Annotated in this window: 212 protein-coding genes, 1 tRNA gene and 3 pseudogenes; 101 read left to right on the top strand and 115 right to left on the bottom strand. The window is 45.1% G+C overall.

Annotated features, from left to right (window positions below; all coding sequences use genetic code 11):
- The first annotated feature begins 80 nt into the window (after positions 1–80).
- Positions 81–1,103: a helix-turn-helix domain-containing protein gene (locus R7Z50_RS01080; protein ID WP_206970377.1), complete on the top strand. Its 1,023-nt coding sequence runs from the start codon at positions 81–83 to the stop codon at positions 1,101–1,103.
- A gap of 20 nt (positions 1,104–1,123) precedes the next feature.
- On the opposite strand, the gene R7Z50_RS01075 is transcribed toward R7Z50_RS01080, so the two are convergent.
- Positions 1,124–2,557, bottom strand: coding sequence for a PLP-dependent aminotransferase family protein (locus R7Z50_RS01075; protein WP_149192147.1), 1,434 nt, complete (start codon positions 2,555–2,557; stop codon positions 1,124–1,126).
- Positions 2,558–2,828: 271 nt separating this feature from the next.
- Here R7Z50_RS01075 and doeA point away from each other — a divergent pair, with 271 nt between their 5' ends.
- The 6 genes from doeA (at position 2,829) to R7Z50_RS01045 (ending at position 9,496) form a co-directional block, all read left to right on the top strand.
- Positions 2,829–4,016, top strand: coding sequence for an ectoine hydrolase DoeA (gene doeA / locus R7Z50_RS01070; RefSeq protein WP_005373780.1), 1,188 nt, complete (start codon positions 2,829–2,831; stop codon positions 4,014–4,016).
- 54 nt (positions 4,017–4,070) lie between these two features.
- Positions 4,071–5,078: a N(2)-acetyl-L-2,4-diaminobutanoate deacetylase DoeB gene (gene doeB / locus R7Z50_RS01065; RefSeq protein ID WP_005387043.1), complete on the top strand. Its 1,008-nt coding sequence runs from the start codon at positions 4,071–4,073 to the stop codon at positions 5,076–5,078.
- Positions 5,079–5,201: 123 nt separating this feature from the next.
- Positions 5,202–5,681 (top strand): Lrp/AsnC family transcriptional regulator, encoded by a 480-nt coding sequence (locus R7Z50_RS01060; protein WP_005387046.1) that lies wholly within the window; start codon positions 5,202–5,204, stop codon positions 5,679–5,681.
- 155 nt (positions 5,682–5,836) lie between these two features.
- A complete protein-coding gene (locus tag R7Z50_RS01055) occupies positions 5,837–7,357 on the top strand; it encodes an NAD-dependent succinate-semialdehyde dehydrogenase (RefSeq protein WP_213907754.1) in 1,521 nt (506 codons plus the stop codon).
- A gap of 41 nt (positions 7,358–7,398) precedes the next feature.
- Positions 7,399–8,802: an aspartate aminotransferase family protein gene (locus R7Z50_RS01050; RefSeq protein ID WP_053304591.1), complete on the top strand. Its 1,404-nt coding sequence runs from the start codon at positions 7,399–7,401 to the stop codon at positions 8,800–8,802.
- Between the two features lie 172 nt (positions 8,803–8,974).
- On the top strand, positions 8,975–9,496 hold the full coding sequence (locus R7Z50_RS01045) for a DUF2058 domain-containing protein (protein ID WP_017633576.1): 522 nt from the start codon (positions 8,975–8,977) through the stop codon (positions 9,494–9,496).
- Between the two features lie 92 nt (positions 9,497–9,588).
- Here the strand turns inward: R7Z50_RS01045 and R7Z50_RS01040 are convergent.
- From R7Z50_RS01040 to R7Z50_RS01030, 3 genes and pseudogenes are all read right to left on the bottom strand, one after another.
- Positions 9,589–10,203: pseudogene (locus R7Z50_RS01040) on the bottom strand (LysE family translocator).
- 77 nt (positions 10,204–10,280) lie between these two features.
- Positions 10,281–10,673 carry a ribosome recycling factor family protein gene (locus R7Z50_RS01035; protein ID WP_017819813.1) on the bottom strand — a complete coding sequence of 131 codons (393 nt, stop codon included), beginning with the start codon at positions 10,671–10,673 and terminating at the stop codon, positions 10,281–10,283.
- 19 nt (positions 10,674–10,692) lie between these two features.
- A complete protein-coding gene (locus R7Z50_RS01030) occupies positions 10,693–11,562 on the bottom strand; it encodes a LysR family transcriptional regulator (protein ID WP_005373812.1) in 870 nt (289 codons plus the stop codon).
- 105 nt (positions 11,563–11,667) lie between these two features.
- On the opposite strand from R7Z50_RS01030, the gene R7Z50_RS01025 reads away from it, so the two are divergent.
- A complete protein-coding gene (locus R7Z50_RS01025) occupies positions 11,668–12,924 on the top strand; it encodes an adenylosuccinate synthase (RefSeq protein WP_005373814.1) in 1,257 nt (418 codons plus the stop codon).
- Between the two features lie 370 nt (positions 12,925–13,294).
- Positions 13,295–14,359 carry an L-asparaginase 2 gene (gene ansB, locus R7Z50_RS01020; RefSeq protein ID WP_213870063.1) on the top strand — a complete coding sequence of 355 codons (1,065 nt, stop codon included), beginning with the start codon at positions 13,295–13,297 and terminating at the stop codon, positions 14,357–14,359.
- A 76-nt stretch (positions 14,360–14,435) separates the two neighbouring features.
- Here ansB and R7Z50_RS01015 read toward each other — a convergent pair whose 3' ends face one another.
- Entirely contained in the window at positions 14,436–15,272 is an 837-nt protein-coding gene (locus tag R7Z50_RS01015) for a pyruvate, water dikinase regulatory protein (protein ID WP_005373820.1), read from the bottom strand.
- 251 nt (positions 15,273–15,523) lie between these two features.
- On the opposite strand from R7Z50_RS01015, the gene ppsA reads away from it, so the two are divergent.
- From ppsA to tyrS, 4 genes are all read left to right on the top strand, one after another.
- Positions 15,524–17,896 carry a phosphoenolpyruvate synthase gene (ppsA, locus tag R7Z50_RS01010; RefSeq protein WP_005373822.1) on the top strand — a complete coding sequence of 791 codons (2,373 nt, stop codon included), beginning with the start codon at positions 15,524–15,526 and terminating at the stop codon, positions 17,894–17,896.
- Between the two features lie 170 nt (positions 17,897–18,066).
- Complete coding sequence (locus R7Z50_RS01005) at positions 18,067–18,846, top strand: hypothetical protein (protein WP_005373824.1); 780 nt, start codon at positions 18,067–18,069, stop codon at positions 18,844–18,846.
- Positions 18,847–19,039: 193 nt separating this feature from the next.
- Positions 19,040–19,846, top strand: coding sequence for a response regulator transcription factor (locus R7Z50_RS01000; RefSeq protein WP_021707696.1), 807 nt, complete (start codon positions 19,040–19,042; stop codon positions 19,844–19,846).
- Positions 19,847–19,928: 82 nt separating this feature from the next.
- Positions 19,929–21,188: a tyrosine--tRNA ligase gene (gene tyrS / locus R7Z50_RS00995; protein WP_025767979.1), complete on the top strand. Its 1,260-nt coding sequence runs from the start codon at positions 19,929–19,931 to the stop codon at positions 21,186–21,188.
- 107 nt (positions 21,189–21,295) lie between these two features.
- Here tyrS and R7Z50_RS00990 read toward each other — a convergent pair whose 3' ends face one another.
- Together R7Z50_RS00990 and R7Z50_RS00985 are read right to left on the bottom strand one after the other, a co-directional pair.
- Entirely contained in the window at positions 21,296–22,330 is a 1,035-nt protein-coding gene (locus tag R7Z50_RS00990; RefSeq protein ID WP_318148809.1) for a PotD/PotF family extracellular solute-binding protein, read from the bottom strand.
- Between the two features lie 137 nt (positions 22,331–22,467).
- Positions 22,468–22,827 (bottom strand): DUF6559 family protein, encoded by a 360-nt coding sequence (locus R7Z50_RS00985; RefSeq protein WP_054577718.1) that lies wholly within the window; start codon positions 22,825–22,827, stop codon positions 22,468–22,470.
- A 162-nt stretch (positions 22,828–22,989) separates the two neighbouring features.
- On the opposite strand from R7Z50_RS00985, the gene R7Z50_RS00980 reads away from it, so the two are divergent.
- Entirely contained in the window at positions 22,990–23,244 is a 255-nt protein-coding gene (locus R7Z50_RS00980; RefSeq protein ID WP_318148808.1) for a hypothetical protein, read from the top strand.
- Positions 23,245–23,345: 101 nt separating this feature from the next.
- Here R7Z50_RS00980 and R7Z50_RS00975 read toward each other — a convergent pair whose 3' ends face one another.
- A complete protein-coding gene (locus R7Z50_RS00975; protein ID WP_318148807.1) occupies positions 23,346–25,754 on the bottom strand; it encodes a beta-mannosidase in 2,409 nt (802 codons plus the stop codon).
- A gap of 303 nt (positions 25,755–26,057) precedes the next feature.
- Here R7Z50_RS00975 and R7Z50_RS00970 point away from each other — a divergent pair, with 303 nt between their 5' ends.
- Positions 26,058–27,644, top strand: coding sequence for a BCCT family transporter (locus R7Z50_RS00970; RefSeq protein WP_005373846.1), 1,587 nt, complete (start codon positions 26,058–26,060; stop codon positions 27,642–27,644).
- Positions 27,645–27,706: 62 nt separating this feature from the next.
- Here R7Z50_RS00970 and R7Z50_RS00965 read toward each other — a convergent pair whose 3' ends face one another.
- Positions 27,707–28,435 (bottom strand): UTRA domain-containing protein, encoded by a 729-nt coding sequence (locus R7Z50_RS00965; RefSeq protein ID WP_104976266.1) that lies wholly within the window; start codon positions 28,433–28,435, stop codon positions 27,707–27,709.
- 210 nt (positions 28,436–28,645) lie between these two features.
- Between R7Z50_RS00965 and R7Z50_RS00960 the strand changes: the two genes are divergently transcribed.
- From R7Z50_RS00960 to R7Z50_RS00920, 9 genes are all read left to right on the top strand, one after another.
- Positions 28,646–29,713: an ABC transporter substrate-binding protein gene (locus R7Z50_RS00960; protein WP_318148806.1), complete on the top strand. Its 1,068-nt coding sequence runs from the start codon at positions 28,646–28,648 to the stop codon at positions 29,711–29,713.
- Positions 29,714–29,725: 12 nt separating this feature from the next.
- Positions 29,726–30,550 carry an alkaline phosphatase family protein gene (locus R7Z50_RS00955; RefSeq protein WP_318148805.1) on the top strand — a complete coding sequence of 275 codons (825 nt, stop codon included), beginning with the start codon at positions 29,726–29,728 and terminating at the stop codon, positions 30,548–30,550.
- Positions 30,547–31,437: an ABC transporter permease gene (locus R7Z50_RS00950; RefSeq protein ID WP_017633568.1), complete on the top strand. Its 891-nt coding sequence runs from the start codon at positions 30,547–30,549 to the stop codon at positions 31,435–31,437. The genes R7Z50_RS00955 and R7Z50_RS00950 overlap by 4 nt, the downstream gene beginning before the upstream one ends.
- A gap of 2 nt (positions 31,438–31,439) precedes the next feature.
- The gene (locus tag R7Z50_RS00945) at positions 31,440–32,228 is read left to right on the top strand and encodes an ABC transporter permease (RefSeq protein WP_005373859.1); all 789 of its coding nucleotides are present in this window, start codon (positions 31,440–31,442) and stop codon (positions 32,226–32,228) included.
- On the top strand, positions 32,225–33,244 hold the full coding sequence (locus R7Z50_RS00940; protein ID WP_005373862.1) for an ABC transporter ATP-binding protein: 1,020 nt from the start codon (positions 32,225–32,227) through the stop codon (positions 33,242–33,244). Before R7Z50_RS00945 ends, R7Z50_RS00940 begins: the two co-directional genes overlap by 4 nt.
- A gap of 2 nt (positions 33,245–33,246) precedes the next feature.
- Positions 33,247–33,906 (top strand): HAD family hydrolase, encoded by a 660-nt coding sequence (locus R7Z50_RS00935; protein ID WP_005373864.1) that lies wholly within the window; start codon positions 33,247–33,249, stop codon positions 33,904–33,906.
- A gap of 192 nt (positions 33,907–34,098) precedes the next feature.
- Positions 34,099–34,755, top strand: coding sequence for a TetR/AcrR family transcriptional regulator (locus tag R7Z50_RS00930; protein WP_005387092.1), 657 nt, complete (start codon positions 34,099–34,101; stop codon positions 34,753–34,755).
- Positions 34,742–36,070: an efflux RND transporter periplasmic adaptor subunit gene (locus R7Z50_RS00925; protein ID WP_167415730.1), complete on the top strand. Its 1,329-nt coding sequence runs from the start codon at positions 34,742–34,744 to the stop codon at positions 36,068–36,070. The genes R7Z50_RS00930 and R7Z50_RS00925 overlap by 14 nt, the downstream gene beginning before the upstream one ends.
- Positions 36,067–39,168 (top strand): efflux RND transporter permease subunit, encoded by a 3,102-nt coding sequence (locus tag R7Z50_RS00920; protein WP_054574540.1) that lies wholly within the window; start codon positions 36,067–36,069, stop codon positions 39,166–39,168. The genes R7Z50_RS00925 and R7Z50_RS00920 overlap by 4 nt, the downstream gene beginning before the upstream one ends.
- Positions 39,169–39,675: 507 nt before the next feature.
- Here R7Z50_RS00920 and R7Z50_RS00915 read toward each other — a convergent pair.
- The 5 genes from R7Z50_RS00915 to R7Z50_RS00895 form a co-directional block, all read right to left on the bottom strand.
- Entirely contained in the window at positions 39,676–40,515 is an 840-nt protein-coding gene (locus R7Z50_RS00915) for a hypothetical protein (protein ID WP_025767990.1), read from the bottom strand.
- A gap of 4 nt (positions 40,516–40,519) precedes the next feature.
- The gene (locus R7Z50_RS00910; protein WP_025767991.1) at positions 40,520–41,740 is read right to left on the bottom strand and encodes a hypothetical protein; all 1,221 of its coding nucleotides are present in this window, start codon (positions 41,738–41,740) and stop codon (positions 40,520–40,522) included.
- A gap of 339 nt (positions 41,741–42,079) precedes the next feature.
- Entirely contained in the window at positions 42,080–42,346 is a 267-nt protein-coding gene (locus tag R7Z50_RS00905) for a hypothetical protein (protein WP_005373876.1), read from the bottom strand.
- A gap of 324 nt (positions 42,347–42,670) precedes the next feature.
- On the bottom strand, positions 42,671–45,829 hold the full coding sequence (locus R7Z50_RS00900) for an efflux RND transporter permease subunit (RefSeq protein ID WP_149192154.1): 3,159 nt from the start codon (positions 45,827–45,829) through the stop codon (positions 42,671–42,673).
- A 13-nt stretch (positions 45,830–45,842) separates the two neighbouring features.
- Positions 45,843–47,000, bottom strand: a complete 1,158-nt coding sequence (locus tag R7Z50_RS00895; RefSeq protein WP_005387110.1) for an efflux RND transporter periplasmic adaptor subunit — start codon at positions 46,998–47,000, stop codon at positions 45,843–45,845.
- A gap of 518 nt (positions 47,001–47,518) precedes the next feature.
- On the opposite strand from R7Z50_RS00895, the gene R7Z50_RS00890 reads away from it, so the two are divergent.
- Positions 47,519–49,036 carry a phospholipase D family protein gene (locus R7Z50_RS00890; protein WP_047102775.1) on the top strand — a complete coding sequence of 506 codons (1,518 nt, stop codon included), beginning with the start codon at positions 47,519–47,521 and terminating at the stop codon, positions 49,034–49,036.
- Positions 49,037–49,126: 90 nt separating this feature from the next.
- Entirely contained in the window at positions 49,127–49,714 is a 588-nt protein-coding gene (locus tag R7Z50_RS00885) for a class I SAM-dependent methyltransferase (RefSeq protein WP_132936993.1), read from the top strand.
- A gap of 54 nt (positions 49,715–49,768) precedes the next feature.
- Here the strand turns inward: R7Z50_RS00885 and R7Z50_RS00880 are convergent, their stop codons facing one another.
- Positions 49,769–50,239, bottom strand: coding sequence for an ASCH domain-containing protein (locus tag R7Z50_RS00880; protein ID WP_017635141.1), 471 nt, complete (start codon positions 50,237–50,239; stop codon positions 49,769–49,771).
- Positions 50,240–50,439: 200 nt separating this feature from the next.
- Here R7Z50_RS00880 and R7Z50_RS00875 point away from each other — a divergent pair, with 200 nt between their 5' ends.
- Both R7Z50_RS00875 and R7Z50_RS00870 read left to right on the top strand, forming a co-directional pair.
- Positions 50,440–51,285: a tetratricopeptide repeat protein gene (locus R7Z50_RS00875; RefSeq protein WP_005373890.1), complete on the top strand. Its 846-nt coding sequence runs from the start codon at positions 50,440–50,442 to the stop codon at positions 51,283–51,285.
- 13 nt (positions 51,286–51,298) lie between these two features.
- Positions 51,299–51,694, top strand: coding sequence for a DUF2391 family protein (locus R7Z50_RS00870; protein WP_005373896.1), 396 nt, complete (start codon positions 51,299–51,301; stop codon positions 51,692–51,694).
- 9 nt (positions 51,695–51,703) lie between these two features.
- Here the strand turns inward: R7Z50_RS00870 and soxR are convergent, their stop codons facing one another.
- Positions 51,704–52,138: a redox-sensitive transcriptional activator SoxR gene (gene soxR / locus R7Z50_RS00865; RefSeq protein WP_005373898.1), complete on the bottom strand. Its 435-nt coding sequence runs from the start codon at positions 52,136–52,138 to the stop codon at positions 51,704–51,706.
- 201 nt (positions 52,139–52,339) lie between these two features.
- Between soxR and R7Z50_RS00860 the strand changes: the two genes are divergently transcribed.
- The 5 genes from R7Z50_RS00860 (at position 52,340) to fusA (ending at position 59,083) form a co-directional block, all read left to right on the top strand.
- Positions 52,340–53,548, top strand: coding sequence for an MFS transporter (locus R7Z50_RS00860; protein ID WP_318148804.1), 1,209 nt, complete (start codon positions 52,340–52,342; stop codon positions 53,546–53,548).
- Between the two features lie 186 nt (positions 53,549–53,734).
- On the top strand, positions 53,735–54,616 hold the full coding sequence (locus R7Z50_RS00855; RefSeq protein ID WP_025767997.1) for a LysR family transcriptional regulator: 882 nt from the start codon (positions 53,735–53,737) through the stop codon (positions 54,614–54,616).
- Between the two features lie 101 nt (positions 54,617–54,717).
- Complete coding sequence (gene dgcN, locus R7Z50_RS00850; protein ID WP_025767998.1) at positions 54,718–55,722, top strand: N-acetyltransferase DgcN; 1,005 nt, start codon at positions 54,718–54,720, stop codon at positions 55,720–55,722.
- 50 nt (positions 55,723–55,772) lie between these two features.
- On the top strand, positions 55,773–56,765 hold the full coding sequence (gene dgcA, locus R7Z50_RS00845; protein WP_033906306.1) for an N-acetyl-D-Glu racemase DgcA: 993 nt from the start codon (positions 55,773–55,775) through the stop codon (positions 56,763–56,765).
- A 293-nt stretch (positions 56,766–57,058) separates the two neighbouring features.
- Positions 57,059–59,083 carry an elongation factor G gene (gene fusA / locus R7Z50_RS00840; protein ID WP_206970392.1) on the top strand — a complete coding sequence of 675 codons (2,025 nt, stop codon included), beginning with the start codon at positions 57,059–57,061 and terminating at the stop codon, positions 59,081–59,083.
- A 75-nt stretch (positions 59,084–59,158) separates the two neighbouring features.
- Here the strand turns inward: fusA and R7Z50_RS00835 are convergent, their stop codons facing one another.
- The gene (locus R7Z50_RS00835) at positions 59,159–59,353 is read right to left on the bottom strand and encodes a hypothetical protein (RefSeq protein WP_005373920.1); all 195 of its coding nucleotides are present in this window, start codon (positions 59,351–59,353) and stop codon (positions 59,159–59,161) included.
- Between the two features lie 187 nt (positions 59,354–59,540).
- On the opposite strand from R7Z50_RS00835, the pseudogene R7Z50_RS00830 reads away from it, so the two are divergent.
- Positions 59,541–60,343: pseudogene (locus R7Z50_RS00830) on the top strand (phosphotransferase).
- On the opposite strand, the gene nqrM reads toward R7Z50_RS00830, so the two are convergent.
- Genes nqrM through R7Z50_RS00815 form a run of 3 tightly spaced genes read right to left on the bottom strand, consistent with a single transcriptional unit; the run spans position 60,321 to position 61,325 of the window.
- Positions 60,321–60,530 (bottom strand): (Na+)-NQR maturation NqrM, encoded by a 210-nt coding sequence (nqrM, locus tag R7Z50_RS00825; protein ID WP_017635136.1) that lies wholly within the window; start codon positions 60,528–60,530, stop codon positions 60,321–60,323. The pseudogene R7Z50_RS00830 and the gene nqrM sit on opposite strands and share 23 nt — an antisense overlap.
- A gap of 1 nt (position 60,531) precedes the next feature.
- Positions 60,532–61,038 carry a NifB/NifX family molybdenum-iron cluster-binding protein gene (locus R7Z50_RS00820; protein WP_064376183.1) on the bottom strand — a complete coding sequence of 169 codons (507 nt, stop codon included), beginning with the start codon at positions 61,036–61,038 and terminating at the stop codon, positions 60,532–60,534.
- Complete coding sequence (locus R7Z50_RS00815; protein WP_005373924.1) at positions 61,035–61,325, bottom strand: DUF134 domain-containing protein; 291 nt, start codon at positions 61,323–61,325, stop codon at positions 61,035–61,037. Before R7Z50_RS00815 ends, R7Z50_RS00820 begins: the two co-directional genes overlap by 4 nt.
- Before the next feature lie 500 nt (positions 61,326–61,825).
- Here R7Z50_RS00815 and R7Z50_RS00810 point away from each other — a divergent pair, with 500 nt between their 5' ends.
- The 4 genes from R7Z50_RS00810 (at position 61,826) to ompV (ending at position 65,740) form a co-directional block, all read left to right on the top strand.
- A complete protein-coding gene (locus R7Z50_RS00810; RefSeq protein WP_064376182.1) occupies positions 61,826–62,725 on the top strand; it encodes an ABC transporter permease in 900 nt (299 codons plus the stop codon).
- A complete protein-coding gene (locus R7Z50_RS00805; protein WP_213889584.1) occupies positions 62,718–63,947 on the top strand; it encodes a glycine betaine/L-proline ABC transporter ATP-binding protein in 1,230 nt (409 codons plus the stop codon). The genes R7Z50_RS00810 and R7Z50_RS00805 overlap by 8 nt, the downstream gene beginning before the upstream one ends.
- Positions 63,948–64,207: 260 nt before the next feature.
- Complete coding sequence (locus R7Z50_RS00800; RefSeq protein WP_005373930.1) at positions 64,208–64,741, top strand: copper resistance protein NlpE; 534 nt, start codon at positions 64,208–64,210, stop codon at positions 64,739–64,741.
- 222 nt (positions 64,742–64,963) lie between these two features.
- Positions 64,964–65,740 carry an outer membrane protein OmpV gene (gene ompV / locus R7Z50_RS00795; RefSeq protein ID WP_158155734.1) on the top strand — a complete coding sequence of 259 codons (777 nt, stop codon included), beginning with the start codon at positions 64,964–64,966 and terminating at the stop codon, positions 65,738–65,740.
- Positions 65,741–65,815: 75 nt separating this feature from the next.
- On the opposite strand, the gene R7Z50_RS00790 is transcribed toward ompV, so the two are convergent.
- From R7Z50_RS00790 to R7Z50_RS00780, 3 genes are all read right to left on the bottom strand, one after another.
- Positions 65,816–67,483: an ABC transporter substrate-binding protein gene (locus R7Z50_RS00790; RefSeq protein WP_206970399.1), complete on the bottom strand. Its 1,668-nt coding sequence runs from the start codon at positions 67,481–67,483 to the stop codon at positions 65,816–65,818.
- Positions 67,484–67,643: 160 nt separating this feature from the next.
- Complete coding sequence (locus R7Z50_RS00785) at positions 67,644–68,258, bottom strand: outer membrane beta-barrel protein (RefSeq protein WP_206970401.1); 615 nt, start codon at positions 68,256–68,258, stop codon at positions 67,644–67,646.
- Positions 68,259–68,438: 180 nt separating this feature from the next.
- Positions 68,439–69,323: a LysR family transcriptional regulator gene (locus R7Z50_RS00780; protein ID WP_206970403.1), complete on the bottom strand. Its 885-nt coding sequence runs from the start codon at positions 69,321–69,323 to the stop codon at positions 68,439–68,441.
- A 93-nt stretch (positions 69,324–69,416) separates the two neighbouring features.
- Between R7Z50_RS00780 and R7Z50_RS00775 the strand changes: the two genes are divergently transcribed.
- On the top strand, positions 69,417–70,298 hold the full coding sequence (locus R7Z50_RS00775; protein ID WP_318148803.1) for a DMT family transporter: 882 nt from the start codon (positions 69,417–69,419) through the stop codon (positions 70,296–70,298).
- 63 nt (positions 70,299–70,361) lie between these two features.
- On the opposite strand, the gene R7Z50_RS00770 is transcribed toward R7Z50_RS00775, so the two are convergent.
- The 4 genes from R7Z50_RS00770 to pncB all read right to left on the bottom strand — a co-directional run bounded on the left by R7Z50_RS00770 (position 70,362) and on the right by pncB (position 74,035).
- A complete protein-coding gene (locus tag R7Z50_RS00770) occupies positions 70,362–71,141 on the bottom strand; it encodes a methyltransferase domain-containing protein (RefSeq protein WP_054730619.1) in 780 nt (259 codons plus the stop codon).
- Between the two features lie 170 nt (positions 71,142–71,311).
- Positions 71,312–71,830, bottom strand: a complete 519-nt coding sequence (locus R7Z50_RS00765; protein WP_064369415.1) for a glycine zipper 2TM domain-containing protein — start codon at positions 71,828–71,830, stop codon at positions 71,312–71,314.
- A 214-nt stretch (positions 71,831–72,044) separates the two neighbouring features.
- Positions 72,045–72,404: a hypothetical protein gene (locus R7Z50_RS00760; protein ID WP_005373947.1), complete on the bottom strand. Its 360-nt coding sequence runs from the start codon at positions 72,402–72,404 to the stop codon at positions 72,045–72,047.
- Between the two features lie 320 nt (positions 72,405–72,724).
- A complete protein-coding gene (gene pncB, locus R7Z50_RS00755) occupies positions 72,725–74,035 on the bottom strand; it encodes a nicotinate phosphoribosyltransferase (RefSeq protein ID WP_021035923.1) in 1,311 nt (436 codons plus the stop codon).
- Positions 74,036–74,333: 298 nt separating this feature from the next.
- On the opposite strand from pncB, the gene R7Z50_RS00750 reads away from it, so the two are divergent.
- From R7Z50_RS00750 to R7Z50_RS00735, 4 genes are all read left to right on the top strand, one after another.
- Positions 74,334–75,059 carry an NUDIX domain-containing protein gene (locus tag R7Z50_RS00750; RefSeq protein WP_005373953.1) on the top strand — a complete coding sequence of 242 codons (726 nt, stop codon included), beginning with the start codon at positions 74,334–74,336 and terminating at the stop codon, positions 75,057–75,059.
- Positions 75,060–75,091: 32 nt separating this feature from the next.
- Complete coding sequence (locus R7Z50_RS00745) at positions 75,092–75,745, top strand: isochorismatase family protein (protein ID WP_033906301.1); 654 nt, start codon at positions 75,092–75,094, stop codon at positions 75,743–75,745.
- A gap of 29 nt (positions 75,746–75,774) precedes the next feature.
- Positions 75,775–76,131 carry a VOC family protein gene (locus R7Z50_RS00740; RefSeq protein WP_042523322.1) on the top strand — a complete coding sequence of 119 codons (357 nt, stop codon included), beginning with the start codon at positions 75,775–75,777 and terminating at the stop codon, positions 76,129–76,131.
- 154 nt (positions 76,132–76,285) lie between these two features.
- Positions 76,286–77,179 carry a DMT family transporter gene (locus R7Z50_RS00735; protein ID WP_025768008.1) on the top strand — a complete coding sequence of 298 codons (894 nt, stop codon included), beginning with the start codon at positions 76,286–76,288 and terminating at the stop codon, positions 77,177–77,179.
- Here the strand turns inward: R7Z50_RS00735 and R7Z50_RS00730 are convergent, their stop codons facing one another.
- Positions 77,180–77,920 carry a DNA-binding transcriptional regulator YciT gene (locus R7Z50_RS00730; protein ID WP_017635127.1) on the bottom strand — a complete coding sequence of 247 codons (741 nt, stop codon included), beginning with the start codon at positions 77,918–77,920 and terminating at the stop codon, positions 77,180–77,182.
- 217 nt (positions 77,921–78,137) lie between these two features.
- On the opposite strand from R7Z50_RS00730, the gene R7Z50_RS00725 reads away from it, so the two are divergent.
- Positions 78,138–78,617: a peptide-methionine (S)-S-oxide reductase gene (locus R7Z50_RS00725; protein ID WP_017635126.1), complete on the top strand. Its 480-nt coding sequence runs from the start codon at positions 78,138–78,140 to the stop codon at positions 78,615–78,617.
- A gap of 38 nt (positions 78,618–78,655) precedes the next feature.
- Here R7Z50_RS00725 and R7Z50_RS00720 read toward each other — a convergent pair whose 3' ends face one another.
- From R7Z50_RS00720 to R7Z50_RS00705, 4 genes are all read right to left on the bottom strand, one after another.
- Positions 78,656–79,711: a nitronate monooxygenase gene (locus R7Z50_RS00720; protein ID WP_318148802.1), complete on the bottom strand. Its 1,056-nt coding sequence runs from the start codon at positions 79,709–79,711 to the stop codon at positions 78,656–78,658.
- A 187-nt stretch (positions 79,712–79,898) separates the two neighbouring features.
- Positions 79,899–81,302 (bottom strand): ethanolamine permease, encoded by a 1,404-nt coding sequence (gene eat, locus R7Z50_RS00715; protein WP_171342651.1) that lies wholly within the window; start codon positions 81,300–81,302, stop codon positions 79,899–79,901.
- A gap of 11 nt (positions 81,303–81,313) precedes the next feature.
- Entirely contained in the window at positions 81,314–82,198 is an 885-nt protein-coding gene (gene eutC / locus R7Z50_RS00710) for an ethanolamine ammonia-lyase subunit EutC (RefSeq protein WP_017635123.1), read from the bottom strand.
- Positions 82,191–83,603, bottom strand: a complete 1,413-nt coding sequence (locus R7Z50_RS00705) for an ethanolamine ammonia-lyase subunit EutB (protein ID WP_005388715.1) — start codon at positions 83,601–83,603, stop codon at positions 82,191–82,193. Before R7Z50_RS00705 ends, eutC begins: the two co-directional genes overlap by 8 nt.
- Positions 83,604–83,787: 184 nt before the next feature.
- Between R7Z50_RS00705 and R7Z50_RS00700 the strand changes: the two genes are divergently transcribed.
- A complete protein-coding gene (locus R7Z50_RS00700; protein ID WP_031781237.1) occupies positions 83,788–84,738 on the top strand; it encodes a helix-turn-helix domain-containing protein in 951 nt (316 codons plus the stop codon).
- Positions 84,739–84,782: 44 nt separating this feature from the next.
- Here R7Z50_RS00700 and R7Z50_RS00695 read toward each other — a convergent pair whose 3' ends face one another.
- Entirely contained in the window at positions 84,783–85,310 is a 528-nt protein-coding gene (locus R7Z50_RS00695) for a TetR/AcrR family transcriptional regulator (protein ID WP_005373975.1), read from the bottom strand.
- Between the two features lie 122 nt (positions 85,311–85,432).
- Here R7Z50_RS00695 and R7Z50_RS00690 point away from each other — a divergent pair, with 122 nt between their 5' ends.
- Entirely contained in the window at positions 85,433–85,654 is a 222-nt protein-coding gene (locus tag R7Z50_RS00690) for a hypothetical protein (protein ID WP_017635120.1), read from the top strand.
- Positions 85,655–85,752: 98 nt separating this feature from the next.
- Here R7Z50_RS00690 and R7Z50_RS00685 read toward each other — a convergent pair whose 3' ends face one another.
- Complete coding sequence (locus R7Z50_RS00685) at positions 85,753–86,124, bottom strand: VOC family protein (protein ID WP_206970420.1); 372 nt, start codon at positions 86,122–86,124, stop codon at positions 85,753–85,755.
- A gap of 59 nt (positions 86,125–86,183) precedes the next feature.
- Complete coding sequence (locus R7Z50_RS00680; protein WP_206970465.1) at positions 86,184–87,074, bottom strand: LysR family transcriptional regulator; 891 nt, start codon at positions 87,072–87,074, stop codon at positions 86,184–86,186.
- A gap of 109 nt (positions 87,075–87,183) precedes the next feature.
- On the opposite strand from R7Z50_RS00680, the gene R7Z50_RS00675 reads away from it, so the two are divergent.
- A complete protein-coding gene (locus R7Z50_RS00675) occupies positions 87,184–87,795 on the top strand; it encodes a LysE family translocator (protein ID WP_064376175.1) in 612 nt (203 codons plus the stop codon).
- A gap of 130 nt (positions 87,796–87,925) precedes the next feature.
- Here the strand turns inward: R7Z50_RS00675 and R7Z50_RS00670 are convergent, their stop codons facing one another.
- From R7Z50_RS00670 to R7Z50_RS00660, 3 genes are all read right to left on the bottom strand, one after another.
- Entirely contained in the window at positions 87,926–88,135 is a 210-nt protein-coding gene (locus R7Z50_RS00670; protein ID WP_005373984.1) for a hypothetical protein, read from the bottom strand.
- A 105-nt stretch (positions 88,136–88,240) separates the two neighbouring features.
- Positions 88,241–89,839, bottom strand: a complete 1,599-nt coding sequence (gene groL / locus R7Z50_RS00665) for a chaperonin GroEL (RefSeq protein ID WP_053304624.1) — start codon at positions 89,837–89,839, stop codon at positions 88,241–88,243.
- A gap of 33 nt (positions 89,840–89,872) precedes the next feature.
- Entirely contained in the window at positions 89,873–90,163 is a 291-nt protein-coding gene (locus R7Z50_RS00660; protein WP_005373989.1) for a co-chaperone GroES, read from the bottom strand.
- Between the two features lie 267 nt (positions 90,164–90,430).
- On the opposite strand from R7Z50_RS00660, the gene R7Z50_RS00655 reads away from it, so the two are divergent.
- Positions 90,431–90,781, top strand: coding sequence for a rhodanese-like domain-containing protein (locus tag R7Z50_RS00655; RefSeq protein ID WP_025768015.1), 351 nt, complete (start codon positions 90,431–90,433; stop codon positions 90,779–90,781).
- A gap of 96 nt (positions 90,782–90,877) precedes the next feature.
- On the opposite strand, the gene R7Z50_RS00650 is transcribed toward R7Z50_RS00655, so the two are convergent.
- From R7Z50_RS00650 to R7Z50_RS00635, 4 genes are all read right to left on the bottom strand, one after another.
- Positions 90,878–91,276, bottom strand: coding sequence for a GFA family protein (locus R7Z50_RS00650; protein WP_005373991.1), 399 nt, complete (start codon positions 91,274–91,276; stop codon positions 90,878–90,880).
- A 251-nt stretch (positions 91,277–91,527) separates the two neighbouring features.
- The gene (locus tag R7Z50_RS00645) at positions 91,528–91,791 is read right to left on the bottom strand and encodes a DUF3012 domain-containing protein (protein ID WP_005373992.1); all 264 of its coding nucleotides are present in this window, start codon (positions 91,789–91,791) and stop codon (positions 91,528–91,530) included.
- A gap of 194 nt (positions 91,792–91,985) precedes the next feature.
- Positions 91,986–93,005 (bottom strand): type 2 isopentenyl-diphosphate Delta-isomerase, encoded by a 1,020-nt coding sequence (gene fni, locus R7Z50_RS00640; protein ID WP_054576170.1) that lies wholly within the window; start codon positions 93,003–93,005, stop codon positions 91,986–91,988.
- A 238-nt stretch (positions 93,006–93,243) separates the two neighbouring features.
- On the bottom strand, positions 93,244–95,043 hold the full coding sequence (locus tag R7Z50_RS00635; protein ID WP_318070575.1) for a sodium:proton antiporter: 1,800 nt from the start codon (positions 95,041–95,043) through the stop codon (positions 93,244–93,246).
- 440 nt (positions 95,044–95,483) lie between these two features.
- Between R7Z50_RS00635 and R7Z50_RS00630 the strand changes: the two genes are divergently transcribed.
- On the top strand, positions 95,484–98,147 hold the full coding sequence (locus R7Z50_RS00630; RefSeq protein ID WP_411979498.1) for a DUF2339 domain-containing protein: 2,664 nt from the start codon (positions 95,484–95,486) through the stop codon (positions 98,145–98,147).
- 88 nt (positions 98,148–98,235) lie between these two features.
- On the opposite strand, the gene R7Z50_RS00625 is transcribed toward R7Z50_RS00630, so the two are convergent.
- The 12 genes from R7Z50_RS00625 to flgB are packed head-to-tail and all read right to left on the bottom strand — an operon-like array spanning position 98,236 to position 108,226.
- Positions 98,236–99,276 carry a flagellin gene (locus R7Z50_RS00625; RefSeq protein WP_136976308.1) on the bottom strand — a complete coding sequence of 347 codons (1,041 nt, stop codon included), beginning with the start codon at positions 99,274–99,276 and terminating at the stop codon, positions 98,236–98,238.
- Between the two features lie 18 nt (positions 99,277–99,294).
- Complete coding sequence (gene flgL / locus R7Z50_RS00620; protein WP_005373998.1) at positions 99,295–100,194, bottom strand: flagellar hook-associated protein FlgL; 900 nt, start codon at positions 100,192–100,194, stop codon at positions 99,295–99,297.
- A gap of 13 nt (positions 100,195–100,207) precedes the next feature.
- Positions 100,208–101,581, bottom strand: coding sequence for a flagellar hook-associated protein FlgK (gene flgK, locus R7Z50_RS00615; RefSeq protein WP_005374000.1), 1,374 nt, complete (start codon positions 101,579–101,581; stop codon positions 100,208–100,210).
- Positions 101,582–102,130 (bottom strand): rod-binding protein, encoded by a 549-nt coding sequence (locus R7Z50_RS00610; RefSeq protein WP_005374002.1) that lies wholly within the window; start codon positions 102,128–102,130, stop codon positions 101,582–101,584. It abuts the gene before it with no gap.
- Between the two features lie 10 nt (positions 102,131–102,140).
- Positions 102,141–103,277 (bottom strand): flagellar basal body P-ring protein FlgI, encoded by a 1,137-nt coding sequence (locus R7Z50_RS00605; RefSeq protein WP_139831986.1) that lies wholly within the window; start codon positions 103,275–103,277, stop codon positions 102,141–102,143.
- Positions 103,262–103,933: a flagellar basal body L-ring protein FlgH gene (gene flgH / locus R7Z50_RS00600; protein ID WP_017635111.1), complete on the bottom strand. Its 672-nt coding sequence runs from the start codon at positions 103,931–103,933 to the stop codon at positions 103,262–103,264. Before flgH ends, R7Z50_RS00605 begins: the two co-directional genes overlap by 16 nt.
- 32 nt (positions 103,934–103,965) lie before the next feature.
- Positions 103,966–104,751 carry a flagellar basal-body rod protein FlgG gene (gene flgG, locus R7Z50_RS00595; RefSeq protein WP_005374008.1) on the bottom strand — a complete coding sequence of 262 codons (786 nt, stop codon included), beginning with the start codon at positions 104,749–104,751 and terminating at the stop codon, positions 103,966–103,968.
- A gap of 24 nt (positions 104,752–104,775) precedes the next feature.
- Positions 104,776–105,507, bottom strand: coding sequence for a flagellar basal-body rod protein FlgF (flgF, locus tag R7Z50_RS00590; protein ID WP_222716452.1), 732 nt, complete (start codon positions 105,505–105,507; stop codon positions 104,776–104,778).
- Between the two features lie 12 nt (positions 105,508–105,519).
- On the bottom strand, positions 105,520–106,716 hold the full coding sequence (flgE, locus tag R7Z50_RS00585) for a flagellar hook protein FlgE (protein ID WP_005374010.1): 1,197 nt from the start codon (positions 106,714–106,716) through the stop codon (positions 105,520–105,522).
- A 27-nt stretch (positions 106,717–106,743) separates the two neighbouring features.
- On the bottom strand, positions 106,744–107,427 hold the full coding sequence (flgD, locus tag R7Z50_RS00580; protein ID WP_318148800.1) for a flagellar hook assembly protein FlgD: 684 nt from the start codon (positions 107,425–107,427) through the stop codon (positions 106,744–106,746).
- Entirely contained in the window at positions 107,427–107,861 is a 435-nt protein-coding gene (flgC, locus tag R7Z50_RS00575; protein WP_005374012.1) for a flagellar basal body rod protein FlgC, read from the bottom strand. The genes flgD and flgC overlap by 1 nt, the downstream gene beginning before the upstream one ends.
- Before the next feature lie 2 nt (positions 107,862–107,863).
- Complete coding sequence (gene flgB / locus R7Z50_RS00570) at positions 107,864–108,226, bottom strand: flagellar basal body rod protein FlgB (protein ID WP_005374013.1); 363 nt, start codon at positions 108,224–108,226, stop codon at positions 107,864–107,866.
- Between the two features lie 77 nt (positions 108,227–108,303).
- Here flgB and flgA point away from each other — a divergent pair, with 77 nt between their 5' ends.
- From flgA to R7Z50_RS00550, 4 genes are all read left to right on the top strand, one after another.
- Entirely contained in the window at positions 108,304–109,101 is a 798-nt protein-coding gene (gene flgA / locus R7Z50_RS00565) for a flagellar basal body P-ring formation chaperone FlgA (protein WP_206970427.1), read from the top strand.
- A gap of 136 nt (positions 109,102–109,237) precedes the next feature.
- A complete protein-coding gene (flgM, locus tag R7Z50_RS00560; RefSeq protein ID WP_318148799.1) occupies positions 109,238–109,519 on the top strand; it encodes a flagellar biosynthesis anti-sigma factor FlgM in 282 nt (93 codons plus the stop codon).
- A 20-nt stretch (positions 109,520–109,539) separates the two neighbouring features.
- Positions 109,540–109,977, top strand: a complete 438-nt coding sequence (gene flgN, locus R7Z50_RS00555; protein ID WP_005374018.1) for a flagellar export chaperone FlgN — start codon at positions 109,540–109,542, stop codon at positions 109,975–109,977.
- The gene (locus R7Z50_RS00550) at positions 109,958–110,704 is read left to right on the top strand and encodes a lytic transglycosylase domain-containing protein (RefSeq protein WP_054576173.1); all 747 of its coding nucleotides are present in this window, start codon (positions 109,958–109,960) and stop codon (positions 110,702–110,704) included. Before flgN ends, R7Z50_RS00550 begins: the two co-directional genes overlap by 20 nt.
- A gap of 435 nt (positions 110,705–111,139) precedes the next feature.
- Here the strand turns inward: R7Z50_RS00550 and R7Z50_RS00545 are convergent, their stop codons facing one another.
- Positions 111,140–111,658 carry an NUDIX hydrolase gene (locus R7Z50_RS00545; protein ID WP_005374021.1) on the bottom strand — a complete coding sequence of 173 codons (519 nt, stop codon included), beginning with the start codon at positions 111,656–111,658 and terminating at the stop codon, positions 111,140–111,142.
- A 277-nt stretch (positions 111,659–111,935) separates the two neighbouring features.
- Between R7Z50_RS00545 and R7Z50_RS00540 the strand changes: the two genes are divergently transcribed.
- Both R7Z50_RS00540 and R7Z50_RS00535 read left to right on the top strand, forming a co-directional pair.
- Entirely contained in the window at positions 111,936–112,202 is a 267-nt protein-coding gene (locus R7Z50_RS00540) for a DUF333 domain-containing protein (protein WP_005374023.1), read from the top strand.
- Positions 112,203–112,451: 249 nt separating this feature from the next.
- Positions 112,452–113,108 (top strand): hypothetical protein, encoded by a 657-nt coding sequence (locus R7Z50_RS00535; protein ID WP_005374025.1) that lies wholly within the window; start codon positions 112,452–112,454, stop codon positions 113,106–113,108.
- Here R7Z50_RS00535 and R7Z50_RS00530 read toward each other — a convergent pair.
- Complete coding sequence (locus R7Z50_RS00530) at positions 113,098–113,940, bottom strand: YdcF family protein (RefSeq protein ID WP_206970430.1); 843 nt, start codon at positions 113,938–113,940, stop codon at positions 113,098–113,100. The two genes, R7Z50_RS00535 and R7Z50_RS00530, sit on opposite strands and share 11 nt — an antisense overlap.
- Before the next feature lie 131 nt (positions 113,941–114,071).
- Here R7Z50_RS00530 and R7Z50_RS00525 point away from each other — a divergent pair, with 131 nt between their 5' ends.
- Entirely contained in the window at positions 114,072–115,442 is a 1,371-nt protein-coding gene (locus tag R7Z50_RS00525) for an L-serine ammonia-lyase (RefSeq protein WP_005374028.1), read from the top strand.
- A gap of 121 nt (positions 115,443–115,563) precedes the next feature.
- Here the strand turns inward: R7Z50_RS00525 and R7Z50_RS00520 are convergent, their stop codons facing one another.
- A complete protein-coding gene (locus R7Z50_RS00520; protein ID WP_005374030.1) occupies positions 115,564–115,800 on the bottom strand; it encodes a hypothetical protein in 237 nt (78 codons plus the stop codon).
- A gap of 248 nt (positions 115,801–116,048) precedes the next feature.
- Here R7Z50_RS00520 and R7Z50_RS00515 point away from each other — a divergent pair, with 248 nt between their 5' ends.
- The gene (locus R7Z50_RS00515) at positions 116,049–116,924 is read left to right on the top strand and encodes a LysR family transcriptional regulator (RefSeq protein WP_047102796.1); all 876 of its coding nucleotides are present in this window, start codon (positions 116,049–116,051) and stop codon (positions 116,922–116,924) included.
- A 68-nt stretch (positions 116,925–116,992) separates the two neighbouring features.
- On the opposite strand, the gene R7Z50_RS00510 is transcribed toward R7Z50_RS00515, so the two are convergent.
- The 5 genes from R7Z50_RS00510 to R7Z50_RS00490 form a co-directional block, all read right to left on the bottom strand.
- Complete coding sequence (locus R7Z50_RS00510; RefSeq protein ID WP_065275127.1) at positions 116,993–117,862, bottom strand: LysR substrate-binding domain-containing protein; 870 nt, start codon at positions 117,860–117,862, stop codon at positions 116,993–116,995.
- A 200-nt stretch (positions 117,863–118,062) separates the two neighbouring features.
- The gene (locus tag R7Z50_RS00505; RefSeq protein WP_318148798.1) at positions 118,063–119,043 is read right to left on the bottom strand and encodes an outer membrane beta-barrel protein; all 981 of its coding nucleotides are present in this window, start codon (positions 119,041–119,043) and stop codon (positions 118,063–118,065) included.
- Between the two features lie 454 nt (positions 119,044–119,497).
- Positions 119,498–120,622 (bottom strand): M14-type cytosolic carboxypeptidase, encoded by a 1,125-nt coding sequence (locus R7Z50_RS00500; RefSeq protein ID WP_017819760.1) that lies wholly within the window; start codon positions 120,620–120,622, stop codon positions 119,498–119,500.
- A 113-nt stretch (positions 120,623–120,735) separates the two neighbouring features.
- Positions 120,736–122,136, bottom strand: coding sequence for an FAD-dependent oxidoreductase (locus tag R7Z50_RS00495; protein ID WP_318148797.1), 1,401 nt, complete (start codon positions 122,134–122,136; stop codon positions 120,736–120,738).
- A gap of 218 nt (positions 122,137–122,354) precedes the next feature.
- Entirely contained in the window at positions 122,355–122,714 is a 360-nt protein-coding gene (locus R7Z50_RS00490) for a DUF3316 domain-containing protein (protein ID WP_064369428.1), read from the bottom strand.
- 412 nt (positions 122,715–123,126) lie between these two features.
- Between R7Z50_RS00490 and R7Z50_RS00485 the strand changes: the two genes are divergently transcribed.
- Both R7Z50_RS00485 and R7Z50_RS00480 read left to right on the top strand, forming a co-directional pair.
- On the top strand, positions 123,127–124,053 hold the full coding sequence (locus R7Z50_RS00485; protein WP_005384371.1) for a VirK/YbjX family protein: 927 nt from the start codon (positions 123,127–123,129) through the stop codon (positions 124,051–124,053).
- 12 nt (positions 124,054–124,065) lie between these two features.
- Positions 124,066–124,617, top strand: coding sequence for an outer membrane beta-barrel protein (locus tag R7Z50_RS00480; protein WP_005374044.1), 552 nt, complete (start codon positions 124,066–124,068; stop codon positions 124,615–124,617).
- Between the two features lie 68 nt (positions 124,618–124,685).
- Here the strand turns inward: R7Z50_RS00480 and R7Z50_RS00475 are convergent, their stop codons facing one another.
- The 5 genes from R7Z50_RS00475 to R7Z50_RS00455 all read right to left on the bottom strand — a co-directional run bounded on the left by R7Z50_RS00475 (position 124,686) and on the right by R7Z50_RS00455 (position 130,728).
- On the bottom strand, positions 124,686–125,591 hold the full coding sequence (locus R7Z50_RS00475) for an EamA family transporter (RefSeq protein ID WP_005384368.1): 906 nt from the start codon (positions 125,589–125,591) through the stop codon (positions 124,686–124,688).
- A gap of 66 nt (positions 125,592–125,657) precedes the next feature.
- Positions 125,658–126,362 carry a phosphonate utilization transcriptional regulator PhnR gene (gene phnR, locus R7Z50_RS00470; protein WP_017635094.1) on the bottom strand — a complete coding sequence of 235 codons (705 nt, stop codon included), beginning with the start codon at positions 126,360–126,362 and terminating at the stop codon, positions 125,658–125,660.
- A gap of 9 nt (positions 126,363–126,371) precedes the next feature.
- Positions 126,372–128,096 (bottom strand): putative 2-aminoethylphosphonate ABC transporter permease subunit, encoded by a 1,725-nt coding sequence (locus tag R7Z50_RS00465; RefSeq protein WP_318148796.1) that lies wholly within the window; start codon positions 128,094–128,096, stop codon positions 126,372–126,374.
- Positions 128,097–128,104: 8 nt separating this feature from the next.
- Positions 128,105–129,211, bottom strand: a complete 1,107-nt coding sequence (locus R7Z50_RS00460; protein ID WP_045375959.1) for a putative 2-aminoethylphosphonate ABC transporter ATP-binding protein — start codon at positions 129,209–129,211, stop codon at positions 128,105–128,107.
- Between the two features lie 506 nt (positions 129,212–129,717).
- Positions 129,718–130,728: a putative 2-aminoethylphosphonate ABC transporter substrate-binding protein gene (locus R7Z50_RS00455; protein ID WP_005384363.1), complete on the bottom strand. Its 1,011-nt coding sequence runs from the start codon at positions 130,726–130,728 to the stop codon at positions 129,718–129,720.
- A 266-nt stretch (positions 130,729–130,994) separates the two neighbouring features.
- Here R7Z50_RS00455 and phnW point away from each other — a divergent pair, with 266 nt between their 5' ends.
- The 3 genes from phnW to phnX all read left to right on the top strand — a co-directional run bounded on the left by phnW (position 130,995) and on the right by phnX (position 134,409).
- Positions 130,995–132,098 (top strand): 2-aminoethylphosphonate--pyruvate transaminase, encoded by a 1,104-nt coding sequence (gene phnW / locus R7Z50_RS00450; protein WP_318148795.1) that lies wholly within the window; start codon positions 130,995–130,997, stop codon positions 132,096–132,098.
- A gap of 26 nt (positions 132,099–132,124) precedes the next feature.
- Positions 132,125–133,504, top strand: coding sequence for an aspartate aminotransferase family protein (locus R7Z50_RS00445; protein WP_206970435.1), 1,380 nt, complete (start codon positions 132,125–132,127; stop codon positions 133,502–133,504).
- Between the two features lie 89 nt (positions 133,505–133,593).
- The gene (gene phnX, locus R7Z50_RS00440) at positions 133,594–134,409 is read left to right on the top strand and encodes a phosphonoacetaldehyde hydrolase (protein WP_053304644.1); all 816 of its coding nucleotides are present in this window, start codon (positions 133,594–133,596) and stop codon (positions 134,407–134,409) included.
- A gap of 85 nt (positions 134,410–134,494) precedes the next feature.
- On the opposite strand, the gene R7Z50_RS00435 is transcribed toward phnX, so the two are convergent.
- The gene (locus R7Z50_RS00435; RefSeq protein ID WP_017635087.1) at positions 134,495–134,857 is read right to left on the bottom strand and encodes a hypothetical protein; all 363 of its coding nucleotides are present in this window, start codon (positions 134,855–134,857) and stop codon (positions 134,495–134,497) included.
- A gap of 9 nt (positions 134,858–134,866) precedes the next feature.
- Entirely contained in the window at positions 134,867–136,897 is a 2,031-nt protein-coding gene (locus R7Z50_RS00430; protein ID WP_318148794.1) for a S8 family serine peptidase, read from the bottom strand.
- Between the two features lie 466 nt (positions 136,898–137,363).
- Between R7Z50_RS00430 and R7Z50_RS00425 the strand changes: the two genes are divergently transcribed.
- Complete coding sequence (locus R7Z50_RS00425; RefSeq protein ID WP_017635085.1) at positions 137,364–138,620, top strand: SGNH/GDSL hydrolase family protein; 1,257 nt, start codon at positions 137,364–137,366, stop codon at positions 138,618–138,620.
- A 151-nt stretch (positions 138,621–138,771) separates the two neighbouring features.
- Here the strand turns inward: R7Z50_RS00425 and R7Z50_RS00420 are convergent, their stop codons facing one another.
- Positions 138,772–139,374 (bottom strand): TetR/AcrR family transcriptional regulator, encoded by a 603-nt coding sequence (locus tag R7Z50_RS00420; protein WP_005384344.1) that lies wholly within the window; start codon positions 139,372–139,374, stop codon positions 138,772–138,774.
- A 111-nt stretch (positions 139,375–139,485) separates the two neighbouring features.
- Between R7Z50_RS00420 and R7Z50_RS00415 the strand changes: the two genes are divergently transcribed.
- Complete coding sequence (locus tag R7Z50_RS00415; protein ID WP_005374097.1) at positions 139,486–140,028, top strand: carboxymuconolactone decarboxylase family protein; 543 nt, start codon at positions 139,486–139,488, stop codon at positions 140,026–140,028.
- A 96-nt stretch (positions 140,029–140,124) separates the two neighbouring features.
- Here the strand turns inward: R7Z50_RS00415 and R7Z50_RS00410 are convergent, their stop codons facing one another.
- Genes R7Z50_RS00410 through R7Z50_RS00400 form a run of 3 tightly spaced genes read right to left on the bottom strand, consistent with a single transcriptional unit; the run spans position 140,125 to position 144,657 of the window.
- The gene (locus R7Z50_RS00410) at positions 140,125–141,501 is read right to left on the bottom strand and encodes an efflux transporter outer membrane subunit (RefSeq protein ID WP_318144553.1); all 1,377 of its coding nucleotides are present in this window, start codon (positions 141,499–141,501) and stop codon (positions 140,125–140,127) included.
- A gap of 14 nt (positions 141,502–141,515) precedes the next feature.
- Complete coding sequence (locus R7Z50_RS00405; protein WP_318095274.1) at positions 141,516–143,480, bottom strand: MacB family efflux pump subunit; 1,965 nt, start codon at positions 143,478–143,480, stop codon at positions 141,516–141,518.
- 1 nt (position 143,481) lies between these two features.
- On the bottom strand, positions 143,482–144,657 hold the full coding sequence (locus R7Z50_RS00400; protein WP_318148793.1) for an efflux RND transporter periplasmic adaptor subunit: 1,176 nt from the start codon (positions 144,655–144,657) through the stop codon (positions 143,482–143,484).
- Between the two features lie 741 nt (positions 144,658–145,398).
- On the opposite strand from R7Z50_RS00400, the gene R7Z50_RS00395 reads away from it, so the two are divergent.
- From R7Z50_RS00395 to R7Z50_RS00380, 4 genes and pseudogenes are all read left to right on the top strand, one after another.
- The gene (locus R7Z50_RS00395) at positions 145,399–146,742 is read left to right on the top strand and encodes an OmpP1/FadL family transporter (RefSeq protein ID WP_318148792.1); all 1,344 of its coding nucleotides are present in this window, start codon (positions 145,399–145,401) and stop codon (positions 146,740–146,742) included.
- A gap of 78 nt (positions 146,743–146,820) precedes the next feature.
- Positions 146,821–147,540 (top strand): carbonic anhydrase family protein, encoded by a 720-nt coding sequence (locus tag R7Z50_RS00390; RefSeq protein ID WP_318148791.1) that lies wholly within the window; start codon positions 146,821–146,823, stop codon positions 147,538–147,540.
- A gap of 79 nt (positions 147,541–147,619) precedes the next feature.
- Positions 147,620–148,110, top strand: a pseudogene (locus R7Z50_RS00385) (YtfJ family protein).
- Between the two features lie 80 nt (positions 148,111–148,190).
- Positions 148,191–148,625, top strand: coding sequence for a hypothetical protein (locus R7Z50_RS00380; RefSeq protein WP_005374106.1), 435 nt, complete (start codon positions 148,191–148,193; stop codon positions 148,623–148,625).
- Positions 148,626–148,704: 79 nt separating this feature from the next.
- On the opposite strand, the gene R7Z50_RS00375 is transcribed toward R7Z50_RS00380, so the two are convergent.
- Positions 148,705–149,244, bottom strand: a complete 540-nt coding sequence (locus R7Z50_RS00375) for an NUDIX domain-containing protein (protein ID WP_203345276.1) — start codon at positions 149,242–149,244, stop codon at positions 148,705–148,707.
- Positions 149,245–149,295: 51 nt separating this feature from the next.
- Positions 149,296–149,970, bottom strand: coding sequence for a pyrimidine 5'-nucleotidase (gene yjjG / locus R7Z50_RS00370; RefSeq protein WP_005374109.1), 675 nt, complete (start codon positions 149,968–149,970; stop codon positions 149,296–149,298).
- A 138-nt stretch (positions 149,971–150,108) separates the two neighbouring features.
- Between yjjG and R7Z50_RS00365 the strand changes: the two genes are divergently transcribed.
- The 5 genes from R7Z50_RS00365 (at position 150,109) to R7Z50_RS00345 (ending at position 154,115) form a co-directional block, all read left to right on the top strand.
- Positions 150,109–151,032 (top strand): LysR family transcriptional regulator, encoded by a 924-nt coding sequence (locus R7Z50_RS00365; RefSeq protein ID WP_005384329.1) that lies wholly within the window; start codon positions 150,109–150,111, stop codon positions 151,030–151,032.
- 115 nt (positions 151,033–151,147) lie between these two features.
- Positions 151,148–151,462: a hypothetical protein gene (locus R7Z50_RS00360; protein WP_318144549.1), complete on the top strand. Its 315-nt coding sequence runs from the start codon at positions 151,148–151,150 to the stop codon at positions 151,460–151,462.
- Between the two features lie 47 nt (positions 151,463–151,509).
- Entirely contained in the window at positions 151,510–152,196 is a 687-nt protein-coding gene (locus R7Z50_RS00355; RefSeq protein WP_138939780.1) for a helix-turn-helix transcriptional regulator, read from the top strand.
- Positions 152,197–152,359: 163 nt separating this feature from the next.
- Positions 152,360–152,542 (top strand): hypothetical protein, encoded by a 183-nt coding sequence (locus R7Z50_RS00350; protein WP_021035913.1) that lies wholly within the window; start codon positions 152,360–152,362, stop codon positions 152,540–152,542.
- Between the two features lie 514 nt (positions 152,543–153,056).
- The gene (locus R7Z50_RS00345) at positions 153,057–154,115 is read left to right on the top strand and encodes a glycine zipper family protein (protein WP_225478022.1); all 1,059 of its coding nucleotides are present in this window, start codon (positions 153,057–153,059) and stop codon (positions 154,113–154,115) included.
- A gap of 520 nt (positions 154,116–154,635) precedes the next feature.
- Here R7Z50_RS00345 and R7Z50_RS00340 read toward each other — a convergent pair.
- Together R7Z50_RS00340 and R7Z50_RS00335 are read right to left on the bottom strand one after the other, a co-directional pair.
- On the bottom strand, positions 154,636–155,196 hold the full coding sequence (locus R7Z50_RS00340; RefSeq protein WP_318148790.1) for a sugar O-acetyltransferase: 561 nt from the start codon (positions 155,194–155,196) through the stop codon (positions 154,636–154,638).
- Positions 155,197–155,325: 129 nt separating this feature from the next.
- On the bottom strand, positions 155,326–155,724 hold the full coding sequence (locus tag R7Z50_RS00335; RefSeq protein WP_005374132.1) for an OsmC family protein: 399 nt from the start codon (positions 155,722–155,724) through the stop codon (positions 155,326–155,328).
- A gap of 202 nt (positions 155,725–155,926) precedes the next feature.
- On the opposite strand from R7Z50_RS00335, the gene msrB reads away from it, so the two are divergent.
- Together msrB and R7Z50_RS00325 are read left to right on the top strand one after the other, a co-directional pair.
- Positions 155,927–157,069, top strand: coding sequence for a peptide-methionine (R)-S-oxide reductase MsrB (gene msrB / locus R7Z50_RS00330; protein ID WP_005374134.1), 1,143 nt, complete (start codon positions 155,927–155,929; stop codon positions 157,067–157,069).
- A gap of 33 nt (positions 157,070–157,102) precedes the next feature.
- Positions 157,103–157,249 carry a DUF2256 domain-containing protein gene (locus R7Z50_RS00325; RefSeq protein WP_005374142.1) on the top strand — a complete coding sequence of 49 codons (147 nt, stop codon included), beginning with the start codon at positions 157,103–157,105 and terminating at the stop codon, positions 157,247–157,249.
- Between the two features lie 61 nt (positions 157,250–157,310).
- Here the strand turns inward: R7Z50_RS00325 and R7Z50_RS00320 are convergent, their stop codons facing one another.
- Genes R7Z50_RS00320 through R7Z50_RS00310 form a run of 3 tightly spaced genes read right to left on the bottom strand, consistent with a single transcriptional unit; the run spans position 157,311 to position 160,914 of the window.
- Complete coding sequence (locus tag R7Z50_RS00320) at positions 157,311–158,018, bottom strand: SDR family oxidoreductase (RefSeq protein ID WP_017819732.1); 708 nt, start codon at positions 158,016–158,018, stop codon at positions 157,311–157,313.
- Positions 158,018–159,562, bottom strand: coding sequence for a cryptochrome/photolyase family protein (locus R7Z50_RS00315; RefSeq protein WP_238855209.1), 1,545 nt, complete (start codon positions 159,560–159,562; stop codon positions 158,018–158,020). Before R7Z50_RS00315 ends, R7Z50_RS00320 begins: the two co-directional genes overlap by 1 nt.
- Positions 159,562–160,914, bottom strand: a complete 1,353-nt coding sequence (locus R7Z50_RS00310) for a DASH family cryptochrome (protein ID WP_318148789.1) — start codon at positions 160,912–160,914, stop codon at positions 159,562–159,564. The genes R7Z50_RS00315 and R7Z50_RS00310 overlap by 1 nt, the downstream gene beginning before the upstream one ends.
- 349 nt (positions 160,915–161,263) lie before the next feature.
- On the opposite strand from R7Z50_RS00310, the gene R7Z50_RS00305 reads away from it, so the two are divergent.
- A complete protein-coding gene (locus R7Z50_RS00305) occupies positions 161,264–162,277 on the top strand; it encodes a GGDEF domain-containing protein (protein ID WP_047102820.1) in 1,014 nt (337 codons plus the stop codon).
- Between the two features lie 90 nt (positions 162,278–162,367).
- On the opposite strand, the gene R7Z50_RS00300 is transcribed toward R7Z50_RS00305, so the two are convergent.
- Positions 162,368–162,946: a malate synthase gene (locus R7Z50_RS00300; RefSeq protein ID WP_064354490.1), complete on the bottom strand. Its 579-nt coding sequence runs from the start codon at positions 162,944–162,946 to the stop codon at positions 162,368–162,370.
- 174 nt (positions 162,947–163,120) lie between these two features.
- Between R7Z50_RS00300 and R7Z50_RS00295 the strand changes: the two genes are divergently transcribed.
- Positions 163,121–164,677: a DUF3612 domain-containing protein gene (locus R7Z50_RS00295; RefSeq protein WP_080773721.1), complete on the top strand. Its 1,557-nt coding sequence runs from the start codon at positions 163,121–163,123 to the stop codon at positions 164,675–164,677.
- 387 nt (positions 164,678–165,064) lie between these two features.
- Here R7Z50_RS00295 and R7Z50_RS00290 read toward each other — a convergent pair whose 3' ends face one another.
- The gene (locus tag R7Z50_RS00290; RefSeq protein WP_258477699.1) at positions 165,065–166,420 is read right to left on the bottom strand and encodes a sensor domain-containing diguanylate cyclase; all 1,356 of its coding nucleotides are present in this window, start codon (positions 166,418–166,420) and stop codon (positions 165,065–165,067) included.
- A gap of 132 nt (positions 166,421–166,552) precedes the next feature.
- On the opposite strand from R7Z50_RS00290, the gene R7Z50_RS00285 reads away from it, so the two are divergent.
- A complete protein-coding gene (locus tag R7Z50_RS00285) occupies positions 166,553–167,158 on the top strand; it encodes an alpha-ketoglutarate-dependent dioxygenase AlkB family protein (protein WP_065275108.1) in 606 nt (201 codons plus the stop codon).
- Positions 167,159–167,227: 69 nt separating this feature from the next.
- Positions 167,228–168,316 (top strand): DUF3541 domain-containing protein, encoded by a 1,089-nt coding sequence (locus tag R7Z50_RS00280; protein WP_005384167.1) that lies wholly within the window; start codon positions 167,228–167,230, stop codon positions 168,314–168,316.
- 54 nt (positions 168,317–168,370) lie between these two features.
- On the opposite strand, the gene R7Z50_RS00275 is transcribed toward R7Z50_RS00280, so the two are convergent.
- Positions 168,371–169,579 (bottom strand): NupC/NupG family nucleoside CNT transporter, encoded by a 1,209-nt coding sequence (locus R7Z50_RS00275; protein WP_017635515.1) that lies wholly within the window; start codon positions 169,577–169,579, stop codon positions 168,371–168,373.
- A 561-nt stretch (positions 169,580–170,140) separates the two neighbouring features.
- Here R7Z50_RS00275 and R7Z50_RS00270 point away from each other — a divergent pair.
- Together R7Z50_RS00270 and R7Z50_RS00265 are read left to right on the top strand one after the other, a co-directional pair.
- A tRNA-Leu gene (locus R7Z50_RS00270) sits at positions 170,141–170,224 on the top strand.
- Between the two features lie 32 nt (positions 170,225–170,256).
- The gene (locus R7Z50_RS00265) at positions 170,257–170,868 is read left to right on the top strand and encodes a DUF2913 family protein (RefSeq protein ID WP_005374167.1); all 612 of its coding nucleotides are present in this window, start codon (positions 170,257–170,259) and stop codon (positions 170,866–170,868) included.
- Between the two features lie 78 nt (positions 170,869–170,946).
- On the opposite strand, the gene R7Z50_RS00260 is transcribed toward R7Z50_RS00265, so the two are convergent.
- Together R7Z50_RS00260 and R7Z50_RS00255 are read right to left on the bottom strand one after the other, a co-directional pair.
- Positions 170,947–172,347, bottom strand: a complete 1,401-nt coding sequence (locus R7Z50_RS00260) for a tryptophanase (RefSeq protein ID WP_053307136.1) — start codon at positions 172,345–172,347, stop codon at positions 170,947–170,949.
- A gap of 298 nt (positions 172,348–172,645) precedes the next feature.
- The gene (locus tag R7Z50_RS00255; protein ID WP_047102825.1) at positions 172,646–173,890 is read right to left on the bottom strand and encodes an NADH:ubiquinone reductase (Na(+)-transporting) subunit B; all 1,245 of its coding nucleotides are present in this window, start codon (positions 173,888–173,890) and stop codon (positions 172,646–172,648) included.
- A 159-nt stretch (positions 173,891–174,049) separates the two neighbouring features.
- On the opposite strand from R7Z50_RS00255, the gene R7Z50_RS00250 reads away from it, so the two are divergent.
- From R7Z50_RS00250 to R7Z50_RS00240, 3 genes are all read left to right on the top strand, one after another.
- On the top strand, positions 174,050–175,438 hold the full coding sequence (locus R7Z50_RS00250) for a cytochrome ubiquinol oxidase subunit I (RefSeq protein ID WP_017635517.1): 1,389 nt from the start codon (positions 174,050–174,052) through the stop codon (positions 175,436–175,438).
- Positions 175,439–175,448: 10 nt separating this feature from the next.
- The gene (cydB, locus tag R7Z50_RS00245) at positions 175,449–176,447 is read left to right on the top strand and encodes a cytochrome d ubiquinol oxidase subunit II (protein WP_005374173.1); all 999 of its coding nucleotides are present in this window, start codon (positions 175,449–175,451) and stop codon (positions 176,445–176,447) included.
- Positions 176,448–176,621: 174 nt separating this feature from the next.
- Entirely contained in the window at positions 176,622–177,026 is a 405-nt protein-coding gene (locus R7Z50_RS00240) for a hypothetical protein (RefSeq protein ID WP_017635518.1), read from the top strand.
- A gap of 47 nt (positions 177,027–177,073) precedes the next feature.
- On the opposite strand, the gene lhgO is transcribed toward R7Z50_RS00240, so the two are convergent.
- From lhgO to R7Z50_RS00225, 3 genes are all read right to left on the bottom strand, one after another.
- The gene (gene lhgO / locus R7Z50_RS00235; protein ID WP_318148788.1) at positions 177,074–178,300 is read right to left on the bottom strand and encodes an L-2-hydroxyglutarate oxidase; all 1,227 of its coding nucleotides are present in this window, start codon (positions 178,298–178,300) and stop codon (positions 177,074–177,076) included.
- Positions 178,301–178,308: 8 nt separating this feature from the next.
- A complete protein-coding gene (locus tag R7Z50_RS00230; protein ID WP_318148787.1) occupies positions 178,309–180,432 on the bottom strand; it encodes a TRAP transporter permease in 2,124 nt (707 codons plus the stop codon).
- Positions 180,433–180,520: 88 nt separating this feature from the next.
- Positions 180,521–181,531 carry a TAXI family TRAP transporter solute-binding subunit gene (locus R7Z50_RS00225; protein WP_318148786.1) on the bottom strand — a complete coding sequence of 337 codons (1,011 nt, stop codon included), beginning with the start codon at positions 181,529–181,531 and terminating at the stop codon, positions 180,521–180,523.
- Positions 181,532–182,367: 836 nt separating this feature from the next.
- Between R7Z50_RS00225 and brnQ the strand changes: the two genes are divergently transcribed.
- On the top strand, positions 182,368–183,678 hold the full coding sequence (gene brnQ / locus R7Z50_RS00220; RefSeq protein WP_005374201.1) for a branched-chain amino acid transport system II carrier protein: 1,311 nt from the start codon (positions 182,368–182,370) through the stop codon (positions 183,676–183,678).
- A 103-nt stretch (positions 183,679–183,781) separates the two neighbouring features.
- Entirely contained in the window at positions 183,782–184,990 is a 1,209-nt protein-coding gene (locus R7Z50_RS00215) for a GGDEF domain-containing protein (RefSeq protein ID WP_054576191.1), read from the top strand.
- Positions 184,991–185,033: 43 nt separating this feature from the next.
- Here R7Z50_RS00215 and R7Z50_RS00210 read toward each other — a convergent pair whose 3' ends face one another.
- On the bottom strand, positions 185,034–186,383 hold the full coding sequence (locus R7Z50_RS00210) for a sigma-54 dependent transcriptional regulator (protein WP_318148785.1): 1,350 nt from the start codon (positions 186,381–186,383) through the stop codon (positions 185,034–185,036).
- Between the two features lie 178 nt (positions 186,384–186,561).
- Here R7Z50_RS00210 and R7Z50_RS00205 point away from each other — a divergent pair, with 178 nt between their 5' ends.
- A complete protein-coding gene (locus R7Z50_RS00205) occupies positions 186,562–188,622 on the top strand; it encodes a sensor histidine kinase (RefSeq protein ID WP_318148784.1) in 2,061 nt (686 codons plus the stop codon).
- Between the two features lie 147 nt (positions 188,623–188,769).
- Positions 188,770–190,161 (top strand): glycoside hydrolase family 1 protein, encoded by a 1,392-nt coding sequence (locus R7Z50_RS00200; RefSeq protein WP_318148783.1) that lies wholly within the window; start codon positions 188,770–188,772, stop codon positions 190,159–190,161.
- Between the two features lie 99 nt (positions 190,162–190,260).
- Here R7Z50_RS00200 and R7Z50_RS00195 read toward each other — a convergent pair whose 3' ends face one another.
- A complete protein-coding gene (locus tag R7Z50_RS00195) occupies positions 190,261–192,297 on the bottom strand; it encodes a PhoX family phosphatase (protein WP_318148782.1) in 2,037 nt (678 codons plus the stop codon).
- Positions 192,298–192,564: 267 nt separating this feature from the next.
- Between R7Z50_RS00195 and R7Z50_RS00190 the strand changes: the two genes are divergently transcribed.
- Together R7Z50_RS00190 and R7Z50_RS00185 are read left to right on the top strand one after the other, a co-directional pair.
- Positions 192,565–192,903 carry a YggL family protein gene (locus R7Z50_RS00190; protein WP_005374208.1) on the top strand — a complete coding sequence of 113 codons (339 nt, stop codon included), beginning with the start codon at positions 192,565–192,567 and terminating at the stop codon, positions 192,901–192,903.
- 1,330 nt (positions 192,904–194,233) lie between these two features.
- Positions 194,234–195,133: a LysR family transcriptional regulator gene (locus tag R7Z50_RS00185; RefSeq protein WP_206970451.1), complete on the top strand. Its 900-nt coding sequence runs from the start codon at positions 194,234–194,236 to the stop codon at positions 195,131–195,133.
- On the opposite strand, the gene R7Z50_RS00180 is transcribed toward R7Z50_RS00185, so the two are convergent.
- Positions 195,101–195,445, bottom strand: a complete 345-nt coding sequence (locus R7Z50_RS00180) for a DUF5329 family protein (protein WP_025768060.1) — start codon at positions 195,443–195,445, stop codon at positions 195,101–195,103. The genes R7Z50_RS00185 and R7Z50_RS00180 overlap by 33 nt on opposite strands.
- 95 nt (positions 195,446–195,540) lie before the next feature.
- Complete coding sequence (locus R7Z50_RS00175; RefSeq protein ID WP_206970467.1) at positions 195,541–196,554, bottom strand: MBL fold metallo-hydrolase; 1,014 nt, start codon at positions 196,552–196,554, stop codon at positions 195,541–195,543.
- A 155-nt stretch (positions 196,555–196,709) separates the two neighbouring features.
- Between R7Z50_RS00175 and R7Z50_RS00170 the strand changes: the two genes are divergently transcribed.
- The 3 genes from R7Z50_RS00170 to R7Z50_RS00160 all read left to right on the top strand — a co-directional run bounded on the left by R7Z50_RS00170 (position 196,710) and on the right by R7Z50_RS00160 (position 199,053).
- Entirely contained in the window at positions 196,710–197,324 is a 615-nt protein-coding gene (locus tag R7Z50_RS00170; protein ID WP_025768062.1) for a TetR/AcrR family transcriptional regulator, read from the top strand.
- 329 nt (positions 197,325–197,653) lie between these two features.
- Positions 197,654–198,559, top strand: a complete 906-nt coding sequence (gene rimK / locus R7Z50_RS00165) for a 30S ribosomal protein S6--L-glutamate ligase (protein WP_005374224.1) — start codon at positions 197,654–197,656, stop codon at positions 198,557–198,559.
- A 65-nt stretch (positions 198,560–198,624) separates the two neighbouring features.
- The gene (locus tag R7Z50_RS00160; RefSeq protein WP_005384193.1) at positions 198,625–199,053 is read left to right on the top strand and encodes an ATP-dependent zinc protease; all 429 of its coding nucleotides are present in this window, start codon (positions 198,625–198,627) and stop codon (positions 199,051–199,053) included.
- Positions 199,054–199,119: 66 nt separating this feature from the next.
- On the opposite strand, the gene R7Z50_RS00155 is transcribed toward R7Z50_RS00160, so the two are convergent.
- Positions 199,120–199,845 carry an MBL fold metallo-hydrolase gene (locus tag R7Z50_RS00155; protein ID WP_005384195.1) on the bottom strand — a complete coding sequence of 242 codons (726 nt, stop codon included), beginning with the start codon at positions 199,843–199,845 and terminating at the stop codon, positions 199,120–199,122.
- A 323-nt stretch (positions 199,846–200,168) separates the two neighbouring features.
- Between R7Z50_RS00155 and speA the strand changes: the two genes are divergently transcribed.
- From speA to R7Z50_RS00135, 4 genes are all read left to right on the top strand, one after another.
- Complete coding sequence (gene speA, locus R7Z50_RS00150) at positions 200,169–202,079, top strand: arginine decarboxylase (RefSeq protein WP_031778854.1); 1,911 nt, start codon at positions 200,169–200,171, stop codon at positions 202,077–202,079.
- Position 202,080: 1 nt separating this feature from the next.
- Positions 202,081–203,001 (top strand): agmatinase, encoded by a 921-nt coding sequence (gene speB / locus R7Z50_RS00145; protein ID WP_053307121.1) that lies wholly within the window; start codon positions 202,081–202,083, stop codon positions 202,999–203,001.
- A 409-nt stretch (positions 203,002–203,410) separates the two neighbouring features.
- On the top strand, positions 203,411–204,616 hold the full coding sequence (gene emrD / locus R7Z50_RS00140) for a multidrug efflux MFS transporter EmrD (RefSeq protein WP_213867529.1): 1,206 nt from the start codon (positions 203,411–203,413) through the stop codon (positions 204,614–204,616).
- A gap of 311 nt (positions 204,617–204,927) precedes the next feature.
- A complete protein-coding gene (locus R7Z50_RS00135) occupies positions 204,928–207,093 on the top strand; it encodes a S9 family peptidase (RefSeq protein WP_318148781.1) in 2,166 nt (721 codons plus the stop codon).
- Positions 207,094–207,311: 218 nt separating this feature from the next.
- Here R7Z50_RS00135 and R7Z50_RS00130 read toward each other — a convergent pair whose 3' ends face one another.
- The 10 genes from R7Z50_RS00130 to R7Z50_RS00085 form a co-directional block, all read right to left on the bottom strand.
- Positions 207,312–208,307 (bottom strand): porin, encoded by a 996-nt coding sequence (locus tag R7Z50_RS00130; protein WP_017635534.1) that lies wholly within the window; start codon positions 208,305–208,307, stop codon positions 207,312–207,314.
- Between the two features lie 215 nt (positions 208,308–208,522).
- Positions 208,523–209,392, bottom strand: coding sequence for a metal ABC transporter solute-binding protein, Zn/Mn family (locus tag R7Z50_RS00125; protein ID WP_025768065.1), 870 nt, complete (start codon positions 209,390–209,392; stop codon positions 208,523–208,525).
- Positions 209,393–209,414: 22 nt separating this feature from the next.
- Entirely contained in the window at positions 209,415–210,290 is an 876-nt protein-coding gene (locus R7Z50_RS00120) for a metal ABC transporter permease (protein WP_025768066.1), read from the bottom strand.
- Positions 210,290–211,018, bottom strand: coding sequence for a metal ABC transporter ATP-binding protein (locus tag R7Z50_RS00115; RefSeq protein WP_025768067.1), 729 nt, complete (start codon positions 211,016–211,018; stop codon positions 210,290–210,292). The genes R7Z50_RS00120 and R7Z50_RS00115 overlap by 1 nt, the downstream gene beginning before the upstream one ends.
- Positions 211,018–211,944 (bottom strand): metal ABC transporter solute-binding protein, Zn/Mn family, encoded by a 927-nt coding sequence (locus R7Z50_RS00110; RefSeq protein ID WP_042523415.1) that lies wholly within the window; start codon positions 211,942–211,944, stop codon positions 211,018–211,020. Before R7Z50_RS00110 ends, R7Z50_RS00115 begins: the two co-directional genes overlap by 1 nt.
- Before the next feature lie 22 nt (positions 211,945–211,966).
- Positions 211,967–212,518: a DUF6162 family protein gene (locus R7Z50_RS00105; protein ID WP_042523417.1), complete on the bottom strand. Its 552-nt coding sequence runs from the start codon at positions 212,516–212,518 to the stop codon at positions 211,967–211,969.
- Positions 212,515–212,835, bottom strand: a complete 321-nt coding sequence (locus R7Z50_RS00100; protein ID WP_005374251.1) for a hypothetical protein — start codon at positions 212,833–212,835, stop codon at positions 212,515–212,517. Before R7Z50_RS00100 ends, R7Z50_RS00105 begins: the two co-directional genes overlap by 4 nt.
- Positions 212,836–212,877: 42 nt before the next feature.
- Entirely contained in the window at positions 212,878–213,708 is an 831-nt protein-coding gene (locus R7Z50_RS00095) for a DUF4198 domain-containing protein (RefSeq protein ID WP_318148780.1), read from the bottom strand.
- Positions 213,709–213,723: 15 nt separating this feature from the next.
- Positions 213,724–214,263 (bottom strand): DUF2271 domain-containing protein, encoded by a 540-nt coding sequence (locus R7Z50_RS00090; protein WP_017635538.1) that lies wholly within the window; start codon positions 214,261–214,263, stop codon positions 213,724–213,726.
- A 21-nt stretch (positions 214,264–214,284) separates the two neighbouring features.
- Positions 214,285–214,914 (bottom strand): PepSY-associated TM helix domain-containing protein, encoded by a 630-nt coding sequence (locus R7Z50_RS00085; protein WP_005374254.1) that lies wholly within the window; start codon positions 214,912–214,914, stop codon positions 214,285–214,287.
- 379 nt (positions 214,915–215,293) lie between these two features.
- Between R7Z50_RS00085 and R7Z50_RS00080 the strand changes: the two genes are divergently transcribed.
- Positions 215,294–215,782 (top strand): hypothetical protein, encoded by a 489-nt coding sequence (locus R7Z50_RS00080; RefSeq protein ID WP_042523421.1) that lies wholly within the window; start codon positions 215,294–215,296, stop codon positions 215,780–215,782.
- 67 nt (positions 215,783–215,849) lie between these two features.
- Here R7Z50_RS00080 and R7Z50_RS00075 read toward each other — a convergent pair whose 3' ends face one another.
- From R7Z50_RS00075 to R7Z50_RS00035, 9 genes are all read right to left on the bottom strand, one after another.
- A complete protein-coding gene (locus R7Z50_RS00075) occupies positions 215,850–217,022 on the bottom strand; it encodes a tetratricopeptide repeat protein (RefSeq protein ID WP_151515843.1) in 1,173 nt (390 codons plus the stop codon).
- Entirely contained in the window at positions 217,019–217,639 is a 621-nt protein-coding gene (locus R7Z50_RS00070; protein WP_005374256.1) for an energy transducer TonB, read from the bottom strand. The genes R7Z50_RS00075 and R7Z50_RS00070 overlap by 4 nt, the downstream gene beginning before the upstream one ends.
- Positions 217,639–218,043: an ExbD/TolR family protein gene (locus R7Z50_RS00065; RefSeq protein ID WP_005374257.1), complete on the bottom strand. Its 405-nt coding sequence runs from the start codon at positions 218,041–218,043 to the stop codon at positions 217,639–217,641. The genes R7Z50_RS00070 and R7Z50_RS00065 overlap by 1 nt, the downstream gene beginning before the upstream one ends.
- On the bottom strand, positions 218,040–218,594 hold the full coding sequence (locus R7Z50_RS00060; protein WP_017819708.1) for a MotA/TolQ/ExbB proton channel family protein: 555 nt from the start codon (positions 218,592–218,594) through the stop codon (positions 218,040–218,042). The genes R7Z50_RS00065 and R7Z50_RS00060 overlap by 4 nt, the downstream gene beginning before the upstream one ends.
- Entirely contained in the window at positions 218,594–219,961 is a 1,368-nt protein-coding gene (locus R7Z50_RS00055) for a MotA/TolQ/ExbB proton channel family protein (RefSeq protein ID WP_206970458.1), read from the bottom strand. The genes R7Z50_RS00060 and R7Z50_RS00055 overlap by 1 nt, the downstream gene beginning before the upstream one ends.
- Positions 219,962–220,729 (bottom strand): DUF3450 domain-containing protein, encoded by a 768-nt coding sequence (locus R7Z50_RS00050; RefSeq protein WP_005374260.1) that lies wholly within the window; start codon positions 220,727–220,729, stop codon positions 219,962–219,964.
- Between the two features lie 74 nt (positions 220,730–220,803).
- Positions 220,804–222,897, bottom strand: coding sequence for a TonB-dependent siderophore receptor (locus R7Z50_RS00045; protein WP_042523425.1), 2,094 nt, complete (start codon positions 222,895–222,897; stop codon positions 220,804–220,806).
- Between the two features lie 207 nt (positions 222,898–223,104).
- A complete protein-coding gene (locus R7Z50_RS00040) occupies positions 223,105–224,478 on the bottom strand; it encodes a sensor histidine kinase (RefSeq protein WP_017819704.1) in 1,374 nt (457 codons plus the stop codon).
- Positions 224,478–225,143 (bottom strand): response regulator transcription factor, encoded by a 666-nt coding sequence (locus R7Z50_RS00035; protein ID WP_005386018.1) that lies wholly within the window; start codon positions 225,141–225,143, stop codon positions 224,478–224,480. Before R7Z50_RS00035 ends, R7Z50_RS00040 begins: the two co-directional genes overlap by 1 nt.
- Positions 225,144–225,373: 230 nt before the next feature.
- On the opposite strand from R7Z50_RS00035, the gene R7Z50_RS00030 reads away from it, so the two are divergent.
- Positions 225,374–226,084, top strand: a complete 711-nt coding sequence (locus R7Z50_RS00030) for a glycerophosphodiester phosphodiesterase family protein (protein ID WP_017819703.1) — start codon at positions 225,374–225,376, stop codon at positions 226,082–226,084.
- A gap of 35 nt (positions 226,085–226,119) precedes the next feature.
- On the opposite strand, the gene R7Z50_RS00025 is transcribed toward R7Z50_RS00030, so the two are convergent.
- A complete protein-coding gene (locus R7Z50_RS00025) occupies positions 226,120–226,602 on the bottom strand; it encodes a L,D-transpeptidase family protein (protein WP_017819702.1) in 483 nt (160 codons plus the stop codon).
- Between the two features lie 241 nt (positions 226,603–226,843).
- Between R7Z50_RS00025 and R7Z50_RS00020 the strand changes: the two genes are divergently transcribed.
- Entirely contained in the window at positions 226,844–227,839 is a 996-nt protein-coding gene (locus R7Z50_RS00020) for a 2-hydroxyacid dehydrogenase (RefSeq protein ID WP_206970460.1), read from the top strand.
- An 85-nt stretch (positions 227,840–227,924) separates the two neighbouring features.
- Positions 227,925–228,281, top strand: a complete 357-nt coding sequence (locus R7Z50_RS00015; protein ID WP_005374274.1) for a YibL family ribosome-associated protein — start codon at positions 227,925–227,927, stop codon at positions 228,279–228,281.
- Between the two features lie 157 nt (positions 228,282–228,438).
- On the opposite strand, the gene R7Z50_RS00010 is transcribed toward R7Z50_RS00015, so the two are convergent.
- Both R7Z50_RS00010 and R7Z50_RS00005 read right to left on the bottom strand, forming a co-directional pair.
- On the bottom strand, positions 228,439–229,470 hold the full coding sequence (locus R7Z50_RS00010) for a hypothetical protein (protein ID WP_025768076.1): 1,032 nt from the start codon (positions 229,468–229,470) through the stop codon (positions 228,439–228,441).
- A gap of 103 nt (positions 229,471–229,573) precedes the next feature.
- Positions 229,574–230,335, bottom strand: coding sequence for a hypothetical protein (locus tag R7Z50_RS00005; protein ID WP_005374276.1), 762 nt, complete (start codon positions 230,333–230,335; stop codon positions 229,574–229,576).
- Positions 230,336–230,686 lie beyond the last annotated feature (351 nt).

Raw genomic sequence — 230,686 nt, 5'->3', positions numbered from 1 at the left:
CACTGACACTCACTTGACCTTTTGCGAAGTAAATTTGATACATTGCGATTTACAACCTGTTAACATTTAAAAATCGAGACATGTATATCGTACGAAGTGGCGCTGCCGATAAATTTGATAGCTTGGTTTCCGAACTGGGGCTGAATCCGGTTGAAATTATGGCTGCCGTCGGGCTGTCTGCGGCGCAATTTCGCGATCCCGATACCTATCTCGCTTATCCAAGGCTGGCGGAATTGCTGGAGGAAGCGGCTGCTCGTTGTCAGCAACCGTTGTTTGGTGCGTTACTCGCCGAGCGCCAAAACCTACAGAGCTTGGGAGACTTGCCAATGCTGGTTTCCCGGGCGCAAACGGTCGGTGAAGCCTTGGCGCGGGTGAATGATTTTCTCTATCTGCATTCGTCAGGGGTCACTCTCAACATGACGCCACAAGATGATTGGGTACGGTTGTCGCTCAATATTGATGTGCACAGCGAACGAGGTATCGCGCAGTTGATGCAGCTCAGTGTGTCGCATCTGGCGATGTTTATTGCCAGTCTGCTTGATATTGAAGCAAGTCACTTCTCTTTACACCTCACCCAACACGCGAGCTTTGAGACAGAACAGAGCGAATTTGCCCAGCAGAGCAAACTGCGTTTCGGCGATAAGTTTGACGGTATCCTACTTAAAGCGACTCTGCTTAACGCTAAGAACCACCAAGATGAAGACGCACTAGAGCGCCATTTTCAACAGCACCTCAAAGAGCTGCAAACCCGTTACCCCAACAATCTCAGTGACCAAGCAGCAAACATGATTGGCCGTCTGCTCTCAACCGGAGAATGCAGCGTTGAGCGCGTTGCAAGAGCATTGGATCTGCATCCGAGAATGCTGCAAAACAAGCTGAAACAACAGGGCACAAATTATCGGCAGCTTTTACAACAAGTGCGTCAGGATTTCGCCGAACAGCGATTGCATGAGAATATTCAGAGTATTACCGATATCGCGTTGCAACTGGGCTATGCAGAAACTGCGGTCTTCAGCCGCCACTTTCGTCGCTGGACGGGAAAATCGCCAAGGCAATGGCGACAAGAAAAAACTCAGTTACAAACGTTTAAGCCCATCAGTTAAAAGCATAAATAACCTATCATTCAAACCAAAAAGTGTGAGGTGGGAGGGTTGGTATCGAGAATTTCAGCAATCACAGATAACCCGTGTTTGATGTAGCCTCGGTTTGTTTCTGCTCCCAAGCTGATTCGCACGTAAGGCATTGGCTGATTAGTATCGAGAACAAACGGTTTATATCCCGTGATCTGCACCCCTGAACGCTTTGCCGAAGCAACCAGGTCATCGCTATTCCACTGCTCGGGTAGTCTCAACCAAATGTGCTGTCCATTCGGGTGCGAGCTATAAACATGCCCTTCTAAAGCGGCTTTTGCTATTCGCTGTCGCTTAGCAAACTCATTGACTTGAAAGCGAATAAGTCGATTTAACGTACCGTTCTCGATCCACAAATGAGCGACTTCAAATGGTAAGGGAGTCGCAGACCAACTCGTTGCCGCTAAACGACCAATCGCGTGCTGCAAAAAATGACGTGGGACCGTCAGATAGCCAGTGCGCATGCCTGGCGCTACAACTTTGGTTAAACTGGTGACATAGAAAGCTTGTTCGGGTAACAATGTGGCAAGGGGTGGGACACGGTTAGGTTCTAGTGCTCCATACACGTCATCTTCAATGACATAGATGTCGTATTGCTGCGCAATATTCGCTATCGCCTCTCGGCGTTCAACATCCATATGCGCACTAGTCGGGTTAGCCATGCTCGGTGTGCAACACAATACCTTGATTGGTTTGTGTTTACATGCCCATTCAAATGCATCCGGCGTTATACCAAACTCATCCATTTCAAGTGGTTGCAACTTAAATCCAAGCATTCTCGAGCGAGAGATCAAGCCATGATCAACCAAGTGACCACAAGCAACTAAATCACCGTGTTCAACAACTGTGCTTAAAGCCAACGTTAAACCATGGCATGCACCATTTGTGAGTAATATTTGATCGGCACCCACATCCAGCCCTTGGCTACTTAGAAATCGTACTCCTGACTCAATATGATGAGGCTGACCTGTTACCGGCTTTGCTTTACTGATCAAACCACGATTGTTTGTTTGCCCAGCAATCTCCATTAACGCCTGATTAAAAAGCGTAATGTGGCGATCGGTCACCACTGGATGTGCAATCGACATATCAATTTCATCCGGCGTTTCTTTCATCTCTTGTGTCAGCATGAACTCCGTGTCCGTACTTTCATCCACAAAACCTGATTTGACAAAAGTACCATTCCCAACCCAAGACTCGATCGCCCCTTTTTTCTCTGCATAACCATATGCATGGCTCACCGTTTGTACGCTGACGCCAATTTGCTCTGCAAACTCACGATGTGTGGGTAATCGAGTTCCCGGTTTTAGATAACCACTGCGGACACATTCGACAAGATAGTTACCAATGGAGATGTATTTAGCGGTGCCTGGCCGAATGATCGGGTTCAAAGAAATTGTCATGACACAATATTTTAATTGATTCATTTTTAACGCTCATTGTAACTTCCATTTAACAAATGGCGAACTTTAACTCACAAAACGAGGTGAAATGCACAAAAATAAACCACAATTGTAATGATTGACATGAAATGTATGGGTTAAACAAACATGTTAAACAGCATCGTTCAATCCAAATACAACCCCAGAGGTAAATTGCAATCATTTTTAACGCAGATCTGGCTAGCTGGTAGAAGGTAGAAATACCTCAGCGTCTCCGAAGGCCCATAAGGCGTCGGATTTCTAACAAGGAGAAAATATGAGAGGCGTTGCTTTGCATTTTACACTGGATGAGTTCCAGGATCGGTTAACGAAAGTTCGGCAATCGATGGAAGAAAGAGAATTGGATGTCCTTATCATTCATGACCCTTCTAACATGGCGTGGCTGACAGGCTATGATGGGTGGTCTTTTTACGTGCCACAATGTGTCGTTGTTGGTCCATCTGATGAACCCGTTTGGTTTGGACGCTGCCAAGATGCCAACGGAGCATACAGGACTGCGTATATGTCGGCAGAAAACATCACCTACTATCCAGACCATTATGTAATGAATCCGCCGCTACACCCGATGGATTTCCTGGTCGAAGCCGTACTGGCTCCGCGCCTTTGGGATCGTGGTCGTATCGGTGTAGAAAAAGATAACTATTACTTTAGCGCCACCGCTTACGAATCACTCACTACGCACCTACCGAATGCTCAACTTCTCGATGCAACTGGACTAGTCAACTGGTGCCGCGCCGTTAAATCCGATCAAGAACTGGCATACATGTACCGTGCCGCTCGCATTGTTGAAAACATGCACCGTGTCGCGTTCGACATGATTGAACCAGGATTACCGAAACACCACCTTGTTGCCGAGATTAACCGCCAAGCCGTGCTCGGGCACGAAGACCACTTTGGCGATTACACCGCGATTGTGCCGCTTTTGCCATCAGGTTCTGATGCTTCCGCACCTCACCTGACTTGGGATGACAGACCCTTCAAGAAAGGCGAAGGGACGTTTTTTGAAATCGCAGGGGCGCACCGCCGTTACCATTGCCCACTCTCACGCACTATTTTTCTTGGCGAGCCTGACGACAAGTTTAAACGAGCCGACGAAGCCCTAACTCTAGGACTTGAAGCGGGCTTGAAAGTGGCAAAGCCCGGAAATACCTGCGCCGACATCGCCAATGCACTAAACCAGGTTCTCGATAAAGCGGGATTCTCACGCGAAGGTGCCCGTTGTGGCTACCCAATAGGTTTGAGCTACCCACCAGATTGGGGGGAACGAACCATGAGTTTGCGAGACACCGATAAAACCATCTTGAGAGAAGGCATGACATTCCATTTTATGCCGGGGCTGTGGTTCAAAGATTGGGGGTTAGAAACAACGGAAAGTATCGTCATTACCCATGATGGAGCAAAAACATTGTGTGATTTTCCACGCCACTTATTTGTTAAACACTAATTTTTCAAACCTTAAGCTCTGTTGAGCCAGGTCTGAGAACTAAAAGGACTTGATATGCAAAAAAGCTCGATCACAGCCACCATAGACTTTGACCGAGAAGGTGTACAGCACGGCTTTTTAACGCTGCCCTATTCACATGACGACTCCGCTTGGGGCAGTATTATGATACCTATCACCGTGATCAAAAATGGTCACGGACCAACCGCACTGCTTACTGGCGGTAATCACGGAGACGAATACGAAGGCATCACCAGCCTGCTAAAATTGGCAAACTCGCTGCAAGCAGAGCAAATACAAGGTCGCGTCATTATTGTGCCAATGATGAACTTACCTGCGGTACAAAATGCCTCACGTACGTCGTTTATCGATAAAGGGAATTTAAATCGCAGCTTTCCCGGCAATCCCATAGGCACAGTGACTGAGAAAATTGCGGATTATTTTACTCGTTACCTAGTTCCTAAGTGCGATTTTGCGTTAGACATTCACTCAGGTGGTAAAACGTTAGATATCGTGCCGTTCGCCGCTGCCCATCGTCTCGACAATCTCGATCAAGAAGAAGCCTGCATATTAGGTGCAAAACTGTTTGGCGCACCTTACACCATGATCTTGCTCGAAATGGACGCCACCAGCCTGTATGACACTGCCGTGGAGTCTCAGGGAAAAATCTTTGTTACCACCGAACTAAGAGGAGGCGGAACCAGCACTCCAGAAACCATCGCTTATTCCGACCGTGGCATTCGCAACTTCTTACGCTTCTCAGGCAACTTGCCCGGTGACTACGAACAACCAACCCAACCAACTAAGTTATTAGATATGCCTGATGCAAGTTGTTATGTGCAAAGCCAACACCACGGCATCACAGAATACTTATTTGATCTTGGCGATACCGTCAAAAAGGGCGATGTATTAGTGAGAATCTTCTCGACCGAGCGCACAGGTACCGCCCCCGTTGAGTACAAGTCACAGCTCAATGGTATTTTCGCGGCGCGTCGTTTTCCTGCTATGGTGAATATCGGTGACACTATCGCAGTTATAGCCGAAGACTGCGGCGAGATAGGCTGATTGAAAAACCAACTAAAGAAATCAAAACAAATGGCATACCAGAAGCAAACTGGAAAGCACCTTATAACAGCGACCAGTCATCAGCCTTTATGAAATGATTAGTATTCAACAGGGAGACTCATAATGCGCCTCGATCGCTACGACGTAAAAATTCTACAAATACTTCATGATAATGGTCGTATCACCAAATCTCACCTTGCCGAGGCCATCAACCTATCCGTGAGCCCTTGCTGGGAGCGCGTCAAAAAACTGGAAGAAGCAGGCATCATTGAAGGTTACGGAGCAAAAGTAAATACCGATATTTTGTTCAAACGAACGTCGGTTATGGTTGAAGTTACGCTCAAAGAACACAACGCCCAAGCGTTCAAACGCTTCGAGCAACTGGTTCAACATTCACCAGAAGTCACTGATTGCTATGCCACGGGCGGTGGTATCGATTACATCCTTAAAATTCAGTCAGAAGATATCGACCAATATCAGCGGCTTATCGACAACTGGTTAGACTCAGATGTGGGCATTGAGCGCTACTTTACTTACATTGTGACAAAAACAATCAAACGTGATGCGGGCACATTCGAAGTAAACCAAAACGCTTTGTTATAAAAGGGAAAATGCGTATCAGGCGTGAACAGAAAAAACACCATATTTAACGGCACTAAAAAGAAAGTTCTGACGTTTTAAACCTCGGTATCAGAAATTATTTCGGTCACTTCTCCATTACAGTTTCATTATGGACAACGATGCTGGGAGAAGGACTCATGACAGCACTGCACAGCTTACACGCTGAAGAATTAAAAGCCTCGCACGACATGATGGCGATAATGAAAGACGTACGTTTGGTGAGAGGTTTAGCGTACGTGAATGGCAAATGGGTAAGTGGTGATCAATTTCATCCGGTGGATAATCCAGCAGATGGCACGGTCATCGGTTACATCACTAAGCTATCTCAGCAACAACTCTATCAAGCGATTGATGAAGCCGACCAAGCCTTTCGTCAATGGCGAAAAATGCAAGCAGAAGAGCGCGCTGAAATTCTCATGCGTTGGCACGACCTGATTCTAGAATCAAAGCAAGACCTTGCTCATTTGATGGTGATGGAGCAAGGAAAAACACTAGGTGATGCTGTAGGTGAGATTGACTACGGCGCATCCTTTGTTCGTTGGTTTGCCGAAGAAGCACGCCGCTGTTATGGCGAAACCATCCCAAGTCATATTCCGAATGCGCAGCTATCAACGGTACGCGAGCCAATTGGTGTCGCAGCACTGATTACGCCATGGAACTTTCCTAATGCCATGATCACACGCAAAGCCGCAGCCGCACTAGCAATAGGCTGTCCGGTGCTCATTAAGCCAGCCAGTGAAACGCCTTTTTCTGCGTTAGCGTTGGCAGAGTTAGCAGATCGAGCTGGCTTTCCACCTGGTGTGTTTAACGTGATCACTGGCGATGCGGTGATGGTGTCACAAACCTTGTGTCACTCCGATAAAGTCAAAGCGCTCTCGTTCACAGGCTCAACTCGAGTAGGCAAACTATTGCTACGCGACGCGGCACAAACCGTGAAGAAGTGCAGTATGGAACTCGGTGGTAACGCCCCTTTCATCGTGCTGCCAGATATGGATGTCGAGCAAGCAGCCAAAGCCGCCGTGGATGCGAAGTTTCAAACCGCAGGACAAGACTGCTTGGCCGCAAACCGTATTTTCGTCCCTAACGATAAGTACGAAGCGTTTTTGGAAGCATTTGCCAAAGAAATGAGCCACATCGTTTTGGGCAATGGCTTAGACGAAAAAACCACCATGGGACCACTTATTAATCGCACTGCGGTGGATAAAGCGCATGATTTGGTGCGTGACGCGCTCGACAAAGGCGCGCGATTGGTAGCGGGATACCACCAGCCCGTACCAGGCGAAAACTTCTTCGCGCCGACATTGCTAGCCGATGTAACCCCTGAAATGGCGGTGTATCGCGAAGAGAATTTTTGTCCTGTGGCAGGCGTATTGCCTTACCAAGACTTAGATACCGTGATTGAAATGAGCAACGACACTGAATACGGCTTAGCTGCCTATGTTTATGGTCACGATATCCACCAAATTTGGCACTGCATGCGCGGTTTGGAGTTTGGCATGGTGAGCGTGAACTCCGTCAAAATGACAGGGCACCCTATCCCATTCGGCGGCGTGAAACAGTCTGGTCTTGGACGAGAAGGAAGCCGTCACGGATTTGAAGAATACAGCGAAATCAAATACTGCTGCTTAGGCGCTTTACCAACCGTCAGTGGCAGTTGAGACACGAAATATGGATATCCAATTATTCGAGGAGAAGGATCATGAGTAACAAAACCCAACAACTTTTAGAGATCGATCGTCAGAGAGTATTTCATGCCTCAACCCACCTAAAGCAGTATGCGGCCGGGGAGCTTCCGGGAAGAATTATCTCGAGCGGAAGCGGAATACGCATCACCGATTCAGAAGGCATCGAGCTGATAGACGGCTTTGCCGGGTTGTATTGTGTAAACATTGGCTATGGCAGGACCGAAATGGCCGATGCGATTTATGAGCAAGCCAAAGAACTGGCGTACTACCACACGTACGTCGGTCATACGAACGAAGCGCTCGTGACACTGTCAGATCGCATCATCAAAATGGCGCCTGAAGGCATGAGCAAAGTTTACTACGGCATGTCAGGCAGCGACGCGAACGAAACTCAACTTAAGTTGGTATGGTATTACAACAATGCTCGTGGTCTACCAGAGAAGAAAAAAATCATTTCGCGTGACCGCGGCTACCATGGTTCAAGTATCGCGTCCGGTTCAATGACAGGTTTGCCGCTGTTCCACGCCCATTTTGATTTACCACTTGAGCGTATCAAACACACCATCGCGCCATATTATTATCGCCGTGAAGACGAGAGTATGTCTGAGCTCGAATTCTCTCAATATTGCGCAGATCAACTCGAAGCGATGATCTTGGAAGAAGGCCCAGAAACGGTAGCAGCAATGATTGCAGAACCAGTGCTCGGTACTGGCGGTATTGTGCCACCACCAGCAGGGTACTGGCAGGCGATTCGCAAAGTGCTCGACAAATACGATGTGCTCTTGATTGCGGATGAAGTGGTGTGTGGCTTTGGTCGCCTCGGCTCCGATTTTGGCTCACTCCATTACGACATGAAACCGGATCTCATCACGGTAGCGAAAGGGTTAACCTCAGCGTATCAACCGCTGTCTGGCGTGATCGTCGGTGAACGAGTTTGGAGTGTGCTAGAAAACGGCACGGACCAATGGGGCGCTATCGGACACGGTTATACCTACTCTGGTCACCCAATGGGAGCGGCAGCCGCGAACTGCAACCTCGATATCATTGAACGTGAAGGCTTAGTGCAAAACGCGGCCGAAGTCGGCGCTTACTTGCAGCAACGTATGGCAGAGACGTTTAACGATCATCCATTAGTCGGTGATACTCGTGGCGTTGGCTTGTTGCATGCGTTGGAGTTTTCTTCAGACAAGCTCCGCCGTGCACACTTTGATCCAAACTTGAAAGTAGGCCCGCAAATCGCGGCTGCCTGTTTAGAGCAAGGCTTAATCGCTCGCGCCATGCCACATGGTGACATCCTCGGATTTGCTCCACCGCTTATCGCGAACCGTAACGATATAGACACCATTGTCGACAAAGCGCATCAAGCGGTAAACAAAGTGATGGATAACCTTGTCACATCTAAACAGTGGCAGCCATAACCCACCTAGATTTCAGTAACGCTCGCGGGCTTTGGAGAAGGCCCGCTTTGCACTTTCCATTAAAGAGATAACAAGCCAACCAAACATTTTAGACCCATAGAAAGCACTATTATTTACTACAAGTGGCAATAGTGGGTAAAATGCCCAAAATTGCGCACTAACTGGATAAAACATGGCAAAACTTACCCTTCAAGAACAAATGCTGAAAGCTGGCTTAGTTAATGAAAAGAAACTAAAGAAAGCGAAGAAAGGCTCTAAAAAATCACGCGTTCAAGCACGCGAAGTAAAAGCGGCGGTTGAAGAGAATAAACGCCAACAGTTAGAGCGTGATAAACAATTGAGCGAGCAGCAAAATGCTGAGCGACTAAACAAAGAGATCAAAGCGCAGATCAATCAATTGATTGAGATGAACAAGATCGACTTAAAAGATGGCGACATCAAATACAACTTCACTCACGGTACGCTAGTGAAATCACTTTATGTAGATTCACTTATCCGCGAGCAGTTGATCAAAGGTATTTTGGCAATCGCAATTGTTGGTGAAAGCTATGTTGTCATTCCACGTGGAGTAGCGAATAAAATTGCTCAACGTGATGAGTCCGTCATCATCGAACAAAAAGAACCTGAATCGGACATTCCAGCAGAAGACGATCCATACGCAGATTTCGTCGTGCCTGACGATTTGATGTGGTAACAATAAATTAATCGATGCATCAACGAAAAGAGCCGCTAATGTAACATCAGCGGCTTTTTTACAGAAAAATAATCTACAGAGATGATGTTTTGTTATTGCTTACTTAGTAGCAAATTCGCCCCTGATGCAGCTAAAAACAACGAACATCCGCGATTGAAACGTTTCGCCATTTTGGGGTTTGAAAACCAGTGTCTCAAGTACAAACCAAAGATGGCATAGATTGAAATGGCGACCATTTCTAATATCAAAAACGTGGAGCCAAGGGCAAAAAACTGCTCTTGAACGTTGGCATTGGCATCAACAAATTGCGGCAAGAATGCAGTAAAAATAAGAATCGCTTTCGGGTTGCCAGCAGCAAGAGTAAATTCTTGCTTCGCAAGTCCTGCGTAATTGCGCGAATTGTCCAAGTCAGAGATCGGGCTGGACTCTTAACGCCAAAGGTTAAACGCAATCCACAGTAGATACAGCGCTCCTACCAACTTTATTGCCAAAAATAGCATTTCTGACGTATACAAAATCACAGCCAGACCTGATGCAGACAACGCAATCATCGCTGAAAAAGCAGCAATTCTGCCTAAACTGGCCGTAAACGCGGCCCTAAAGCCGTAACAACGCGCATTATTCATTGCCAATAAATTGTTTGGGCCTGGAGCCATATTTAGAGCGAAGCAAGCAGGAATAAAAAGGAGAAGCTGCCAAATATCCATAATAAAATGGTCTTAGTGAGTGATTTTGATCGGTACCCTAACATCTGTTAATAAAGTGAGTAAACCACAAACCGATCTTAAAGCAACTCAGCATCAAATCGTGCCGTGCGAGCTTGAACTAACGTGCAGTTCGTTTCAGCCATCAGCTCAGCTAAGGTGATGTTTGGGTTTTGTCTCACCAAACGTATCAACTTCACGTCCAAAGGTTCCAATTTGTCTTGGTGAGCAAGTAGAGCTTGTTCGATCTTGTTGATCGCAAATCGCATCGTCTCTGCTTCTTCGTTTTTGAGATGCTCTAAAAACGCTTTTACATCCAAAGCCTCGCCCGAGATTTGCCAGTGACGAGATCGTCTAATTCGCTTAAGATCGCACTGTTTTTCTGCTGCGAGTGTTTTCGCTCGCTTGGCATGGTCGCCCCCAATACGGTGAATCAAGGATGGGAGCGAAATCGTAATCTTCGTTTCTTTCATGGCTTTTTCTTTCATCGCCTTAGCCCTCAACCACCGACACATTCTCGCCAACCCAAGCCAACAACTGTTTTGCCGCTTTGGACAACACCTGATTTTGACGCACGATGTAGCCGAAATCAGTGTTTGGAAAACTTGGCAAAGGCGTAACTTCACGAGAAAGCTTTAATCTCGGATCGAGCGAGAAATCCGGCACAATAGCAGTCCCAAATCCCGCTTCCGCCCAGTCGATTTGTGCTTCCACACTGCCCACTTCCATCACGCGATGCTTAGGCAGATTTAGCTCAGGTAAAGACGCATCAATCAGCTCTCGGGTTCGAGTATCGTGCCCTAGTAGAATCAGCGTCTGGCTCTCTTTTCGATTGTCTTGCCACTCAAAAATGTTATCGCCAAACGCACACCAGTGAATTTGCGTGAGAGGCGTAAAATGCAGCGGTTGACTCTCTTTTTGTGCGATAACAAAGCCGATATCGGCACGCGCACTTTTCACCAAATCCACCGCTTGAGAAGATGTGGTGTTGAACAATGCCAAGTCGATCCCCGGATATTCACTTTTGAATTGCTGAAATGGTTTGATAAGCAGTAAACGTGAAACAATATCGCTCGCCGCAATAGAAAGCGTCCCCTGCGTAAGATCGTTGATGGCATTGAGATCTGACTGACAAATTTGCAGCTCATTGAGCATCCGCTGCGCAGTAGCTAACAAACGCTTCCCCGCTTGCGTCAACTGCACGGGATTTCGCTCAATCAATTTCGTGCGCGTGGCTTGCTCCAACTGCTTGATATGCAAACTTACGTTCGGCTGCGTCATGTGCAGTTCCGTCGCTGTTTTACCAAAGTGTTTTACCTCTGCAAGAGTTACGAAGGTTCGCAGCCAGTTCAAATCTAACATTGCCAATTCCGATATGAGATTCTTATCAAGTTGATGAGTATAATTAATTTCTCTTATTATGGCGAACACCTTAAGATTTTTGCATCTGTTTTTGGAGATTAAATTATGTCGTCTATCGTTGTTGTGGGTGCAAACTGGGGTGATGAAGGCAAAGGCCGCATCGTTGACTTTTTGGCAGAGCAAGCTTCTGCGAGCATTCGTTTCCAAGGTGGTAACAACGCGGGTCACACCGTGGTTAACGATCTAGGTACGTTCAAGCTGCACCAGCTACCAAGTGGCGTATTCAACCCAGACTGTTTGGCAGTGTTAGGTCCGGGTATGGTTATCAGCCCTGCGTTGCTGTCTCAGGAGATTGCGGAAGTTGAAGAAGCAGGCGTAAAAGTGAATATGTGCATCTCTGATCGCGCAACACTGTGTCTACCTCTACACGCACTAGAAGATACGCTAGAAGAACAGCGTTTAGGCGACAAAGCATACGGTTCAACTCGTCAAGGTATTGCACCTGCGTACGGTGACCGCGTAATGAAGAAAGGCATCCTAGTTGGTTGGTTGAAGCAACCAGAAGTATTAGTTGAACGCCTTCAATTCATGATGGATTGGAAACTGCCGCAACTGCGTGCACTTTACCCGACGTTCGAGTTTGAACAAACCGCTGAAGAACTGGCGAACTGGCTGCTAGAAGTCTCTGCACCTTGGCGCGATTCAATTTGCAACGTAACGCTTCCTCTAAAAGAACTACAAGCGAAAGACAAAACTCTATTGTTCGAAGCGCAGCTTGGCGCGGGTCGTGACCTTGTTTACGGTGAGTACCCTTGGACAACATCTTCTAACGTTGTATCAATGTACGCGGGTATCGGTAGTGGCCTTCCGGCACTTCGTCCTGAACGCGTTATTGCTGTTGCAAAAGCCTTCAGCTCATCAGTGGGTACTGGTACGTTGATCACTGCAATGGAAGAGCAAGACGCTTTCCGCGAACTTGCTGGCGAGTTCGGTGCAACTACGGGTCGTCCACGCGACATGGGCTACTTCGACGCAGTCGCTACGAAGAATGGCGTTGAACTGCAAGCCGCAACTGAAATTGCACTAACGAAAGTAGACTGTTTGACTGGCCTTAACGATCTGAAAATCTGTGTTGGCTACGAAGGCGACCACAGCGAAAACCCAATCTGGCCTCAAACTGCCTCTCTTGCGCCAATCTACGAGAAGATGGAAAGCTGGAGCGAGGACATCACAGGTTGTCGTAAGTTTGAAGAGCTTCCAGTAGCAGCACAGAAATACGTTCTACGCATTGAGGAACTCATGGGCGTACCAGTAAAAATGGTGTCTGTGGGTCCTGGCCGTGAACAAATGATTATGCGATAAGATGTGAATTAACACATCATTGGCAAGCGGCTTTTATCTGTTCCGGGGTAAAGCCGCTTTTTTTTACACTGTAAACTTTGGAAAATTGCACGGCTAAATTCATGTTTAATAACCTCATCACGAGACTCCTACCTCCTTTATTTATAAATCAATAAATTATAAGACTTAACACGTTGTGCACGTTACTAGCACATCTCACTTGTTAAAGAAGCACGTCAATTAGGTTAACTGGTTGATTTGATATTCTTTAAGTGATTAGTTGATCACGATCTTCATCTGCAATTTGTTGAACTAGTACTCAAAAAATCTAACCCGCTGTTTTTAGGATAGATGAGTTCCCCAACATCCAACCTAACAGCAGGTGATTCCCATGACGAAAAATCTTTTCCGCCTCAGTACGATAACTCTCGGTTTATGCATCAGTTCGTTCTCTTTTGCGCAATCCGATCTTCCGAACATTAAAATCCTTGCCACTGGTGGCACCATAGCAGGCGCAGGTCAATCTGCAACAGAATCAAACTACACAGCAGGTAAAGTCGGCGTTGAATCATTGATTTCTGCGGTGCCGAGTATGACCAAGATTGCCGATATTTCTGGAGAGCAAGTGGTCAGTATCGGTTCACAAGATATGAATGATGAAGTGTGGCTAAAATTATCGAAAAGAGTTAATGAGCTACTCGATCAAGATGATGTTGACGGCATCGTCATTACTCATGGTACGGATACGTTAGAGGAAACCGCTTACTTCCTTGATCTGACCGTCAAGAGCAAAAAGCCTGTCGTGATCGTCGGTGCAATGCGCCCTTCCACCGCAATGAGTGCTGATGGACCAGTCAACTTATACAATGCAGTCGTAACAGCCACCGATGAAGATTCAGAAGGACGTGGCGTGCTAGTCGCAATGAATGACACGATTTTCGATGCGCGAGATGTGACAAAAACCAATACAACCTCCGTCAGCACTTTCCAGTCACCCAACTTTGGTGCTATCGGCTACATTCATAATAGCGATGCCAAATATCAACGAAGCCCAGAACGTAAACATACGACAGAAACCCCATTCGATGTATCAAAGCTTACTAAGTTGCCTAAGGTCGGTATTGTTTATAACTATGCAAATGCCTCCAGTTTGCCGGTGAAAGCCTTTGTGGATGCGAAGTTTGACGGCATCGTAAGTGCTGGTGTCGGTAATGGTAACTTGTACCACACTGTGTTTGATGAGCTAGAGAAAGCGAGTAAAGATGGCGTTGTTGTTGTAAGAAGCTCCCGAACGCCTAGCGGCTCAACCACTTTGGATGCTGAAATTGATGACGAAAAATACGGCTTTGTCGCAGCAGGTACATTGAACCCACAAAAAGCACGTATCTTACTGATGCTGTCACTGACTCAGACCCAAAACTATCAAGACATCCAAAAGATGTTCCAATACTATTAATGCTGTCTAAGGTTCATTCGATAGAGGAGGTATACATCTTACCTCCTCTTACACATAGCGACATGAGCGTCTCTTGTTAGCCAAACAAGCGACGCTTCATTCCTGCTTTTTCCAGAATACGCGTAGTAATTTCCTCAACAGACAGAGAGGACGTATTGATATATGGGATCGCCTCTCTTCTAAACAACGCCTCAACAGTGTCTAGCTCGAGCTTGCACTGCTCTGTGCTAGCGTAATCACTTCCAGACAAACGATTTTCACGGATTTCAGTCAAGCGCTCGGGATCGATAGTCAGCCCAAACAACTTATGACGATGGATCTCAAATTCAGGCAACAAACGCATCATCTTCACATCTTCCGCAATGAACGGATAGTTCACAACACGTAAACCAAATTGCATCGCCATATACAAGCTAGTCGGCGTTTTTCCACTACGCGACACGCCAAGTAAGATGATATCAGCTTGCTCCAACCCTTTTAGTGTGATGCCATCATCATGCGCCAATGTGTATTCAATAGCCGCAATACGGTCAAAATAGGTGTCGGAATCTTTCCCCACGCTGCGAGAACGCTGCAACTTAGGCTTTGGTGCCATCTGAATGTCGTCTTGCACTTTCTGCACAATACTCTCCAACACATCGTAACTGTATGCTGGCGCTTCAAGCAGCATTTCACGTACTTCTGGAACGACAATTGAGAAAAAGACCAGAGGTTTGACGCCATTGCGCTGGTAGGAAGTTTCAATTTCTTTGACTACGTCAGTAGCTTTGTCCTGGCTTTCAACAAACGGAAAGGTTTTTTCGTTAGGAATGAACGGAAATTGACCGAGAACAACATGCCCTAATGTCTCACATGTTATCGCCGTACCGTCAGAAACATAGAACACATCACGACTTTGGTTATTTATTTGCATTTCTGTTTAATTTTTCAAAATCTTTTGAGTAGGATGGTACACATAATATTAATAAACCAGTTTGGCTTTCAGTTAGGTTCACCACAGCTTTAAAAATTCGTTTGAATTTTTTTCAGCCAGAACGTAATCGTTTGCCTTTGATATCAATCTGAATGAAGCAATGTATGGTCAACGTGTAATAACAGCCAACATGCGATTGTTTAGATCGATTTAAGTCCCCCTACTAAGCTGCAATGTTTCTGGAGAAAGACATGCAAAAGAACACCCTCTGGTTCAATGGCCTATCCATGGATGATGTCGACAAAGTCGGCGGTAAGAATGCTTCACTTGGCGAAATGGTTTCTAACCTAGCAAACGCAGGCGTTTCTGTACCAAATGGTTTTGCGACAACCTCATACGCGTTTAACCAATTCCTTGACCACGAAGGTTTGGATGAGCGTATTCACCAATTACTCGATGAACTAGACGTTGAAGATGTAGAAGCTCTGCGTAAGACAGGTGCAAACATTCGTCAATGGGTATTAGAGGCCCCTTTCCCTGCGGACCTTGAACAAGAAATTCGTGAAAATTACCAAGAACTGATCGAAGGCAATCCTGAGCTTTCAGTCGCAGTTCGTTCATCTGCTACGGCAGAAGACCTACCTGATGCTTCTTTTGCTGGTCAGCAAGAAACGTTTTTGAACGTGAAAGGCATCGACGCAGTACTAGAAGCAACTAAGCACGTTTACGCTTCTCTATTTAACGACCGTGCGATTTCTTACCGCGTTCACCAAGGGTTCGACCACCGTGGCATCTCGCTATCTGCGGGTATCCAACGTATGGTGCGTTCAGATAAAGCCTCGTCGGGTGTTATGTTTACACTAGACACTGAATCGGGTTTCGACCAAGTTGTCTTCATCACCTCTTCATGGGGTCTAGGCGAGATGGTCGTTCAAGGTGCAGTAAACCCTGACGAGTTCTACGTTCACAAGCCAATGCTTGAAGCAGGCGAACACCCAATCGTTAAGAAAACATTTGGTTCTAAGTTGATCAAAATGATCTACTCAGATAACCAAGAAATCGGCAAACAAGTTGATATCGTTGATACTTCTGATGAAGAGCGCAACACGTTCTCATTGAACGACGACGAGATCAAAGAGCTCGCAAAACAAGCAATGATCATCGAAAAGCACTATCAGCGTCCAATGGACATTGAATGGGCAAAAGATGGCATTGATGGCAAGCTGTACATTGTTCAAGCGCGTCCTGAAACCGTATGTTCACAAACGGAACAAAACGTGATTGAGCGCTACGAGCTACAAAACAAAGCGGATGTTTTGGTTGAAGGTCGTGCAATCGGTCAGCGCATCGGTAAAGGCGTGGTTCGCTTGGTTGACTCTCTGGACCAAATGTCTTTAGTCCAAGAAGGTGACGTGCTAGTTACAGACATGACTGACCCAGATTGGGAACCAGTGATGAAAAAAGCATCTGCAATCGTAACCAACCGTGGTGGCCGTACTTGCCACGCTGCCATCATCGCTCGTGAGCTTGGTATTCCTGCAATCGTTGGCTGTGGCGATGCGACAAGCAAGTTAACCGATGGCGCAACCGTGACCGTATCTTGTTCAGAAGGTGAAACGGGCTACGTTTACCAAGGTGAACTTGAGTTTGATGTAAAACGCTCTTCTGTTGATGAACTGCCACTGCTACCAACAAAAGTGATGATGAACGTGGGTAACCCTGATCGTGCGTTTGACTTCGCACAAATTCCAAATGAAGGTGTTGGTCTTGCTCGTCTTGAATTCATCATCAATAAGATGATTGGTATCCACCCGAAAGCATTACTTAACTTTGATGCACAAAGCGATGAGCTAAAAGCAGAAATCACTCAGCGTATTCGTGGTTACAAAGATCCTATCGATTTCTACGTAAGCAAGCTGACAGAAGGTATCGCAACCATTGCTGCGGCATTTTGGCCGAAACGTGTTATTGTTCGTATGTCTGACTTTAAGTCTAACGAATACAGCAACTTGGTTGGCGGTAAAGCATACGAACCGCATGAAGAAAACCCAATGCTTGGCTTCCGTGGCGCGTCTCGTTACATTTCTCCAGTGTTTGAAGACTGCTTCGAGCTAGAAACTCAAGCAATCAAACGCGTTCGTAACGAAATGGGTCTGAAAAACGTTGAAATCATGATCCCATTTGTGCGTACACCAAGCGAAGCAGCATCAGTGATTGATTTGCTAGCGAAGTTTGATCTGCGCCGTGGCGATCAGGGTCTTAAAGTCATCATGATGTGCGAACTGCCATCCAACGCGGTCCTTGCCGATGAGTTCTTGAAGTACTTTGATGGCTTCTCGATTGGCTCAAACGACATGACTCAGCTAACGCTTGGACTTGATCGTGACTCTGGCGATGTTGCACATCTATTTGATGAGCGCAACCCAGCGGTTAAGGTGATGCTTCAGATGGCGATTGATGCGGCAACAAAAGCAGGCAAATACGTTGGTATTTGTGGTCAAGGCCCATCAGACCACGACGACTTAGCGGAATGGCTAATGGATCAAGGTATTAGCTCTGTATCACTAAACCCAGATACGGTTATCGATACTTGGTTAAAACTCGGTAAAGTTAGCAGCAAGTAACACACGATAAACTCTAGCCCTCACACTCCACTTGTGAGGGCTTTGTTATTCACACGTCATTTCACAATCAGTTCGTGATTCCTCTCTCAAGTTCGTCATTTAGTCAATTTCATTATCAAAGTCTGATGACCTAAAATGAATGGTATATCGATAACTCCAGAGAGAATTTGATGAAAAAGCCTATCGCACTCCTTACTACATTGATGCTCCTGGCATCCCCTGCTTATGCCGATTGGGATGAAATTTCCAATAAAATGTCTGAGCTTGGCGACGCAGTTTCTGATACTGCACAAGATGCTTGGGACGACACCAAAGCGTTTTCAAAACAAGCGTGGCAAGATTTCACGAACTGGTCCGAGGAAGCGATCAATACCGCAGGCGAATGGACAGAAGCCAGCATCGAGAAAAGCAAAGAATGGATAGATGCTGCCGACAAAAAAATTGATGAGCTGATGGAAGGCGATACGCCAGAAGAAGCTCGCCAAGCCGTGGACTTAATGGCAGATAGCGCTTTGCTCAAGTTATTTAATGAAAAGCCGGAGGCAAAAGCTATTTACGACAACGCGTACGGCTACGCGGTCTTTGATTCTCGTAAATTATCTTTGCTGTTTCACACCAACTCAGGGTCAGGAGTCGCAGTGAATAAGGAAACAGAAGAGCGCACTTATATGAATATGTTTGGTTTGGGCGTTGCACTTGGGGCTGGCGGCAAATTTTACCAACAAGTGGTTCTGTTTGAGAGCAAAGAAGACTTTGATACGTTCGTCAACGAAGGATGGGAGGCCACAAGTGAAGCCTCTGCTGTTGCGGGCGAAGATTCAGAGCAACTTTCAAAACAATTTAACAGCGGCGTCGCCGTCTATCAGTTGAACGCTAAAGGTTTGCTCATCGATGCTAACGTGTCTGGTTCTAAATATTGGGTTAACGAAGAGCTCACTAACTCGCAGTAATGCATAGCAACTAATCGCTTAAATAAAACCGTTGTTATGCACCCTTATCAATAAGTTAACGGGGATATGATTCCTCAAAACTGAGCACTTACGCAACTTTCTCTATGGAAGTCACCAGAAGATGGCGACTTCCCTTTCTCGTTGGATTGCTTTTGGTTATGCTTGCGCAAAACCACCTGCAATTCGGTATCCCATGCCTGACAATAACTTTAATAATCTGCTAGCAGAAGCAATTTCTGCTCTTAACACGCCTAACTTTACTCCTAAACTTATGCGTGTCATTCGCACTCTTTTTCATTTTGATTGCGCAGTTATTTTAGGTTACCGAGAAGGTAAACATCCTATTTATCTCTACGACTCAATTGAGAACGAGCGAGAGTTACTTTTTCAACGCTACCTTACTGACTCATTTCAAAATGACCCTTTTTTTCTCAAACTAAACGAGACAAAGCAACAAGGCGTATTTACGCTCAAAGACGTGGCGCGTAAAGGCGTTGACTTCACCTCATACTGCGAGCAGTTCTATCATCAAACAGGGTGGAAAGACGAACTTAGCATGCTAGTCGAAGTTGAATCTGGCCGTTGGGTCATGCTGTACTTCGGATATATGACTGATGGAAAATACTTTTCTCAGCAACAAATCAATAAGCTAAAGCCCTATTTCCCGATAATTCAGTCGCTTTGTCAGCAGCATTGGAAACAAACGGAATTTACCTTTTCTGAGCCTGTTTTTGCACAGAGTGCTTATTCTGGCAGTATGCGATTAGCCATTGAGCAAGCTTTAGCAACGTTTGGCGTAGAATCACTCACCCGTCGCGAACAAGAGGTGGCTTCGCTTCTCGCTCAAGGGTTTGACACCAAAGAAATTGCCGCGCGGTTACACTTAGTTCAAGGCACGGTCAAAAATCATCGAAAGCGAATTTACTCGCAATTAAATGTGTCTTCATTGAGTGAGTTATTCCAGCTTTTCCTCAATCACCTCATTCTCCATTCAAGATAAAAAACTGTCCCTTAAGGGATATATCGAGAAAAGGTGTCGCGTTTTAGTCTGAATGTAACAACCACTAAAACAGACAAAAAGAATGACGACACCATTACTGCAAGATTTACAAGATCGCGGCTTGATTGCACAAGCCAGCGATTTGGAAGAAATTCAGACACTTCTCTCACAGCCACAAACCGTTTACTGCGGCTTCGATCCTACAGCTGGCAGCTTACATATCGGCCACCTCGTGCCTTTGATTATGCTTAAGCGCTTTCAAGATGCCGGACACCAAGCTGTTGCCTTGATTGGCGGTGCAACGGGCATGATTGGCGACCCAAGCTTTAAAGCGACTGAGCGCAGTCTGAACTCAGAGGAAATCGTCTCAGGCTGGGTTAACGATCTTTCTAATCAAATTCAGCAGTTGATGAATCACCAACTGGCCAAGCCGATGATCATGGTAAACAACGCTGACTGGATGAAAGCGATCAATGTGATCGACTTCTTCCGCGATGTGGGTAAGCACTTCTCAATCAATACTATGGTCAACCGAGAATCGGTAAAACAACGCCTGCAACGACCTGACCAAGGTATCTCCTTCACCGAATTTAGCTACGCCCTACTGCAATCGTACGATTTTGCCGAGCTAAACCGTCGATACGGTTGCCGTTTGCAAATCGGTGGCAATGACCAATGGGGAAACATCGTCAGCGGGATCGATTTAACTCGCCGTCAAAATGGTGAGCAAGTATTTGGCTTAACTCTGCCGCTGATCACCAAATCCGATGGCACCAAATTTGGCAAAACCGAAGGCGGTGCAGTATGGCTAGATCCTAGCAAAACCTCTCCTTACGCGTTCTACCAGTTCTGGCTTGGCGCAGAAGACGCCGACGTTTACCACTTCTTGCGTTACTACACATTCTTGAGCTGCGAAGAAATTGCCAGCATTGAAGCGCAAGACCAAGCAAGCCAAGGTAAGCCACAAGCACAACGTATTCTCGCTGAAGAAATGACGCGATTTGTTCATGGCGAAGAAGGCCTAGCCAGTGCCGAGCGTATCACTCAAGCTTTATTCAGCGGTAATGTGCAACAACTGAGTTTGGGTGAATTAAAACAGTTGGAGTTGGATGGTTTACCAAGCATTGAGAGCACACAACAAGATTTGGTTGAGCTGTTGATTGAGTCGGGCTTAGCAAGTTCGAAGCGTGTTGCACGCGAACACATCAGCAACAACGCCATCAGTGTAAACGGTGAAAAAGTGGCGGCTGATAACCCGAGTTTAAGCTTCCCACTGTTTGATCAATATTGGTTACTGCAACGCGGTAAAAAGCACTTCTGCCTCGTAAAGCGTGCCGCGTAGCAACACTCGCAGTACAAAACCTATAAAAAAATTCCCCTCACCACTTTCGTGATGAGGGGAATCCAAATTTGAACGATTTTAAGCCTAACAATAGGCAAAGACGTTGCTTATTGCGTTCTTAAACGTTGCCAGTACTTTTCGTAAATCGCTAACGTTTCTGCGCCAACATCATTAATAAACTCGCCTTTTTTCAAGTCTTCTGATGAAGGGAAAATAGTACGGTTATTTTTCAACTCTTCTGGCAATTTGTCACGCCCAGCGTTCGTTGCCGACGCATAACCCAAACTGGTCACGATTTCCGCTTGGTTCTCTGATTGGTACATGAAATTAATAAATTTATGCGCCAATGCTTTGTTTTTACTGCCAGACGGAATAGTGAAGTTGTCCATCCACAATACCGCGCCCTCTTCCGGCATCACGAACTTCAGCTCAGGCATTTCAACCTGTCCTTGGAATGCGTTGCCGTTCCATTGCATGCCGACCGATGTTTCACCGGACACGTAAGGGACTTGCGGCGCATCTGAGTTGTACAGTAATACGTTGTTTTTCAGCGCTACTAGAGAATCAAAAGCCTGCTCGATTTCAGCTTCGTCTTTTGTATTCACGCTATGGCCATTTTTCTTCAGCGCCATACCGAACACGTCGCGGACGTCATCAATCAACATGACTTGTTGTTCGTATTGAGACTCCCATAAGTCTGCCCATTTGGTCACTGGTTGCTCAACTATGGATTCGTTGTAGCTGATCCCGGTAATGCCCCAAATATAAGGCAGAGAGTAATCATTTTTCGGATCGTGCGCTTGGCCAAGTAAGCCGTCCATTGTGTCTTGCATGTTTGGCACTTGAGCGTGATCTATTTTCGAAAGCAGTCCTTCTCGACCCATTTTTTCAATGAAGTACGCAGAAGCAAAAACCACATCGTAACCAGAACCTTTTAGCAATTTTAGCTTGGTATACATTGATTCATTATTCTCAAAGGTCGAATAATTAATCGTAACGCCTTCTTGTTTTTCAAACGCTTTTAACGATGCTTCCGGCAAATAGCCACCCCATGCATAAACGTTCAACGTTTTGCTATCTGCATGAGCAAACATGCTGAGCACAAGAGCACTCAGCCCCAATCCTTTGATGATTAATTTCATGGTATGCGATCCAACCAGTCCAGCGACGCGCTGGGATTCGGGTGCATAATTAGGTAATTATTACCCAATTGAAAGAAAATTTAATTAATCTTTAACAGCAAAAATATTTATCGAATTTATAAAATTAACGCATGTTTTTAATATCGACTGTGCATACCAAAATGATGAGACATTCCATCTTCCATTCGGCCACCTTTCCAGCCACCAGAGCCGAGTAAATTAAGCACATCTTGAGCGGTATAATCGGCACCAGAAAAGAAATCATGCGCCACGTCTGAGCGTATTGCTTGCAACTCTGGTTGGTTTTCCAAATCAAGATGTTGCGGATCCGCATATAATGCCAACGCAATTTTTTGTTGGCACGCGCTTAACTCGCTGGTGCTCGTCTTTACCTGACCAACCGAAAAGTACTCACGACTGCCGTATCCCACCACCAATCTGGTACTCATTAGTTTAATCACTTTCTTAATGCGGCGACGTTGTATAAATCTCAACATGTTTTGTTATTCCTGTATTAAGTTGGCTATGGTCGTATTCTTTTGTTCGAATTAAAACACTCTGTTTTATCCGCGAAATTTCTCTAGCGCTTTTCGCGATGATCGGTTGTATAATACGATCCTGAAATATTTTGTTACCTCGGTAACCCCTGAGACTGCAACATGAACAACAGCAGATGGGTCGGCTTTATAGGCGGCACGATTGTCTTACTTAGTACCTTTATCCTCTTCGGATCTTCCGTCCACGCTGCTTGGTACCGAATCCCTGCGGAAGCCATTCATGGTATCGCCTTCACTTTGGCTTTTGGTTTAGGGTTAAGCAGCCTGCTGGCGTACGCGACGGCAGTGATTACTCTTGCTGCACTATTCTACATTGGCTTTGTCGTTAGCTATCGGGTCCATCAGAAACTTAAATAGTCTTCTGTCTCAACCTGAGCTTAATAACGGATACTTGGTAACTAAAAAGGGAGCAAACGCTCCCTTTTTAGTTACCAGCATATAGATGTTCTATGCCCGCTTTAATCATTAAGGTGGCATACCCTCAACGACTGCTGCATACCTGAAACATCATCACCTAAATACTCAACCGTCATTGGAACGTTGACCAACAGAGTAAAACTAGAGTCACTGAACCTTCCATCAGCATCACTCTCCAAATGAACAAAAAACGCAGGCTTATCCGCAATCAATGTAATTCGCCTCCCTTCAATAGAGACATCTATATTGGCTTTCGCTATCGGCAAGGTTTTTAGCTCGTGAGTACTAAACCATGTGTTGCTTATTCTGTCTTCACCGATTTGCGCTTCAACATAGAAGAAGCCTGACGTAAGTTCATCCTTCTCGATCAATTCATCCAACTGCCACAAAATCGTATTGCTGTCTGCTATGACTGTTTGTTCTAAGCTCCAACATTGCTTTTCTTTCCCTTGCCAATCTACCCACTTGAGCAGTGCGTTGACGCTTGCGGGCGCCTTGGCATCATTGAGCAAATGTAGGCTCAACTTGCCTGTATGCTCGGAAAATACCAAATACTGCGGCGCAAAAAAGCGTTTTGCATGGTAGTGCAACTGCTTCCATCGACCACTGTATTCCAAACTAGACCAAGAACTGACAGGCCAATTGTCGTTGAGTTGCCAGTACAGCATGCCGCGACAAACTGGAGAAATGGCACGCCAATGATCGCATGCAGTTTTGATCGCGATTGCCTGCTGAACTTGACTTAAATACAGCATGCTCTCAAATCCAGAGGGAAAACGAAAATAGCGCGTGAACATCTCTGTGATAATACTATTACCACGAGGGTTCTTCTGATGTTGTTCGAAAGTTGGGGATGTAATATTCCAGTCTTGCTCAGGGACAAACCGCTTAACTTCAGCAAAAGATGGCCAAGATTGAAAACCAAACTCAGAGCAAAAACGAGGATTCACGTCAAGGTAGGCACTGAATGATTTTCCTGAATGCCAAACGTCCCAAAAGTGCATATCGCCTTTACTATCATCATGCCACGCATCACCGAAATCCAGTTCACCATTACATGGGGAACTTGGCCAGAAACGGCGAGTGCTATCTTGCTCGGTAATCTCCTTCTCAATCATGCGGTTGAGGCGATCGTAGTTAACCGTGTATTTGACTTTGCTGCGCTTAGATTCGTCATACCAACCAATAGCTCCAATCACTTCATTGTCACCACACCAAAGTGCGATTGATGGGTGCTTCTTAAGCCTCGGGATTTGGAATCTAAGTTCTTCTTCTACGTCTTTTAAAAACTCGTCGTTTGATGGGTACAACGAGCAGGCGAACATCATGTCTTGCCACACCAACAAGCCAAGTTCATCACAAAGGTTATAAAAGATTTCACTCTCGTACTGACCACCGCCCCATACGCGAATCATGTTCATGTTGGCGTCAACCGCACTTTGCAAAAGGTTGCGATAACGTGTTTCGTACTCTCGCCCCGGCATTGCGTCAATAGGGATCCAGTTGGCACCTTTAGCATTAATCGGTACGCCATTGACGATAAATTCCATTGCAGAGCCGTGCTCATCAACTTGGTTATTTAGGGTTAACTGACGCAAACCAATGTTGTGCGTTAACTTTTGCTCTCTGCAAGAAATGGTAATGGGATAGAGATACGCTTCGCCATAACCCGATGGCCACCAGCGTTGAGGCTCCAAAATGTGGAACTGGCAATGATAGTGACCACTTCCTTTTGTTTGAATACATTGACGCTCACCATTAAATTCAACCATCATTTCATGGCGTTGACTGTCCGTTTCCACTTCAACTACTACATCAAGAAACACACTCCCATCGGCTTGCCATTGCTGCTCTGTCGAGAAACCTTTGAGCCAAAGCTCATTCACAATGTCGATTTGAATGGGGTCGTAAATACCCGATACCATCAAGCAAATGCCCCAGTCCCATCCGGAATGGCATTGTGTTTTGCGGATCAAGTTCATGTGTGGAATTTGGTTGTTGCCCATTGCCGATGGAATAGGAAATGGCAGTTTTTTTGCTCTTGCGATACCTTCTAAATCCACCCGAGCAAACTCAACCCGAATCGTGTTAGTACCTTGCTTTAAATGCGGTTTAATATCCACACGTTGCTGGGTAAACATGTTGCTGCAAGTTAGTGCTAACTCACCATTAACATAGAAGGTTGCCAATGTATCGACACGAGTTAGCGTCATCCAAATTTGCTTGGCAGACAACGTAAACGCGTCGACGTCAAACTCACGTGAGATATGCCACTCACACTCTTCAATCCATCGAACTTTGTTTTCATTATCGGCAAAATAAGGATCTGGAATCTGCTCTGCTTGTAAAAGCGCCGACACATTATCGCCCGGAATAAACATTGGAATTTCAAGATTGGGACGCTGTGGCGAGGTAAGCATCCACTGCCCGTTAAGTTCGAAGTGAGCCATCGAGTTAAACCTTAGCTTCGGAAAAACATGTTTTCTCAATGTAATCCTGATAATCCCATGCAAAAACAAGGGAAATGTTAATTACATACGAAATGCGGTGCATTTCACGTAAAAACTCTTTCTTTTGATCTCTACCCAAAAATCAGCAACTTGGCTAACCTGTTAAAAATTAATCGAAATCTAAGGTTATATTTGCAACTTCGACATGTTAACATCATCGGCTTTTTGAACATCCTCACACTTTTCGTTGAAACGATGTGAGGGGAAATGCACGGCTTCATAGCCCTAAAAAGCGAAGTAATTATGTCAAATATGACGAATGCCGCCTCCCACACAGCGCCTATTCAGGATGCTGACTATTCTGCTATTCATCCCCCATCTTTACTCAAGCGCCTCGAACTCACCAATCCTGTCTTTTGGTTAAGTGGTAGCTTCCTCACTCTATTCGTTTTACTTGCTCTAACGAATACCGACTCTCTAACCGCAATGGTTAACACCGGCTTCGGCTTTGCTACTAAATATTTCGGAGCTTACTGGCAAGTACTGCTTCTTCTGAATTTCCTAATTGGTTTGGCTCTTGCGTTTGGTCGCACTGGTTATGTGCGCCTAGGTGGTCTAGCGAAACCTGATATTGATAACTTTAAGTGGTTGTCAATCGTACTCTGTACTCTACTTGCAGGTGGTGGTGTGTTCTGGGCCGCAGCTGAGCCTATCGCGCACTTTGTGACTGCTCCGCCTCTATACGGGGAAGCCTCACCGAAAACTGCCGCAATCAATGCCCTATCTCAGTCTTTTATGCACTGGGGCTTCTTAGCTTGGGCGATCCTTGGTGGTCTATCTTCCATTGTCTTAATGCACTTGCATTACGATAAAGGCCTGCCTCTTAAGCCGCGTACTCTGCTTTACCCTGTGTTTGGTGATAAAGCCATTAAAGGCTGGATTGGTGATGTTGCTGACGCATGTAGCATCATTGCAGTAGCAGCAGGAACCATCGGTCCTATCGGCTTCTTAGGTTTACAAATTAGCTACGCGCTAAACTCATTGTTTGGCCTGCCAGATACGTTCGTAACGCAAAGTATGGTTATTATGGCGGCGATCCTGATGTATACCCTTTCCGCACTGAGCGGTTTGAGCAAGGGTATTCAAATCGTCAGTCGTTACAACATCATTTTGTCTGTACTATTAATTGGTTACATCCTGTTCTTCGGGCCGACAAGCTTTATCGTTGATGGCTACGTGCAAGGCGTTGGTCGTATGGTGGATAACTTCTTCCCTATGGCACTTTACCGTGGTGATACAGGCTGGCTAAGTTGGTGGACAGTATTCTTCTGGGGTTGGTTTATCGGTTATGGCCCAATGATGGCGATCTTTATTGCTCGTATCTCTCGTGGTCGTACAATTCGCCAATTAATCATGTCTATTAGCATTGCGGCACCGCTGATTACTTGCTTCTGGTTTAGTATCGTTGGTGGCAGTGGCCTTGCGTTTGAACTTGATAACCCTGGTTTGATTTCATCTGCGTTTGAAGGCTTTAACTTGCCCGCAGCACTGCTAGCGATTACTGGTGAATTACCTTACCCAATGATCATTTCGGTTCTGTTCCTGATCTTAACGACAACATTTATCGTGACGACGGGTGACTCGATGACTTACACAATCAGTGTAGTGATGACGGGCTCAACAGAACCAAACGCAGTGATTCGCTCGTTCTGGGGTCTGATTATGGGTATTGTCGCTATTGCGCTTATCTCAATGGGCTCTGGTGGTATTTCTGCATTGCAGTCTTTCATTGTAATTACTGCCGTGCCTGTGTCTTTCATTTTGCTGCCAAGCATTTGGAAAGCACCCGGCATTGCAAGCAGAATGGCGAAAGAGCAAGGCCTCGTTTAAACCGCCTCTCTAACCAATATGCGAAAAAGAGCCCTTCATTGGGCTCTTTTTAATTCTGCGCTTTATCCTACGCTATCAATGCGAATCATCACTGCGTCTGGACGCCAATACTCGAATTCGCAGTCCATTAAATGCCCATCTTGTTTGTAGTTTACCCGCCGAATTTTCAGAACGGGTTGTCCTTCAGCTAGGTTCAACGCCTTAGCGACATGAGCAGGAGCTGACGTGGGAATCACATCAAAACGAGAGCGCTTTGTCTCGTAACCATACTTCTCACGATAAATGCCCGTCAGGGACATGGTGAGGTTCTCAGACAATATCCCCTCAAACAGTGCCGCTTTGAGCACGTTCTCAACAAACAATACCGCTCGCCCATCAATAAAACGTAACCGTTCAATCACATAAATTGGGGTAATTCGCTCAACCTCTAACGATTTGGCATACTCACCTGCGGCCATTTCACTTCGTACGTTGAATAACTTGGTTTCTGCAATACGATGCTGCTCTCGAATCATCTGATGGAAGTGAGAACGAGACAACGGGTTGTAACAGATACGCTCAGGAGATACATACCAACCCCGGCGCTCTTCTCGATAAATAAGACCTTCCGTTTCTAAAGACACCAACGCATCTTTGATAGTGATTCGAGTCGTAGAAAACAGCTCACTGAGCTCTCTCTCTGACGGCAGTTTTTGTCCTTCCGACATGATGCCGGAAAGAATCTGCTGTTTTAAGCTGCTTCTAATTTTTCCTAATTGGGTACCAAATTGTCCGGTGCCTGTCGCTCTCATTCTGATCTAGTCCAACGATAATTTGACGAATAACATAAGGCGTTTACGTAACAAAAATATGACATTAATCAACAGAACACATACTGAACGTATGAAATATAAGTGCCATATAAAATCAGCAAAACTGTCAAATTACTTGCGCTAAATCGTCACATTCCATCCATAGCATACAAAGCGAACTTACTGACCTAGTCCAGAAGGATGGAGACAATGAAAACTTTGCTAAGTCGTTCAATTACCGCACCAGCGGCAATCATTGCGGTAACGCTCGCTACGCCAACAGTAGCGAAAGAAGCCGATATTGAATCTTTGGTAGCAACAGCACAAAAAGAAGGGGCGGTTTACAGTGTGGGTATGCCTGACAGTTGGGCAAACTGGAAAGACACTTGGGCTGATTTAAAGTCAAATTACAACCTTAAGCACCAAGACACGGATATGAGCTCGGCTCAAGAAATCGCAAAATTCGAAGCTGAGAAGAAAAACGCGACCGCAGACATTGGTGACGTAGGCTTTGCCTTCGCACGTGTAGCGGTAAAAAAAGGCGTCACTCAGCCATATAAACCAACAACTTGGAATGACATCCCAGATTGGGCAAAAGACGAAGATGGTCATTGGGCACTTGCTTACACTGGCACTATTTCTTTTATCTCCAACAATAACCTCGTAAAAGACGCGCCAAAAACGTGGGATGACCTATTAAAAGGCGACTACAAAGTGACCGTAGGTGACGTAGGCGTAGCAGCACAGGCAAACAACGCGGTTCTCGCCGCAGCGTTCGCCAACGGTGGGGACGAATCCAACCTCAAGCCTGCGCTCAAATTCTTTTCTGAACTCGCGAAGCAAGGTCGTCTTTCATTTACCGATCCGAACATCGCCAACCTAGAAAAAGGCGAAGTGGAAGTGGCGATCATGTGGGACTTCAATGCATTGAACTACCGCGACAAAATTGACCGCGACCGCTTTACAGTGAGCATTCCTCAAGATGGCTCTGTGATTTCTGGTTATACAACCATAATCAATAAATACGCGAAGAACCCTAATGCAGCAAAGCTTGCTCGTGAATACATCTTCAGCGATCAAGGGCAAATCAACTTAGCAGAAGGTTATGCGCGTCCAATCCGCACCAACATCACACTGCCTCAAGCAGTGCAAGACAAGCTAATTGCTAATGACCAATACAGCAATGTTCACCCAGTGACTGACTTCTCAGCTTGGGAAAAGTCCGCACGTAAGCTGCCACGTCAATGGCAAGAAAGTGTCTTAATCCACCAGCAATAAGAGTAAGTCGTTATGAGCAATAAGGTCATCCTTGTTGTTCTAGATGGACTGAACTATCAGGTAGCCCGTGATTGCATGGGCTACCTCAATGGTCTTCTAGAACAAAGTCGTTCCCAACAAGAAACTCGCGCAACGCTTTATCCTGTGCAGTGTGAGCTGCCCTCTATGTCTCGCCCACTTTATGAGTGCATTTTAACGGGCGTTCGCCCTGTAGAAAGCGGCATCGTAAACAACAATATCGTTCGTCTATCCAAACACGATTCCATTTTCAGTTTGGCAAAAGCCCAAGGAAAAGTGACCGCTGCGGCTGCCTACCACTGGGTAAGTGAGCTTTATAATCGCGCGCCATTTGAACCTGTTCGCGATCGTTTCACGCATGATGAAACCCTGAATATCCAGCACGGCTGCTTTTACCATTGGGATCATTATCCTGATGAAGCCTTGTTCCTGGACGCAGAGTGTTTACGCCGCAACTATCAACCTGATTTCTTACTGATCCATCCGATGAATATCGACGATACAGGACATAAGTTTGGCCTAGACTCTCGCCAATACCGCAATTGTGCGCGAGGTGCAGACATTATTCTTTCCAACTACATCGATCAATGGCTTGCTGATGGGTATCAAATCATTGTGACCAGCGATCATGGCATGAACAACGATCTTTCTCACGGTGGGATTTTACCTGAAGAGCGAGAAGTTCCCCTGTTTGTCATTGGTGATAAGTTTACCCATCAAGATTGTCATATTAAGCAAACTGATATTTGTGGCACCGTTTGTCAATTGCTAAACCTTGACCACACGAAGCCATACACTCAGGAATTGTTAGCACTATGAGCAGTTCAGTCCTCTCCCCAAGCTCTAGCGAATCACGTTCAAATTTGGCAAGTACTTGGTTAAAGCGCTTTAAGCCAGCCATTTGGTTGGCGCCTTTCGCACTGTTTTTCTATCTATTTCAACTCGCACCGATGATTTGGGTACTGTTAAACAGCTTTATCTACGATGGCGAGTTTGCCTTCGATAACTACATTGAAGTGCTCGACTCCGCCTTTATGATGCAGGCGTTTGGCAACAGTTTGTGGTTAGCTGTATGGTCGAGCATTTTTGGCTTAGCCATTGCGACTCTGTTGGTCTCTTCTCTGCGCAGAGTCGATTCTAAAGTCCGCGACGGTGTGATTGCGTTTACGAACATGAGCAGCAACTTTGCAGGCGTACCTCTGTCATTCGCTTTTATTATTATTTTGGGCACCAATGGGGCGATTACCCTTTTGCTCAAGCAGTATGGCTTACTCGGTGATTTCGACCTTTATGGTAAATGGGGCCTGCTGGCCATTTACATCTACTTCCAAATCCCGCTGGCGGTGTTGCTGCTCTACCCTGCGTTCGACGCGTTGAGTGATGATTGGCAAGCTGCTGCTGCGCTACTGGGAGCCAAAACATCACAGTATTGGGCGAAAATCGCGCTGCCAGTGCTCTCACCAGCCTTATTCGGTACCTTTATTATCTTAATAGCCAACGCAATTGGCGCATATGCGAGTGTTTATGCGCTGACCTCCGGTAACTATAACGTCATCACAATTCGAATTGCGAGTCTGGTATCGGGAGACCTGTTCCTTGAACCTAATCTCGCCGCTGCAATTTCGGTGATTCTAATGGCGTTACTTGCCTTTATCACAGTGATTAACCAATGGCTCATTTCGAAAAGCTATGCAGGTAGGAAGTAGTCATGAACAACGTTAATACTCGATTCCATAAAACGGTGGTTTATTCCATTGTTGGGATCATGCTCATCCCGATTTTAGCGACCTTTGTCTATTCGCTTTCATCACGCTGGGGCGCCACGGTGCTTCCAGATGGTTTCACTTTTGATTGGTACGTTAAATTGCTGACCGACCCACGCTTTTTGCAAGCGTTTGGGCGTTCGCTGTTTATTTGTATTGCTTCGCTAACCCTCAGTGTGATTCTGGTTCTGCCAGCGATATTCGTGGTGTTTTACTACTTTCCAAGGCTCGATAAGCTCATGAACGTATTGATTTTGCTACCATTCGCTGTACCACCAGTGGTGTCCTCCGTCGGCTTGCTTCAACTTTATGCTGACAGTGAAATCTCCCTTATCGGTACTCCTTGGATTCTAGTAGGTACTTACTTCACCATCGCGTTACCGTTCATGTATCGTGCGATTTCTAATAGCTTCGAAGCAATTAACCTTAACGATTTAATGGACGCTGCACACTTGCTAGGAGCAAGCACAACCAAAGCGTTTTTGATGGTCATTTTACCTAACCTCAAAAAAGGACTGATGGCATCGCTTTTCCTTTCATTTTCATTTCTATTGGGAGAGTTTGTGTTCGCCAATATTTTAGTCGGCACACGTTATGAAACCCTGCAAATCTACTTGTATAACATGCGTCAGACGAGCGGCCACTTTACGTCTGCCTTAGTGATGACCTACTTCCTATTTATTTTTTTACTGACTTGGTTGGCAAGTCGTTTCAGCCGAGGAGTCAAACAATGAGCTACGTAACAGCGAAAAATCTGACTAAACGTTTTGGTGATAACACCGTATTTGAGGACATTCACTTTAACATCGAGCAAGGTGAATTCATTACGCTTTTGGGCCCTAGCGGTTGTGGTAAATCGACACTACTTCGCAGCCTTGCTGGGCTTAACCCTGTCGATGGAGGCGAGATTTGGGTAAACGGAGAAGATATCACGCATCAAGTCCCGCAAGAGCGTGGTATTGGGATGGTCTTTCAATCGTATGCGCTGTTTCCCAATATGACCGTCGAAGGCAACATTGCATTTGGCTTAAAAATGAAAAAGCTTGCGAATGATGATATTCGACGTGAAGTGGCTAAAGTCATCAAACTGGTGGATCTGGCAGGTAAAGAAAAACACTATCCGCATCAACTTTCTGGCGGTCAGCGCCAGCGTGTCGCACTCGCTCGAGCGTTGGTGGTGAAACCTCGCATATTATTGCTTGATGAGCCACTTTCTGCGCTTGATGCCAAAATCCGCAAACACCTTCGTCAGCAAATCCGAGACATTCAGAAAGAGATGAATCTCACCACTATCTTCGTAACTCATGACCAAGAAGAGGCGATGATTATGTCTGATCGTATCTTCCTAATGAGTAAAGGGGAAATTGTTCAAGCAGGAACACCTGAAGAAATTTATACTCATCCTGCTAACGAGTTTGTGGCCGGTTTCATGGGGCACTACAACCTTGTAGAGGCCAATAAAGCCAAGCAACTCTTCAACATTGATACCGAATGGAAAGTAGCGATTCGCCCAGAGTCTATATATGTAAAAGAGCAAGGTCGTCAATATGATAGCCACATCTCAGCGCCACAAGTAGGTACGATCACCAACCACCAGCTTCTAGGTAATGTTATTCGCTATCAAGTGAACGTTGAAGAGTGTGAGCTCACTGTTGACTTGCTTAACCGCTCTTCAGAACGCTTACTAGCGAATGGCAGCCAACTAGAGCTACTCTTTAACCTAAACGAAATTCAACCAGTGAGAGCCTAAACATGTCCAAACCTTTGTATGTTTTTGATATGGATGAAACCCTAATAAACGCTGACTGCGCAATGATTTGGAACGAGTTTATGGTTGATAGAGGCATCGCGACTGATCCTTTATTTATTATGGAAGATCAGCGTCTAATGGCCTTGTACTCTGAAGGCAAAATGGACATGGAAGACTATCTAGCGTTCTCCATGAAGCCACTAGAAAACATGCCGATTGAAGAAGTAAACGCCTTGGTTGAAGAATGTGTTGAAAGCCATATTCTGGCTAAACAGTTTCCTCAAGCCAAAACCCTGATTGAGCAACTGTCTCGTGATGGTATAGATATGGTTATCATCTCTGCCAGCGTCACTTTTTTGGTGGAAGCCGTTGGTCGCCGTCTTAATATTCCAACCGCACTCGGAATTGATTTAATCGAGAAAAACAACCGTTATACTGCTGAAATCGACGGTATTCCGAGTTATCGTGAAGGCAAAGTCACGCGATTAAAACAGTGGCTAGAAAATCAGCCTGAGCCTTATTCCGAAATCCATTTCTATACCGATTCAATCAACGATTTACCGCTTTGTGAATACGCGAACTACGCTTATCTGGTAAATCCATGCCCACAACTAAAAGAACACGCCAACAGACCGAATTGGAGTGTGTTAAGTTGGGGGTGATATAGCCTCACAAGACCGTTCTTCCTAAGTAAATACTTTTCTATTTGTTCAAAGAGCAGTTCTTTCTGCTCTTTTTTACTTCTCTTCATCACAAATTAATCACTTGATTAAATACTGATTAATTTTTCACATGTCGCATGAGAAATCAGCGTCTTATAATTAATCAAATGTTTAATATTTTGAGAGAAGATTGTGACGGAAGCGCATCGAAGGGCGGGAAGACCCACAGATAATATCGACGCAAGGGAAAAACTGATTTTCCACGCGCGCGAACTCTTCACCATTATGGCTTATGACAAGGTCTCTACTCGCCTAGTCGCGCAGAAAGCAGGCGTGAACGTGGCGATGATTCGTTACTACTTTGGCAACAAAGAAGGCTTGTTCGAGACCATGTTGCGCGAAACACTGTCACCGATGCAAAAGCAGATGCAGACGTTGGTATCCAACAGTAACGAGCAAAACTTTCTCGATCTAATGCGCACCTACTACCGCGAAATGATCAAGGTACCACAGTTCCCACGCTTAGTTGCCCAAGTTATGAATATGCCCCCATCGGAAACCCAACGCAAACTGCTCGAAAAAGTCTTCGCAGATATCAGTAAGCCAATGCAAGGCGTGATCTTTGATAAGTTGATCGACAGTGGCGTTTTACGAAAAGACGCCGACCCTCAACTTTGTCGCGTCTCTTACATCAGCTTGATGGTGTTTCCTTTTATGGCACCACCAGCACTGCTCGCCATTCATGGCATTGAACTTTCAGAAGCCTTCTTGAACCGATTATTCGAACACAACATACAACTGATGAAACATGGATTTTTAGACTCGGGCGACCAATATGAAAATAAATAAAAAGCTGCTGTTCTTTCCTGCTCTTGCGGTGGGGGTCGTCATTCTGTTTTTGGCGATTAGCCTCAAACCAGATTTGCCCGTAAAACCCGCAGGAGATCGTGCACGGTTGGTCGAGACAATTCCTCTTGAGCTCAAAGCCATTGCTCCAGTAGCCGTAGGGTTTGGCAAGATCGCCCCAAAAGTGGAATGGAAAGCGATAGCCGAAGTGACGGGTAAAGTGGTCTACCGCCATCCGCAACTGGAAAAAGGACAAGTGTTGCAAGCAGGGACAGAAATCTTGCGAATCGACCCACTCGATTACGAGTTGAAACTGGTTCAAGCTCAAGCCGATCTCAAATCTGCCCAAACCTCTCTGGCTAAGCTGAACCAAGAAGAAGCGAATCTCAAAAGCACCCTCAAGATAGAAGCCAACCGTCTGGTCATCGCCAACAAAGAGTTAGACCGTAAGCAAAACCTACGTAAAAAAGGCCTAACGTCTCAATCGGATGTAGATCAGCAAGAGCAAAGCGCGCTCTCTCAACGTAAGTTAGTACTGGATATTGAAAATCAAATTGGTTTGATGCCGGATGAGAAACGAGTCGCGGAAGCCCTAGTTAAAGTTAATGCATCAAAAGTGGATGAGGCCGAACGCTCGCTTGATAAAACCATCATCACGCTTCCTTACGATTTGCGTATTGCTGACGTAGAAATTGAGAAAAAGCAAGTGGTTAACCTCCAACAAACCATGGTGACAGGACATGGTATTGATGTCATGGAAGTGGAAGCTCAACTATCCATTCATGACATGCAAACTTTGGCGGCGAGCATCGGTGAGTTTGTCCGCGATGAATCTGGTATTCCACAACCTGATATGAATGCAATTCATGCCAACATTGAACTCAGCAGCGGTAACCTCTCTGCAAGCTGGCCTGCGAAAGTTGCACGCATCAGTGAAACGGTTGATCCAAGCCAAGCGACTGCCGGTGTGATTCTGGAAATTGAACAAGACTACCGTGCATTAAACCCAACGTCTGCGCCTCCATTGGTGAACGGCATGTTTGTGCGTGCCTTGATTGAGGGACAAGAGAACCCGAGTTGGGTCATCCCAGAGCGTGCGCTTCATGGCGATAAGATTTACCTGATGGGAGATGACAACCGTCTGCAAGTCGTCACGGTTGAAGTGTTATATCGCCGCAATAACCAAGTGGTGATCGATGGTGAACTAGAGCAAGGTCAGAAGCTGATCATCAACGATTTGCTCCCTGCGATTAACGGCATGCTATTGAAAGAGTCACCTGACCAGTCAGAAACGGCTATTGAGGAGTCTGATTCATGATCCGATTCTTCGCCAAGCATCCAACAGCAGCCAACTTGCTGATGCTAACGCTGCTGATATTGGGGATTTCTTCACTTTCCACGATTAAGCGTGAAACTTTTCCTGAGTTTGATCCGCCCTACATCCTAGCTGGTGTGGTTTACCCCGGCGCTTCCCCTCAAGAGGTAGAAGAGAGCATCTGTATCCGAATGGAAGATGCTGTCGATGGCCTTGCCAACATTAAAGAAACTCAGTGTGAAGCGATTGAAGGCTCTGCGCGTCTTATCTTAAAACTGAATGAAGAAGCCGACATCGGCCGCATGCTGGTTGATGTTCAAACCCAGATCAACTCGATAAACGACTTCCCACAAGAGATTGAATCTCCTGTGGTCCAAGAGCTCGATTGGAACGAGCCAGTTGTGGATGTCGCCATCACCGCAGATACCACATGGCCAGAGCTAAAAGCGTATGCCGAACAGCTTAAACGCACGTTAAAAATCGATTACGATGTCTCTTTGGTTGAAGTTGCTGGTTTCTCTGACCACCAATACCGAGTAGAGTTAGACACTCAAGCTATCCGACAACTTGGTTTGAGTGTTGGTGATATTGCGGAGCAGATTGGTCGTCAAAACGTCAAGTTGCCAAGTGGTAATGTCGAAACGCCAGATAAAAACTTTCTGATCCGCTTTGACGAACGACGCGTGACGCCGGAAGAGCTTGAGACTATCGTCGTGGGCTCTGGTACAAATGGCTCAATCATCCGTCTAAGAGATATTGCGACGATTACCGACCGGTTTGAATTGGACGAACAGAAAGTCCTCTTCGACGGTCATCCGTCTGCCTTATTAAAAGTCAGCAAAAACAAAGAAGACGATGCACTGCGTATCAAGGAACGTGTTGCTCAATTTGTCGAAGAACAACAAGCTATCGCGCCAGACGGTGTGATGCTACAAATGACCAATGACCTTTCATCCGTGCTTTGGGATCGCCTGACCATGATGGTCAAAAACGGTTGGCAGGGTATCATTCTGGTCTTCGCCACCATGTGGTTGTTCTTTAGTTTTCGCTACTCTTTTTGGGTTGCGGCTGGTTTGCCCGTTGCCTTCTTAGGTGGGTTATTTTTGATGGCGCAACTTGGCCTGTCCATCAACATCATGTCTTTGGTCGGGTTACTCATGGCCATCGGTATCATGATGGATGATGCCATCGTTATTGCCGAATCGATTGCCGCTCACCTCGACCGAGGAGAAGAGATCGATGATGCCGTTATCAAAGGAGTGAAAAAGGTACTGCCAGGGGTAATTTCTTCCTTCCTAACTACGGTGTGTATTTTTGGTAGCTTGTTATTCCTGCAAGGTGAAATGGGTGCGGTACTTAAAGCAGTTCCTCAAGTTCTGATCCTCGTTTTGAGTTTGAGTTTGGTGGAAGCCTTCTTGATCCTACCTAACCACCTTTCTCATTCGCTACATAAACAAAAGCAAGAGCGAAAAACACCGAAGTTCAAACAAAAGCTGCTCGCTTCTTTTGAAAACTTCCGCAACACCACCTTGGTCAACGCAGTAGATAAAGTGGTCGAGTATCGCTATGCCTTTATGGGTGGCGTGGTCGCCTTGCTTCTTATCTCCGCGGCCACGTTAGTAGGTGGTTTACTCAAGTTCCAACCCTTCCCTGAATTGGATGGCGACATTGCAGAAGCGCGTATTATTCTTCCTCCGGGTTCTTCTCTGTCTCAAACGGAAGCTGTCGTCGATAAGATCGTCGCTTCCGCTCAAAAGCTAGATAAAGAATGGACAGAGAAAGTGGAAGACGGCAATCCATTGGTTCTACACATCACCAGTCAATTCAACGCTAACGCCGACGCGAATGAATCTGGCCCTCACATTGCCACGGTACGTCTGGATTTGCTGGGTGCAGAGAGTCGTAACACACTCATCGATGAATTTATCGATGCATGGCGTGAAGACATTGGTGAACTTGCCGATCCTATCTCGCTGGTATTTAAACAACCGACCATGGGGCCGGGTGGACGAGCGATTGAAATTCGAGCGAAGCATGATGATCTGGATGCGCTCAAAGCAGCCTCTATCGACATTCAACAATACTTGAATGAGTTTGATGGTGTCCATGGCGTATTGGATGACATGCGTATGGGTAAAGAAGAAGTCTTGGTTAAACTGCGCCCAGGCGCAGAAGCTTATGGGATTAACGGCCAGCTCATCGCCAATCAATTGCGTGCGGCTTTCTTTGGCCAAACCGCAGACGAAATCCAAGTTGGGGTAGAAAACATTTCAATCGAAGTTCGCCTCGATAAAGCACAAGCTGGTGACTTACAGCAATTGGCAAACTTCCCAATAATCTTGTCCGATGGAAGTCAAATCCCACTCGCGACCATTGCAACTTTGGATTTCCAGCGTAATTACGTAAGAATCCAGCGCATTGATGGATTGCGCACAGTGAGCGTATTCGGCGATATCGATAATACGAAGGCCAACTCAACCGCCATTATTCGTCAGTTCCAACAGGATGAAGCGCCAAAGCTTATGCAAAAGTATCCCGGTCTTCGCTTCGATTTTGAAGGTGAAGCCAAAGATACCGCTGAAACTGGCGCATCAATGGGTAAAGGCTTCTTGCTTGGTTTGTTTGGCGTGTTTGCGATTCTGAGTTACCAATTCCGCAGTTATTTGGAACCATTCGTCGTCATGCTTGCGATTCCACTCGCCTTTATTGGCGTGGTATGGGGACACATCCTACTCGGTCACTCATTAAGTATGCCGAGTATGATGGGCTTTGTCTCACTAGCGGGGATTGTGGTGAATGACTCGATTCTGTTAGTTCAGTACATACGCCATCATGTCGATGAAGGGGATAATGTGCACGACTCAGTAGTCAAAGCCAGTCGGGAACGCTTTAGAGCAGTATTCCTGACATCAATGACCACTGCAGCAGGTTTGCTTCCGTTACTGACTGAAACCAGTTTGCAAGCACAGGTTATCCAACCACTGGTTATCTCTATCGTGTTTGGTATTTTCGCATCCACTCTGCTGGTGTTGTTTATGATCCCTGCTGCGTATGCCATTTTAGCTGACTTCGGCCTAGTCCATAAGCACGAAGAAATCTAAAACGACTGATAAGTAAACTTATCAAAATGCACAAGAGCGGCTTAGGTCGCTTTTTGTTCAATACCAATGCGTTAAAAAACACACAATCACTTAACAAACAGAGGGTTATTGTGTCTCATTAAGTGTGAATATGAACAGTTAAGGATTAAGTATGTTGAGTTTTATATAACCAAATCAAATAACCAACACAAGATTTATAATATGTCTTATTGTCAAAAACGGAATTTCACAGAGTAAAAATACACGCAGGCAACACATTCACAATTTAAACTCACGATAATGAAAACATTGATTGAAGAATTAACATTTTAACAATCATTACAACAATGTTAACTTTAGCCTCGTTGGTCGTGCTGGTGGTAAGCCTCTCACCAAGCCTATTGTCAGTTTTATATGGACGTTCGACCACCTCCAAAATGAATAGACACCCAATTTGGTGCCCTTTTTTCGCCCGTGAAAGCATTTTTCGCGGGCTTTTTTCTTTAAGTTAAGTATGAACGCTCTGGATCAACTTTTTTTTGTCAACCTTTCGGATTTGGAGGTAGTATGTGAATCAATAAGCGGAGACAGTGCTAGCAACTCTAAAACATTTTTTTCAAAGATTTCATCCGCGTGTCTTACCCAATCTAAAAACTTTTTTTGAGCAAACATAGGCTCGATTTCATATAAAAATTCAATACTAAAGTAAAACTCATTTTTGATAGGCAAATTGTACACTCTTCGATAGTCTTTTTTATACTCCAAATTTCCTTCTACATATTTTGAAAATGTATTTTCACCAATCTTGATATCTTGGCATTTGATTGGAGGGTAACCACGAAGAAACTCTCCTACAAGGAACTCTTCTTTCGCTCTCTTTTTTTCTTCGTTTATCGGGTCCATTCCCCAACGATGATTTGCGTACGCAATGGCATCATTCATCAACTCTGTATGATCACCTTTTCGAGAGCCGTCAGGTGACTCTACAGCATGATAAAAATCCACGTACTCTTTCTCTATAAATGAAGATAGTTCATTAACACTAGTAATATATTTATCTGAAGATTTAATCCTTAACCGAATATATAAACCACCTTGTTTATTGATTGGTAATAGTGGATTTATTATTTTATTTTGAAAAGAGAAATAAATCGTGGCCAATTTTATAAACTTTTCATGCCGCTCTACTTTTGAATCAATATTGAACCGTTGTAATTCAATAAAATCTTGGTATACATGTCCTTCATATATGTTGTTCGGACACTCAAATGACAGCACTAAGTCATCTATCTGGAATACATTATGTAACAAGTTTGCAAAATCTGGCTTTCCTCGAAAGCCATCTTTATACATTTTAATAAGGCCCATATATCTAACCCTTGTTCTTTAAATATTCATCAATATCTTTTAAACGTTTACTAGCCATATTATTACCAGACATCATCAGTTGTCGTCGATAAGATTCCACACCGAAATAGGGTAATGTATGTGGGCTCTCTGTGACCTCTCCATTCATCACTAATCCCAAGAATTTACAACAACGAACGAGACTACTTGCAGATAATGGAGTTTGTCTCGCAGCAATATTTGGGACAATATCAAAGGGATTCGTTCGGGTTTTTGTGTAATTAACTTTCAAACCAAGCTGCTGTGCATTTTTCCCTATCTTCGTTGTATTTGTTCCCCCTGCATGCACAACGATTTGTTGATTCAATAGTCTTAAGCTCGGATTATTTTTTCTAACATACTCAAGAGCAGAGTTAAAAATAATGGCACCTTGGCTATGCACTGTCCATTTTACTTCCTTACCCTGCTCTGCACATTGTTTCATTACTGCTGCTAGGTGTTGAGCATTGTGCGAAGTAAAACGAGTTTTGTCATAAACACATTCAATAAGGTCCAGCTTCGCATTATCAGAAGGGTTGTGAAACAACGTATACTCTGTTGGCTTATCTTCTTTGTACGCCACCTGCGTATGTACCCCCATCAGTGTCGCCGCTTTCTCATAATCATTCAACATTCCATTTACCGTTGCATGAAGCGTATTGACTTGATGAGTTACTTGAGCTTTAGTGTGGTCCCACTCAGCCAACAATAACTTTGCTTCATCATTGTTCTGCACTCCATTATACTCACCATTTTTACCTGTTTCTTTCTTCACATGATACATTTGGGTTCTTTGATGTGAATGCTTAAAAATAGACTTACCATGCAACTGTCGATCAAAAGCAATATCATGAATTACAACTTTCCCGTCTCTAAGGATACAAGTTAATAAGTAATGATAATTTTTGAAGGGATACCTAGTTCGAAATATTCGAAGCAATGGATTGCGTTTGTGTCTAACTACAGAGGGTGTGCTTGGATTAGATGAAAGAAAATACATTTCTTTGACAACTTGCTTCTGATCATATTCATTCAGAGACGCAAGCATGACGAGGGATTGTCTTGATAAGTATAGTTTTTTATTGCTAAAGAGTGCAGCTGAAAGTCTCACTCTTCCATGTAAGAATTGTTCAACCTCATTAACCGACTTATTATTTAGCCCAATGTAATCAAAAGCCTCTTTCCTTTCAATAAATTCCCAAGTCATTACTAATCCCTCTTCAAATAAAAGTGAACCACATACTAAGGTATTATGAAGGTCAAAAAGGAGATCGGATCTTTTCTAAATTTTAAATATCTAACATCACCTCCACTTTACTGAAATCTACACTTTTAAAAGTTACATCCGCTCCATCCAGCAATAGCTCATCAAACACGCCAACTATTGATAATAAGCTTGAGGATCTGATCTCCACCCATGAAATGAGAAACAAAAAAGCCAGCCTTAAAAGGCTGGCAAGTTGAGCAACAAGGTCAGTGCTTACTGCTAACTAACACCGAACTCGTATTGGATTCATTTTCGTCTGTTAGTCTCTTTTAGCGGCGTTTATGACTTGCTTGCTTTCTCTTTGTGGCACGTTACCTTTACTAACTGTTCTTGCTCATCTTTAATGTTTTTCACGATACGCTCATCACGTGCGTGAATGGCATCCATGTTCATTTGCTGAATATCTGCTATAGCTTCATGTTTCATCTCAGAAAAGTCCTGACGTAAATCTGAGCTCCACTCCTCTTTGTCTAAAGTGTTAGCAGCAGCGATTGGTGATGACATTACAGCAATAAGACTTAGAGTAGATAGAAATACGCTTTTCATAATAAGCTCCTTGAGGATTAGCAGTTAATTTTAATTACAATTTATATATTGCACATACGATGCCAACTTTTATTTCGTTATTTTTCAACAACTTAAATAAAGCCTCATATTCAACGTTATCTTCGTCTGGTAAATTTCGCTAACCAAGTGTCAAATTAACCATGCGAATTTAAAACATTAGAAACATACATATTAGAAATACTTTGTCAGGCAGTTTTCTCATCAGATAATTACGTAACTGCCCACTAAAAAATCACTTTGAATCAAAATGCGGAAACAAAAAAGCAGCCCGAAGGCTGCTCCTAATCGTTAACATCAAGCTTGTTAACTCGATACGCTTGCTTCAACGCTCGACGTCACTGGCGACTTTCTGAAACGATTAATCAAACGATGGATAAACCTCTTAATCGATCTGAAAATATTTTTAATATCTTCAAGCATTAAATACAAACAAGGCACCAACACTAAAGTCAGAACCGTTGCGTACAACACCGCAAAGCCCAAAGCGACAGCCATCGGTATGACAAAACGCGCCTGCAAACTCGTTTCAAACATTATCGGCAATACACCCGCAAACGTCGTTATTGAGGTGAGCGTGATAGCTCGAAAACGAGCACAACCCGCCTCAACAACCGCTTGTTTGATGTTCATACCCTTTTCTCTCACTTGGTTTACGTAATCTGTCATAACCAGAGAGTCGTTAATAACCACGCCAGCAGCGGCGATCAAACCAAATGTCGACATCATACTGATGTCTAAACCTAGCCAGAAATGGCCCCAAATCGCCCCCGTCAGACTAAACGGAATGACGGACATTACAATCAAAGGTTGGGTATAACTTTTTAACGGTACAGCTAACAAGATGTAGACGATGATCATGCCTGCAATAAAGAACAAAATCTGTTCATTACGCTGCGCAGCCTGCTCTTCAATATCACCACCCAATTCTGTTTTCACACTCGAGAACGCTTGCTTCATATCCGGCAAGATATTGTCGTCAATGACCTTAACGATTTCTTGAGGCTCAACCAATTCTTCGTCTATGGAACCATAAACATAAACGGTTTGATACCCGCCTTCACGTCGAATGCTACTCACGCCCGGCTGCTCATTGATCTTCACCACATCACCTAGCATGACCTTCTTACCTGCTGGTGTGGTAATCACAGCGTAACGCAATGATGAGAATGCTTCACGCGTCAATTGCGGGTAACGCACCATAACTTTAATTTCTTCACCATCACGAATAATGCGCTGTGCTTCGCCACCATAAAAGCTGCCACCAACTTGCTCTGCGATCATGGTGAGATCCAGACCGAGATCGTACGCTACAGGCGCAAGAGACAGGAGTACTTCTTTGCTTCCAGAATCAATAGAAGATGAAATATCATATAACCCTTCTTCCTGCTGTAAACGCTCTATCAAGTAACGCCCAGCCTCGTTGAGCTCATTGATGTTAGAACCAAACAACAAGTAACCAAACTCATCTCTGTCACCACCACCCGCACTCTGCTCGCGGATTTTGATGCTCTTCATACCTGGAATAACAGGCATAGCTTCACGCCAACGTCGAGCCAGTTCAAATGTATTGAACGGGCGTAACTCTTCATCAACAAGAGGTACTAATACTCGACCTTCGGTGCGGCTTCTGTTGTACGACAGCACATCACGAATCATTCCTTGACCATGTTCCGCAATGGTCTCAGATTCGATCTTTTGCATGACACGTTCAATAGTCTTGAGTGCACTGATTGTCTGCTCACTTGAAACGGTATCATTCATTTCAATAGTGATCGCAGGATAGTCAGTCGGCACTTTAGGGTTAGGGATCACCCGAACATAATTCGCGTTGATCAAAGCCGCGCTGATCAGCAGTAAACCACAGAACACCGCAAACACTGTCCAGCGCCAATGGGTGCATGTTGTTACAAAGTTACGATATGGACCATTTACAAAACCAAAAAAACGTTGGTTAAATCGGTCACGCCAGCCACCTGGTTTAACTGGCTTAAAATGGGTATGCGCCAAGTGCGCTGGTAGGATCAGCTTCGATTCAATCAAACTGAAGATCAAACAAAGAATCACGACCCCCGCGATACCATAAAAGAAGGCACTATCAATACCGCTAGACAACAAGAAAGGGGCAAACACAGCAATTGTGGTTAACACACCGAAAGTGGCTGGTGTGGCAACACGTTTTACACCACGAACCACGTTTTCGACGCCACCGCCCTTTTCTTCGATTTCACTGTACGCACTTTCTCCCATCACGATGGCGTCATCAACTACAATGCCGAGCACCATAATGAAGGCAAAAAGAGACACGATGTTTACCGTGATCCCTAATGCAGGCATCATCATTACGGCACCGAGAAAACAGACAGGTAGCCCAATCATTACCCACATAGCCAAGCGGAAACGTAGGAAAATGGTCAGCATAATCGCGACTAATGCAGCGCCTTGCAGCAAGTTTTTCAACATCATGTCGAGACGCCCATTTAAATAGTAAGTCGTATCAACTAAGACTTTGAGCTTAACATCCTGCGGCAATGTCTTGTTTTTTGCTTCAATATAATTACGAACGGACTGTGCAACAGGGATAATGTTCTGGTCACGAGTTGCTTCAACAGACATGTAGATCGCATTCTGACCTGAGTATTCAAAGTAGCGCTCTTCTTCCGTAAAGCCATCTTTTATTGTGGCAATATCTTGCAACAGAACCTTTGCACCATTTGCGCCAAGCTTTACAGGAATATTTCTAAACTCATCACCACGGTAGTATTGGTTTTCAATCCTTACTGCAATCATCCCTGAGTTTGTTTTTACTTCGCCCGCAGAAAAGTTGGCTGAGTAACGGCTGATCGCGCTGCTGATATCGCTCAACGTCAGGTCGTATTTACGAAGAACAAGTGGGTCAACTTCAATCGCTATTTCTTCTTCTGGCGCACTCAGATACACCAGCATGACGTTTTCTAACTGAAGTAATTCATCTTCGATTTGCTTAGCAAGCAGTTTAAGCTCCTCGAGCGGTCGGTCCCCAACTAACCCCATTTCGATTACATCTTGGCGCCATTCAACTTGGTAGACATTGATTGGTTCCATACCCGCTGGTAAGTTAGACAAGGTATCAATACGTTGGTTTACATCATCCAAGACACGCTTGATATCGGCATTAACGTCTACCTCGATGGAAACATACGCGCTACCTCTAGAGGCCGTTGAGACTGCTTTTTTAATCCCGGTGACGTCTTTAATCGATTCCTCGACCTTAACGAGAATACTCTCTTCTATCTCTTGAGGAGAAGCGCCAGGATAAGTCGCACGAACATCAATGTAGTTCACCTCAATATTCGGAAACATCTGCCTTTGAATAAAGAGAAAACTCACCACACCCATGATAATGATGAACACCATCAAAAGGTTGGCAGCGACGGGGTTATTCGCAAAATAGGCAATTAAGCCCTTTTGTTTAGTATCTTCCATGACAAACTCCTACTTACTGTACGACGGTTTCGGAGTCGTCACTCTTTTTTGCGATTTGTACCGCCATGCCTTTTTGAGGGTACTCTGGTAAGGTCAGTACCAACTTATCACTTTGCTCTAAGCCTTCGCCCACCAGCAAAAACTCACCTTCTGCTCTCAAAACCGTGACAGTTCTGGGTTGAAGTTGATTATCGCCATTCACCACCCACACGGTACGGTTTTTAACTAATTCCTGTGGCAAGCGGTAGATGTGCTTAAGTTCCTTACCAGTGAAGCTCACTTCAACGTAGGAGCCGAATTTAATTGGAGGCTGCTGGTTATCGACACCGTATGGGTCCGCGATTTGAATGACCATGTTAATCATTCGGGTAGCGCTATCAATCATGCCTAGATCACGAACTACTCGACCTTCTCTAGTGGTAGAAAACACACCTTGCTGCGTCACTGTCGCAGTGAGTTCACCAATGGATTCGGGTAAAAATGCACTATCAAAACCGGCAATGGGTACGTGCACCTCTGCCACTTCGATGTTGTTTAACGTGGCAACTCGAGAACCAGATGTAACAAATTGACCAACACCAATATCACGCTCAACAACCAGCGCATCGTAAGGTGCAACGACTTTGCAATTTTCTAACTCTCTTTTTGCTCGTTTGAGTGCCGCTTGAGCCGACTTCACTTGCGCTTGTGCGCTCAAAACGTGAGGCTTGCGTAAATACAGATCCGTCACTTGCTTATCGCTCAGTCTCTTTGCCTGACGTTTTGCCACTTCGGCTTTCGCTTGTTCCTCAATCAAGTTTGCGCGTGCACTAGCTAAATCGGCTTCAGCTTGTAAAACCGACGCTTCATAGTTGTCACTTTCAATTGTGAAAAGAACCTCTCCTCGTTTTACGATGCCACCCGTCACAAAATTCGGGTGCCAACTTGTAACTTCACCACTAACTTGCGCGGAAAGGTGTGTTTTTTCAAAAGGGACTAATTCACCGTGACTGGTAATCACCACTTTGTGATCGGTAGGAAAAAGAGAAGAAGCCTGAACAGTAGGCTCTGTAATTGCATCTTTGGTTGACTCTTTTTCCGGCGCAGTTGCGGCAATTGCAGCATATCCTGCATAAGAGCCTCCAACGACGACGAAGGGTAAAAGCCAACGTAATATGGGTTTTGCTAACATCGAAAATCCTTTTTTATTGTTGTTTTCAACACCACACTTTTATTCAGTCCATTGCTCCCGGTAAGCATGGTGGTGAGAGAATTGAATTTGAATAAACATCAAAGCGGCACTTGCCTAGTCTTTTAAGCAGCGAACTAGATAGTTATTGCCAATTCAAAGTTAATAAAATTAACAAAAAATTAACCAACTGCGCAAGTTGCTCTAACTTAACTTTTATTCTAAACAGCAAATGACATGCCAAGCATTTATTTATTAAAAATCATATAGTTATATAAAAACCATTATTTTATCCAGTGTGCTATTGGTCATAATCACCAGATATTAGTGATTATGACCAATACGGCCATAATGATAATTAAAATAAATGATTATCTGCGCTCTAAAAGTTGAACTTAGTGCAGGTTCTATGGCAATTCATTGATTAATCGCTCGTTATAAAACGGTTCTGGGTGCATGTGGCGTCAGCTTAAGTCTATAATTTGGAGTAGGTAACACTCTGTAAGACAAGGAAATGTGCTTTGTTACAAACGCTCGCCAAGTTGCTCTTCCCCTCGCTGCTCACTATTTTATCGGCATGCTCATCCGTATCGTTGAATGACGCCAGTGAAAAGTCCACCAGCTTTCAGCTCGGTTATCAAAAGGATTCTGTTCTTGCGCAGTACTTTGAAGCTTACGGGAGAGATCCTAAGTCCATAACTGGCTTTGCACCGTTAAATCAGGGACACGATGCCCTTCTTGCTCGAACCTCTTTGATCGAGTCCGCCCAGAAAAGCCTTGACCTTCAATACTATATTTACCGTGGTGACGAAACGAGTCAGCTAATAACGTGGCGCTTGTATGAAGCGGCAAAGCGTGGTGTTCGAGTAAGACTGTTGCTTGACGATATGCAAAAGCGAAACGACGATGTGATGGCAGCCCTCAATGCACATCCTAATATAGAAATCCGCTTATTTAACCCGCATCAGTATCGCGACTCCCGTTGGTTCGCTCTTGCTAGCGATTTTGAACGCCTTAATCGTCGTATGCACAATAAGTCTCTGATTGCAGACAGTGTTTCCGCCATTGTCGGAGGTAGAAATATCGGCAATGAATACTTCTCTTTTGAATCGCAAGTTGAGTTTGGTGATTTTGATCTTCTGCTCTATGGTGAGGCGGTACAACAAACTGCCGATCAGTTCGACCTCTACTGGAATAGCGCCTATTCGATACCAATGGAATGGATTACACCGAATTCACAGCAAATTACCGACCAAGCGATTCAAAAGCAGGTCAATAAACTCCGGTTAGAGGAAAAGTTTTCAACCGGCCGCTATGACTTCACTCAACTGGATATGTACCAAGATCTAAAACAAGGCAAACTCAAGCTCTACTGGGGAGAAGCGAAAGTATGGTTTGATCTGCCCGATAAAGTCGCGACCCGAGAGAGCCAACTTATTGATAATTTGTCGGAATTGGTTAAAAGTGTTGAGGATTCATTTGTGCTCATTTCTCCCTATTTCGTTCCAACTGAAGCAGGTACTCAAGCATTAAGTAACGCGGCCAAGCGAGGCGTTGATATCACGATTGTGACCAATAGCCTCGCGTCTAACGATGTGTTTGCCGTGCATGGTTGGTACGCAAAATATCGAAAAGATCTACTCGAAGCTGGAATCAAGCTTTGGGAAGTAAAAGCGAGCGCGAAACTCAAAAGTAAGTGGAGCCTCACGGGGAGTAGCAGAGCAAGTTTACACGCTAAAGCAATGACAATTGATAACAAAACACTTTTCGTTGGTTCGATGAACTGGGACCCACGTTCGGCCGCTTTGAATACCGAAATGGCCGTTGTTATCGAACAGCCAGAATATGTGCAAATGTTTCTAGAACAACTGCCAAATCAACTGTCGAGTAACGCCTACGCCTTAACTCTGCGCGACGGGGACATTGTCTGGACCGACGTAAAAACAGGCGAAGAATACGACTCCGAACCAGAAGCAGGAGTATGGCGAAAAATGGGCGCTTGGTTCTCCGGAATATTACCGATTGAAGATCAGCTATAACAGCTGCCAATACTGCAAACCTCCCCAGTCAAGCAAAACAAAATGGACGCTAGTTTTGGGCAGGGGACACAACCAACATAAGGAAGTTCAATGCCAGCGCAATGGAATGAATACTATCAGAAAATTTTAAGCCAACCTCACCGCCCAAACGTGGAAAATGCCGTAAACCGACTTAAGATAGAAGGCAAAGTCGCTCTTGATATTGGCTGCGGAATAGGTCGAGACAGCCACTTTCTACTCGAACAGGGATTTAAGGTTCACGCATGTGATAGCAATGAAGATGCAGTAAAAACTTGTTTAACACGCTTTGAAGGTAATAAACGATTTTCGGTTTCGCAGTGCTGTTTTACTGAATTTCATTACCCTCAGTGCAGCTTGGTTATCGCAAATGCCAGTTTGTTCTTTTGCCCTGATACAGGCTTCAAACAAGTCTGGACAAAAATCGACAGCGCATTACAACCGGGCGGTATCTTCTGCGGCGATTTCTTGGGAGTGAAAGACTCCTGGGTTACCTCCGAAATGCACCCAAACATTACCGCATTAACAAAAAAGGAAGTGGAAAGCTTATTCGAAGGTTACGACCTCATTTCATTGCATGAAAGAGATGAAGACGGGACCACTGTAGTAGGAAGCCAAAAACATTGGCACATGTTTAGTGTGACCGCTCGAAAGCGCTAAAAATGGTCTCTCAGTAAAGAAAGCAGCACTTCAAATCAGTGCTGCTATCAGAGATTAATTGACGGGATACACCACTTCAAAACGCTCTAAAACCAGCGTACGTTTCTCATGCCAATCGATATTCAACTCATCGCATTCAGCTTTAAAAAATGCAGTATGAGCATCACGCCACCAGTTTAAGGTTCTATCACCTTCGCCTTCTGCGAAGGCAAACTCTGCGGTTACATCCTCATATTTGCATGTACTTACGTCAGTAATTCGTATCACGCAAACCGGGTCCCCATCCCAATTCGTCACTACTTGTAAATGACCGACTTGGGGCATGATTTCACCATGCTCTCGATACCAAAGCTCCAAACTGCACGATGCAGTTTTCTGTCCAATACGAACCAAATCTGCGCATACATTCGCGTTGTATTCATCGGCACAATAATAGTCAGCACTGACTGATGGTACAGCTTCCCTTTGTTCTGGTGATAATAATTCTAGGAATTGTTCTAAGTAATCCTTAGCTCGCGCGTCCATGCTCACTCCATTAATCATAAATTCGCAAGGAGGATAAAAGATATCACAACAAATAACCACCAGGAACAAACTGAAAAACAACAAGAATATGACTTCTACGAAGACGACTGTTATTTCTTTTGTAATAACTTTGCTAAACGTTTGTGCTATTTGCTATTGTTGCATGGTCTATCTGTACTCTTCTCGTGAAAGGACGTTATATGCGCTTATTTATTGGTATTTTTTTCTCGCTGATACTTGCCTTGCCAACAATGGCATCGGAGGAAAAGTATTCAGAATCGGATCTGTTAGATAGACCATTAATGGAACGCTACATTTTAGATGAACTAAAAGCGCTGCGTCAGGACTATCAAAGCCTAGAAAAGCGAATGATCACAGAGATCACCGATCGCGAGCTAACGGTCGCAGATAAATCGTTGAACTATGCCAACGTGACCGTTACATACTTCTTCTACATCATTGCTGGTGTCGCATCGCTGATTGCCTTTGTCGGATGGCAATCTCTGCGCGAGTTTAAACACAACACCAAAGAGATGGCTGATAAACGATTGGAGAAGATCGCCCAAGAATACGAGAAAAAGTTTGTCGCCCTTGAGCGAGATTTAAAACGCAAAACTCGCATTATCAGCGAAAACAACAAAGAGATTGAGAAAATCAACGAGATCCATAACTTATGGCTACGTGCACAAAGCTCTCAAACTCCAGAACAACGTATTGAAATCTATGATGAAATCTTATTAATTCGTCCAGGTGATTTAGAAGCGTTGACTTACAAAGCCGACGCAGCGATGGAAATCAACGAATACCATTGGGCACTTAGCATTTGTAACCGCGTACTTGAAGTCGATTACACCAACGGCCCTGCACTGTATCAACGCGCGTGTGCATACTCTCGCCTTGGTATCGAAGAGCAAGCTATTGAAGACTTGGAACGCGCAATTGAATACAGCCCATCCATTCGTGATTTACTTGCCGAAGAACGAGACCTCGAATTGCTGCACGGTAATGAGCGTTTTGAAAAGCTCTTACATCTAGCAAGCGAATAATGGAATAAACAGCATGAGCAGCCACTTTAATCTAGAAGACGCTAGCCAAGTATTGGTTGGCGCTTTTGCCCTAGCAGTCCCGATCTCATTTTCGGAGGAAGCGTGGCGATTGGGTGAGAGCCTACCAATGGCAAACTTGCTCATGCTGTTAAGTCTTTCTGTCATTTTCCTCAGTTTTTTCGCGTATCAAAGCGTGTTTCAAAGCCACATCAAGAATCGCGTATCCATCTTTATTTTTCGTGTGGTTATTGCGTACCTCATTGCGGCCGTTGTGGTAGCGTTAGTTCTTTTCTGTCTTGATAAACTGCCACTCATGAATGAGCCTTTGGTTGCGATAAAACGCGTTATCGTCATCACAATGCCTGCTTCGATGGGCGCGATCGTAGTCGACAGTTTCGACAAAGAATAGAGATAATCGCTACTCTTCTTCTAACGTTAAGTTCGACCCCGAGTGGTCTTTCCCTAATACATCTTCTGGGTTTCGCAGTGCGCAGGTTTCTAACGACAAGCACCCGCAGCCAATGCATCCGCCTAAATCGTTTTGCAACGCTTTAAGTTTTTGAATCTTTTGTTCTAACTGTTCATGCCAATGGCTTGCCATTTCTTCCCATTGCGCTTTGTTAGGGGCTTGGTGTTTCGGCAGTTCATCTAACGCATGTTTAATTTCTTCTAACGACAACCCAACTTGCTGCGCTGCTTTGATCACCGCAACACGGCGCAACACACTGCGATGGTAGCGACGCTGATTACCTTGATTTCTCCAGCTCGAAATCAGTCCTTTTTGCTCGTAAAAATGTAGGGCAGATACTTTCACTCCAGAACGTTTTGCCACTTCTCCTACGCTGATTTCCATCCTTGACTCCCTGTGTATCAATTTTGTTAAAAAAATGCTTTACCTCAAGTTTACTTGAGGTTTTAAAGTTGCACCATCTTAATTAACGCTAAACCCCGGCGATCTCAAGATAATGTGTTCAGCGCGAACGACTTGGTTGTTAAACACAAGACAGTTGGACATCAACCTTTTGAAATCCATCGGGAGTTAGAGGCAAACATAATGAAAAATAAAACTCAGCCGTACTTAGCTGGCCGCTTCTTCGACAGCATTTCCTCTGGCTTATTCATGATGGCGCTGCCATGGGTCATGCTTTCCGAACCTAACATGGGCACTTTCGTAGCTTTAGTTTCTCTGAGCTGCACCGCGATTTCTTTTCTAGCAACGCCTTTCTTTTCCACTTTAATTGACCGACATTCACGCAAAGTACTACTCGTGCTCAATCAATGGATTCAATCGGGTATGGCTTTGGTGGTGTTCATTGCTTATTGGTTAGGGTTTGAGTCACACTGGTTGCTGGCTTTTGCGCAATTGGTGTATTGGGTTTCGAGTAATTTTGCATGGACGACCAACAACGCCTTCACCCAAGAAAATTATCAGCACCATGAGTATGCGAAAATTTCGGGTCAGCAAGAAGTTGTAATGCAATCCACAACCCTCGGAGCTGGCGCGTTGGGTATTGTTTTGCTTGAAATGTGGGGTATGAAAGAGTTTGCTTTGTTTGCGGCCAGCGCCTCTGCGTTAGCAGCGATGTTCTATATTCTGACGCCTTATACCCAACAATTAAGGGCATCAAAATCCGTTGCTTTCATCGCGCAACTCAAAGAGAGCAAACAAATATTCCGTCTCGAACCTCGATTTTATGGCTTTATTCTGCTCTCTTGCCTCTCTTATCCTGCATTGACGTATTTGAGCAAACTGGTGCCGATTTGGTTTTCTGAACAAGGCATCTCTGGCGATTGGTTTGCAGGGTTCAACATCAGTTTTGGCCTCGGCTCGTTGCTAACCGGCTTTATTGTCACCAAAGTGCTAAGCCGTGCCTCCCATAGCCACATTATGTTCGCTTCGATGGTTATGGTCTCTTTTGCGCTTATCGGTATGAGTTTTGCGATGAGCCCGCTGACCATCTTATTGTTTACGGCGCTGTTTGGCGTATTTAACGCGCTAAATCGCATTGCGAGAGTCAACTGGATGCATCATACCGTAGCGGTTCATCAACGAGGTCGCGTCGATGGCGGCATCAGCATGTTTGCCACCACCATTCAATCTCTCAGTTACGTGTTAATCGCGATGTTAAGTCATTACGAGCTAACACAATACGGTTTTGCAATAACAGCTGTTGTCATGGTGTTAGCAGTGGTTTTGATGGGATTACTCAGCCGAGACGTCGAGCCGTTTAACGACCTGCCCCTTCATGCAGCAGCAAAGTGAAGCATAGAAGTTGAGAAGTTGAGAAGTTGAGAAGTTGAGAAGTTGAGAAGTTGAGAAATTGAAAAAGCGAGATAAGAAGGCAACCAACATCGTCTTCCTATTTTTTACGCCAGCACTTTTGCCTCTATCGCTTATCAGCAAGGTTGGGTATTCTGAGGTGACCAACATGAGCAGGGGGAAATCGCAGTGAACTTAAGGCAATTAGAAGTCTTTTACGCCATTATGCAAGCAGGAACGGTGTCAGGCGCGGCTCGCTTACTGCACGTTTCCCAACCTAATGTCACTCGAGTTCTCGCCCATACAGAACAACAACTGAGCTTCGCTTTATTTGAGCGTGTAAAAGGTCGCCTCGTTCCCACTCAAGAAGCCAAAGCCTTATTGCCAGAGGCTGAAAAAGTCTATCAACAACTCGGACAATTTCGCTCTCTGACCAACAAAGTCAAACAGGGAACTCAACATTTACGAGTCGGTGCCCCGCCTGTTTTGGCCGCGCACTTGTTAGCGCCGACTGTCGCGTTGTTGTCGAAAGAGCACGGCATCTCCTTTGAGCTATTAACGGCCAATCGCGATGAGCTGTGCTCAGGATTACTGAAACATGAACTGGATGTCGCCATTGCGTTCGGTGAAGAAACACCACCAGCGATCATGGGGCACGTGTTATTGAAAGAAAACTTAGCACTGATTGCTCCTAAAAGCGCAGCGATACCCGCAGAAAAAACCGTCATTTTAGAAGAACTCATCAGTCACGATTTACCCATTATCGGTTTAGATAGCCGAGACCCTCTGGGCTTGCTGTTACATCAAACCTTGTCAGCGCGTGACGAGCATTATCAACATGCCATTACCGTCCGCAGCTACTCCGCGGCGGCTGAACTGGTGAAAAACGAAGCAGGATTCGCGATTGTAGACCCTTGGACTGCAAAACAATATCGCCAAGATAATGCCGTTTCCGTGCATGCTTTGGAGCCAAATATGTCCTTCTCTGTCTCTATTTTATTCGCAGAGCACACACCTCAATCCATTGCGACAAAGCAATTTATCACCGCTCTAAAACAACAGATGGTTTAAAGGTATAACCTGAAGTTATACCTGCCTAACAAATAAGCATTCGGTTTCCTAAATCAGTCTGGCTAAATTAATGAGCAATAACGATGACGAAGGGAACCATCATGCAAATTGCTCAACCTTACCTACTTTTTCTTGGCGATGTAACCGATCCACTTGCAGCAAAAACCGCGCGTGGCATTTACCAATGGCGACCTGAGATTTGCCTTGGCCAAATCCGCCTGACGCCAGAAACCGTATCGCTTGGTTTAACCGACATGACAATACAACAAGCGCAGCAGCAAGGAGCAAAAACGCTGGTGCTCGGCACGGCAAATCCAGGAGGCGTCATTCCCGAAGCTTGGCAAGCAACCTTACTTGAAGCGGCAGAGATGGGATTTGAAATTGCATCGGGCATGCATCAACGTTTGGCGGAATTTTCTCCTCTTGCCGATCTAGAACAACGCGGATTAACCAAACTGTATGATGTTCGCCATTATGATGCCCCGCTCAAGGTCGGCAATGGCAAAGCTCGTGCAGGCAAGCGAGTACTTACTGTAGGAACAGATTGCTCCGTTGGCAAAATGTACTCTGCCCTTGCCATTGAGTATGCATTGAAGCGTAAAAACTGTCGTGCAGAGTTCAAAGCAACGGGTCAAACCGGAATTCTCATCGCAGGCAGTGGCATTTCGATTGATGCCGTAGTTGCCGATTTTATCTCCGGCGCAGTAGAAGCGATCAGCCCTGAGTTCACCGATCACGATTGGGACATCATCGAAGGGCAAGGTTCATTGTTTAACCCTTCGTTTGCTGGCGTAAGTTTGGGCTTACTTCACGGCGCACAAGCTGACGCTCTGATACTGTGCCATGAGATTGGTCGCCCGCACATCCGCAACTTACCACATGCGAGCTTGCCAACCATTGAACAAACGATAGAAGCGAATCTGGCCGCTGCTCGCCTAACAAATCCAAACGCTCAATTAGTGGGTATTTGCTTGAACACTTCGGCGGTCAGCGAAGAAGATGCAGCCCAGTTATGCCAGGATTGGAGCGACAAATACCAAGTGCCCGTCACCGACCCTGTACGTTTTGGCGTTGATGCGGTTGCAGATAGGCTCCTTACGATTTAAGAAACATTTACGGTTTAGAAAATAACTGCGGTTTAGGGAAAACTAGTGAGATGAAAATTCATGTAGAACCTGTCACGATTGCCATGGCGACACCATTTCGCATCTCTCGCGGCAGTCGGACAGAGTGCCACGTAGTCCGCGTGACAATTGAACATCGAGGCATGACCGCCCAAGGTGAATGCACGCCATACCCTCGTTATGGTGAATCGGTTGAATCGGTGATTAAGGCGATTTCTCACGCCGCGCATGAACTGCAAAGTTTGTATGCCAAAGGCGAAGCTGATGTCATGGTTCTCAAAAGCCAGCTTCAATCGTTATTACCCGCAGGGGCGGCAAGAAATGCATTGGATTGCGCCCTTTGGCATCTTCACGCGCTTTTGAGCCAAAAGCAGCAGGTTCACGACCTCTTTACTTTACCCGAGGCGATTGTGACGGCGATGACGGTTTCTATCGACAAGCCGCAAGCGATGGCAAAACAGGCACAAGCTTACCTTAGCCAAGGCGCAAAACTGCTTAAGGTAAAACTGGATGGTGAAAACGTGATTGAGCGCGTTGCAGCAGTACGCGATGCCGCGCCGCACGCACAAATTGTCTTAGATGCGAATGAAGCGTGGCAAAACCTCGACCTCGCGACGGTATTTGCTCAACTCGAACCGCTAGACATCACCATGATCGAACAACCGTTGCCACAAGACTGCGATGACGTACTCGCCAGCATTCCGCACCCCATTCCACTTTGCGCCGATGAAAGTTGTCACACCAGAGAGCAATTACATCAGCTGGTTGGAAAATATGAAATGGTGAATATTAAGCTAGATAAAACTGGCGGGCTCACTGAAGCACTATTATTAGCCGACGACGCCCAAAAACTCGGTTTTAGCCTCATGTCCGGTTGTATGTTGGGGACGTCGCTTGCGATGCGTGCTGCCTTACCCATTGCTGCTCAGGCAAGCGTTGTCGATCTTGATGGCCCGGTGTTGCTCGGACAAGATGTAACGCCAAGCTTGGTTTATCGCGACGGCGAAATCGTTCTTTCCAAATAGCCTAAACAATCCAGAGGTTTTGCTCCAAAAGTCAGAACCTCTGAGTTTATGATCTCGATTAAAAAACAATCAGCCCCATCATGAAATAAATCACATAAATTATATGGTTATTGAGGCATGCTAAGATTCCAGTAGTCCAAGAAGGTGGTCTTATGCATCGAGTCATCCGGAAAATGACATGGAAGACGAATAGGCGGTAATCCCGCCCTACTCCAATGCAGTGCGTGGGTTTCTATAACAACCCACTTCCTAGCAATTCGTAGGTTTTTCACGCCATCTTGCAAGGAGGCTTTATGCCTATCAATAAAATACGCAATATCGCTTTTGTCGGTCAAACCGGGACCGGTAAAACCACACTGATAGAAAAACTGCTCTTCACCTGCGATGCCACCCACCATTTAGGCAGCGTAGAAAAAGGCGATACTGTTACCGACTTCGACCCTCAATCCATCCAATATCAACACAGTATTGAAGCAACGCCAGTCGCACTGCGCTGGAATAAACACCGGCTCAATATCATCGACACTCCGGGACAAAACGAGTTACTTGGCCGTACTATCAGCGTTTTTCCTGCCGTTGAAACATCCGCCCTTGTCATCGACCCTCAAACACCACTTAACCAAACTTCCGATCGCTTATTCACCTTTGCAAAAGAGCAGCAAAAATGTCAGATGATCATCATCAATAAGCTCGATAACCACGGTAGTCAGTTAGAAAGATTGATGGAGAACATCGTTGAGCATTTTGGTGACCACTGCTTGCCGATCAACTTACCTTCGGCTGACGGGGAATCTGTAGTTGACTGCTATTTCGAACCAGAATTGGGACGAGAAACCTTACTTGCAACGGTAGATGAAGCTCATGAGACCTTAATTGACCAAGTCATCGAAGTCGATGAAGAACTGATGGAACTGTATCTGGAACAAGGCTCCGAACTCACCGCAGAGCAACTGCATGATCCGTTTGAAGAAGCACTGAGAACTGGACATGTGATTCCGGTCTGTTTTGTCTCAGCACAAACCGGCACGGGCGTCGAGTTGCTGCTGCGCACCTTGGCGGAGATCATGCCCATGCCAAACGAGGGTAACCCTCCTCAACTGGAAAAGAACGGCAAAAAAATCAAAGTAAATTGCGAAACCTTAGAGCACACCGTCGCACACGTGTACAAAGTCAGCGTCGACCCATATATGGGAAAACTTGCCTACTTACGTGTGTATCAGGGGGAAATCAATGCGGGCAGCCAGCTTTATATTGGCGAAAGCAACAAGGCATTTAAAGTTGGGCACTTATATCAACTGCAGGGCAAAGATAGAACCGAGATCCCTCGCGCGCTTGCGGGCGACTTCTGCGTTTTAGCCAAAGTGGATGATCTCGAATTCGATTCAATCGTTCATGACTCTCACGAAGAAGATGGAGTTCAACTCAAAACGTTGGATCTTCCTGACTCCATGTATTCTTTGTGCTTGAAGCCTCTTAAGCGTGGAGATGAGCAAAAATTAGGAGATGTGCTGAATAAAATTGCCAGTGAAGACCCTTCTCTGCGCATCGAACATCGCGCTCGCACCAACGAAACCATCATCAGCGGCCAAGGGGAGTTTCACCTCAAAGTCGCATTAGAAAAGATGGCGAACGTGTACAAACTGGACGTCGAAACCTGCCAACCAAGCGTCGAATACTTTGAAACCATCACCAAACCTGCCGAAGGGCATTATCGACACAAAAAACAAAGTGGCGGTGCAGGTCAGTTTGGTGAAGTGCAATTGAAGGTTCGTCCACTCGAACGTGGCGCCGGATTTAAGTTCATCAACAAAGTGGTGGGTGGCGCAATTCCAACCGCGCTCATTCCTGCTGTAGAAAAAGGTATTTTGCAAGCGTTAGAGGAAGGCGCGATTTCTGGCAACCCAATTAAGGATGTGGAAGTCACCGTTTATGACGGTAAATATCACTCCGTCGATTCGAAAGAAATTGCGTTTGTCATCGCAGGTAAGAAAGCGTTTTTAAATGCGATTAACAACGCCGATCCTATTGTGCTAGAACCCATTGTCCAGATGGAACTGCACATCCCAACCGCGAATGTTGGCGATGTTTCTGGTGATTTATCTGGCAACCGAGGCTTAATCGAAGGCTCCGAGCCAATCGACAGCAGCTTCACCTTACTCAGAGCCAAGTCACCAGTAAACGAGCTGCAAGATTACGCTCGTCGATTGCGCTCCATCACGGGTGGTGAAGGCAGCTTTAGTATGACCTTAAGCCATTACGAGCCCGCGCCACCAGCAGTGCAGAAACAAGTCTGCCAAGGCAGTGCACAACAAGGTTAATTCCCTACGATTCAAATCAATCACATAAACAAAAAAGCGCCCTCATTTTGAGGGCGCTTTTAGGTAAAAGAAAAATTATTTATCGAGAGACAAACCTATCTGACTGATTTTGCTTTCAAACTCTTCGATGCTGTTCGCTTTGTAAGTCGGAGCACCGTTAAAGTAGCGCGGTTTCTCTGGCAGCATCGCATTTTTCAGCTCTTGTTCTTGGTCGATATTGTCATGGTAAACCGTTACACGATTTGGAATATCCTGCTTCATTACAGCCATTTTGGTTCTCCTTTATTAAGACGAATAGTAAGCGTAGAACGAATTTAACGGAGTACAGGCGAGACTGTGTAAAATTTAGACACTCACAGCAAAATCATATTTAAACAGTTGCATTTAATATTTTTGAGGCACTTTGTCGTGGCTATTGGCAAACGTGAGTGCAGCGATTAAGGTGAGCTCTCTCTACATGAAGACAGGAAGTCCGGTGTCGCAACAAGAACTCAACCAAATGGGCAGTGCCAAAGTTTTTCTCATCGAAAAAGATGGCGTCCAAGTAATAGAAAAACGTAACCCTACTCAAATAGAAGTGGCGTTTTATCAACGCTATGCCGAGCAGTTTAACGCGCTTGGAATACACGTACCGCGCTTGATTCAACTCGACGACCAGAAAAACGTTCTGCACATTGAATACGTTCCCCACGCAGTCGAGCAAGCATTCTTACTTGAAGATGATCGAGTCATTGAACAACTCGTCAAGCTGCACCGACTTCCACCAATATCAGATGGTATTTATCACCGCCATCAGTGGACACCACAAGCGACCCAACAAGCACTCGCAACACTTAAACTGGGCTCAAGTTCTTCCACCAGCTACAACAACGATCGGCGCACCTTTTCGATGGGCAGAACTTGATCTCCGGAGACAGCAATGCAGGAAACTGGGGACAGCGCCAAAATGGCGAGCTGGTGCTGTTCGACTGGGAGCGCTTTTCTACAGGGCATGTCGCGATAGATTTAGCGCCGCTCATCGAGGGCATGGGCACATTTGATGATTACTTGAACGTAGCAGACAAATATATAAAGTGCGCAGAGAAAGGTGAAACAACAGAATTGGCGCGCGATATCGGACTAGCAAAAGCGTGGATCGTTGTCGAGGTAGTCAACATACTGGTCTCCAGAGAGAATCCGCAGACCAGCAAATATTTGGACTGGTTTCGACAAACCTTACCGCAATGGGCCAAAAGCCTTAGCGCTCAGGTGATGAGTTAGGCTCTGAGATTTGATATAAACGCCTTTCAGGTTCTGCGCATGAGGTTTCACAATTGCACACCTTGTCAACGCCGACATTATTCAAACCACCACAACTCCCTTGAATGCGCTTGTTGTGAAAAATGACGCCAAGTGACATCAACAAAATGATTGCGAGAAAACCAAGAAAGGTAAATAACCAAACCATATTAACCTGCCTTATTAGCCATCGACTCTAGCTTAAGTATAGCAGGGCTAGATGTTGCTTTGAGTAGTGCCTTAGGTCTTGCCAACAAGGAGGGTTTTGATTTTTGGCCACCACAACCACAGGGGCCGCAGCCGCCTTTTTGTTTGTGAACACTTTTCTTATGATTGTTTGATGGGCGTCCTTGAGAGGGCTCAATAAAAGGCTCTCTTGGAACCGCAAGCACATCTTCCAAGGAACTACGAGTAGACAGCCTAAATACTGGCGTGCCACTGCTAAGTAGCTTTGCCAATACACGTTCACCAATATTTCGCACAAGAACAGCATCCACATTGTACCCTTGTAGAGACTGAATCAACTGAGACTTCGCATTGCAACCCGCTTGTGGCATAGAAGCAATGTTCGCTAAGTTTTTTAGCATACCGTCAGTATCAGAATAAATAGCGATGTATGGTGCTTTTACAAAGTGGTTTGCCACCCGCTCACCATCATTAGGAATAGCATAAATCATAAGTTTGACTCCTCATTCGGAAAAACTAATGCATGACCTTCAACTAAACTTTTTGCGACTTTCAATCTTGCACTTTTTACTGTGTTACCAAAAGTTTGTCTAGAAACGCCCATCTGCTCCGCAGCTTGCTGCTGGCTAAGCCCCTCTAAGTCGGCTAAACGTAGCGCTTCTAACTCTTCTGGTAATATGGCGACTTGCTCCAACTGATTAAATGGAATGCCATTGGGCTTAAAGCAGTGGTGAGCCGCACGTCCGCATATTCGTCTTTCTATCTTTGGTCTTGCCATCATTGTCCCTCAAAAACACAGAGTCAAATTACGCCTTAAACTGGCATATGCCAATAACATTTTTAGCATATGCCAATAAACTAAGTTTGCAAAAATCAACACGACAAATACGTAATACATCAGCATTAATTAGACATCTAATAATTTAGGAATTTTGATGACAAACGAACAAAAAGATCAATTCTAATTAACCGGATAATAAAAACGTTAGTTTGCGCAGATTTTTCATACAAATACACGCTAATGTGTTCATTTTATTGAAGAAGAAAAACTATAATCCAAGCAAATCATTAGTTTGAACACTAATGATTGTTTTATTTAAAAGGATGTATACCTAAGGAACGAAAAAGAGAAGTTTGACGACATTGGCCTGAGCTTAAAGGGTAATACTTTCGATACAGAACCTGTCGAACGACCATTACTTGGCCTAGGTGCCCTACTCTTCTTGCCAAATTAAGTTTCTTGAGAGCGCTTAGGTATATCAGAAAAAGGAAGTACATATGTCTGACGCAAATTGGCTCAGCGAATTCCCGGAAATGGATGCCTCTGATCTCAGGGCGATTCGCAAAACACTCGACGGCGCCTACAGAGATTTCTCTCGCGAGTATGGTGAACTCATTGAGTCTCTGTTTGATCCGCTCCTGGCGTTTCTTGTCTGGTTTGAAAAACTTCTGATTTCTACACCTTGGTTCATTATTTTAGGTGTCTGCACCACTCTCGTTTATGCCGCTAGCCGCTCTTGGAAACTGGCCGCTGCATGTTTTGGTTCGCTGATTCTGATTGGCTATTTTGGAATGTGGGAAGATACTATGCGCACGCTCAGTATCATCATTGTATGTACTATGCTTGCCATCGCACTTGGTATCCCTATCGGCATCGCTATGGCGCGCTCTAATCGCATTCAGTCGGTGGTAACACCATTACTCGACGTCATGCAAACCATGCCGGCATTTGTGTATCTCATTCCAGTTGTGATGTTATTGGGCATCGGGAAAATTCCTGGCCTTATCGCAGTAGTGATCTACGCGATTCCACCGGTTATTCGTTTAACCAATTTGGGCATTCGTCTAGTTGATAAAGAAGTATTGGAAGCCGCAACCGCATTTGGTGCCAGCACTCGGCAACGGCTTTTTGGGGTTCAGCTTCCGCTTGCAATGCCAACCATCATGGCGGGAATTAACCAAACGATCATGATGGCACTGTCAATGGTGGTCATCGCATCAATGATTGGGGTAAAAGGTTTAGGTCAGCCTGTTCTAAAGTCTATTACCAATCAATATTTCACTCTTGGTCTTCTCAATGGTTTAGCAATTGTCGCCCTAGCAATCCTTTTTGATCGTGCTTCACAAGCGTATGCGAAACGCACTCAAGCTCATTTAGGAGACTCAAAACATGACTAGTCCACTTATCGAAATCAGCGGTCTGTATAAAATCTTCGGCCCCAAGCCCAATAGCGTGATTGAGCGCGTTAAGTTGGGACATAGTAAAGAGCAGGTTTTAACGGAAACGGGCCACACGGTCGGACTAAAAGACATCAACCTGCAAATTCAAAAGGGTGAAATTTTTGTCATTATGGGATTATCCGGTTCTGGAAAATCCACCATGATTCGCCACTTCAACCGATTAATCGATCCAACCATGGGGCAGATTTTGGTAGAAGGGGTGGATGTCATGCAACTTTCGAACAAAGAGCTTGAACAGTTTCGCCGTCACAAGATGTCTATGGTGTTCCAGCGCTTTGGTTTGCTGCCTCATCGCACTGTTATCGACAACATCGCATATGGTTTGGAAGTTCAGGGAATGAATAAAGAGGCGCGCTTAGAAAAAGCAAATGAATGGTTAGAAACCGTTGGACTGACGGGTTATAAGCACCAGTATCCTGCTCAACTATCGGGTGGACAGCAACAGCGTGTGGGCCTTGCACGGGCACTGGCTACCGACGCCGAAATACTGTTGATGGACGAGGCTTTTTCAGCATTGGACCCTCTGATTCGGAGCGAAATGCAAGATCAGCTGGTAGAGCTGCAACAGAAGCTGCACAAAACCATTATTTTCATTACTCATGATTTAGATGAAGCGCTTCGACTTGGCGATCGCATCGCGATTCTTAAAGACGGTGAACTTGTCCAACAAGGTTCACCAGACGAAATTTTACTGCATCCTGCCGATGAGTACGTTGAAGCCTTTGTAAAAGACGTCAATAGAGCGCGAGCACTGACGGTCGAAACGCTGATGCAGCCACCTTCGTACTGTGTTCGCGCTGAAACCATTGAAGATGCGCTGAGTGAAATGAAACGTGTTAAACGTGATTATGCCTACCATGAGACCAATGCAGGCTATCAAGGCGTGATAACACAGCAAGGATTGCTAAACGCAGCGAAGTTAACTCATATATCAGATTGGCGTGATGATATCTATGAAGAGGTGCCTATCATCTCTCCACATTTAGCCATTGAGCAAGTGCTGACTGAAGTCATGTCGTGTGAATATTCACTGCCCGTCATCGATGAGCACGGCCATTTGAAAGGCGAATTAAATCGTCAGGTTATTGCGGAGCTATTTTCTGATCAACGAAGCACAAAACGGGGCACTTCACGCTCAAGCTTCAATAACGTTTCTTAGATGATGTTGATAATACAGCTCACAACAATGTGGGCTGTTATCAATTAACTCGCTCACAATCCTCTTTTAGATATTTGTCTGTGGGCTCAAGCTTGATACCCAAAGCAACATTTACATTGTTCTGATTTTCCTGACAATTTCATGCTCATATCCGGTTTTATTGACATAGTTAGATCATTCTATTGCTTTTTGATGACGCAAATCCTCGATAAATGTCTACTATTACTCTCATACAAAATCTTGATTTAAAGAGGGATAAAATGAAAAAGACAATGTTGGCACTAACAGGCGCGGTAATCATTCTTGCAGGCTGTCAAGATGAGAAACCTGCCGAAACAAGCGCAGTTGAAGTACCTCAGGCAACGGAAACTGAAGTCACCACCAGTGCAGACGTTACGACTGAGACAATTGACACGTTACCAGTAGAAGAAGAACAGGTAATTACTGAAGAGACATTTGTAGACTCTGAACACAACGCACAAAGTGCTCTGGACTGGAACGGCACCTACAAAGGAACACTACCTTGCGCGGATTGTGCTGGTATCGATATGACCATCACACTAAATCAAGATGGCACTTACGTACTTGAAGAAAGCTACCAAGACAAAGAAGACGGTCAATCAAAATCTGAAGGTCAATTCACTTGGGACGCAAATGGCAGCATCGTAACGTTGACAAATGAAGATGCACCAAACCAATACTTTGTTGGTGAAAACGTACTTATGAAGCTAGACATGAATGGCGAAAAAGTAACGGGTGACCTAGCACCACTATACAACTTAACGAAACAGTAAGAAGTTAGTATCAATACCTGATAAATACCCCAAATCCGAGCCACCCCAGCTCGGATTTTTTCGCTGTTTTAACGAAAGCTATTCCAGCAACCTTTCTATTCTGAAGCAACATTCTGCTTCTTACCCTGATTGTTCATTACATTTCCATACGCTTTGCCGATAGATGCTTACAACGTCATTTTGTACAGTGTTCAAAACAAAACAGAACAACTCGGAAAAATGATGAAAAAAACATTAATTGCACTACTTACTCTGACAGCTGCTGGCTCAGCTTTCGCTGGCGATACTTACATTCGTAACGGTAACATCTACAACAACGAAGGCGGTTGGAACGTAGAAGCTGGTGTGGCTCAAGGCAGCGATCTTTTCAAAGATCAAAAGCATAATACAGCACCAATTCTCAACGGTGGTTACCATGGTGACGACTTTAATGCCGACCTAAGTGGCATTAACTACCGCTTCTTCGGTAACACCAATGAGTTAATCAACATGAGTACCTACCTTGTAGGTAGCGGTGTAATGCGCGACGGTGATACAGCGAAAAGCCTGAAAGGCACAGATAAACGCCGCTTCGCCGTCGATCTAGGTTTAAACGCAGACTTTACACTGGATCAAAACAACGTCATTTCTACGTACCTTCAGCACGATATCAGTGGCGCTTACAAAGGTTACTTAGCGGGCGCGACTTACTTCCACATCATGAAATTCGGTAGTGTTGATTTTGTTCCTTTTGCTAACCTAACTTATCAAAGTGAAGACTACGTAGATTACTACTTTGGTGTAAAACAACGCGAAGCAAACGCAAACCGCAAAGCATACAAAGGTGATTCAACGGTAAGCTATGGTGTGGGCTACAAACTTGTTATGCCAATCAACGACAACTGGCAAGTAAGCCAAATGACACAATACACGCGCCTAGGCAGCGGTATCAGCGACTCATCTATCGTTGATAGTGCAAACCAATGGGTTGTTGGCGCAAGTGTGTCGTACAACTTCTAATCCGATACGCCCTTATAAAGCCATCATTTCGATGGCTTTATGCGTTGGACATTTGCATAATCTTGAACACAGACTCTAGTGTGAATGAGCAATCCATAACCTATGTAAATCGCTATAGCCTGTATTCTTCACCTGCACACCTCGCACTTGCTGTGTTTTTGTCACTTCTTCGTAGCCAACAAACAAAGGCAAATATAGGTACTGATCGCGCAGCGCTTTCTCTAGGTTTAATAAAGACTGTAGCGAGTGATCATCTGCCATCGCCCTGCGAACCTTTTCTCTGTGCCTTAACATCTGGCTTTGATCAAAACTAAAACGCAGTCCAGTTGCTATCGACAGCCATTCGAAGATGCCATATTCAAATGGTGCTTCCATGACTTCCTCAATGAAGAGCAAATCTGCTTGGTGAGACACTACCTCAGGAAAACTAATGTCATCAATAACGACGATCTCCAACTCCAATCCCGTTGCACGAATCACACTGTGCAACCATTCGGAATGGCGAATTAGACTCGGTATCGTCCAAACAGGTTCAGCTAATACCACTTTACCTTTCAGTTTAGGTATCACACCACCATCTGTTATTGATAAATCTTGCTCATGAGTCTCTAACTGAATGCTGTCAACGGCACTTGGCGCATCATAAATTCGCTTTTGCACATGGATGTAATCAGCGAGTTGATACCAGGTCTCTTTTGTGAGTTGGGATTCCACGCGTTCGCGGTAGGTCAGATATGAAAATGCGCTAATTTTTTCCACTTCAACGTGATCGGAGCTTTGGTTAAAGCTCAACATATTTAAGGTTTTAACATCACCATGAGACAGCGTTATTTGATCTAACAATGCGCGTGCTGAAAAATACTCTTTGTGCGCTTCAAGAGTCATACTCTCCTGGTTCCAGCCGCTGATTTTAAATGGCCCAGTCCCTATGTGGTAGGAATAACTAGAACCGAAAGAGACGACATCTCGACACAGAATAGACGCATGAGGAGTTGCTAGCATGTATGGAAACAACTTGTTCGGATGCTTCAATATAATTTTTAAGCAGTTAGATGTTTCTGCAACCACGCTATCAATGCATTGCCAGAGCTCGTGAACTGGTCCTTTTATCTCCCTAAGTCTTTCTATACTCCAAACCACATCCTGTATGTTAAGGGGCTCGCCATCATGGCGATATATGCCTGGCCGCAACCATAACGTCATTACCTTGCCTTCCATTTTCCATTCGTGTGCTAACGATGGCTCGATACCACCATTGGAATTTTGGGTCAGCAATACGTCATAAACGCTTTTCGCGACGTGTAATTCAGTGTGACGGTAAGTATTCGCAGGGTCGATTTTGGATACCCAAGGGTAAGAAGAAATCAAAATAGCGTTATTTGATTCATTCAATCGATTCACTTTTTCAGAAGCGATGGTTAGTGCTCTAACCGCGGTTTGACCGAACCAATCAATAAGTTTCGTTATTGAGTTCATTCTTCCTCTGCCAAGCTCCTCAACCAAAAACTCGGTCATCGCTTGTTGGAGGGAAATATTAATACTGAGACGGCTAGCGTTACTTCGGCCAATCGCAGGTTGCCAATCGACCCAATCGTAAGTGGCAAGCTTTTTCATCACAATAGAAACATTGCGCCTCGACGTGCAAATCACCGCTTCTAGCTCAGAAAGCGTAACAAGGTGATACTGGTGAGGTTCAAAGTGCTTTAACAGTAGATCCAGATACCTAAGATTGACATCGTTCACAAAGATTCCTAAGAGTTATTCCAAAGCAAAAAAATAGCACAGGACGCTTAGCAACTAAACTTCCTGTGCTATATCTAAACAAATTCAAAGCTTGGACTCAGCTCGACCAACAGAAGTCAAAAACGTTTACTAAGCCAAGAGGTAACTTGAATAAGTATTCTTAGAAACGGTAGCTCATACCTACAGAGAATACATTGATGTCTGCATCAACCGTTACTTTTTCATTGCCAAATTTCGCAATGTCTAGCTCAGGCATCATGTATTCCCATTCAACTTGTAGAGCAAAGCTTTCAGTAATAGCGAACTCTGCGCCTAAACCGTACATGCCTGTTACAGTGCTGTCAGAAATGGTGGTATGGCCTGCGCTACCGTCAATCACAGAGTTGCTAATTTTGAATTCAGCATTGAAGTAAGAAAGACCAGCTTTAGCAAAAAGGTTGAAACGATCGCCAATCGGTAGAGTCGCTTTTGGCTGAATCGATAGATACTTCATATCACCAACAGTAACAACTTTGCCGTCTAAAGCATCGTAGCCACCAATGGCTGCTTCTAGAGAAATGTATTCGTTGAATTTGTAACCACCGAATACTTTGCCTGAAAGGCTTGAGTCATCTTCAAGTTTAAGTTTAGTGCTAGCGTTAGTACCACCACCATTGATAGAGCCATTAACATCACCAAACGATGCTTGACCTACAGATGCACCAACGTAAGGAGCTGCGTTTGCAACAGAACATGTTGCTAGAAGGGCTGTCATTAGCCATGTTTTTTTAAACATTGTATTTCACTGCCTGTTAATTATTGAGGTTGTGTTTTGCCCATCCTTAAGCATGCCATGCTATCCATTTCACTTGGTTTCAAAACCAAGTGGATGTTAATGAATAAAAACTCAATAAAACATGAAATATTTAGACACAACTTTGCCACTTTCTTTCTTAATTTTGACAATTTAGTCATTTCACAAGCATTGCTGCTTCAACCAGTTAGTGAGTTTGATGATTTCCGTTTGCTTGGCTCGACTCTTTTTATGAATAAAATAAAAGCTGTCGCCAGTTTCCAATCCATGAGAAGGGATGTACACCAAATCGTGCGCTTTATCTCTTTCATTGAGCATAAAATCATTCGCAAATGCGATGCCTTGGTCATAACGCGCCGCCTCTATTGCCAACAACATATGACTAAAATGTTGAACATCGACATCTTTCGGCAAGGTGTAACCGCCCGCTCTGCACCACTCAGCCCAATCTTTTCCTCTCTCTCGATAAATTGAGTCTGTCGACAAAATAGGGTATCGCCAAAGCGCTTCTGGAATAGGTTGATCTTGCAACTCTTTCCAAATTTTATGGCTGCAGACCGGATACAACGTCTCCGCGTATAACTTTACCGACATGTAGTTTCGCTTTGGCTTCTCTACCGTGATAAAACAATCGCCAACGCTGTCTGTCTGTTCAGGATCACCAACGACCATATTGAGTGTCAGATCGATTTCTGGATGTAAGCGCTTAAAATCAGACAAACGCGGAATAAGCCACTTTACGGCAAGCGAGCTATAAATCGCCAACCGTATGCTGCCTTTGTCCCCTTCTCGCACCTTTTGGCTGGCCATCGCAATTGAGCTAATTGCTGGGCTGATATCCTCTAAATAGCGGGTGCCCGTATCGGACAAAGAGAGCTTTCTGCCTTGACGGATAAATAATGATTCACCCAAATAATCTTCTAATAATCGTATCTGGTGGCTAACGGCACTTTGCGTCACATTGAGTTCTTCAGCAGCAAGCGAAAAGCTAGAGTTTCTGGCAACAGATTCAAAACAGTGAACCGCTCTGAGTGGTGGCAATTTCATTATCTAAAAATCTCATACTTAAACTAATAAATATCACTTCACTTCATCCTATGACATCACCTACTCTTTGGCAAAGAAAGAGGAGAGGAAAAAGTGAAAGTTACATCGGTCGGAGCAGCGATGCTGCTATTAATTGTTGGAAATCTCATTGCGGTGCTTTCGGACTCTTTAATTAAAAGTGTCGGAAATGAAGTGCCTATTTTTCAATTTGTCTTTTTCCGACAAATATCAGCGGTGCTTTTCCTGCTGCCAGTCTACCTGCTAACAAAAAATGCGCCTTTTCTTGAAGGGTTTAAGTGGCATGCTGTTCGCGCTCACGTATGGTTACTTGGTGCAATATTCATGGTTTTGGCGATCTCATCTTTACCGCTCGCAACTGCGAACGCGATCTTTTACGCCGCGCCATTGATCATATTGCCGCTTGCAGCAATCTTTTTTGGAGAACAGTTGTCTAAGCAATCGGTCGCCGCAGCGATAATGGGCTTTGCCGGTGTATTGGTCATCATTCGTCCAGACCAAATCGATTGGGCAGCCATTTCAGCTTTAGTTGTTGCAATTACTTTAGCAATCAATAACTTGCTCATTCGAAAACTGCCAAAAAATCAGTCTGTGATGCAAACGTTATTGATGACAAACTTGGCAGGTATTCCAGTAGCCTTCTTGCTTGTTCTGATCGAAGCAGAACCTTGGGACTGGAGTGCTTTCCCTGTTGCTGCTGGCTCAAGTTTGTTCATCATGATTTATGCAGCAACATGTGTCATCGCTTACCGCTCGATCGATAGCAACAAAATTGCCAGCGCTGAATACAGTGGCTTAATTGGTGCCGTGTTTGTGGGATTGATTTGGTTTGGAGAAGTGCCAGACATATTTATGGCAATAGGAACCATTATGATTGTTGTGCCTCTGGTTTGGCTTTCTAAACGAGAGCGTCGCAAGAAAAAGTTGCAAGAGCAACAAGAAGCGCACGTTACTTAAAGTTGTGCTCTAACCCAAAGACTAAAAAACCGAGCCGTAAGTGCTCGGTTTTTTTATGTGGCTCTAATCGGTTTTTACGTAAGCGACTACGTGAGATAAAAACTGCCTTGCAAAGCGATCATTAAACCGGATGCGATATTCATGCTCGGCTTCCGACACTAGACGCCAGCCTTCAGCAAAGTATTCTTTGATATCATCAACCGCCTCTTCTTTATTTTTGATGTGTTTCGCGTTCCACTGATAAGTGCAAGAGACAACGATCAGCCCACCCACCTTGGTGGTTTTTTTTAGAGCATTGATCACGCTAAGTGGCGACTCACATTGATCAATCACATTTAAACATACGACTAAATCAAAGCGAGATTGGAGAGTATCGAGCTCAAAAGGCTGGTTAATTAGCGTCAAATCAACATGAGCACATTTCTGTACGATATCTCTATTCTCAACCTCTAAAGTGTTTAAGGTGTTCACATCGTGAAGGTAAGTAAGCTCGACGCGTTGTTCTTCTATTAACAGTTGCTTCAAGCCATCCATTAACCTATTTGAAGGCTCCACAAGCGTCGCTTCTTTAAGGTTAGGTAAGCGTTGCACTAACTCATAATAATTTCTTCCCAGCGCCGCCCCAACCTCAAGTAGGGAATACGGCTGAACGCTGCTTTCGATTACCGCCTGCGCAATAAAATCAGCAACTTGGGAGCAGTGAGGTGATGACAAAAAAGAAAGTGGGACTTGTTTTGAGCGACTGGTTATCATCTCAATCTGTTGATCCTCAATGAACTTGTCGAACCATTGAGCTTCGAAATAACCAGCCAGACCGTGCTCGGTCAGGTAAAAATCTTCCATGTTTTTTCCGTTCGTACTTTTAGAAAAGTGATTGTATCGAACGCGGAAATTAACGGGTATTTCTGGCCGCACATTCCAATAGGAAAACAGATGAAAACGCCGCGTATGTGAAAAAGCCCTTTCATCTCAAAGATAAAAGGGCTTGTTAATCGCTTCGGTTAAGTCGCTAACTATTGTGGTAGAACAACGTTACCATCTTGAATTGGGAACGTTTTTGTCGCTGGTTTGCTCGCCAAACGAACCGTCGTTGGTGCACCTGAAACTTCGTAAGTGACGTCGTAACCCACTACTTTATCAGATGTCGTATATTCTGTATGACACTGTTTTTTCGTCGTTGTTACTACATCACCTTTTTGCACATTCTCCTGGATCTTACGACCTGTCAGTGCACCAGCAATCGTACCAGCTGCAGTTGCAATCACTTTACCTGAGCCACCACCGATTTGGTTGCCCAGCGCAGCTCCAGCTGCTGCGCCACCAACCGTACCAATAATTTTATTGTCATCCGCAGGGGTAACTTGCTCGGTTACTACCACGTCTTTACATACTTGGTGCGGCTTTTTCACCGTTTCAGTCACCGCTTCAACCAAAGTAATGTTTGCTTGAGTTGGAGCTGGTGGCGTTTTGTCTTTACAGCCTGCTAGTACAGCAACAACTGCCGTTGCAATTGCGATAGATTTCATATTCATGATTTACATCCCAGTATGGTTTGCTTTGATGAGCGTTATGGTAAATCGCAAAAGGGAAATCACATCAGACGAAAACAAACCCTTTGTTATTAACAAGTAAAGAAACACTGTTTTATAAGAGGTACGTCAAGAAACACTCAGCAGAATGTCAACAGAGCTAAAACTGTATCACTACTGATTATGATTGGGCTGGACTAGTCTATGAGATTTATTTTTAAGCCAAGCTCAAAAATAGTTCGTCATCCGTTAAATACTTATGGCGGTGGCTTAGATTACGCACGTGCATAAACATAAAATCAGGGAAACCAGGCGCTATAATGTTATTTGGTTCCCAGCATACACCGCCAACAAACACATATCGCCCCTGCTTGTCATCTTCGTGAAGGGGGTTATTAAGAGGAGAAGAAAACTCTGCTCGGCAACCTTCAACCACACAAACAATTTGTCCTTTAAAAAGGCCAATCACGCGCTTTACAAGATTTGCCTTGATACCACACTTCCATGCTTGGCGAGTGGCCATCTCATAGCCATATTTTCGGATCGCTTTCTTTTGCAAATGTACTACTAGGTTCATTTTGACTCCTGATTCAAGCAACTACGTGAAGCCCAAAGTCATAAAAGCAGATAGACGTCTATACCCGAGTGAGCTCATGGTACGTGGGAATAAACTACGTGATTAGACTGAGTTTAGTGTCGGATGAGATACACCGTCCACGATGCTGTAACGTATCGATTTACACCAATCAAAGGCAGATAACACATCAACTTTTGAGTGCTTTCCTGCGCTGTATCTGGTTACTTCTGTATATTACTATAACGAAATCACCCTCCACGTTTACCTATATAAATTTGTCGTAACGATAGAGGGTGCTTATCATGGAGAGAGGATAACGCCTACGCGTCGATGAGATAATTTTGACCTTCAGTTTCTAAACGATCAATCATTTTACGACACTCATTTAAATCAAGAGGTTGTTCAAAGCGGCGCTTGAGATTCATCAAAAAGAAGATATCTTCACACATGGCTTTCTCAGGTTCGTCACTGATTTTGGCGACCGGTGAACCATTGCACGTGACCATTTTTATCACGATAGAAAGTGGCTGGTAGGCTTCACCATCTTTATTGACATAATCACCCATATCATTGGCAAGAAAAGTACCGATACCAAAACTCACCTGAATACGTCCTTGGAAATACTCGCAAATATCTAACGCTTGTTCGAAGTTAAGTCCGTCGGTAAACACCAGTGTTTTTGTTAATGGGTCTATATTCAGTGACTGGTAGTGTGCAATCATTTTTTCACCCCAGCTATAAGGGCAACCACTATCGTGACGTACACCGAAGTACGCGTTACTTAGTTCTTCATCAAAGTCTTTAAGGAAAGCATCGATACCAATCGTATCGGTTAACGCAATGCCTAGTGCACCATTAAACATTTTTTGCCAACGTTGCAACGCCACTTTTTGCGAATCTCGCACATTCACCAGAGCTTGGTGTCCCATAAACCATTCATGAGCAACGGTGCCGATAGGCGTCAAGTTTAGCTCTTTTGCTAAGTGATAGTTGCTTGTTCCTGTCAAACATTCCGGCACTTCCTGGCACAAATATTCCAGCATAGTGCGCTGAGCTTGGAAGGAAAAACGTCGACGCGTCGACATGTCAGAAAATTTAAAGTTAGTGATGTTACGACGTTTTAGTTCCGACTTTAGGTGCCGAACTTTCTCTTCTAAAACAGTGGTAAATTGCACAACAGGGATATCTGACCAACGCTGACGGCTACGAACTTCAGACACGATGCTCATGATGATCGTTTCGTACAAGATGGTATCTCGCCACAAACCGTTAATGGTAATTCTTAACTGGCTTGAGCCATCAGCCATGGCTTTATTATGGAAAGAGACATCACTTTGTGGGTTGAAACGGAAATGGCGCAGTGCATCAACAAAGTCAGGGTTCAGGTAAGGCGCGACACGCTTAATATATTCAATTTCTTCTTGCGTAAATTGAATATCTTGCAGTTTAAGGACTTCGGCTTTTACCTCGGGCAAAAGCTCAGAGAGGTCTTCCTCACTGCGCACGATAAACTTATATGACACCATCGCATCAGGGTAAAGCGCTGTTACAGCGCTCATCATATTGACTTTGTAGACATCGAAATCCAAAGCGCTTTGAATGATGCGGGAAGAAAATAGTTTGGTGGTCATTAGGTGCCCTTCTACATGCCCTTCCTGGGTATATAACTTTTTGTTACTAACTAATTTGCGTAAACAATAAACACCCATCTATAGTTTGTCAACTTTTGTTACTAACCACTCATTTTTATAAGGTTTTTTTGTCTAGAATTCGATCAAGCATTGTGAATAAGTCAGAGTCATCCGTAAATTTATGCTCAAACCGTATTACTAACACTACCAAAGACGTTTCTAACAACTCGTTACTTACCCATTGATTGACCACTTGTTATGCGCTAGATTACTTACAAATCAATATTAGGACCCAACCATGATCGTATCTGTCGACATTATTCCATTCAGGCTATCTGGCTGTGCCGATAAGGGATTGGAAGTGTTGTTGATTAAACGTTCAAATCCAAATCGGCCATACCATGGAGTCTGGGCACTACCGGGCGGATTTGTCTTTGATAAAGACTTAACCAGTGAAGGCGGACGCCCGGCCGATGAAAACTTTGAAGCGGCGCGTCGCCGAATTTGCCGTGAGAAAATCCATACCTACCCTCGCCATTTTAGCGAAGCGTTTATCGACGGTGATCCAAAGCGCGATCCAGAAGACTGGAGCTTAAACATTACGCACTACGCCTTAGTTGATCGTAACAATGTAGAGCAAATAAATAATGCAGGTGTACCGGAATGCCAACTTAAATGGTTTTCGCTACAGGCTATTCTCAATGGAGAAGAAACCCTCGCATTTGATCATCAAAAAACCATTGAAAAAGCGTGGCAAAAGCTTCGTGCATCCATTGAATACACATCGGTTCTTTTGTTTGCATTAGACAAAGAGTTTTTGGTTGCGGACATCATTTCTGCTTATCAAGAGTTTGGTATTGATATCAGCCGAATGACGATTAAGCGCCGCTTGATAGATTCAGGCGTACTAAAACCCACTAATAAAGTCGCTTCAACCAACAAAGGCAAAGGTGGAAAACCCGCAATGGTATATACGCTGACTAGCGACGAAGTAACCTTTTTTCAAAACTGTTTGCGTGGATAAACGCAGACAATCAGACAGACAAGGAGTCTGCCATGACTGTTCGAGTAAACTATCAAACTACAGCAGTGATCGACGTTGATCCAGAGAAAGGCTTTAGTGAGTTATGTCCAAATGAACTGCCCGTTGCAGGTGCGTTGGAAATCGTACCGGAGCTTTTGAACAATCATGCCAAAGGCCGATTAAAGCTGGTCAGTCGTGACTTGCACCCACCGAAAGCAAAATGGGATGCAGAATCGCCAGCCAATATGCTTGAGCCCGTTGGTTTACCGAATGTGGATATAAAGTGGAACCGTCACTGTGTGCTTGGCACAACAGGTTCTGAGCTGCTAGATGGCTTACCACCCGTGTTGGACTACGATTTTCAAGTTAATAAAGGTATGGATCCTGACGCGCACCCTTACGGTATTTTTTTCCATGATATTGCCGACACCAAAACGACAGGCGCGCATGAATTTCTAAAGTTCAACGGGATTGATACCTTAGTTATCGGTGGCCTTGCCTTAGACTTTTGTGTGAAAAAATCCGTCATGCAAGCGCTGGAACTTGGCTACAATGTGGTAGTTAATCTTGCTTCAACTCGTGCGGTGCTGCCTGATAATGTAGAGAATGTGCTGACAGAGCTCAGAGATAATGGCGCATTATTTGTCGAAAAAGCGGACGACATCATCGTAGAAAAGTTCGCCTAGAAACGATAGTAACCGAGAAGGATTTCACCATGCATCAACATGAAAAATTGAATTACGTTGAATTTGGTTCCACTAATGTCAGTGCGACCAAACAATTTTTTGAGCGTGCTTTTGACTGGAGCTTTACCGATTATGGTCCAGAATATTCTGCATTTTCAGGACAAGGATTGGATGGCGGATTCTTCAAATCTGAGTTTATAAACCAAACCGCAAATGGTGGCGCACTTTTAGTATTTTATAGCTCAGACATTCAGGCCACTCAGACAAAAGTAGAGCAGCATGGTGGAAAAATTATCCGCCCTATTTTCGAATTCCCCGGCGGCTGTCGATTCCACTTCACTGAACCGAGTGGAAATGAATTCGCAGTATGGTCAGAGAGCCATTAAGTCATCACACATCAACAACACACCATCAACGTGAGTCCAAGCTAGCCAGATCCGGAACTGGCATTACATTTCTGGTTGACCTCATCCTTGGTTTAATTCACTGTTAGCGCAACAATTAATCGATGAGGCGCTAGACCTCGACCAAGGATGTCAAATGACTGCCGTCAGTTTTTTTCGCTTACTCTGCCTCGCTGCTATTTGGGGTGGCTCGTTTCTGTTTATGCGAGTCGCCGCCAACACATTCGGGCCAGCTTACTTAATCGAATTTCGAGTTACATTTGCCGCCGTCGCTTTGTTATTGATCGCCGTATATTTGAAGAAGAAACTCACGTTAACTGCGCATACTAAACACTTCTTTATTATTGGCTTATTCAATAGCGCAGTTCCATTTTTACTCTTTGCGTACGCAGCCCAGACCCTGAATGCATCAACTTTAGCAATATTGAACTCAACCGCCCCAATATGGGGAGCACTAGTTGGCTTTGCTTGGTACCGCAGCCCACTCACAGCAAAACCTGTTCTCGGTATGCTAATAGGCATTGGAGGCGTTGCAGTCTTGGTCGGCTTAGATACTTCAACCATAGGTGAAGAAGCCATGCTCCCTATTGCCGCCAGTTTGATGGCTTCTTTCAGCTATGGCATTGCTACCAACTACACTAAAAATGCGCCACAAGTACCAGCTTTTGACAATGCTCACGGCAGCATGTGGGCGGCGGTTATTTGGGTACTGCCGCTGCTACCATTCTTACCAATGCGTGCAGAACCAAGTCATTTCGAATGGAGCTCTGTTGTCACGCTCGGCGTTGTATGCACAGGGTTCGCTTATTTGCTCTATTTCCGCTTAGTTTCTGATATCGGCCCAGCGTCAGCACTGACTGTCACTTTTCTTGTTCCTGTTTTTGGTATCTTATGGGGCTACTTGGTGCTAGATGAGCCCGTCGGCTCTAACACCATCATAGGAACAATTCTAGTGCTTAGCGGCACTATGCTAGTCACCGGTTTCTCCCCAACAGCAATGCTCGCGAAGCGAAAACGAAGCGTGGCTTAATCAGCCTAATATAACTTCCACACCTCGCTTTTTGATTTGTTCAAGGTCGCTTTTCGGAGCGGCTTTGTCAGTCAGCAGCACTGATATTTCGTCAGTCTTACCAATTGATGAGGGATAAATTTGCCCAAATTTACTAGAATCCGTTAGAACAATATTGCGCCTTTTTTTCGCAATGATGGTTTCTGCGATCTCAGCGCGCATCATGTCGCGGCTAGTAAAGCCAGTGTCTTGATGGAAGCCGTCAATACCCAAGAAGGCCGTGCTGAAATGAATGTTCTCAATACACAACTTAGTCAGCGGTCCGACCAAGCTCTCGCCTTGGTGCTGATACACGCCACCAAGCAAGATAATGTTGGCAGAAGTGTTACGGATGAGATGGGCGATATACGCCGATGGCGTAATAATGGTCACATCGCCGCGCTCAGCCAATGTCCGAGCCAACAACGCATTGGCACTGCCTCCTTCAATCAGCACTGTCTCATTAGGTGCGACCAAATCCGCAGCTTGGTTTGCGAGCGATTGTTTAATATCGAAACGTACTTCTAGGCGGGCATCAATGTCATCACTTTGCAACGCGGTAGCTGCGCCGTGAACGCGCTTTAGGTAGCCCTGCTGCTCCAGAAAGTTCAAATCCTGTCTGATGGTCACACCCGACACGCCAATGATGTCAGAAAGCTCTGTGACTTGAACGCGTTTACGGTCGTTCACTAATTGCAGGATTTCATTTTGTCTTGGGTTCACAGGTTCGCTCCTTATTGATGAGCTTACAGTATACTCACCTGATGTTTCATATGAAAAGAACTTGAAAGTAAAAAGGAAAAAGCACGTGGTCTGATTAGCCAAGCTGCACCTTGCGAATATCGCTCCCATCAACAGATAATAGGGCAACGAAAATGGGATGGAAGAAGAGGGGTTAGCTCCCTACATCCCAACAACGGTAAAGACTAGGATAAAAGTGATGGAAGAAATTTACTTCGCTGGCGGCTGCCTTTGGGGCGTGCAAGAATTTATGCGCCACCTTCCGGGCGTAATCAACACAGAAGCAGGGCGAGCAAATGGCACAACGGATAACACTCAATCCGAATACGATGGCTACGCAGAGTGCGTGAAAACCCAGTTCGACCCTGAGCAAGTTTCGGTTGAAACTTTAATGGGGTATTTGTTTGAGATAATCGACCCTTACAGCGTTAACAAGCAAGGTGAAGACGTAGGTAAGAAGTACCGTACTGGTGTTTATAGCCAAAACGAACAGCATCTCACCATCGCGAAAGCGTTTATCGCAGCGCGACCGGACGCCGACAAGATCGCCGTAGAAGTACTGCCACTTACAAATTATGTGCCAAGTGATGATGAGCACCAAGACAGACTCACAAACTTTCCGAATGATTACTGCCACATCCCATTAGATTTACTACATAAATACAGGGATAACTCGTAACCATTCAGTCAGCATCGCTTTAAAAGGCAAGATGCATATCAGTTTAAATCGATGCCTTCCACTAATGACAATGTCATTTCTGCCGCCGATATTTCCTTACAACCCGACGAGTTTTGTCCGCACCACAACGGTGTGAATTCATCTCGGTTTTGCTTTTCCATAAGCGCTCTTAGTTGAGCCATTTCAATGGAGGCGTATGGGAATTTCGGCGCAAACTCACTGATGTAGCCTAGCTCCGACATCGCGCGATTCACAATGCCTCTCGCTGGTCGGCCCGAGAAAACATTGGTCACAGCGGTATGTTGCGCGCGTTCACTGGCAATGGCATATCGATGTAAAGACGATGTTTTCGCCTCATCACACAACAAATAGGCGCTGCCAACTTGAACGGCACTCGCTCCTAATCTCAACGCGGCTTCCACCCCTCTTCTATCAGCGATTCCGCCTGCAGCAATAACAGGCAAATTCACCCGTTTGGCGATTTGTGGTAATAACGCAATCAAACTTAATTGAGTAGTTAAATCATCCGATAAAAACATACCTCGGTGTCCACCAGCCTCCAAGCCTTGGGCGATAATACCGTCAACGCCTTTTGCTTCTAGCCAAAGTGCTTCGTCCACCGTGGTCGCTGACGAAAGGATCTTCCCTCCCCACCCTCTAATTCGAGCGAACAGATCATCGTCTGGCAAACCAAAGTGGAAACTGATCACTGGCGGTGCAAATGGTTCAATCGCGTCAGCAATATCATGATTGAAAGGCATCCTTGTCGGAGCGTTTGGCTGAGCCTGAACGGTTGCATCAACCTCGGAAAAATACGGTTGCAGCGTTTTTTGCCACTTTTCGTGCTTGTTGCCGTCATACTCCGGCATTTCATGGCAAAAGAAATTGAGGTTAAACGGTCGGTTAGTTGCCTGCTTGATAAGTTGAAGTTCTTTTACGATGGCGTCTTTGTTCAGCATTCCACAAGGTAACGAGCCAAGCCCGCCAACATTACTGACGGCTATGGTCATTTGGCTGTCTTGCACACCGGCCATTGGTGCTTGAATAATCGGTAACTCTGTTCCCAAAAGTGTATTAAATACCTTATTTATCATGACCTTTCCTTGAAAACTTAACCTTTACCTGTGATGGATTTGCGCCATCGTTATCCAGACTAGACTTTCACATGATTAAACACTTATAAAGTTAAAGTGATGCATTTGTGCGCTATGCACTTTTGATAGAAATGACAAAGGGAGCCTATGGCTCCCTTAATATGCTGAATAACAAGAATCAAAGTGACTATCGTACGACATCTGATTCAAGCTCTAGCTCTGCCACAGACAGCATGGCAAACTCTTCCTCGGCGGTTGCTGCCACCAATTTGTTGCGGCTATATAACCCATAATAAACACCACCGATAAGAAACAATCCCATTGTCATGAAAAAGGCTGAGGGATCAAAAGCATAAACACCTGTCATTGCGATCAAAGAAAGCACCAGAGAAATACTCGACGTAATTATCCCACCAGGCGTTTTATATGGACGAGTTAATTCCGGCTGTTTAATTCGCAATAAAATATGGCTCAAGGACATTAATGCGTACGATACAGTCGCACCGACAACAGCCATCGCCAAGATTAAGTCCCCCTCACCCGTAAGTGAAACCAAGAACCCAAAAACGCCCGGAACCAAAAGCGCACGAGAAGGCACTTTTTTGTCACTGGTTAATGACAAAGTTTGCGGTAAATAACCCGCGCGGGAAAGCGCAAACACCAAGCGACTGTAACCATAAATGATTGAAAAAAAAGAAGCGATAAGGCCAGCCAATCCAAGTAAGTTCACGGCCATTGCTACCGTTGAATTGCCCGTAAGCTTTAGGGCGTCAACTAATGGCACCGCGCTATCGCCTATGACCTTTGAGCCAACCGCACCAGCCAAAAGGAAGACTACGAGAGTTGCGGTTAGCAATAAAAACAGCATCGCACCAATGATGCCTTTGGGAACATCTTTTGCCGGATTTTTTGCCTCCTCTGCCGCTAAAGGCACACCTTCAACCGCAAGAAACAACCACATTGCAAATGGCAACGCAGCCCATACGCCATACCACCCAAACGGCAAGATTTCTGTTGCCTGAGCCGTCGCCGGAGCAATATCGAATAAGTTATTAACGTCAAAGTGACCAATAAGCACAGCAGCAGTAATTAGAATAGCTAGCACAGCCAAACCGCTGATGACCATCATTACTTTGAGAGCTTCGCCAACCCCTGCCATATGAATAGCGATAAAGACGGCGTAGAAAAGTGCGTAAACAACAGGACCATCGATACCAACCAATTCATTAACTGCTGAGCCAATAAAAATCACTATCGCAGCAGGCGCGAGCGCATATTCAATCAAAACTGATAAGCCAGTGAAAAAGCCACCTGTCGGCCCCATCGCCTGTCTTGCGAAGCTGTAACCACCACCCGCAGCAGGAATAGCCGCAGACATTTCAGCTAAAGACAATACTAGCGTGAAATACATTACTGCCATCGCGATAGCAGCAATAAGAAAGCCTCCCCATCCTGCTTGAGCGATGCCAAAGTTCCAACCGGCGAAGTCACCAGATATAACATACGAGACACCTAAGCCCGCAAGTAAAATCCAACCTGCGGTGCCTCTTTTTAGCTGCCTTTTGGCCAAGTACTCCTGATGTTTAGACATAGTAAATCCTTCTACTTTGATGAAATTAAAAAGTTGTCGCTGTGTTTATCTTCAACGCTTGCGCCACTTGGCTCATTGATATCTGAGCGATCTTTCAGATTCACTCCTGACAGTTGTAATTTTCGAGCCTCCTTGAGCAAGTAAAATGCGCGTTCACAGGCATCGTCATAGTTGAGCCCCTGGGGACGCACATTGGAAATGCAGTTTCTTTGGGAATCTTTAGAGCCTCGTTTAGCCCCCCAAGTGAGATACATACCCATGCTATCCGGAGAAGTTAGACCGGGTCTCTCTCCAATTAAAACCAGCACGGCCTTGGCGTTAAAACATTCACCAACATCATCCCCTACCGCTACTCTTCCTTGCTTTACGATTGTGATAGGTGCGAATTTCCATTGATGTTCATCATCAGCGCTTAAAAGAGAAATCAATCGAGTAACAACAGGCACGGCATGGTTTTGAATTGCGACGGAAGAAAGTCCATCAGCAATAACAATCGCAAGATCAATGTCAGTGTTATGCTCATTTGCTATCAAGTTGAGCGTTTGCCAAGAAGATTCATCGAGTTGCCTTCCTAAATCGGGCCTTTGCAGGTACATAAGCCGATCACTTACTCGGCTGCTCACTACCACTGGAGGCTCTAAGGTATTTTCAAGAATCGAGTAAGAGTCCGACAAACCAGCAACGAGAGACTCAATATTCAAACTGCAATGCACTGCATCCATAGCTTGGGCATGATCCAGCTGAAATGAGAGTAACTCGTTGGTTGGTACACTGTTCCCGCTACGACCCAGAGCGATCCGAGCAGAGGTGAAGTCACGTAACTTGCCCCACGGGTTGTATGTGACAACTTCAGACTCATCTTGTGGGGACTGAGCAATGGTGATTACTTTACCCATGAGAATACCCCTTATTCAGTTGGTTAATTGCTCCCGAAAACGAGCGAGAGATTTGCTCACTTAACCGAACGTCTTGCACGCTCTCGAAAATCTGCATCTCCATTAACCATTGTTCGAACTCTGGTGCTGGCTTCAAACCGAGTACTTTTCTTGCGTAAAGGGCATCGTGAAATGAGGTAGTTTGATAATTGAGCATGATGTCATCAGACCCTGGAATACCCATGATGAACGAGCACTCGGCCACACCTAATAGTGTCAGCAAGTTATCCATGTCATTCTGATCGGCATAGGCATGATTGGTGTAACAGATATCGCAACCCATAGGTAAACCAAGCAACTTCCCACAGAAATGATCTTCAAGCCCAGCACGAATGATCTGTTTGCCATCAAACAGATACTCAGGGCCAATAAACCCAACGACAGTATTAACCAACAAAGGATCGAACTGTTTCGCGACAGCATAAGCGCGGGCTTCACAAGTCTGCTGATCGACCCCATGAAACGCATTCGCAGACAGCGCTGTACCTTGTCCGGTCTCAAAATACATCACATTGTTTCCTACGCTACCTCGATTCAAAGACAACGCGGCTTCATGGGCCTCTTTCAAAATCGACAAGTCGATTCCGAAGGTATCATTCGTCCCTTGCGTGCCGCCTATCGACTGAAAAACGAGATCGACTGGTGCACCCATTTCAATGGCTTCGATCGTGTTCGTGACATGAGTTAACACACAAGACTGAGTCGGTATTTGATAGTGTTGAATCACCTCATCCATTAAGTTCATTAACTTAATAGCTTGAGGTACATTATCTGTTGCCGGATTGATACCGATAACCGCATCGCCATTTCCGTACATCAGACCATCAAAAATGGTCGCTGCGATACCGTTGAGAGAATCAGTGGGATGATTCGGCTGTAAGCGAGTAGACAGGCGACTCGGCAAACCAATCGTATTCCGAAAAGCCGTGACAACTTGGCATTTTTTAGCAACGAGAATCAAATCCTGGTTGCGCATAATCTTACTGACTGCGGCCACCATTTCTGGTGTTAAACCTTGACGAATTTTAGCCAACGTTTCACCATCGGCTTCTTCACTCAGCAGCCAATTTCGAAAATCTCCGACCGTCAAGTGCTCAATCGGCTTAAAGGCTTCAAGGTCATGCGTATCGATAATTAGGCGAGTGATATCGTCGCTTTCGTATGGAATAACCGCCTCGTTAAGAAACGTTTTAAGTGGTAACTCAGACAGCGCCATTTGTGCGACTACACGTTCTGCCGCTGACTGAGCACAAACCCCGGCTAACGCATCGCCTGAGCGCTCCGGTGTCGCTTTCGCCATCAAGTCTGCTAATGACTTAAAGGTATAGACTTTACTTCCTTGTTGCCGACGATAAGTTGCCGTCATTGCTCTTCCTCTTCACTATTTGGTTCGCTTTTTGCTGAACTATCAATAAGCTTTAAGAAAGTATTGCCAAATGTGTTCCGTAGCGTTATCAAAAACTGGCAACATTTATAAACCAATAATAAACAATGAGTTATGTAAATACTGATCCAACATGACTCACAAAAAAGGAATGAGCATCACAAGGATGAGTAACCAAATGCCCCAAACTGCACCAATGCTGTGCATCCATCACACTAAGGATGCAAACCAACAAGCTGCGAGTCTGATAAACTGGCAACAGGAATATGACCAACTCAGCGATGGTCGATTTTTAGGTCAAATTCGAGAACGACGATTTCCCAATTTCCATGTGTTTCGTGAAGACAGTAACCGCTCGCTAAGACAGCAATGCAGGGTTGAAGAGGGAGGTATTTGGTTGGGTTTGAGTGCGGAAAATAAGCCGCTACACCTAAATCACAGTCAGTTTAATTCAAGCCAACTTTTGCTTAGGCAAGGTGGCGCTGATTTTGAGTTAATGACACCGGAGCAGTTTTCTATCTATGGAATAGTGCTCGACAAAAACTTCGTTCACATCATAGAAAATCAACTTGAGCTTGGGAGTATCCAAAACAACACATTTCACTTAACGGGTTTGACGGAAAAACACATTCAACAACTTAAATACTACTTAGGCACGTTACTTGGTTCCGCCGAGCCAAGATGGTCTGAAACCACACATCAAGCAATCTTAAAAGACATTGTGCTGGAGTTGTTCTCACTCAGTTCACTGCACACGAGCCATCCGATATCAATCTCTCATCGTCAACACGTGATGCAGCGTATAAAACAACAGCTACAGGATCTAGACTACCGTACACCAATAACCGTCAGTGAACTGTGTGATGCAGTACACGTCAGTCGTCGCACACTACAGTACACCTTTGAACATTGCTGTAATACTTCCCCAAAGCAGTTCATACATCGAATGCGCCTGAATCAAGTACGTAGAGTGCTACAAAGCCCTGAAGATAATCGAACAATTGCAGAAATCGCTTTTGACTTTGGTTTTTTCCATCTCGGGCAGTTCAGTCAAAGCTACAAGCGGCTATTTGGTGAGACACCAACTGAAACGAGAAAATGGGAGTCCAGCAAATAAGATGACAGGCAGTATATTCTTTCAGATCCTGCGTTGGGGCCATGTTATGCAGTCGCAATGATTTGCTGAAACTTAGCATGAAGCTCTTCAAGTGCCGCTTCAACATCCGGTTCTGCACGGCTCAAGTGCGAGATTAACGTCATAAAATAGCAGTCAAAAATCAGCGGTATTTTTCCCTCAAGGACGGAGCTTCCGTTTACAGATTGAAACAAAGCTTGGTTAAACGACTGATAATAATCCAAATCCCAAATCACTTCTTTCAACAAAGCTCGGCTCAGCTCAACGTTCGCAAAATAGTAGCGATAGTATTTCTCCGTCAGCGCCAAACCAATGTCGATATCGGTTTTACCTTCCACACTGACTAGCGTTTCTTGGCTGATCTGTTGCAGTTGCGCCAGCATCCCTTCGCGCAAAATCGACAGTTTAGTCGGGAAATGGCTAAACACTGTGCCATCGGCTACTCCTGCTTCTCTCGCTATCTGCCTTGTGGTCGTCATGTCATAGCCATTTTGAGCAAAAGATGCCCATGCGGCTTTTAGAATTTTATCTCTGGTTTGTTGTCGCTTCGTCATTGATGTGTCTGCTTAATGAGCCTGAAAGGATCATACCTTGCGTGGTTGAGATTGACAAATTGAGCGCGCTCATTTATAAAATTGAGCATGCTCATTTTATATAAAAACAAAAGGAATCGCTCATGTACGTATTAAACAAACTAGGCCAAGGATTGATTTTCTTCCCGACCATCTTCTGCTTTTCGTATATTTTAAGACCGATATTAATGGTCATCCTTATTCCAGGAGGACTCGCACTTTTGGCGTTAATCGGTGGCGCAGAAGTCAGAGCGGAACTCAAAGCCATGCTGCTTGAGGAGTTTTTTGGCGTTAGCCCATCGCACACCACCTCGAAAAAGGCGTGAGTGCGCTACAAACGTTGGCAAGGCTAAGTAAAAAAGAAAACGCGCAGATATCGAGATCTCAATACCTGCGCGTAGATGTGGTGAAAATAAGACTGGCGTTAGTCAGTATTCATGTTCTGACCAATTCGCCATAAAACGCCGCTAGGGTCAAACAAACAACATTCGCGCATGCCCCAAGGTTGCTCGACCAGCTCAGTCAAACGCGAACCAAATTCTTCATGACCCACTTTGGATAAGTGCTGATGCCAGCTTTTTGCGTCTTCTACGAGCAAGTGCATCATGAAGTTATTGCCGTGTTCTGGCTCATAAAAATTCTGTAAAAGAAACGCGCAGCTACCTTGAGAGAAGTATGCTACATCACCGAAGTCCGACGCCATTTCAAAGCCAATCGCCTCATAAAAGCGTTTTGATAGCGCGTAATCTTTCGCCGGAACAAATGATTTGATTTCAACAATATTGAGGTTTTCCATTTCCAATTTCCTAAGCCTTTTTCCATAAAACTGACTGACGTAATCTCGCTCTATGCCTTCTATTCGCCTTGCGTAATCTGCTGTGATGACAGTGGCACACACTCTGCCATTTGCGTTTGTAACCACGTGATAAATTTATGTTCGAGTTCTGTACGCTTTTTATCTTGACTCAATAAAACGTAATTGCAACTTGATGGAGAAAACCCAAATGGTGCGACCAAATTACCACGCTTAATATCGTCCATGACAAAAGGATACGATCCCATTGCGACGCCTAAGCCGTCCACCGCTGCTTGTATGCAAAAATAAAAATGCGCGAATGATTGCTGAGTGTTGACGTTGAAAGTTTCACAACGTGTTGATTGCTGCCAATCCGCCCAAGCATTCGGTCTGGTTTGGCTATTCAACAATCGAGCTGCTTTCAAATTGTCTTTAATGGATTGCCAATACTCAGGAGAAAATACCGGCCCCACCCACTCTTCCACAAGAATGGTTTTGTCATAATCGTGATGCTGCGCAAAATCGTCTCGACGAATCGCCATCGAAAGCCCAGTTGATCCTAATGTTACCGGGCCACCAGCCGTCGACAAACGAACATCAGCACGGTGTTCATCATTAAACGCGGCCAACCTTGGCATCAACCAGCGCATGGTTAATGTCGGTTCACAAGACACTTCAAGATGCTGATGCTTCTCTTGCATAAGCGTATTCACGCCTGTTTCTAGCGTTTGGAATGCCGTTTCTGTGTATGTCTTGAGTAATTCGCCTTCTGCCGTCAACACGACTTTCCTGCCCTCTTTGAAGAACAAAGGTTGAGACAGATATTGCTCAAGTTGCTTGATCTGCTTACTCACGGCTCCGTGAGTAATGTTCAGTTTGTCAGCCGCTTCAGTGTAGCTTGAAGAACTCGCCGCAACGTGGAAGACATAAAAAGATTTCAGGTGACGCATCTGTGAGTTTTTCTCACCAATATGGGAATATTTTTCGATTATAGTCAGTAATAAAGACACCTACAATTCCGCTACATCCCAGACTTCATCATTCAAACAGGAAATCGATATGGAATTTGTAACTCTTGCGTTATTAGGTGTGCTTATTGTCATTAGCCCTGGCGCAGACTTTGTTTTGGTATTAAGAAATAGCTTAAATCAAGGACGAAAAGCAGGCGTGTACAGTGCGATTGGTATCAGCATGGCGATCAGCATCCACATCGCTTACTCCATGCTGGGGATCAGTTACTTAATTTCACAAAATGAATGGTTGTTTAATCTCGTGCGCTATCTTGGGGCCGCTTATCTTGTCTACCTTGGGATTAAAGGAATATTCTCCTCGCAGCCTGCGTCAAACTCAGAAACCATTCAACAGAGCGAGTATTCAATGTGGCGATTTTTCATGCAGGGATTTCTGTGTAATTTACTCAATCCCAAGACGATGCTGTTTTTTCTGAGTATTTTTAGCCAAGTGATTTCTCCCGACTCTAATCAGCAACACATCGCCTTTTTTTACGGGATTTATATGATTGCGCTGCATGGTATTTGGTTTTCTATCGTTGCTGTTTTATTCACGTCATCCCAGCTACAAGCTTTCTTGTTGAAGATTAAGCATCGACTCAATCAAGCATGTGGGGCGGGATTGATCATTTTCGGCGCAATGCTGGGCTTAAAGGTGTAGTGCGCTTGCGGTCCGATTACCCCAGTTCAAATTGATCATTGAACAAGTGGCAGTAATCAAATAAAAATCTACATTATCAATACTTTAAATTAGAAAAAACAGCCAACGTGCGCTGGCTGTTTCGATACAGTTAATGGATGACCCGAGCGTCCCCTTTAAATAACTGAGACAGATCGATAGTGAATATCGTCACTGTCGGACGTTTAGGCAGAGCATTTTCGATCGAAAACTCTGGCCCAGCTGGAACGAGGGGGAAGTGAATAGCAGTCGGCCACGTTGACGAAGCTTCATTACCGCCCGGCTCAGATATTGAGAAAGAAAACGCAGGTAAACGGGTCATAACACTTACCTCAAATGACTGATTAGCGGGCTCAAGCGAGCCCGCTTAGGTTTTGCAATGTTATTGTTATTTTAACGCTTACTTAATCACTAACGATTGATGACGTTAGATATCAAGTTCTTTGTCTTCAACGTGGTTGGTGATCATCGCTTCAGTGGTGATCATCAAGCCAGCAACAGACGCTGCGAATTGAAGCGCTGAACGTGTTACTTTCGCAGGGTCCAAGATGCCCATTTCGATCATGTTGCCGTATTCACCTGTTGCAGCGTTGTAACCGTAATCGGAATCACCAGCTTTGACAGCGTTCGCCACAACAGAAGCTTCGTCACCTGCGTTAGTTGCGATTTGACGAAGAGGCTCTTCCATTGCACGTAGCGCAACTCGGATACCCACGTTTTGGTCATCATTGTCGCCTTTTAGATCCGCCAATTCTTTCGCGATCTTAGTTAGGGCAACACCACCACCAGCAACAATACCTTCTTCAACCGCTGCGCGAGTAGCGTGTAGCGCATCGTCCACGCGATCTTTCTTCTCTTTCATCTCAACTTCGGTTGCAGCGCCGATCTTGATCACCGCTACGCCGCCAGATAGCTTCGCAACACGTTGTTGAAGCTTATCTTTGTCGTATTGAGAAGTGGTTGTTTCGATTTGTTTTTCAATCGAAGCCACACGATCAGCAATCGCGCTTGCTTCTGCTGCGCCACCCACAATGGTTGTTGTGTCTTTGGTAATGGTCACTTTCTTCGCACTACCTAGTTGCTCTAACGTTGCTTTTTCGAGCTCTAGGCCGATTTCTTCAGAGATGACCGTACCAGCAGTTAGTACCGCAATGTCTTCCATCATCGCTTTACGGTTGTCACCAAAGCCAGGCGCTTTCACCGCAGTCGCACGCACGATGCCGCGCATGTTGTTCACAACCAATGTCGCTAGCGCTTCACCTTCGATGTCTTCAGCAATGATCAATAGCGAGCGAGAAGATTTCGCCACTTCTTCTAATACAGGCAATAGCTCGCGGATGCTACTGACTTTTTTGTCCACCAATAGGATGTAAGGGTTGTCTAGCTCTACGCTGCCATTTTCTTGGTTAGTGATGAAGTATGGCGACAAGTAACCGCGGTCAAATTGCATACCTTCAACCACAGACAATTCGTTGTTTAGACCTTGGCCTTCTTCAACCGTAATCACGCCATTGCGACCCACTTTCTCCATCGCTTCTGCAATGATTTCACCGATCGCGCGATCGCTGTTTGCAGAAATGCTACCCACTTGGGTGATAGATTCTTTGTCGCTGCATGGCTTAGACATTTCACGTAGTTTCTCAACCGCCGCTTCAGTGGCTTTGTCGATACCACGTTTTAGGTCCATTGGGTTCATGCCAGAGGCTACCGCTTTAAGACCTTCATTGATGAAAGATTGCGCCAGTACGGTAGCGGTCGTTGTACCGTCCCCCGCTTCATCATTCGCTTTGGACGCCACTTGTTTCACCATTTGTGCGCCCATGTTTTCGAACTTATCTTTCAGTTCGATTTCTTTCGCTACAGACACGCCATCTTTGGTGATGGTTGGCGCGCCGTAAGATTTATCAAGCACAACGTTGCGGCCTTTCGGGCCTAGTGTCACTTTTACTGCGTCCGCCAGTAAGTTCACACCTTTCAGCATTTTTTGACGTGCGTCATTAGCAAATAATACGTCTTTTGCAGCCATGGTTATCTCCTCAAAAAACTACTACAAAAATAATTACTCAACGATTGCTAACACATCAGATTCGGACAGAATTAAGTATTCTGCGCCGTCAATTTTCTCGGTTTTCACGCCGTAACCGTCATTGAAAATGATTTGGTCGCCCACTTTGACTTCCATCGCAGCGCGTTCGCCATTTTCAAGACGTTTACCTAAACCAACAGCAATGACTTTCCCGCGGTTTGATTTTTTCACCGACTGAGAAGTTAAAACGATTCCCCCTTCAGATTTATTTTCCACCTCTTGTCTTTCAACAATTAGCTTGTCATTTAAAGGACGAATTTTCATTTTTAAGTGCCTCCTACTTGGAACCAAAAATAAAAGACAAAATAAACATCAAGATGGATTTGCGAGTCGACAGCTCGCTTTCGATGAAAATAATAAGGTCGAAAAATTAGAGTTCAAGAGGTGAATTTGATAAAAATTTTTTATTAAATTAAATAAAATTTTCTATCGAATTATCGCATTCACAACCACTTAGCATCTCTTTATGATGGAAAATGTGCTCAATCAAATCTAGAGTGGTTACGTACTCTTAAAAAGGATAATCAAACAATGAAAAAGGCCGTATCTCTATTTCTTGCAACGTTATGCGTTGGCTTCCTCTCACCCAACGTGTCAGCTTCTGAACGCGCTGAACAAGGTTGGCAATTGATTGACGAGGGCGCGATGATTGTCGATGTGCGCACGCCGCAAGAGTTTTCTGAAGGGCATTTGGATAATGCCGTCAACTTCCCTTTATCTGAACTTGATAAACATTTTCAAGACGTCGATAAAGATCAAGCTATCGTGTTGTACTGTCGCAGTGGTAACCGCTCTGGCAAAGCGTATCAATACTTACAATCGCAAGGCTTTACGAATCTGCACAATGCAGGTGGCTTTGAAGAACTACAAGACGCCAAATAGTCGTCTCCGTTCTAATATACAAAGTAAAAGCACAGAGCGCGTCGCAAGCGTATTGTAACGCGCTCTGTTTCTAAATACTTATCTACAACAACTCTACTATCTGGGCCCTGCATCAAATTGAGTCAGGTTATCCGATATCTCGATCCATGGCGCTTTCGATGCGACAAAAATATGGAAATCAGGCTTGTGAGAAGGTGTGTCATCCAAGATACCAAGGCGAATGTTGACGATCCCATTGTTCTTTTTCGAATACAGGCTCGATCCGCAGTGGCGACAAAAGCATAGCATGGTATTTTCGCTTTTCTGATAAGTTTGAATATCTTCTTTCCCTTGGATAATAAGCAGTTTATCCAACGCAATACCACCGGCAGATGAATAGTCAGAACCTGTGAACTTGCGGCATTCAGAGCAATGGCAATTTCCCATGTACTTAAATTCATCTGCCACTTCCAACTTTACCTTGCCGCACAGACATGAGCCTTTTAGTACTTCCATTTGAATTCCTTTTTGTTATGAATCTAATTGAAGTAGATGGCTATCTCGACACCATGCCATTGCAATACGAAAAATTAAAGGCAGGCAATACAGGTTTTCAAAAATGAAACGAAAATGTAAAACTTTCCATTCAGAGGGAAGTGCGCTGACACGTGAAAAATCGAGCTATTTTAGATACAAAAACACCAAGCAATAACGCTTGGTGTTTACCTCACAGAATGTCACCTCAGAAAAGGCGCTTTCCGCTGTGCTTAAAAAATGCAGTGTTTAGTAAAGCTGGTCGCTTCGTTTGCAGTCCAGTCACCTTTCGGCTTATCTTTCAGGTTTTCACACCATTGCTCGCTGCCGACACCATCTTGCAGAACACAATGCTTTGCAAAGTCTACCGCGTTGTCTGCTGTCCATTCTGTTTTTGGCTTATCGCGCATGTCGTTACACCAGCCTTCAGTGCCCACTTCATCACTACAAGCGGTCAAAGCAGAAGCCGCCAACATCAGCATGACTAGTTTTTTCATAAATTTAAGGTTCCAGTTGCAAACAATAGTAAAACTAAACTCAATCTCTTCAACACGTGCCCATTCAAGTGTCTGAATAAAGGCGTCACTAGCTGAAGTGACTTTTGTATCAACTATAACGAAATTATCAGTCTACGTGTTAAGACATCGAAAAATTATTGAGCGACTCTGTGTAAAGCGCGCCATTCTAAAAGCTATAGACAGCGCGCTTTCGTTAGCTCACCAACCTTAGAAGAGCCAGTACCAAAGCACGCTAAACGCAGCTCTAATGCCATTTGTTCAAAGTGTTCGACGACAGACTGCGTGCTGATCGTCGCAGCTTTTAATACCGCACCAGCTTGCCCAATGAGATTAGCACCCAAATGAATGGCTTTCGCCGCTTCAAGTCCGTTATGAACACCTCCCGAGGCGATCAACGGTAATGTAGGATGCAGTGCGCGGATTTGAGCCAAACATGTTGCTGTAGGGACACCCCAATCGCGGAAAAGCTCGGCTGCACGCTGCATTTTCGGATTATCTTGGCAATACCCTTCAACCGCACTCCAGCTTGTGCCACCCGCGCCCGCAACGTCAATTGCATCCACACCAGCATCAATTAATCGCTGCGCAATGTGTCCGCTAATACCAAAACCGACTTCTTTGATAATGATAGGAACCTTCACGCGAGATTTAAGCATCTCAATTGCCTGGAAAACACCAACCCAATTGTGATCGCCATTTTTCTGAAACGCTTCCTGCATTGGATTAACGTGCACAAACAAGGCATCGGCTTGAATCGCCTCAACCGCACGTTGCGCATTATCGAGTTTACCTTTATCGAGCAATTGAGCGGCTCCAAGATTGGAATACAACGGTACTTCTTTCGCCAACTCACGAATGGTTTTACCCAAGCCCGAATGCTGACTTTCTTCTAAGCTAATCCGTTGCGAGCCCACACCCATGGCAATACCTAATTCACTTGCTGCTTCAGCCAAACGACAATTGATCGTTTCTGCGTCTTTTGCTCCGCCAGTCATCGAGCTAATCAAAAACGGTAGCGCTAATTGATGACCAAGAAACTCTGTCGATAAATCGATCGCGTGAAAGTCACATTCTGGCAGCGCACAGTGTTCAAACTCGACAGACTCAAAACCCGCCGTTTTATGCTTCATGCTCATATCATGATGTAAAACAGCATCTAGGTGTAAATCTTTTCGGTTAGTTTGCGGAGCCATAATGTCACCCTAAAGTAAAACAGTCGCGCAGTATTGCGATCCTTATCAGTAACGTCAATGCGAATTTTGTGAATTTGCCGGATTACTTTTCCGAAACGAGTAATGAATCTCGACTGCCCCTGACATTATAAGAAAAGAAACTCGCTTTCCGTTTTAAACAAGCCGGCAAGTTTCTCTTCAAATTGAGATAATCAGCGTACGATACCCATGATGAAAATGGATCACATTGCTCTGTAGTTTACTTTACGCTGTCCGACAGAATTAGCGACACAACAGTGCTTGTCGTCGTTGGTTCAAACTGTTCGGGATCATCACAGAATTGAATTTTTCCTTTTTCTTCTACATGGAACAGCGGTACAACTGAACTACCTTTGTGATGCGCTAAATAATCTTGATACGTGAAGTTATCGCTCAATTTCGTGTGTTTAACCTCTGCACCACGACTTAACATACTGGCTAGCTGGGTATAGCTTACATTGCCGCCCATCAGCAATTTACCATGGTACTCCTGAGCCACGGAGTGCTTCTCGCTGCCATTGCCGTTGGTTTTCACTTTTTGTAAGCAGTGAACTTTATCTTCCCCAAACTCGTCGACGAATTGCATGCAAGCCATAATGTTGAAATGCTGATCGGGCGTTAATGCAACCACTTGACCTATTCCTATCAAGTTCAAGTTGTCGTCCGCGTGACTAGAAATAGGGTTGCCGTAATAGTAATCCAACCCCAACATACGAACCTGACTGATGTACTCCCAGTTTGAGTCAGTCATTAATACGCGGCGGTCATAACGCGCCAGCGCCTGCCCTATTTCTCTTGCTACTCGGTTAGCACCAATCAACAAGAAGCCGCGTGGTGCTGGCTCTGCAACGCCCAACGTCAGCGCTACAGGACGTGCCGTCGCACTTTGTAACACGACCGTTCCTATAATCACCATGAAGGTCATAGGGACCAGTAAAATCGCTTCATCAATGCCGTATTCGGTCAATTTGATCGCGAAAAGAGACGAAATCGAAGCAGCAACAATACCGCGCGGTGCAACCCAAGACAAAAACAGCTTATCTTTAAGACGCAAGTTGCTGCGGAAGGTTGAAAGAAAAATCGATAACGGACGCGACACTAACTGCATAAATACAAACAACAATAACGCACCGCTACCTAGCGCAGCAAAATCATCCAGACTGATTCGAGCCGCAAGGAAGATGAACAATCCGGTGATCAGTAAAATGGTTAAATGCTCTTTAAAGTGCAGAATTTGCTGAATATTGATGTCTTTAGCGTTTGCGAGCCACATACCCATTACGGTGACGGTTAGTAACCCAGCTTCAGACTCAATGTGGTTAGAGACCGAAAATACACCTAGAACCACCATCAAAACCGCAAATGGCTGCAAATATTCCGGTAGCCAAGAGCGACGCATGATCGTCGCAACTGCATAGCCTGAGGCCGCACCTAGCATGACACCGACAGCAATGATCGTCCCAAACACTTCGACGCTATTTATCGCGCTGTGAGATACGATAAACTCGTAAACCATCACAACAAAAAGCGCACCGAGCGGGTCAATCAAAATCCCTTCCCATCGCAAAATGTTAGCAAGCGTACTGTTAGGTCTTACGGTTCGTAGAAGTGGCACGATGACCGTCGGCCCTGTTACTACGGTTAAGCTGCCGAACAACATGGCAAGCTCCCAAGTAAAGCCGAGGAAATAGTGTGTTGCGATACTGGTCGCCGCCCACGAAATGATCGCCCCGATGGAAACAATGCTCCATACCGAACCACTCACGCCACGAATTTCTTTAAAATTTAAGGTCAAACTGCCTTCAAATAAAATCACTGCCACCGCCAAAGAGACCAACGGAAAGAGCAAATTACCTAATATCTCATCAGGATTTAACCACTGCATAAATGGCCCGACGATCAGCCCTGCCAACAACAAAAATAAAATCGCTGGCAAACGCAATCGCCAAGCTAACCATTGGCAACCTAAACCAATAACCCCAACCGCTGACAGCACCAGCGCTTCATTACCCACTTGCATCAATAATTACCTGTTTTTGTCTTTTTTCGCGTGAATGCGCTATACCCGAATACATTCAGCCTTACGGTCAAATAGAAACAACCGAACGTGCAAATCAAACGACTGACCTTCGATGACATCGCTACGAAACGCACATGTTTGAAGTCCTTTGGCGATCGCATCAGAACTATGAATATAGTTGACCCCCAATGACTTAACGACTCATTTTTGTTCATCAGGTCTTAAAGTGGCACACAAGTGTGCGACTTTGTCGAATTCATCATTACGCATTGAGTTTCATTATGTAGAATGATTTCTGAAGAAAGCGCGGAACCTAGCACTATATGAGGCTAAGGCATAGAGCATGAACTAAGCTTTAGCGTAAGTGCTCAAAGTTAAGAATCGTGGGTCACGCGACGTACGCAAGGAGAAATGGATTGTACGTAATACTAGCACTGTTCATGGCGTGTCTCGCCATCCTCATCGGAGTGAAAGCCGCCAACCGAGCTGCACTTTTAGAAAAAGAACTAACCAAACTTCGTGAGGAAGTTACATCACTACGAGCCAGTGTCCATGGGGGCTCAAACCAACAAGTGCACCAACAATCCAGCATCGAAAAAGACACACCATCTGTAGCGACGTCACCTCACATAGAATCACAACAGAAAAATGTCTCATCCTCTGGGGAACATGATCCAGCTGCCAACCTAGACTTAGACCAGAGCGCTGCGAATCAAGAATACGCCCAGACAAGAGAAGTGCAACTGGATGTTTTTAGTCAAGAAAATGAGTCATTCCTTCAGAGTAAAGTTCAGAGCCTGCTTAGCAACATTCAAGAAAATTGGTTGGTTTGGGTAGGCGCATTGGCCATGCTGATCGGTGGAGGTTATCTCGTACAGGTGATTGGTAGCCACATCCAGTTTTCGCCATTTATGCGAGTGTCCTTTGCCTTTATGATCTCATTACTAATGGTGCTTGTTGGCGAGTGGTTTCACCGTAAAGAACAACAGAATCCGCAACGGGCAGCACGAGCCCAAGGCTTTACGTATGTTCCTGCTGCCGTTACCGGTACGGGATTAACGGGCATTTACTGCACCGTCATTTTTGCCTTTGTGGTTTATCAAATGCTAACGCCAAGTATCTCGTTGATCATTTTGGCTTCAGCGGCATTTTTCAGTTTAGCATTATCATTGCGACAAGGGCCGTTAATGGCCGTGCTTGGCTTAATTGGTGGCTACACAGCACCACTGTGGATTGGAGGTAGTGAACCCAACTACTTTTTGTTAGCCGGATACATCTGCGCGATTTCGTTCGCGGCGACCTTATTGATGCAAAAAGTGCGTAGGGCATGGATTACGCCAAGTATCGCGATTCCACATGTCATTTGGATGTTGCTGTTGATTGAGAGTGTACCAACAGAACGGTTGTTCTCGTGGCTCGCGATTTATCTCTCCATCACTTTGTATCTCATTTTCGCGGTTCCGAGAATGGGTTGGATGCTCAATCCTCGCTTTCGTCACTATCAAAGCAAGTGGACAAACTCGCCGACCGCTACCGCTCTCGCAACTGCTTTATTGACCTTTTCTGCCGTCACCAGAATGCCGGAGCTGAACACTCTACAAATGGCGTACTGTTATACGCTGCTTGTTGCGAGCATCTGGCTACCAGCACTTCGTACAGGCTGGTCATTACGTGTATTTTTGCCATCCATACTCGTCTCGGCAACCGCGCTGATAGTTCTTACCATCGCTTTTGATGCGCTGTATATGGTAGAGCGAGAAGCTAGCATCCTATTCGCATTGGCGGTGAGTATTGCGCTGATCTGCTATCGAACATATTGCCAATCACTTAGTGACCGTTCGCAACTCAGTGGGCTGCTTCTGCTGGTACTGGCTCCCGCGATGAGCTTAATTACGTTGTTTTATATTGACGAATTTATGCAGGGCTACCTGTGGTATTGGACTGCATTCTGCGCATTGATGGCCACTTACTACGTTGTGCTTGGTCAGCGTGCACGTTCGTTGGCATTAGAATGCTCTGCCGTTATGCATGCTTTAATCATAGGTATTGCTTTTGTTTGGTTGAGCGATACTTGGTTAACAACAGCAATCTCAATACAAGTTGCGATAATGGCCTTACAGGCTCAAGTCGGGTTATTTCGACCTGCGAGTTGGGCGATTAAAGTGGCAATGGGAATACTGGTTATCCGACTCACGCTGCTACCTTTCATCCCCGAATGGCAACCGGTAGAAGCTGGGCATTGGGCTTGGGTTCTTGTGAGTTATCTGCCTTCTCTCTTCATCTTGTCTTATGCTCGTTCAACACTAAAACAAGTGGACCGAGAACTGACCAACTGGTTTGAAGGGGCGTTTTTACATGTATTCTTAATGGCATTGTTCACCCAAACTAACTACTGGTTAACGGGGCAATATGGTTACTTGGGGCACATCGACTTCACAAGTGCGGCAGTCTTTGCCAATCAAGCATTAGTTATGGGTTTGGTATACAGCTACCGCAGCCAATTTGCGCAACGCTTAAGTCGTATCTACGAAATCTATAGTTACTTGCTTTGGTGCGCGTTCGCTATATTGATTATTTTGCTTAATACGGCAGAATCGCCGTTGGTGACTGATAACGTCTCGGCACAAGCACTTCCCATCTTTAACATGCTGAGTATCGGCTGGCTGTTACCAGCTTGCATCCTGCTTATCGCAACCTTTAAACGCTGGAATACGTTGCAAGTTCATCGATTTGCGATTGCTAGTCTAGGCTTTTTACTTGCAGCCATTTGGTTGGGGATGTCTATCCGTCAATTCTGGCAAACCACATCGATGATGCTGTATAAGCCAACCAGCATGGCAGAGTTGTTCAGTTATTCAGTGGCTGGCTTGCTCGTAGGTGGATTGCTGACTTGGCGCGGCGTGACCCAACAGGGGCTGATGATGCAGCGTGTCGGTCTAGTGGTCCTTGCCTGTGTCGCACTGAAAGTATTCTTATGGGATGTGAGCTCTCTGGATGGGTTCTGGCGAGCAATAAGCTTCTTAGGCTTAGGTGCGTCTTTGATAGCACTTGGATGGCTATTCCAGAAATTGAATCGTTCGGTGGCAAAAGCACTCGAGCCCTAGACGAGTCAAAGAGAGATTCCCGACAGTGCGCTGTTTTCGTTATTGGGGGACGATAACAGTGTAAAGCCGGGAATCATTGGAGTGTTCGTTACTTCAGTAAAGCGACCACGGTATGACGACGCACGTTTGCTTGCGCATTCAATGCCTGAAAAGTCGAAGTAAACTCGCCAGACTTTTGCATGAATCCATCCAGTTTTGCATTCACCTCATTGACTGAAAGCTGTGCGGTTTTGGTTTGGATAGAACGCATTTGAGTATTCAGTTCACCATGAAAAGCTTTCGCTTCCTGCAAGCTCGTTTGAACTTGTTTCAGATGCTGATTTACTTTGGCAATCGTCTGCTTGATGCCGTCGCGTGAGCCTAGATCAAACCCGAGCTCCGCAATACCATCTGGCTCAGACTTTAAGTTCAAAACGTTAGGCTGTCCCGCAGGGAATCGGTGCCCTTCCCCCGTTACCATCACCTTTTGCTGCATTTGTTGATAAGCGTTGTCTCTGGCTTCAAATAAAATGCTGCCATCATCGGCTAATGAGGCTCGCATTCCTAACGCAATCAAGCTGCGATCCAGCATTTTGACCGTTCGCTCACCGTCTGATTGTCCATCAAACTGAATCATCACCGCTTGACCTTGAGGAAAATCCAAACGGATTTGCTCGGCCTTGTCGCTTAAGCGATGAACATTCAAACCTGGAATAGAAAAGCGACGAATGTCCGCTTTATCCAGTTTTAAGTGCAGTTCGTTATTTAGGACTTTCTGGCCATCGAAACGTGCTTGCTCAACGACTTTTTGGATGGTGGCTTTAGAGCGAACCAATGTATCCTGCAAACCAGGAACATTTTGTACGCCTTGATTCACAGCTTGCGTCAAACCACGTTTAATTTGCGTGAGCTCTTTGCCAATCACCTGCAGCGATTTGGACGCGATCTGAACCGCCGTGGCTTGCTGCTGACCCTGCGTAAGCTGAATACCAGATACAGAGTAGGCTGACGCAGTGTCAGCCTGAATTTGCGCCGGGCGCGGTTTAATTGCCGTACTTGAGTCTGCAGAACGGGTCGGCATGATAGAGGCTTGTTCTTGTCCACCTAAGCGTATGCTATGGGGTCTAACCTCTACTGTACTCATTACCATAAAAAGAACTTCCTAACCTTATAAACGGTCAAACAGCGACAAACCATCGATCTTCACATAGCTTGCTTGCGTTGCTTGCAAAGCGGCCATGTAATTACTCAATCGTACCGACGCTTCACCATAGTCCAGAGCAGAGAGGTCTCCAGATACCTTGTCAACGAACAGCTTGTTTTCACTGTGCGCGCCACCAACAAGATCTAAGTTGTTGTGTCGACCACCAATCTCAGTCATGGTCCCTAGTACGTTTGAAAAAGTATCGTCGATAGCGCTGATACTCGCCTCAACTTCAGCTCTGAAGTTGGCGGTAGGGCTCTCAAACTCTTTGATCAGCGCATCAATTTGGTTAAGCACGTTATGGCCTCCCCCAAGGTCCAATATTTCTTTTGCAGTCATATTGGAATCCATCGTGACGCCTTTAGCAATTGTTACTACGCGCTTGTCACTATTACCTTCAATTACGTAGCTGCCGCTCGCTTTACTTACAGCCGCAGTATCCGTTTTAGTACCAGAGAAAAGGTAGTGCCCTTCTTCATCCTGCGCGTTAAAAGACGACTCAATAGAATCACGGTAACTCTTAAGCTCTGTAATCATACCGCCACGACTTTCGTCAGTAAGAGAGCCGTTCGCACCCCAAAGCGCGATGTCTCGCATGCTTTTTAAGCTTTCTTTGATCGAATCTAAATGGGTTTCTTGACTCGATAGCGTCGTTTTTACGTTTTCAATGTTGTTTTTGTACTGAGCAATCGCACTGGTTTCTCGGTCTAAGTTAAGCAACTTGATCGAAGCCATTGGATCGTCAGACAGCTTGGTTAAGCGCTTGCCAGTAGACATCTGTTGCAGAGCTTCGCCTAATCCCGCGCTATTGCTCTGCAAGCTGTGCAACATCATTTGACTAAATTGATTGTCACTAATTCGCATCTAAACTTTCCTCTTAGAATAACTGCAGAATAGAATCGAGCAGTTGATTTGCTGTGCTGATCACTTTCATGTTGGCATTGTGCGCATTAGCAAACATCATTAGGTTAGCCGCTTCTTCATCGCTGTTTACGGAACTAACATTATCGCGAGCTGCGTGCGCTTGCTTGTTCATGGCTAACTTCGCTTGATAATCAGCATTAGCTTGGCGTGCTTTAATTGCGGTTTGACCCACCATTGAACTAAAGGCATCGTTCAAGCTTACTGAGCCGTAACCTGATACCGCCACTGGCTTGTTGCTTAACTCGATCAATGATTGCAACGCATCTGCGTTACCAGGTGTTCCATCACTTGAGAACGCAAGCTCATCTGGAGTTAGCTTGGTAATATCCAAACTGGCTGCAGGGTTTGCTGGGTCATAGCTGAACAAAGGTTTACCTGGGTTGCCATTTAAGTCTTTGCCAGTTGCAAGCACGGCGTTGTATTCATCCGCGAGAGCTTTCGCCATGTCATTCAGAGCCAGTTGGTTTGGTTTCAACACTTCGGTTTGATAGTCATTAATCGCACCTAATTTGCCACCAAGCGAGTCACCAATCGCAAAGCTTTGATTCGAGAACGTGACGTGTAAGTCCGCTAAGTAAGGATCACTCGGGTCAGGAATGGCTTCCAGTTTGCCATGGTCCGTACCCATCACAAGCGGTTGACCAGAGGTTAGTGTGACCTGAACACTGCCGTCATGCTGCTGTGTTGTTTTGATTTCAATGGTTTGAGATAACTCACCGATTAACCTATCTCGTTCATCCATTAACTGTGATGGATTACCACCTGTACCTTGCATCTCTACCAGTTGCTTGTTCACCTTCGCGATATTTTCCATAAGGCTATTCGCGTGGTTAAGCGCTGCATTACGTTGGTCGCTCATGTCTTTATGTTGATTGTATAAAGACTCGGTAAGCGTATTAAAGCGGCGGGCCAAAGCTTCAGATTCGTTAATGATCTGCTGGCGGTAAGGTATGGATTCCGGCTTAACGGTCGCATCGTTAAGCGCAGCGTTTAGCGAGTCCAAGCCAGCCGATATACTGAAACCATCGGCACCAAGCGTATTCTCCAGCTGACTCATGTTACTGGTGTATCCAGATGCGTATGCCGCCATACTGTTAGTCGACCACGTTTGCTTAATCAGAAATTGATCAGTAACGCGGCGAATGCTAGTGACTTCTACCCCTAAACCTGGACTTAAGCGATTGGCTTTACCATCATCGACAGACGCCATCAACGCTTGTTGACGACTGTAACCCACGGTATTCACGTTTGCCACGTTTTGCGCGGTTACGTCTAGGGCCACACGGTTCGCGCCTAAACCTGAAAGGGCAATATTAACTAGGTTCATTTACAGCTCCATTTTTCTGATCAACGGCTGAGAAAACGCGGTAGTCATACCGGCCTCACCGAATACCTGTTTAACAGAGGCGACGGCTTGAGAAGCGGTATTAAATAGGCTTGAATTCTTCTCCACCTCTTTAGAATCTACTTGTGAGATAGATTCAGAATTCGAAGCTTTACCATCGTTAGCGGATGAGATGTTGCGCGCAGCATCGAAAGCAACCTCACGCATAGACGGGCTCAGCTGCTGGATGAGCATATTGGCAATGCCTGAGCTCTGTTTCTTTGCTAGTTCCATCGCCAGCTGACCGTCATACATATCACGGAATACCCCTTGTTGCTGACTGGCGAACGGGCTGTCTTTATCAGCAAGAGCATCACTACTGCTGCGCATTTGGCGTAACACCATTTGTAGGAACATTGCCTCAAATTGACCTGCGACGACTTCAAGTGCGCCTTCTTGATCACGACTATGCTTGATGTTAGCCAATGCACTATTGTCGTGATAAAGCATCGAATTTAACTGAGTTTGTTCATTGGTACTGTCTAGCTTCATCCTTAACTCCTTATATCACGACCAATTCAGCGTTCAATGCACCCGCTTCACTCAAAGCTTGCAGGATAGACATCAAGTCTGTAGGCGTGGCACCTAAACTATTTACCGCATTAACTATGGTGTTAAGTTCCGTGCCTGGAGGCCAAATCACCATCTGAGCGAGATCTTCATTCACATCAAGGTCCGTTTGGTTAACGACTTTCGTATCGCCATTTGCAAACGCATTAGGCTGACTAACTTGTTGTGATTCAGAAATTCGCACGGTCAAGTTACCGTGACTTACTGCTGCTTCACTCACTTTGACACTCTTACCGATCACTACGGTGCCAGTGCGAGAGTTAAAGACAATACGAGCAGGTTTACGGCCTTCAACGACGCTCATTTCTTCAAGCATCGACATCATGACGACACGCTGCTGTGTATCTTTTGGTGCACGCATATCAATGCGCGCTTTATTGATCGCAACTGCAACTTTAGGTCCAAAAGTGTTGTTAATTTCACGCGCAATATTTTTTGCTGTAGTGAAGCTAGGCTTGCGCAGGTTTAGGGTGATTTCATCACGTTGGTTGAAATCGGTTTTGATTTCTCTCTCTAAAGTCGCACCATTCGGAACGCGACCCGCCGTTGGTGTGTTTACTTCTACTTTGGAGCCACTTCGCCCCTCTGCAGATAAGCCGCCCACAACCACGTTACCTTGCGCAATCGCGTACACTTCGCCATCAATACCACGTAAAGGCGTTAGCAATAACGTACCACCGCGAAGGCTCTTTGCATCACCGATTGAAGACACAACCACATCCAACGTTTGTCCTGGGCCTGCCATTGGGTCAACGGACGCTGTCACACTCACAGAAGCCACATTTCGTAGCTTAGGGTTCATACTGTCATCAATTTGAACCCCAAACTGACGTAGCATGTTGGTAATAGATTGAGAGGTAAATTTCACTTGGTTTCGGTCACCTTGTCCGGCTAAGCCAACTACCAAACCATAACCAACCAGTTGGTTTTCTCGAATGCCGCGAACATCGACCAAGTCCATGATCGGAATTTCCGCTTCAGCACGTGAAGTGCCTGGTAGTCCCAAGGTCAACACCAATAGGAGAGACATAAAGAAAGATTGCATTGTCTTCATTAGAAAGGTACCCATGGGCTGTTGAAGAACTGAGTTAGCCACCCGGCTGCGTTGCTGTCAGCTAGCGCTCCGCGACCTGCGTAGGTAATTCTTGCATCAGCAATTCGTTGAGAAGAAACTTGGTTACTGCGGTTAATATCATCCACACGGACGATACCGGTTAGACGAATAAACTCGTCGCCTTGATTCAGACGAAGCCATTTTTCACCGCTGATACGCAATACGCCATTAGGTAATACTTCGTGTACCGTTACCGTAATGGCACCTTGAAGCTTGTTGCCTTGTGAACTTGATGCACTGCCATCGAAGTTACGTTTGCCATCCACGCTAACCCCTAACTCATCGATAGTTTTCGTGCCTATGGTCGGCGCCACAAAGTTAATTGCTGAACTTTTACCGAACTTAGTACCCGCATTTTTACTCGATGAGGTTTCTTCTGATAATTGAACCGTTAATACATCGCCAACTCGGTAAGCACGACGATCCTGGAACAGAGTCATCGTGTATTGGTGACGATAAAGGCTACCAGATTGGGTTTCCGGCAGCGTGTAATCGAGCGTTGGTGGTGCATATTCCTCAGCATTCGGCTCAGGCGGAATAAATTCCTGACGGCCAGCACATCCCACCAGCAACACGGCGGCTACTGCCCAACTCTTAGAAAGCCATTTCATTGCTTTTTCCTTCATCATCACCAATTTCATACTTACATTGATTGCGAAACAAACTTCAGCATGTCATCTGCAGCAGAGACCACTTTCGCATTCATCTCATACGCACGTTGAGTGGTGATCATGTCGACCATCTCTTCTACTACTTGTACGTTTGACCCTTCCAGTGCACCTTGCTTGATAATGCCGGCGCCATCAGCCCCTGCAATCAGCTCATCAGCTGGACCGCTGGCTTCCGTTTCACGGAATAAGTTGCCACCCATGGCCTCTAAGCCGGCTGGATTGATGAATTTTGCAAGTGTAATTTGACCAAGCTGCTGAGGTGTTGGATCGTCTGCTGTTGTTGTAGTCACTGTGCCATCAACACCCACAGAGAAAGAGACCGCATTGTCTGGGATCTGGATTTGAGGCTCTAAAGGCAGGCCCTGACTGTTCACCATTAAGCCTTCTGAGTTTCGATGGAACTGACCATTACGTGTATACATGATCTGTCCGTCCGAGTTTTCTATTTGGAAGAAACCCTGACCCATTACAGCAAGATCCAACTCTTGCGTTGTGTTTTGGGTATTACCTTGCGTGAACACTTTTTGTGTGCCAACAACGCGAACACCGCTACCTAGCTGAATACCACTTGGTAGTTCGTTAACTTGGTCTACTTGTGCGCCTGGTTGACGCTGAATGCTGTAGAAAAGATCTTCAAATACGACTCGGTCACGCTTAAAGCCAACCGTGTTTACGTTTGCTAGGTTGTTAGAAATGGCAGTCATCTTCGTGTCTTGCGCTGCCATGCCTGTCTTACTTACCCATAATGCTGAATGCATTTTTTACTCCTTGCGGGGCGAGACTTAGCTCGCCGCCATTAATTTGTTACCAGCTTTTGCTAGAGTTTCCGCCGTTTTCATCATGCGAACTTGCATTTCAAAGTTGCGCGTCAGCGACATCACACTAACCAATTCATCAATAGCAGATACGTTACTGCTCTCAATGTGCTCAGGAGAGAGTTGCACGGTTTCATCTGCCGCGAATGGCACGCCATCTACGCTGTGCAGCAAGCTATCGCTCTCTTTTTGCAGTTGATTAATTTCCGGTTTAACCAACTTCAAAGTGCCTGCCACAATTTCTGCGCCGCCACCTGGTGGGATCACTGAGACTTGACCACGCTCGCTGATTTCAATCTTTTGATAATCCGGCACAACCAAAGGACCATTGTCACCGAGGACAGGGAACCCATTGATTGTTAGAGCGCCAAAAGTATCGACCTGAATATTGCCTGCACGGGTGTAAGCTTCGTTACCCGCTGGGGTTTCTACAGAGAGATATCCCTCCCCCATAACCGCAACGTCCAACGGACGTCCTGTTTTCACAATATCGCCAGCGTCGAAACGTGTTGAGGCAGAGTTGGTCACAACCATAGTGCGACCATCAAAACCTGGGCCTTGCATCTCTACACTACGCACACGCTCCATATCCGCTCGAAAACCCGCAGTATCAGCATTTGATAAGTTGTTTGAACGAACGTGCTGCGCTTTAAGAACTCGGCTGGCACCCGACGTTGCCGTAAATAACAAACTATCCATGCAAAACTCCCATTACACCGCGTTAAACAAAGCTTGAGTAAGCTTGTCGCTGGTAGAAATTGTCTTTGCGTTTGCTTGGTAGTTGCGTTGTGCAGTCATTAGAGCAACAAGCTCGCTGGTTAAGTCAACGTTAGAACCTTCTAATGCACCCGGAGTTAGGTCACCCATCGTACCTGAACCCGGAACACCCATAATTGGAGCACCTGAGCTAAAGCTTTGAGTCCATGATGTTCCACTCACTTTCGCTAAGCCTTGTGTGTTTGCAAAATCAGCAAGAACAACCTGACCTTGTAGCTGTGATTGGCCGTTAGTGTAAGTCGCGTAAACCATGCCGTTACCTTCAACGCGTACACCTGCAAGTTCACCTGATGTGTAACCGTTAGGACTATTAGTACTTACGCCAAAAGCTGCACCAAATTGCGTGCTGCCTTTCAGGTTAATGTCTACACTCATCGCGTTCGCGCCTGCAGCAGGGAATGAAACATTAAACGGCGCAGTTGGTGCTGAAAGCGAGCCGTCTTTACCAAACGTTACAGGCACAGTTGCTACTGGCGTCGTACCGCCATCTACTTGAACGTTCACTTCCCACGAGTTAGAAGCAGTCTTAGTAAAGTACTGAGTTACCGTGTGCGAGTTACCCAGTGAGTCGTAGACTTTTGTTGTGTAAGACGAGTTAAATGAGCTTGGATCTTTTGGATTGAATGGCGTTACGGCTTTATCAATAACAGACGCGCTTGCGTCGAAGTTCGCAACAAAATCTAAGCTGTCTGTTGCTTTAGCATTCAGTGAGGAAGTCGATACCTGAATATTACCCACAGAACCTGTCATTAGGTTGTTGTTGCTATCGACACTGTAACCTTGAAGCTTTGCACCGCTGTTAGCCGTAACAAAGTTGTTCTTATCCGTTGAGAACACACCTGAACGTGTGTACAACATTTGACCCATATTATCTTTAGTAACAAAAAAGCCACCGCCATTAATAGCTAGGTCCATCGCACGGCCAGTTCCTGTGATACTGCCGTCTTTGTCGAAGTTCTGTGAAATTGACGCGACTTCCACACCACCAGGTTGCATGCCGTTATATACAGCGGAGAATTCTGTGCGGCCACCTTTAAAACCATACGTTGATGCGTTGGCAATGTTGTGACTGATTGTGTTTAGCTCTGTGTTGGTCGCGTCCAGACCACTTAGTGCGATGTTAAAACTCATAAATAGACCTCTGATTTCCGTATTTGGTTAAGCACCAAACTGAGTGATTTGATAGAAAGGAACGTTGCCAACGCCATGGACATTGACTAATGCTGCGCCACCGGTATTAGGAATGCGCACTTGCTCAACAGTGCCTGCCATCAGCACATTTGGACTTGCTTGCCCTTCTTGCACTTCTACGGCCACTGAGTATTTGCCTGGTTTAAGACCAAGTTCTTCAGGATTAATTGAAAAGTCGACGTCACCTTTGCCGTGAGCACCTAGTGGCACTTTAGTTGATTGACCAAATTCATCTTTAACAACTAACGTGACTTGGTTTGAGCTATGAGCGAGTTCGATTTTTCCGTTTTGTACGTCTTCACCAAGCTGAAATTCATCCGCATTGACGTAAACCGTTTTCCCAACAAGGCCCGCTGTTGATAGCACTTGCATGTTGTCCAGTAACACCATGCTCTGTTGCATTGTCTTAGACATATTCTCGGTACTTTGTACCTGCGAGAACTGAGCCAATTGACCAACGTATTCCGTACCATCAAGGGGATTAAGTGGGTCTTGGTTTTGAATTTGAGCCACCATCAAAGAAATAAACTCATTCTCCAATGAAGAAGCACTGTTCATGTCTTTAGGGTTTGGTGAGATACCGTTGCTGTCTTTTGCTTTTGTATTTACTGGAGCGTCAGACGATAAAGGGGTGTATTGTGCAATACTCATTAGCTGCCCTGCCCTAATCTAAGTAGACCTTGCTGCATACTTTTTACATTGGCTAATACTTCAACATTCGTTTCGAAGCTGCGTGTTGCGGACATCATGTCTGCCATTTCAGCAACTACATCAATATCTGGGTAAAACACATAGCCTTCATCATTAGCCAGTGGGTTGTTCGGCTCAAAACGCTTCTCTGCATCTCCAGCATTTTTAACAACGTCAACAATGCGAACTTCTGCATTGGGATAAGCTCCATTTTCTGTTGTCATTTGCGTTTTTTGGTACACAGTCGCAAATACTGGCTTAAGCGCTTTATAAGCATCTTCTGGATTTGCAGATACTGCATCTGCGTTTGCTAAGTTACTGGCTACCGTATTCAGACGCACAGTTTGTGCTGTCATCGCGGAACCAGTGATCGAGTAAATATCAGTGAATGACATAATTAACGTCCCTCAATCGCTTTCGCTAAGCCATTAAATTTCATGTTGAGAAACGTCAGGCTAGTTTGAAAGTCCATGTTGTTTTGCGTGAATTTTGCTTGTTCAACACCAAGCTCTACGGTGTTGCCATTTTTGCTATTCTGGTAAGGCACCGAGTATTGGGCCTGAACCTGGAACTTTGGCACCGGTTTGTTCACACCACCTGCCGTTACTTGGTTCATTACGGTGGTGAAACTTAGGTCTTTCGCCAAATACCCAGGGGTGTCAACATTTGCTAGGTTACTGGCGAGGACTTTGGTACGCTGAACGCGAAAATTAAGTGCCTCTGGATGTACTCCTAAAGCATTTTCAAATGTGATCGCCATGCATCTTCCTTACAGTTGGCTCGAATACGCCAACATACAAACAAGATACGTGCCATAAAAAATAGCTATATATATCAATGATTTACAAACAAGGATGGAAGCCAAACTTCCGGTTCTCGGAAAGCATTAAAAACAAGAGGAAAATGTCTACTTCCTCAACAATAATGCTGACGTTACTCGCTTTGGCATCAGAACAAGCATTCGCCAACACCAATAACAAAACCCTAAGCGTTGAAGAGATAAGGTCCGTTGTAGCAACGGATTTCGAACAAGAGGTGGATCGCGTAGCGCTCTCCAATCAGTGGGGGGAGTACAAACTAGACTTCGACATGTGGGTGCCCGGTTCAGCCAATCACTTGCCAGAATGTCAATCGCCTTTAGTTATCACAGGTCGTGACAACAACACGTTGCCAGTCGGTAACCTCAAGCGCTCAGTCAGCTGCGACAATATCGCATCACCATGGCGAATTAACGTTACGATAAAGTCTTCGCTGACTCTGCCTGTTTTGGTCGCGACAACCACGGTTGGCCGAAATGAAGTCGTAACGGCTAAACACATAAAGCTTGAAACCCGAACCATCTCTCGCCAAGACGATTTTTATACTCGCCCCGAGCAAGCAGTAGGCTTAGAAACCTCTCGTCGTTTGCGGGCTGGACAAGTGGTTAATCCATCCAATTTGTCGGCCCCACCTCTAATCGAGAAAGGCAATGAAGTCATAGTCATTGCGAGCAAAAATGGATTTAGTGCCAGCACAAAAGGAGTCGCCTTAGAAGATGGAGCGAAAGGGCAACAAATTGACGTGGAAAACCCAAGTTCGGGCAAGGTCATAAGAGCAGTCGTAACTGGATTAAACCAGGTTCATACTCAATTTTGATTTTTTGACTCGGGGTAACATTTTTTAATTTTGGCTCTCGTCAGTAACACTGAACTTCGAGTACAAAAAAAATATTTAATGTTTATCACATTCTAACCGCCTACTTAATTTAGAACATGATGATGAGGACCACAGCATGAAAATCGACAAAGTCGCGGGCGGTCATGTCCCACAAACAAAATTACAGCAAGCAAGCAAACAGCCTGTCGACGTCGTCGAACAGAGCAAAGTACACGAGCCTGCATTTCAAGCGAATACCGTAGCGATAGATCACGCTCAAGCTGAAATGGCATCACTACCTGATGTTGATATGGAAAAAGTAGAACAAGTACGCAACGCATTAGCGCGTGGTGAACTTAGCCTAGATACAAAAGTGCTATCCAAGGCAATCATGCAGTTCCATACAGGTCACGAGTAATAAAACGCTAGGAAGACATCATGGCAAGCGCAGTATCGCAGCGAATTCAACAATTTGTTCGCTCTATATCTGAGGATATTAAGCTTTATCAACAACTGCTTCCTTTGCTTCAGCAGCAAAAGGTATTGTACTTAAAGTTTGATGGAGAGGCACTGAACGACAATGTTCAGAAACAAATGCCGATACTCAATAAACTCAGCCGCTCCGCCAATGACAGAAGCCAGTGTATGCGAGCGCTGGGATTAGCGTGTAATGACGCCAGCGTAAAACGAATTTTCAATGCTTTGCCTGCCCAAATAGGTATGCAAGCTAGAAAACAATGGGCGCTATTGGAAACGTTGGTAAGTCAGTGCCAACAATACAATCAGAGCAATGGCCACAGCTCTGCGGCGTTCCATGAGTTGGTCAGTCAACTCAAACAACCTGTGCAACACACTTATGAAGATAAATCGTTCTAAACGATGTTCGTCTTGCCTACAGATTCAGTCGCCATCTCGGCTGAGTACTGTAGGCCTTTTTATTTTTATTGCCTTTCTGTCCTACCTTCCAATCACATGCCAGGCAAAACCAAATGCTGTCGATATTCAAACGCAGTATCAAGTATTAGCACCATACAAACCACAAATTGCCAAGCGTCTCGATTCATCCAAGCCGGTAATTAACCACATTTTCAAACAGCTTCAAAACCACTCATTACCAAATAGCCTAGCCTTAGTGCCAATGTTAGAATCTTCTTACAACCCCAAAGCCGTTTCTCACGCTAACGCCGCCGGACTTTGGCAATTGATACCAACCACAGCGAAACGATTCGGATTAACGATAAATACAAAACAAGATGATCGCTTTGACACAGAAGCCAGCACAACGGCCGCGCTCAAGTACCTGGCGTTTTTATACAACAAATTCGATCAAAATATGGCTCTCACTTTAGCTGCCTACAATGCCGGAGAAGGACGTGTTGCACGTGCTATTCAGCGAGCAGGAAGTCGAGATTTCCAACAACTCACGCTGCCTAACGAGACTCGCCAATATGTCAGCCGCTTCTATGCATTGGAAAAGTTGATAGATATCGGTCAGTTACAATCCTCATCATTTCAACCTTTACTCTTGTTTGCTCCAGACGCTCCTATGATTTCACAACCGCTGGTCGACTTTAGCCGACTGCCTCCGCTAGTTAATTTGTGATAAAAGCTACGACAGAGCTCAATGTCAGAGAAACGTAAAATTACAAGATCCTGTTCGGCGAATTTGAAAACTCGTGATCTCTATGCAAACGTGTGCAAAAAAGTTGAGGTAAGGTATCTCAAAGATAAGAAAGAGTAGTGGTTTACTAAAAAGCGCCCCAATTGCGCTTGGCAATTGGGTAGATATGCGTCACATTGCGTTTGCAAAAAAACATGAAAACCAATGGTCAGACCTAATAATTATTTACACACTAAATGTAAAACAGCTATTGTTTTCATAGTTCGAAACAAATCTAACATATCAAGATGACGCTTCGCTTGCGCGTCTGGAATAAGTCCGGGTTCCGGGGGGGAGTCCGGACTTTTTTATTGCTCTAAAATCTTTGCCCACAATAGAGCCAACAGAAGCTAAGTCGTAATGCTGCAAACTAGCTGTTTATAGTAATTCTTTAGAAATCAACTGAAGTAAAAACGTTTCGCGCTCAATGCTCATGCCTTTTTTCGGGCTTTCTGCCATCGTTTTTTCATTGTGTGCAATTGCTTCGTGTATGTTCATCCATACCGGGCGCATTCCATTTTTAACTTCGTAATCTTCATACGCCGTTTCGCCTAGCTCACGTTCGATTTTACATGTATAACAATACGACACCATGTGCATCACGTCAGCGTCATCCTTGTACCACGGACGAAACTCCTCAAAGATTCCGAAAGGCTTAATACCATGTATATTTTGGGCGCCCGTTTCTTCCTCTAATTCACGGACTAATCCAGCAATGACATCTTCACCATCATCAATACCACCGCCTGGTAGCGTGTAGTCATGGTAACGTTCTGTATAGAGCAACAGCACATCTTCACCATCAAGTACAATGGCTCGCGCTGCATTGCGCTGAAAAACAATTTTGTCATCCAAATGCTCTATGTCTGGATGAACGGTCGATTTTAAATGTCTCATCGAAAATACCACGGTCAATGTTTTGTGCGCATATTACCGAATTTCACACTTTAAATCATTGTTGTAGGCCAGGTACGTTCGAGCGCTTGTCAGGAAGTGATTGATATGACCTTCACAACAATACGCCAAGAACAGAAGTGTGACGTGCAAATCAGCAATAAATGAGAATATCTAAATTCTTATACGTCCCTCTTACTTTTAACATCGATAAGACAATAATCTCTTAAAGTTGCCTATAATCAATACAATACTCGCCCACCCCATGCGGAGATAAAGAATGAAAAAGACAAATTTAATGATGGCTATGGCTGCAACATTGGTACTGGCTGGTTGTTCAACTTACGAGGGAGCGACCCGATCAACTGAGTATACCTCCGTTGCAAATCCCGCAGCCGTATACTGTGTTCAGCAAGGTGGTGAGCTGGATACCGTGTCGGAAAACGGCGAACGTGTCACTTACTGTGTGCTGTCGGACAATGAACGCGTCGAGCAATGGGAATACTATCGCGAGAATCACAAAGAAAATGAGGGTGACAACTACTAATTATTTTTATCGATACGTCACCTTCCCTCTATCACTTAGGAGCCTTTGGGCTCCTTTTTTATTTGATTTATCAAAGTGTTCTTACGTTGTTTTTACATATCTCTGACTTTACCGCACATCGACCCTATATCGAACAGTGTTCTATTCTTGACATTCCCCTGACATAACTTTCCACTTGGACAATAAAATTCCAAACACAGATCACACTAATTCACATTTCTTCCACATTTTCTGGGACAGGTGAGCAAGATGAAAACACAAATAGTAAAAGAAGCCGAGTCAGCCCCAAGCAACGTTGTTACTGAAAAATCAAAGCGCATTATTTATAAATCGAGTTTAAACGCCTTGATGATTGTCGCTATAAGTATTCTCGTTAACCTTAGTCTTCGTCTTGATTATGTCGTGTTGGGATCAAGCCTTGGCGAGCTTTCCGTTACAGAAACGCTCCAGCTTGTGATGCTTGCTATTGCATCATGGTCGTTTTTCAGCTTATCGAAACAACAGCCTCAGCTAAAGCATGCGGCTATTTTGATTGCAGGATTTTTTGCAGTACTGATTATTCGCGAAACGGACTATTGGACAGACATGATTCATCATGGCTCTTGGGTTTTCCCAGCACTTGCTGTCACCGCACTGGCTTGCGCCAAAGCTTACCAAGGTGGTAAAGGTACCATGAACGAAATGGCGACCATTTTAACGGTGCCACATATGAAGCTATTAGTTGGCGCTGTGATGCTATTATTAGTCTTCTCTCGTTTGTATGGTATGGGCAGTTTTTGGCAACAAGTGATGGACGAAAATTACATCCGTGATGTTAAAAATATCTCAGAAGAAGGTATAGAACTGCTTTGCTACTGTTTGATCGCATTAAGCGCCGTCCGCACAAAACGCGAGCTTAATGAATAGACTCTGGGTCAAAGCGACGGTTCAATGCAGTCAGTATCGGATGGAAGATACTTAATGCCTTTTCCGCAGCACCTATAGATTCATCCAAGGCCGTCATTTCGACGGCCTTTTTCATTTCTCCAATATGTTGCAAAGCCTCTTTATCAAGCGGGAAAGAGAGCAATTTGTGAATAGCATCTCTTGCGATCATAAGTGGCTTTTTTCGGACAATTGATAAATCTCGGAAAAATACGCCATGCTTGACCCCTTCTAAATAAACTCGGTAGGTTGTGAGTTCATCGAGTAGCAAGAATGTCTCCGCCATAAGCCCTTTATGTGGGTATGGCACGCTAATATGTTTGCTGATATCCAGTGGAATATTGAGAGTCACCCCCATGGATTCGCAATCGGATTTAAGTACTCGTAATAAGCCTTGCTCATCCATCAAATTCTGGATATCAATGATTCGTTCGAGGTGGTAGTCATTAGACAGCAAGATAACCTCAACCGGATGCCCCGACCATAACTCGAACAACCCACTTTTGCACAAAACTTGGGAAACATAACGCATGTTTTGAAACGTGTTCAACGACTCCGTTTCTAAGAGTATATGACGTTCAGGGAACGGATTCACAGATTCTGCGTTTAGGGTTCTAAAATACGCGTACATCGCCTCTGCTTCAGAAACACTTTGTCCTTGCGTTACTCCGCCACAAAAAATAATCGCCGTTCGCTCTGTCGGTAGTGATGCAGTCCTACAAGACAAAGCTTCGACTCTTGTTATGCCCTCAGAGGTCAACCTGTTATTGACGAGGCGTTTACCTAAAACGATGACGATGTTGTCTAACTTCATTTTAAAATCTCGCGCTTAGTTGGCAGTGTTACAAAAATCTTCTTTCACTCCCGACCCACAAGCTTTAACATCTAGTTAACAACACTGTTCTAGAGACCTTTATAAAGGTTCACTGCTAAAGGAAGTCAATTATGCTGTCGATTTTCGATATATTTAAAATTGGTGTCGGGCCATCCAGCTCCCACACTAATGGTCCTATGCTTGCCGGATTCCATTTCACTCAGCTAGTTAGCGACTCTATGGCGAAAGTGCATCGGGTGCAAGTGGACCTTTATGGCTCATTGTCACTGACAGGTCGAGGGCACCATACAGACCGAGCCACGGTCCTTGGTTTGATGGGAAATAAACCTGATACCATCAAAATGAGCAGTGCCAAAAGTGCGCTACAAAATACCATAGACAATAATACGCTCATGCTCGCCGGTACACACCAGATTGAGTTTAGCTACGACCATGACATCGTCTTTCATAGCGACAACCTTCCCCTGCATGAAAATGGTATGACGATTACGGCATTAGACGCAGCTGGAGATCAAGTAGCGTTTGAAATTTATTACTCCATTGGGGGCGGATTCATCGCCACCGCCGACGAACTAGAGAACGGCACGCAACAAAATGAGGTCGCAGTACCATTTCCGTTTACATCCGCAGATGAGATGCTGGAAAAAGCCGAGACGAACGGTTTCAGCTTGGGAGGCATGATCCTCCAAAACGAACTCGCATTTCGCTCAGACGAAGAAATTAACCAAAGAGCAGAGCAAATTTGGAAAGTGATGTCGCTCTGCATGCAACGTGGCTTCGATACGGAAGGGATTTTGGAAGGTGGTCTAAATGTCACTCGTCGAGCACCAAACCTTTTGAAAAAGCTCGAAGCCAACGCTGCAGTTGAAAACGATCCGATGGAGATCATGGATTGGATCAATCTCTTTGCCTTTGCGGTTAGTGAAGAAAATGCAGCAGGAGGGCAAGTCGTCACTTCTCCAACGAATGGTGCAGCAGGGGTGATTCCGGCGGTATTGATGTACTACCATCGCTTCATCAAAGAGCTCGATGTTAAACAGCTAAAAGACTTTCTCGCAGTCGCCGGCGCTATCGGCATCTTATATAAAACTAACGCGTCAATTTCTGGTGCAGAAGTGGGGTGTCAGGGAGAAGTTGGGGTTTCTTCATCCATGGCTGCCGCTGGCTTAACAGCGCTAAGAGGGGGCAGTAACGAGCAGATTTGTATTGCTGCGGAAATTGCGATGGAGCATTCATTGGGTATGACTTGTGACCCGATTGGCGGCTTGGTTCAAGTACCTTGTATTGAAAGAAATGCCATGGGAGCAATGAAAGCGATTAATGCATCGCGTATGGCATTAAAGCGCACAAGTAAATGCTTAATTTCGTTAGATAAAGTTATCGAAACCATGTATCAGACTGGTAAAGATATGAATAAAAAATACCGTGAAACCTCTTTGGGGGGCTTAGCTGTCATTCATATGGCACCGCCATGCGAATAATGGCAAGTGGTCATTGCGCTTAGCTTCTCACCATACGCTTATCTGGTAATTATGATCTGATGATATTACATATAGAAATGCCGCGTTCTTCGCGGCATTTTCTTAACAAGAAACTATTCGATTAATCACGTCGACCACGAAGTTCAATTTTTTGAGTTGCAGCATCCGAATGGATTGTTACACCGCCATAGGCCATTTCATTGCGACCCTTCAGCGTCAATTGAGAATCTGCACGCTCTACGTCAACCTGATTTTTCGTTGCCATCGTCATATCAATCGTGCCCGTGTATGACCCATCGCCAGCAAATGCTACGTTTGTTGAGCAAACCATCAAAACAAGTGCGATTAGTTTTTTCATACATCACCTCTATTATCGTTCTTACTTTCTTTCGGTGGAAAAACTGTAACAACAGAAACGCGCTCATACGAGGAAAGTCATTATTTACCAAATGGAAATCCATGCTAATAAACTGATGTAACCAAGAATAACTTATCGTTACCTTCAATAAATCAGGGATAAGGCAGCAACTTAAATTGACCGAGCGTTGTCTTTTCTTAAGAAATTCAGCGATATGATTTGTCGACAAAAGCCAAGCGAGACAATGTATGAGCGTTAATCTGGATATTCAAAATATTTTGGTATTAAAACGGATGTATGAGTTACGTAACGTCCGGTTAGTCGCAGAATCACTCGGTAAAACGTCAGGAGCAATCAGCAAAAATCTGACAAAGATGAAAACTCAGCTCAATGATCCGCTATTCGTTCAGACCAAAAATGGCTTTGAACCAACAGCTTTTGTGGAAGCGAACATTGCGCATTTTGAGCAAATAATCAACAGTATTGATTCCATCAAACCACAGCATTTTTCACCAGCTCATTTTGACGGCTCAATCACTATTTATGCCAACACATTGTTTTGGGAGTACTTCGGTGACAAGTTTTACTTGGAGTTACTAAAGCACGCTCCAGAAGCAAAATTCTCATGTTTGCGCTGGGGTAGCGAAGCAAAAAAACGATTAATTGACGGTGAAAACGCCATTGCGATTCATTACTTTGATGAAGATCTGCCACAGTCAATTGTTCAGACCGAACTGGGGCGAGGAAAAGCGGTATTTTTTGTTCGACAAGATCATCCCGCTCAAAACTCCCAAGAGCTAGAAGAATACCCTTTTATACTTTTTAAAACGCCGGGATGGAACGACTACCGATACCCTGTGTTGGAAAGGCTCAAACATATGGGTTTTAGAACCACACCTAAAGTGGAAATTGAGCACCCAGCGATGATTCAAAAAGTGCTTCTGCAAACGAATCATTTTGGCATAACGATGAGTGGACATGTTCCTAAGGGTTGCCGAAGTATCGCGCTTCCTGCTGGGCTAGAGCTTGATGTTCGCTACGTGATGAGCTGTCGTCGCTCTCAACAGCAAGCTCCGGTAAATCAGTGGTTATTAGATGTAATTAAGCATGTCGCTCAGTCCTAGACTGATGACTTGCTACTGCTAATAATAGCCAAACCACACATGCGCTCTACTCACTCGCTGAACGAACATTAAAGACTCTGTATTAACCATTGAGCAAAGGTGTTTACGTGTGATTTTTCGGATGCTCGAACCATCATATAATGTGCACCAGAACTTGGCATATGCCAATTTCCAGCCTGGACTAATACGCCCTGTTGCAGCTCATCCTCAACAAGAAAGTCTCTTACCAGCAACACGCCAAGTTGATTCATCGCAGCATGAATAGCAAGCAATGAGTGTTCAAACTCGGCGACGACTTTGCTCACCTTCCCTTGATAACCTTGGTGCGTAAGCCACTCTTGCCAAGATTCATGATAACCGCCAGTACAAATTTTAGGCGCTTTAGCTAACTGCAAGAGGTCATTTATCGGGTTTAAATGCATAAAGCCGGGGCTTGCGACAACGATCCAGTTTTCTTGGGTTAATCGTATGGCTTCTTGCTCTTGCCAATCTCCATCTCCGTTAATAATTTCGATATCCGCAATCGCACTGGCGCTTGGAACTGTATTAGCAGTAGTCGAGATTTTAAAGGAGATGTCTGGGAATTGTCGCTGAAAATCAGCCAATCTTGGCATTAACCACTGAGAGCAAAAGCTGTGAGCGACATGTAAGTTAACTTGCGTATTCTTGGGACGAGTAAATAAATGCTGCGTCGTGGTCGATAATGTTTGAAGCACATGATTAACCACAGGCCAGTATTCTTGTGCGGAGCAGGTCAGCGTAAGGTGCGTGCCCTTGCGCTCGAATAACGTCGCATTGAGCTGTGACTCTAGCGATTTCACCTGTTGGCTTACGGCCGCACGAGTCACATTTAGCTCCTCTGCGGCTTTTGTAAAACTCTGTAGTCGCGCCGTGGCTTCAAAAGCTCGGAGCAAATTGAGCGGCGGTAAACTTTGCATATCATTCTCCCAAACACTTGGCTGTCATGCTATGAACTGGTGATGACAAATTGATGAAGGTGCTGAGTTTACGTATGTTGAGCACATGTCAAAGCGTCCCGATATAACTATGTTTCTACACAACTACTGAGTTAGTTAAGCGGGATCAAAAAAGCCAGCGTGATACACGCTGGCTTTTGGAACTTTATCTTAAGCAGGAATTATTCTGCTTTTTCAGTTGTTTGGTATTCAAACGCAGGAACAACCACTTCAACACGACGGTTCATTTGACGACCTTGACGTGTCTCGTTGCTTGCCACTGGGTTAGCTTCACCCATGCCTTTCACTGTCATACGCTCAGCCGCAATACCTTTTGCTTGGAACTCGTCAGCAACGGCTTTCGCACGTTTTTCTGTGAGTTGCTTGTTGTAAGCAGCAGAACCTGTCGTATCGCTGTAACCCGTGATCTCAACTTGAGCTTGTGGGTAAGTATTCATCAAATCAACGGTACCAGAAAGGTTCGACGCGTCTTTCACTTCTGCACTTTCTAAGTCGAATTGTACTGTCGCTGTTGTTTGAGCAGGGTAAACGTGATCTACAATGCGTGTTGCAGGACGTGCTTCTACTACCTCTTCAACGGCTTTTTCTTGAACGACAGGCTCAGAACCAAACTTGTAGTTGAAACCAATACCGAAGAAATCTGAATCCATGTCTTCAATTACATCATCAGACATATCTTGGTAGCGTTGGTATTCAGCACGTAGGCTCCAGTTGTAGTTGATTTGGTATTCAGCACCCAGAGAGCCAGTTGGTACGAAATCTTTCTCGTCACCAGCCATCATGTATGCAGCACCAACTTTCGCGAATAGATTCCAAGAATCCGTTAGTGGTAGGTTAAATTTAGGAGCAAGCGTCAACGCCCAAAGATCACCATCAACGGTGTTTAGGCCAGGCTTTTTGAAGTTTGCAGTGAAGTCACCAAGGTAATCAACACCATACTCTGCTGCAACGTACTTGTTGAAGCTGTAGCCTAAGTGCATAGATGCTGCAAAACTGTCGTCGTCACAAGGTTCGTTTAGGTAACACGTATCGTTTAGAGAGTTGTAACCTATTTTACCGCCCATGTAAGTGTCAGCAAGTGCAACGTTTGAGATCACACCACCAGCAAGTACAGTAGCCACTGCTATAGCGATTTTTTTCATTATTCTTTTCCTTTTTCTTGTACACAAAGCAACACATCGCGGCAGCATACTGCCGTAAAATATGAAGCCGTAACTTTCTCTTTTCTTCGAATAGAAATAGCTAAATAGCGTAGGAAAGAATCAAAAATGATATTCAAACGCCAATGACGTAAAACGGAAAAAGGTAACCTCAAGACCATCTATTCATGAGCTTCATCCGCATACCCAACCGAAAAACAAAGTTCGTTGCGTTGGTTTAGCCATAGTCAATTCGTTGCGGAGAATATCACAAAGAAGCCAACTTTCTGTGACGCAAATCACCATAAAAAGCCACTTTCTCAAATTTAAGAATCATCATTTAAGCTTGTGAATGGCAACAAATTTTTACAGGGGAGCGTGGATCTGGAGAGCACAAAAAAACAGCTCATTTAAATGAGCTGTTTTCGAAATAATGAAAAAGCGTTAACTCGTCGCGCTAAATTTTATCCGCTACGGTTAACGTTGCAGCTAATACATCTTGCCCAAACAAGACACTACGCTCAGGAGACCAACCGTAAAGTGGATCTGGGTGATTGTTGTTATCTTTAAATGGCATTTCGATTGTGTAAGACAAGCATTTGAACTGCTCTGCAACCCAATTTGAACCCACCGTCAAATTCGCTTTACCAGGCTCATCTTTATCGTAACCAATCTCATCTTGGAACTCTGGCGTAATAGTCAGTAACGCTTGCTTAAATGATGTCTCTAAAGCGGCAAGATTTTCATCGTAAGAAGGAATACCTTCTGAGCCAGCGACGAAGTTATACGGAATCGCTTCATCGCCATGAATATCTAAAAACATGTCAACACCCGTTTCCAGCATGCGCTGACGCACAAGGTAGACTTCTGGGCTCTTTTCCATTGATGGCGTTTGCCATTCACGATTTAGGTTTACACCTACTGCGTTGGTACGCAAGTGACCGCGAATACCACCGTCTGGGTTCATATTTGGTACGACGTAAAGCACCGCTTTTTCAAGCAATGCACGCGCAACCGTGTCGTTTTCATCTAACAGACGTTGGATCATACCTTCCATGAACCATTCCGCCATGGTCTCACCTGGGTGCTGACGTGCAATCATCCAGATTTTCTTTTTGCCTTCTTCTGGCTCACCGAAAGTAAGCAAGCTCATGTCATTGCCATCTAGCGTATGACCAAGCGTCTCTAGTTGGCAGTGGTGCGCGCTTTGTGCCATGTGTAACAAGTCTAAATGACGATCGTACGTGTATGGCGCAAAGTACGCGAAGTAAATTGAGCTGCGCTCAGGGATTACAGTGAAAGTCAGCGTGTCGCCATCGAACTCTGCCGGTACTCGGAACCATTCTTCACGATCGTAAGACGCAACCACATCGTAACCTTGCCATCCTTCTGGATAAGCCGATTTAGCCAAATCAAGCAATTTGATGGTGTGTGATTGCTCGGCTTCTGTCTCAAGACGGAAGTGGAACCACTGGTAGAATTCCGACATATTGTCGTTAGGAATTTTGAGTTGGATGTCGTTTTTGTCGTCCGCTTTCACTACGTGAATGCTGCCGCTATCGAAGTTGCTGAATACTTTCATTTTATGACTCACCTTTTAAATCTGAGCTTGAAAGACAGAGGCTAACACAAGGCTTCATCGCGCCCCAATGACTTTCACTGCAAACTGTCTCGTTTGTGGCTAAAGTCTTCAGTTTAGTCAAGCTTATCCGCTTTGCCTGCTGGTCCCGCGAGTTTTGCTAGCCACTTATCCCAGATAAACGGCGTTTTCTCGTTATCTTCTGCTTCCTCTTTTCGACGTACCGCGTTGCGCACTATCATAGCCCCGGTCCAGCGAAGCGGTTCTGGTGGGAAATACCCCAACGGTCCTTTGGCTAAACCACTGTTCGTCCACTCGTTATCGATTCCCAATATCAATGAAGATAAGATCTTTCCGCCCATTCGAGTCTGCGCTACACCATTGCCTGAATAACCAAATCCGTAAAAGATATTGCTCTGTTTATCTAGCTCGCCGAAAAAAGGGAAACCAGTAGCAGAACGATCAGAGCCCCCCGTCCATGAATAAGCAAACTCCTCTCCTCTCAAATGAGGAAACAACTTATCGAACGACTTGCGCAGTAGACCTTGGTAGCGTGTTGGCTTGTTAAACATTGCGTCAACTTGGTTATTGAAAGAAAACTGATTGCCGCCTTTCCCCAACATCAAACGGCCATCTGGCGTATCTCGGTAATAGTGGACGAAGATACGTGAATCCAACACGCTAAAACCTGCCTGCCAACCAGATAGAGGTAGTGAATCACCAAGCGGCTTGGTGATCACCATGTCGGAAGAAACCACCACGATACTGTTTTTGAACTGTTTAAACTGCTCCACCATCCATGCATTTAATGCCAATACCACCTGCTGCGCTTGAATGTTTCCTTTAGGTGTACAGACAATGGCAGGTTTTCCATAATCTAGACGCGTCATCGGCGTGTTCTCATAAACTTCTACACCCAGAACAATAGCAACACGGCGTAACCCCCTCACTAATAATGCAGGTTGAACGCTGGCTGCAACTGGAGAGTGAAAGCCTTCTATATGTCGAGGTGAACCCGCATTGGCACGCAGTTCCTCCACCGAGCAACGACGCCAACTGTTCACTTCTAATCGCTTTAACTCGTCCACAACTGGCTGCATTCCCCCAGTTTGAGCCTGATTGGTTGCAGTGTAATAAACCCCTTTTAACGATAATTGCGCATCGATGTTGTGCTGCTGACAAAAGTCGTCAATCTCGAGCACTGCTTGTTCCGACTCTTTTACTAACCAAGCAGCATGTTCTTCACCGAATAACCGTTTCAATGTCGGAAACTTGGTAGACCAAGTCAGCATACAACCGCCGTTTGCGCCCGATGCACCACTGCCACAAAGGCCTTTTTCAATCACGACTACCTTTTTTTCCGGAGATTGCTGCTTAATCATAATCGCGGTCCAAAGTCCGGTGTATCCGCCACCAACAATCGCAACGTCAGTATTAATGTTCTGCTGTAACGGTTGTGGCGTTTCTGGTTGCTCAGCTTCAATTGCCTGCTTGAACCAATATGAATGATGTGTCATCGGGTATCCTCGTTAGTGCGTTACATCCATTTCCGCAAACACTTTACAAACGATGATGACAATCAACGAGCAAGAAAATCTAACGCTGAGCGATAGAAAATGTTGCACTGAGAGTGTGCGAATTTTCGCTTCCAACAAAAACAAAATGGGGAGCTCGTGGCTCCCCAAAACAAACAGCAAAAATATTAGTGGTAAACAATTCGAGTCCGTCTTACTGGTTAATATTTACCGGTATCACGCATGCGGTACTCGTATTGAACATTGAGAATAGGCTGGTAAACAACTTGCCCGTCACTTTGCAAGAACTCATTTACCATGACTTTTGAGTCAGTGATAGAAAACGATTGGCGATCAACATACGTTGTAAGGCTCGTAAACTCATCACGGAGTTGTCCAGATGATTTATTTTGGTAGCTTTGGATCATGTCTCGGCCCATTTCATAAGCCGCTTGTTTGCTATCCATTACGTCGCCATGGATAGTTTCGGTGTCGTTTGTCCAATGATAACCACCAGCAAGAGCCATAGAAGGTGCAGCAATCAGAGCAATCGTACTTGCTAAAGTTGTTAAGCGTTTCATAAACCTCTCCTTACTTACCTTTACATCGGGCCAAAATTGGCTCGATACTTATAAGGTACGTATAAAGACCTAAAACACGTCAAAACAATTTCAAATAATGTTCAATTTTCGTTCAACTTATTTCACATTAACTTAGCAACTCAACGTCATATTCAGCCGACATTCGCATTTTCTTCCTTTTGAACAATGGGTTTCAACCTGACATTTCCTTACCAAACCATACAATACCTAAGGTCAATTTTCTCTTAGAATTCCAGCAAAAGAACAGTGTTCAAAACCTTACAAAAACGTCGGACACAGCAAAAACCACCTCTTTTCAGTCGTGCTTTGCATTCCTCCTTTTCGGGTTCTTCGCTGCTCGTCCGTCGGTTCTTAATTGTCGCTATTGAGCACAAGTTAATCTGGAGTGAAAATGACCGCGAACAAATCCATTTTTTACCATAGCAAATCGATTTACTCAGATGATTATGCTGATGTCTACAAGCCAATTTGGACCTACAGAGCTAAGTTCATCTTACGTGCGCTTTATTACAAACGTGCATTTAAGCACCTTTCAGACAATATTGAATCGTCATTGTTAGAGTTGCTTTGTACGCGTACACACCGATTCCTAGAAAAACCGTTTCGCCCGTATATCATCAAAAACAACTCAGCGTTCGATCGTTCTAACTTGGTGGTTGATCACTACAAAACGATTTCAGAACTGTTTTCTAAACAAACAATCGAAGAAATCTACACAGACTCGAAAGGCCTAACATTAGCCTCTTTTGAAATTGACGAAATACTGTACTCGGTGAGATTAGTATACGAAGCACGTTATCAAAAAGAAGGCGACATGAGCCTAGTGCTGCACAGCGCTGAAGATGGCAACTTCTACACGCTCTCTTTTACGCTAGGTCACATCGAATCTGGACGCAGCATTATGATTGGCGGCTTACAAGGACCGCGAAGCAGTGAAGAAAACAACGCGAAAATTAAAAAGCTAACTCGTAAGCTTTACGGACAGAGACCAAAAAGCTTGATGGTGAGCTTGCTCACTTTGCTCGCACAAATTTGGGAAGTAAATACGATTCTAGCGGTGAAAACGCAGTCCCATACTTACGCAGCTAAACGTTACAGCAAAGGGCGAATAAAAACGGATTACGATGCACTCTGGCAAGAATTGGGCGGCACCGAATACAATCGTCATTTTTACTCAATTGATGTAAATGCACCCCGTCGAGATATCGAAGGCATGTCGCGCTCTAAGCGTTCGATGTATCGTCGCCGTTATGAATGGCTAGACAACACCAAGATCACTTTCGAACAAATATTAAAAGGCGAGCAAGCTAAAAGCTAAGGAGAAGCGTTCATGCGTTATTCATTCATTACTGCTTTAGTGTTGTCGGCTTTTTCTTTGTCAGCCAATGCAGAAACCAGTGAGCACATCATAGGTACAAACATTGGCTATGGCGATGTGAACTACGATGCTCCGACAAGCAAAGAATCAGGCGACATGTTCTTAGGTGAAATATATTACCGCTACATGCCAACACATAACTTTGGTATCGAAGCAGGTTATAAAGGCGCGTTTGACGGTATCGGCTCGATACTCGTGAGTCCGATTTCAGAAGTCACCGATACGAGCTTCTCCGGACCTCGCTTGAGTGGCTATGCTAGCTATCCTCTGGGTTCAGGTTTCGAACTGTACGGCAAGGCAGGTGTCACTCTCTACACTCTCGAGTACACTTATAAAGTGAACGGTCAGAGCAAGAACATCGAACACTCAAGTGTCGGAGGTGAAGCGGCTGGCGGTATCGGCTGGAGCTATAAACACTTTGGTTTGAATGCAGAATATGTGTACTCAAAAAACAGCGATTTTGACTCTAGCGGCGTGATGTTTGGTGCGCAACTGCGTTTTTAAACAAGGCTTACAAGTTAATACAAAAGGCAGCGAGAAGCTCATTCGCTGCCTTTTTTCGTGAATATAGGTCAATACGTAAGCGCGAGAATGATCCCCGCCACGATAGAAGTAACGCCAAGCCCTCGGGTGAGATACCATTTCTCAGACAGAAACCAAATCCCCATAAACAATCCAAACACGATGCTGATTTGCCTTAGTGCCACCACCAAACTTACGTTGTCGGTCATGGTCATCGCAAACAACACCAAGCCGTAGGTGGATGCCATCATTACCCCTGCCATGCTGGCTGTTTTGCGGATCTGCCACGCTGTCTTAATCTCATCTGGCTTGTCCGTAACTAAGCACCACACAAGAGCAGGAATACCAATTGCCCAAAACTGCACGCCCAAGTAGAAGATTGCACTGTACTGATCATTCAAGATCTCTGATGCTTGTCCTGTGAGTAAACTCAGCGCTTCTTTATCGACTACCGAGTAACCCGTTGTGCCTATTGCGGCAATCAATGCCCAGAACACACCAACGTTCAAATAAGAGCCCAATGTCATCTGACGAAAATTCGTCAGTGGTACAAGCATACAACCAAGAGTAATTAGTAAGAATCCAAGCCACTGCTGACTAGATAATTCATGTCCCAATGCAACACTGATTGCGCCGACCATCATCACTGGCAGCGCCCGAGCAATCGGATAAACCACACCCACATCAGCGTGCTTATAAGCGACAATCAAACCAACCAGGTAAACCATTTGTGAAATGCCGCTAATGAACAGCAATCCCCAAAACTCACTCGGTAATGATGTCCAGCCAATGGTTGCCAAATACCAAATCAAATAAGGGGTAAGAATGAAACATGCAGAAAAGCTGGCGGCCATGGTAAACGCGAGCCCTGACCCAGAGTTGCTTTTGCCAAGGATATTCCAGCCAGCATGAAGAACAGCAGAGAAAACGACGAGACCAATCGCCAACAAATCCATTTCAATGTTCCTGTCTGAATAAAATAAAGGCCCCGAGATGGAGCCTTAGATAATGAGAAAATCCACTTAACGATGGAGTTCCGCCAGAGATTCAATGCTAATGGCATCGTGTCGCCAATATTCGATATCGCAATCAATCAACTCACCGTGTTGGTTATAGTTGATGCGCTCCACCACCATCGCTGGCGTACCGGCTGTCGCGCGCAGTGCCTGAGCCATTTCACCCAACAAAGTGCTGGTTGAAATGCGGTAGCGAATCTTTTGATACGTCACGCCATAATGCTCGCGGTAAATGTCCGTCAGTGAGTTTGACAAATCATAGTCCAGCAGATTCGGAAACAGCTCTGGGCGAATATAGTTTGTTACGAATACTACAGGTCTATCTTCAAGGTATCGCACACGGTCGACTCGATACACGTCCGAGAAAGGTTGCAAGTCCAGCAAGCGTGCCGCTTGTTTGTTTGCCAACGTTCCTTTTGCTGCGACCAACTCCGTTTTTGGCACGCGATTTTGCGCTTTCGCCATGTTCGGGAAGTTCAGAGTTTGGGTTGGGTCGTAACGCAATGGCTCGGGTGAGATAAACCAACCTCGGCGATCTTCGCGATAGATTCGACCTTCTGCTTCCAGCAGTGATAAAGCTTCACGCAGAGTGACGCGTGTAGTATCGAACGACTCCGCCAACTTACGCTCTGCTGGCAGTTTTTGACGCGGCGATAGCATGCCCGCTTCAATCTGTTCAACAATCGAATCTTTAATTTTTACGTATTGCACGAAGTGTCCTTATCTTTTGCGCCAAGCTTGTGTGCGATTCTCTAACAATTTACCCAAAGTCATCTGAACAATCTTCGCAATTGCGGCAGCCATCATGATCATCACAGCCATTGCCGCTGCAGCGCCAGTTTGACCTGCATCGTCCATATTCAGAATCGAGACCGAAGCCGGAATCGTATCGGTTGAGTAAAGGAATACTACCGCAGAAGTGGTGGTCAATGCATTAACAAACAAGTAAGTCGCAATGTCCAAAATCGCAGGTAAACACACAGGTAATGTCACTTTAAAGAACAACTTGTATTGAGGAAGCTTCACCGATGCAGCTGTGGCTTCAATCTCCGATGGCAACTGCTTTAGCGCTGTCAGGGCTGTCATGTGACCCACGGTGTAGTAATGCACTACCGTGTTAATCACCAAGAATGCCATAGTGCCATAAAGCACGTTCAGAGGATTGTTCGCATCATTGAAGTAAAAGATGTAACCCAAACCAAGCACCATACCCGGTACCGCCATTGGCACCACGCTAAGCATTTGCATCACCTGACGAATTGGACCAAACGCACGCCCTTTCTCAATGCAGTAAGCACCGACAAAGATGATGGCTGTACCAATAACTGCCGTCCAACCTGCCAGCGTTAACGAGTTGAAGAATGGGCTCCAACCGTAGGTGCTCATTTCAGCAAAATTGTAGTTGTTTAGCGTCAGCGCTTTGTTCCAAGGCCAGAACGTAACTAACGAGCCATAAACCGCCATGCCAAGCACAGCCAACACTGCGATAGAAATGATGCTGCAGTAAACCAAACAAATGCTGTCGCGCGCTTTGTTGGGTTCTGGCTGATATGGCACCGAGCGAGTGTCAAATAAGCTCTTTTGTTTTTTCTGTACCCAACGGTCTGCGCCGAACGCCATTACCGCAGGGAATAACAACATAATGCTGGTCACCGCACCCATGGCAAAGTTTTGTTGTCCCACAACTTGCTTGAAGATGTCAGTCGCCAGAACGTTGTAGCTTCCACCAATCACTTTCGGCACACCAAAGTCCGTGATAACTAGCGTAAAGACGACGATAAGCGTACTGATCAAACCGTATTTCGCCGCAGGTAACGTCACCATAAAGAAGGTTTTGATGGGTGAGGTTTTAAGTGCACGTGCTGCTTCATACAAGCGGGCATCTGAAGTGCGCAGCGAAGTGGTCAAAATCATCAATGCATGAGGGAAGGTCCAGAAGATCAAACCCATCGAGATACCAATCACGCCGTAAATCGAGTTTCCTAACAACATATCTTTGGCAATGCCTTGATTACCGAAAAGGAAGATCAAACTGATCGCCGGCAACAACGAAGGCGCAAGAATTGGCGCAGTGCCTAGGATTTGAAACAAACCTTTAAACGACATACATGAACGAGTCAGCGCGTAGGCATAACCAAACGCAAGCACACCCACTACCGAGGTCACTATCACGCCCAAAGTGAAGGTGTTTCCCACCGACACCCACAAGCTTGAAGAGGAAAAGTACGTCGCAAAGTTTGCCAGACCGACAAATTCGCCATTGGCATTTTGCACACTCTTGGTCAACATTGCCCAAAGCGGCATTAAGATGAACAGCACCATCATGGTCGACAAACCAGCGAGCAAACCGAACAACACAAGGTTGTCGCGGCTAACACGTCCGAGTAAGGATTTTGCTTTGTCTTGTGTAGTCAGGCTATTCACCGTCATTGTCTTCGCATCCATGTTTACACCTACGCCGCTAGCGCTTTATCAACCGAGGGCACGGCGTAACCATGCAGCCCTTCTTCAGCAAACTGGATGTAACGTACATCGCCCGCCTTGATATTGAGTTTTTGAACCGTTTCCACAGGCACATCCACGACGATGGTTTTCGTTGAGCTGTCGTTTTGCAATACGCAATCAATGCGGAAAAACGCCCCCAAAAACTCGGTAGCCGTTACTCGCACTGGTAAAGAGTTGGTGTAGTTTTCAACGAACTTGATGCTTTCAGGACGCACCGCAAGGTCGAAGCGATCACCACGTTGGATCTTACGATTGGTCAAGCTTGGCGCTGGCATTAGGGTTTCTGCAATGCGTACTTGGGAGTCCGTTGCGACTGAGGTTTCAATAAAGTTCATGCTGCCGACAAACTCAGCGACAAAGCGCGTTGCTGGTTGCTGGTAGATCTCTTGAGGTGTGCCGACTTGCTCAATCACGCCATGGTTCATTACCACGATACGATCCGCCATCGACAGCGCTTCGTCCTGATCGTGCGTAACCATGATGGTGGTGATGCCCAGCTTGCGTTGCAGCTTACAAATCTCGTCACGTAAGTGAACACGCACTTTTGCATCCAGCGCTGACAGCGGCTCATCCAATAACAGTAAACCCGGAGATAGCGCCAATGCACGAGCCAAAGCAACACGCTGTTGTTGACCGCCAGAAAGTTGATTAGGGAATTTCTCGCCAGAGGTTGGAAGACCAATAGTTTCTAGCCAGTAATCCACCTTCTCTAACGCTTCTTTGGTCGACATACCTTGGTTTTTCAAACCCACCGCAATGTTCTCTTGCACAGTTAGGTTCGGAAACAGCGCATAAGATTGGAATACGATGCCGAAATCGCGCTTCTCTGGTGGTAGGAATGTGGTCTCTCGACCGTTTTGAAAAATCGCACCAGACGTTGGCAAGTCTAAACCTGCAATGGCACGTAGCAGAGTGGTTTTACCGCAGCCAGAAGGACCAAGAAAACAAACGAACTCGCCCTTTTCAATCGCTAGCGAGATTTTCTTTAATGCAGTGAACTGTCCGAATTGCTTCACTACATTTTCGATATTTAGGTAATGTTGGTTAGTTGACATAACACACGCTCCAAATGGTATATACCAACTTTAGTTTTGGAGTGTTACGTTCCAATGACAAATTTATAGCCAGAAGATGACAAATAGATGAAGGGTGGTGGGGTTTGTTCAAGTGGTAATTAGAGATTCCCGACTCACTCCTTCATCGCTCTCGAGAATGACGTGGTGAGTGTGGATTACAAATTCTGAATCACACGTATTGCCTAGAATTACGAGCTTTGACTTACACTCCATATGCTTAATATCGTCATTCCGGACGAGCCTAAGCGAGCCATCCGGAATTTCTTACAAGCACTATTTTCTGAGATTCCCGACTCACTCCTCCGTCGCTCTCGAGAATGACGTTGTGAGTGCGGATAGAAGCTCCCAACTTTCTTAAGTCCGTCATTCCAGCGAACCTAGGTGAGACTAGGAATCTACTTGCAGCAAACTCTGAAATAACAGAGAAAACAAAAAATCCACCTCAACCGAGGTGGATTTCAGTATTCAACTCAAAGCAAATTCGATTAAGACTTTGGCTCTGATTTCGCGTCAAACTTCTCAGACCAAGCCGCTAGAATCTCTGCACGCTTGCTGCCCATTTGCGCGAAGTCCATCTTCGCCATGTTCTCTTGAACGTTCGGGAAGTTAGACACTGTCGCTTTCACTTCTTTATGTGCAACCACTGGGTACATTTCTACGTAAAGCTCGTTTGCTGCTTTAGAGATTGACCAGTCGACAACACGTTTCGCTGCATCAGACTCTTTTACTAGACCAACAGCTTCTGATTCCCAGCCGATGCCTTTTGGTGTGATCACCGCTAGTGGCGCACCCTGTGTTTTCAGCTTCGCGCCGCGACTTGCCATCGAAATACCGATAGCCACTTCACCCATGCCCGCTTGAACACATGGCTTAGAGCCCGAGTGCGTGTAGTGTGCAATGTTCTTGTCTAAGTCACGCATGTAGTTCCATGCCTGATCTTCACCCATGTTTTGTAGCCAAGCAGAAACCTGCATGTAGCCAGTGCCTGAAGACGCTGGGTTCGGCATTGCAATGTGACCTTTGTAAACCGGCTTCGTTAGGTCTTCCCAAGACGTTGGTTTCGGTAGGTTAAGTTGTTTCGCTACCGCTTCGTTGAAACAAACTGCGTTAAAGAACGCATCGTTACCAAACCAAGCTTGGTTTGATTGAGGGTCGTTTAGGTTCGCGTGCAGCTCTTCCAAACCTTTTGGTGTGTAAGGCTTAAGAAGACCTTCATCTTTAAGCAGTGCCATTGACGAGCCAGCAAGACCCCAAACCACTTCCGCTTGAGGGTTGTTCTTTTCTGCCAGCAATTTCGCCGTCATGATACCGGTTGAATCGCGAACCCACTTAATCTTGATATCTGGGTTATCTTTCTCAAACGCAGACTTGTATTTCGCAAGAATGTCAGTTTCGAAAGCGGTGTAAACCGTGACTTCCTGTGCTGCCATTGCATTCGTAGCTAGCAGAGAGACAAGTGCAGCCAGCGATCCTTTCATCAAACGGTTTTTCATCATTTTCTCCAGTTAATTTGGCTAAGTTTTCATTTGGTCTGTACCAGTTGACGATATACACCCTACTGAGCCTTTGTGACGAAATCATGACCATTAAATGGCAGTTTTACGAAAATTTGCGATGAATAATCGTTCAATTGATCCGCCATTTTCTGGATATTAAAGTTTTATGAAATTGGATATTCGCCTATTTACTGCCCTTTTCTTCCTCGCTAGAGTGAACTCGAAATTTGGTGTAGACCAATTAGCCTATTCTGATGGAAATCGAGATGAAAAACGAATACCTACTACTGACTCCAGGTCCTCTATCTACTTCTGAAACGGTACGTGAAGCCATGCTTAAAGACTGGTGTACTTGGGATGATGAATACAACAAAGACATTGTAGAAGTGATCCGCACTAAGCTTGTAAAACTGGCGACGGAGCAAGACGGCTACACCTGCGTACTAATGCAAGGTAGCGGCACCGCATCAGTAGAAGCGACGATTGGCAGCGCCATTGGCAAAAATGGAAAGTTGTTGGTTGTCGACAACGGTGCTTACGGTGCACGTATCGCTCAAATCGCTGATTACCTAAATATTCCATGCCATGTAGTTTCCCCAGGCGAAACATCACAGCCACACTTGAACGAGGTGGAAACTGCATTGGCATCGGATCCTGCGATCACACACGTGGCGATTGTTCACTGCGAGACAACCACTGGCATGCTCAACCCAATTGAGGCATTTGCTTCTGCGGCAAAAGCACACGGTAAAGTGGTGATTCTCGATGCCATGTCGAGCTTTGGTGGCATTCCTATCGATATCGCAGAGCTAGGCGTCGATTTTATGATCAGCTCTGCAAACAAATGTATTCAAGGCGTGCCGGGCTTTGGCTTTGTGATTGCGAAACAAACAGAGCTCGAAAAGTGCCAAGGTCAGGCACGTTCTTTGAGCCTTGATCTTTACGACCAGTGGCACTGCATGGAAGTGAACCACGGTAAATGGCGTTTCACGTCTCCTACGCACACGGTTCGTGCTTTCTACCAAGCATTGTTAGAGCTGGAACAAGAAGGCGGCATTGAGGCTCGTCATAACCGTTACCAAACTAACCAGAAAACACTGGTTGCAGGTATGCGCTCTTTGGGTTTCGAACCGCTACTGAGTGATGACCTTCACTCACCAATCATCACTTCTTTCTACTCTCCAACGCACAGTGATTACCAGTTCAAAGCGTTCTACACGCGTTTGAAAGAGCAAGGCTTCGTGATTTATCCGGGTAAGGTATCGAACGCAGATTGCTTCCGTATCGGCAACATTGGCGAAGTTTACCCAGCAGATATCGAGCGCTTAATCGGTGCAATTGAAAAAGCAATGTACTGGCAAGTTGCGTAAAGCAGCCTTCTGATTGAGAGAGCGTTATGACTCAGAATATCAAACCGACCCATTTCCGCAGCGAAGGCGATGTCAACACAACACCAGCGCGCCAAGCTTGGAATGCATCGATGGATGACGAACGCACGCAAGCATTACTAAAGCGTGATTCGGAGGTCTTTCTTCATCAAGCCATGTCGACGCCTTGCTTAGATACCTTGGAAGCAGCAGAAGGCATCTACATCCAAGATGCCACCGGCAAAAAGTACATGGACTTTCATGGCAATAACGTCCATCAGCTAGGCTATGGTCATCCGCATGTGATTAACCGTGTGCAAGAGCAAATTGCCAAACTGCCGTTTTCACCACGTCGTTTTACCAATGAAACTGCGATTGAATGTGCCGAAAAACTCACCCAAATCTGTGGCGGCGAATTGAATCGCGTGCTGTTTGCTCCGGGTGGCACATCTGCGGTTGGCATGGCACTTAAACTAGCGCGCCACATCACGGGCAACTACAAGGTGGTGTCTCTGTGGGATTCCTTCCACGGCGCATCGTTGGATGCCATCTCAGTGGGCGGCGAAGCGTGTTTCCGCCAAGGTATGGGACCATTAATGGCAGGTGTTGAGCGAATCCCACCAGCCGTATCTTACCGTGGTGCTTTCCCAGTCGCGGACGGCAGCGATGTGCATTACGCCGATTACCTCGAATACGTGATTGAGAAAGAAGGTGGCGTGGGCGCGTTTATCGCAGAAGCAGTTCGTAATACCGACGTACAAGTGCCGAGTAAAGCCTATTGGAAACGCATCCGCGAAATCTGTGACAAACAAAATGTCATGCTGATCATCGACGACATCCCTAACGGCATGGGTCGCAGTGGTGAATGGTTTACCTACCAAGCCTACGACATCGAGCCAGATATGCTCTGCATCGGTAAAGGTTTGGGTGGTGGCTTAGTGCCTATCGCAGCCATGGTAACCAAAGACAAATACAACACCGCCGAGCAAATCTCCATGGGCCATTACACTCATGAGAAAAGCCCTATCGGTTGTGCTGCAGCACTGGCAACCATGGAAGCTATTGAGCAAGACGGCTTGCTAGATAAAGCCAAAGCTGACAGCCAGTTCATGCGTGAAAAGTTGCTAGAGATGAAAGCTAAGTACCCAGTGATTGGTGATGTGCGTGGCATCGGCATGTTATGGGGCATTGAACTGGTCACTGACCACGAAAGCAAAGCACGCGCGTATGACGAAGCGGAAGCTGTGCTGTACCAATGCCTCAACAACGGAGTGAGTTTCAAGGTATCGCAAGGTAACGTGATTCAACTCAGCCCACCGCTGATCATCACTCGCGAACAACTGACAGAAGCGTTGGCAATTTTCGAAGAAGCCATCGCCAAAGTGTGCAAAGACTTTAACTACTTTTAGGGTCGACTGACCTCAACAAAAACCAATTTATCCAGAGCGCGGTTCCAATGTGTGGGCAGCGCTCTGGCAAGCAAGAAAAAGGATTGAACATGAGCAACTCACCAATTCAAGCAGTGATCTTTGACTGGGCTGGCACTATCGTCGATTTCGGCTCTTTTGCGCCAACTAGCATCTTTGTGGAAGCATTCAAACAAGGCTTTGATTTTGAAATCGACCTTGAAGAAGCGCGCGAACCAATGGGTCTTGGCAAGTGGGATCACATCCAAGCAGTGGGTCGTATTCCTGCCGTTGATAAGCGCTGGAATGAGAAGTTTGGTCGCTCAATGACCAGCGAAGATATCGACGCTATCTACGCAGCATTCATGCCGCTACAAAAAGCAAAAGTGGCGGACCATGCAGACCCAATCCTTAATGCGATTGAAGTTGTGAACGGTCTGAAAGACAAAGGCATCAAGATCGGTTCTTGTTCTGGTTACCCCCGCGAAGTGATGGATGTGCTGATTCCTGTGGCTGCGGATTACGGCTACAAACCGGATTACGTAGTAGCAACGGATGACCTGTCGCAAGGTGGTCGCCCAGCACCATTTATGGCACTGAAAAACGTGATTGAGCTGAATGTTACCGACGTTAATGCGTGTATCAAAGTGGATGACGCCGCACCGGGCATCGATGAAGGTCATAACGCTGGTATGTGGACCGTTGGTTTGCTGCTTTCTGGTAACGAAGCAGGTCTAACTTTTGAAGAATACCAAGCCGCGGACGAAGCAACGCTTGATGCCGCTCGTGAAAAAGCGCGTGCAAAACTGCTCAAGAGCTCGCCGCACTACCTTATCGATACGATCGCTGACTTCCCAGAAGTGGTTGCAGATATCGAACGTCGCCTAGCAGCAGGTGAGCGTCCTTAGTCTTCATCTTCCACAAATAAATGAAACAAACGCCCCTTACGTGAGGGGCGCTTTTCTTTTTGGCACTATCTTAAGGAGGTTTGGCTTATTGAAGCGTAGTTCCGTTAGATAGCAGCTTCCTTGTCGGCTCTTGCTCGGTGTATTCGACCGCATCGTGAGCGGCGAGCTTATCGACTTCCGCCTGTTCACCCACCACAATCAACACATGTTGTTTCACCAGAGCGTCGACTACTTCAATGTTGTGCTGACGAAGAAGCGCTCTCACTTCGCTCTCTTTTCCTTCATGATACTTAATAAAGTAACGTTCAGGTTGCTGCTCGGCTTGATCTTGGCGTTCATCCACGAGAGGAAATCCTTGATTGTTTGCCAAGCTGCTTGAGCTCAGTCCGATTGCCAATAGTGCGGTAGCGCCTACCGCAGACAAAGAAAGTAAGGTCAACTTCTTCATAGTCACTCCTTATTGAAAGGTCAGAGTCCAACTGTTGATGGTGCCTGTGTCTCTTCTGGCACTGTCTACCGCTTTTAGTTCCCATGTACCTTGCGATTCAAAACCAGAAAAATCCGCTTGGAACGTGTTTTTTATATCGTTAGCGCTGCCGCCAGTATTATTGTGAAGTACAACTTCTCCACCAGTCGGTGACGTTAAAGTCACTCGTAGATCACCGATGTAAGTGTGGCTAATATCAACGTCAATACTTACTGTGCCTGAATCACCAGAGCGATCGACTTCTACTGCACTGATTGCGCCAGAAGATTTATTATCTGGAATCGCAACAGGGCTGGTATTTGAGAAGCTAGAGTCCGAAGAGCTACCACCATCAGGTCCATTACAGCCAGCGTCCAAGAACAGCTTCGCCGCTTCAGCATTAACTAGGCCGTGGCCAGTACGGTTGTCTCGACCAGCAACATCAATATCTGTTGCAGTTTTCACTAGGGCATTACGTACTTGCGCTGCTGTACAGGTTGGGTGGTAACTCCACACCAAGCCAGCTACGCCCGTTACGTGCGGTGTCGCCATTGATGTACCATTGTAGTACTCGTAATCTTCACCAGAGGTTGTTGCAACAGTAATTTCCTGACCAACATACCCCAATAGCTCTTGACCAAATGCACGATCAACCGTTACCGAAACCATACGATAAGCGTTGTTTGTGTCTACCAAGAATGGGTTTTGTAAACCAGGTAGTTCAGAGTTGCTGTATACGATTGCAGCTCGCGCACCCGCATTGTAACAAGCCTGAACCGCATCTACTTCAGGGTAGTTTCCTGAAGACTGGTTGCCGATACGCTCAGTCAAACAAATTTTGCCCGACATATCACCACAGTTAACGTTACCGCCAGATACATCACAGCTATCTAGCATTGCCGTTACTGAACCCGCGATTGGATCCGGAACATACGAAGAACCGTTATTGATCAAACGATTGTGAGGAACAATCCCACGATCAAACTGGCTTACACCATTCAAGGTAATATCAGAAAGTTTACCTTCACCTACCGTAACCGTTGATAAGATCGCCACACCCGGGCCTGAGATCTCAACTTGATTAGTAGATTGTGAGAACGCTGCATGATCATTTTGATTATCAACAGCCGCAACAGACATCACTGAGTCATAAGAAGCTGGATAGCTGTGCGCTGTATTGCCATCATTACCTGCAGCGGCAATCAATAGAACGCCTTGATCGTAAATATTTTGCAGTGCATTTTGCTCAGTTCGGCTTGATTGACTACCACCAAGGCTCATGTTCACAACGTTAGCACCATTATCGGCACAGGTCTGGATTGCTTTAACAAGCCCAGATGAGTAACCCCAACCCGATTCGTTAAATACTTTCACGATGTGCAAATTAACATTCTGGTTTGGCATCACACCCTTTACACCTTCGGTGTTGGCAATCGCAGCAATCGTACCCGCGACGTGAGTACCGTGGGCATTGTTGTTACCCGGATCACTCCATGATCCCGTACCACTATCGTTAGTACCAGCAACGCGGTTACCGCTTAGGTCGTTGTGCGAAATGTCGTACCCTGAATCGATAATACATACAGTGCGATTACCCGCATTGAAGTCAGCTAGCAGTTGAGCATTAACCGCTTCATATCCCCATGGAGTCGTTTCGCTGAGCAAATAGCGAGGTGGATCGACTTCCACGTATTCCACATCACTACGATTGCGAAGCGGCTCTAAGTCATCGCCATCCAGTTCAACGCTGTAAATGGCGCGATTGCCCAGTTTTTCCACCTTACGTGCCTTCACCTGTTCTAGAACAGACTCCTGCGCGATTCGTGGCCCCCAGAATGAGTTACCACCCATTGAAGAACGGCTGACTGCATCTTCTTTGAATTTGACGATGTACTTCGTCGGTAACTTAGATTCATCAAATCGCATTGGTGGAGCCGCAAACGCTGACATCGAAGTGGTCAGTGCTATTGCTACGGCAGACAACGAAAATAAGCCTTGTTTTTTACTTGTTGTGTAGTGCATTTGCCCTATTCCTTATTTGAGCTAATTTTTATTCACTATATTCTCATTAAAAGTCATCATCATGATGTTTGCATGAGAGCTTCAGCTATAGTTTACAGAGCAAAAATGCCAAACAATTTGTTTCATGAATATACAAATTTGTACAAAAGATCATTCAATAAACACTTTAAGTTAACATTAAAAATCACCGACAAAACCTTATAAAGCAATTACTTAATTAACAAAAAGTGAATGTTAAATTAATGTTAGTGAGTAATTATTCTAAATATCACCCATTTAATCGATTGCTATGCTGAATGGATTTTTTGACCGTGGTGCCAAAACTGAAATATTGAATATTTAGTTGTTGACTGTCTTGAGCATTTACTCAGAATTAGAAGGTTTAGTGAGAAAAATTCTCATCTAAATACTGTTATAGCCGAGCGTATTCACGCATTCGGAACAATAACCATTACAAGAAGAGTGAATGATGAAAAAAACAATCACACTATTAACTGCATTACTTCCGCTTGCCTCCGCCATTGCAGAGGAGCCAACTTTATCACCAGCAATGGTTTCTGCGGCTGAAGTGGTTAGCGCGCAAGAAAATCAAACTTATACGTACGTTCGATGCTGGTATCGTACGAGCCACTCTAAGGACGATGCGGCTACCGATTGGAAATGGGCAAAAAACCAAGATGGTAGTGACTTCACTATCGATGGTTATTGGTGGAGCTCTGTCTCATTTAAAAACATGTTCTACACCAATACCTCACAAAACGTAATTCGCCAGCGTTGTGAAGAAACACTAGATCTAGCGAGCGAGAACGCAGACATTACATTTTTTGCTGCTGACAATCGTTATTCTTATAACCACACGATCTGGAGCAATGATGCTGCAATGCAACCAGATCAAATCAACAAGGTAGTGGCTTTGGGTGATAGCTTGTCTGATACAGGCAACATCTTTAACGCGTCCCAATGGCGCTTCCCTAACCCGAATAGCTGGTTCTTGGGTCACTTCTCAAACGGTTTTGTTTGGACGGAATACGTTGCTAAAGCCAAAAACTTACCGCTATACAACTGGGCAGTTGGTGGCGCAGCAGGTGAAAACCAATACATCGCGCTAACTGGTGTCGGCGAACAAGTTTCTTCTTACTTAACCTACACAAAGCTGGCGAAGAACTACAACCCTGCTAACACATTGTTTACGTTAGAGTTTGGTTTAAATGATTTCATGAACTACAACCGTAGCGTGCCGGAAGTAAAAGCGGATTACGCTGAAGCTCTGATTCGTTTAACAGACGCTGGCGCGAAGAACTTCATGTTGATGACACTGCCTGATGCAACCAAAGCACCACAGTTCAAATACTCAACACAGGAAGAAATTGAAACGATTCGTGCGAAAGTATTGAAGATGAACGAGTTCATCAAAGCACAAGCGATGTACTACAAAGCCCAAGGCTACAACATCGCATTGTTTGATACACACGCACTGTTTGAGAAGTTAACCTCGGCACCAGAAGAACACGGTTTCGTAAATGCAAGCGACCCTTGCTTAGACATCAACCGTTCATCCTCTGTTGACTACATGTACACTCACTCATTACGTTCTGAATGTGCAGCATCTGGCGCAGATAAGTTCGTGTTCTGGGATGTGACTCACCCAACCACAGCAACGCATCGTTATGTGGCTGAAAAAATGTTAGAAAGCAGCAATAACTTAGAAGAGTTTCGCTTTTAATAAGCCGTTGTTGTTCATTGCAAGTTAATCTGCATAAAAATGACCACGATGCTTCGTGGTCATTTTTTATCGATATCGACCCCCGATAACGGGTTTGTTTGAGCTCGCTTACTTCAAGCCGTTGATTTAGAGACGTTGACTTTGAGCAGTCTCATTCAGCGTTCTGTTTTGGTACGTTACCGCGGAAGCTGTTCACCATAATAGAGATCAACGTCTTTAAGGTTTCATCATCACTGCGGTATGAGTAGGCTCGTATACCCGTAAACTGAACCTGGAACAACTGAGCAAGAAGCAATGTATCCTGGGCTTCAATTTCGCCATTCTCGATTGCTCGCTCAAACAGCTTTGCAAGAAAAGATTCAAATTGGTTTGCTAAGCTGTTTGTTTGATTGCGCAGCGCATTAAAATCCTCAGCAAATTCACTTGCTGATTTGACTAACATGCACACTTCACTGGGATTGGAGTCTCGCTGATTGATAACCACATCAATCGCGAAAGCTTCTATTGCATCTAGAACCGTTGTGTTCTGAGCTAAATGCAACTCAAACAGGGCTTGCAAGTTCGCAACGTACATTTTTAGCGCTTCACAATATAGCCCCTCTTTTGACCCAAACGTCGCATAAATACTTCCAGGACGCAGATTCACGCTATCTTGTAAATCACGTGTAGATGTTGCATGAAAACCTTTCTTCCAGAATAGATCCGAGGCGGCTTTCACCACTTCATCACGTTGGAATTTCTTTGTATTCGCCATGAGCAATTATTAATTTTGAACATATGCTCAATTTTATATTGAGCGACCGCTCAAAATCAACTATCCTGTTCTTGCCTAATTCGCTCATATCCAATTACAGGAGATTTAAACATGGCAGAATTTAAACTGTATACCGCAGAAAACGCACCCGAAGGATCAAAGCATCTGATTGAAAATTCAGTCAAAGCGTTTGGCATGCTACCAAATCTTCATGCTGTTATGGCTGAAGCGCCAACCTTGCTTGAGGGTTATCAAGTTGTGCATGAGCTCTTTCAACAAACATCATTTAACGCAGAAGAATTGACCGTCGTATGGCAAACCATCAACGTTGAACATGGTTGTCACTACTGCGTTCCTGCTCATAGTGCGATCGCGGCGTCAATGAAAGTGGATCAGGAGATTGTTGATGCTCTCGTCAACCAAACACCATTGGCAGACGAAAAACTTGAAACACTACGAGAAACAACGCTTCAAATGGTGCGTCAACGTGGTGTAGTGGAAGAGTCTCAGATAGAGAAGTTCTTTGCGGCAGGTTACGGACAGCAGCAACTGCTTGAAATTGTACTTGGTCTAGCGCAAAAAGTGATGAGTAACTACACCAATCACCTAGCTGACACCCCGGTTGATGCACCTTTCAAGAAGTTCGCCAAGTAACTTAAGCTTTTATTACTGGTCCCATCAATGGGACCAGTAATACCTTCAAAAAAGGCTTTGTTGCATGACGCTTCGCTAGTGTGCGCTGATCCCTAATTACAACGGCGCGACGTCGGTTCCTCCTAAAGACTGGTAAAGCGTAACCTGAGTGAGAAACTGGTTGTAGCGGTTTTCCAACAAAGAAGCTTGCGCGTTTCTGGTGTCTTCTTGTGCATTCAAATAGTCCATGATCGACGTCGAGCCATACTGATACCGCGCAGCATAAATGGACTCAGCGGCACTTGCGGCATCATACTGTTCTTGTAAACGCGCCGCCTGATACTTCAATTTCTCGCGTGCCGACAAGGCATTTTCGACATCTTGGAATGCGGCGTACAACACTTGGCGATAACTCACAATAGCCGATTGATAGTCTAAATCGGCAATGGCTTGGCTATTTTTCATCTCATTCCACTGCAAAAACGGTAGCGTCATATCCGCACCTAAGCTGCCAATCGGGTTGGAAAGCAGGTCTTTAAGCGCTTGTGACGATCCACCCAAAGCCCCAGTGAGCGTCAGCTTGGGCAAGTAGTCCAAATCTGCTGCGTCTTTATTTGCTAGCGCGGCTTTGACTTCATAGATCGCTGCTTTAATGTCGGGTCTGCGGATCAATAAATCAGACGGAGCACCAACACTCAACGATGGCATATCGCCTTCAGGCAGCATTTGGATGTTTGCACTGATGCTCTTCGGCGGTTGATTGAACAAAATCGCAAAGGCGTTGTTTACCTCAAGTAAACTCTGTTCAAACTCACTTTGCTGCGCTTGTAAGCTTGCCAACGTACGTTTGGCTTCAAGCACATCTAACTGATCCACAGCGCCAAGTTGGTACTGTTTTTCAATCAATTGTAGCGTTTGAGCTGCGTCTACCACATTACGCTGGCTGAGGTGTAAGCGCTGTTGCAGATAGCCGATTTGCCAATATAGCGATGCCGTCGTTGCTACCAAACTTTGTGCGGTCGCCTCGCGATCTTGTTGACTTGCCATCGCCGTCCACTTAGCTTGGTCAACGTCTGCCGAGATTTTTCCCCACAAATCCAACTCGTAATTGACGGACAAGTTGGTGCTGTAGCTATCTGCCGATTCCCCGCTATCAAGAGATTTTTGAACTTGTCCTGATGTGGAAGAACTCAACGTAGGGAAAAGGTCATCTTGCGCTAAACCCAGCTGTAAACGCGCTTTCTTTAGCGTTAGCGTTGCCAGCGTCAAATCGTTATTTTGAGCCAACACCTGAGTAATGTATTGATTAAGCGTTGGGTCGTTAAACGCCAACCACCAAGGATCCATACTGACATCACCCGCAACATGCATCTGTTGCCAATTTGCAGGCACTTGCACCGCAGGTGCTTGATAGTCACTACGCATAAGCGACCCACAACCTGACAACCATACTGCACTTAAGGCGGCCGCGACCAATCGAGTTTTGAATTTCATTGTGTTACTCATTTTTAGTCTCTCGCTAGCGCTTCTATCGGATCGAGTTTGGCGGCATTGCGAGCGGGTAAAAAGCCGAAGGCGATGCCAATCAACGTTGAGCAAATAAACGCCCAGATGATCGAGTTCATTGAGTAAATCATTTGGAAGCTGCTGCCAGAGGTACTGAATGCAAAACCAATCAAAAACGCCAAGCCAATACCAGCAATGCCACCACACAAACACACTAGTACCGCTTCAATCAAAAACTGACGCAAAATATCCGCTTGCCGCGCACCCACAGCCATTCGTACACCGATCTCTTTCGTGCGCTCTGTCACCGACACCAACATGATGTTCATTACGCCAATTCCGCCGACAATTAGGGAGATCACCGCAATCGCTGAGATCAGTAACGTCATGGTTGCGGTGGTTTTCTCGATGCTCTGACGAATGGTGTCAGTGTTAATCGTGAAGAAATCTTCTGTACCGTGGCGCATTTTTAACAAGTTGATGATGCTCTGCTCTACCGCCGCACTTGGGGCGTTCTCATCAATCCGTACAGTAATGCCGTTGAGGTAGCGTTGTCCCATCATGCGTCCCGACATAGTGGTGTATGGCACCCAAATTTTCAGCGCGTCGCTGTTGCCAAACGCGTCTTCTTTTTTCTGCGTGACACCCACAATACGCACTGGCAATGAACCAAGAAAAATCACTTCACCAATCGGATTTCTATCCGCAAACATTTCCTTTCTGGTGTTGTCATCAATCACTGCTTCTTGGGCGAGCGAATTCACACTCTCTTCATCCCAAAACTGACCTTTGGCGATCTCATAACCGCGCACACGGAAATAATCTTCCCCAACCCCTTCCACAGACGCGGTTGCATCCTGATTGGCGTAACGCACGGTTAAGCTGTTGGATAAAGACGGCGTGACACTGTCGACAAAAGGTAGACTCTCCAACGATTTAGCATCGTCGGCGGTTAGCGTTTTCACTCGCCCGGAGCGGCGGTCACCAAACCCTTTGCCCGGTCTGACATCAATGGTGTTTGTTCCCATGGATGAAATATTCGACAAAATTTGCTGTTGTGAACCATTACCTAGTGCCACCACGGAAACCACCGAGGCTATACCAATAATGATGCCGAGCATGGTCAAAAACGTGCGCATTCTGTGGCTAGACATCGCCAGCAGCGCCATTTTGAGCGCGTCAATAAAACTGTCCCACTTCCACCACTTACTGGCGGCTTGCGCTGGGCGATGAAAAGACGCGCTCGGTGTATTTGCTGCTTGTTCATTGATTACAACTTGTGCATTTGGCGTATCTGCAATGATTTCACCATCTTTGATTTCAATGATGCGATCCGCAAAGTTCGCCACGTTCATATCATGAGTCACTAAGATGATCGTATGCCCAAGTTGATGCAACTCTTTAAGCAGTGCCATCATCTCTTGCCCACTGTGACTATCTAATGCGCCAGTGGGCTCATCAGCGAGAATCACCTCACCTCCGTTCATCAGTGCACGAGCAACACTCACGCGCTGTTGCTGGCCACCACTCAGTTGGCTGGGCTTGTGAGTCAAACGCTCTTCCAGCCCCAAGCGAGCCAATAGTGACTGCGCTCGCTCCGTTCTTTGACGATGAGGAACTCCCGCGTAAACCGCTGGTACTTCCACATTTGCCACCGCGGTTAAATCCCCCAGCAGATGGTAACGCTGAAATATAAAGCCAAAATACTCGCGGCGCAGTTCCGCCAGTTGGTCGGATTCCAACGTCGAGACATCTTGCCCATTAATGAAGTATCGACCGCTGGACGGTTTATCCAAGCAGCCAAGCACATTCATCAGCGTCGATTTACCTGAACCTGATGCACCCACGATCGCGACCATTTCACCGCGTTTTATCTCTAAATTAATGTGGTTCAACACGGTAAGCGACTCGTCGCCAGAGACAAATCGTCGAGTTAAATCCTCAACTTTTAAAAGCACGTCACTCATCTTAGAACCTCATTGGAGGGCGACGACGATCACCTCGGCTTGATGATTCCCCATCCATAGCATTGCCAAGAACAACTTGGTCGCCCTCCTTCAAACCTGAGAGAATTTGTGCGTTCACTTTGTTGTTGATACCCACTGTCACAGGCTTTTGCACCACTTGGCCCTGTTCAAGCACTGGCACGGTATAGTTGCCTTTGCCGCCAGATTTTTGCAGCACTTGTGAAGGGACAATCAAGGTATTTTCCGATTGCTCAAGGACAATCGAAACTTGCGCAGTCATGCCGATACGCAAAATACCTTGCGGGTTCTTCACATCAAATACAGCGTTGTAGTAAATGGCGTCGCTATCTGAAATGCTCAAATCGCTGTCATCGCCATCCATGATGGTTGGCCCCAGCTCAATGGCGCGCAATGTACCTTTAAACTGCTGATTCGGTTTGCCTAAAATGGTGAACAGCGCCGTTTGGCCTGGGTGAACAAAAATCACATCGGCTTCCGAAATTTCGGCTTTCACCGTCATCGTATCTAACTTGGCTAACTCGATAATCGTTGGCGTGGTTTGATTGGCGTTTACGGTTTGTCCTTCTTCCACCGCGGTGTAGACCACCGTGCCATCCATCGGTGCGTTGATGGTGGTGTAACCGAGATCTAACTGCGCATTGTCGACGTTGATTTTGGCTTTCTCGATTTCGGCATCCAGTTGCGCTAACTCGGCTTTGTAGATGGCGAGCGTCGCTTCGGCATTCTCGTAATCAGCTCGTGAGCTCGCTTTCGCTGCCAACATGCCTTTTTGGCGCACGTATTCATAGTTTGCTTGTTTAATCTGCGCTTGCTTAGCCTGGTACTGAGCGTTGAGACTATTAAGAGACGCTTGGGCTTCTTTGAGGCTGTTTTGCTGAGTCAGGCTGTCAATCTGTGCAATCAAGTCCCCCTGTTTTATCTCATCCCCTAAGTTCACAGCGAGGCGTTGAATTTGCCCAGATACTTGCGCACCTACATTCACCAATTTGGACGCTTGCAACATGCCGTTGGCTAATACCGCCTTTTCGATATTGCCTTTGCGAACGACTTCTGTCGCGTAAGGAGAAATGGGTTCTGGACGTTGCAGATAATGATAACCACCAGCACCAATAGCAAGTAGGCCACACAAAACGAGCCATTTTTTATTGAGTTTCATAGCAGGAGTGAAGTAAATAATCGTTTTGATTTTATACTGCTATTTGTCTTAGCCGTACAGGGTACGAGACGTAAAGATAGGTAAATTAACGTCAAGATACTGAAGGAATAACATCACTAACGTGAAAAATCAGAGATATTATATTCACTTCAAAACTTTATTATTCAATACGTATAGCAAAGACCATTTTTAATATAGAAATTCAAGTTATAAGTATTATAAACAAAACTTTTAAATACCAAAAAACTAGTAAAAACTAAACTTATTCAATATGCAATCATTTTAAATTTCATGATGGTCACTTTGATGATTGAATTTAAAGAGGAGTTAAGTGGCAAGTTAAATAAAAAATACCCACATAACACAGGTAAGACCGAGAGGAGTGTGTCATGTGGGTTTAAACGATAGTTCTCTTGCTGATTCGAACTACCAACGTTGGGATGCAATGGAAATACAAATGACTCAGAGTTTCCATCACGGACACTTTATCGCTGGATTTCCCTCTATTTGTTAGGGAACAGTCAGTACAATAAAAATAGAGGTTCAGGATTTAATTTACACGTAAAATAACCACTATATTCACGCCATGAAGCATTAATAAATTCAACAATAAATATTTATTAAGTTAAATTTACTTATTGTCAGCACACTGTTAGTTTTACTCTTAAATGCACTGGTCAGATTTGTTTATTTTACTGATTTTCGTTGCAATACAACTTCTAATTAATTCATGAGAAAAACATGCAGCGACAATTAACTCTTTCACCGATTTATTTATTAATCGGGTTAGCCTCCTCGACGGCGTATGCCGGTGGTTTTCAAATTAACGAACATTCTGCGACGGGTCTTGGTCGTGCTTTTGCTGGTGATGCCGTCATTGGTGATAATGCGTCTGTAATCAGCCGCAACGCCGCAGCGATGACGCTGTTTAAACAAAATGCCTTATCGTTCGGTGTCACTTACGTCAAACCTGACGTTACCGTTAAAAATGCGCAATATCATCGAGCTAACATTAATGCGGATGTCAATGTTGGTATGGGTGGTTTTCCTCCGTCCCCTCAAGTTGACATTACCCCGTCCTTCTCTCAAACCGTGACCGACATTGATGACGTCGATGGCGTTGGTCAACCAGCCGTTGTACCCAATTTTTACTTTATTCACCCTATCAACGACGACTGGTATCTAGGCTTATCGGCATATTCCAACTTCGGAACCGACATGGAGTTTAAACCAAACTATGGCGCACCTGTTTTTGGCGGTGTCACCAGCGTAGCGAGTGTCAACCTTGGCGCAAGCTTGGCATACAAGGTGAACGATCGTTTTAGTATCGGTGGTGGTATTGATGTGATTTACGGCTCTGGTGAGCTGTACCGCGATATGGACGTGGGTTTTTGCGTTGGTGGGAACATACTTGGAAACGAACTAGAACAACGCTGTGGATCCGTAAAAGGCAACGCACTTGATGTGGAAGCCGGCGGCATTGGGCTTGGTGCGAATATTGGCATGATGTACGAGTTTAACGAACGTCATCGCTTAGGTTTAAGCTACAAGCACAGCCCTAACATCGATGCCAAGGGTGACATCCACTTTGCTGGCGAATCGTACGACTCGCTTGCTATGCCGCTACCGGATATTGCGGAGTTTTCCGGTTATCACCGCGTCTTACCTAAATTTGCCCTGCACTATTCTGTGCAGTGGATTGGTTGGTCAGCATTTGACAGCTTGAAAGCTGATGATCAGTTGCTAAAAGATTTTCAGTGGCAAGACTCCGCGCACTACTCCATCGGTGCGACTTGGTACGCCAATGAACGTTGGACACTTCGCACGGGTTACATGTTCGACAAAACACCTGTCGATGAGCTGACTTCGCTTTCTATTCCAGATTCGAACCGTCACTGGTTATCTGCGGGGGCCTCTTACCAATGGTCATCAGATACCACGGTTGACATCGGCATGACGTACTTGATTGGTGAAGATGTCAACGTAGAAGAGTACGCGTATGAAGGTGTTCCTGCACCGATGGTGACGGGCGTGGCCCATTCAAATGCGTTCCTAATTGGTGCCCAGCTCAGCCACCGTTTCTAATTTGTCAGGCAGTGATCAAACCTCTAGGTCATTGCCTTGTAACAACGCTTATCGAAGCGACCGAACAGAGACATTATTATGAACAAAACACTACTTGCTTTTCCACTCTCACTTCTCACTCTAAGCGCAGCTCAGGCTTCGGAATGGGGCTATGGCAATGACAAACACGGGCCAGAACACTGGGGAGAAATCGCCAAAGACTGCGCAACCACGAAAAACCAAAGCCCAATCAACATCGACAACCCAGCCGATGCAAAACTGGAAGCACTGAACCTTTCGTACACTGGTCAGGTCATTGGTTTAACCAACAATGGTCATACGCTGCAAGCGCAAGTGAACGGACGTAACAGCTTCACCATCGATGGCGAGACGTTCGAGCTGCAACAGTTCCATTTCCACACACCTTCAGAAAACCAAATCAAAGGCCGCCAGTATCCACTTGAAGCGCACTTTGTACACGCCAACGCAGACGGCGAGTTGGCGGTAATTTCGGTGATCTTTGATGCTGGCGATCAAAACGCAGCGCTGTCTAAACTGATCAACGCAATCCCACAAGAGAATCAAACCACCTTCTTTAAAGATACGTTTGAGATTAACGACTTACTGCCAAAAACTGCAAACTACTATCGATTTAACGGCTCTTTAACCACACCGCCATGTTCAGAAGGTGTGCGCTGGTTTGTGCTTAAAGACACTCAAACCTTATCCAAAGATCAAGCCGCGAAACTGATGGAAGTCATGGGACAAAACAATCGTCCGCTGCAACCGCTAAATGCGCGCGTTGTACTTTCTAACTAATCGCCATATCCGATAAGGGGCATCGTATTTGCCCCTTATTTTGATTCGCTCTAACCTCACTTCGTTACAGGAACCCCCAATGAAAACTCCATCTGTTCTGTCACTCTTACTCGCACTCGCCCCGACATTCGCCTTCTCTCATAACCTTTCTGTCGGTCAAACCACCCTTCCGTCAGCATTGATACCTATGGCGAAATGACGCTGCAAGGAAACGATGTGGCTTATCAACCTTGGGCAACTCAGCAGATGTTAGGCAAAGTCCATGTGATACAAGCCATTGCAGGTCGTAGTAAAGCCAAAGAGATGAACGCGCCGCTGATGTCAGCAATCACTGCCGCTCACTTTCCTGAAGATCAGTATCAGACCACAACCGTGATCAACCAAGAAGACGCCATCTGGGGAACCGGTACATTTGTAAAATCGTCGGCAGAGGACAGCAAAAAGACATTCTCTTGGTCTTCCATGGTGTTAGACAAAAATGGCGTATTAGCAACAACTTGGGATCTGCAGCAAGAAAGTTCTGCGATTATCGTACAAAATAAACAAGGTGAAATTTTATTCGTGAAATAAGGGGCTTTAACTCAAGACGAAGTCACACACGTCATCGAACTGATTAAACAGAATATCTAAACCTAAGGTAAGGAAAAGTTATGAAACTGTTCAACACCATCGCGCTCTGTCTTTTAGCGGCTGTAGCCTCTTTCCAATCGATTGCTGGAGACAACGATTGGGACAAGATTGCAGATAAAACCGTCAGTTTTAAATCGGAAACCGACACAGTCAATCCACTGTCACCATTTGCTAATGCTCGTTTCAGCCACATCAAAATCAAATGTACGCAAGGTACGGTCGATCTGAAAAGCGTTAAAGTAATCATGAAAGATGGTCAGGAAAAGACGTTCGACAGTTTAGGTGTTCTGACTAAAGGCATGTCATCAAGAAGCTTAAGCCTACCAACAAAAGATAACGCGAAGTTAGACAAAATCGAGTTGAACTATGAATCGGTTGGCAGCACTGCGCTGCAAGTCGCGGGGGTGACTAAAAAAGCGCAAGTGGAAATCTTAGGTAAGAAAATCGACGAGTAAGCGATGGCTCAACGAGCTCACCCAAACTAAAAACAGCGGCACTAGGCCGCTGTTTTCATTAAAAAATCGTCATGGATAACTAAATGAATTTCTTCAGCTTCGCCAAACCATAAGCGGCGATGGTGACACAATCTTTGATCGTGCCGTCGATCATCATCTGTTCGAACTCCTCAACAGAAAAAGCGCGAGTGATCAAATCCTCTTCTTCACTGTCGAGTTGATTGCCCACGTCCGTTAAATCAGTGGCGAAGTAGACGTGACATGTCTGATTCAAAAAGCCGTATGCGATAAACTGCGCGCCGACATACGCCATGGCGCTCGCCTGCATGCCCGTTTCTTCACGCAGCTCGCCTTTGGCAAGCTCAAGATGATCCGCATTTGGGTTTGATTCCCACGCCCCTTGTGGGATCTCCCAACAACGTTGACCTACGGTGTAACGGTACTGCTGAACCAAGTGAATCATCCCGTTATCGATAGCCAGAATCGCAGCACAATCAGGTTTGTCGACCACACCATAGATGCCCTCTGCGCCGCTCGGACGTAAAATTTTGTCCTCACGCACCGTCATCCACTTATTCTGGTAAACGACTTTGCTGTCTAGCTGTTTGATGTCTGACATGGTTATTCCTTGATTTTTCTGAGGGTTACTGCGGAATAATACCCGATTCAGTTACGCCACCAAAATGTTCTTTAGTTCACTCAAAGACTCAACGGTGTAATTTGGTGCGATACGCTCATCAACGCTTGCGCCTGTGGTATTTAACCAGCAAGTTTCAATACCAAAATTATTACCACCCAGAATATCGGAATGCAGGTTGTCACCCACCATCAGTACGCGCGTTTTGCATGGGTTGCCCATTTGCTGCATCGCGTATTCAAAAATACCTAAGTCCGGTTTTGCTACGCCCACTTGTTCAGAGATCACTACTTTATCGAAGTACTCAGTCATCCCTGTGCGCTCAAGGCGAATCGCTTGCAACTCTGTAAAACCGTTGGTGATAATGCCCATTTTAGCTTTGCCTTGCAGCGCTTCCATCAGCTCTTTTGCACCTGGCAACAAGCTGCAAATATCGGCCATTGCTTCTAAAAATGCGCTATTGAGATCTGCTGTTGTGGTATTCAACTTCTCAGCCCACTCGGTAAAACGCTTATGTTTTAGCTCATCTGCCGTTACTTTGCCGTCTTGGTAATCCACCCAAAGCGGTTTGTTTACGGTTTGGTAATGAGCAAAATCTTGTTCAGTAAAATCTACGCCTTTGCGAGAAAACATAAGCTGCAAACCTTTGAAAGCATCAAAGTGGAATAAGGTTTCGTCAGCGTCAAACAGGATCCAATCGTACTTCATTTTCTTCTTCCCAAAATCAAGGTCGTAATACTGGTGCATAGTCTAGATTGTTTTCTTCTTGAAGATAATCTCTATAATTGGAAATTAATTGTATCCTTGTGCTCAACAATAAATGCTTCACGATAATAGGAGATTGATGTGAACGCGATTGCCTCCCTGCCCGTTTTTGTTGCTGTTGTCGAATGCGGCAGCTTTTCCCTTGCGGCCAAACAGCTGAATCTGACGAAATCGGCGATCAGCAAACGCATCAACCAACTAGAAGACGATTTGGGCATTCGTCTCCTTAACCGAACTACGCGTAAGCTGAGCCTGACCGAAGCGGGAGAACGCTATTTTGAGTACGCTTCTCAAGCGCTCAATCTGGCCCAGCAAGGCGTAGACGCGGTATCTGAGCTGCAAGGCTCTCCACAAGGTCGGCTCAAAATTACCGTGCCGATGTCTTTCGGTGTGCTGCATATCGCGCCTTTGATCAGCGAGTTTCTCGCTCGTTACCCGAAAATTGAAGTGGATTTAAACCTCGAAGACAAAATGGTCGATTTGGTTAAAGACGGTTTTGATTTGGGGATCCGTATTGGTGAACTCACCTCTTCCAATCTAATCGCAAAACGCCTCGCCCCTTGCAAAAGTGTGCTTTGTGCCTCGCCAGATTACTTAGCGGAGTTTGGAACACCACAAAAACCAAGTGATTTAGTCAGTCACAACTGCCTGCGCTACTCCTATTTCCGTGGCGGCGTCGAATGGATGTTCATCAACAACGGCAGCGAATACAAGGTGCTTCCAAAAGGAAACTTTATCGTCAATAACAGCGAAGCCATTCGCCAGTTGCTGTTAAGAGGTTCGGGCATTGCGCAACTGCCAACATTTATTGCAGGAAGAGACTTTGCCGCAGGAAATCTAAAACCGGTGATGGAAGAGTATTCTCTACCAGAACACGCCATTTATGCGGTTTTTCCTGAGCGCAAGCACATGCCGTTGAAAGTAAGAGCCTTTATCGATTTTATCAGCGAAAAACTCGGCACAGATTTACCTTACTGGGATCGTTACAACAGCCCAGAAAAATAACCATATTGATGATAAGTGAGTGAGATTTCACTACTGACATGTTCTGACATTCCATCCGCGTAACCTTATTTGGAACTCAACAGGCAATCCGCCAAAACCAATAAGGAATCACAATATGGAAACCGTTATCGAAACTGTGCAATTTCGTCTAACCGCAGGCACAACAGAGCAAGACGTGATCGCCGCTGCCAAACAGTCACAAACGTTTGTGAAGAATCTGCCGGGCTTTTTGTATCGCTCACTCAGTCACGAAGCGACGGACGATGTGTGGACAGACATCATTTACTGGCGTTCAATGGACGATGCAAAACAGGCGGGAAACCAGATTAAGCAAGCCGTTGAATTTCAGCCTCTGTTATCAATGATTGACTGCGAAAGCTTCGAGCTTAAACATCACAACTTAAAAATGTGCAGTGAGCTAGAGAAGTAATCAGCCACACTACCACTAACAACCAGTAGGTCTAGATAAGGAACATCATGAGCAAATCAGAACGACTGTTTGAGCTACTGACGCTTCTGCGCGCAAAGCGTTACGCCGTGACAGCGAAAGAGCTCGCAGAAAGAATGGAAGTTAGCGAACGTACGATTTATCGCGATATTCAGTCGTTGCTCAGTTCTGGTGTTCCGATTCAAGGTGAAGCAGGTGTCGGCTACCTGTTGCAAGCTGGCTCTCATCTGCCGCCTTTGATGTTCTCAGAAAAAGAGATGATGGCGCTTGAACTGGGTATGCGGATGGTTCGAGCCTGGTCGGATGTTGAACTCGCCGAAGCGTCTCACTCTGCGTCCACCAAAATACTTTCGGTATTGCCCGATAAGCTCAAACAACAAGTGGAAGATTGTCCGCTGATTGTGCCCGATTATCACACCCAATCCGAGACTGCCAAACGAGGGCAGCTTCTGCGCCACGCGATTGATCATCAGTTTAAGGTCAGTTTGGATTACCAAGATGAAAGCGGACAGGTGACCGAGAGAAAAATCCAACCGTTAGGCCAGTTCTTTTGGGGCAAAGTCTGGACGCTGGTCGCCTGGTGCGAATTGCGCGATGACTACCGCCAGTTCCGCCTCGACCGTATCCAAGCACTGCGTATGCACGATGAAGAGTTTGAGAGTGCGGAAACCAAATCTCTCAAACATTATATTGCGCAGTATGAATCGAAAGATTGAGTGTTCTTCATCCTTCCATCACAAGGATTCTAAATTGCTCTGCTCAATGCGAGATATTTGGAAAGGCACATTTAGTTAAACTAATGTTTCATTTTAACAGATGGGCAACCAACCTAAGATCGTTAACTTAAGTAGCACGTCAACCACACCGGAGCGTGAAGCTATGAAAGTACTGATTCAATACACCCAAGCAGGGAAATATCGAGATCAAGCGTGGGAGTCTTTAACTCTTCGATCTAAAGGTGATATGCAGGCAGTTACCCCTTCTTATGCTGCCCAACTTATCGAACAAAGCAAAGCGACACTTGTGATGACTGAGGAGCAACAAATCGTTATTCATCCATAACCGACTATTAGCCTTGTTTAACCAACCTTTGTTAGTTGTGCAAGGCTTACATCTCGCCATTACACGTTATCCATTTTATACACGACCAACTATATTTGGAGGTTAGCCTTAAGCATTTTTCCGAACATTGATGTTTGTTCGTTTAATCGTTCAACCTAGCTCAGGTGAAAAGCGAAAGTTACCTGATGTATCCCAAGAGGGGCCTAGGTGGTACCGCCTATTATCCTTCATAATAATATGGGTAATTATCATAAACTCTACAATGTTAGCACTTGTATTTTTTATCGCAGGTTTTTTATCACTAGCAAATCATGTATGACCTTCACTTATCCAACCAAGTTTAATATCACACTTTAAATGTAAAAAATCACATTAACAATTTCATACAAATAATAAATACATCAGCTAATTTTTAACTTTTTAAAATGAAAGTCTAGAATACAAAAAATAAACCTTATTAAATATAGTTTTTTGTTAGTATCTGCACAAACAAATTATTAGCTAGAGGTGCTCTGTGTCGGGATTATTTGAGTATAAAATAAAAACTCATGATAACTTATCATCAATTATATTAAACATGTATGGTGCTCCATATGGTAGCAAGGACTATCAGATGGTACTGACTCATATAATGACATTAAACAAGCATATTTCAGATCCTAACCGCATTAGAGCTGGCGATATCATTTGGTTATCAGCTCTACCCAAATCAAGCTCTCAACTTAAAACTCAAAGTAACAATGCGTTACCTCCTAAAAGTATCGCGAAGCTAGGGACCTACCCAGCGTCTAAACCTCAAATGCCCAGCTCTCCTCCCCATAAAGTTTTGCCTCCCAATCTTCTCAGCTACAATCAACCTCCAAAATCAATCTCAAATCAAGTTCCACCGCACCATGCTGACATGTTTTGGGCGTTGGCATGGTTAGAAAACAACGCCAATATGATTACTATTCCAGGAGGTACCTTGATGGGTGCTACAGGTAACTTGATGAGTAAAGGAAATATTAAGCTCATTGAGAACATCAACGACCTTTACGCAAACTATAAAAACGGAGTAATAAGTAAAGGACAATATGATGGTCGACGTAAAAAACATTTAGACCTACTAAAGAAAAATGTTGGCCCTATGGAAAAGCTGTTATTTGGCAACAAAACGACTCACCAGTCTATTCGCATAGCTCGAAGTGGAGGGTTACCTGCGAATGCTCATATAGTTAAACAAGCCGAAAAACTGAATAAAATAGCTCAAGCATCTAAAGTGGGCGGACATGTTTTAGTCGGTGTTGGTCTGACGGCTTCCTGCATTCAGATTGCGAATACACAAGACCAACATGAGAAGAATGAAATTTTTGTTGAGTCAATAACTAGCACAGTTGTAGGAATGGGTACCAGCGCGTTAGTCGGTCTATTTTTAGTATCAAACCCTATTGGCTGGGGGACTGCCATTGTACTCGCTGCCGGTACTACCGCTATTGGGTACGCCTCCGGTAAAGCAGCTGTGCTTACATACAACAACTTAGGCTCTCAGCCTGACTTAGTTTCAAAGACAAACTTGGGTGCCATATGCAATTAGTTTGGAATATTATTGGATACTTAATGTTTTCTGGAATATTGATTATTTTTCTCCAGACATTATTTATAGGTATCATGCATATTTTAATGCCAAAAAAAGTTGTCAATAGTTACTTTACAGAACCTTATTTTAACACTTTCGAACTAGCTCTATTTACGGGATGGCCTTACGCATTTTTCCGAACATTGATGTTTGTTCGTTTAATCGTCCAACCTAGCTCAGGTAAAAAACGAAAGTTACCCGATATCTCCAAAGAAGTGCCTAGATGGTACCGCTCACTATCAATTCTATTAATAGGAATAATTATTATAAACTCCTCTATGCTGATAGTCGTATTCTCTTCAGCTGGAATACTCGCATTAGTAGATAGTTTAAACCCTTAATACCTTATTGTTTTTCAAGTTCAAGTTGAAACTTTGAAGTTGAATAATGTAGAAATAGCTTATTTGGGCTTAATGTAACTCGAATAAGCTATATTCTTCTCGAAAGCTATATAATTGTCACAACGACGCTTGCTCTCTTACAATAATTCTTCTTCGTTGAGACGACGAATCAACTTCGCTGGTGTGCCTCCGTATAGACAATCTGGCGGCACATCATAGTTAACGACTGAATTCGCCGCAATTACTGAGCGAGCACCTATCGTCACACCTTGGTTAATGACCGAATTTCCGCCAATCCACACATCATCTTCAATCGTGATAGGTTTACAAAACGTTTCCCAACGTCGGCGACTGCGGTAATCAACAGAATGAGAAGCGGTATAAAATTGCACGCTCGGTCCAATGAGCACGTGGTTCCCGATGGTAATTTTGGCACCATCGAGCATGACCACGTTCATGTTGATAAAGGTTTCTTCACCTATTTCGATGGTCTTACCAAATTCACAATGAAAAGGGGCCTGGACAATACAACGGCCTACCTTGCCAAATAGCTGCTTTTGCAATTCGTCGCGCTGACTTTCGTCGGTGTTATTATTGAGCGCTCTAAGTGCTTGAAGAGCATGGCTTCTAATGGCGTCAATTTCTTTGTCCATGCCATCAAAGACCTGGCCAGACATCATTTTTTCTAGTTCTGTCACTGGAAGACTCCTACAACCTGCAATTACTGCTTTCAGATTCTTCACAAGGTACGTGAACTGCGAAATAAAAAAAGAGAAAAGCCCGGACTTTTCTCTTTCCTGTTTTTATATTTTGTGGAGTCTGTCGGCTTACACAATTTCCCAGCTGTGGGTCATCTCAACACCTTCACCTAGCATTAAGCAAACCGAGCAGTATTTTTCTAGCGAGTCAGCCGCCACTTTTGCTACGACTTCTGGGTCAAGCTCGTCACCTGACACTTCAAAGTGGATATTCACTTGCGTAAAGATACGCGGCGCGGTTTCACGACGCTCTGTGGTTAGCTTGGCATTAACTGACGAAACCTTTTGGCCTGCTGTTTTCAAACCATCAACAACATCGACAGAGCTACAGCCACCAGCAGCCATTAGTACCATTTCCATTGGGCTTGGTGCGGTTGCACCACCATTGCCATCCATCACTACGGAGTGGCCCGACTGAGATTGCCCAAGGAATTTAAAATCTTCTATCCATTTAACTTCAGCTTGCATGATTTACCTCATTTAGCATCGCTTATTCAAGGCATCGTTGCCCTTACTAGCGGTGTGTTTCTTGTCGATACTTTAGCTCTATCGCATAAAAGGGCAACGGAATTTTCAACATTACTGTAATTTTTTCGCTCGGTTACCTTTCTCTATACGTAACACTTTTTATTTAAGTAACACTTTCTACAAAAATAACGATGAGGTAGCTATGAAGAATATGTCTAAGTTATTGGCCGGTTTCTCCTTCGCACTTCCAGTCTTGTTTCTACTATTGAGTAAAACAGGTACCGCCGATACGATGGATAAGCTGAAGGCTTCAGAGAATACAAGAATCGCAACGCTAGCTGGCGGTTGTTTCTGGTGTACAGAATCGGATTTAGAGCAACTGCCCGGCGTAATCGATGTTGTATCAGGTTATTCAGGTGGTCATATTGAAAACCCGACTTACCGCCAAGTCTCTTCTGGTAAATCTGGTCATATTGAAGTGATTGAGGTGAAGTACGATCCTGCTGTCGTGAACTACGAGCAAGTGCTGGACTACTTCTTCCGTCATATCGACCCTACCGACGATAAAGGTTCATTTGTTGACCGTGGTCCTCAATACCGTCCAGCGATCTTCTACCATAATGCGGAGCAAAAGCAGATTGCTAAGCAGTTTATGATGGAAATCGACAAGGCGATGATCTATCCAAAACCGTTGAAAACAGAGCTGATCGAGTTTGAAAAGTTTTACCCTGCGGAGTCGTACCATCAGGATTACTACAAGAAGAGTAGCTTGAAGTACAAATACTACCGCTACGCATCAGGTCGCGATAAATATCTCGACGAAGTATTTGGTGAAGATCGAAAAGAAAGTCCTAAAACACTTCGACAGTTGATTGAAGAAAAAAAGCTGCTTTCGAAAGTGAAAGCGTACAGTAAACCTGCTCAGTCTGAAATCAAATCAAACTTAACAGAGCTACAGTATTACGTGACGCAAGAAGAAGGCACGGAGCGTCCGTTTGATAATGAATACTGGGACAACAAAGAAGCGGGAATTTATGTGGATATTGTGACCGGTGAACCGCTATTTTCTTCTACTGATAAATACAAATCTGGCACAGGTTGGCCAAGCTTTACTCGACCAATTAACCCGGGTTACATCGTGGAGAAAACCGATTATAAACTGCTCTACCCTAGAACGGAGATCCGCAGTAAGTTTGGTGATTCACACCTAGGTCATGTGTTTAAAGATGGTCCGAAGCCGACGGGATTACGCTATTGTATGAACTCTGCTGCGATGAAATTTGTACCTGTGAACAAGATGGCGAGTTTAGGCTACGGCGATTACCTGTACCTATTTGATAAGTAGTTTTAACCAAATTAGGAGTGAACATTCAGCGCGATGAAAGGTTTTAAATCCAACCTTCCCATGAAAGTCTGTCCGGTCTGTCAGCGCCCATTTTCTTGGAGAAAGAAGTGGGCGCGAAATTGGGAGGAAATCGTTTATTGTTCTGAGCGTTGCCGAAGAAATAAATCAACGAAAACGTAGGTCACTCCGACCCTCTCTGGAGTATGTTATTTCATTTGTATTAACGTTTGTACGCGTTCTCTTACCAAGGTAATAACGTCCCATCATAAGCCCAAAACGCCCCGCTATCTTGCGGGGTTGCTTTTTCTATCAAGCCTAATAAATCCTTAGCAACTCGCTCTGGCGTGAACAACTTTCCCTCTGGGACATTGGTTTGAAAAGGTGCCGACAAAGCGGTATCTGTGGTGCCAGGGTGAAGTGAAAGCACCGTGCCATGTTTGACCACTCTTTGCCATTCGATCGACATGGTTTTTAGGAACATGTTTAATGCGGCTTTCGATGCTCGATAGCTGTACCAACCACCTAACTGATTATCGCTAATGCTGCCAACTTTGGCCGAAATGGTCGCAAACTTGGGTGCAGTACTGCGCTTTAGCTTGGGCGTGAAGTATTTCGCCAACAGCAAACTTGGCAAAGTATTAACCGTGATGGTTTGCTGAAAGAAGTCTGCGTCGAGCGAGCTAAGATTCTTCTCAGGACCTTTCTCTTGGGTGTGCAACATACCAACACAGTTCACCAACCAATCGACGTGTTCAATCTGCTCACTGAACGCTTTTACCTGCTCGTCTTGCGATACATCCACTTGATGCCAAACGACATTTGGGTGTTGCCAATCTGGTTGCTGCTTACGATAAGTGGCATGCACGCGAGCTTGAGGAAACCGAGCTGCGGCTTCTCTCACCATCGCCAAACCAATTCCACCATTGCCACCGACGATGAGTATTTCCATCACAAGTTCTCCACGTTTTCTATGTAGTGCTCTGCGGTATCAAGAATCGCTTGGCGTTGTTGTTCTTCCATGTTGTCCCAAGAGCGGAAAATCATCCCGATTCGTGGATTGGCTGCGAGGCGCTTGTCGTGTTTGTTCATAAAGCGCCAATAAAGGCTGTTAAACGGACACGATCCTTCCCCACTCCTCGCCTTATTGTCGTAATAGCAACCCTTACAGTAGTCGCTCATTTTGTTGATGTAAGAACCACTCGCCGCGTAAGGTTTGGTGCCAACAATGCCGCCATCCGCAAACAATGCCATGCCACGTGTGTTCGGCATTTCGACCCATTCAATCGCATCAACATAGATACCGAGATACCACTCATCCACTTGATCTGGGTCGATCTCGGTTAGCAAGCAAAAGTTACCAGTGACCATCAATCGTTGGATGTGGTGTGCGTAGGCGTAATCGAGGGACTGCCCAATCGCATTGCGCATACAAGCCATTTTAGTTTCACCATTCCAGAAGAAATCTGGCAGCTTTCTTTCTGCGACCAATTCGTTGTTTTTCGGGTAATGAGGCATGTTCGCCCAATAGACCCCTCGAATGTACTCTCGCCATCCTAAGATTTGGCGAATAAACCCTTCAACTTGAGAAATGTCGATGTCCGCGTTGGAATGAAATGCCTTGAGTGAAGCATCAATGACTTCTCTCGGGTGCAGTAATTTGCTGTTAAGCGAGAATGAAATTCGGCTGTGATACAAGCTCCACTTAGCGTCGTGCTGGCCTGTCATGGCATCTTGAAAACGTCCGAATAACGGCAGACAGACTTGGCAGAAATGCGCGAGTAAAGAGAGGCTTTGCGCGCGATTAATCGGCCACAACAAGTCCCCTTCGAGATTTCCGATGGTTTTGATGTCATGTCGTGCCAGCCGCTCAATAATGCCGTGGATGTCAGTACTGAACATCAAAGGTTGTGGCAGTTGTTCAATGTCTTTGGCTTTGAGCTTGTTACGATTATTGGCATCGTAATTCCATTTTCCGCCGACGGGCTTTCCGTCTTGCATCAAGATGTCGAAGCGCTTGCGCATACGGCGGTAAAAGTGCTCCATCATGATGTGTTTACCTTGAGGAAACTGCGATTCTATTTCCTCAAACGGCAACAAAAAATGTTCCGAGTCGACACAACGCGTCACGACCCCATCAAGCTTTAGTTTGGCTAACTGCTCCAGAAGACGGTATTCATCCGGGCGTTGATATTCAAACTTACTTGCACCAACTTCACTCGCGTAGTGTTGCAAGACTTGCTCAAGATCGTCGAAGGATTGTGTGTCATCCAACGTGAGGTGCAGAACTTGGTGACCTTCACTCTGACGCTCTTTCGCAAACTGTTCCATTGCGGAAAAGAACGCACACACTTTCTGAATATGATGCGTGACGTAAGTATTCTCTTGCTTGAGCTCCGCAATCAGGTAAAGCACTTGCTCATCCGGTTGCTGAAACCAAGAGTGCTCACTGTTAAGTTGATCGCCCAAGATCAATCGTACGGTTTCAAATTGCATTACGGTTTCTCCGATGACGAAGCTTTGTCACTGCTGCCCATCACAATCGGCCAATCGACCATGTCTACACTATTCAAATGCGCGCCAGGACAACGACCTTGCCACCTATCGATGAACTCCATGTGCGGGTCGTACATTTCGGTTTGCTTTTCGAGGTTGAATTGTCGTGAACCACGCGGATCAGCACCAACGCCTGCTAAGTATTGCCAATTTCCCCAGTTTGATGCCACATCGTAATCGACCAGTTGTGACTCAAAGTACGCCGCGCCATAACGCCAATCGAGGCCAAGCTCATGCACCAAACAACTGGCAACTAACTGTCTGCCACGATTCGACATATAACCCGTTTCATTAAGTTGGTGCATACACGCATTGACGATAGGAAATGGCGTTTCACCTTTCTTCCATTGTTGAAAACGGTGCGCGTAAAAGCTGGTGAGTGGTGCTCGATTTTGGATGCCACCGAATCGGAAGAGCTGTCGCTTGTGTCGACGGGCATACCAATAAAAGTATTCACGCCAAAGCAGTTCGAAGTAAATCCAGTAGGTTGAATCATTTGCACCATTCTCCGCTTCATAACGTTTCAACATGGCATAAATAGTTTTCGGAGAAACGCACCCATGAGCTAACCAAGGAGAGAACTTGGTTGAGTAATCCATGCCATCTAAACCGTTGCGTGTTTGTTTGTATTCACTGGCTAGTGTGGAAGCAAAATACTGGCGACAATGTTCAAGCCCGCGGCTTTCTCCACCATGAAACGCAGCTTTTGCGTCAAAGTAATATGCAGTAACGGAAGGAAGATTCACACCTAAAGGAATTGGAGGTAACGAACGGATACTCTCGTGGGGCCGAGAGATGTCTAAACCTTCAACTTGCTTTCTAAACTGCGTGAAAGTGGTAGGCAGATTGCTCAAGTCAAATGGCAGTTGTTCTTCCCTTAACAGGGTCCGGATTGCTTGCTGTTTTATTTTTACATGAGAAGCGCCTTCAGCTACGCGATCTAACGCTTGTTGCTCATCCGAACCGGGAAAGGCGTCAGCATATATATGTGTGACGCCGAAGCGATTAACAGCATACTTGATTGCTTGATCGGGCGTTAGTTCAACCGCCCATAATCGCTGACCAAGGTGATTCAAAGATTGATTGAGTTCACTAAGCGATGAGTCGAGAAACTGCAATTTCGCGCGCCCGAAAGAGGCTTCCTGCGCAAAGTGATGCAAGTAAGGCGTCATTGAAGGGTAGCAATACAAGCAAATTAACTCGTCCATTTCTACACTGGCGCTTTTCAACAGTGGGTTGTCGTGCAATCGCAAGTCGTTCGTGAACCAATAAAGTCCTATTTTCTTTTTCAATTCGCACCCTCAGATGTTAATTCTTCGTCTACGAGTTCTTTTCACGGAGACCCTGACGTTAAGCCTTTTGATTTACTTGCTTTTATACGAAAACGAGAGTTTGACGATCATTAGGTTACTAACGTTTACACAGAATCCATTTGCTGGATATCTCAAAACACGCAATACCACCAAATGCCTGTACATGTTTCATACTGATATTTTATAAAATTCGAATCCAACGGTATTGATCACGATCTTAATCACTCATTTTCTATATAAACCATGCAAAAGTGATAAAAATTAAAGCGACATTAGTTAATATCCGTTAATCTAAGCCCAATCCCATTTTGCTAGTACCATCGCAGAAATGACCGACGAGTTTAAGAAATCAACCGCTAATTTAAAAAAAGCGGTCCCACTGATGATCAAAAACCATGTTGCTGCCACGCCAGCCAACTACGCGCTTTGGTATACCTACGTTGACAAGACCATTCCAGAACTCAACTTTGAGTTAGACATGGTGTTAGAAAACTACGGTATTTGCCCGCCAGCAACCAATAAACAGCTTTACAACAACTATGTGGCCAGCAAAGCAGAAACCAGCCTTGAAGATCTTAGAACCAATGTAGAAGTTCTGCTACACGAAGTATCCAGTTCAATGAGCGATACGATTTCAGATACTTCCTCCTTTTCTGAGATGGTAGACAAAAGCTTTAATAAACTGGAAAAAGTTGAGGACAATAGCCTAAGCATTGAAGAAGTGATGGTAGTGATTCGTCAACTTGTCGCAGAGTCACACGAAATTCGTCACTCAACAAAGTTTTTGAATAGCCAATTGACTAACGCGAGTGAAGAAATTTCTCGCCTCAAAAACCAACTGGCTGAAGTACAGCAAGATGCGTTGTTCGATGGTTTGTCAAACCTATACAACCGCCGAGCATTTGACAAAGATCTCTCTTCACTTATTGCATCAAATCAGGCAATGACCTTGATCATGCTTGATATCGATCATTTCAAATCATTTAACGACAATTACGGGCACCTTTTTGGCGATACAGTATTAAAAGCCATTGCCCGCCGGCTACAACAAAGTTGTCGAGATGGGATATGTGCGTACCGTTTTGGTGGTGAAGAATTCGCGTTAATTGTACCTAACAAATCTCTGCGAATTGCTCGCCAATATGCAGACACACTACGCCGGATGATAGAAAAACTGCGTATAAGAGATAAGCGCTCAGGCACACAAGTTCACAGCATTACAGCTTCTTTTGGGGTAGCAGAATTTGAGCCGGGTGATACGCCTGAAGCCTTAATCAATAAAGCCGATAAACAGCTTTATGAAGCAAAACAACTCGGTCGTAACCGCGTGATGCCAATTTAAATAAACTGGCTAAGCGAAAACGACTTTTATGATGAAAAAGAAAACCCCGCGCTGTAAAGTGCGGGGGTTTTGTATCCAATCATGAGTATCTTAATCGACGCTGTAACAGTAACTTAGAATGTAGTCGTCACCATTTTTTGCGGTATATTCTTTATCTTCACTGCATGCCATCGGCTTACCTTTTTTGTCGCCTTTGATTAGACTTATCCAATGGCGCATCGCGGTTGGTGCATTGCCAGTTAGTTCAGGATGAAACGTCGTGCGAGTTTCTAATTGAATATCGTCAATGTCCACTAATTCCACGCAACCAGTGCCTTTGTGACAGCCAAACAGCACTTCTACATGATTGCCCGAATCATCTTTAAACAAAATCGACTTTGGATCTTCCTTTCCACCAGTGTACGCCACAAAATGTTTCGGGCTTTTCAGGCCGCTGTGTGTACCGTCTTTGAAATAAGCCAAAACATGGCGGTAATCAATCACGTAACTTGATACATCTTGGTGCGACCCGTTCTCCAATGGGAACATGCGGTCAAGGAGTTGCTTCGCTTTTACTTGTTTCTCACTCTGCTGCTCAGCACTTACCGCTTCGACGGCAAATACGGCTTCAGCGATAAATGGGCGTTGTTGTTGTTGCATCTCTTTTTTATCGAAGTTCAGCATATTCATCGTCATATCCTCGCACTTAAAAACTCGTCCTAGAGTAAAAACTTAAATCCTTTATTTAAGTTTCAGGCAATTCTGTGAAGTGGATGGTTAATTTCCTTGCCTGCTCATTATGTAGACTAGCGAAATATTGACTACAATTTCACAACAAAAATTTTACAATGTGAATTTTACAAAATGTCTGTGTCAAAAAGCCTTATTCGTCAGTCTCATTTTCTTGGTACGAAAATTCGTAACCTAAGAAAAAACAACCATTTAACGATGGAAGATTTGTCTGCCCGTTGTGTAAGAATTAATCCAGAGTACGCTCCTTCGGTTTCTTACCTTTCGATGATTGAGCGCGGAAAACGCGTACCGAGTATCGATATGCTCGAAGTGATCGCGGAAGTTTTTCAAAAAGATCCGGCGTGGTTTTTAGATGATGAACCCGAATTAGAAGCCATCACACCCAACAAAGGAAATCGTGGCGGGATTAGTGGCATGGCGTTGGAGCCGAGCTTCCTGTTTTCCAATGATATTCTTCAAATCGCGATACCAGAAATGCTCTCCCAAACAGGTATCACGGGGCGTCAATTCGCCCACTTACTGATCCGCGCACACCAAGAAAACCATCAAAACCATTTTCCTGATTTAGAGCGCGCCGCCGAAGAGGTCGGCTTGAAGCGGCTGAATCTATCTGTAGAAGATCTCGTAGACATTGCAAAGAGTATGGGATTGGATATCCGCTGGGTAGATCGAGCGCCACAAGATGTGATTGATGAACTGGGCGTCAGCGCCAAACAGTTGATTACGTCTTTCATGGAGCCACCTGGGACTATTTATCTCAATAAACGAATGCGTGACTATCCAACCCGATTGAAGTATGACTTGGCGGTATATATCGGCCATCGAGTGCTCCATAGCAGCGATGCAATGAATAACGTTTTATCTATCGGGCATCAAAACAATTGGGAGCAAATGGACAGCCCTGTGTCGAACTCTGAACTCAATTCGCAAGATATCCTGCAAGCTTGGCGTGATTTTGAGTCCAGCTTTTTTGCTGGTGCCTTGCTTTGCCCCAAAGTACCATTTCGTCAGTTGCTTGACCGCTCCGGTTACGAAATTGATGTTCACAAAAAGGCCGGCGTTTCTCCTTCCGTTGCAATGCGTCGCATGACGGTGGTCTCGCCTTACCCTCATTGGCACTATTTTGATGCCTATGGCCCCGGCAAGTTAAAAGCAGTGTATCGAGGAAATGGTATTCCATTGCCTTGGGGCAACATGCGCAAAGTAAACGACCCTTGCCAGCACTGGGCGGTATTCCGACGCCTTTCCCAGCCTTTGGATACCAGTTCAGCGCAAATCTCGATCTTAAATGTTGGCGACGAGCCACGTATCTACTGCTGCGAATCGGTCAACGTATTTGACCCTGCGGGAAATAATCGCGTGCTATGTGCCGGTATTGATCTTAACCCTGCTATTTCTGCACAAGGTGGCGATGCCGTTTCCATAGCGGAAGAACTTAAGTCCCTTTGTGTCGCTTCCGGCGGAAGTAGTGTTATTCCTCCCCACATCAAAAAAGACTTAACGACTATCGCTAAGATATTAAACATCAACTGGATAGAGCGCGGGATTCAAACCCAAGCAAGGTTGATCTGCTCCAGAGGGGCGGTTTGTCCAAGACAACCTAGTTGTTACAGCAAGTGCGGAGAAGCTGATGAGACGGGCAGCGACGTGAATATCATCGGGCTTTAGAAAGAAAAAACGCCAATCACAATAAACGTGATTGGCGGTATATACTTGTGAACAATTTGTATTCACTAACAACGTCAGTTGGCTAGGTGACCCTCGGCTTAATAAGGGTCACTCTAAGTAAAGCACGATGCGTGCCAACTTTAAAAAAGCCGTTTTTTAGTAGATCCAGATGCATATCGTTGCTTTATTAACCATTAATTTCGCAAACTGCATTTGCAAAATGCAACATTATTCAAATATGCCACTGAATGCACTGCTAATAACGACTCTCTCAGCAAAGTGTCTGTGAACATATGAAGTCACATATTCTTGCACCTCAATGATGATGAGATTTCGGGCTCCCAACTTTACCATTCCTCTAACCCCTTATTGAAACTGGGTTCAGGCTCATCCGCCATGCTTTTGTTGATACATTCTCTCATCGGCTATTTTCATCATTTGCTCAGGAGATGACATTTTCGGGTCAAATATCGCGTACCCAATACTGGCTTTCAAATAGATAAGCGTTTCATCGTAAATGACGGGCGTCGAGCATAGCGCTAATCGAAGTTTTTGTAGAAGGGACTGAACATTTTCTTCCGTTCCTGGGTGATGAACTACAACTAAGAACTCATCACCGCCCATTCTGGCCACGATGTCTGATTTACGCAGAGAGCTTTTTACCCTTTCAGCCGTAGCGATTAAAACTTTGTCACCTGCGTCGTGACCATAGGTGTCGTTAATGTGTTTAAACCTATCTAGGTCAATATTAATTAAGGCGAAGCTATAACGCTTTTTATAACGTTTCGCTATTTCGAACTGCTGCTTGTAAAACTTCATAAAATAGCGACGGTTTGGTAAATTCGTGAGTTCATCGTGTAAAGCTCTGTCATCTGCAATGGTATACAGTCGATAAATGGCGAACAGCGCGAGGCTAAGTGCGAATATAATGGGATAGCCGATTACTCTAGCTAAATGCAACTGATGCCAAGAGATTTGGCGATCAGCTTTGCCTCCAGAGAAAACCACCATACTCCACCCACCATAAGGAAAATGAACCATCTCTTTTGCATATGCCATGCTACTTACACTTTGCGCGCCAAAGAAAGCATCACCAAATGAGCCACCGCTATCGTAACCACGGATCATTAAAGGGTAACGATACGAGAAATCAATTACGCCGGTTTCTCTCATCAGAGCATCGAAATCAATCACCGCACTGATCACTCCCCAGTAGTCCTGATTCATTGGAGGATCAAGAAAAACAGGCACACGCACGATCAAACCTCGGCCACCTTGAATCAAAGTCACTGGCCCTGCGATGAAAATTTCTTGTACATCCTTGGCTTTTTGCACCTGTACCCACTGCTGTGGCACTGCGCGGTAATCAAGGCCGATTAGGCGCTCATTACCTTGGCGTGGAAATACATGACTAATTACATCATTTTTCGCGATACCGATGATTGTAATATGTTTACTTTTATTTAGGATTCGGTGAGCGGCGATACTCAATTCTTCTTCTTGGTTTTTAGGAAGTAACGTAATGAGTGTCGCTAAAGTACTGGCTTTGTAGATATCCGCCATAAGTACCGCTTCCAAATTGGAACGGAGAATGGAAAGTTGTTCTTTGGCCTCAACTTGAACTCGCTCTTTGTGAAGCTCTTGCTGGTTTCGATTTAACAGCTCGATAACCCCAATACACAAAGCGAAAAAGGTGAGGAAGAACAATGCAAAATAGCATCGTTTTCTGGGTAAATAACGCATTTTCTCCCCACAACTCGTATACAACTACGAGATTTTTTATTTATTGTTAAAATTCTTATTATCACAAGAATAACCAATCATAATCAGAAAGGTAACAGTGATTGACAATTTTTATGTTTTAGGTGTGAGATGATGCATCAACAAGGCGATTTATTTGGCGGCGATCTATGGCAAGAAGTAGAAAGAGGAAAACTTTATTATGATCCTCAATTTCTTAACCATCTTGAGGCGGATAATTACTTTGACCAACTTCGAAAGACACTGCCATGGCACCAAGAACACATTACTATGTTCGGCAAGTCAGTACTTCAACCTCGCTTACAAGCGTGGCACGGTGATGCAGCATATACTTACTCAGGCTTAACCATGCAGCCTCACCCTTGGACTCCTGAGTTAACTCAGCTCAAAGTGCGTTGTGAATCAGTTGCTGATGTCACTTTTAATTCTGTTCTCGCTAACTTATATCGACACGGCCAAGACTCAATGGGCTGGCACCAAGATAATGAACCAGAGTTAGGTAGAAACCCTGTTATCGCATCTTTGAACTTAGGTGAAACACGTCGATTTTTGCTTAGAAATTTACATTGTAAAACTGAGATTGAATATGAGCTTTCTCACGGCTCCTTACTGATTATGGCTGGCGAGCTACAGCATCACTGGAAGCACTGCGTACCAAAAACCGCGAAAACCAAAGGTGAACGTATCAACCTGACTTTTAGGCAAATTTTTAACTATTGACTCAGCTTTTACATTCTCAATTAATATTGATGGTAGGTTTAGGTTCAGGACTTCATAGGGAATGGATTTATGCGTATTAAACCTCTTAGCTTAGCGGTCTTACTCTCTTGCTCACTTACCTTTGCAGCTCAGGCATCACAGGAAGAGGTACCGCTTCTCGATAATACTCAATCAGCGCAGTTGATTCGTAGTACCTACGAACAGGAACTGTTCACTTTCCCGGCGTTTAAAGAGGGCCATTTTGGCTTACGCATGTACCGCCAAACATTAGATGAGAAATATCACGCTGCCATTTGGACCGACATGGCACAAGTAGCCAGCCGGTTAAACCAATTTGCTAATGAAGTTGTTGAACCAGAAGACATCATTCTCTATTCATCTCAAAGGCTGACCACGTATCAAGAGAAAGAAACCGAACGAGGGCAGCGACGCTATACCGTGACTAAACACCATCCTGAGTACCTTTATCTTGGTGTGGATTTGCTTGGCGCAATGGCAAGAGCAAACGAATACGGCCTAAAGCATAAACAAGACAAAACGCTGAGAAAAATTATTAGGCGCTACGATTTCTCGCGTTACGTTACGGACAAAGAGATGATAGAAGCATGGGCAGCTCAGCTTGCAAACCAAGTCTACTGGCTTCGTCAGTTAGGAGAGCAAGATGTGGTCGAGGAATTCACTCAAACCTTCCGTGACACCTACCCCGACGATAAAGATAAGATGCTTTCAGCTCAGCAGTATTGGAACAAACTCTATGGGATGACGCACATCATCTTTGCCGATTCACAGTATTATCAGGAGCGAGTAAGCGAGAAGAAACACCAATGGATTTATGATTACTTTCGCAACAATATCGACACTATCCTACTGCGCGCCAAAGAAGACGTGATTGCGGAAGTCGGCATTTCGTTTTTGTTAGCAGGCTTGGACCATGATCCGGTCGTAAAGAAAACCCGCCAAGCCATTCGTCACGCAATCAACGCAGAAAAAGGGATGATTCCGTCGGTCGACGGTAACTTTGATCTCAAGTACGGCGAACACCGTAACGTGCTAGCCATCATGCTGCTCGATTGGAAAGGGGTACATAAAGCGCCAACTTATCAAGAGCACCCAGAGGCTTTTAAATCGATACCTTACGGCTTAATGCCCAAGCCTTAGAAATAACAAAACCCGCCATTTAGGCGGGTTTTTAGTGTGTATCTTCAATCTAAATTAGAGAGAGATAAAAATGCCCGCTAAGCACGCACTCATCAGGTTAGCGAGTGTACCAGCAGCAACCGCTTTTAGGCCTAGACTTGCAACATCTTTGCGGCGCTCAGGTGCCATCACGCCGATAGAACCCAACTGAATCGCAATTGAGCCAATGTTCGCAAAACCACACAACGCAAAAGTGATAATAATTTGAGTATGCTCAGACAGTGTCGCTTTGTGCTGCACAAAATCGATAAACGCAACAAACTCATTCATCACCACTTTCTGACCAATGTATGAACCCGCAGCTAGGATTTCGTGGCTTGGCACACCAATCAACCATGCGAGAGGTGCAAACAAATAACCAAAAATCGCTTGTAGCGTTACGCCAGAGAAACCAAGTATCTCACCCAAGTTTTCTAGCCCCGTGTTCACCATCGCGATAACACTCACGAAAGCGATAAGCATGGTACCAACAGCAACAGCAACTTTCATACCGCCCATAGCACCGCTTGCTAGCGCATCAATTACGTTGCTTTCTTCTGATTTATCTAGCTCAATATTGTTGTAATCGCTTGGCGTTTGACGCTCAGGAACGATAATTTTTGCCATCATCAAACTACCTGGCGCTGCCATAAAGCTTGCCGCGATCAAGTATTTGAGGTCGACACCCAAACCAGCATAACCACCAAGCACACTGCCCGCCACTGAAGCCATACCACCAGCCATCACGGCAAACAGTTCAGAGCGAGTCATGTTAGAAAGAAATGGACGAATAAGAAGTGGTGACTCGCCTTGAGATAAGAAGATGTTCCCTGTTGCAACCAAAGACTCTGCTTTACTCGTACCCAAGAACTTCTGGATAGCGCCGCCAATAAATTGAATCACTTTTTGCATAATGCCCAAATAGTAAAGGGCGGAGATAAGAGCACTGAAGAAGATGATGATAGGAAGGACACGAATAGCGAAGATAAAGCCAGAAGAAGCGAGGTCACCAAAGAGGAATTTAATCCCTTCATCAGCAAAGCTGAGTAGCCCCGCGACCCCATTACTTAAACTCGCCAGCGCCGCTTGACCCAACGGGAAATAGAGCACCAAAGCAGCAAACCCCATTTGTAGCATCAAGGCGCGAGATACAGTTTTCCAATTAATGGAAGAACGACCCTCAGAAAGTAGGAAAGCACAACCTAGCAGTGCAACAATACCAAATAGACTAAATAGAACACTCATGAGCTGGACCTACTAAACGTTGAAAAAGAAAAAAGAGCCAAAGGAATTGGCAGAAGAAAGGGACAACGCAGCGAGTGATAACTCACTTTTAGATCCAGAATGTAGACAGAACGAATAGTTCGACATCTTATTTTTACCTTATACAAGCAATTGAACGTAGCTGGTCCGGTCCGTGGGGTCATTCACTGCTGGCGAGCATGTTGCTTGGCCTGCTCCATGTGACGGCTTGTATGGGTAAGGGTCCTGAACAACTAAACCCTAATTCCCGCTTAAACGGGACGCAAGTATAGCCAACAAAAAGAGATATTCATCACATTTATTTACGCAAACGTTCAAGCGTTCAAAATTTAGGCAAAAGTACTCTTTTGTCGTCATACTATTAATAAAAGTAAGGGCATAAGGATAGGCTTTGATGGTAAAAAACATAAAAGTGACCAATAAATATGCAATCAAACTCGAAAGAGCCAAAATTCGTCATTTTGCTCTCGCCAACAGGTGGATTTTGGTTATACAATTCGCGTTGCTTCTTTCGAGGCCTCTGAGTATTCAGAGCATCATGATGCCGAGATGGTGAAATTGGTAGACACGCTAGCATGAGGTGCTAGTGCCTTTGGTGTGAGGGTTCGAGTCCCTCTCTCGGCACCATTATCCTTCTTCCCTAATTTTGTTCGAGTGTAATGCAAAGTTCTAAGCAGGCAAGACAGTCTACAGATGCTAATCAACTTCTGAGTGAGCTTGCGGTTCACGCTTTATTACACCTGCACTTTAAAATTCACGCGTCCTCGCATGGCCTCTCCCTTAAAGAACGTAATGACTTACTTCAGAAATGGCTGAAACCAAAACTGAAGAGTAATCGCTATAAGCTGATTAAAAAGCCGTTAAAATCTTTGACTCAGCAGGCAAAAGGTGAGAACGGAAATCTGGAAGCATTACTCGAGCGCTGCGTCGGTGCAGACAAACCCAGCAACCCTCAACCCGATCTAGATAGCTACTTGCTGCTGATCAACGAGATTGAGAAGAAACTGGGGACTACCGTGTTATTATCTCGACCGGAAGACGTCGACTTATCTCACGACCAACACGGCTGTTTGCTGTGTGTGCTTTCTGAGAACTTAAATCAGCACTTCGATGATAATAACGCCCTAATCGCTCCTATTTCGATGCTGTTCCGCGGACCAATGAGTCAACGTTCACTTTTTCTTGGCAGCATTTACGCCAGTGGTACCTTCAATTATGAAGTGCAGTATCAAGACGACCAGTTCGTTCGCATCACATTAGAGTTGGCGTAAGTGTAACGCTAAGAAATAAACGAATCGAAAAAGGCCGCGAAACTCGCGGCCTTTTGCTTATCTAGATTTAAACTTGAGTTAATCGATCTCTTTAAATCGAGCAGTAAAGTGGCGCAGCACTGGTGGCTCGTACTCGAAAGTGAGCCCTTTTAACTCATGTGCACGATTTTTCAGTTCGATAATCGCATCCGCAATGTAATCCATATGATCGTTTGTGTAGACACGACGTGGAATGGTCAAACGCATCAACTCAAGCTCTGACACTTTTTGTTTACCCGTTTCCGGATCTCGACCAAGCAGCAACGATCCTATCTCTACTGCTCGAATACCCGCTTCCAAGTACAAAGCATTACACAATACCTGCGCAGGAAACTGATCCGCTGGAATATGTGGCAAAATCTTAGCGGCATCCACAAACACCGCATGACCACCCGTTGGGTATTGAATCGGAATACCGCCTTCACGTAAGCGCTCACCTAAGTATTGAACTTGGCTAATTCTATAGTGAAGAAAATCCTCATCCGCGGCTTCATACAAACCGCGAGCGAGCGCTTCCATATCACGCCCAGCCATGCCGCCGTATGTTACAAATCCTTCCATGGGTACGCAGCGCGTCTGCACCGCCTGGAACAACTCCTTATGATCACGAATACAACACATGCCACCAATGTTTACCATCGGGTCTTTCTTAGCTGACATGGTGAGCATATCACCGTACTGGTACATCTCACGGATGATTTCCAGAATCGATTTATTCTCGTAACCCGCTTCACGCTGCTTGATAAAGTAGGCGTTCTCACAGTAACGAGCCGAGTCAATCACCACTGGAATATCGTACTTGGTTGCAATCTCGTACACACTGCGCATGTTTTCCATCGACACAGGCTGACCACCGGAGCTATTACAAGTAATCGTGGTGATAATTGCACAAATGTTATGCGAACCGTGCGCTTCAATTGTTGCCACCAGCTTATCGATATCAAAATTGCCCTTCCAATCATAAGGCGTAGTGGTGTCGAATGCTTCTTCCGTTACCACGTTAATCGCTTTACCGCCATTGAGTTCAATGTGACCCGCTGTGGTATCAAAATGGTAGTTCGAGATAAATACTGGCGTTTCGCCACCACGCACCTGACGCATACGCTCAATCAAAGCTGGGAACAAAATTTGCTCGGCACCACGCCCTTGGTGTGCAGGCACGGTGAGCTTATAACCGAAGAAGTGCTCCACTGCATCACACAGGTTGTAGTAATTTCGACTCCCCGCATAGGATTCATCCCCCATCATGATGCCAGCCCACTGATTATCACTCATGGCACCAGTGCCAGAGTCAGTCAGCAAATCGATATAAACATCATCACTACGAAGAAGAAATGGATTATAGCCCGCTTCTTTTAACGCGACTTCACGGTCTGCCAAAGTCGTCATTTTGATTGGCTCAACCATTTTGATACGGAAAGGTTCTGGAATACGTTTCATTGTTAATTTCCTTATACGCATTGCCCTACGCAGTTTCACGTAAGACTAAAAAACAAATAGATAGAATGCTTTTCAATGCGATTGCATTGAGGAAATCAACGAGAAGAGATTTTACTAAGAAGAGACAAGCAGTAGTCTAGGTTATACCAGAACGACAGCACCAAACGGCTATCGAGAATATCCTTTATTCTCATCGTCTTCGTCCTCCTGATAAAAATAAAAAGTCAGAAACCCCATGTCTCTGACCTTTTCAATATAGTGCAGTTTTCAATCAATTTTCAGTGAGGTCACCCTCATTTTAAGAAGGTCTCGCCCTTTTCATTCTGCGTTTGATATTACTTTCTTTGACTAGGTAATCGAAAAGTGGCGCGAATAAGTTAGCAAATAGAATCGCTAACATGATGCCTTCTGGATAAGCCGGGTTCAGCACTCGGATAAAAATCGTCATCACGCCGATTAATAGTCCGTATGCCCATTTCCCGTTATTGGTAAAAGCTGCCGAGACAGGGTCTGTCGCCATGAAGAAGGTACCAAACGCAACCCCACCAATCACGAAGTGCCAGTAGAACGGCATGGAGAACATGGGGTTAGAGTCTGAACCGATCGCATTCAATAGTAATGAAGCTCCGATTAAACCGACCAACACGCCCGCAACAATTCTCCACGATGCAATCTTCATAAAGATGAGAACCAAGCCTGTTAGTGCGATCAACAACGTGGAGACTTCACCCATCGAGCCTGGTAAATTACCAACAAAAGCATCTCCCCATGAAATTGGCTCTCCTGTCATATTATTTATCAAAGCACTTTGCCCTCCTTCATACCATTGGCTGAGTGGAGTAGCGCCAGAGTAACCATCAGCCGCGACCCACACGGCACCACCGGACATGTTGGCAGGATAGGCAAAGTATAAGAACGCGCGCCCTGCTAAAGCTGGATTTAGGAAGTTTCGTCCAGTACCACCAAAAATCTCCTTCGCCACAACAATACCGAAAGTGATACCTAAAGCCGCTTGCCATAGTGGAATTGTCGGAGGAAGGATCAGCGCAAAGAGTATAGAGCTGACAAAAAAGCCTTCATTTACCTCATGCTTTCGCACAATAGCAAACAGAACTTCCCAGAAACCACCAACGATAAACACCGTCGCATAAACTGGAAGAAAGTAAGTAGCACCAAGCCACATTTTACTTCCCCACCCCGCTTGTGAAACCGCATCTAACGAGCCCCATACCCAACTCAGTTGCCATGAAGAAACAAGCGCTTGCTGAGCTGAGGCTTGATCCATTCCATACAACAAGGCATCACTCGCTTGCTGGCCTATGTTGTACATACCCCAGAACATGGCAGGGAAGACCGCCAGCCACACCATGATCATAATACGTTTTAAATCGATGCTATCTCGAACGTGAGTCATGCCCTGGTTTACCTTACCAGGCGTGTAAAAAATGGTTTCGACAGCTTCGAAAAGTGGGTAGAACTTGTGATACTTCCCACCTGGACCAAACTTAGGTGTCGCTTTCTCAAAGTAATGTTTAAGGCTCATAACGCTCCTCCTTTATCTAAAAGATGGTACGCACATGTGTAAAAAGCGATCGTTTTTTAATCTCTTCGTCTTCCTTCTTCGTATTTCACCTTGTTCGCCACTCTTCTGTCTCCTCTTTAAATCCGGCGAACAGTTTATCCAACGAAAAAGGGACCGCTCATGGACACACTCGCCATTGACCTAGCTAGATTCCAATTTGCCTTTACTGTCTCTTTCCACATTATTTTTCCAGCTTTTACGATTGGTTTGGCAAGTTATCTCGCTGTATTAGAGGGCTTGTACTTAAAAACGGGCAACAAACAGTACATGCAAATCTATAAGTACTGGCTCAAAATCTTTGCCATCAGTTTTGGTATGGGTGTGGTGAGTGGCATCGTGTTGAGCTATCAATTCGGTACTAACTGGAGCGTGTTTGCCGACAAAACAGGCCCAATCCTGGGCCCGCTAATGGGTTATGAAGTTTTTACTGCGTTTTTCCTCGAAGCGGGGTTTTTAGGCGTGATGCTTTTCGGTATGGATAAGGTGGGTAAGAAGCTTCACTTCGCCGCGACTTGTATTGTTGCATTCGGGACGTTTTTGTCTGCGTTTTGGATACTTTCGGTTAATAGTTGGATGCAAACACCAGCGGGCTACAGTATCAACGAAGCCGGACAGTTTATCCCAGAAGACTGGTGGGCGATTGTCTTCAACCCTTCCTTCCCTTACCGGCTCGTTCATATGTTGCTCGCCGCTTACCTTACTACTGCCTTTGTTGTAGCCGGCGTTGCCGCTTATCACTTACTAAAAGCAAACCATAACCCTCTAGCCAGAATTATGTTCTCGATGGCAATGTGGATGGCTGCCATCGTGACACCAATTCAAATCGTTGCTGGAGACATGCATGGTTTAAACACCCTTGAACATCAACCCGCCAAAGTCGCCGCGATGGAAGGGCACTATGAGTCTCACCAAGGCGCGCCATTGATCCTCTTCGGTATCCCTAACGATGAAGAAAAACGCATGGAATACGCACTGGAAATCCCCAAACTCGGTAGTTTGATTTTAACTCATGACCTCAACGGTGAAGTGAAGGGATTAGATGCTTTTCCAGAGGAGGAACACCCTCCTGTCTCTATCGTTTTCTGGTCTTTCCGAGTCATGGTCGCGCTTGGTTTTGGCATGCTTGTTATTGGTTTGTGGAGCCTTTGGCTAAGAAAACGTCGCAAACTTTTTGATTCGAGGGCACTTCAACGTATTTGTGTGCTGTTTGCCCCAGCGGGGTTCATTGCAGTCTTAGCAGGCTGGATAACTACCGAAGTAGGTCGACAGCCTTACACCGTATACGGTCTTTTAACCACAGCCAATTCGGCATCGCCTATTGATGCCGCCGCGGTGAGCGTCTCCCTGACGGCGTTCATCGTGGTTTACTTTGTGGTTTTTGGAGCTGGCTTCTTCTATCTCCTACGTTTGATGCGCAAGTCTCCAACTCGATATGAAGAAGGTCTAGATAGCCGACTTCCTGATGGCACGAAAACTGATGCCATCACACATTCTAACCATCTAACCTAGGAGCTAACTCATGGATTACGCATTAATTTGGTACGCTTTGATTGGGCTCGCCGTTCTGATTTATGTCGTGTTAGATGGCTTTGATCTCGGTATTGGTATCCTATTCCTCAGCGCTAATGACGATGAAGAGCGCGACATGATGATGAACAGCATCGCTCCTGTTTGGGATGGGAATGAAACTTGGCTAGTTCTTGGCGGTGGTGGGCTTTTTGCCGTGTTCCCCCTCGCCTACGCGGTCATTATGCCAGCACTCTATGCTCCTCTGATTTTAATGCTGCTCGGATTAATTCTGCGCGGGGTTTCTTTTGAGTATCGCTTCCGAACACAACGCGGAAAGTTTTTATGGGATAGCGCTTTTTTCATTGGTTCACTCACCGCAGCATTGATGCAAGGCATTATGCTCGGAACCCTGCTCCAAGGTATAGAGGTTAGTGAACGAGCATACGCAGGTGGATGGTTTGATTGGCTTTCACCATTTAGCGTATTTTGTGGCTTGGCGCTTGTTTGTGCTTATATCCTGCTCGGTTCATGCTGGTTATTAATCAAGCTTCCAGAAGAGCTGATGGGGCGCTATTACGTGGTCGCGCGACGATGGGGACTAGCGATGGTAGCCTGTATATTTATCGCCAGTTTGTGGCTGCCATTGAGCCAAAATATCGTCTTTGAACGTTGGTTCTCATTACCAAACTCACTACTGTTTTTCATATTACCAATTATTGCAGCGGCACTCATTTGGCAGCTATTCAAAGCCTTACTCGACCACAAAGCCGTCCGAGCCTACGTTCTTGCGATCGGCCTGTTTCTTGTGTCCGCGATGGGTTTCGGTGTCAGTACATTCCCTTACTTGGTCCCATTCGCACTCACTTATCAAGACGTCGCCGCGCCAGACAAAAGTTTGGCATTTTTACTTGCCGGCGCGGTGGTATTACTTCCTCTGATCATAGCCTACACGGCTTATTCGTACTGGGTTTTCCGCGGCAAGATGAAACGTGGAGAAGGATATCACTGATGAAACTAAAACCCATTTTGTGGTTCATTGGCATTTGGCTGGTAAGCGTGGTCGCCTTGTTTATCATCAGTTCGTTGATACGAACTGCGATATTGTAGGCCCAGAGTCTACTGCACCACATCTGAAGCCATTGAGGTCTATACTCAAGCAAGAGTAAAACAACGGAGTGTTTTTATGACCTTAAAGCGGTTTCTGGTAACTTTGATTCCTTTGACGGTTCCACTGTTTTCACCAAATGCATTGGCCGTAGACAAGCAGATGTCATCCGCCATTAAAAGTAAAATGCGGTCTATTTGCTCCGCAACAGACGAGCAGGGCCGTTGGCGACTTGCCGAAGCAACTCCTGACGCCAGACGTTCACTTAACATGGTGCTTTATCAAATGAATGCCGATGATAAATTGAAAGCAATTCATGAGGTGAGAACGAAAATGGTCGGCGGCACCCATTATGCGTTTGAGTTCGAGTTGCAAGATGGTCAAGTCTGGAATGCAATTGTATTGCACAGTGCCCGAGGCGATTACATGATAGAAAGACACGCCAAGAAAGGTGAACTCTGCCCTAAAGATGGCAACTCCTAATTCCCAGATTCAAATACAATAAAGGCGACAGTTACGTCGCCTTTGTTTTATACCGTTTTCGCCTCTATCTTTTCATTCACTTTATCGCAAATGTACTCTCCAATAGGCATTGCAGATGTCGCTGCAGGAGAGGGGGCGTTGCAAACGTGTAAGCTTCTTGCGCTCTCGGCAAACAAGAAGTCATGAACCAAGGTTCCGTCGGATAACACTGCTTGCGCACGAATACCCGCAGGATATGGTTTGAGATCTTCTACCTTGATGCTTGGGCAATATTTGTTGACCAACTTGAGGTAGCCCGGCTTCCACCACGAGTTCTTAAACTCACCCAGTCCGGTTTTTAGATGCTTTTGTGTCACCTTCCAAAAGCCGGAGAAACTGAGCATTTGCATGGTATCTTGCAAGCTGAAGTTAACCTTGTCGTACCCTTCTCGCTTCCAGCCTTGCACCGCATTTGGACCAACGGTCACACTGCCATCAATCATGCGAGTCAGGTGGACACCTAAGAATGGCAAATCAGGGTCGGGAATTGGATAAATAAGATGATTCACCACTTGGTCGTGTTTGCTATCTAAGCGGTAGTATTCACCACGATAAGGGATGATCTGAAAGTCAGTTGGAATACCCATCATCTTAGTCATGCGATCCGCCATCAAGCCGCTGCAAGTAACCAAGAACTTGGTATTAAGCTGCATCGTTTGACCGTCTGAAATGCAGGTCAGTTGGACTTCTTCGTCCTTCTCTTCGGCAGCCACCACTTTGGTTCTCAGGCTGATTTGACCACCGAGCGTTTTGAACTCTGCCGCCATCTGCTCAGTGACCAAACGATAATCGACAATACTGGTGGTTTTGACATAAATCGCGCCCAAGCCTGTGATGTTTGGCTCAGCCAGCTTGAGTTGAACTTCATCGAGTAGCTTTACGTCGATGCCGTTGACATGGCAGCGCTCATAGAGGGCATTCATGCGTTCGACTTCTTGCTCATTGGTCGCAACCAGTAACTTGCCACAGTTCTCCACCGGAATATCGTGCTGAGCACAGAACGAAATGGTTCGCTCTACCCCACGCTTACAAAAATCGGCTTTTAGGCTGCCCGGTGCGTAGTACACTCCAGCATGAATCACGCCGCTATTGTGTCCGGTTTGGTGCTTCGCAAAACCGGACTCTTTCTCAACCAATAAAATGGATTTGTCTGGGTGGCGTTGCTGCAGTTGCCATGCTGTCGACACACCAACGATACCGCCACCAACAATGATGTAGTCATAGACTGATTTCATACGACCTCTTATAAAACCGATAGTTGAGATTGTTGCAATTTGAACTTGCGACCACTGTAAATGAACACCGCGACAAATACCGCGCAGCTTGCCACACGAACCAACATTGGGATGTCGTGCCAAACCAGCAATGTACCCACCACTACCAACAAGAGACGAGTCAGAATGTTTAGAGGACCTTCCAAGTAGCCTTCAATCGCACCAATCAATGCATAGGTACCGATGATGGCAAAGAAGCCTACGGTAATTACCGACGTCACATCCCAACTGACCAAGCCTGTATAGGCAATAAGTAGCGGTACAAGATACAAACCTTTAGCGATTTTCCACGCCATCAGGCCGGTACGCATTGGAGGTGTTTTCGCGATGGTTGCCGCTGCAAATGCGGTCAAACACACTGGAGGCGTTACGTTACTGTCTTGCGATAACCAGAAGATGATGAGGTGAGCAGCCAGCAATGCCAAGCCTACCGCTTCCATACCCAAACTTTGCTCTAGTAGGGTTTCCATAAAGTCCGCAGGTACTAGCGCCACCATTTCTTTCGCGGTTTCCAACGCCATTGTTGCATTAAGCAGTTCCAACTTTTCTGGCGCCGCCAACATGAAGATAGCTTTTGCTTGTTCAGGCAATTGACCCGACACCATCAATTCAAGCAATTGGTTTTCGGCAATTAACTTGTAAAGCGCAGGGGCAGACAGAGTACCCAATACAATATACGCCGCTGTCACAGGTAAACCCATACCCAAAACAAGAGAAGCGAGCGCAATCAGAACGATCATGATGAACAAGTCACCATTCGCCCAACCGTCGATCATCAGTGAGAACGTGTTGCCGATGCCTGTTGTACTGATCACGTTGATCACCAAACCGATACCCACCAGCAATACCGCGGTTGTCGCCATGTTTTTCGCGCCTTGCGAAAGTGCTTCGATGATCGCTTTTGGTCCCATCTTATGATCTTTCGAGAACCAAGAAGCCACGACCACTGAAATGATCGACAAGCCCGCAGCGTAAGTTGGCGTAAAACCTTGAACCAACAAAGTGACCAATACCGCCAGTGGGATAAGGTTGTGCCAACCGCTGATCAGCACTTTCAGTAGAGATTCATCGCTGGTCGTGATTTTTTGAACGCCGCTGCGTTTGGCTTCGATACGCACAAAGAACGCCACAGACAAGAAATAGATAAGAGCAGGAATGAAAGAAACGGCAATAATATCAACATAAGGAATTTGCGTGTAAGACGCCATTATGAAAGCACCCGCTCCCATCACAGGTGGCATCAACTGACCACCTGTTGACGCCGCAGCTTCAACCCCCGCTGCAAAGCGCGAAGGGAAACCTGCTTTTTGCATCAAAGGAATACTGATAACACCGGTGGAAACCGTATTTGCCACACTAGAGCCCGATACTGAGCCCATCAAACCGGAGCCAATCACTGCGATAAAACCCGGGCCACCAATGATTTTGCCAGCCGCAGCACGTGCCACATTGATGATGTAATCACCGACACCAGAGCGAACAAGAAACGCACCGAACAGAATGAACATGAATACGAAAGTCCAACTGATGCGTGAGATAGAGCCAAACATGCCCTCAGAAGAATAGAAGCTGCGGTAGAGCAAGGTTTCCATGCTCAAACCCGGGAAGTGGAAAATACCTGTCGCCCACTTACCCCAAAGCACAACGTAGCTTAAACACACCACAATCAACACTGGAATAAACCAGCCCATGGTGCGTCGAATCAGTTCGATAACAATCAAAATTGCCATGATGGCGAAGACCCAATCGCTGGTCACGAACTTCACACCGCGTTCATATAGCGCATCTTCGGCATAGGGAATGTAGAGCAAACACGCGACCGCGCCCATGGCAATCAACACATCGATGCCGAGTGCAATCTTACTCTGCTTAAGAGAAATATGAGCCGGATACCAAAGCGCACAAATCACCGCAAAGCCAGCAAAGTGGGTCGCGGAAATCCATAACTCTGGTAACGTCGATAAGGTATTAAACCAAATGTGCAAAGCAGACAACACCACGCCAAACACTGTGATTGTGGTGGTTACCCACGGAAAATCAGTGCGTGTGGGCAGCTCAAATTTCTGCAATTCCTTTTCTATTGAGTCGCTCATCTCATACTCCAAGCTCTGGCGGCTTTTTCCATCTTAGAAATCGGTAGGGATAAAATGCCCCGAGCCGAAACTCGGGACGAAGTTGGCGTTATTTCGCCATTAGGTCTGATGGGATTTCGATGCCCATTTCTCTGTAGTAACGCACCGCACCTGGATGAAGAGGCACTGGCAAGCCTGCAATTGCTTTCTCAATTGCCATTGCTTTGGTTGCTTTATGAATACCTTGTAGGAAAGGCAGGTTCTCGTAGATCGCTTTGGTTAGCTGGTAAACGTCCTCTTCCGAGATATCTTCACGAACTGCCAAGAAGTTAGGCTGTGCAATGGTGGTGATCGGCTTATCTAGACCCGGGTACGTGTTCGCTGGGATCTCGTACTTCGTCCATAGGTTGTAGTTGCCGTTCGCCTCTTTGATTTGCTCGTCAGTAAACGAGAGAATCGAAATGTCTTTACCCAGCGCAGCAAAAGCTTGGGTTACTGCACCAACTGGCACACCCGCAGGCGTGTTCATGCCGTCAATGGTGCCGTTTTGAAGTGCGCTCGCACTGCCGCCGTAGCCCATGTACGCAAGGTTGAATTTATCAGGGTCGACCTTCAGACCTTTCATGATTTGGCGACCAGAGTTCTCAGTACCAGAATTCTTCTTACCGATAGAGAACTTCTTGCCATCGAGGTTGTTCAGGTCAGTCACTGTGCCCGTTTTTGCTAGGTCAGAGCGAACAATAAAGTGCTCAACGTTTTGCCACAGCATAGAGACTGAACGCAGCTGCTCTTGGCGACCGCTCTTCTCATAAGGACCTTCACCAGACCAAGCCCATGCACCGTAAAGACCTTGTAGAATCGCGAACTGTGCTTCATTTTCGTTCAGCAGTTTGACGTTTTCACCAGAGCCCGCAGAGCTGATTGCAGAAAGGGAGAAGTGGTGCTTTGGTGCCAATTTCACTTTGCTTAACGTCGCCAACGCTACGCCCACAGGGTAGTAGGTACCACCTGTCGATGCCGTTGCAAGAATATAGCTACGATCTTCTGCCGCAGCGTTAGCAGCAATACCAAAAGAAGTCACAGCGACAGCCAAAGCTTTTACCAGCTTATTCATTTTCATTATTACTCTCCGTGTAGTCGTTTCACGATTGGGGATTTACATCATGTTAAACCTTTATTAACAACACATTCCCTAGAGCAATTGAAATGCCAACTTTTAACCCTTTGTATTTATTGAACTAAGAGCTGAAAGACATCAAAAATGAGCAAAATCATGCTGATTTGATAGCAAAGTAATGAGCAAGATCTTGCTCATTGAAGAGGAGAAGGTTGCACGCCTAGATCGCAAAAGGTTAATAAAATGTGATCAAGACAAAATAAATGCACGATTCACTAATAAGCAATATTTTGCCGATGCAATTTTGGATTGAATTGCAACTAATGAGCGTCTTAACAATAAGAAGAAAAAGCGCATCATTCTAAACTGCTCACTTTATCAGCGGAGGTTTATAGCCTAAACGACTACAAATAGCACAAAAATACAGCAAAGAAAGCCATGTTACAAAAATGAAAAGTCATTTATTCTAATTTTTAATTTAAAAAGCAGCTCGATCCACCAGTTCAGAAATAAACATTGACCGTATCAACTTATTTTCTACTTCGGGGTTGTGCCAATGGCCCTATGTTCGTTAGTGTAACAACACGCCAAGGCAAACGTATTCCTTGGTATTTTTTCGTCTTTAAGGATCACCCATGTCAGCAACTGCGCAATTACAATTCGCTTTAAAACGCCCATCTGGCGTTGCTGCTGCGATCCTCCTGCTCTCTCTGAAACTGATTCAGAGCTGACAGGCTATATCTAAACTTTCTGTCAGCTTGAGAAGAAGCTGACGGGAACACCACATACTCCTCCCATTCCTTTCAGTTTCTTCCAAGCGAAACATAAGAGGAATAACAATGTTAAGCGCACGCAATATCGCCGCTTTGGGCTTCATGACTTTCGCCATGTACTTAGGCGCGGGTAACCTGATCTTCCCTCCATTTTTGGGTTACCAAGCAGGTGAAAACTTTCTGAGCGGGATGTCTGGCTTCCTCTTGACGGGTGTAGGTCTGCCTGCGATGGCACTGGTGATGGTGGCTATCGTAAACGGTTCAGACAAATTAACCGCTGCCCTACCTAAACCTTTGGCGACCAGTTTTTGGGTGATGGTGTTTATCGTGATTGGCCCTGCGTTCGTGATCCCACGTGCAATTACCGTGGCTTACCAATTTAGCTTTGCGCCAATGTTTGGTGATGCAGCTTTGGTGCCTTTCACTATTGCCTTCTGTGCTATCACCATTCTATTTGCCCTATATCCGGGTAAATTGGTCGACAACCTAGGCAAGATCTTAACGCCTGCCTTGATGGCAATCTTGATCATCATGTCTGTGACGGCTTTGGTTTCTCCTGCAGGTGAGCTAACTGCCGCAACGGGACCATACCTATCTGGTGCATTTGCTGAAGGCTTAACCCAAGGTTACATGACCATGGATGCATTAGGTTCTATCGGTTTTGGTTGGATTATCTTCCGCGCGATTCGCAGCATGGGTGTGGATTGCCCGAAAGCCACCGCAAAATACACGCTAATCGCAGCTTTGATGTACGCGGTTGCCATGGCGTTTGTTTACATCTCATTGGCTTACATTGGCTCGACAAGCTCATACTTGGGTTCTGAGTTCAGCAATGGTGGCGACATTTTAACGGCATTCACCTTCAGCCACTTCGGCGCGTTTGGTTCACTACTACTAGGTGCCGTGATGGTATTGGCGTGTTTGACTACTGCTATCGGCGTAACCACCGCAGGCAGTGAGTTCTACGACAACACTTTCAGCAAAGTGAACTACAAAGGCTGCGTTATCACGACCATGGTATTGGCTGGTTTGATCGCCAACGTAGGTCTAGAGCAACTATTGGCTATCACATTGCCAGCGGTTGTGGCGCTTCACCCAGTCGCGATTGCGTTGATGATCATGGCACCAGTGCGCAACAAGATGTCGCAAATCATGGTGGTAGCAACCGCATTCACTGCTCTAACGTTTGGTTGTGTTGATGCGCTGCACATCCTAGGTTACATGCCAAGTTCCACTGATGAGTGGATGGGTAATTACATGCCTCTGTACAATGACTTTGCTAGCTGGATTGTGCCTAGCGTATTTATGATGATTGTTGGTCTGCTGTTTACGACGAAAACCAACCAAACCGAACAATTCGAGCTGGTGAATGAATAGCCGTTTAACATAAGACATCGCTCAATAAGTGCGTTACTATGTAGCTCGCTTATTGATATCAGGCAAAGGAGTTGCCTGAATGAAAGATTGATATGGGTCGCCTATGGATAATCAGTATCTAGACATCAGAACACTGAACTTTATCGTTATTCTGTTCTCTTGCATTTACTCTATTAGTCTGCTTTGTTATCAATACACTCAGGGTAGAGTCAAAGGCTTAAAAACCTTCTCGATATCACTACTGTTTATTGGTTTAGGCCCTTTTTTACTTGGCTTTAGAGGCTCTGCGCCAGACTGGCTGACCATCGTCATAGCCAACACTCTCATATTAGTCGGCTTCTTGCTTACGCTATATAGCGTAAGCATTTTTCGTCAATACCCTTTAAAATTGGCTCACTGTCTTACCTTGTTAACACCTGTTTTCAGTGGTTCATTTTACTATTTCACCTTCCATGACCCTTCTATCAAAAGCCGCATTATTTATCTGAGCATGTATATTTGTATCGTCACCTTCTTTAGTGGTGTCGCCATGCTTAAAGGTACCCAAAAGGACTTAAAGCTCCCTGTTAAAGCAATGGCTTACTCTTTCTTTGGATTTAGTTTTTTTATGGGATTTAGGGCGCTTTGGAGTACTTTTTCAGGTGAGTTACCAAGCTTTATGGTCGCAGGCCTTATCCATCAGCTGACGTTCTTATTTAGCATCTGCCTGATCGTTGCTTTGAGCTTTAGTATGCTGTGGTTAATTAACGGACGCTTGGTGCAATCCATTAATGATCTCTCTCATTTAGATGCACTCACAGGGCTATATAATCGTCGAGCCATGGAAGAAATCGTTCCAAACTTGGTTAATAAAGCACATAAAAAAAGCCAAGCAATCAGCATTATTATGACTGATGTAGACAAGTTCAAAGCGATTAATGATCACTATGGTCACACGGTTGGCGACTCCGTCATGGCAACGATCTCCACTATTTTTAAAAAGCATCTTCCTGAGTCAGCCTGCATTGTGCGATTTGGTGGTGACGAGTTCATGATTGTTTTGCTCGAAAAAGCACAGCAAGCCAAAATTTTCGCAGAGCAAATTCGCCTTGCGGTCGAAACTGAAACCGCTTTGCAATCATTTAAAACTGAAGTGACCATGAGCTTTGGTATCAGTCAGTTATCTGAGGGGCAATCACTTCAAGAGGCGCTTGCTGAAGCAGACGAAGCGCTATATAGCTCTAAACATACTGGAAGGAACCTCGTTACCTTGTTTGGAGAAGGGAAAGACCTAAATTATAAGTTTGTCCCAGCTCCAGCCAAAAGCGCATAACGTGTTTGTTATGCCAATGATTTTACATTAGCTAGAAATCGCACTAAGTATAGTCGGAGCGATTCAAACCAAACTTCTGCATCTTTTGGTTAAGGGTTCGACGTGGTAAATCCAACTCCTGCATCACCTCATTGATGCGTCCATGATGCCTGACTAAAGAATCATGTAGCACCTTACGTTCAAAGTTATGTAGCTGAATCGCCAACGGCACGCCCGCATGCGTCTCTTCGGTTGTTGAGGATGGTCGACTGGAGAGAATTTCCATCACGGAGACGGTTTCATCCAATGCAAAACGCATCGCTACATTCCTAAGCTCACGTACGTTACCGGGCCAAGAGTAAGCAAGAATGGCCTTTCTATCGGCTTCACTCAGCAGACGACTCTCAGGATTACTTTTCAGAGCAAAGTGTTCGAACAAGATCAACGCATCTTCTTCTCGCTCACGTAGCGGTGGCAAATAGATCTGCGCCACATTAAGACGATAGTACAAATCCTGACGAAACTCGTCATGATCATTGAGATCTTCTTTCGCGGCGGCGATCACTCTCAAATCAACTGAGATCTGTTGGTTGCCCCCAACGCGCTCTACCGTATGTTCCTGTAATGAACGCAACACTTTCACCTGCATGGACAGCGGCATACTCTCGATTTCATCAAAGAATAAAGTGCCTTTATCCGCGTATTCCAACTTACCAATGCGCTTTTTACCCGCTCCGGTAAATGCCCCTGCTTCATGCCCAAACAGCTCACTTTCAAACAGGTTCTCAGGAATAGCGCCACAGTTGATTGGCACAAAATGATAGGATCTGCGTTGGCTTTCATTATGCAAACTGGTCGCTACCAGCTCTTTACCACAACCTGTTTCACCGTAAATGATCACATTGGTATCAATGCGCGCTAACTTGGCTACTTGTTCTCTAAGCTGTTGCATCACTCGGCTTCGCCCAATCAACACTTCTTCTAAGCCGCTAACGCTAGATAGGTACTCTTGGCGATCTTGGGTAGACGTTTGCGCGCGATAACTCTCGACGGCTTCGGTCACACGTTGAGATAAACGCTCAGGTTGGAAAGGTTTCTCGATAAAATCGAACGCACCGTTTTGTAATGCGCCTACCGCCATATCGACATCACCATGTCCGGTGATCAAGATAACTGGCGTTGGAATGTGATTGGCAATCAGGCTTTCTAGTATCGACAAGCCGTCGGTGTCCGGCAGGCGAACATCACTGACAATCGCATCAAATTCTTGGCTAAGAATGGCCGCTTTGCCCTCTTCGCCTAAACTGAATGCGGTCACATCAAACCCCGCCAGTTGCAGCCATTGACTGGTAGCTTGACGAACAATGTCATCGTCTTCGATAAGTGCAATTTTAGGGATGTCGTCAAAAGCCATGAGTTACTGCCTGCTTTATGGGGTGGGAAAGAAATCGCTCTTTATTAACGGTAGCAAAAACCACTGAGGAGAAAAGGAGCTAGATCTCACTTCTTGCTTACAAGTCTTTAACATCCAACCAGTTAGGCGCACTCTTTAATGACTGTTGGTGAGAACGCACTAGCTGAATGGAGTCGGTATGCAGCGCAAAAGGAATGGCAAAACATGGCTTGTGGTCGCAATTGCGGCAGTGCTGATGTTGTCTTGTTATAGCGCCAGTAGAGAAGTGGCTCGTCAGTGGTTAAGTGTACAAACTCAAACCGAAGCTCAACAAAAGCTGCTCGACTATATTGGTGAAGTTCGTCGTGCACTTAAACGCTTCTACCACTTACCTTACCTCGTCACCAATAACCCAGAAACCATCGCTTTTGTGAAAGGGAATCTGACTTATTACGAGCCGTTGCAAACCCAGCTGACTCAACTCGATAAAGCCGCCAATACGGAAGGTTGGCTAATCCTGTCTAACTCTGGCGAAGTATTGGTCTCAAGTTTGATCGAAGAGCGCTTTAGCCTGTCTGACCGAAAAGCCATTGTGGAACAAATTCACAATCAAGGCGGCGGTGTTTCCTTGGTGAACAAAACCAAAGGTTCGAGCCCGTTGTATTATCTTGCAGCCCCTATCTACGATGGTCTAGATATCGCTGGCATTGTGGTGGTGCAAATCAACCTTAGCTTATTAACCGAACAGACCATTACTAGCCAAGACATCATCACGTTGCAGAATCGTAAACAACGCTTTTTCCTATCAAGCAGCTCGCTTTATAACGCAGACTGGTTTAACGAACCAAGCAACACCGTTCAGTTAGAAACGCAACGCTTATACGACAACACCAATATCAGTGTGTGGACGCTCAACCAGCAACGCTATTTTGCGCACACCGTTAAATTGGATGATTTGAATTGGTACGTCAGCTACCTCACCCCTTCTAAGCCGATTCAACAAACCATCAACGTGATTGGTTGGAGCGTAGCGGCGCTGCTCTTGTTGGTTGTATTACTTGTCATCATTGGTCTACAACGTCGCCAAAAGCACATCAACCAACAACGAATTCAAGCTCTGTTGGAAGAGTCCCAACGCCGCTTGAAACAGATGATCAATAAGACCCACGTTGGTTTGCTATTGATTGATGAACAAGGGCAACTGTTCGATCTCAACCCAATGGCGAAGCGTTTGTTCTGTTTACCAGAAAGCGTCAATCGACATGCTTTTGCTTGGGAGTTATTCGATGCAGGCAATCCTAATTCCACCACACTTAAGTTGCTCAAGGACTTACCTAAACATAAAGAGCTCGCAGAGATCAGCACGGTCGAAACTATTGCCAGACGTAGTGACGGTAGTGTCTTCCCTGTCTTGTTCTCGCTGACCAGTTTCCCTTGGCATGGCGAGCAGTATTTCCTTGCGACGATCATCGACATCAGCAAACGGAAAAAAGCCGAACAATCGCTGCAACAAATAAACCAAGAGCTGGCACAGCGGGTAGAAGAGCGTACTCAAGCGCTAAAAGAAGCGCAAAGCCAATTAATTGAATCGAGCAAAATGGCCGCCTTGGGTCGCATGTCGAGCGCGATTACTCATGAGCTCAATCAGCCACTGACAGGCTTGCGTACCCTGCTTACAACAAACGAACTGTTAGCAGAACGTGGCGAAACCGAAATGATGAAAGCCAACAATGTTTTGGTGCAGAAGCTGATTGATCGCATGGCAAGCATGACTAGCCAGTTAAAGACGTTCGCCTACAACAAGCCAGAAAGCCTACAAGCGATTTCTCTTACCTCCGCACTCGAAGAGACCTTACGCGTTTATCAATCTCAATTAGACAAGGTGGATGTGCGTGTTCGGGTTCCTCATGACTTACCTAATATCATGGGTGAAGAACAACGACTGCTTCAGGTGCTCGGTAATCTTGTCTCGAATGCGCTAGACGCAATGAACAAGACCACCAACCCGCAGCTCAACTTAATCGTCAATCCAACCGGCAATCAGGTCGAACTGATCGTCAGTGATAATGGCTGCGGCGTATCGGATGAGATGCTTGAATCCATGTTCGAACCCTTCCAAACCTCAAAGAAAATTGGTGAAGGATTGGGGCTAGGTTTAGCAATTACGGCCAACAATATGCGTGATATGAACGGACAAATTACCGTGTATAAGAATGAACAAAATGGGCTGACTTTCACTTTATTGTTCAAATCAGCCTAGGTTGATATTGATTACAAAATCATCATTAGAACTAGGCATCCCCGCTGTTTGAGAAAAACACGATCTCGATACAAGAATCCCTCCTTGACCTACACTATTCTCAAGCAAATAAAACGAATAACTTCCGAACGATAAAGAGTGAGAAACATGATTAAGTTTCCTGAACATTTTCTTTGGGGCGGTGCCATTGCTGCAAACCAAGTAGAAGGGTCGTACAACCTTGGGGGTAAAGGGTTATCGACATCAGACATGCTGCCAAACGGTATTTTGAGTCCGCATCAAACCCGTGAAGAACGTACGCCGGGTATAAAAGACGTGGCGATCGACTTCTACAATCGCTACCCAGAAGACATTGCGCTATTCAAAGAGATGGGCTTTAACTGTCTGCGCCTATCTTTGGCATGGAGCCGCATCTTCCCGAACGGTGACGAGCTAGAACCTAACGAAGAAGGTTTGGCGTTCTACGATAAAATTTTTGACGAACTTGCCGAGCACGACATCCAACCTTTCGTGACATTATCTCACTACGAAATGCCTTACGCACTGGTCGAGAACTATGGCGGTTGGGGCGATCGTCGCGTCATCGAATTCTTCGAACGTTATGCTCGCACTGTGCTGGAACGCTACAAAGACAAAGTGAAGCTGTGGTTAACGTTCAACGAAATCAACATGTCACTGCACGCACCATTTACTGGTGTTGGTTTGCAAGAAGACGCCAGTGAACAAGAGATTTACCAAGCGATTCACCACCAACTAGTCGCCAACGCAAAAGCGGTAAAACTGTGTCAGCACATCGTACCAAACGGCAAGATTGGTAACATGCTGCTTGGCGCAATCAACTACCCATACACCTGTAACCCTGATGACGTGCTTGCTGCCATGCATGAAAACAACAAGTGGTTGTTCTTCGGTGATGTACAAACACGTGGTCAGTACCCTGGCTACATGAAGCGTTACTTCCGCGAAAACGGCATTGAAATTCAGATGGAAGCAGGCGACTTAGAAGAAATTGCGTCTGCGAGTGTCGATTTCATCTCATTCAGCTACTACGCAAGCGGCTGTGCAAGTGCGGATCCGAAACAGAAAGAAGTGGGTAACATCGTCGATAGCGTACCAAACCCATACCTTGAAAAGAGCCAATGGGGCTGGCTGATCGATCCAAAAGGCCTACGTGTTCTGCTGAACTTCCTTCACGACCGCTACCAAAAGCCACTGTTCGTCGTAGAAAACGGCCTAGGTGCGCGTGATGAAATCGATGAAAACGGTGAGATTCAAGATGATTACCGCATCGCTTACTTGAATGACCATCTTGTACAAGCACATGAAGCAATTTTGGATGGCGTTGAGCTGATGGGCTTCACCAGTTGGGGACCAATCGATTTGGTCGCGAACTCAACCGCTGAAATGAGCAAACGTTACGGTTACATCTACGTTGATCGCCACAACGATGGTCAAGGTACGTTAGAACGTAAACGTAAGAAGAGCTTCTTCTGGTATCAAGATGTGATTCGCACTTCAGGCGGTTCATTGAAAAGCTAAGCCTGTTGTCTAGGTATAAAGTGCAACTAGGCATTCGCCTAAACCATCAAGCCCTGCAATTGCAGGGCTTGAATTTTAAGGTGTTTATTCATTTAGAGATTAAACTGCAATCTCTCCACCGTCTTCACGGCGAATAACCACTGTCGCCGCTCGTGGGCGCACAGAAACACCAGCAGGCGTTTCTTCGGCTGCATCTTCACTGTATGGCCAGTTACCTGGGTGCTGAATATTCACAAACAATGATTTGTAATCAGGGCTGATGGTAAAGCCTGTTACTTCACAACCATTTGGTCCGACAAAGAAGCGTTTCAATTCAGCTTGATTATCCGCACCAATCACAGCTTGATCACCATTCTCATCTGTTAGCTTAGATGGCACAACAGCCAACATTTGATCATTGGTGTAAGACGTGACTTCATCTGCGCCGTTGTCCGTTTGAATCCACAAAATACCACGGCCATCAAACGCTAATCCGTCTGGGCTCGCAAACTGGTTTAACTCATTCAAGCCAGAACGGTTGGTATCTGCATCACCATTTGCTGGCGAACCAAACACAAAGATATCCCAAGTAAAGTCAGTTGCTGAAGCACCTTCATCCCAACGAATAACATGACCAAACTTATTATTTAAACGTGGATTCGCAGGATTGGTTTCATCTGTACGGCGCGTATTGTTCGTCAATGTTAAATATACTGAACCCGTGAATGGATCAACCGTACACCACTCTGGTCGATCCATTGGTGTTGCCCCAACTAAATCCGCCGCACCCGCAGTATTGATGATAATTTCAGCCAGTGAATCAAAGTGATCCGCTAATGTACCACCAGCGGTTGTTACGCTATCAAGCGTTAATGGTAACCAAGTACCTGTGCTGTCTTCATTGAAGCGCGCCACATACAGTGTGCCTTCGTCCATGTACTTGTCACCCATCGCCAAGCGGTTATCAGGGTTAGCATCTGCTGGATCCCACGCTGCCGCAGATTCAAATTTGTATAGGTATTCAAAGCGAGAATCGTGACCAGAATAAAATACCACTGGTTTGCCTTCTTCAAGCTTACCGAAAGTACAGCCCTCGTGACGGAAACGACCTAGCGCAGTACGTTTCTTCGCACGTGAGTTTTGCGTGTAAGGGTCAATCTCGACAATGTAACCGTGACCATTGGCTTCATTACGGTAATCATCCATCGCACTTGCTCCTGTTGGAGCCACATTAAAGCGAGAGAACTCATCAAGACGCTCTTCTGCATTTCCTGCTAATGTCTCCCATAGGTAACGAGTGCTTTGGTCATCGACACCAATGCGATCTTGCTCTTCTGTACGAGTCCCGGCGTTAACAAAGTAACCTGGCCAGTTCTCTTCACACGTTAAGTACGTGCCCCACGGCGTGTAGCCGTTGCCACAGTTGTTTAACGTACCACGCGCTTGGCTGCCATCTGGTGAGAAACGAGTGACAGTTAAAGATGTGTGGGCTACCGGGCCAGACAAATCCATGACTGTCGCACCAGTATAACGACGGTTTAGTAGGTCGGTATCAACCAACTTCCACATGTTGTCTTCCAGTTGAATGCGAACCACTGATACACCGTGCGCGTTAATCTCTTTGCGCACTTCATCTACAATGGTACGTACGCCATTTTCAACCGTCGGACCGTTTGGATGCAGTGCTGATGTGTCGATGTACTCGTGGTTAATACATAGCAAGCCATCTGTAGTGCTATCGTTCAATGGGAAAAAATGCATGCCGTCATGGTGCATGCCTAGCGCATTTAACTGATCGGTACCGGTGTTGGTACCATCATTTTGCCATGCGCTGCCTTGTGCATTAAGTGGTGTTCCCCAAGGTACTAGTACTTGTGCGGTGTAGCCTTGTGGAATTGAAACTGCGTCAGTGAGTGAGCCAGGGATAGATTCAAAGTTAAGAACGGCTTTAGATGCGCCCGAACCACTGCTTACTGTACTCCCTGAGTCAGACGAGTTACAACCAGCCAATCCGAAAGCACCAAACGCTGTCATCGCACTGATACCTAAACCACCTTTCAGAATGCTGCGTCGAGATAGGCTCGCTTCTAATACTTCTTCAAATGGTTTGTTTTCACTTTGGTTATAACGCGTCGCGTCAAAGGTTTCCTTGCTCATTTTTACTTTCCCGATCTTATAGTTTAATTAATAAATAAGTGATTAGTTGAACGGCAAGAAGTTTGGATAAGAAAAATGACAAAAGTGCTTAAAACATATGAAACTTGTGTTTCAACAATACTGCAAACTAAACCAACACAGCTAACGAAGCAATTAAATTCTGGTCACATAATCACCAACTGTATCGCTTCATTCTGATTTTACTTGGGCTAAAGTGTGATAGAAGGTATAAGGTGTACGAAATCAAATCATCTACGAGAGATAATCATGAAATTAGACAAGATCGATAACAAGAGCCGTCGTATCCGTAAAAAGCTGTTCTTAGGTGAGTTCGCAATCCTAGGTTTCGAGATCAGCTGTGAAACAGACATTAACGACTTCGACCGTTACGATGCATTCGTTGATGACTTTATCGACTACATTGACGAGCTTGGTCTTTGCTTCGGTGGCGGTGGTCTAGAACTGTTTGAAGGCTTCCTATGTTCTACTGACCGTTACGGCAGTGCGACTGAAGAACAGAAAGCGCAAGTTATCAAATGGTTAGAAGCACGCCCAGAAGTGAAAAGCGCGCAAGCGGGCGAACTAGTTGACGCCAACTACCTGTAACTAAAGGGCAACCTGTAATACGCAGAGCTCAATAAATGGTAGAGAAAGCTGGTCTTGAGACTGGCTTTTTTATTTTTTGAAGAATGTGATAGTAAATTAGGGTGCTTGGGAAGTTGCGCGGAGTGATTGTGGCGTTTTTGAGCTGGCAATCAACGGGAAACTGCGTTCCACAGCCAGCTCGTGCCTTTAGGTATAATTAACTATGATTTTTTAGCTGGTGCGTCTTTCGTGTCTTTCCAGTATTGAATACGCACACGATGTAGCTGAGCTCTTCTAGTCTTTTTCATAGTAAAGTCCCTCATCTTATATAAGTAACGCTCCTCATGGAGCTTATTGTCTAAGGTCGTATCCCCTTCAATCTATAAGGGAATCAATCATTTAACCGTGACCAATTTCACAACATAATGATAATTACCGATTTCTTGCAGCCTGTTTTTACTGGCAAACGGCATATTATCTATCTGACACAGTTAACTTACTCACCAGATATGACAGAAAAATGGCAATCAAGTTCCCTACTTATACTGTCATTGAATCTTAATAAGGATTAACAAGGTGGGCATTTCAGATTTACCATACTGTTTATAAAAACCGCAAGAATTTTTATTTCTTTTCAAACAAATCTCTACTCAAGATCAATTCACTTTCATCTTTATCGTCTCCCTTTTAACGCATTGTGATCCAGTTCAATCCACAGAACTCGGAACAAAAAGCGCACATTAATACATTCACCACCAAACTTGTGCGAGATCTCTTACAAGAGTTGTAAGCAAATAGATTAATCACCTCTAAGAGCAATGCCAGAAAAAACATTAAATATATGATTTAAAAGTAATATTTAAATTCACTTAAAATAATCAGTAAAAATAATTTAGAAAAGTTAATTGAGTCAAATCCGCAAAACATCAATACTCAATTTGTCGACAGGATGTTGGCGGGAACAGGAAAAAAGCCTAAAGGATTGGGTATCTTCAGGATGAAGATTTGATAACTTAGGATGAGTTGTCAGCAAGGATGTAGTTAAGCTCTAGGATAGAGTTCGCCCGTCAGGATGATAGGCAAGAATGGACACCGCTAGGAAGGCGATGAACAAGGAACTCGGTTAAAGGATTTAGCCACAATCAAGGATAGATGCAGGGAGCACCTATTAGTAGCTGGATTGCTGCGAAAAAGAATAAGCCCCGTCTGGGAAACCAGGCGGGGTTTTATTTTGTCTGTAATGTATTGATAAAGATTCATCTTTATCGTTTAAGTCTTCTCTGTTTTCATAAAACACCGTGCTATCATTTTCTTTACGTCTCCCAACAAAGCTCTCAGAAAATCACACACTATGCTTAATCCTGTTTGGTTACATACATTTAAGACATTGATTGAAGTCGGTCATTTTACGCAAACGGCAGAAAAACTTTTTATGACTCAGCCTGGCGTCAGCCAACACATCAAAAAATTAGAGCAAAGTTGTCAGCATGCCTTGATCAAGCGCGAAAACAAAAGCTTCGAATTAACCGAACAAGGCAGGATTGTCTACGCATATGCGCTCGAGTTAGAAGATAGAGAGAAGAAGCTGCTCGAAGAGCTCAGTTTTGATGATGCGTTTTCAGGCCACTGTAAACTGGCTTGTTCTGGTGCAATGGCGTTAATGTTGTATGGGCCCATTTTGGAGAAGCAAAAACAGCACCCGAGCTTATCGTTACATTTAGAAGCCGCGCCAAATCAATCTATTCTCAACGCCATAACGCAAGGGCACATCGATATTGGTATCGTGACTGATGTTCCCAACAAAGGTCTGTTTCACAGTGAGCGAATTGGTAAAGAGAGGTTGTGCTTGGTTCTGCCAAAGCATTATAAAAATAAGCAGATAACGCCACAACTCTTGCATGACTGTGGTGTCATTAGCCACCCTGATGCCGAGCATTACATGACGCTGTTTTTTGACCAGTGTGAAGAACCACAGCTCCAAGAAATTAAGATGAGCGATTTACCATTATCCGGCTACGTAAATCAATTGAGCCAAATTTTGCTACCTGTCAGCAAAGGACTTGGCTTCACCGTGCTGCCTCAAAGTGCGGTCGACAATTTTCCGCTAAAAGACACGTTATACATTGCTCAACTGAAAAACACTGTATGTGAAGAGCTATTTCTAGTTCGTAAGCGCAGTCGTGCTCTACCTCTGCGCTATCAGACCATCAAAGAAGTGTTATTGGATGTGATCGGTGGTGCGCATCAATGATGTTAGCCACTCTTCGCTGGTAATGCGTTTGTCTTGGCAATCTACCCAATATGGTTTGCCAGATAACCAGCTCTTTGACGCGACCTCTTTTATAAACACATCCACGGAATCAACGTCATCTTTGGCGTAATCCCATTTATTGCGCATGTGTTCTGCCGCTTCTTGATTAGTGTACGCCTTGCCGTTGCGGATAAAGGTGCAAGAGGATTGCTCAACTCGTTTTATCAACGTCGAGATATCTTGCTCTACCCCTGCTAGTGCAAAGGTAGGCAGAATGCTTAATGTAAGTAACAACGTCCACTTTGCTTTCATCGCACCTTTATCCTTATCCCTGACCACATAACTACTAATAGTAACTACTGATAAGTGACTTAACTATTCTGGTGTTTGACTGTTTAGCTCAGCAATTATTGCCACCATGCCTGAGCAGGCTGAGGCTCCGCAATCGCCAAGCGTTGACCAATCTCAGGGCTCACTAACGTTACACCGCGCTCTTCACTAATATCTAACGCGCGTTGCATTGGCTCATTCCAATCGTGCATTGATAAATCAAACGTGCTGTTATGGATCGGCATCATCACTTTGCCCTGCACATCGATGTGTGCTTGAACGCTTTGCTCTGGGAACATGTGAATGTCTGACCAGAGTTCATTGTACGCACCTGTTTCAATCATGGTGAAGTCAAACGGACCGTACTTTTCGCCAATCTCTTTAAAGCCATTGAAGTAACCAGAGTCACCACTGAAGAACACTTTGTGTTGTTGTGCATTGATAACCCAACTGCCCCACAGCGTCGTATCGCGGTCTGTCAAACCTCGACCAGAGAAATGCTGAGTCGGAGTTAGTGTATATTCAATGCCGTCAACAGAGTGTGACTCCCACCAGTCTAGTTCGATCACTTTCTCTTTGGGTACACCCCAATTCACCAGTAATTGGCCAACTTTTAACGGCACCAAGAAAGTGCCCACCTTGTCGCCTAGCACTTTAATAGAAGCTTTATCTAGGTGATCGTAATGGTCATGACTGATCACCACCACATCGATAGTTGGCAAATCTTCTATCGTGATGGGAGTTTTGTGAAAACGTTTTGGCCCAGCCCATTTCACAGGAGACGCGCGATCACTGAATACAGGGTCGGTCATCACCAGTTTTCCATCGAGCTTCATTAATACGCTTGAGTGACCCAGACGATAGATGACGTCATCTTGCTCTTCTAACAGTTGCTGCGCTGTGATCGCATGCACTGGAATTTCAATCGTTGGTGTTGGGTTAAGGCGCCCAGTCGTAAAATACGCTTTCATGATTTCGAACATGTCGCCCAAACCGCTTTTGTATTCCAACTCTGTATTTGCAAATTTGTCCGGGTATGTTGGCGCTTTTTCAGTATCAACATTAGAACAAGAAATCATGGATGTACCCATCGCGAACGCTCCTACTGTGGCTAGCAAAGTTTTTTTCATAAAAAGTTAACCCGAACAAAAGTAAACTACACGGTGCAGTTTACATTCTAATTATCAAAAGTAAACTACTTAGTGTAAAATAGATCAAGGAATGATCTTCTTAACTTAGCAAGCTTATGAATGTAAAAAGAAAAAGTCGTAGCGAAACCAAAAGAGAAGCCATCTTGTGCGCGGCAAGGCAAGCGTTCCAAGAGTTTGGGGTGCAAAACACCAGCATGGATAAGCTCTCTGCAATCGCACAAGTCTCTAAGCGCACGGTCTATAATCACTTCCCTTCTAAGGAAGCGATCGTGACGGAGTTGCTGACTGAGCTTTGGCGTTCGTCAATGATGGAAAGCGATATTAAACGCTTGGCCACTCTGCCACTCAAAGATCAATTGATTGAATTACTCTACAGCGAGATCATTGTGGTGACGGAACCAAACTATATTGAGCTGGCAAAAGTGGCATTTGGGCACTTCTTATTTAAGCCAGAAGATCTCAAAGAACAAGCAGAACAAATGTCGAAACAGGAAACCGCCCTGTACCGCTGGCTTACGGAGAAATCGAACAGTGGCGCTTTGCAAATTGATGATGTACATATAGCAAGCACTCAATTGCACAACTTACTTAAAGGCAGTGCATTCTGGCCGCAGTTAATGGGAATTCGCCCCTCTTTGTCGAATGAAGAATCTAGGCTGTTAGCTACCCAAACGGCGGAACTTTTTTTAAGTCACTATCAAAACAGCTAAAAACAGCGGTCAAATTGGCCGCTTTTTTAAGCGATAATTCGTGACAAAGCGATGAAATTTTTGCTCAATTTTATTTATCTCACCCTTGACAGTCTCATACCGCAAGGCGTGAGCGTTCGATAAAATATTTTTGTCGTGTCGACGATGCTTTTTCGTTTTCATCTCACAAAAAAACGCCCTAAGGTGCGCACCTCTGACGACGTGGTTGTTCAACCACAATTCTAAATCGTTGAAGTAAGTAGGTTATGTCATAACATGATCACCTGCCTACTGCATTCTATGCTCTATACTTATATTTTAATTTGGTACTGACTTACTAAGGAATTGCCATGCGTATTGCTATTCTCTCTCGTAATGAGAATTTATATTCAACCATGCGCCTAAAACAGGCGGGTGAAGAACGTGGGCATCAAATCGATGTGATCGACACGCTTCACTGTTATATGGACATTACGAGCAACAACCCTAAGATCCGCTACAAGGGTGAAGAATTACCGCAATACGATGCTGTTATTCCACGTATTGGGGCATCTATTACGTTTTACGGCACTGCTGTTGTACGTCAGTTTGAAATGATGGGTACATTTTGTGTCAACGAATCTGTCGCGATCAGCCGCTCTCGTGACAAGTTGCGCTCATTACAACTGCTATCACGTAAAGGCATCGGTTTGCCACGCACTGGCTTTGCTCACCATCCTGACAACATTCAGGACGTGATCAAAAACGTTGGTGGCGCACCTCTAGTGATTAAATTGCTAGAAGGCACTCAAGGCATTGGTGTTGTACTTGCTGAAACAAATAAAGCGGCAGAAAGCGTGATTGAAGCTTTCATGGGTTTGAAAGCTAACATCATGGTGCAAGAATTTATCGAAGAAGCAAAAGGCGCGGACATCCGTTGTTTTGTTGTCGGTAATAAGGTGATTGCCGCAATGAAGCGCCAAGCAAAAGAAGGCGAGTTCCGTTCTAACCTTCACCGTGGTGGCTCTGCACAACTCGTGCGTTTGAGCAAAGAAGAGCGTGCGACCGCTGTAAATGCAGCGAAAGTGATGGGCTTGAACCTTTGTGGTGTGGATATCCTTCAATCTAAAAATGGCCCAGTGGTAATGGAAGTGAACTCTTCCCCTGGTCTAGAAGGCATCGAACTAGCAACTGGTAAAAACATTGCAGGTATGATCTTCGATTTTATCGAGAAAAACGCTAAGCCAAATTCAAACCGTACTCGCGGTAAAGGTTGATTTTTGTTTAACGCACAAGAGAGCCAAAAACCGGCTCTCTTGTTACTCGTCGCTAGGATGACACTATGAATCAGAAAATGATCATTGGGAATGCCGAAGCTATTTGCTTGCCAGAGTTAGGGATTACTCACCTTGAAGCGCGTATTGATACAGGCGCTCAAACCTCTTCATTACATGTAGACAATATTGATTGCTTTGAAAAAGATGGTCAGTCTTATGTTGCATTCGATTTGCACCCAGATGTATACCATTTAGAACAAGTGGTTCGCTGCACAGCGAAACTAAAAGCAAACCGTAAGGTTAAATCTTCTAACGGTACTTTTGAGCACCGCTGCGTGATCACAACGATGCTGCGTATGGGCGACCAACAATGGCCAATCGACATTACGTTGACTAACCGTGAAAAAATGACTTACATGATGTTGTTAGGTCGTCAGGGTATGGCAGACAAAGTGCTCGTTGATCCTAGCCAATCTCACTTATTGGCATCTTAACCCCGTAGCTTCAGATGAGTGATCGAACGTTTTTGTTGAGCATCACTCGTCTGGCTTTATCTCAGCCTACTTCCTACGAAATAACGCAAACAACAATCCCTTCGCTTTAACTTTTGTCACTCGCCAGTGCGTCATTGGCTTAGTCGGCGCTGTATTCAAAATGTGCTGATACGCTTTTTCATCCAAAGTCACCTCTCCCCCATGTGCCAGAAGCAAACATTGCGGATTCATCTCAAACACACGCTTTAATGATTGCCGATATTGATTCGGATGAAATATGGGAAACGGCGCAATCAGATGCTTTTTCACCTGCACCATTAAATCCGCCACATACAGCACATCTTGTTCAGAATGATAAACCGACAGATCTCGGTCGGTATGCCCAAGCGTTTCTAGCACCTGCCAATCATCAAATCCAGGAATAAACTCTCCATCAATAAGTTCAATATCTGGATTTAACTTGCGGGAATACCAAAGGTTTTGCTTTGGTTTACGCATCCGATTCGCCATCCAGCGTGCTAACATTAAATCGGTCAAATGCATTAGCCAACCGTCTACACCGCTATACCACTGGCTCTCTCGCTTTGCGGCCAATAGCTTACATCCTGTTAAATCACGTAGTTTGTGCGCACCACCAGCATGGTCTGGATGCATGTGGGTCACAACAACCAACTTTAGGTCAGAAAAAGGACGATGGAGTTGATGTTCAATAAAGTCTTTAAGATGAGGAATGTCTGCTCGACTGGCACCATCAAGCAACAATAATTTATCGGGATATTCGGCGAGATACATGGTCTGAATGTACCCCTGAATTCTGTGCAGCTGCAAAATATGTCCTTATTTTAGTGAGATGCTTCATGACCGAATCCTTACTGGTCAGACCAACTATAACAGCAGAATGGACGCTTCGGTAAACAAATATTCACACGTAGCGACGACAACAAATCATAATCGAGATGATAGATTTTAATCATTAGACTCAAGGGCCCTTTTATCCGTTAATGCGCGCACACGGAGTTCGTGTCAGGGTATGAGGTAAATACCTCATGATTTGCTTTTTTGTACTTTTCCTTCTAATTAATTAAGGAGTTAAGTACATTTTTGTGAGAATCGAGTTGGAAAAAGCAACTAAATTAGACCGCATCCGCGCGGACTACAACGTTCACTACTGGAGCCAAGGTTTCTACGGCATTGATGACCAAGGCGAAGTATATGTATCACCACGTAGTGATCGTGCACATCAAATCCCTTTCAGCGCTATTGTAAATGAGCTAGAAGCGAAGCAGTTAAATCTGCCTGTATTAGTACGCTTCCCGCAAATCGTGCACCAACGTGTGCATGGTATTTGCCACGCATTCAACCAAGCAATTGAAGAATACCAATATCCAAACAAATACTTGTTGGTGTACCCAATTAAAGTAAACCAACAACGTGAAGTGGTGGATGAAATTCTAGCGAGCCAAGCTCAACTAGAAACCAAGCAGCTTGGTCTTGAAGCGGGTAGCAAGCCAGAATTGTTGGCGGTACTTGCATTGGCTCAACAAGGTAGCTCCGTGATCGTGTGTAATGGCTACAAAGACCGTGAGTATGTGCGTCTTGCACTGATCGGTGAAAAGCTGGGTCACAAGGTATTCATCGTATTAGAGAAGCTTTCTGAGCTGGATCTGGTACTAGAAGAAGCGAAAAGTTTGGGCGTAAAACCGCGCCTTGGTTTACGCATTCGCCTCGCCTCTCAAGGCGCAGGGAAATGGCAAGCAAGTGGCGGTGAAAAATCGAAGTTTGGTTTATCAGCATCGCAAGTGCTTAGCGTTATTGAACGTCTTAAACGCGAAGGCAACCTAGACGCGATGCAACTGGTTCACTTCCACCTTGGTTCACAGATGGCAAACATCCGTGATGTACGCAATGGTGTGAACGAGTCTGCACGTTTCTACTGCGAACTACGCGCACTCGGTGCAAACATCGAGTACTTCGATGTGGGCGGCGGCTTGGCAGTGGATTATGACGGCACACGCAGCCAATCATCGAATTCGATGAACTACGGACTTGCAGAATACGCACGTAATATCGTCAACACTGTGGGCGATGTGTGTCTGCAATACGAACAACCAATGCCAGTGATCATTTCGGAATCGGGTCGCTCGCTAACAGCGCACCACGCTGTATTGATTTCTAACGTAATTGGTACCGAGTCGTACCTACCGGAAGAAGTACATGAGCTTGATGAGGACGCTCCGCTGTTGCTACAAAACATGTGGCGAAACTGGGAAAACTTACAAGATGGTACAGACGCTCGTGCGTTAATTGAGATTTACAATGATACCCAAAGTGATTTGGCAGAAGTGCACTCTCAATTTGCTACAGGCGTGCTTAACTTGGAACAACGTGCGTGGGCAGAACAATTGTCACTGCGCATTTACTTCGAATTAAGCCGCAAGATGAGCACTAAGAATCGCTTCCACCGTCCGATTCTGGACGAGTTGAGCGAACGTCTTGCGGATAAGTTCTTCGTGAACTTCTCTCTCTTCCAATCTCTACCAGATGCTTGGGGTATTGATCAGGTGTTCCCTGTTCTGCCACTTTCTGGTCTGGGCGAGGCGGAAGAGCGTCGTGCAGTGATGTTGGACATCACATGTGACTCTGATGGCGCGATCGATCACTACGTTGATGGTCAAGGCATCGAGAGCACGCTACCTGTACCAGCTTGGAGCAAAGACAAACCGTACTTAATGGGCTTTTTCCTAGTAGGCGCATACCAAGAAATCCTTGGTGACATGCACAACCTATTTGGTGATACCCACAGTGCTGTAGTCAATGTTGATGAACACGGTCAATTTGAGATCAGTTACATCAACGAAGGTGATAGTGTAGAAGACATGATGCGCTACGTTCATATCGACGTGGATGCGATTCGTGACAATTATAAACAATTGGTTTCACAGCGAGTTGAAGCCAATGAACAAGCACAAATCCTAGCAGAACTAGAACAAGGTCTAGCAGGATACACCTATTTAGAGGACTTCTGATATGAATGATTTGTTTACTAAAACTGATTATTCGCTTTACTCCAACTCTATGTCGTTTTTACGTCTGCCGTACATTCGTAACCCGGTATCGGCAGACGCAGACGTTGTGGTGTTGGGAGTCCCTCTGGACATGGCAACATCTGGTCGTCCAGGTGCGCGTATGGGTCCAGATGCAATTCGCCGTGCCTCAGTCAACTTGGCATGGGAAGGTAAGAAGTTCCCTTGGAGCTTCAACGTATTGGATAAACTGAAAGTGATCGACGCAGGTGATCTCGTGTTCGATTGCGGTGATGCGGAAGATTTTACTTACCGCCTTGAAGCGGCAACCAGTGAAATTCTAAAAAGTGGTAAAACCATGTTGGGATTGGGCGGTGACCACTTCATTACGCTACCTATCCTGCGTGCCTATGCGAAGCATCATGGCCAAATGGCTTTGATTCACTTTGATGCTCATACGGACACCTATGCAAATGGCAGTTCATACGACCACGGTACGATGTTCTACCATGCGCCGAAAGAAGGTTTGATCTCAGCGAAGAACTCAATACAAATCGGCATTCGTACGGAGTACAAACAGCAAGATCACGGCTTCAATGTGATTAATGCGATGCAAGCGAATGACATGTCGGTGAACGAGATCCTAGAAGAAATTCGTCGCACCGTCGCAGACAAGCCAATATATGTCACTTTTGACATCGACTGCTTAGACCCGGCCTTCGCACCGGGAACTGGTACACCAGTTTGTGGTGGCTTGAACTCAGACAAAGCGCTGAAAATTATTCGTGGTTTAGCCGGCATGAATATCGTGGGTATGGATGTTGTCGAAGTATCGCCTCCATACGACCACAGTGATGTTACCGCACTAGCGGGAGCAACCATCGCACTAGAAATGCTTTACGCATACGCATCTGAGCGCGAATAGACATAATCATTTCTAAGGGAGCTTCGGCTCCCTTTTCTTTCTGATGCTTTCCTCTACCTTTTATTCACTCGTTTCATCGTGAACTCAGCTCAACCGAGCAGACGCTTTATTTTTGCACTTTAACCATTAAAACCAGTTACCTATAAGGCTCATTCTATTCACGAAAAGTAAAAAATTTAACGTAATTAGACAAAGAAATGCACCGCTTTTTGAAAACAAAATCGGATTAGTTTTTCTAATTGAAATCATAGATTTTTATCTTGCTCAACTTCACACTTTTCGATTGCTAATTATACAAGCAAGCACTATTATCTCGCGCAAATACCCCCGCAACACAAGAATTCAGTTGGCACTCTGTAAAAGAGCGCTAAGGGTTTTTACGTCTTAAATTTTTTGGAGAGATACGCAAATGTCTGCTTCGTTTCCATTAGCGAAACTTACCTTTTTAATCGCTATATTGACTGCCGTGGGTCAAATGACCCAGACAATGTACGTGCCTTCAATCGGTCATATGGCGGGCGAGTTTTTGGTATCTGCGTCATCACTTCAAGCTGTGATGGCTTGTTACCTAATCCCATATGGCTTGTCGCAATTTGCGTATGGCACACTATCGGACCGCTTGGGACGCAAACCGATCATCATCGTCGGGCTGCTTATCTACATCGCGGGTACACTGGTAGCATTATTTGCACATCAATTTGAATGGTTCTTGATTGGTAGCTTTATCCAAGGCTTAGGTATTGGCTGCGGCGGTGCGATGTCACGCACTCTGACTCGCGATTGCTTTGAAGGCTCTGATCTACACAGAGCAAACAGCTTAATTAGCATGTGTGTGATTTTCTCACCGTTAATGGCACCAGTATTAGGCGGTTACCTAACAGAAGCTTTCGGATGGCGGTCGAGCTACTTGTTCTTAGCGCTATTTGCTATCGCGGTTGTGATCACCATGATGACAAGCATGATGGAGACGCTACCAAAAGAGAAACGCAAATTCGAACCAGTAGCCAAAAGCTACAAACACGTTTTGTCTGACCGTCGCTTTCAAGGCTTTTTGATTTGCCTGGTTGCAACATTCGCTGGTGTGGGTGTATTCGAAGCGGCGGCTGGGGTGTTGTTAGGTGGGGTATTAGAATTACCAGCAACAACGGTAAGTTTGCTGTTTATATTGCCGATCCCAGGTTACTTGGTGGGTGCAGGCTTATCTAGCTACATCGCAAGACATCGCTCTGAGCGTCGTGCTCTAAATGTAGGCTTGGTCTCTATTTTTGTAGGCTCTGCTATTGTGCTCATCCCAGGCTTGTTTGGTTTAACCACGGCATTAACGCTGGTTGGAGGCGCAACCGTGTATTTTTTGGGTGCGGGTATTCTCTTCCCAGCAGCAACAACTGGAGCGATTGCGCCATTCCCATACCATGCAGGAACAGCAGGCGCGACATTGGGTGGCATGCAAAACTTGGGGGCAGGTGTCGCAACTTTGCTCGCGTCACTATTTCCAGCGCATAACCAGATGCCTTTGGGCATTTTGATGATGGTAATGTCGGTAATTGCAATGCTTGGGTTAATGTGGGTGAATCGAGCACACAATCACTCAAACGAAGTACCGCAAGTTATCTGATCATTATCAGCTTACTTTCAAAATCCAAAAGGGACACACTCAACAAGTGTGTCCCTTTTTTCATATCACACTATATCGATTTCCCGATGAGAATGATTTAACTTTCGAATTGATATTTGTTAAAAATAACAGCTGCTTACACAATGTGTTTTCAGCTTCCTTCAAATTGAGTATCCAACTCGGAAATATTGAGGATTCTCACTTTTTCGGTATACCCCATAACAAAGAATGGACAACTGAAAACCACTAACAAAATGAAAGCCCAGCCCTCAGGATGAGGCCACTTGGGTGTACAATAAGGATAAAATCAGATGCGTTTCACTTTAACTACGTTGGCCGTCTCGGTCGCGCTTGTCGCCGGATGCAGCAATCAAGGAATCCCCAGCATGACTCAATACTCCCAAGCACAGATCGTTGCTCAACAAACTCAAGCTCCGGTTGCGAAAAAAGTCCCTCACGCGATGACTATTCATGGCGATACCCGCGTTGATAACTACTACTGGATGCGTGACGACGAACGTAAAGACCCTGAAATTTTACAGCACCTAGAGAAAGAAAATCTGTACGCAGAAACCGTTCTAAAGCACACTGAAACATTTCAAGATACGCTATTTGAAGAAATTAAAGGGCGTATCGCAAAAGACGACAACTCAGTACCTGTTCGTAAAGGAAACTACTTCTACTCCAGTGAAGTGACCGGAGATAACGAGTACGAAGTCCATTTGCGAGCTAAAGACTTTGCAGGCAAAGACAAACAAATCATTTTAGATGTCAATGAACTAGCAAAAGAACATGAATTTTTCAGTATCGGCGGCCTATACGTTAGTCCGAATGAAAACTTATTGGCGTATGGCGAAGACACATTAAGCCGCCGCGTGTACACCCTTAAGATCAAAGACCTGACAACAGGCAATTACCTACAAGATGAAATCGAAGGGGCCTCAAGCGCTGTCGCATGGCAGAACGATAACAACGCCTTTTACTACATCAAAAAAGATCCACAGACCTTATTGGGCTACCAAGTTTATCGTCATGTATTGGGCACACCACAAAGCAGCGATGAGCTGATTTTTGAGGAAACCGACAGCGCCTATTACACCTCACTAAGCAAAAGCAAAGATGGCGAAGATATTTATATCTGGCATTCGAGTACAGAAACCAGGGGGGTCTCTATCATTGATGCGAACAACCCTAAAGCAAAGGCGAAACCGTTCTATCCTCGTGAAGATGGCATTGAATACAGTATTTCTAAGCTAGGCGATTGGTACTACATTTATACTAACTATCAAGCCGTCAACTTCCGTTTGATGAAAGTTCATCAAAATGACATGCATGACCGCTCTAAATGGCAAGATGTGATTGCCGCAGACGACAACACTCAACTTGTCGACTTCGAGTTATTCGATGATCACATCGTCTATGAGCAGCGCTCTAACGGACTAGCAAGCGTCACTGTACGTCAGCTTTCAACAGGAAAAGAATTCCCCCTCACATTTAATGACGATGCGTTTGCTGCCTATTTGACAGGTAACCTAGAGCTGGATAACGAGAAAGTTCGTATTTATTACAGCAGTTTAACCACTCCAGGAACCTACTACAATTTCGATCTAAAAACGGGCGGGTCAGAAATCATGAAGCAAACACCTGTACTTGGTGATTTTAATCCTGACAATTACCAATCAGAACGCATCATGGTCACAGCCCGTGACGGTAAAGAAGTACCCGTTTCTTTGGTGTATCGTAAAGACTTATTTAAGAAAGATGGTACGAATCCACTCTACCAATATGGTTATGGATCTTATGGCGCAACCATTGAGCCAACTTTCCGCTCGACACGTTTGAGTCTATTGGATCGCGGCTTTGTTTACGCCATTGCTCATATTCGTGGATCTGAAATGCTTGGCCGCCCTTGGTATGAAGACGGTAAAAAACTAACCAAGCAAAACACATTCAACGACTTTATTGATGTGACTAAAGGTTTGGTTGAACAAGGCTACGGCGCGAAAGATAAAGTCTTCGCTGTTGGTGGCTCTGCAGGAGGTCTCTTAATGGGGGCAATCATCAACCAAGCACCAGAACTGTACCGCGGTATCGGTGCACATGTTCCGTTTGTGGACGTGGTAACCACCATGCTCGATGAATCGATTCCATTGACCACCAATGAGTATGATGAATGGGGTAACCCAAATAACAAAACATACTATGACTATATGTTGAGTTACTCGCCTTACGACAACATCAAGGCGCAAAACTACCCGAACATGTTGGTAACGACTGGCTTGCACGACTCTCAAGTACAGTACTTTGAACCAATGAAGTGGGTCGCCAAACTTCGTGAAATGAAGACAGACGATAACGTCTTGTTGTTCAAAACCGATATGGAAGCCGGACACGGCGGCGCATCTGGTCGATTTAAGCGCTTAAAAGAAGATGCGCTAGAGTATGCCTTCTTCCTCGATTTACTCGATAAAAAATAAGCGTATTAATAGAACTGCATCTCTTCTAACAACAAAAATGCCCGCAAGTTGCGGGCATTTTTTATAGACGCACTCTCTAAACAAAGAGTGGGGTTACCTAAGCACAGAATGACTAGCGTCTCTTATAGCCAAAGGATAGCAGAAAGAAAAACGCCTACTCACAACGAGTAGGCGTTAACACAATAAATGTGTTTAGGCAGTAGAAACTGGCCTATTTATTAGAAGTAGTAACGAGCACCTAGAGTCCAGTAGTCGTTCTCTTCATTGTTGTAGTCGTTACCTAGATCAAACTGGTAAGCTGCAAACGTTACGAAAGCAGGAGTTACAGCGTACTCTGCTTGTAGCGCAGTTTCGCTTGAAACTGTCTTATTGTCTTCTTCGTCTTCTACGCCTTCGTAGTTAACGCTGAATGTCCAATCGTTTACGCCGTATGCCAAAAGAGCTTCAAGTTGAGAAGTGTCTTTACGCATTTGGTAGAAGTACTCGTTCATACCGTATACTACCGCTGCGTATAGACCTGAACCGTACTGACCGTAGTTTACAGAGAATAGGTGTGATTCAGCGTTCTTAGTACCTAGAGTCGCGTTTTTAACATCACCACCGCTGTATACGTAGCCTAGACCAAAGCCAGCTACAGAACCGCTCAATGCAACTTGACCACGTTGCTCGTATGTTGTTGCATCTGAAGTTTGCTCACCTTGCCAACCTAGACCTAGGTTGAAAGCAAAACCTTCACCAAATTCAAAACCTTTACGGTAGCTAAGCATTTTATCAGCACGAGCTGAGCCTAGGTTGCCGTGGTTGTCGTACAAAAAGTCGTTCGCAAACGCGATTGGTAGATCCGCAACGCCAGCGACATCGTAGTAAGGTGACCATTGAGTACCTGCTACTAAACGGCCAAACTGCTCATGAGTAGCACCGATGTAACCTAGACGAGTTTTGAACGATTGCTCGCCACCGTTTAGGTAGTTAAGCGCCCATTCACCTTTAGCGTCGATAGTAATACCGTTGCCAATGTCTTTCTTACCCGCAACGTTAATACGTGGAGACACTTGGTGAACTTTTACATCTTCTTCGAAATACTCACCCACGCCAACTGAAACGTGACCGCCGATCGATAAAGATGTACCATCGCTGTTGTAAACTTCTGCTGCGAAGGCCTGTGAACCACATGCTAGTGCCGCCACTGCAACGGCTAGAGTTTTCATTTTCATTGTTAACATCCGTATAGTTGTTTGTACCGGTTCGCTTAGAAACAGATTAAATCCGAATCAATCGCAACGAACACATAACAAAGTAGTAATGAAATAGAAATGAAACAAACACTTTCTTATGCAACCAGTGGTATTAATGTTCACATTTTGAACTGAGTCACAAAAAAATAGGGAACTTTTCATTCCCCATCATAAAATCTGTGGCTTTTTACGTGTCACATCTCCCAACGTGCGAGTGGCTTCTCAGTTTTGATACCCTTACTGCCCCAGCGGTCAATAACATCAATTTGCAGTATACGACTCGGTTTAATAAGCGATGTCAAGGTTTTCGACGGTCGTTTATCCGTCACCAACCATAGCGTTTTATCTTGTTCAAACTGAGCTTTTAAAGATAATTTGTCTTCTTCTGTCCACTCGAGTTCCGGCTTAAATTCGCGCCCAACCACAAACAATTGGTTGCCAGAGGCAAAGTCCTCTAATGACTCACTCATCAGTACCACTGAATCGATGCCTTTATCGAAGATCTCTGCCTGTTGTTGGTTGATCAGTTCACGCACATTGAGCATAAGAGCCTGTTGATTCGTTTGAATCGTCTTTTGGTGTTCAGGATATACACGTTGTAGATCCTCTCCAACAATACCCGCCATTCGGATTAAGTTTGTAGGGTTAAGCCACGCGTACTTCGATGTTGACCCGTTTTCCAATGTCAGTACTGCAACTCCTTGAGCTCTAGGAGAAATGGCCTGCGATGCATCGATTTCAATCAAGTGAATGTTGCCCTGTCGAGCGTAAACATAAGTCGGGTCTTGTTTCCAAATCGCACCAAGAGTAATAGCAACCGTCGCGGCTTGACCCGCTTGCTTAACTTGCTCTGTACCTTTATTTGCGAACCAGTTTTCAAGACGCTCAACGCCGTAACGCTTTGGAGGCAGATACTGAGTCTCTATCCCTGTACCTTTCATGAGTTGCTCAGACAACATGTACGTGACGGGAGTGCTGGTTAAAATGTCTTTGGCGCTTGCCAACGATGGAAGTGTTGTCGCTATAACCAAACCAAAAGTTATCGCTAATTTTTTTATCTTCATGTTCATTACTTTATAAAAAGGGTTACGCTTTTTGGATAATTCGGTAAACCGTTGCTGTTAGGAAAAATGCCGCAGAAACAATGATGATGGATGCGCCTGATGGCACTGGTAGCTCAAGCTCCATCGGCAGTATGGTTCCTACTAAACACGCAATGGTTGCCAATAAAGAAGAAAGGAGAACGAAACTGCTCATGCGTTTAGTCAATAACCTAGCCGTTGCACCAGGAATCAGTAGCAATGCACCAACCAATACCGCGCCAATAATCTTTACCGCGGCGATGGTGACCAAGGTGATCATCATGACAAATAAGTAATCATAAAAGCTGGTATTAAAGCCGCGTACACGTGCAATATCCGGGCTGATACAAGTTAGCAAAATGCGGTTAAACGTTGGAATAAGAAGCAGTAATATGATCAAACAACTGATCGCTAAAATAAGGATATCGTTGTCCGTCACAGTCAAGATCGAGCCAAACAACACGTTCTCCAAGATGTGAATGTTGATCTTGCGAGCAACGTACATTAACAGTGCAGCACCAACCGCTAACGCTAGTGCAAGAAAAACCCCAACCAGTGTGTCGTAAGGTACATTCGTACGATTACGAACAAAGTGAAGCAACAGCGCAAAAATCATACAAAAGCTAAACAATCCGATGATCGGATTCTCTGGCGGCTCACCGAGCAACACACCAATCGCGATTCCGGTAAGCGCAGCGTGCCCAACCGCTTCAGAGAAAAAAGCCAGTCGCTTGGCGATGACTAATGTACCAAGACCACCAAGTAATGGTCCTAATATCAGCGCTGCCACGATTGCGTTCACCATGAAAGCATAAGAAAAGCTATCGCTTAACCATCCAGCTTCAACGCCGCTAACCGCTAACTCTCGCAACCAATCCATTATGCAGCCTCCACTTTTGCTGTGTAGTGCTTGAATAATGTTTCTATACGATCAGGGCTTAGCACATCTGAATGGTGACCTGACGCCACAATTTGACGATTTACAACATGGACCTGCGCATCTAAACGGCGCACTGCGGTCACGTCATGGTGCACTGCCAGTACCGTTTTGCCTTCTCCAACGACTTCATGAATCAAACCTTCAAGATATCGAACACCTTGCTCATCCATACCAGTTGTAGGTTCGTCTAAAACCAATAAATTGGGCTCATCCAGTAAAGCTTGCGCAAACAAAACACGCTGTTGCTCACCGCCAGAGAGTTGCCCCATACGACGATCGCAACGCGTTGCCATACCCACGCGATCCAGCTGGGCCAGGGCATGTTGAGTTTGTTTCGTTTTACGTCGCCAAAATAGAGGGATACGAGTTTGGTTAAGCAGTACAAAATCCATCACGGTTAACGGGAGGCTTGCTTCAAACATCGCTTTTTGTGGCACATACCCTATCTTCCCCGATGCAGCTGATGGTTCTGGCCAATTGAGCGCTATGTTTCCCGAAAATGGCGTGAGTCCAAGTACCGAACGAAGCAAAGAGGTTTTACCACCGCCATTCGGTCCCATAATCACGTGACATTTCGCGTTCTCGAATTCGGCGCTGATGTTCTGCAAAATGATATTGTCGGCGTATTTTAGGCCCACGTTACTTAAGGAAACGGAAGGTCCAGTCATTACGCCTTTTCCCCTGCTCGCTTACTCGCCACAAATTTCATGGCTTCGATTAGTGTTTCCACATTATCTCGCATCTCAACCTCGACTTTATCAGCCTCATACTCACCGTGAGTCATGTGAGAAAAGCGATAAAGCTGCACCCCAGTCGCCTCTTCGATGGTATCAACAAAGCGATTCGGCATATTGAGCTCATAAAACAGCACATCAATGCCCGATTCACGAATTTTCGCTATCGTTTCCTGTAGCTGACTTGCACTTGGTTCTACACCATGAGCAGGCTCAATGACAGCGGCAACGTCAACACCAAACTCCTGAAGGATATATCCGTAAGCATTGTGGGTTGTCGCCACCTTCATACCAGCCGTGTCCAACTCACCAAGAGACAACATTGCATCACGCTTCATCAGGCGAAATGTTTTCGCGTATTTACGAGCATTTTGGCGATAGAACGTAGCATTGTCTGGGTCCAATTGGCTTAGCTCACTCGCGATGGTGTAAACCTTTTGAATGGTTGTTGATAGACCGACAAAGGTGTGAGGGTTCACTGCTCCTTGACCAACAGACTGCCCCATAGCGGGCAATAAAGGCACTTCTTTGTTCGCTTCGATAACCACGAGATCATCACGCTGAGAAGCCTTGATCACTTTCAGTGCAAAATCGTCATGACCAATACCATTGATCACTATTACGTCCATTTCATTTAAGCGCTTAAGATCATTAGGTTGTGGCAAATAGTTGTGAGGATTAAAACCAGCATCAACCAAAGGAATGATGTCCGCCTTCTCACCAACAACGGCTTTAACATAGCTGTAATAAGGTTGTAGCGTAATACCAATACTGAGTTTTTCGGCAGCAAAGCCAGTAGAAGACACCGTCAATAACGCGGTGGCTGTAAGAATACGACGTAAAAGAGAGCGTTTGATCATAGTACTTATCAATTATGTTGTCTTAATGGGCGTGAGAGTGAGAGGAAGAGTCTGACAGAACGATTTGTTTCCACCCGAAATCGTGGCGTTTTGCTAGATCGCTTAGTCCCTCCACATTTAACGAACGGCTAGAATCATTAAACCAAATATCAGCTTGAGAACTGCGGCTATCCAACAGCATGGAAGCAGAGCCTTGGGCACTGGTCTTCACGCCAATGTAGACACCGTCATCAATTCGTTGCCACTGATGAGAACCTTTACGCTTCCAGTTTTGGTCTTTCACGAATGGAGCAATCCAAAGCGCCTCCATATCAGAGATCTCAGGCCAAGTTCCGGTATCTAACTGCAAATCACGAATCTCTTCATGAGCGAGCTTAAGCTCAGCGATCAACCCCAACTCATTTTGATGTAAATCCGTGATTAACACTTGATGAGACTGCATGTCTGGCTTTTCAGTCGCGACCTGATGGTAGGGCATAAGTATGGCTGCTGAACTGAGAATTGCTGCGATTGTCAGTGCGACCCACTTTCCTTCTCGGTTACCATCATCAGGGCGAACTTTCTGTACACTCATTTCTCTTTCAGCTCAACGATATCCACTTCCACCGGGCTTTCATGTCCGGCATCAAATACCAAATAGAAATCTGTTTCAGGGTGAGTAAATTCTGCGATGGAACGCTTATCTGTTTTTTCTTTGGCGATCAGATTGTCGTCGTAATCGTACATTTCGACATCGTAGTCGACCGCTGTCGATCCATCCGAGTAGCCCGCTTCACAAATCACTTTATCTTGCGCCAAGTGACAGCTCATCAGAGGAAAATGTGCAGCAGCGTGAAAGGACGCAAATCCAGAAAAAAGCAAAACCGCTTTTAGAAGAGAAGTGTTATTCATGATAATTCCAAAATGGCCCAGCAATTGCTGAGCCTAATTCGATTAGTTAAGTTGAGTTTCAAACGTAAGATGAACATTGGCACTCGCTTTATCCGCCAATGGATTATCTTTTAATTCACCTTTGTAGTTCGCTTTCATTAAGTAGCGCCCAGCGACTTCTGGCGTGAAGATCACTTTGCCATCTTTATCGCTCACCACATCGATTTGTTCTTGATGGTTTCGGTACATGGTACCTTCACGTGTAATCTCAGCAGTAACGCCCTCTTGTGGCTCTCCGTTAAAGAAAAACTGGAAAGTCACAGGCTCACCTTCAATGATGTCCGATGGATGCGTGATCGGTTTCATCTCCAGCATTTTGCCTTCAATCTCCAACGCTTTGTCCGTTGGCATACCAACCGTAATGTAGCTTTCTGCTCGGGTGTAACTTAGTTGAGTAACCACATCACGCGCTTGCTCAGGAAGCACGTCACCACGCTCAGCTTTGTTTGCTCGCGCCCATTTCACCGTATCACGACGGCCCGCTTTGTATTGTGTGTAGTAGCTCGGCTGATTATTAATCGCGACTTTGTGCGTGCCTTCTTCTGTAAAAAAGAAATCAAACATAGAGCGACGCTTGCCACGAACAACAAAGTTAGGACGCTCAGAGCGGCCATCCGGCATCACCACAAATGCCTGATCACTACCCGCAGGCTTATCAAAAACAAACGTTCCGTGAGAGGCAGTAACATCAAATGTCAGCCAGTCACCGCCTTCTTTAGAAACCGTAAAGTGAGAGGGCAGAACCCAACGTGGATGTGCTTGTGCGGTGGTGGTTACAGCCAATCCCAATGCCATTACACTCGCCAATGCCACTGCTTTCATTTTGGTTTTCATTGTTGTGTCCTTTAATCACTTAACTTGATAATTGACGGTGATGACACCCGTCTCTTGTGTTGGTTTAAGCTCATAGCGCACGTCACTGTCCGCTAGCGTTATTTTTTGACGTAAGTAGTTTCGCCCACCGTGTTCACGAACGACCTCGACGTACAACGTGTAATTTCCTTGTTCCAAACGCTCCCCTGCGTCATTGGTTCCATCCCAGACAAAGCGGTATTGACCAGCAGGACGTGTTGCAGAAGTCACCGCATCAACAAGTTCACGATCATAACGACCCGCTTTTCTCCACCAGCTGCGTAGATCTTTTAACCATTCGTCTTTCCCTACCCATAACTGGATGGTTTTAACCGGTTTACGCTGATCGTTTTCAACCCAAACCGCCACATAAGGGCGTGCATACATTGAGGTATCTATCTTTGGAAGTTCGAGTTCGAAGTCGACCTTCGCGTTATCTGGTAGAGGCGCCGCGGAAAGAGAGAAAGGAGTAAAAGCCGCGATCAAAGCGGCTTTACAAAAGTGATTACGGCGGAAAAATCTTCCTGTGTTCAACATAAGTGTTCTCTAAAAAAGCTGTTATGGAACAGCAACAAAATAAATTACGAGCGACAGTAACGTACCAAAGCTCATCCATTGCATTGACGTTCTGAGCGTCTTCTTCTTAGGCAGTAACAAGCACACGCCTGTAAGAACAAAAAACACCATCAAAAGCGCAGTGACGTCGATAAACCACTTCCAAATCCCACCACTGTTGCGTCCTTTATGTAGATCGTTCAGCAGCGCAACAATACCGTAGTGCGTCGTTTCGACGTCTGCTGCACCAGTAGTCATATCAATAAAGACCGTAGCGTTATAACCCGGGCCTTTAAAATCCATAGAAAGCTCTCCGAGTAACAACTCACCTTGCTCAACTTCGGTATACACATCTAGTGCGGAGGGAGTGCCGCGAAGCTCGGTTTCTTTAGTCAAGAAAGCCACCAGCCCTTCACGATTAGGTTGAAAGGTATCTGAATGTGAGAATAGAACTGAGTGCGGAACCGTCAGAGTATGTTGTTGAATGATAGGTTCACTGCGTTCAAACAATTCGGGGCGATTGAGGGTAATACCAGTTACTGCAAAAAACAGCGTAACTAAGAGAAGAGCCATCGAAATATAGATATGTAGGCGGCGAGCCCAAGTTTGAACACCTTTGCTTTTAAGCAACATAGAAACAATCATCACCAATAAATGTGGGGCATAATTTAGGTGATAATCATTCGTATTGGCATTTAATTTACATTGTTTACTTTTTCAATTCAGCTTGGCTTGCACATGTTTTAGCTATTTGGGCCAATGCGAGTTACCGATTGCCTACCCTCTAGATAATAACCCTATCAATTTTAATGACTCAAAATTTAATGATATTTCCAATACTAAAAAGTGGGATAGACTCCACCAAAATGCGCCTTTATGTATATTTAATGAAAAGCTTAAAAACTATCCATAAACTAGATAAAAAAGGTAAGCTAAGAAGTTAGTGTAGGGTTAGATAGAGAAGATTTTCTGATGCTAGCCAAACGTTATGGTGTAGTTCAGAAGGAAAAATATGAACAAGAATGTTGGAATAATTCTCTTATCACTTTTCTCAAGTGTCACTTTCGCAAGTGAAAAGTTTGAAGCCAGTTTGTTTAACAACGTAAGCCAATCTATCGATAATTATGGTGCTAAGATAAAGCTGTGCGAATCTATGGCAGACCAGAATACACCTGACAAACAAACCCTAGAGTATTCAAAGAAGCATATAGAAGCATTAACTCCTGTTCTGCCGTTTTTAAGCGAGAAAGCTTTTGAGGCTTGTGTATTAAAAGAGAAGCAAGAGCTAGCATATTATCTATTAATAGCAAAAAATAACGCTTCAAGAACCTCAACATTAAAGCTTGTAGAATCGACTGAAAGCCTAACTTTTCATATCGAACCTACATCGAGAGAAAAGTTTGAAACACTGAGCAAGGTACATCAAGAATACATAGAGAAAAGCCCTTTTTTCTCCCGACCATTTGATGCATTAGCTTTTTATGAAAAGCTCATACAATAAATAGCCTTTATGACTTTAGACAAAAAAATACCCGAGACTGAGCTCGGGTATTTAATAAAAATGTTCGCTATGAGTTCTGCGTCGATTCTACTTTGCGTAGCTGTGATAGATACTTAACCCAACTCTTTGCCTGATTCGATGGCTTAATCTCATTCGCTCTTTTGGCATTAGCGAGCGCATCGTCAAACCGCTTAAGTTTGTAGTAAGCGCGAGTTTTGATAAGTGCAACATCCGCTTTACGACCTCTGACCTTATCGAGCGCGGCAATGGCATCTTTATAATGGCCTTCTTGCACCAACAGTTGAGAATAGTTCCAGTAATACTGCCTATCTAGCTGAGCTGCAATACGCCAGCTATCAATAGACTCTTCCCACTCTTTTGCCATTTGCCAATACGTTGCTTGCTGAGCTTTTAGCTTACTATTCGAGTTTACATCCTCTAGCTCGTTCATCACCAACGCAGCTCTCTCAGGAATACCTCGTTTCGCGTACAATTGTGCCAGCAGCTTTAAGTCATCTTGGCTAAGTTGTAACCCTTTCAGTTTTGCCAACGCCAAAGAGTCTAGGGCACGTTTGTTGTCATCAACCCGTAGGTATAGAGCAACAAGCTGACGCCACCATTCAATTCGCTCAGGTTCAATCACGATTAAGCGTTTGATGGTCGAGATTGCCGGCTTCCACTTTTTCAGTTCTAGCTCAGCAGAAAGCTTTATCGACAATGCGCCAAGCTTGTCTGGCTGACCAAATTTCTCATAACGAGCCATTGCTGAAAGCACTTTTTGCCACTGACTCAGTTGATAATGAGATTGGGAAATACGTAGCCATAGCTCATGCGCTTTTTGACCTTTAGGAATGTTTTTGCTCAAGGCATAGTAATGAGGTAACGCCTTAGAAAAACGTTGCTCGTTCAGCAGTATATCAGCCAACATTTTTCGGGTTTGCCATGATTGCTCATCTTGTAGCAAACCACTATTGACTGCCAACTCAAGTTGCTTAATCGCCGCTTGAGTTTGCTCATTCTGCCAGTAAAAAATACCCAACATTCGAGCGACATAAGCTTGGTCATATCCACGAGAAAGCTCCATAGCTTCAAGAGATGAAATCGCTTCTTTCAGTTTCTCTTCTTGAGCCAAGTTGTGTGCTCGTTGAACTCTCGCTGCGGTGTATTGGCTTAACTCACTGGCAATGGTTGAGAGTGCACTCAGGCTTAATACCGTACCGATTAAGAATTTTTTCATCATTTGGCTAACTTGAACTCCACTTTAGCGGTTTGTCCGAACTGCTCAATTGACACACCATCCTCAACTTTTGGCTGATACTTCCATTTTTTAAGCGCACGGATTGCTTCTCTTTCAAACATGCGCTCGGGCTCAGCCTCGATCACTTCAATATCTTTTGGTCGTCCAGTTGCATCGATCGTGAAACGCATAATGACATAACCTTCCACTCTACGTTTCAGCGCCTTACTTGGATAGCGAGGATCAACACGATACAACGGCAGTGCTTGCTGGTTGCCCATTGTTCCCTTCAAGTTTGGGGCGCTAATCGCGATGCCTTCAAGGGCTGTGTTTAAACCTAAAGCACTGACTGGCGTCATCTGACTCATTGGTTCCATTTGAGTGTCAGCTTGAGACAGATCCATTGGCTCCGGCGCTTGAGGTGGTTCTGGTTGCTCCGGCACTGAACGTTGACGACGCTGCACGTCTGCTTCATTCTCTACCATCACCATATCAAAACGAACGGCTTCTGAAGCTTCTGGTGCACGCTGGTTGCCTTTATCAACCATCCACGCCATAAAGCTAAACAAGCTCACAGAAATTAACAGTGATGCTGGTAGTGCAAGTAACAGCCTGCCCATTAAGGTTTCTCCGCCGCCAATGCAATGTTCTTCACACCCGCCGCCTTTGCAGCGTCCATCACTTTCACGACAGTGCCATTGTAAGCATGCTCGTCAGCTTGGATAACTAACGAGGCATCAGGCTGATCAAGTAACAGGTGCTCAATAGAGGCCTCAACACGCTCAATATCAACCACTCGTTTGTCGATGTACACATCATTCGCTGCCGTTACTGCGATAAAAATGCCCGCATCTTTTTGGCTTACTACATTAGAAGCCTGAGGGCGATTCACTTCTACACCGGATTCACGTACAAACGAACTGGTCACAATGAAGAAGATCAACATGATGAAGACGATATCAAGCATCGAGGTTAAATCGACTTGAGCTTCATCTTGTTGGTTAGGTCTGCGTCCGAGTCTCACTTTTGACTCCTTAAAGATTGTTCTAACTGGATAGCTTTTCGTTCACACACTTTGCTAAGGCGAGCATGAATAAACATGCCGGCAAGCGCTGCTACCATACCTGCCATGGTTGGCAGCGTAGCAAGTGAGATACCAGAAGCCATCAATTTCGGATTGCTGCTGCCTTGCGATGCCATTACGTCAAACACCGTAATCATGCCTGTCACCGTCCCTAACAACCCTAGCATTGGGCAAACCGCCACAAGTAGCTTAATAGTCGATAGGTTTTGGCGTAGTTCGATTTGCGCTTTTGCAATCCATCCTTCACGGATTTGATGCGCGTACCAAGAGTGGTGCTCTGATCTTGCGTGCCACTGCTCACAAAGCTGTTTTTTTACCCCAGGGAAAACCGTTGTGAGATAAATAACTCGCTCCATAACCAACAGCCAGCACACCGCCACGACGGCGGCCAGCCACCATAGGATTTGACCACCTTGCTGCATAAAGCTCATCAAGGTTGTGGCCCAATCCTCACTGATCAAACCCAATGTGCTGAGTAGGATCTGCTCCATTACGCTGCGTTCTCCGCTAAGGTGTTAGAGTGACTTTTGTTATTCGGCATATCACGCTCAGCTTGTTCTGCAACTAAACCGATGCCTTGTTTTTCTAAGATACTGCGAATATTTTCTGCTTGAGAGCTCAATACGTTGTGCGCTAATAGCAAAGGCATGGCTGAAACAAGGCCAAGTACGGTAGTCACAAGTGCCATCGAAATGCCACCCGCCATTACTTTCGGATCACCATTACCAAATTGAGTGATGACTTGGAAGGTTTCGATCATACCCGTTACCGTGCCTAGTAGGCCAAGCATAGGAGCTAGAGCAGCAAGAAGCTTAAGCATCGACAACCCTTTTTCTAGGTGGGTTTGCTCATCAACAACGGCTTCCAAAAGACGTAGTTCTAACGCTTCTACGCTGCGATGCTTGTCTTTCTGGTATACCGCAAGCACGCGACCCAAAGGGTTGTTTCCTGGCTGCGCTGGGGTTTTCAGTTGCTTCATGATTTTCTGACGCGAAATCATCAGTGATGCACCACGTACGAGCGCAATCAATAGGCCGATAGCCAATAAGCCAAGGATGATTTTGCCGACAACGCCACCCGCATTTAGGCGATCAGCCAAAGTCGGTGAGTTTGCAAGCTGTTCAAGAAGAATGCCACGTGACGGATCAATGACAAGTGCATCAATGTCACCAGAGGAAATAGTATTCGCTGTTGGACCGTTCTCAGGCTGACGAAGATAGTTTACCGCGTCTCCGCGTTGACCATTCCACTTAACGTAGCCAGTGTCATCCAGCAGCGCCATAGAACCAAGACGAACACCACTAACCGTTTGTTCACGACCCTCGCCATTTAGCAGTGTGAAAGAGACGTTTGCCATTTCACCGCTTGCTTTGATTTGTTCTTCCATGCTGCGCCACATCGCCTGAAGTTGGGTCAACGTTGGCAGTGATTTAGCCGCAACAATAGCATCGATATCTTTCTGATATGAGTTTGCATCTACACCGGTTACTGAGCTTTTTAGCTCAGACTCTAGCTCTTTTGCGTTCTGGCGAACGACGCCAAATAACTCACCTAGGCTCCCGGTTTCTAGACGCAACTTTTCTTCTAGCTGTGCCAGTTCTGCTTCATTTTCACCGAAGGTAACACTTAATGAGTCCGCCTCTGCTTGAAGAGCAGCACGCTCTGCCACCAATTTATTCTTTATAGCCTGTAGGTCTTGCTCTGTTTGCTTAAAACCTGATTCACGCGCGACATTGTGCGATTGCTGTTGACGATTTTCTTGCTGCGCCTTTTGTAACAACGCATCACTAGCAAAAGTTGTATAAGGCATTAATGCGGCTGTCGAGATTAATGCAACCGATAACCATTTTTTCATCATTTATTTGCCCTCCGCAGCGGTTAACGACACTGGTAGAGTTAACATGCTCGGCGCGATCTGTTTATTCGCCATAGCGAACGCTTTGTCTAGCTCTGATTTTTGCTCAGAACCCACTTGTTGCCATGCTTGTTGTTGCTGTGACCAGCTCCAAAATGTGTCACCAGATAAGCTACGCGCTACCAAAGACAAACGCCCTAAATAGAGAATGTCCGCCTCCACAGCTTCATTGTCACCTAGGTTAATCTTGCCTTGGTAAACGCCAAGCTTGGTGCCGTAATCCATTTCAATTTGGTACGCTTCTAAAATACGACGAAACTTCTCTGCATCCGCAACGTCTGCACGCGTCATCATGGAATCCAGCTTTGCAATTCGCTCCTCACGTTGCGCTTTGCGTATAGGCTTGTCGTTAGCGACGAGCACTTTTAAGCCCTCAAGCATGTGATACATCAAAGGCACGACACCTTGACGAGTTTGAGCAATCTGCTCAATTTGCTCGTTCAAGCTATCAACTTCTTGATTTTGACTTTCAACAAGGCTTGCAAGATGATCGCGATAAATCTTCAAGTTACCGACTTCCTCTTGCAGCTGCTCAATTTCAGCTTCTAGAGTAAGTGATTTTTCTGCGCTTGCATCAATACGTTTTTGGCTTACCGCCGACGACTGGTTTGTTTTACTCTGCACAGCTTGTGCATCGTTTAAGTTCGCCGCGTGAGCGGGAATCAAAACCGATGATATCAACAGAGCGATACTTGATTTCATTAGATTCATACGAGTTATATTTCTGTGTTCCAAAAACGACCAAAGGGGAAGACTACCCTTCCCCTTTAATAATCAAATTGTTATCAGTACTTGAACTGGATTGTTGCCATGTAGTTGCGGCTTTCTCCAACCACAACCCCACTCGCACCTTTTTGCTCGCCATTCGTGCTACCACCACCTGCGAAGTAGTCGGTATCGAATAAATTCTCGACATTGAATCGAGCAATAATATCCAAGTTTTCATCGTACTTATGTTTGTATGACACGCCCATATCAACGCGAGCGTAGCCATCTTTCTTGAAGGTGTTCTTTGCATCACCGTAGCGATCACCTTCATAAATCAAACCAAGGTTTAAGTTAGTGTTGTCTTGAACCTTGTAGCTAGACCATAGACTTGCCGAGAACTCTGGCACGTCTACAGGGCGGTTACCTTCATATCTTTCTGCCTTCTTAAGCTCTGCATCCAAATACATTGCAGAAGCGGTTAGCGACAACTCTGGGGTCACAAAACCTTGAGCCATTAACTCAGCGCCTTTGTGAACTTGCTCACCACCTTGCGTTTTCTTGTGTAGGAGATTGCCGCCCGCGTCTTTGCCGCTTTCAACATCCAGCGAGATGTTCTCTAACGTGATATCAAACACAGCACCAGATACAAATAAACGCTGATCAAACAGTTCCCACTTCGTACCGATTTCATAAGAGATACCACGCTCAGCGTCGAGTTTCTCACCTTCATTGATGTAGGTACGACTACCGTTGCTGACTTCACCTTGAGGCATGAAGCTTTCAGAATACTGAACGTAAACCGAGCCATTCGTCGATGGGTGGAATATCACACCTAACTTTGGAGAAACTTGGTTTTCGGTCAGTTCATCATCACGCTTTTCGTCATAACGAACACCTGCAAGCACTTGCCAGTAATCATTAATCGTCATCATATTTTGCGCGTAGATACCCCAAGTATCGTACTCAGCTGTTGGTGATTTCCTCGAACTACTATAGCTAGGCTTAGGCACCGTTTCTCCTGGCGCAATACTCGCCTCATTATGAAATGCCATAAAGCGATCATAACTGTAATCTAAGTAGTTAGCGCCCACTAACAACGTGTTTTCCGTACCGAACAAAGTAAAGTCCGTCGTCACATCTATATATGCAGTATCAAATACCCAATTATCGGAGCGATCGTTGCCTCGATGCTTAATCGTATTTAACTCTTCATACTGATCAAACTTAGGGTAAGACTCTACATCAAAACGCTTAAAGTCTTGGCGGTTGTAACCTGCTTTTACGTTCACGTTATCCGTGACTTGCGCATTAATATCGACACCGTAGTTTTCTACTTCGTTATCAATTTCAGACCACTGCGCATCCCAAATGTACTTATCACCGCGAACCGCTTTGCCATCAACAATGTATGCGCCAGAGTCCACGCTACCATCGTCTTTCGTGCGATCGTAATGCGCTGACACCATAAAGTTGTCGGTGATGTCGTACTCAACCACTAGGCCTGCTACCGTACGATCCGTTTCTGGCTCAGTGCCATCACCGTATCTGCGCCAAGAGCCGTAGCTTTCTTTGGCAAAAATTGCGCGCGCACGCAGTGTCTCTGCATCATTTAGCGCGCCACTCACATCAAGCACAGTGCGTGAGTGATCATTCGAACCTAGATCTTGACTCAAACTTGCTTGTGTTTGAGTTGTTGGTTTTTTCGAAACCATGTTTACCAAACCACCCGGCTCAGATTTACCGTATAGCAGACCTGATGGACCTTTAAGCACTTCAACACGCTCTAAAAGCTCAATTGGCTGACGATAGTGTGACCAGTGTTGACGACCATCACGAAGAAAACCGTCTGAACTGCTAAGTTCAAAACCACGTAGAGAGAAACGTTCGCGGTTACGGCTTGTACCACCCGCGCTAACACTTGCATCGTTACGTAGCACTTCACCAAGTGTACTTGCACGCTGCTCATCAATTACCGTTTCATCGATAACCGCTACTTGTCCCGGCGTTTCCAGCTGCGTCATTTCCATGCGCATTGCTGTACTGTTTGTATCTGCCTTGTAGCCGAACTCTCGACCTTCTACAACTACATGTTCGTCTGTTTGAACTTCCGCCACTGCAGGTGTTGCTAACACTGCACCGATCACTAACGCCAAATGGCTCTTAGTAAACATATCCTTTCACTCCGATTATTATTTTTCGGGTCACATACTTGTTGAATGCGATTCCCTCTTAATTATTTCGCGGGTGAATATAAGTGATAAGTATTACCATTTGCATTAAATTTACATTCTTTGCATTTGCAAACTTTTGTAAAGTACTCTCTGATGATGCGCCATGATAATGTGACATTAATCACAAAAATTACGACTTAATCATACTTATTGCTTGAACACTAAAGTAACCCTCAAACCGCCTTGCTCACGGTTTTTCGCCGTGACTGCTCCACCCATAATACGCATGGATTCTTTGACAATCGCAAGACCTAAACCGTAGCCACCAAGCTTTTTATCTCTAGAAGCATCTAAGCGTGTAAACGGATCAAAAATATCGACCAGCTTGTTCTCTGGAATACCAGGCCCATCATCAGATACTGACATGGTGGTGAACTGCTGCCCTTCTTTGACATAATTTTCCAGAGAAACTTCTATCTGAGATGCTGGTCCTGAATATTTAATGGCATTACCAATAAGATTGTTCAAACAACGAATGACCAGCGTTTCTTCACAAATGGCTTTAGCACATACAGCTTCTGAGCGGAAAGACAACGTCTGTTCTGACTTCAAATCTATTTTGCAACGTTCTACTTGCGGGGAGAGCAAAACTTCTAAATCACAGCGTTTCGTGGCTTTGTCGAAGCGCGCATTTTCCAAGCGACTGAACTCCAATATATCGCTGATCAAATGGTTTAGCTCTTTTGCTTCATCTTCTAGCCTTGCCACTAGGCTTTGCTCACTTTCTCCAACACGCTTTCGCAAAAGATGCAGAACCAAGTTCTGCCTCGCTAACGGCGTTCTCAATTCGTGAGAGACATCTCTTATAAGCAGTCGCTGCTTTTCAGCGAGAGAATGAATCTGTTGCGTCATGTGATCGAAATCTTGCGCTAACTCGTTAAACTCACGCGTGCTCGACTTCAGCTCTTTCACGACACTGACATTAAAATCGCCATTAGATAGCTTTTTGCTTGCTTCTCTCAATCGATCCAATGGTTGCTGTAAGTTACGTGCCATTAGCAGCGAAAAGAGCGCCAAAATAACCACTGCAATCACGACTTTGAGAATAGAGAAATACAGAATGAAGTCATTTGCAGGGTGCAGTCGATGTGGCAATTGAATCACTAAAGTATTGCCATGAACTAAAGGAATATTGATGATGGGGCGATTCACTTTCCCCTCAAGTTGATCATCAATGCTTCTCTTAAATTGAAGTTTGAACTCGAAGTGCGGATGCATCAGACGGTGCGTAACTGGTTGCTGATGTTCATTCAACACAAATAAATAAAAGTTTTGCGCATTTGCCCAGTCAGCAAGTTCGTCCATGTCTCCGTGCTCAATCAATACATTGGCTTGATGTGCAAGGTCTAGCATTTCTTCTCGCACACTATCGGGCACTTTCAACATGGCTTTCACCAGAGCTTGTTCCGCTAAGGATTGCACGACCAAAATACTAATGACAATTGCGGTCATGCAACTAAATAACTTGAACGCTAAGCTATCTTTACGTTTTGCAATAAAAGGTGGACATCGGAGCTTCATTAACGGTTTACAGCCTCTAAATAACTGTAACCTTTGCCACGGAAGGTTTTGATATGTTGCTTGGAAAGCCCCGCTTCAACTAACTTGCGACGTATGTTACTGATGTGCATATCAAGGTTGCGATCAAAAGGACTCAGCTCTTTCTTTAACACTTCAGTTTGAAGCTCTGCTTTTGAAATCACGACTCCTTGGTTTTTTACCAAGTAGCTCAATAGTTCAGCTTCCGTACTTGTGAGGGGTAAGCTATTAAGCTGGTCGCTGATCGTTTGAACGGTACTACACATCGTCTGACGTTGACGTTCCAAGCCAACACGACGAAGAATCGCTTTGATGCGCATTAGAAGCTCAGCGACATTAAAGGGCTTTCCGATATACTGATCGGCCCCCGCTTGGTAACCATCAAGCATCGAGTTTTCATCGTTGAGAGCGGTAAGCATTAGAATAGGTGTCGCGAAGCGCTGACAGATCCTACGAGCAACTTGCATGCCGTTAAGGTTTGGTAACATGACATCAAGCAATACAAGATCTACAGGCGTTTTTTCCATATATTGCAGCGCACTTTCACCGCAATGCACAGAAGATACGATGTAGCCCTCCTCTTGCAAAACCGCTTCTAACAGCTCACACAAAGGAACGTCATCATCGACTATCAAAACTCGTGACATTACCACTCACCATTCAAATAAAAATGGTTCGCATTTTATTACTCATTTACCAATTAAACAACTACACACTCTAAGGCTTTAAGTCCACAGGACTCAGTCCAAGAAGCAGCAACGTACTATTAGAGTTTAATGTTCACTTGTACTAAAGGTTCCTAACAATATGCACCTAGATATATCTTCATAGAAAAAACGAGTACAATCAGGCAACCGCAAAGCAAAAGATAAAGCGAATGGAAACGTTATTAATTGGTCACCGTGGCGTGGCAGGTTCATACCCTGAGAATACAAAAATAAGCATTCAGGCAGCCATTGACCTGGGGTTGAAGTGGGTGGAAGTGGATATACAGCCTACCAAAGATAATGTTTTAGTGGTTTGCCATGATCATACCGTCAATCGATGCAGCAATGGACAAGGGCGTGTTGATGAGCTCACCCTGGAAGACTTAAAAGCATTAGATTTCGGTAGTTGGTTTAGCACAGACTTTTCAGGCGAGAAGATCGTGACACTAGATGAACTGCTCACTTTAGCTACTGAGAATAAGCTTAACTTGAATATCGAAGTTAAAGTAGACAACCATCCAGCGGAAGAAGTGGCGCAGACTCTCGCCAATGCGTTAACAAAAAGTCCAATGCCGCAAGAGAATGTACTCCTATCGAGCTTTAGTCATGACGTCATTAGAGCGATGCACAAATACTGCAGTGGCTACCGATTGGGTGTGTTAAGTGAATTCTTTACGAGAAAAGATAAACGCCTTTTGGAAGAAGTTAGTGCCTATAGCTGCAACCTAAATATTAACTGGGTTCGTACTCGCCAGATAAACAAACTCCAACAAGCCGGTTACAAAGTGATGTGCTATACGGTGAACAATCCAAATAAACTGAAATACCTGCCTCAGTTAGACGGTATTTTTAGTGATCATCCACAGCGCTTTATGCCATAGCCTATAAGAGCCAGAACATTAAAGGGGACCTTTTGTTACCACTCAATCTGAATTGGTGTCCCCATCTCGACAAGCTGGATAAATTCGTCCATCTCCTCGTTGGTAATCGCAATACACCCATTAGTCCAATCAAAACTTTGGATGTAAATCGGCAACTGACTCTCACCGTTTTTTAAGCCATGAATTTTGATGTTCCCTCCAGGGGACACACCTCGGCGCTTCGCTTCCAACGTATCAATCGCATCAGGGTAACTGATATGCACAGAACGATAAAAAGCAGAGTCCTCTATAACATAATCTAGAGTGTATTCGCCCTCTGGTGTGCGATTGTCTCCCTCTTCTTGTTTATGTCCTTGAGGGTTCGCTCCTAAAGCAATTCGGTATTCTTTTAGCACTGCTCCTTGTTCCATCAAATACATTCGACGCTTAGACTTGTCGACTTTAACGAGGTCAACAGCTGCGTGAGTGCCAGAAGCAAACACACAACACAAGAACATAGAGCACCATTTTACTGACATTGTCGTAACGCCTAAGCTAATAAAGTGAACAAGAAAAGAGCGATAATGCTAGTCAGTTAATGCTCGTAAAGCAAACAGTATCTAATGCGGAACCATAAGATAGACTCGCTGAAAGGCGTACTTCTTATCGTTATTTGATACAACAAAAGTCAAAGAGAAGATTTCTCTATTCATTGCGGCTAAGTTGCATTACTTTATAAGCATATTTATTTATAAAGTCCGCACTTTTTGAGAGGGAACCATGATTAACATTGCTTTTTTTAGTGCAAAATCCTACGACGAAGCCTCTTTTAATAAAATTAAAAATAACCGCGATTTTGAATTTCACTATCACGACTTCCGACTAACCGAAAAAACAGCCAAGATGGCGCACGGCAGTGATGTCGTATGTGCGTTTGTTAATGATGATCTTTCAGCTCCTGTCCTTAAACAGCTTTCTCTGGGCGGGACCAAGCTTATTGCTATGCGCTGCGCGGGATATGATAAAGTTGATCAACAAGCAGCCAAAGAACTAGGCTTACAAGTGGTTCGAGTTCCTGCTTACTCACCAGAAGCAGTGGCAGAGCACACGGTTGGTTTAATGATGTGCCTAAACCGCCGTCTTCACAAGGCCTACCAACGCACACGTGACGCCAACTTCTCGCTAGAGGGTCTTGTTGGCTTTAACTTTTACGGAAAAACTGTTGGTGTTATTGGTACGGGTAAGATTGGTATCGCGACGATGCGTATCTTCAAAGGGCTTGGCATGGAACTGCTTTGCTACGACCCCTACGAAAATCCATTAGCACTAGAAATAGGAGCCCGTTACTGTTCGCTTGAAGAAATCTACGCTAATGCGGATATTATCTCTCTCCATTGTCCAATGAGTGAAGAAAACTATCACTTATTGAACGAAAAAGCCTTCGCGCAAATGAAAGATGGTGTAATGATCATTAACACCAGTCGAGGCGAGTTGCTAGATTCACTAGCGGCGATAGAAGCGTTGAAACAAGGTAAGATTGGTGCGCTTGGCCTAGACGTGTATGACAATGAAAAAGACTTATTCTTCCAAGATAAATCTAACGATGTCATTGTCGATGATGTTTTCCGCCGTTTATCGGCTTGTCATAACGTGCTGTTTACTGGCCATCAAGCATTCTTGACTCACGAAGCACTTAATAACATTGCCTCTGTGACGCTTGATAACGTCGAAGCCTTCTTCGATGGTAACGTATCGGGCAATGAACTGATTAACTAAAGCCAGACAATCGAGAAGTATAGTAGAGCGTGTGATCTCAGCTATGCTATACTTCTCGACTATTTAAAATTTGAGCCAAATTACCATGAGCATAAAAACTGATATTCAAAAGCTGCACAACCGTTTAGATACATGCCAACGTAAACTTGATGCGGCACGTTCTCGTGGTGATCACGAAATGATTACAAAGTTCACGGATGAAGTAGAACAGCTTACCAAAAAGCTTAACCAGTTAAAGCACAAGCAAAACTATGAGCTGAACAAAGAACGTAAAAGCTTACTTGATATGCCTTTCTCTCGTGAAATCACCAAAGCAGAACAAGCGGACATCGGCAAACTGAAAAAACGCGTACGCGGCTTAGTAATCGTTCACCCATTAACAAAAGTTGGTAAAGAACTTCGCCTTGATGTGATGACAGGCTTTGCGCCAAAAGAGTTTTAAAACTCGCATTAACATTTATGGAGCCCAAGCATTTGCTTGGGCTTTTTATTTTGTACTGCTTCATTAAATTTCATCGAAATATCAACCCATAAGCTCTTAAAAAGGCCAGCGACAAAAGCCACTGACCAAATTCAAAATGCCAGTCTGCATTACTCGCCTACGACAGTTGCTGCAACTTGTGCTCCACAACGGGGTCATTCGGAACTAACTGCTGAGCCACTTCCAAAAGTTGTACTGCATCTTGCGGATTGTCATGCTCATGCTTCATCGCAATATCAACAAGTGGCTGAATATCGATTTGCGCTTGATGCTCCTTCACATGTTCTTTCTTTTCTTCAATTAACACATTATGAGCGGTACTCAGTAAGTTCAAACGATGCTGTGAACTCGCATTCGCCTTGTTAAGGCACTGATAGTAATCTTCTTTTAATCGCAGCGTTTTAGTCTGATGACGAAACTGCGCTATATCTATCTTCTGATAACGTATAAAGTCTACAGCCACTTGCTTATAAAAACCGAATTTATTCAAATACGTCGCGTGGGTACCATGTCCCATCCCGAAGACTCTTAAGTGAGTGAGCTCTGGGTAGCGTTTGGCGTGAAGGCGGTCGATTTCATTAGTTGGATCATAAATGATGTAGCCTTTTGCATCGCCAAGGTCAAGGTCGTGATACTTTCCTTCCCAATCAAATTGTTGGGCTAGTTCAGTACTTGGCCTATCATCCCATGGCACCAAAACTCTGTTTTTTGTGCTGACCGGGTGAAACATCAATACTTGATCCAACTTTAATAGATTGGAAAAGGCACCAATAGCAAAACCACCGCGGCTAAGCCCATAACCTAAACGACATTCAAAAGGCTCAAGTAAAGTTGATAGCTGCTCTAGAAAGAAAATCAAATTACGGCTGCGAAACCAGTTACTTTTCCCAAGATGCTGAAATGAAATAATATTTACTTTTTGTTTCTGGGCTAAGCGATAGCCCCAAGGCGCAAAGTCTGAGTGTAAGTCCTGTACTTGTAGATTCGTACCAGCAGGGGAAAAGGTGAACAACAACGGTTTATTGCGGTCGACAAACTCATACTTAACAAATACATCATCAAGTAAGTCCTCCCCGGACATCGGTAGCCTGGTTTGCTGTTCTTCACGAGAAAGAGCCAGCCATTCATCCAACCAGTACAGTAACTTCATTAATCCTCCATCTAAATTGCGCCTAGCAATTGTGTTAAAAATCTAGTTTTTAGTGTGTGATCATCTCCCCCTGGTTACAGGGGACTCTGATATCAGTCCTCTTTTAAAACAAAGCGTGAATTTGCTTATTAAATTGGTCAATATCTAAGGTTTGATGGCGAACAAACTCCTGCGCCACCAGATTAAAAAATTCTAATTTATCTAATTGTGTGGATTGAGTGCCGTGTCCCATACCGACGACTTTTAAATGGGTAAGCTCTGGATAACGTTCAGCATGAAGACGATCAATGCGATTGGATGGGTCATAAATAATATAACCTTTGGCATTGCCCAAATCTCGATCATGGTAGCCGCTTTCCCAAGCAAACTGCTGAGCAAGCTCAGTACTCGGCCGATCATCCCAAGGCACTAACGCTTTATTTTTAGTGCTAACAGGATAAAACAACAAAAGATGTTCTAGTTTCAGCAAGTTAGCGAACGCGCCAATTGCAAAGCCACCTCGACTTTGCCCATAACCCAAACGACATTTGAAGGGATGAAGCAACTCAGATAGCTGCTCCAGAAAGAAAATCAAATTCCGACTACGGAACCAATTACTTTGTCCTAAATGTTGAAAGGCAATAATGTTTACTTGTTGTTGTATTCCGAGCTCGTAGCCCCAAGGAGAAAAATCCGGAGTTAAATCTTGTACCTGCACATCAGTACCGGAAGGAGAAAATGTAAACAACAATGGCTTGTTAAGATCGACGAGTTCATACTTCACAAACACATCATCAAGTAAATCGTAGCCAGAGATAGGTAAAGCCATCTCTTGTTCTTGTTGAGTAAGAGCTTGCCATTCATCTAACCAGTAAAGTAGCTTCATTTTTTCTCCAAGTGCATCCGCAGTATTTAGACTGGAACTCTATCAAAATGCGTTTAAGCATCCCACGTTGAGACTTAAGAAAGCTCTATTTGAAGCCCAAATGAGACGTATGGCAATGTCTTCGATTGAAGGTATTACTGCGTAAACTAAACCCAAAGTAGGTACGCAAAAACTTGGAGAAAGAGCTAGAGAAAAATCAATTAGAAGTTTCGATAACAGCGGTTAAAAAACAACAGATACAAAAAAACCGCTGTAAGAACAGCGGTTTTTTTAAAAGTGGCGGAGAGATAGGGATTTGAACCCTAGATACGCTATTAACGTATGCCGGTTTTCAAGACCGGTGCTTTCAAC

This window comes from Vibrio sp. 1249-1, from assembly GCF_033340495.1.
The sequence above is the reverse complement of the archived record's forward strand: the minus strand, read 5'-3'. Positions and strand labels throughout refer to the sequence as shown.

Excerpts from the sequence above, each read along its gene's own strand:
- R7Z50_RS01080 (WP_206970377.1), top strand. The coding sequence starts at position 81 with ATGTATATCGTACGAAGTGGCGCTGCCGATAAATTTGATAGCTTGGTT.
- R7Z50_RS01075 (WP_149192147.1), bottom strand. The coding sequence starts at position 2,557 with ATGAATCAATTAAAATATTGTGTCATGACAATTTCTTTGAACCCGATC.
- doeA (WP_005373780.1), top strand. The coding sequence starts at position 2,829 with ATGAGAGGCGTTGCTTTGCATTTTACACTGGATGAGTTCCAGGATCGG.
- doeB (WP_005387043.1), top strand. The coding sequence starts at position 4,071 with ATGCAAAAAAGCTCGATCACAGCCACCATAGACTTTGACCGAGAAGGT.
- R7Z50_RS01060 (WP_005387046.1), top strand. The coding sequence starts at position 5,202 with ATGCGCCTCGATCGCTACGACGTAAAAATTCTACAAATACTTCATGAT.
- R7Z50_RS01055 (WP_213907754.1), top strand. The coding sequence starts at position 5,837 with ATGACAGCACTGCACAGCTTACACGCTGAAGAATTAAAAGCCTCGCAC.
- R7Z50_RS01050 (WP_053304591.1), top strand. The coding sequence starts at position 7,399 with ATGAGTAACAAAACCCAACAACTTTTAGAGATCGATCGTCAGAGAGTA.
- R7Z50_RS01045 (WP_017633576.1), top strand. The coding sequence starts at position 8,975 with ATGGCAAAACTTACCCTTCAAGAACAAATGCTGAAAGCTGGCTTAGTT.
- R7Z50_RS01035 (WP_017819813.1), bottom strand. The coding sequence starts at position 10,673 with ATGAAAGAAACGAAGATTACGATTTCGCTCCCATCCTTGATTCACCGT.
- R7Z50_RS01030 (WP_005373812.1), bottom strand. The coding sequence starts at position 11,562 with ATGTTAGATTTGAACTGGCTGCGAACCTTCGTAACTCTTGCAGAGGTA.
- R7Z50_RS01025 (WP_005373814.1), top strand. The coding sequence starts at position 11,668 with ATGTCGTCTATCGTTGTTGTGGGTGCAAACTGGGGTGATGAAGGCAAA.
- ansB (WP_213870063.1), top strand. The coding sequence starts at position 13,295 with ATGACGAAAAATCTTTTCCGCCTCAGTACGATAACTCTCGGTTTATGC.
- R7Z50_RS01015 (WP_005373820.1), bottom strand. The coding sequence starts at position 15,272 with ATGCAAATAAATAACCAAAGTCGTGATGTGTTCTATGTTTCTGACGGT.
- ppsA (WP_005373822.1), top strand. The coding sequence starts at position 15,524 with ATGCAAAAGAACACCCTCTGGTTCAATGGCCTATCCATGGATGATGTC.
- R7Z50_RS01005 (WP_005373824.1), top strand. The coding sequence starts at position 18,067 with ATGAAAAAGCCTATCGCACTCCTTACTACATTGATGCTCCTGGCATCC.
- R7Z50_RS01000 (WP_021707696.1), top strand. The coding sequence starts at position 19,040 with ATGCCTGACAATAACTTTAATAATCTGCTAGCAGAAGCAATTTCTGCT.
- tyrS (WP_025767979.1), top strand. The coding sequence starts at position 19,929 with ATGACGACACCATTACTGCAAGATTTACAAGATCGCGGCTTGATTGCA.
- R7Z50_RS00990 (WP_318148809.1), bottom strand. The coding sequence starts at position 22,330 with ATGAAATTAATCATCAAAGGATTGGGGCTGAGTGCTCTTGTGCTCAGC.
- R7Z50_RS00985 (WP_054577718.1), bottom strand. The coding sequence starts at position 22,827 with ATGTTGAGATTTATACAACGTCGCCGCATTAAGAAAGTGATTAAACTA.
- R7Z50_RS00980 (WP_318148808.1), top strand. The coding sequence starts at position 22,990 with ATGAACAACAGCAGATGGGTCGGCTTTATAGGCGGCACGATTGTCTTA.
- R7Z50_RS00975 (WP_318148807.1), bottom strand. The coding sequence starts at position 25,754 with ATGGCTCACTTCGAACTTAACGGGCAGTGGATGCTTACCTCGCCACAG.
- R7Z50_RS00970 (WP_005373846.1), top strand. The coding sequence starts at position 26,058 with ATGTCAAATATGACGAATGCCGCCTCCCACACAGCGCCTATTCAGGAT.
- R7Z50_RS00965 (WP_104976266.1), bottom strand. The coding sequence starts at position 28,435 with ATGAGAGCGACAGGCACCGGACAATTTGGTACCCAATTAGGAAAAATT.
- R7Z50_RS00960 (WP_318148806.1), top strand. The coding sequence starts at position 28,646 with ATGAAAACTTTGCTAAGTCGTTCAATTACCGCACCAGCGGCAATCATT.
- R7Z50_RS00955 (WP_318148805.1), top strand. The coding sequence starts at position 29,726 with ATGAGCAATAAGGTCATCCTTGTTGTTCTAGATGGACTGAACTATCAG.
- R7Z50_RS00950 (WP_017633568.1), top strand. The coding sequence starts at position 30,547 with ATGAGCAGTTCAGTCCTCTCCCCAAGCTCTAGCGAATCACGTTCAAAT.
- R7Z50_RS00945 (WP_005373859.1), top strand. The coding sequence starts at position 31,440 with ATGAACAACGTTAATACTCGATTCCATAAAACGGTGGTTTATTCCATT.
- R7Z50_RS00940 (WP_005373862.1), top strand. The coding sequence starts at position 32,225 with ATGAGCTACGTAACAGCGAAAAATCTGACTAAACGTTTTGGTGATAAC.
- R7Z50_RS00935 (WP_005373864.1), top strand. The coding sequence starts at position 33,247 with ATGTCCAAACCTTTGTATGTTTTTGATATGGATGAAACCCTAATAAAC.
- R7Z50_RS00925 (WP_167415730.1), top strand. The coding sequence starts at position 34,742 with ATGAAAATAAATAAAAAGCTGCTGTTCTTTCCTGCTCTTGCGGTGGGG.
- R7Z50_RS00920 (WP_054574540.1), top strand. The coding sequence starts at position 36,067 with ATGATCCGATTCTTCGCCAAGCATCCAACAGCAGCCAACTTGCTGATG.
- R7Z50_RS00915 (WP_025767990.1), bottom strand. The coding sequence starts at position 40,515 with ATGGGCCTTATTAAAATGTATAAAGATGGCTTTCGAGGAAAGCCAGAT.
- R7Z50_RS00910 (WP_025767991.1), bottom strand. The coding sequence starts at position 41,740 with ATGACTTGGGAATTTATTGAAAGGAAAGAGGCTTTTGATTACATTGGG.
- R7Z50_RS00905 (WP_005373876.1), bottom strand. The coding sequence starts at position 42,346 with ATGAAAAGCGTATTTCTATCTACTCTAAGTCTTATTGCTGTAATGTCA.
- R7Z50_RS00900 (WP_149192154.1), bottom strand. The coding sequence starts at position 45,829 with ATGGAAGATACTAAACAAAAGGGCTTAATTGCCTATTTTGCGAATAAC.
- R7Z50_RS00895 (WP_005387110.1), bottom strand. The coding sequence starts at position 47,000 with ATGTTAGCAAAACCCATATTACGTTGGCTTTTACCCTTCGTCGTCGTT.
- R7Z50_RS00885 (WP_132936993.1), top strand. The coding sequence starts at position 49,127 with ATGCCAGCGCAATGGAATGAATACTATCAGAAAATTTTAAGCCAACCT.
- R7Z50_RS00880 (WP_017635141.1), bottom strand. The coding sequence starts at position 50,239 with ATGGACGCGCGAGCTAAGGATTACTTAGAACAATTCCTAGAATTATTA.
- R7Z50_RS00875 (WP_005373890.1), top strand. The coding sequence starts at position 50,440 with ATGCGCTTATTTATTGGTATTTTTTTCTCGCTGATACTTGCCTTGCCA.
- R7Z50_RS00870 (WP_005373896.1), top strand. The coding sequence starts at position 51,299 with ATGAGCAGCCACTTTAATCTAGAAGACGCTAGCCAAGTATTGGTTGGC.
- soxR (WP_005373898.1), bottom strand. The coding sequence starts at position 52,138 with ATGGAAATCAGCGTAGGAGAAGTGGCAAAACGTTCTGGAGTGAAAGTA.
- R7Z50_RS00860 (WP_318148804.1), top strand. The coding sequence starts at position 52,340 with ATGAAAAATAAAACTCAGCCGTACTTAGCTGGCCGCTTCTTCGACAGC.
- dgcN (WP_025767998.1), top strand. The coding sequence starts at position 54,718 with ATGCAAATTGCTCAACCTTACCTACTTTTTCTTGGCGATGTAACCGAT.
- dgcA (WP_033906306.1), top strand. The coding sequence starts at position 55,773 with ATGAAAATTCATGTAGAACCTGTCACGATTGCCATGGCGACACCATTT.
- fusA (WP_206970392.1), top strand. The coding sequence starts at position 57,059 with ATGCCTATCAATAAAATACGCAATATCGCTTTTGTCGGTCAAACCGGG.
- R7Z50_RS00835 (WP_005373920.1), bottom strand. The coding sequence starts at position 59,353 with ATGGCTGTAATGAAGCAGGATATTCCAAATCGTGTAACGGTTTACCAT.
- nqrM (WP_017635136.1), bottom strand. The coding sequence starts at position 60,530 with ATGGTTTGGTTATTTACCTTTCTTGGTTTTCTCGCAATCATTTTGTTG.
- R7Z50_RS00820 (WP_064376183.1), bottom strand. The coding sequence starts at position 61,038 with ATGATTTATGCTATTCCTAATGATGGTGAGCGGGTGGCAAACCACTTT.
- R7Z50_RS00815 (WP_005373924.1), bottom strand. The coding sequence starts at position 61,325 with ATGGCAAGACCAAAGATAGAAAGACGAATATGCGGACGTGCGGCTCAC.
- R7Z50_RS00810 (WP_064376182.1), top strand. The coding sequence starts at position 61,826 with ATGTCTGACGCAAATTGGCTCAGCGAATTCCCGGAAATGGATGCCTCT.
- R7Z50_RS00805 (WP_213889584.1), top strand. The coding sequence starts at position 62,718 with ATGACTAGTCCACTTATCGAAATCAGCGGTCTGTATAAAATCTTCGGC.
- R7Z50_RS00800 (WP_005373930.1), top strand. The coding sequence starts at position 64,208 with ATGAAAAAGACAATGTTGGCACTAACAGGCGCGGTAATCATTCTTGCA.
- ompV (WP_158155734.1), top strand. The coding sequence starts at position 64,964 with ATGAAAAAAACATTAATTGCACTACTTACTCTGACAGCTGCTGGCTCA.
- R7Z50_RS00785 (WP_206970401.1), bottom strand. The coding sequence starts at position 68,258 with ATGTTTAAAAAAACATGGCTAATGACAGCCCTTCTAGCAACATGTTCT.
- R7Z50_RS00780 (WP_206970403.1), bottom strand. The coding sequence starts at position 69,323 with ATGAAATTGCCACCACTCAGAGCGGTTCACTGTTTTGAATCTGTTGCC.
- R7Z50_RS00770 (WP_054730619.1), bottom strand. The coding sequence starts at position 71,141 with ATGGAAGATTTTTACCTGACCGAGCACGGTCTGGCTGGTTATTTCGAA.
- R7Z50_RS00765 (WP_064369415.1), bottom strand. The coding sequence starts at position 71,830 with ATGAATATGAAATCTATCGCAATTGCAACGGCAGTTGTTGCTGTACTA.
- R7Z50_RS00760 (WP_005373947.1), bottom strand. The coding sequence starts at position 72,404 with ATGAACCTAGTAGTACATTTGCAAAAGAAAGCGATCCGAAAATATGGC.
- pncB (WP_021035923.1), bottom strand. The coding sequence starts at position 74,035 with ATGACCACCAAACTATTTTCTTCCCGCATCATTCAAAGCGCTTTGGAT.
- R7Z50_RS00750 (WP_005373953.1), top strand. The coding sequence starts at position 74,334 with ATGATCGTATCTGTCGACATTATTCCATTCAGGCTATCTGGCTGTGCC.
- R7Z50_RS00745 (WP_033906301.1), top strand. The coding sequence starts at position 75,092 with ATGACTGTTCGAGTAAACTATCAAACTACAGCAGTGATCGACGTTGAT.
- R7Z50_RS00740 (WP_042523322.1), top strand. The coding sequence starts at position 75,775 with ATGCATCAACATGAAAAATTGAATTACGTTGAATTTGGTTCCACTAAT.
- R7Z50_RS00735 (WP_025768008.1), top strand. The coding sequence starts at position 76,286 with ATGACTGCCGTCAGTTTTTTTCGCTTACTCTGCCTCGCTGCTATTTGG.
- R7Z50_RS00725 (WP_017635126.1), top strand. The coding sequence starts at position 78,138 with ATGGAAGAAATTTACTTCGCTGGCGGCTGCCTTTGGGGCGTGCAAGAA.
- R7Z50_RS00720 (WP_318148802.1), bottom strand. The coding sequence starts at position 79,711 with ATGATAAATAAGGTATTTAATACACTTTTGGGAACAGAGTTACCGATT.
- eat (WP_171342651.1), bottom strand. The coding sequence starts at position 81,302 with ATGTCTAAACATCAGGAGTACTTGGCCAAAAGGCAGCTAAAAAGAGGC.
- eutC (WP_017635123.1), bottom strand. The coding sequence starts at position 82,198 with ATGGGTAAAGTAATCACCATTGCTCAGTCCCCACAAGATGAGTCTGAA.
- R7Z50_RS00705 (WP_005388715.1), bottom strand. The coding sequence starts at position 83,603 with ATGACGGCAACTTATCGTCGGCAACAAGGAAGTAAAGTCTATACCTTT.
- R7Z50_RS00700 (WP_031781237.1), top strand. The coding sequence starts at position 83,788 with ATGAGTAACCAAATGCCCCAAACTGCACCAATGCTGTGCATCCATCAC.
- R7Z50_RS00695 (WP_005373975.1), bottom strand. The coding sequence starts at position 85,310 with ATGACGAAGCGACAACAAACCAGAGATAAAATTCTAAAAGCCGCATGG.
- R7Z50_RS00690 (WP_017635120.1), top strand. The coding sequence starts at position 85,433 with ATGTACGTATTAAACAAACTAGGCCAAGGATTGATTTTCTTCCCGACC.
- R7Z50_RS00685 (WP_206970420.1), bottom strand. The coding sequence starts at position 86,124 with ATGGAAAACCTCAATATTGTTGAAATCAAATCATTTGTTCCGGCGAAA.
- R7Z50_RS00680 (WP_206970465.1), bottom strand. The coding sequence starts at position 87,074 with ATGCGTCACCTGAAATCTTTTTATGTCTTCCACGTTGCGGCGAGTTCT.
- R7Z50_RS00675 (WP_064376175.1), top strand. The coding sequence starts at position 87,184 with ATGGAATTTGTAACTCTTGCGTTATTAGGTGTGCTTATTGTCATTAGC.
- R7Z50_RS00670 (WP_005373984.1), bottom strand. The coding sequence starts at position 88,135 with ATGACCCGTTTACCTGCGTTTTCTTTCTCAATATCTGAGCCGGGCGGT.
- groL (WP_053304624.1), bottom strand. The coding sequence starts at position 89,839 with ATGGCTGCAAAAGACGTATTATTTGCTAATGACGCACGTCAAAAAATG.
- R7Z50_RS00660 (WP_005373989.1), bottom strand. The coding sequence starts at position 90,163 with ATGAAAATTCGTCCTTTAAATGACAAGCTAATTGTTGAAAGACAAGAG.
- R7Z50_RS00655 (WP_025768015.1), top strand. The coding sequence starts at position 90,431 with ATGAAAAAGGCCGTATCTCTATTTCTTGCAACGTTATGCGTTGGCTTC.
- R7Z50_RS00650 (WP_005373991.1), bottom strand. The coding sequence starts at position 91,276 with ATGGAAGTACTAAAAGGCTCATGTCTGTGCGGCAAGGTAAAGTTGGAA.
- R7Z50_RS00645 (WP_005373992.1), bottom strand. The coding sequence starts at position 91,791 with ATGAAAAAACTAGTCATGCTGATGTTGGCGGCTTCTGCTTTGACCGCT.
- fni (WP_054576170.1), bottom strand. The coding sequence starts at position 93,005 with ATGGCTCCGCAAACTAACCGAAAAGATTTACACCTAGATGCTGTTTTA.
- R7Z50_RS00635 (WP_318070575.1), bottom strand. The coding sequence starts at position 95,043 with ATGCAAGTGGGTAATGAAGCGCTGGTGCTGTCAGCGGTTGGGGTTATT.
- R7Z50_RS00630 (WP_411979498.1), top strand. The coding sequence starts at position 95,484 with ATGGCGTGTCTCGCCATCCTCATCGGAGTGAAAGCCGCCAACCGAGCT.
- R7Z50_RS00625 (WP_136976308.1), bottom strand. The coding sequence starts at position 99,276 with ATGGTAATGAGTACAGTAGAGGTTAGACCCCATAGCATACGCTTAGGT.
- flgL (WP_005373998.1), bottom strand. The coding sequence starts at position 100,194 with ATGCGAATTAGTGACAATCAATTTAGTCAAATGATGTTGCACAGCTTG.
- flgK (WP_005374000.1), bottom strand. The coding sequence starts at position 101,581 with ATGAACCTAGTTAATATTGCCCTTTCAGGTTTAGGCGCGAACCGTGTG.
- R7Z50_RS00610 (WP_005374002.1), bottom strand. The coding sequence starts at position 102,130 with ATGAAGCTAGACAGTACCAATGAACAAACTCAGTTAAATTCGATGCTT.
- R7Z50_RS00605 (WP_139831986.1), bottom strand. The coding sequence starts at position 103,277 with ATGGGTACCTTTCTAATGAAGACAATGCAATCTTTCTTTATGTCTCTC.
- flgH (WP_017635111.1), bottom strand. The coding sequence starts at position 103,933 with ATGAAATGGCTTTCTAAGAGTTGGGCAGTAGCCGCCGTGTTGCTGGTG.
- flgG (WP_005374008.1), bottom strand. The coding sequence starts at position 104,751 with ATGCATTCAGCATTATGGGTAAGTAAGACAGGCATGGCAGCGCAAGAC.
- flgF (WP_222716452.1), bottom strand. The coding sequence starts at position 105,507 with ATGGATAGTTTGTTATTTACGGCAACGTCGGGTGCCAGCCGAGTTCTT.
- flgE (WP_005374010.1), bottom strand. The coding sequence starts at position 106,716 with ATGAGTTTTAACATCGCACTAAGTGGTCTGGACGCGACCAACACAGAG.
- flgD (WP_318148800.1), bottom strand. The coding sequence starts at position 107,427 with ATGAGTATTGCACAATACACCCCTTTATCGTCTGACGCTCCAGTAAAT.
- flgC (WP_005374012.1), bottom strand. The coding sequence starts at position 107,861 with ATGTCATTCACTGATATTTACTCGATCACTGGTTCCGCGATGACAGCA.
- flgB (WP_005374013.1), bottom strand. The coding sequence starts at position 108,226 with ATGGCGATCACATTTGAAAATGCTTTAGGAGTACATCCAGAGGCACTT.
- flgA (WP_206970427.1), top strand. The coding sequence starts at position 108,304 with ATGATTTACAAACAAGGATGGAAGCCAAACTTCCGGTTCTCGGAAAGC.
- flgM (WP_318148799.1), top strand. The coding sequence starts at position 109,238 with ATGAAAATCGACAAAGTCGCGGGCGGTCATGTCCCACAAACAAAATTA.
- flgN (WP_005374018.1), top strand. The coding sequence starts at position 109,540 with ATGGCAAGCGCAGTATCGCAGCGAATTCAACAATTTGTTCGCTCTATA.
- R7Z50_RS00550 (WP_054576173.1), top strand. The coding sequence starts at position 109,958 with ATGAAGATAAATCGTTCTAAACGATGTTCGTCTTGCCTACAGATTCAG.
- R7Z50_RS00545 (WP_005374021.1), bottom strand. The coding sequence starts at position 111,658 with ATGAGACATTTAAAATCGACCGTTCATCCAGACATAGAGCATTTGGAT.
- R7Z50_RS00540 (WP_005374023.1), top strand. The coding sequence starts at position 111,936 with ATGAAAAAGACAAATTTAATGATGGCTATGGCTGCAACATTGGTACTG.
- R7Z50_RS00535 (WP_005374025.1), top strand. The coding sequence starts at position 112,452 with ATGAAAACACAAATAGTAAAAGAAGCCGAGTCAGCCCCAAGCAACGTT.
- R7Z50_RS00530 (WP_206970430.1), bottom strand. The coding sequence starts at position 113,940 with ATGAAGTTAGACAACATCGTCATCGTTTTAGGTAAACGCCTCGTCAAT.
- R7Z50_RS00525 (WP_005374028.1), top strand. The coding sequence starts at position 114,072 with ATGCTGTCGATTTTCGATATATTTAAAATTGGTGTCGGGCCATCCAGC.
- R7Z50_RS00520 (WP_005374030.1), bottom strand. The coding sequence starts at position 115,800 with ATGAAAAAACTAATCGCACTTGTTTTGATGGTTTGCTCAACAAACGTA.
- R7Z50_RS00515 (WP_047102796.1), top strand. The coding sequence starts at position 116,049 with ATGAGCGTTAATCTGGATATTCAAAATATTTTGGTATTAAAACGGATG.
- R7Z50_RS00510 (WP_065275127.1), bottom strand. The coding sequence starts at position 117,862 with ATGCAAAGTTTACCGCCGCTCAATTTGCTCCGAGCTTTTGAAGCCACG.
- R7Z50_RS00505 (WP_318148798.1), bottom strand. The coding sequence starts at position 119,043 with ATGAAAAAAATCGCTATAGCAGTGGCTACTGTACTTGCTGGTGGTGTG.
- R7Z50_RS00500 (WP_017819760.1), bottom strand. The coding sequence starts at position 120,622 with ATGAAAGTATTCAGCAACTTCGATAGCGGCAGCATTCACGTAGTGAAA.
- R7Z50_RS00495 (WP_318148797.1), bottom strand. The coding sequence starts at position 122,136 with ATGACACATCATTCATATTGGTTCAAGCAGGCAATTGAAGCTGAGCAA.
- R7Z50_RS00490 (WP_064369428.1), bottom strand. The coding sequence starts at position 122,714 with ATGAAACGCTTAACAACTTTAGCAAGTACGATTGCTCTGATTGCTGCA.
- R7Z50_RS00485 (WP_005384371.1), top strand. The coding sequence starts at position 123,127 with ATGACCGCGAACAAATCCATTTTTTACCATAGCAAATCGATTTACTCA.
- R7Z50_RS00480 (WP_005374044.1), top strand. The coding sequence starts at position 124,066 with ATGCGTTATTCATTCATTACTGCTTTAGTGTTGTCGGCTTTTTCTTTG.
- R7Z50_RS00475 (WP_005384368.1), bottom strand. The coding sequence starts at position 125,591 with ATGGATTTGTTGGCGATTGGTCTCGTCGTTTTCTCTGCTGTTCTTCAT.
- R7Z50_RS00465 (WP_318148796.1), bottom strand. The coding sequence starts at position 128,096 with ATGGATGCGAAGACAATGACGGTGAATAGCCTGACTACACAAGACAAA.
- R7Z50_RS00460 (WP_045375959.1), bottom strand. The coding sequence starts at position 129,211 with ATGTCAACTAACCAACATTACCTAAATATCGAAAATGTAGTGAAGCAA.
- R7Z50_RS00455 (WP_005384363.1), bottom strand. The coding sequence starts at position 130,728 with ATGATGAAAAACCGTTTGATGAAAGGATCGCTGGCTGCACTTGTCTCT.
- phnW (WP_318148795.1), top strand. The coding sequence starts at position 130,995 with ATGAAAAACGAATACCTACTACTGACTCCAGGTCCTCTATCTACTTCT.
- R7Z50_RS00445 (WP_206970435.1), top strand. The coding sequence starts at position 132,125 with ATGACTCAGAATATCAAACCGACCCATTTCCGCAGCGAAGGCGATGTC.
- phnX (WP_053304644.1), top strand. The coding sequence starts at position 133,594 with ATGAGCAACTCACCAATTCAAGCAGTGATCTTTGACTGGGCTGGCACT.
- R7Z50_RS00435 (WP_017635087.1), bottom strand. The coding sequence starts at position 134,857 with ATGAAGAAGTTGACCTTACTTTCTTTGTCTGCGGTAGGCGCTACCGCA.
- R7Z50_RS00430 (WP_318148794.1), bottom strand. The coding sequence starts at position 136,897 with ATGCACTACACAACAAGTAAAAAACAAGGCTTATTTTCGTTGTCTGCC.
- R7Z50_RS00425 (WP_017635085.1), top strand. The coding sequence starts at position 137,364 with ATGATGAAAAAAACAATCACACTATTAACTGCATTACTTCCGCTTGCC.
- R7Z50_RS00420 (WP_005384344.1), bottom strand. The coding sequence starts at position 139,374 with ATGGCGAATACAAAGAAATTCCAACGTGATGAAGTGGTGAAAGCCGCC.
- R7Z50_RS00415 (WP_005374097.1), top strand. The coding sequence starts at position 139,486 with ATGGCAGAATTTAAACTGTATACCGCAGAAAACGCACCCGAAGGATCA.
- R7Z50_RS00410 (WP_318144553.1), bottom strand. The coding sequence starts at position 141,501 with ATGAAATTCAAAACTCGATTGGTCGCGGCCGCCTTAAGTGCAGTATGG.
- R7Z50_RS00405 (WP_318095274.1), bottom strand. The coding sequence starts at position 143,480 with ATGAGTGACGTGCTTTTAAAAGTTGAGGATTTAACTCGACGATTTGTC.
- R7Z50_RS00400 (WP_318148793.1), bottom strand. The coding sequence starts at position 144,657 with ATGAAACTCAATAAAAAATGGCTCGTTTTGTGTGGCCTACTTGCTATT.
- R7Z50_RS00395 (WP_318148792.1), top strand. The coding sequence starts at position 145,399 with ATGCAGCGACAATTAACTCTTTCACCGATTTATTTATTAATCGGGTTA.
- R7Z50_RS00390 (WP_318148791.1), top strand. The coding sequence starts at position 146,821 with ATGAACAAAACACTACTTGCTTTTCCACTCTCACTTCTCACTCTAAGC.
- R7Z50_RS00380 (WP_005374106.1), top strand. The coding sequence starts at position 148,191 with ATGAAACTGTTCAACACCATCGCGCTCTGTCTTTTAGCGGCTGTAGCC.
- R7Z50_RS00375 (WP_203345276.1), bottom strand. The coding sequence starts at position 149,244 with ATGTCAGACATCAAACAGCTAGACAGCAAAGTCGTTTACCAGAATAAG.
- yjjG (WP_005374109.1), bottom strand. The coding sequence starts at position 149,970 with ATGAAGTACGATTGGATCCTGTTTGACGCTGACGAAACCTTATTCCAC.
- R7Z50_RS00360 (WP_318144549.1), top strand. The coding sequence starts at position 151,148 with ATGGAAACCGTTATCGAAACTGTGCAATTTCGTCTAACCGCAGGCACA.
- R7Z50_RS00355 (WP_138939780.1), top strand. The coding sequence starts at position 151,510 with ATGAGCAAATCAGAACGACTGTTTGAGCTACTGACGCTTCTGCGCGCA.
- R7Z50_RS00350 (WP_021035913.1), top strand. The coding sequence starts at position 152,360 with ATGAAAGTACTGATTCAATACACCCAAGCAGGGAAATATCGAGATCAA.
- R7Z50_RS00335 (WP_005374132.1), bottom strand. The coding sequence starts at position 155,724 with ATGCAAGCTGAAGTTAAATGGATAGAAGATTTTAAATTCCTTGGGCAA.
- msrB (WP_005374134.1), top strand. The coding sequence starts at position 155,927 with ATGAAGAATATGTCTAAGTTATTGGCCGGTTTCTCCTTCGCACTTCCA.
- R7Z50_RS00325 (WP_005374142.1), top strand. The coding sequence starts at position 157,103 with ATGAAAGGTTTTAAATCCAACCTTCCCATGAAAGTCTGTCCGGTCTGT.
- R7Z50_RS00320 (WP_017819732.1), bottom strand. The coding sequence starts at position 158,018 with ATGGAAATACTCATCGTCGGTGGCAATGGTGGAATTGGTTTGGCGATG.
- R7Z50_RS00315 (WP_238855209.1), bottom strand. The coding sequence starts at position 159,562 with ATGCAATTTGAAACCGTACGATTGATCTTGGGCGATCAACTTAACAGT.
- R7Z50_RS00305 (WP_047102820.1), top strand. The coding sequence starts at position 161,264 with ATGACCGACGAGTTTAAGAAATCAACCGCTAATTTAAAAAAAGCGGTC.
- R7Z50_RS00300 (WP_064354490.1), bottom strand. The coding sequence starts at position 162,946 with ATGAATATGCTGAACTTCGATAAAAAAGAGATGCAACAACAACAACGC.
- R7Z50_RS00295 (WP_080773721.1), top strand. The coding sequence starts at position 163,121 with ATGTCTGTGTCAAAAAGCCTTATTCGTCAGTCTCATTTTCTTGGTACG.
- R7Z50_RS00290 (WP_258477699.1), bottom strand. The coding sequence starts at position 166,420 with ATGCGTTATTTACCCAGAAAACGATGCTATTTTGCATTGTTCTTCCTC.
- R7Z50_RS00285 (WP_065275108.1), top strand. The coding sequence starts at position 166,553 with ATGCATCAACAAGGCGATTTATTTGGCGGCGATCTATGGCAAGAAGTA.
- R7Z50_RS00280 (WP_005384167.1), top strand. The coding sequence starts at position 167,228 with ATGCGTATTAAACCTCTTAGCTTAGCGGTCTTACTCTCTTGCTCACTT.
- R7Z50_RS00275 (WP_017635515.1), bottom strand. The coding sequence starts at position 169,579 with ATGAGTGTTCTATTTAGTCTATTTGGTATTGTTGCACTGCTAGGTTGT.
- R7Z50_RS00265 (WP_005374167.1), top strand. The coding sequence starts at position 170,257 with ATGCAAAGTTCTAAGCAGGCAAGACAGTCTACAGATGCTAATCAACTT.
- R7Z50_RS00260 (WP_053307136.1), bottom strand. The coding sequence starts at position 172,347 with ATGAAACGTATTCCAGAACCTTTCCGTATCAAAATGGTTGAGCCAATC.
- R7Z50_RS00255 (WP_047102825.1), bottom strand. The coding sequence starts at position 173,890 with ATGAGCCTTAAACATTACTTTGAGAAAGCGACACCTAAGTTTGGTCCA.
- R7Z50_RS00250 (WP_017635517.1), top strand. The coding sequence starts at position 174,050 with ATGGACACACTCGCCATTGACCTAGCTAGATTCCAATTTGCCTTTACT.
- cydB (WP_005374173.1), top strand. The coding sequence starts at position 175,449 with ATGGATTACGCATTAATTTGGTACGCTTTGATTGGGCTCGCCGTTCTG.
- R7Z50_RS00240 (WP_017635518.1), top strand. The coding sequence starts at position 176,622 with ATGACCTTAAAGCGGTTTCTGGTAACTTTGATTCCTTTGACGGTTCCA.
- lhgO (WP_318148788.1), bottom strand. The coding sequence starts at position 178,300 with ATGAAATCAGTCTATGACTACATCATTGTTGGTGGCGGTATCGTTGGT.
- R7Z50_RS00230 (WP_318148787.1), bottom strand. The coding sequence starts at position 180,432 with ATGAGCGACTCAATAGAAAAGGAATTGCAGAAATTTGAGCTGCCCACA.
- R7Z50_RS00225 (WP_318148786.1), bottom strand. The coding sequence starts at position 181,531 with ATGAAAATGAATAAGCTGGTAAAAGCTTTGGCTGTCGCTGTGACTTCT.
- brnQ (WP_005374201.1), top strand. The coding sequence starts at position 182,368 with ATGTTAAGCGCACGCAATATCGCCGCTTTGGGCTTCATGACTTTCGCC.
- R7Z50_RS00215 (WP_054576191.1), top strand. The coding sequence starts at position 183,782 with ATGGATAATCAGTATCTAGACATCAGAACACTGAACTTTATCGTTATT.
- R7Z50_RS00210 (WP_318148785.1), bottom strand. The coding sequence starts at position 186,383 with ATGGCTTTTGACGACATCCCTAAAATTGCACTTATCGAAGACGATGAC.
- R7Z50_RS00205 (WP_318148784.1), top strand. The coding sequence starts at position 186,562 with ATGCAGCGCAAAAGGAATGGCAAAACATGGCTTGTGGTCGCAATTGCG.
- R7Z50_RS00200 (WP_318148783.1), top strand. The coding sequence starts at position 188,770 with ATGATTAAGTTTCCTGAACATTTTCTTTGGGGCGGTGCCATTGCTGCA.
- R7Z50_RS00195 (WP_318148782.1), bottom strand. The coding sequence starts at position 192,297 with ATGAGCAAGGAAACCTTTGACGCGACGCGTTATAACCAAAGTGAAAAC.
- R7Z50_RS00190 (WP_005374208.1), top strand. The coding sequence starts at position 192,565 with ATGAAATTAGACAAGATCGATAACAAGAGCCGTCGTATCCGTAAAAAG.
- R7Z50_RS00185 (WP_206970451.1), top strand. The coding sequence starts at position 194,234 with ATGCTTAATCCTGTTTGGTTACATACATTTAAGACATTGATTGAAGTC.
- R7Z50_RS00180 (WP_025768060.1), bottom strand. The coding sequence starts at position 195,445 with ATGAAAGCAAAGTGGACGTTGTTACTTACATTAAGCATTCTGCCTACC.
- R7Z50_RS00175 (WP_206970467.1), bottom strand. The coding sequence starts at position 196,554 with ATGGGTACATCCATGATTTCTTGTTCTAATGTTGATACTGAAAAAGCG.
- R7Z50_RS00170 (WP_025768062.1), top strand. The coding sequence starts at position 196,710 with ATGAATGTAAAAAGAAAAAGTCGTAGCGAAACCAAAAGAGAAGCCATC.
- rimK (WP_005374224.1), top strand. The coding sequence starts at position 197,654 with ATGCGTATTGCTATTCTCTCTCGTAATGAGAATTTATATTCAACCATG.
- R7Z50_RS00160 (WP_005384193.1), top strand. The coding sequence starts at position 198,625 with ATGAATCAGAAAATGATCATTGGGAATGCCGAAGCTATTTGCTTGCCA.
- R7Z50_RS00155 (WP_005384195.1), bottom strand. The coding sequence starts at position 199,845 with ATGTATCTCGCCGAATATCCCGATAAATTATTGTTGCTTGATGGTGCC.
- speB (WP_053307121.1), top strand. The coding sequence starts at position 202,081 with ATGAATGATTTGTTTACTAAAACTGATTATTCGCTTTACTCCAACTCT.
- emrD (WP_213867529.1), top strand. The coding sequence starts at position 203,411 with ATGTCTGCTTCGTTTCCATTAGCGAAACTTACCTTTTTAATCGCTATA.
- R7Z50_RS00135 (WP_318148781.1), top strand. The coding sequence starts at position 204,928 with ATGCGTTTCACTTTAACTACGTTGGCCGTCTCGGTCGCGCTTGTCGCC.
- R7Z50_RS00130 (WP_017635534.1), bottom strand. The coding sequence starts at position 208,307 with ATGAAAATGAAAACTCTAGCCGTTGCAGTGGCGGCACTAGCATGTGGT.
- R7Z50_RS00125 (WP_025768065.1), bottom strand. The coding sequence starts at position 209,392 with ATGAAGATAAAAAAATTAGCGATAACTTTTGGTTTGGTTATAGCGACA.
- R7Z50_RS00120 (WP_025768066.1), bottom strand. The coding sequence starts at position 210,290 with ATGGATTGGTTGCGAGAGTTAGCGGTTAGCGGCGTTGAAGCTGGATGG.
- R7Z50_RS00115 (WP_025768067.1), bottom strand. The coding sequence starts at position 211,018 with ATGACTGGACCTTCCGTTTCCTTAAGTAACGTGGGCCTAAAATACGCC.
- R7Z50_RS00110 (WP_042523415.1), bottom strand. The coding sequence starts at position 211,944 with ATGATCAAACGCTCTCTTTTACGTCGTATTCTTACAGCCACCGCGTTA.
- R7Z50_RS00105 (WP_042523417.1), bottom strand. The coding sequence starts at position 212,518 with ATGAGTGTACAGAAAGTTCGCCCTGATGATGGTAACCGAGAAGGAAAG.
- R7Z50_RS00100 (WP_005374251.1), bottom strand. The coding sequence starts at position 212,835 with ATGAATAACACTTCTCTTCTAAAAGCGGTTTTGCTTTTTTCTGGATTT.
- R7Z50_RS00095 (WP_318148780.1), bottom strand. The coding sequence starts at position 213,708 with ATGAAAACCAAAATGAAAGCAGTGGCATTGGCGAGTGTAATGGCATTG.
- R7Z50_RS00090 (WP_017635538.1), bottom strand. The coding sequence starts at position 214,263 with ATGTTGAACACAGGAAGATTTTTCCGCCGTAATCACTTTTGTAAAGCC.
- R7Z50_RS00085 (WP_005374254.1), bottom strand. The coding sequence starts at position 214,914 with ATGTTGCTTAAAAGCAAAGGTGTTCAAACTTGGGCTCGCCGCCTACAT.
- R7Z50_RS00080 (WP_042523421.1), top strand. The coding sequence starts at position 215,294 with ATGAACAAGAATGTTGGAATAATTCTCTTATCACTTTTCTCAAGTGTC.
- R7Z50_RS00075 (WP_151515843.1), bottom strand. The coding sequence starts at position 217,022 with ATGATGAAAAAATTCTTAATCGGTACGGTATTAAGCCTGAGTGCACTC.
- R7Z50_RS00070 (WP_005374256.1), bottom strand. The coding sequence starts at position 217,639 with ATGGGCAGGCTGTTACTTGCACTACCAGCATCACTGTTAATTTCTGTG.
- R7Z50_RS00060 (WP_017819708.1), bottom strand. The coding sequence starts at position 218,594 with ATGGAGCAGATCCTACTCAGCACATTGGGTTTGATCAGTGAGGATTGG.
- R7Z50_RS00055 (WP_206970458.1), bottom strand. The coding sequence starts at position 219,961 with ATGATGAAAAAATGGTTATCGGTTGCATTAATCTCGACAGCCGCATTA.
- R7Z50_RS00050 (WP_005374260.1), bottom strand. The coding sequence starts at position 220,729 with ATGAATCTAATGAAATCAAGTATCGCTCTGTTGATATCATCGGTTTTG.
- R7Z50_RS00045 (WP_042523425.1), bottom strand. The coding sequence starts at position 222,897 with ATGTTTACTAAGAGCCATTTGGCGTTAGTGATCGGTGCAGTGTTAGCA.
- R7Z50_RS00040 (WP_017819704.1), bottom strand. The coding sequence starts at position 224,478 with ATGAAGCTCCGATGTCCACCTTTTATTGCAAAACGTAAAGATAGCTTA.
- R7Z50_RS00035 (WP_005386018.1), bottom strand. The coding sequence starts at position 225,143 with ATGTCACGAGTTTTGATAGTCGATGATGACGTTCCTTTGTGTGAGCTG.
- R7Z50_RS00030 (WP_017819703.1), top strand. The coding sequence starts at position 225,374 with ATGGAAACGTTATTAATTGGTCACCGTGGCGTGGCAGGTTCATACCCT.
- R7Z50_RS00025 (WP_017819702.1), bottom strand. The coding sequence starts at position 226,602 with ATGTCAGTAAAATGGTGCTCTATGTTCTTGTGTTGTGTGTTTGCTTCT.
- R7Z50_RS00020 (WP_206970460.1), top strand. The coding sequence starts at position 226,844 with ATGATTAACATTGCTTTTTTTAGTGCAAAATCCTACGACGAAGCCTCT.
- R7Z50_RS00015 (WP_005374274.1), top strand. The coding sequence starts at position 227,925 with ATGAGCATAAAAACTGATATTCAAAAGCTGCACAACCGTTTAGATACA.
- R7Z50_RS00010 (WP_025768076.1), bottom strand. The coding sequence starts at position 229,470 with ATGAAGTTACTGTACTGGTTGGATGAATGGCTGGCTCTTTCTCGTGAA.
- R7Z50_RS00005 (WP_005374276.1), bottom strand. The coding sequence starts at position 230,335 with ATGAAGCTACTTTACTGGTTAGATGAATGGCAAGCTCTTACTCAACAA.